At 35.3% G+C, this 177626-nt stretch carries 110 protein-coding genes and 1 pseudogene; 71 read left to right on the top strand and 40 right to left on the bottom strand.

Annotated features, from left to right (window positions below; genetic code table 11):
* The first annotated feature begins 742 nt into the window (after positions 1–742).
* The 3 genes from IC221_RS08825 to IC221_RS08835 all read left to right on the top strand — a co-directional run bounded on the left by IC221_RS08825 (position 743) and on the right by IC221_RS08835 (position 4141).
* Positions 743–2350: an alpha-L-fucosidase gene (locus IC221_RS08825; protein WP_188168618.1), complete on the top strand. Its 1608-nt coding sequence runs from the start codon at positions 743–745 to the stop codon at positions 2348–2350.
* Positions 2351–3026: 676 nt separating this feature from the next.
* Positions 3027–3545, top strand: coding sequence for a GNAT family N-acetyltransferase (locus tag IC221_RS08830; protein ID WP_188168619.1), 519 nt, complete (start codon positions 3027–3029; stop codon positions 3543–3545).
* Between the two features lie 47 nt (positions 3546–3592).
* Complete coding sequence (locus tag IC221_RS08835) at positions 3593–4141, top strand: GNAT family N-acetyltransferase (protein WP_188168620.1); 549 nt, start codon at positions 3593–3595, stop codon at positions 4139–4141.
* Between the two features lie 178 nt (positions 4142–4319).
* Here IC221_RS08835 and bluB read toward each other — a convergent pair whose 3' ends face one another.
* Positions 4320–4928 carry a 5,6-dimethylbenzimidazole synthase gene (gene bluB / locus IC221_RS08840; RefSeq protein ID WP_188168621.1) on the bottom strand — a complete coding sequence of 203 codons (609 nt, stop codon included), beginning with the start codon at positions 4926–4928 and terminating at the stop codon, positions 4320–4322.
* A 377-nt stretch (positions 4929–5305) separates the two neighbouring features.
* On the opposite strand from bluB, the gene IC221_RS08845 reads away from it, so the two are divergent.
* The 19 genes from IC221_RS08845 (at position 5306) to IC221_RS08935 (ending at position 29882) form a co-directional block, all read left to right on the top strand.
* Complete coding sequence (locus IC221_RS08845) at positions 5306–8086, top strand: TonB-dependent receptor (protein ID WP_188168622.1); 2781 nt, start codon at positions 5306–5308, stop codon at positions 8084–8086.
* 62 nt (positions 8087–8148) lie between these two features.
* Positions 8149–9588 (top strand): hypothetical protein, encoded by a 1440-nt coding sequence (locus IC221_RS08850; protein ID WP_188168623.1) that lies wholly within the window; start codon positions 8149–8151, stop codon positions 9586–9588.
* A 349-nt stretch (positions 9589–9937) separates the two neighbouring features.
* Positions 9938–10444: a hypothetical protein gene (locus IC221_RS08855; RefSeq protein WP_188168624.1), complete on the top strand. Its 507-nt coding sequence runs from the start codon at positions 9938–9940 to the stop codon at positions 10442–10444.
* 100 nt (positions 10445–10544) lie between these two features.
* Positions 10545–11660, top strand: a complete 1116-nt coding sequence (locus tag IC221_RS08860; protein ID WP_188168625.1) for a sensor histidine kinase — start codon at positions 10545–10547, stop codon at positions 11658–11660.
* The gene (locus tag IC221_RS08865; protein ID WP_188168626.1) at positions 11657–12328 is read left to right on the top strand and encodes a LytTR family DNA-binding domain-containing protein; all 672 of its coding nucleotides are present in this window, start codon (positions 11657–11659) and stop codon (positions 12326–12328) included. The genes IC221_RS08860 and IC221_RS08865 overlap by 4 nt, the downstream gene beginning before the upstream one ends.
* A gap of 294 nt (positions 12329–12622) precedes the next feature.
* The gene (locus IC221_RS08870) at positions 12623–14026 is read left to right on the top strand and encodes a sialate O-acetylesterase (RefSeq protein WP_188168627.1); all 1404 of its coding nucleotides are present in this window, start codon (positions 12623–12625) and stop codon (positions 14024–14026) included.
* 560 nt (positions 14027–14586) lie between these two features.
* Complete coding sequence (locus tag IC221_RS08875; RefSeq protein WP_188168628.1) at positions 14587–15348, top strand: GNAT family N-acetyltransferase; 762 nt, start codon at positions 14587–14589, stop codon at positions 15346–15348.
* A 199-nt stretch (positions 15349–15547) separates the two neighbouring features.
* Positions 15548–16489 carry a DNA-processing protein DprA gene (locus IC221_RS08880; RefSeq protein ID WP_188168629.1) on the top strand — a complete coding sequence of 314 codons (942 nt, stop codon included), beginning with the start codon at positions 15548–15550 and terminating at the stop codon, positions 16487–16489.
* Positions 16490–16788: 299 nt separating this feature from the next.
* On the top strand, positions 16789–17802 hold the full coding sequence (locus tag IC221_RS08885) for an L-dopachrome tautomerase-related protein (protein ID WP_188168630.1): 1014 nt from the start codon (positions 16789–16791) through the stop codon (positions 17800–17802).
* Between the two features lie 494 nt (positions 17803–18296).
* Positions 18297–19160 carry an HAEPLYID family protein gene (locus tag IC221_RS08890; RefSeq protein ID WP_188168631.1) on the top strand — a complete coding sequence of 288 codons (864 nt, stop codon included), beginning with the start codon at positions 18297–18299 and terminating at the stop codon, positions 19158–19160.
* Between the two features lie 695 nt (positions 19161–19855).
* On the top strand, positions 19856–20920 hold the full coding sequence (rsgA, locus tag IC221_RS08895) for a ribosome small subunit-dependent GTPase A (protein WP_223241334.1): 1065 nt from the start codon (positions 19856–19858) through the stop codon (positions 20918–20920).
* 285 nt (positions 20921–21205) lie between these two features.
* Positions 21206–22441 carry a serine hydrolase gene (locus tag IC221_RS08900; protein WP_188168632.1) on the top strand — a complete coding sequence of 412 codons (1236 nt, stop codon included), beginning with the start codon at positions 21206–21208 and terminating at the stop codon, positions 22439–22441.
* A gap of 11 nt (positions 22442–22452) precedes the next feature.
* Positions 22453–23526: a serine hydrolase gene (locus IC221_RS08905; RefSeq protein ID WP_188168633.1), complete on the top strand. Its 1074-nt coding sequence runs from the start codon at positions 22453–22455 to the stop codon at positions 23524–23526.
* A gap of 517 nt (positions 23527–24043) precedes the next feature.
* Entirely contained in the window at positions 24044–25402 is a 1359-nt protein-coding gene (locus IC221_RS08910) for a metallophosphoesterase family protein (RefSeq protein ID WP_188168634.1), read from the top strand.
* Positions 25403–25549: 147 nt separating this feature from the next.
* The gene (locus IC221_RS08915) at positions 25550–25783 is read left to right on the top strand and encodes a hypothetical protein (RefSeq protein WP_188168635.1); all 234 of its coding nucleotides are present in this window, start codon (positions 25550–25552) and stop codon (positions 25781–25783) included.
* A gap of 35 nt (positions 25784–25818) precedes the next feature.
* Positions 25819–26493 (top strand): CatB-related O-acetyltransferase, encoded by a 675-nt coding sequence (locus IC221_RS08920; protein ID WP_188168636.1) that lies wholly within the window; start codon positions 25819–25821, stop codon positions 26491–26493.
* A 31-nt stretch (positions 26494–26524) separates the two neighbouring features.
* Positions 26525–27109 carry a Crp/Fnr family transcriptional regulator gene (locus IC221_RS08925; RefSeq protein ID WP_188168637.1) on the top strand — a complete coding sequence of 195 codons (585 nt, stop codon included), beginning with the start codon at positions 26525–26527 and terminating at the stop codon, positions 27107–27109.
* 145 nt (positions 27110–27254) lie between these two features.
* Positions 27255–28097: an oxidoreductase gene (locus IC221_RS08930; protein ID WP_188168638.1), complete on the top strand. Its 843-nt coding sequence runs from the start codon at positions 27255–27257 to the stop codon at positions 28095–28097.
* Positions 28098–28235: 138 nt separating this feature from the next.
* Positions 28236–29882 carry an FAD-dependent oxidoreductase gene (locus IC221_RS08935; protein ID WP_188168639.1) on the top strand — a complete coding sequence of 549 codons (1647 nt, stop codon included), beginning with the start codon at positions 28236–28238 and terminating at the stop codon, positions 29880–29882.
* Positions 29883–30019: 137 nt separating this feature from the next.
* On the opposite strand, the gene rocD is transcribed toward IC221_RS08935, so the two are convergent.
* The 9 genes from rocD to IC221_RS08980 form a co-directional block, all read right to left on the bottom strand.
* Positions 30020–31273: an ornithine--oxo-acid transaminase gene (gene rocD / locus IC221_RS08940; protein ID WP_188168640.1), complete on the bottom strand. Its 1254-nt coding sequence runs from the start codon at positions 31271–31273 to the stop codon at positions 30020–30022.
* A gap of 4 nt (positions 31274–31277) precedes the next feature.
* Positions 31278–33368 carry a GEVED domain-containing protein gene (locus IC221_RS08945; RefSeq protein ID WP_188168641.1) on the bottom strand — a complete coding sequence of 697 codons (2091 nt, stop codon included), beginning with the start codon at positions 33366–33368 and terminating at the stop codon, positions 31278–31280.
* 581 nt (positions 33369–33949) lie between these two features.
* Positions 33950–35326, bottom strand: a complete 1377-nt coding sequence (locus tag IC221_RS08950) for a YfcC family protein (RefSeq protein ID WP_188168642.1) — start codon at positions 35324–35326, stop codon at positions 33950–33952.
* Between the two features lie 67 nt (positions 35327–35393).
* Positions 35394–36323, bottom strand: coding sequence for an isoaspartyl peptidase/L-asparaginase family protein (locus IC221_RS08955; RefSeq protein WP_188168643.1), 930 nt, complete (start codon positions 36321–36323; stop codon positions 35394–35396).
* 12 nt (positions 36324–36335) lie between these two features.
* The gene (locus tag IC221_RS08960) at positions 36336–37154 is read right to left on the bottom strand and encodes a cyanophycinase (RefSeq protein WP_188168644.1); all 819 of its coding nucleotides are present in this window, start codon (positions 37152–37154) and stop codon (positions 36336–36338) included.
* A gap of 77 nt (positions 37155–37231) precedes the next feature.
* Positions 37232–38467 carry a PKD domain-containing protein gene (locus tag IC221_RS08965; protein WP_188168645.1) on the bottom strand — a complete coding sequence of 412 codons (1236 nt, stop codon included), beginning with the start codon at positions 38465–38467 and terminating at the stop codon, positions 37232–37234.
* Positions 38468–38880: 413 nt separating this feature from the next.
* A complete protein-coding gene (locus tag IC221_RS08970) occupies positions 38881–40260 on the bottom strand; it encodes a RagB/SusD family nutrient uptake outer membrane protein (RefSeq protein ID WP_188168646.1) in 1380 nt (459 codons plus the stop codon).
* A gap of 11 nt (positions 40261–40271) precedes the next feature.
* Positions 40272–43238, bottom strand: a complete 2967-nt coding sequence (locus IC221_RS08975) for a TonB-dependent receptor (protein ID WP_188168647.1) — start codon at positions 43236–43238, stop codon at positions 40272–40274.
* 21 nt (positions 43239–43259) lie between these two features.
* The gene (locus tag IC221_RS08980; protein ID WP_188168648.1) at positions 43260–45173 is read right to left on the bottom strand and encodes a cyanophycinase; all 1914 of its coding nucleotides are present in this window, start codon (positions 45171–45173) and stop codon (positions 43260–43262) included.
* Positions 45174–45911: 738 nt separating this feature from the next.
* Between IC221_RS08980 and IC221_RS08985 the strand changes: the two genes are divergently transcribed.
* A complete protein-coding gene (locus tag IC221_RS08985) occupies positions 45912–47330 on the top strand; it encodes a DUF4919 domain-containing protein (protein WP_188168649.1) in 1419 nt (472 codons plus the stop codon).
* A 555-nt stretch (positions 47331–47885) separates the two neighbouring features.
* On the opposite strand, the gene IC221_RS08990 is transcribed toward IC221_RS08985, so the two are convergent.
* Complete coding sequence (locus IC221_RS08990; protein ID WP_188168650.1) at positions 47886–53102, bottom strand: T9SS type A sorting domain-containing protein; 5217 nt, start codon at positions 53100–53102, stop codon at positions 47886–47888.
* A 553-nt stretch (positions 53103–53655) separates the two neighbouring features.
* On the opposite strand from IC221_RS08990, the gene IC221_RS08995 reads away from it, so the two are divergent.
* Together IC221_RS08995 and IC221_RS09000 are read left to right on the top strand one after the other, a co-directional pair.
* Entirely contained in the window at positions 53656–56154 is a 2499-nt protein-coding gene (locus tag IC221_RS08995; protein WP_188168651.1) for a glycoside hydrolase family 2 TIM barrel-domain containing protein, read from the top strand.
* Between the two features lie 526 nt (positions 56155–56680).
* Positions 56681–58531, top strand: a complete 1851-nt coding sequence (locus IC221_RS09000; protein ID WP_188168652.1) for a hypothetical protein — start codon at positions 56681–56683, stop codon at positions 58529–58531.
* A gap of 67 nt (positions 58532–58598) precedes the next feature.
* On the opposite strand, the gene IC221_RS09005 is transcribed toward IC221_RS09000, so the two are convergent.
* Positions 58599–59282 carry a murein L,D-transpeptidase catalytic domain-containing protein gene (locus tag IC221_RS09005; protein ID WP_188168653.1) on the bottom strand — a complete coding sequence of 228 codons (684 nt, stop codon included), beginning with the start codon at positions 59280–59282 and terminating at the stop codon, positions 58599–58601.
* A 398-nt stretch (positions 59283–59680) separates the two neighbouring features.
* Between IC221_RS09005 and IC221_RS09010 the strand changes: the two genes are divergently transcribed.
* The 14 genes from IC221_RS09010 (at position 59681) to IC221_RS09075 (ending at position 80267) form a co-directional block, all read left to right on the top strand.
* On the top strand, positions 59681–60946 hold the full coding sequence (locus IC221_RS09010) for a C45 family peptidase (protein WP_188168654.1): 1266 nt from the start codon (positions 59681–59683) through the stop codon (positions 60944–60946).
* A gap of 63 nt (positions 60947–61009) precedes the next feature.
* Positions 61010–62356 carry a CapA family protein gene (locus IC221_RS09015; RefSeq protein ID WP_188168655.1) on the top strand — a complete coding sequence of 449 codons (1347 nt, stop codon included), beginning with the start codon at positions 61010–61012 and terminating at the stop codon, positions 62354–62356.
* A gap of 117 nt (positions 62357–62473) precedes the next feature.
* Positions 62474–63721: a threonine/serine exporter ThrE family protein gene (locus IC221_RS09020; protein WP_188168656.1), complete on the top strand. Its 1248-nt coding sequence runs from the start codon at positions 62474–62476 to the stop codon at positions 63719–63721.
* A 644-nt stretch (positions 63722–64365) separates the two neighbouring features.
* Complete coding sequence (locus IC221_RS09025) at positions 64366–66957, top strand: sialidase family protein (RefSeq protein WP_223241335.1); 2592 nt, start codon at positions 64366–64368, stop codon at positions 66955–66957.
* 243 nt (positions 66958–67200) lie between these two features.
* Positions 67201–67527 carry a T9SS type A sorting domain-containing protein gene (locus IC221_RS09030; RefSeq protein ID WP_188168657.1) on the top strand — a complete coding sequence of 109 codons (327 nt, stop codon included), beginning with the start codon at positions 67201–67203 and terminating at the stop codon, positions 67525–67527.
* Between the two features lie 19 nt (positions 67528–67546).
* Positions 67547–69385: an Ig-like domain-containing protein gene (locus IC221_RS09035; protein ID WP_188168658.1), complete on the top strand. Its 1839-nt coding sequence runs from the start codon at positions 67547–67549 to the stop codon at positions 69383–69385.
* A 7-nt stretch (positions 69386–69392) separates the two neighbouring features.
* Positions 69393–71051: a DUF4038 domain-containing protein gene (locus IC221_RS09040; RefSeq protein ID WP_223241336.1), complete on the top strand. Its 1659-nt coding sequence runs from the start codon at positions 69393–69395 to the stop codon at positions 71049–71051.
* A gap of 12 nt (positions 71052–71063) precedes the next feature.
* Positions 71064–71432, top strand: a complete 369-nt coding sequence (locus IC221_RS09045; RefSeq protein ID WP_188168659.1) for a hypothetical protein — start codon at positions 71064–71066, stop codon at positions 71430–71432.
* A gap of 245 nt (positions 71433–71677) precedes the next feature.
* Positions 71678–71833, top strand: a complete 156-nt coding sequence (locus tag IC221_RS09050; protein ID WP_188168660.1) for a hypothetical protein — start codon at positions 71678–71680, stop codon at positions 71831–71833.
* Between the two features lie 156 nt (positions 71834–71989).
* Complete coding sequence (locus IC221_RS09055; RefSeq protein WP_188168661.1) at positions 71990–72352, top strand: hypothetical protein; 363 nt, start codon at positions 71990–71992, stop codon at positions 72350–72352.
* 171 nt (positions 72353–72523) lie between these two features.
* Positions 72524–75052: a glycoside hydrolase family 2 TIM barrel-domain containing protein gene (locus tag IC221_RS09060; protein ID WP_188168662.1), complete on the top strand. Its 2529-nt coding sequence runs from the start codon at positions 72524–72526 to the stop codon at positions 75050–75052.
* A gap of 16 nt (positions 75053–75068) precedes the next feature.
* Positions 75069–76520 carry a glycoside hydrolase family 28 protein gene (locus IC221_RS09065; RefSeq protein WP_188168663.1) on the top strand — a complete coding sequence of 484 codons (1452 nt, stop codon included), beginning with the start codon at positions 75069–75071 and terminating at the stop codon, positions 76518–76520.
* Positions 76510–78051: a sulfatase-like hydrolase/transferase gene (locus tag IC221_RS09070; RefSeq protein WP_223241337.1), complete on the top strand. Its 1542-nt coding sequence runs from the start codon at positions 76510–76512 to the stop codon at positions 78049–78051. Before IC221_RS09065 ends, IC221_RS09070 begins: the two co-directional genes overlap by 11 nt.
* 8 nt (positions 78052–78059) lie before the next feature.
* A complete protein-coding gene (locus tag IC221_RS09075) occupies positions 78060–80267 on the top strand; it encodes a glycoside hydrolase family 3 C-terminal domain-containing protein (protein WP_188168665.1) in 2208 nt (735 codons plus the stop codon).
* 78 nt (positions 80268–80345) lie between these two features.
* Here the strand turns inward: IC221_RS09075 and IC221_RS09080 are convergent, their stop codons facing one another.
* From IC221_RS09080 to IC221_RS09120, 9 genes are all read right to left on the bottom strand, one after another.
* A complete protein-coding gene (locus IC221_RS09080; RefSeq protein ID WP_188168666.1) occupies positions 80346–83273 on the bottom strand; it encodes a T9SS type A sorting domain-containing protein in 2928 nt (975 codons plus the stop codon).
* 619 nt (positions 83274–83892) lie between these two features.
* On the bottom strand, positions 83893–84519 hold the full coding sequence (locus tag IC221_RS09085; RefSeq protein WP_188168667.1) for a GyrI-like domain-containing protein: 627 nt from the start codon (positions 84517–84519) through the stop codon (positions 83893–83895).
* Between the two features lie 144 nt (positions 84520–84663).
* Positions 84664–89517 (bottom strand): T9SS type A sorting domain-containing protein, encoded by a 4854-nt coding sequence (locus tag IC221_RS09090; RefSeq protein WP_188168668.1) that lies wholly within the window; start codon positions 89515–89517, stop codon positions 84664–84666.
* A gap of 786 nt (positions 89518–90303) precedes the next feature.
* A complete protein-coding gene (locus tag IC221_RS09095) occupies positions 90304–91854 on the bottom strand; it encodes a sulfatase-like hydrolase/transferase (protein WP_188168669.1) in 1551 nt (516 codons plus the stop codon).
* A gap of 10 nt (positions 91855–91864) precedes the next feature.
* Positions 91865–94360 (bottom strand): beta-galactosidase GalB, encoded by a 2496-nt coding sequence (gene galB, locus IC221_RS09100; protein WP_188168670.1) that lies wholly within the window; start codon positions 94358–94360, stop codon positions 91865–91867.
* Between the two features lie 11 nt (positions 94361–94371).
* The gene (locus tag IC221_RS09105) at positions 94372–94605 is read right to left on the bottom strand and encodes a hypothetical protein (protein ID WP_188168671.1); all 234 of its coding nucleotides are present in this window, start codon (positions 94603–94605) and stop codon (positions 94372–94374) included.
* Positions 94606–94614: 9 nt separating this feature from the next.
* Positions 94615–96300, bottom strand: coding sequence for a sulfatase-like hydrolase/transferase (locus IC221_RS09110; RefSeq protein WP_188168672.1), 1686 nt, complete (start codon positions 96298–96300; stop codon positions 94615–94617).
* An 82-nt stretch (positions 96301–96382) separates the two neighbouring features.
* The gene (locus IC221_RS09115; protein WP_188168673.1) at positions 96383–98575 is read right to left on the bottom strand and encodes a glycoside hydrolase family 3 C-terminal domain-containing protein; all 2193 of its coding nucleotides are present in this window, start codon (positions 98573–98575) and stop codon (positions 96383–96385) included.
* Positions 98576–98945: 370 nt separating this feature from the next.
* Positions 98946–100565 (bottom strand): glycoside hydrolase family 43 protein, encoded by a 1620-nt coding sequence (locus IC221_RS09120; RefSeq protein ID WP_188168674.1) that lies wholly within the window; start codon positions 100563–100565, stop codon positions 98946–98948.
* A 259-nt stretch (positions 100566–100824) separates the two neighbouring features.
* On the opposite strand from IC221_RS09120, the gene IC221_RS09125 reads away from it, so the two are divergent.
* Positions 100825–101904 (top strand): alkene reductase, encoded by a 1080-nt coding sequence (locus tag IC221_RS09125; protein WP_223241338.1) that lies wholly within the window; start codon positions 100825–100827, stop codon positions 101902–101904.
* Between the two features lie 132 nt (positions 101905–102036).
* Here IC221_RS09125 and IC221_RS09130 read toward each other — a convergent pair whose 3' ends face one another.
* Positions 102037–102201, bottom strand: a complete 165-nt coding sequence (locus tag IC221_RS09130; RefSeq protein ID WP_188168675.1) for a hypothetical protein — start codon at positions 102199–102201, stop codon at positions 102037–102039.
* 1081 nt (positions 102202–103282) lie between these two features.
* On the opposite strand from IC221_RS09130, the gene IC221_RS09135 reads away from it, so the two are divergent.
* Both IC221_RS09135 and IC221_RS09140 read left to right on the top strand, forming a co-directional pair.
* Positions 103283–103873: a hypothetical protein gene (locus IC221_RS09135; RefSeq protein WP_188168676.1), complete on the top strand. Its 591-nt coding sequence runs from the start codon at positions 103283–103285 to the stop codon at positions 103871–103873.
* 405 nt (positions 103874–104278) lie between these two features.
* Complete coding sequence (locus IC221_RS09140) at positions 104279–104713, top strand: hypothetical protein (RefSeq protein ID WP_188168677.1); 435 nt, start codon at positions 104279–104281, stop codon at positions 104711–104713.
* Between the two features lie 148 nt (positions 104714–104861).
* On the opposite strand, the gene IC221_RS09145 is transcribed toward IC221_RS09140, so the two are convergent.
* Positions 104862–105587 carry a tRNA-uridine aminocarboxypropyltransferase gene (locus IC221_RS09145; protein ID WP_188168678.1) on the bottom strand — a complete coding sequence of 242 codons (726 nt, stop codon included), beginning with the start codon at positions 105585–105587 and terminating at the stop codon, positions 104862–104864.
* A gap of 438 nt (positions 105588–106025) precedes the next feature.
* On the opposite strand from IC221_RS09145, the gene IC221_RS09150 reads away from it, so the two are divergent.
* The 4 genes from IC221_RS09150 to IC221_RS09165 all read left to right on the top strand — a co-directional run bounded on the left by IC221_RS09150 (position 106026) and on the right by IC221_RS09165 (position 113037).
* Positions 106026–107981, top strand: a complete 1956-nt coding sequence (locus IC221_RS09150) for a family 43 glycosylhydrolase (RefSeq protein ID WP_188168679.1) — start codon at positions 106026–106028, stop codon at positions 107979–107981.
* A 40-nt stretch (positions 107982–108021) separates the two neighbouring features.
* A complete protein-coding gene (locus IC221_RS09155) occupies positions 108022–109533 on the top strand; it encodes an alpha-L-fucosidase (protein WP_188168680.1) in 1512 nt (503 codons plus the stop codon).
* A gap of 767 nt (positions 109534–110300) precedes the next feature.
* Entirely contained in the window at positions 110301–111689 is a 1389-nt protein-coding gene (locus IC221_RS09160) for a sigma-54 dependent transcriptional regulator (protein ID WP_188168681.1), read from the top strand.
* Positions 111679–113037, top strand: coding sequence for a PAS domain-containing sensor histidine kinase (locus IC221_RS09165; RefSeq protein ID WP_188168682.1), 1359 nt, complete (start codon positions 111679–111681; stop codon positions 113035–113037). The genes IC221_RS09160 and IC221_RS09165 overlap by 11 nt, the downstream gene beginning before the upstream one ends.
* A gap of 250 nt (positions 113038–113287) precedes the next feature.
* Here IC221_RS09165 and IC221_RS09170 read toward each other — a convergent pair whose 3' ends face one another.
* On the bottom strand, positions 113288–114733 hold the full coding sequence (locus IC221_RS09170; protein ID WP_188168683.1) for a sulfatase: 1446 nt from the start codon (positions 114731–114733) through the stop codon (positions 113288–113290).
* 202 nt (positions 114734–114935) lie between these two features.
* On the opposite strand from IC221_RS09170, the gene IC221_RS09175 reads away from it, so the two are divergent.
* The 8 genes and pseudogenes from IC221_RS09175 to IC221_RS09205 all read left to right on the top strand — a co-directional run bounded on the left by IC221_RS09175 (position 114936) and on the right by IC221_RS09205 (position 123947).
* A complete protein-coding gene (locus IC221_RS09175) occupies positions 114936–115361 on the top strand; it encodes an N-acetyltransferase (protein ID WP_188168684.1) in 426 nt (141 codons plus the stop codon).
* A 369-nt stretch (positions 115362–115730) separates the two neighbouring features.
* Positions 115731–117137 (top strand): RHS repeat domain-containing protein, encoded by a 1407-nt coding sequence (locus tag IC221_RS09180; protein ID WP_188168685.1) that lies wholly within the window; start codon positions 115731–115733, stop codon positions 117135–117137.
* Positions 117138–117158: 21 nt separating this feature from the next.
* Positions 117159–117332 (top strand): annotated as a pseudogene (locus tag IC221_RS29895) (LysM peptidoglycan-binding domain-containing protein); the annotation flags it as partial.
* A 90-nt stretch (positions 117333–117422) separates the two neighbouring features.
* Positions 117423–118007, top strand: a complete 585-nt coding sequence (locus IC221_RS09185) for a hypothetical protein (protein WP_223241339.1) — start codon at positions 117423–117425, stop codon at positions 118005–118007.
* Between the two features lie 5 nt (positions 118008–118012).
* Positions 118013–118435, top strand: a complete 423-nt coding sequence (locus IC221_RS09190) for a hypothetical protein (protein WP_188168686.1) — start codon at positions 118013–118015, stop codon at positions 118433–118435.
* Positions 118436–119076: 641 nt separating this feature from the next.
* The gene (locus IC221_RS09195) at positions 119077–119970 is read left to right on the top strand and encodes an Rpn family recombination-promoting nuclease/putative transposase (RefSeq protein WP_188168687.1); all 894 of its coding nucleotides are present in this window, start codon (positions 119077–119079) and stop codon (positions 119968–119970) included.
* 1645 nt (positions 119971–121615) lie between these two features.
* Positions 121616–123508 (top strand): RHS repeat domain-containing protein, encoded by a 1893-nt coding sequence (locus tag IC221_RS09200; protein ID WP_188168688.1) that lies wholly within the window; start codon positions 121616–121618, stop codon positions 123506–123508.
* On the top strand, positions 123495–123947 hold the full coding sequence (locus IC221_RS09205) for a hypothetical protein (RefSeq protein WP_188168689.1): 453 nt from the start codon (positions 123495–123497) through the stop codon (positions 123945–123947). The genes IC221_RS09200 and IC221_RS09205 overlap by 14 nt, the downstream gene beginning before the upstream one ends.
* Positions 123948–124497: 550 nt before the next feature.
* Here IC221_RS09205 and IC221_RS09210 read toward each other — a convergent pair.
* From IC221_RS09210 to IC221_RS09225, 4 genes are all read right to left on the bottom strand, one after another.
* Positions 124498–127413, bottom strand: coding sequence for a glycoside hydrolase family 2 TIM barrel-domain containing protein (locus tag IC221_RS09210; RefSeq protein WP_188168690.1), 2916 nt, complete (start codon positions 127411–127413; stop codon positions 124498–124500).
* A 1-nt stretch (position 127414) separates the two neighbouring features.
* Positions 127415–130309: a T9SS type A sorting domain-containing protein gene (locus IC221_RS09215; protein WP_188168691.1), complete on the bottom strand. Its 2895-nt coding sequence runs from the start codon at positions 130307–130309 to the stop codon at positions 127415–127417.
* 950 nt (positions 130310–131259) lie between these two features.
* Positions 131260–133740 (bottom strand): M1 family aminopeptidase, encoded by a 2481-nt coding sequence (locus IC221_RS09220; RefSeq protein WP_188168692.1) that lies wholly within the window; start codon positions 133738–133740, stop codon positions 131260–131262.
* 13 nt (positions 133741–133753) lie between these two features.
* Entirely contained in the window at positions 133754–134353 is a 600-nt protein-coding gene (locus IC221_RS09225) for an outer membrane beta-barrel protein (protein ID WP_188168693.1), read from the bottom strand.
* A gap of 223 nt (positions 134354–134576) precedes the next feature.
* Between IC221_RS09225 and IC221_RS09230 the strand changes: the two genes are divergently transcribed.
* On the top strand, positions 134577–136376 hold the full coding sequence (locus tag IC221_RS09230; RefSeq protein ID WP_188168694.1) for a long-chain fatty acid--CoA ligase: 1800 nt from the start codon (positions 134577–134579) through the stop codon (positions 136374–136376).
* A 93-nt stretch (positions 136377–136469) separates the two neighbouring features.
* Here the strand turns inward: IC221_RS09230 and IC221_RS09235 are convergent, their stop codons facing one another.
* Positions 136470–137045 carry a Crp/Fnr family transcriptional regulator gene (locus IC221_RS09235; protein ID WP_188168695.1) on the bottom strand — a complete coding sequence of 192 codons (576 nt, stop codon included), beginning with the start codon at positions 137043–137045 and terminating at the stop codon, positions 136470–136472.
* 20 nt (positions 137046–137065) lie between these two features.
* A complete protein-coding gene (locus tag IC221_RS09240; protein ID WP_188168696.1) occupies positions 137066–137869 on the bottom strand; it encodes an SDR family NAD(P)-dependent oxidoreductase in 804 nt (267 codons plus the stop codon).
* 383 nt (positions 137870–138252) lie between these two features.
* On the opposite strand from IC221_RS09240, the gene IC221_RS09245 reads away from it, so the two are divergent.
* Positions 138253–139338 carry an aldose epimerase family protein gene (locus tag IC221_RS09245; protein WP_188168697.1) on the top strand — a complete coding sequence of 362 codons (1086 nt, stop codon included), beginning with the start codon at positions 138253–138255 and terminating at the stop codon, positions 139336–139338.
* A gap of 468 nt (positions 139339–139806) precedes the next feature.
* Here the strand turns inward: IC221_RS09245 and IC221_RS09250 are convergent, their stop codons facing one another.
* Positions 139807–140562: a S9 family peptidase gene (locus IC221_RS09250; protein ID WP_188168698.1), complete on the bottom strand. Its 756-nt coding sequence runs from the start codon at positions 140560–140562 to the stop codon at positions 139807–139809.
* A gap of 882 nt (positions 140563–141444) precedes the next feature.
* On the opposite strand from IC221_RS09250, the gene IC221_RS09255 reads away from it, so the two are divergent.
* Positions 141445–143346, top strand: a complete 1902-nt coding sequence (locus tag IC221_RS09255; protein WP_188168699.1) for a hypothetical protein — start codon at positions 141445–141447, stop codon at positions 143344–143346.
* Between the two features lie 1741 nt (positions 143347–145087).
* Here IC221_RS09255 and IC221_RS09260 read toward each other — a convergent pair.
* The 3 genes from IC221_RS09260 to IC221_RS09270 form a co-directional block, all read right to left on the bottom strand.
* Positions 145088–145963 carry a radical SAM protein gene (locus IC221_RS09260; protein WP_188168700.1) on the bottom strand — a complete coding sequence of 292 codons (876 nt, stop codon included), beginning with the start codon at positions 145961–145963 and terminating at the stop codon, positions 145088–145090.
* Positions 145964–146764 carry an SDR family NAD(P)-dependent oxidoreductase gene (locus IC221_RS09265; protein ID WP_188168701.1) on the bottom strand — a complete coding sequence of 267 codons (801 nt, stop codon included), beginning with the start codon at positions 146762–146764 and terminating at the stop codon, positions 145964–145966.
* 82 nt (positions 146765–146846) lie between these two features.
* Entirely contained in the window at positions 146847–147149 is a 303-nt protein-coding gene (locus tag IC221_RS09270) for a DUF1330 domain-containing protein (protein WP_188168702.1), read from the bottom strand.
* A 195-nt stretch (positions 147150–147344) separates the two neighbouring features.
* Between IC221_RS09270 and IC221_RS09275 the strand changes: the two genes are divergently transcribed.
* The 4 genes from IC221_RS09275 to mutT all read left to right on the top strand — a co-directional run bounded on the left by IC221_RS09275 (position 147345) and on the right by mutT (position 150030).
* Complete coding sequence (locus IC221_RS09275; protein WP_188168703.1) at positions 147345–148202, top strand: AraC family transcriptional regulator; 858 nt, start codon at positions 147345–147347, stop codon at positions 148200–148202.
* 138 nt (positions 148203–148340) lie between these two features.
* Positions 148341–148823: an arsinothricin resistance N-acetyltransferase ArsN1 family B gene (locus tag IC221_RS09280; RefSeq protein WP_188168704.1), complete on the top strand. Its 483-nt coding sequence runs from the start codon at positions 148341–148343 to the stop codon at positions 148821–148823.
* A 180-nt stretch (positions 148824–149003) separates the two neighbouring features.
* Positions 149004–149627, top strand: coding sequence for a class I SAM-dependent methyltransferase (locus IC221_RS09285; RefSeq protein ID WP_188168705.1), 624 nt, complete (start codon positions 149004–149006; stop codon positions 149625–149627).
* 4 nt (positions 149628–149631) lie between these two features.
* Entirely contained in the window at positions 149632–150030 is a 399-nt protein-coding gene (mutT, locus tag IC221_RS09290) for an 8-oxo-dGTP diphosphatase MutT (protein ID WP_188168706.1), read from the top strand.
* A gap of 569 nt (positions 150031–150599) precedes the next feature.
* On the opposite strand, the gene IC221_RS09295 is transcribed toward mutT, so the two are convergent.
* Together IC221_RS09295 and IC221_RS09300 are read right to left on the bottom strand one after the other, a co-directional pair.
* A complete protein-coding gene (locus IC221_RS09295; protein ID WP_188168707.1) occupies positions 150600–152498 on the bottom strand; it encodes a biotin/lipoyl-containing protein in 1899 nt (632 codons plus the stop codon).
* A gap of 387 nt (positions 152499–152885) precedes the next feature.
* On the bottom strand, positions 152886–153251 hold the full coding sequence (locus tag IC221_RS09300) for a nuclear transport factor 2 family protein (RefSeq protein ID WP_188168708.1): 366 nt from the start codon (positions 153249–153251) through the stop codon (positions 152886–152888).
* A gap of 306 nt (positions 153252–153557) precedes the next feature.
* On the opposite strand from IC221_RS09300, the gene rbsK reads away from it, so the two are divergent.
* From rbsK to IC221_RS09315, 3 genes are read left to right on the top strand one after another with little or no spacing between them, the layout of a single operon-like run.
* Positions 153558–154454, top strand: a complete 897-nt coding sequence (gene rbsK / locus IC221_RS09305; protein ID WP_188168709.1) for a ribokinase — start codon at positions 153558–153560, stop codon at positions 154452–154454.
* An 18-nt stretch (positions 154455–154472) separates the two neighbouring features.
* A complete protein-coding gene (locus tag IC221_RS09310) occupies positions 154473–155456 on the top strand; it encodes a nucleoside hydrolase (RefSeq protein WP_188168710.1) in 984 nt (327 codons plus the stop codon).
* Positions 155457–155474: 18 nt separating this feature from the next.
* Positions 155475–156827, top strand: coding sequence for an ADP-ribosylglycohydrolase family protein (locus IC221_RS09315; RefSeq protein ID WP_188168711.1), 1353 nt, complete (start codon positions 155475–155477; stop codon positions 156825–156827).
* Positions 156828–156931: 104 nt separating this feature from the next.
* Here IC221_RS09315 and IC221_RS09320 read toward each other — a convergent pair whose 3' ends face one another.
* From IC221_RS09320 to IC221_RS09330, 3 genes are all read right to left on the bottom strand, one after another.
* Positions 156932–157597, bottom strand: coding sequence for a hypothetical protein (locus IC221_RS09320; RefSeq protein ID WP_188168712.1), 666 nt, complete (start codon positions 157595–157597; stop codon positions 156932–156934).
* Positions 157598–157856: 259 nt separating this feature from the next.
* Complete coding sequence (locus IC221_RS09325; RefSeq protein WP_188168713.1) at positions 157857–158873, bottom strand: alpha/beta fold hydrolase; 1017 nt, start codon at positions 158871–158873, stop codon at positions 157857–157859.
* Between the two features lie 382 nt (positions 158874–159255).
* Entirely contained in the window at positions 159256–162126 is a 2871-nt protein-coding gene (locus tag IC221_RS09330; RefSeq protein WP_188168714.1) for a LuxR C-terminal-related transcriptional regulator, read from the bottom strand.
* Positions 162127–162339: 213 nt separating this feature from the next.
* On the opposite strand from IC221_RS09330, the gene IC221_RS09335 reads away from it, so the two are divergent.
* The 6 genes from IC221_RS09335 (at position 162340) to IC221_RS09360 (ending at position 174458) form a co-directional block, all read left to right on the top strand.
* Positions 162340–164334, top strand: coding sequence for a sugar porter family MFS transporter (locus IC221_RS09335; protein ID WP_188168715.1), 1995 nt, complete (start codon positions 162340–162342; stop codon positions 164332–164334).
* 1482 nt (positions 164335–165816) lie between these two features.
* Positions 165817–168933: a TonB-dependent receptor gene (locus IC221_RS09340; RefSeq protein ID WP_188168716.1), complete on the top strand. Its 3117-nt coding sequence runs from the start codon at positions 165817–165819 to the stop codon at positions 168931–168933.
* 27 nt (positions 168934–168960) lie between these two features.
* Positions 168961–170493: a RagB/SusD family nutrient uptake outer membrane protein gene (locus tag IC221_RS09345; RefSeq protein ID WP_188168717.1), complete on the top strand. Its 1533-nt coding sequence runs from the start codon at positions 168961–168963 to the stop codon at positions 170491–170493.
* A gap of 161 nt (positions 170494–170654) precedes the next feature.
* The gene (locus IC221_RS09350; RefSeq protein ID WP_188168718.1) at positions 170655–171623 is read left to right on the top strand and encodes a PKD domain-containing protein; all 969 of its coding nucleotides are present in this window, start codon (positions 170655–170657) and stop codon (positions 171621–171623) included.
* Positions 171624–171714: 91 nt separating this feature from the next.
* Positions 171715–173007, top strand: a complete 1293-nt coding sequence (locus tag IC221_RS09355; RefSeq protein WP_188168719.1) for a glycoside hydrolase family 26 protein — start codon at positions 171715–171717, stop codon at positions 173005–173007.
* A 266-nt stretch (positions 173008–173273) separates the two neighbouring features.
* Positions 173274–174458 (top strand): T9SS type A sorting domain-containing protein, encoded by a 1185-nt coding sequence (locus tag IC221_RS09360; RefSeq protein WP_188168720.1) that lies wholly within the window; start codon positions 173274–173276, stop codon positions 174456–174458.
* 70 nt (positions 174459–174528) lie between these two features.
* On the opposite strand, the gene IC221_RS09365 is transcribed toward IC221_RS09360, so the two are convergent.
* Positions 174529–175830, bottom strand: coding sequence for a glycoside hydrolase family 2 TIM barrel-domain containing protein (locus IC221_RS09365; RefSeq protein WP_188168721.1), 1302 nt, complete (start codon positions 175828–175830; stop codon positions 174529–174531).
* Positions 175831–176126: 296 nt separating this feature from the next.
* On the opposite strand from IC221_RS09365, the gene IC221_RS09370 reads away from it, so the two are divergent.
* Entirely contained in the window at positions 176127–177275 is a 1149-nt protein-coding gene (locus tag IC221_RS09370; RefSeq protein WP_188168722.1) for a glycoside hydrolase family 26 protein, read from the top strand.
* Positions 177276–177626: the final 351 nt, after the last annotated feature.

Consider the following 177626-nt stretch of genomic DNA (forward strand, 5'->3'; position numbering starts at 1 on the left):
AGCATCTCAAAACGATGAAGTTTTGATCGAGTTATCCTTTCAATAGGCGAAAGGAATGGAATTTAGCTTTTGACTTCTAAGCCTTGAATTTTTTGCTTCTTTTTGTTTCAAGACAAAATGAAGAGGAAAGAAGTTTGAAAGTAAACTCTATGAAGTCTTGTATATATATATATATATCAATTGAAAGTTGACGAAAATTTGGTTTACAGTGTATTTTGATATCATGTTATTAATTATCGTTAGAAACTTTTACAAAGTGAATTTACAGTGAGGTATTTATAACGGTATTTTAAGTTTGATGATCCCTAACATATAACACGTAAGAATACATCTATCTTTCTCTATTCACCCATTACACTACGGTATTCACAATTAATTTACCATTAATGCATCCATGATTCACATTTCATAAAATTACCATTAACAACATTAGGGGGTATTTGAAGATACAGGAGTGGTAAATATAAAATCACTCTTATTCTGTACTATTGAAGTAGGAGTGAGAAACACATGAAATAGGTGGTATTTGATGGGTAAAATAACGGAATACCCCCTGTTTTAGTTCCTTTTTATCACATGCTTAATATACCACCCTATTTTTGAAAAGAATGTTACTAAACCCCATTCACATATACTTTAGTTTTGTAAAACGTTAAAGCATTCTTGTTTCCGATTTATTTTTTAACCCCAAGAGTGTGGTTACGTGTTGACAATATTAGAAGACCGAAGCATTTATAATAACATGAAATTAATTAAAGCCATTTCGCTCTGTGCTTTACTGGCGTACACATCCTGTGATGTCGTAAACAGAAAGAGTGAGGTAAATATTCAAAAGGAAGAAAAATTTGAAGAGGATTGGGAGTCCCTCTCAAAAGCGAACATAGCTCCCGATTGGTTTAAAGATGCAAAGTTTGGGATTTATACCCACTGGGGACCTGTATCAGGTGCTTTTGTAAACATGAGACCTAAACAACATTTGGCAGGGTGGCATGGTATGCTGATGTATGGAAAGAATGGCGTTCCAAACTGGCGAACAGGTCAACTTCCAAAAAGAAAAAATGGAACAGTAAATGATAATCCTACTGGAAATTATAAGCATCATACCGCTCAATTTGGAGACCCAAGTGAAGTAGGCTATAAACATTTGATAGAAAACTTTGAGCCAACAGGTTTTGATGCAAAAGAATGGGCGGATTTGTTTGAGAAGTCAGGAGCAAAGTTTGCAGGGCCAGTGGCTATGCATCATGATAACTTTGCAATGTGGGATAGTAAAGCGACCCGATGGAACTCGGTGAATTATGGTGGAAAGGATATTTCAAAAGAATTAAAAAAGGAAATTGAAGGCAGAGGAATGAAATATATCGCGTCATTTCATCATGCTTTTACATGGAAGTATTTTGCTCCGGCACACGTCAATGGCAATGTAGATCCAAAAGATTATGACCTTTATACGGAGCCTCATGGGTATGATAGTAATAGGCCATCTGAAAAATTTCATCAGGAATGGTGGGCTAAGCTAAAAGAATATATCGACAACTATCAACCGGACATCCTTTGGTTTGACTGGTGGTTAGAAAATATGGATGAGGAGTACCGTAAGAAGTTCTTAGCTTATTATTACAATAAAGGCAAAGAATGGGACAAAGATGTTGTTGTGCTTTTTAAAGAAACAACTTTCCCTGAATCTACCGCAGTTAGAGACTATGAAAGAGGACGTCCGAATAAGCCTACCAATGCTACTTGGATTACAGATACTTCTCCTGGTACATGGTTTTATCGTTCAAATGCAAAGTTTGTCTCTACAAACGAATTAGTAGATATCTTAATCGATATCGTTTCTAAAAATGGTAGTATGCTATTGAACGTTCCTCCAAATCCTGATGGTACTATTCCACCAGAAATGAAAAAACTTCTAGTGGAAATGGGAGAATGGTTAAAAGTAAATGGTGAGGCGATTTATGCAACTCGACCATGGAATGTATTTGGTGAAGGTCCCACTCGTTTACCAGCAGGTGGACACAAAATAGAGCGTAAGAAGATTATTTATACTGAAAATGACATTCGTTTTACAAAAAAATCAGACTATGCTTTTTATGCCATTGTAATGGATACTCCAGATGAAGATATATCAATTTCAACATTAGGGACTCACTTGGGAGTTTTGAATAAAGATATTGAGAAGATAACGTTATTAGGTAGTGAAGAAGAGTTGAAATGGGAAAGAACAGAAAAAGGGTTGATCATAAAGAAACCGAAATATTTCCCATCTCTTTATGCACATGCCTTCAAAATAGAGTGTAAAGGTTTAAAACAAACAGGCTTAGGCGGCGAATTAGAGCAAACTTTATAGACAGGTTAAATATTTAGAAGATTAACAGAAGAGTACTATTTCGGAATTTGTTTTTCGGCTTAGTACTCCAATACAAGTCAATTTAAAATAGTTGGTCTAAAATAGTATAGTGTGACTACTTGTTTTGACAAAGAGCATGTTTGAGAATCATTTTTCAAACATGCTTTTCTTTTTATGGCATGAATGTTAAGCGTAAACCTCATTTGTGTCCTACAGATCATCAGAAATCTCCTGCTTTATAAAAACCATAAATTTCCGAATTCCAGTTTATTATGTAGTGATTTGTAAACTAAATTTACGTTAATTAATACAACTTCTTTTATGAAGGATTAATGGTAGTATATTGTGGTTCGCGAGGACGTTATAATGCAACGTCCCTACAGCACTGCATTTTAGAAGATTTTGATAAAACCTCTGTCTTTTGACATGTAATCAGATAATTATTTAGTAGTATCTTCCTCGGCCTTGACTTCTAAGCCTAGATTTTTTGCTTCGTTTTTCATCAATGGAAAAATGAAGAAGAAGGAAGCTTGAAAGTTGATCCTGTAAATGCTTGTAGAAAGATGGGCTGAAAGTTGACGATAATTTAGTTTACAATGTGGTAGTTGTACTCACAAAAAATAATTTTATATTGGAGTTCTTTTCTATTTAAACACTAACTTCCATTAATAAAAGAATGAATATCGAACTTCGAGAACTCCAACATCATGATATACAGGATCTAATTCATTATTGGACTAAATCTGACCCCGACTATTTAAAAAGTTTGGGTGTTGATCTTCAGAAACTTCCACCCGAAGAAGGTTTTAAAGGAATGCTGGAACAACAAATACAATTACCTTATTCAGAAAAGCAGAATTACGCATTAATCGTGATTTTTGAAGGTGTTTCAATAGGGCATGTCAATATCAACGAAATTCAGTTTGGTGACACAGCTAAAATGCATTTGCACCTTTGGAAAGATGAATCAAGAAGAGGTGGAATTGGGGAGCGAATGATCCAATTGGCATTACCATTATTTTTTGAGAAATTTGAACTTAAAAAACTAATTTGTGAACCTTTCGCAGAAAATGTAGCACCAAACAAGACTTTAAAAAAAGTTGGTTTTAAATTTATCAAAAGGTATACTACTGTGCCAGGTTCTATTAATTTTGAACAAGAAGTGAACCAATGGGAATTTTCAATAGAGGGTTAAAAACTATTGGACTTTAATAATTCGTAAATAATAATTAAAAACTGACTATGAAAACTTTTCACATTGAATCTGAACGTTTGTTATTAAGAGAGTTAAGAGAAGAAGATGTAGAAGGTATGTTTGCCTTAGACTCAAATCCTAATGTTGTAAAATTTATTGGTATACCACCATTAACGGATAAAGCAAAATCATTAGAATACATTTATAATATCCAACAGCAATACGAGGAGAAGGGGATTGGTCGTTGGGCATGTATTCTTAAAGAAACCAATGAGTTTATAGGGTGGGCAGGTCTAAAAATCGAAGAAGTATTAAGTGAATTTGGTCCATATCATGACTTAGGGTATCGATTAAGAGAAGAATTTTGGGGTAAAGGTTATGCTACAGAAGCAGCAAAAATAAGTCTTGATTATGCCTTTGAAGTATTGGGTTGGAACGATGTAGAAGCATGTGCTGATTTTGATAATGAAGGCTCCAATCATGTATTGAGAAAAATAGGAATGAGGCATACAAGAGATTCAATGTATGAAGGAATGCCATTGCATTGGTATAAGATTACAAAGCTGGAATGGATGCAAAAAAGTAGTATTGGATAGAGATATGATTACTACTAACAACTTTTCTAAAATAAGAAAAACTCTAATGATTATTCCATTTTGTGTTTTGAGTTGAAATTCATACTAGAGCATAAAATATAAAACACACAAGCTTAGATCTTGAAAAAGGTAAACTTGTGTGTTTTATATTTGATGTTATAATCAATGAGAAGTGATCTTAAACATACTCAATATAAGGTTTAGGACTTCTTTTTTTCCAATTTTCCTTTTGAAGCATGGGTTCTCCACCATAATCAGTAGCTGGTTTTCCAACACACATATAACCCAAACTTTGCCAAGTTTCAGGAACATCAAATAACCCTTCAAACTTCTCATAATCCATAATGGAAACCCATCCAGCACCATAACCTTGTTCCGTTAGAGAAAGCCATAAGTTTTGTACTGCACAAGCACAACTCCATTCCAGAGTACTACTATTGCCAATAGTCCCGATCGTAAAACCTTCTAACATACTGTGATCACAAAAGAGAGCAATTCCCAAAGGTGTTTCTTCGATGGCTTCTAATTTTAAAGCACTATAGAGCTTGCTTTGTCTTTCATTATTGATACCTAACTTTGCTCTTTTATTTGAATCATCAAACAATGCTTTAATATCTTTTTTCTTCTGCTGAGATTTTACAATTAAAAAACGCCAAGGTTCTGTTAACCCAACCGAAGGTGCAGCATGAGCAGCATCCAATGCTTTTAAAAGTACTTCCTCAGGTACTTCGTCTTTTGTAAAATGTCTAGTATCTCGTCTTTTATGTATACAGTCGTATAAATCCATTATGCTCAGTAATATTTTAGTTTTAATAACCTAACTTCTAAAATATTGAAGAATCTTATAAAAACGAAGTTATAGTTGCTATATATTGTACTTTAGTAGATAACCGCTAACTGTTTAAATCCTTTAAAAATAGACTTACGACTTAACAGTATAACATTAGGTTCATATTTTAACGATTGTAAAGTCACCTAATTTGAATCAGTTACCTTTTACTTTTTGAACTTTTAACTTTAACAATCCAAACTTAACGTTACAATGTATTTTGTGTTATAAGAATGGTATTTTTTATTCCTTAATATTCTCCTAAACATCATATCATGTCTGCTCACTTATTTTGCAGTGTTAAAAACAAAACCAGTTATTTACTACACTACACGATGACGAGAACAGTTACTTTATTATCTCTACTACTCATACTACCTTTTTTTGCACATGCCGGTGGAATTAAGGGTGAAGTAAAAGGAAGTGATGGCGAGCCATTAATTGGAGCTGTTATTTCAGTAGAGCCGGCTAACAAACAAACGGTTGTTGGTATGGACGGTACTTATAGAATCAATGATCTTCCTGAAGGAGATTATACCATAAACGTAAAATATATTGGCTACAAGGACTTAAAAAGAGAAGTTCATATTGGAGCTTCAGGATGGCATACTGCTGATTTAGTATTAGATGTAGATGCAATCCAACTGGATGAAGCAGTGGTCTACGGTACTAAAGAAAGAAAAACAGCAGAAAGTGCTCGTGCCACAGAAAGAGTTTCATCCAAAGTGATGACAGTAGTTTCAGCACAAGATATTGAACTGTCACCTGACTTAAACGTTGCCAATGTGGTACAAAGAATATCGGGTGTATCTTTAGAAAGAAATAACTCTGGTGACGGTCAGTTTGCCATTGTAAGAGGTATGGACAAGAGGTACAACTATACGTTAGTAAATGGTGTGAAAATCCCTTCACCTGATAATAAAAACCGTTATGTACCGTTAGATTTATTCCCTTCGGATCTGTTAGACCGTTTGGAAGTCACTAAAGCTCTGACACCTGATATGGAAGGAGATGCAGTAGGTGGTGTGATTAACATGGAAATGAAAGACGCACCCGAATCTTATAGTGGTCAGTTAAATTTATCGGTAGGAAATAACTCATTATTTGGAGGTGGTAATCCATTTATGACTTGGAATCATGGAGGTAATATGAATACACCACCAAGTTGGAGGGGAATCAACAATGCTATACCTAGTGATTTTAATACAAACCATTTACTGAATCAGTATAAAAACTTTGTGCCTGATATTGTGGCAGGTTTGTCTATCGGTAACCGATTTATGAATGATAAATTGGGTGTGATGCTGGCAGGTAGTTATCAACAAACCGCAAGAGGATCTGAAAGTACTTGGTTCAATGGTGGAATGCACTCAGATGGAAATACAACATTGGATAATATGGAGGATAGAGATTACTATCAACTTCAGAAAAGAATGGGATTACATGCTAAACTGGACTATAGAATTAATAATAATCACTCTATCCAATGGTATAATGCATTTGTAAATCTTCGTAACGATCAGGTAAGAGATGTAACTAGAACAAGAACATGGGGTAGTTATGACCCTATCAATGGTAATGCTGGAGAAATGAGTTATGTGACACGTTACAGGTCAACGATCCAACAAATTTTCAACTCTACATTAAAAGGTCAGCACCAATTGAAAGATTGGATGAAAGCAGATTGGTCCACAGTATATTCTAAAGCGAGTAATAACGTGCCAGATAATACTAAATTTACTCGATCAGGAAGTATGACCAATTGGGTGGAAGAACCAGAAAGAATAGCAGCAAGATCTTCACTAACAAGAAGATGGGATTATAATGATGATCAAGATATCGCTTTGTATGCCAATTTTATTTTTACTCCTGAAATCAGTTTTATTTATGATACAGAGTTTAAGGTGGGTGGTTTACTAAGAAATAAAAACCGTACAAATGATTTTGAAGAATATCGTTTTAATGCAGGAAATAGAGCACTTGTGAAAGGTGAAGACTGGAACGATATTACGGATGTGGACTGGATTATTGAAAACCCTAATGGTGTGAACTTCTCTCCGAACAAATACAATTCACACGAAAATATTAGGGCAGCATATGCTCAGTTCAAGTTTGATTTCAACAATAAATTAGAAGTGACAGGTGGTGTACGAATGGAACATACAGATATTGGGTACTTCTTACCACAACCTACCTATGAGTTGGAGGATAATGAATTGGATAAGATGAGTCAAACGTACGTTGATTTCTTACCGAGTATTCACTTTAAGTATAAAATCACTCCAAAGTCTAATCTAAGGTCTTCTTACTTTAAATCAGTGATTCGTCCAGGATTTTCGGAGTTTGTGCCTGTCCAAGATGGTGATACAGAAGATGATTGGACAGAAATGGGTAATCCATTTATTGAAAGAACAATTGGTCATAACTTAGATTTACGTTATGAGATTTTCCCAAAAGGTATGGATAAATTTATGATTGGAGCGTTTTATAAACAACTTATCAATCCAATTGAATATTCATTAAACCGCCCGGCAGGTCATATTATGCCTGATAACTTTGGTACGGCCGAAAACATGGGTATTGAGATTGATGTGGTGAAATACTTCAATAAGTTTGGTGTCAGTGCTAATTATACTTATACCCATTCTAAAATTGTATCTGAAAAAGCCTATTATGAAAGAGAGGATCCAGATGATGATAATTCAGATATTGTAATTCGATCTACCGATGAAGTACGTCCATTACAAGGACAGGCGGCACATATTGCCAACCTTTCGTTATTGTACAAAAACCCAGAAGCAGGACTAGATGTACAGCTAGCAACGGTTTACACTGGAGATAGAATTCATAGCTTATCGGTATTCTATGGTAATGATATGTGGCAGCGAGGTTTTATTCAAATGGACTTATCAGTGGAGAAAAGGATTTCACCTAAAACATTGATTTATTTAAAAGCTTACAACTTGTTGGACAATGCCTATGAGGTAGAAATCAGACAACCAGTGAATGATGCTCAAGCTCATTTTCCTAAACAAGGTGATCCAGGAGATAATGTATTAGTCCGTCAGGATTTTTACAGAAGACAGTTCCTAGTAGGATTAAAATATAATTTCTAAATAAAAGACATTCCACTTTTTAAAACAGGAGTGGATACTATTAAACTTTCAAAACTAAAACCATGAAAAAAGTTTTTATCTACAGATTATTAGCATTTTTATTGCTAGCAACACCAGTTATTTTTTCAACTTCTTGTTCTAAAGAGGATGTAACAGTAGGTGATGATGACAGAGAGCCTATTGATCCAGATGCGGGAAGACCTGAAGGTTCTATCAGCATTGGAGGTAGAATGAGTGATGACTTAACGTTGGAAAGCGGTGAGGAATACTGGTTAGCAGAAAACTTAATTATTGAAGAAGGTGCTACTTTAAATGTAGAAGAAGGTGTAACTGTTTGGGTAAGCCCATACATGAATCCTGAAATTGTAATACACGGTAAAATGTATGCTTGGGGTACTGAAACTCAGCCTATCCTTTTCACTTTATCAGAAGCACAACCAGGTTATTTTGATTATGGTCGTGTAAACTGGGGTGGTATCAATGGTGGTCAAGTTCCTACTGGAGAAACACGCCCAGATCAAGAAATCGGTATGACTTACGTAACGGTTCAGTATGCAGGTGGCCCTATGAATGAAAATTCTGAAGCAGTTCGTGTTGGTAAATTAGAGCCAGGTGAGCTTGGTTATTCTATTTTCTTCAACAACAACCAAGGACAGTTATATATGGAACACTGTACAGTTGAACACTCTGGTGGTGATGCGATTTATGTAGAAAGAGGTAAAATTGCTTTATTCCACAACACTGTAGCCTATGCGGGTACAACGGAAGATGAAGCATTTAACTTCAAGCAAGGTACTATTGGTGATTGTGCATTTAACTTAATGTACTCAGCAGCAACAAATGGTATTAAAATCAACAACTCTAAGCCAATTGAATCTGATCAACAGACAAACGTAAACATGTACAACAACACTATGGCGTACTGTGGCTGGAGAAGAGATGGAGAAAGAGGTGGATCTATCAATATCGAAAAAGATGCAAGAGGTCGTATCTTAAACAACTTAATTGTTAACTCTAAGTTTGGTACTAAAGTAGACCCTACAACTGATATTGTAGGTACTAATACGCTAGTGAAAGGAAACTATTACTTTGGTCATGTAGAAAATAATCATGAAAATGGTAATGGGTATTTACCTCATCATGGTATCCAACCTTATGATGATGCTAATGACGACACTTCAGTTGGTCATACTACATTCTGGACAGTATTCAACGGTTCTTGTAACTTCTTCACAACTCCAGGTGTAAATGAGTGGACTGATGAGTTAGAAGATCCTCAATTTGTAGCTTTCATTGATCAATTACCTAATCCTGAAGGAGATACAGCGAAAGAAATCAACTACAAAGATCTTGATTTCAGATTAAAAGCAGAATCTCCAGGTATTGATTTTGGTACTGACGACATGGAGTTATTGTCACCTCAAGTTGTAGAAACAGTAGGTGATGTTACTATCACAAGACCTGATTTATCAGCTACAGTTGGAGCATTCGGATCGAACTAATTCCCTAGGCTATTATTATATATTGTTTTACCCAAGTTGCTTTTACAAGTGACTTGGGTTTTCTCTTTTCAATCAATTAAATATTCAGAAAATCAATCTGTTAGTATTATGTGAATTCTAAAAGTTCATAATGTTATGAATGTGAATTGATGGTAAACATTTTGATTTGTACAAAATTTATTTTTTTGAAGATCACATTTTTAATTAACTTAAGATAAGCCTAGCTTTTCTATTTATTATTAAAGTTAGTTATGAAGCAAATATACTTTTGCCTAATATTTATATCCTTTCACCAAAAGGGTAGCAGTTACAATCAAATTTATGTGTAATTCATATTGATTTTAATGCAATGAAAAATAAGATAATAATTTCTCCAATTGCTTTTTTAAGTCTGCTTTTGATCTTGTTTGGTTCGCACATGTTGTACAACAATTTGGAAGAGATCAACATCTTACAACAGGGTGATGTAATTCAGAATTCCTTACAAGAAGCATCAACTACCACTACTACTTCGGTGATTGAAAACCCGTCTTTTGGCGTGAATAAGCTGAACTTGGCTTATATGGGCGTAGTGATTTCAGTTACTTACTTGCTATCAGGAATTTTACTTTTTTTCAACAAAGAGAGCTTCTTTAATCCTATTAAGGTGATCCTTATAATTAGTATTCTATTTTCTACATTCCAGACCTTTTTCAATTTGTCTTTTTCGTCCAATCTTTTGTTTCATACCTTAGTGTCAGAAAATATTGCTAGCATTATCATTGATATGATGATTTTGGTATTCTTTATTATTGAGGTTTTAAAAGAAGATAAAGAAGAGAAAAGCAATGATTTGAAAAGCCTATTTGGGTTTTAAAATATCCCATTGAACAATTAGATCGACTTGTTCATCATCAAAAATGACACGTTCAAATAAAAAAATTGTAGACTTCTAAAGGGTCATCTACCTTTGAAGTATGAAAAGCAAAATAATCAAATATGGAAAATCGGTCCTTATTGGTTCAACAATAACGGGACTGTTCTCAGTGATAATGATGTCTGTTGGTATTATTATTACACCAATTACGGAAACAGAAGAATTTACTGTAGCACTGCTATTTTGGTCTCTACTAGTGTCATTTATTACCCATCATCTCTCTTATCTCAAAAAGAAAATACCAGTACTTTTGAAGTTGGCAGCCGCATTGTTATTTCTCATTTTCATCACACTTTATGATGAAGCAGCCGAAATCCCTGAAAACCCAGTTACAATAGTATTGGTTGTTATCCTTTTTAATTGGATCGTCTACACCATGACTTCAAAGTTCTACAAAAAATATTATAAATATTTTTGGGGCTTTTTTATTTCCGTTTTGCTTTTCAGTTATGTATTTCATGAACATGTGGATAGTGCAGAACAATATGAAACGGTAATTTCCCTAACCGTACTCACTATCCCCGTGCTATTTTCACTTTGGGTATATGAACAGTGGAAATGGATCAAATCATTAAAAAGCGAAAAGTCCAGAGCAGAATTACAGCTTTTGAAAAGTCAGATTAATCCACATTTCTTTTTTAATACCCTCAATAACCTTTATGGATTGACCGTTGAAAAGTCAGATCAAGCCCCAGAAGTCGTTTTAAAGTTGGGTGATATGATGCGTTATACGATTTACGAAGGACGTGAAGAAAAGGTAAGTATTCAGAATGAAATTAAATATTTAGAAAATTATATTGAATTACATAAAATAAGGTATCAGAAAAATGTTCAGATCCATTTTATCAATTCTGTGATATCTGATTATAAAATTGCACCTTTACTTTATATTATTCTTTTAGAAAACGCCTTTAAACATGGAGTTGAAACATTGGTGGAGAACGCATATATTTTTATTGAGATAGAAGAAGAAGGAACCCAAGTGATTTTTTCAATCGAAAATAATTATGATAAAGCACTGATTGATCATAGAGTAGGTATTGGTATTGAAAACCTTCAAAAAAGGTTAGAGTTAATTTACCCAAATTGTCATAACTTAGAAATCAGTAGTTCAATAGATACCTATAAAGCAACTTTGATAATTGATTTAGTATGAGATATTTAATTATTGATGATGAACCTATTGCCCATCGAATCATAGAGGGGTATTGCCATAAAATACCATATTTAGAGAAAGTTGGGAACGCATATGATGCTTTCGAAGCCATGGAGTTTTTCCATACTAAAGAAATAGATCTTTTATTTTTGGATATCAATATGCCTAAGATGACAGGTTTTGATATGTTGAGGTCGTTACCTGTTCCTCCCAAAGTGATTGTTACTTCGGCGTATCAAGAATTTGCCCTTGAAGGTTTTGAACTGAATGTGGTAGATTACCTTTTAAAACCCTTCAGTTTCAGTAGATTTATGACAGCTCTTCATAAAATTGCTCCTCAAACCAATACACCCGATACGGATCGTTTTTTTGTGAAAGTTGACAAACAACTAAAAGCAATCAATAAAAAAGAGGTTTTATTTTTAGAAGCTTATGGTAATTATGTAAAACTTCATTTTGCCAATGAATATATTGTTTGTCATCAAAAATTATCCTATTTCGAAGAACTTCTATCAGAAAAAGATGACTTTATAAGAGTCCACAAATCCTTCTTAGTGAATAACTATAGCATTGATGTTGTGGAGGGTAATAGAATCAAAATTGAGGAAAAAGAAGTACCCATTGGCCAAAAATATAAGAGTCTAGTTTACGAGAAGTTGAACTTATAATTACGAATACTATATTACAACTAACGATTCATTTATGTTAATTATTGACTATTAGAACGTTATATTGAATTTTCAATACGTTGACATTTGTTTTTTCATTGAAATCATTTTATAATTGCTGTTGATGATTACTAGTTTTACTGTCATTTTGTGAATGATAGACTACTAAAGCACTTATAATTAACTTAAACTTTTTGACACAGTAACTATTACTATCGAAGCTATACTATTATTTTTTATTTCTTAAAATGCTTCCAATCAATAGACTTACTGCTAATGTTACTCTAAATTAAAATGAAAAAACTAATCGTTCTTTTTGTACTGTGGGTTTTTGTAAGCCCATTGTATGCCTTGTCTATTAGTAACCTTTTTTCCAGCAACATGGTATTGCAACACAATACTACTGTAACCCTATGGGGATGGAGTAAAAAAGGTGAAAAAGTCTCTGTTCATCCTTCTTGGGGGCTTGCTCATACGGCAATTGTCGATGAGAATAACAACTGGAAGGTACAAATCCCAACACCTCAAGGGGGGTACAAGGCACATACGATCACTATTTCCAATGAAAAAGAGGAAATAAAATTGACAAATGTTGTACTTGGCGAGGTTTGGTTAGCCGTAGGGCAATCCAATATTACAGCTACTTTTAATGAGTATGTCAATAAGCCAAAGTCGGTCTTCGAAAAGTCTTCTTATCCTAATGTAAGAATGATGACTGTACAACAAAAAAATAAAGGGTATATCCATGAAGATATTCAAGGGAAATGGGAGGCATGTACCAAAGAAAACTTGGAACACTGGAGTGAATTGGGGTATTACTTTGCTTCTGAATTGAATCAGAAATTATATGTACCTGTAGGTATAGTCGTGCAAAATTGGGGAGATGAACCCATTGATAGTTGGCATGAAGAATCATTTCTAGAGCAGGAATTGGCTTCTATTGAGCATATTAACGAAGGTGTTGAGAAACAGCCTTTCAGCTTTCATCATGAAGACATTGCACATCATGCATTAATGTATCAGTATAGAGATTACAAATTTGCAGGAATTCTTTGGTCACATGGTAAAGACCAACCTAATAAAAAAGGAGATTACAAAAAACAGATGACAACGTTGATCAATCATATGCATCAACAATTTGGGAAAATTCCCTTTTATTACGTCCAAATAGCTCCTTATAAGTACAAAAAAATGACACATGGAGCAATGATTCGTGATCATCAGAGACAATTGTTACACATTGATAAAACGGCAATGGTGGTTACCAGTGACCTAGGTGATATTTACAATTTACATTCAAAAATAAAAGATGAAATTGGAGTGAGGCTTTCTAAAGTTGCATTAAAAAAGCATTATAATGTATTGAAAGATGAATTAGTGGAGTCACCAAAATTGGAAAAAGTCATCAAAGACGGGAAACGCTTGTATGTCTATTTTAAGTATAGCAAAGGTTTACATTTTGAAGAAGGAGACCAAGGTGATTTTGAAGTAAGCGGAGAAGATAGGGAATACCATATTGTAAAGGCAAAAGTACAAGATGATATCGTTGTTTTAGAGCTTGGTAAGATAAAGAAACCGGAGTATGTGAGATTTGGATGGAATAGCCGTGCTGTACCTCTTTTGATTAATGAATCGGGCTTACCAGCTTCATGTTTTTCTAAACAGAAGATTATTGATATAAAAGATAAAGCAATGTAAGCCTATTGCTTCTCTCTTTCAATTAAAACGTTTTTTAAATAACCTTATTAAGATATCCATTCTTGATAAGGTTATTTTTATCTTAGCACTTTGTAAATTCAATTTTCGAATATTTATGGTGTTTAGAAATCAGGAGATTTCTGATGATCTGTAGGGCACGAATGACGCTCTCGCTTAACATTCGCGCCAGTTGATTTACTACACTTTTCGTTTAGTAGTTCTAACCCTGGCCTTGAAGGGAAAAGCGTTAATAATTTCATGTATTGAGCCGTTAAAAATGATTTTCTTGTTTGAGCTTTAGCGAGTTTAAAATCATTTAGGCGAAAGAAATGGAATTTAGCTTTTGCGTTCAAAGCCTTGAATTTTTTGCTTCGTTTTTGTTTCAAGACAAAAATGAAGAAGAAGGAAGCTTGAAAGTAGGTCCTATAAAATCTAGTTGAAATATGTATTAAAAGTTAACGAAACTTGGTTTACAATGTAATATGCCACCTAAATTTACGCACGTATGTGCGTATTATTGTTTAAACTCTTACCTTTGTATTTTATATAAAAATAGAAGGATGAAAGATCTAATAGATCAAAATTTTAAAGAGCACGCCGCTACTTTACCTTCCACTTGTAATATTATGCAAGTACTTCAAGCTGAAGGTTTAAGTTATATTGATAGTGGATTAAAAGTAGATACATTTAATGTAATACATATACATAATGGAGAAGAATTAAAAGAAGAAGGCTTAAAAAAAGCAGTTTCTTTTTATGAAAATAGACTTAGAGAATCATGTATTTGGATTAGTGAACATCAGCTAACTGATAATGTTAAAGCTATTTTTGATCAACTCAATATTAAAAATACGGGTATCAATAAGGGATTTGGAGCTCAAATAGAAGCACTTCAGTCAGGTACTCATGAAAAGATTCGCATTGTTGAAGAAAGACAAGATATCATAGATAATGCATTTGTGATTGCCAATAATTGGAAACCGTTTGATGTTAATGTATTACATTATTATAATCATGTTCATCAAGAAGTTTTACAATGTACACACACTATAATGTTCAATTATTACGAAGGAGAACAAGTTGTAGGAGTGATCGAATTATTTATTTCTCCTTCTAATCCAAAAGTTGCAGGAATTTATAACCTTTCAGTGATGGAAGAGAATAGAAAACAAGGAATTGGAGAGGCACTTGTAAAGCAGTCGATAGACTATGCAAAAAGCAATGGTGTAGCGACAATTGTAACGCAAGCTTCTGAAGATTCTGAAAATATTTTTAGAAGAATAGGTTTTACAGAAGAAAGTAAAGTATTAGAATTCGCTTAAAAAAATAAAAGCATCCTGAAGATCAGGATGCTTTTAGTCGAAAATAATTCCGACTAGTTTTTTTTTATATAGGTGACTAACCTATGATTCTTTACCCATGTGCAATATAATATCTTTTTTTTATTACTTCATAGAAAAAATCTAAAAAATCGCCGTAATATTACATTATATTCAATGCTTCATTAATAATCTTGAAAAAATGATAGAATTTCTTATTTTGTCAATATTAAATATTAAAGGATTTGGTCCTAAATTTCTTTTTAGAAACGAGAAAGCATTACGTAATGCTGAAAAAAAATGTTCCTCAGTTAGAGAGGCAATAACGCTTGTGCTGGAGGAGACCAAAAGAATAAATAAGACTACGCTAGAGGATATTGAAAAAGGTATCACTACTGCCTCGCAAATTTTAGATAATTGTAAGAAATATTCAATTCATCCAATATCATTTTTAAATGATCATTATCCACAAAATGTACTTCAAGTAAGTGAACTTTGGCCGGTACTTTATGTAGCTGGGAATGAACAGATTTTAAATGAATACAGTGTAGGTGTAATCGGAACGAAAAACCCCGATAAACATGGGCAGATTATCAGCCAAAAAATTACAGAATTTAGTGATGAAGAAGAAATAACATTGAATGTAATGCATCAGAAGGGTATTTCTGCCATAGTGAAAGAAACGAAGGATAACTTTCTGATTGAGGTTGTAGCTTCTGGTATTGATCAGGTCTATCTTCCTGATAATGATATTTTTCATTCTGATTCAATCACTGTCGTTTCCCCTTTTCCTCCTGAAGTTACCTATGACGATTATAAATATATTGAAGCTTGTAAAGTATTAGCAAGTCTTTCTAACAGAGTAGTACTTATCCAAGATACAACTTCCGATGATACTCGCTTTGTTTTAAGTTATTTTGCCCGTTCTGAAAAGGTCCTTGGAGTGATAAAACCAATCGATTCTGCGATTAATTATCCTATAAATAGCGGTAATAAACTATTGATCTCTGATGAAAAAGAGGGGCTCATTTCTTATTGTCGAGCGAAAGATGTTCATAAAGATAGTGTCGTTTGCGATATTAAAATAATTACATCAAAAAACGACTATCCACAATTTTTTAAGGAGGAGGAATTGCCTTTTTAAGGAAATTCTAAATAATCCTACATTGTTACCAATAAATTTGGAGTGAATAAAAAGTTCAATTTTTTTTAAGTTGTATTACAAAATAGAGTATATAATAGTAATCTGTACAATTCTAAACACTTCCTAAAAATTAGGATTTCCGAATAGCAAATTTTAAGATTCAGCGTAAGTTTTTTAGTTTTGTTCACTGAATAAATAAAAGTGCGAAGTGATTTTTTGATTTTGCATTTACATCTTCCTTAAAATAAATGAATATTAAACCTTTAATTTTAAATCTCATTTTTTGCATATGCCTTTTATTGGGCTGTCAAAAAGCGGAGAAAACCTCAAATCAAGACCCACTTACTCTTATAGCACAATCTGCTGAACAATGGACAGGAATTGCTGTGAGTAAAAACAATAGAGTATTTGTAAATTATCCAACATGGACGGATAGTATTACCTATTCTGTGGCTGAAATTAAAGATGGAAAAGCTTATCCTTATCCTTCTGAAATGTGGAATACTAAAATCGGTGATTTTTCATTTTATGCGGTTCAGAGTGTAGTTTGTGATAGCAAAAACAGATTATGGGTTTTAGACACTTCCAATAAGCATTTCAAGGGAGTAGTAGATGGAGGTCCTGTTCTGTATGTGTTTGATTTAAGTACAGATGAACTGATTAGATCTTATAATTTCCCTGAGGAGAATTATTTCGAGAACTCTTACTATAATGATGTCAGAATTGATATTGAGAACGAAGTAGCTTATATCACTGACTCAGGCATTGGTGGAATCATTCTTTTAGACTTGAAATCAGGTTCATCAAAACGCTTTCTTACCGGTCACAAAAGTGTACAATCTGAGTTGGATCACTTGATTTGTGATGGTTTAAAATGGGAAAATAGTGTGGCTTCAGATGGAATTGCTTTATCACCTGATTTTAGTGAGTTGTATTTTATTGCACTTACTTCTCATACTTTATATAAGATAAAAACGGCTGTATTGTTAGATGAGAATACTTCTGAGGAAGATGTTCAAAATGCCGTACAAAAAGTAGCAAATATACCTGCCACCGATGGGATGTTATTTGATAGAAAGGGAAATCTCTGGTTAGGAGGTTTAGAAACGAATGGTGTGAACGTTTTGACAAAGGAAGGTAAATTGATTCATTTGTTGAAAGACAAACGTATCCGTTGGGCTGATTCTTTTGCGAAGAACCTAGAAAGAGAAATTTTCTTTACCACTTCTCAAATTCACCTTCCTGAAGAAAAAAGAGGAAAGTACGAAGTGTACAAGGTTTCAATGTCATTGCTCGATGGAATGACCAATTAAATCTTAGTTTTGAAACTAAGATAAGAACTCATAAATTTCTTCAACTCTAGAGTATTTCATGTAAAAATAAAATGATACTTTAGAGTTGAAATGAGTCAATTAGATCAACTCAATTACTCATCAGTAAAAAATTATAAAGCTAATTATGAATTTCTTAACGCCTTTCTTTTCAGAGCCAATTGAGGCTCTTAATTAGCGTTAGGTAGAAAAAATACAGGCATTCTGTTAAACTTTATAATCGTTCGTGCCCTGTAGACCATCTGCAACACCTTGACTTGTAGATACTTTTACTATTCGAAATCCCATTAAAAAGAGTATTGCTTACTATTTTCACTATAACAACCCTTACATTTTTAACATTGATTATATTTGCTCGTTGTGATTTAGAAGCCTAATTTTTTTAAATGCAGTGGCATTAAATACTTATAATTATTAAATCACAGAAATAAATAATAATTTACTTTTCTATCATCTGTAAAATATACTTTATCCTCATGACAATCAGAAAAATAGCGGTTGCTATACTGTTCAGTTTGTTCGCTTCTGTTGCTGTTTTTGCTCAAGAAGAGCTAAGAAGCAAAAGAGAAATAGACAGCTTATTTATTGAAAACTATCAAGACAATAATTTGCCTGCAAAGGTACTTCACGCCGAACCTTTATATATTGATCTCATTAGAGACCTTGGTGCTCGAAAAGGTGAAAAGGAATGGAACGTAGGTATGGAATTGGTAGATAATCTTGACTATGACAAATATGAAGCTTTAGTAGAGTATGAATGGGCACCCATTAACCGTTTAGGTTTTGAGGTAGAATTGCCTTTTACTTTTTATGCTCCGCAAAAAGGAGTGTCTTCGGATTCTATTCCTGCTGATCGTTTAGAAAGTATAAAACTCGCTACGCAGTGGAGTTTCTTTGTGAATGAAAAAATGGCCATGTCTATGGCGTTAGGTTATATTAATGAGATATTGCTCTCTGATTTTCAGCAATTTGGCAATCCATTGGTGAGAGGGAATTTATACAATCCATTTTTTGTTATTGCTAAAAGGTGGGGACGTAATTTTCACTCTTTGATTTATACAGGACCAAAAATTGAACAAGTTTTCAATAGTTCAGAAATAAACACCTCTTTTGAGTTTAACCCCAGTGTGCATTATATGATTCCTGGTACTACTAACTTTATTGGTGTAGAGTTTAACCAGTCTTTTGAGCATCATGATTTTGATATGACCATCAGACCTCAAATGAGAGTTGCTTTATCCGATAATCTGTTGATTGGTATTGTGGCAGGTATTCCAGTGGCTAGAGAAAATGAAAGATTAAGTGCCTTTTGTCGTTTGATATGGGAACCGGGACATTAATATATAGTTGATTATTTTGGCTTAATACTTATCATAACTATTGAGTTTTTTAGAACCACAAATGATATCAACGAAACTACTACTTAGTTGAATATCAGTAGTAAGTATATTGTAAACTAAATTTTCATTAACTAATATAATTACTTTTACAAAGGGAAATGGTAGTGTATTGTGGTTCGCGAGGACGTTGCAATGCAACGTCCCTACAGCACTGCATTTTAGAAGATTATTATAAAACCTTTGTCTTTTGACATGTAATCAGACCATCATTTAGTGGTATCTCCCTTCAATGCCAGGAGGAAAACTACCAAACTAAAATGGTAGAAAACTCAATGGCGCGAATGTTAAGCGTCAGCGTCATTCGTGTCCTTCAGATCATCAGAAATCTCCTGATTTCTAAACAATATAAATAACGTAAACTTAGTTTATAATGTATTTACTCCTTACGCATTATTTCTTAATAACTATTTCTCTCGCTGATCAAATTTTGAAAATAACAATAGAATAAATAACCTTTGTATTGTATGACAACAACATTTACATATAGCTCACCTATGGTGCACTTGATCTCCGCTTAGTCCGGCAGGTGCTTCTTCTTACCATAAAATATGTAAGGTACTCCAAAGTACCTGTCGGTTTACTGTATCTGATATTCAGATGAATTAAATCAAAAAAGTCATATAAAATACAAGACATTGAAAACAATTTCACTTGAACAATTAGGGTTCAATTCAAAGCTATATTCTAATCATTCAGCATTAAATAGAAATGAATGGGCGAGAGTCATTGCAGAGCATAAAGAACGTTATCTTGTGCAAAATGAAGAGGGTATATTTGAAGCTGAAATTATGGGCCACCTTCGTTTTACAGCAGAAGATAGGACTGATTTTCCCATGGTAGGCGATTGGGTACAAATCATGCCTTTTGATGAAGGAAAAGCATTAATTCAGCAAGTTTTATATAGAGATAATGTACTCAAACGACAAGCCATAGGGAAAGAGGGAGAAGCACAATACATTGCTTCTAATATTGATAAGGCTTTTATCGTTTTTTCTGCCAATAGGGATTTTAATCTGAATAGAGTAGAACGTTTTGTGGTACTCTGTTACGATGCTAATATAGAACCGATTCTTATTTTGAGTAAGGCGGATCTAGTTGGTGATGAAGAATTAAAAACATTGCAACTACAGATTATCGATCGTTTTCCAGAGTTAGATATTCTGACCACAATGATAGAGGACACTGCTTGCATCGAACAATTAAAATCAAAGATACAACTAGATAAGACATACTGTTTCTTAGGGTCTTCGGGTGTAGGGAAATCCACTTTGGTCAACCTTCTTTTAGGGAAAGATAAAATGCTGACCCTAGAGATAGGAACCACTACCAATCGAGGGAAACATACAACAACACACCGTGAATTAATTGTAATGGAAGAAGGTGGTGTTTTAATTGATAATCCAGGAATTCGTGAGGTAGGTATGACATCTTCTCAAAGTGGTATGGAAGATGCTTTTCCTCTTATTATGGAACTTTCAGAACAATGTAAATTTTCAGACTGTACCCATCAACATGAAAAAGGTTGTGCAGTGATCAAAGCCGTAAATGATGGTGAACTTTCAGAAGCAGCTTATGAAAATTATCTTAGACTCCATAGAGAACAGGAACATTACACAAGTTCCGAAGCTGAAAAAAGAAAGAAGGGTAAATCTTTTGCAAAAATGGTGAAAACCGTAAAACAGCATAAACAGCGTTTTTAAGCAGTTTTATCCTTAAAATCAGAAGTCTTAGAAATTATAAAATTCTTGTCTTTTGATTTGTAATCAGGCCATCATTTAGTAGTATCTAAATCAGCCTTGAAGGTAAGGAAATGCACTTATCCTGATTTTAATTAAAGAACCGCTTCATAACAATACATGCCTCATTATCTTTTGATGGATGAGGTGTGTATTTCTTTTTGATATTACTGATTTTTTTTACAATTTTAAAATCAAAACTTTCATTGATCTAATCTTATAAACTAAACTCTCTTTCTAAATAAAACCATGAGAAAATTTTTACTATTATTTATCGTAGTACTATTCAGCTCGTGTCATCTTAGTAGATATGTCACACGATTAAATGCTAATATTACAGACCATAAAATTTTTCCAAAAACAGAAATATCTACAGGTCAAAATACATTTCAATTTCTAGAGCAGCCAACGGAATTTACCGTTGTTTCAGAAGGAGTTTCTATGTCCTTAGACGAACGTTTACAGCAAACATCAACTGTTTCTTTTTTGGTCATTCATAAGGACACCATTCTCTTTGAAAACTATTATAAAGGATATAAACCTGATTCTATTTCTAATATTTTTTCAGCATCTAAATCCATCACTTCTTTATTGGTAGGGATTGCAATTGATGAAGGAAAAATAAAAAGCGTGAACGATCCAGTAGTTAACTATATCCCAGAGTTAAAAGAAGGAGACCCAATGTACCTGAAATTAACGGTAGAAGATTTACTTGAAATGCGTTCAGGATTGAAGTTTAAAGAAGCCTATTTAAATCCTTTTGCACACGTTGCTCGATTGTATTATGGTAAAAATCAATTAAAACAATTCAAAAACCTTAAGTTTGAATATGAACCAGGTGAAGTTCATGATTATCAAAGTATTTCAACTGCTGTTTTAGGAATGGTAGTAGAACGTGCCACGCAGATGGAACTTGGAAAATACCTTGAGCAAAAAGTTTGGCAACCGATGGGAATGGAGTTCGATGCTTCTTGGAGTGTCGACGATAATAAAAATAGATCAACTAAAGCTTTTTGTTGCTTGAATACAACAGCAAGAGACCTTGCAAAAATAGGTCGTTTATACCTGAACAATGGAAATTGGAATGGGACTCAAATAGTGAGTGAAGATTGGATTTTAAGATCTAAAACAGCAAACATGGAGAACGATTGCTACCAATATCAATGGTATAGTCAATCTGCTGAGAACGATAAAGATAAAGAAGGAAATGCTTATACTGATTCTCTCAGTGCTGTGAATGCTGCTATTGAAAATAAATATCAGAACTTCTATGTAGAAAGAGTATCCAATTCGTCAAAGGAGTGGCAGATCAATTATTGCTCCGAGAACTTTTACGCAGTTGGCATTTTGGGACAAATCTTATATTTGAATCCATCTGAAGACATCATTATGGTTCGCCTTGGTGAAAAAAGAAAAGTCAGTTATGGAAAGATTTTTACTCAAATCATGGCCCAAATAGAGAATAAAGAAAAAGAAGTACTATAATTATCACGTTTATGAAATTATATTTATTGAGCATTTTGTCACTTGTGTTCTTAAATGTTCATGCTCAGGATATTTCACTCCAAACAAAAATTGATTCAATCGTTACTTCTAATATGGAACTATATATGATTCCTGGAATTAGTATTGGAGTGGTGAGCAATGGGTCTATTCTTTATACTAAGGGATATGGTGTGAAAGAGGTTCATACAACCCAAAAAATAGAAAGTCAGTCTGTATTTCATACTGCTTCCGTAAGTAAGTTATTGACGGCCCAAGCCATAATGCTGTTGGTAGAAGAAGGTAAAATAAACTTAGAAGATCGATTAGTAGATGTGATTTCAACCCTTAATTATTCTGATAAGAGAGTAGAAGAAATTGATATCAAGTCATTATTGAATCATACTTCGGGTTTACCAGATATCAATAATTATCATTGGCAAAATAATCATCAATCAGATAAAGCGCTTTCATCTTATATTCAAAACAACAAACTGAAAACAAAGTACACGCCTAATACAGTTTATAAGTACAGTAACTTGGGATATGATATTTTAGGTCTTTTGATAGAAAAAGTCTCAGGCCAATACTTTGAAGATTATATAGCAGATCAACTATTAAATCCCATACAAATGGGGGATAGTGATTTTAGGTATTTCAAAATAAAGGATGAGTTGAAAGTAAAGCCTCATACTAAAAAAGGGAATAGTGTGATGGTGCGAAAAACCTATCCTTATACCAGAGAACATGCACCGAGCAGTACACTAAATGCTTCGTCAATTGATTTATCAAAATGGATGAATTACTTTCTGAAACAATTGCTGAATAGTGACTCTAACAATATATATTATCAAATGCAAAACTCATCAACTTCGGTATATGACCACATTGGTTTAGGTTTTCAAATTTTTGAGATTGATGGATATAAGGTCATAGGTCATTTTGGTGGAGACAGGGGATTTCGAAGCTTACTTCTAATGATACCAGAGAAAAATATTGGGGCAGTCGTTTTAGGTAATTGTGATTATAATGAAGATTATAGGCAAGAGATATTGAAGCCTATATTGAAGTTGCTTTTAAAGGAATAAACTATTTTTATAGAATCTGATAAAGAATTAACATCAAAGGTCAAGTATTAATATTTTATTAATCATAAAATCGATTTTTTTAATTCTTTTGCCACATAAATTAAACTAATTACATTATAAACTAAGTTTTCGAATATTTATGGTGTTTAGAAATCAGGAGATTTCTGCTGATCTGTAGGACACGAATGACGCTAACGCTTAACATTCGCGCCAGTTTTCTACCCAATTTGTTTGGTACTTCTTCCCTCGGTCTTGAAGGGAAAAAGCGTTAAGAATTTCATGGATTGAGCCGTTAAAAATGATTTTGCTGTTTGAGCACAGCGAGTTTAAAATCATTGAGGCGATAGAAATGGAATTTAGCTTTTGACTTCTAAACCTTGACTTTTTGCTTCGTTTTTGTGTTAAGACAAAAATGAAGAAGAAGGAAGTTTGAAAGTAGATCCTATAAATGTTTATAGAAAGACTAATCAAAAGTTGACGATCACTTAGTTTAAAATGTGCTAATAAAAATGTAGTTATGAAAGTCTATACATCAATACTCACTTCAATCATCTTATTGTGTCTTTTTGGAAATCTCGCCATGGCACAACATCATCATGATCATAGCCATGATCATTCGCACTCACATGAAGGGTTGCATCATTGGGAAATACCAAGTAAGGATCCTGATCGAATTATATTAACTTTTCATGGAGATCCGGCCACAAGTAGAGCAGTAACTTGGAGAACGGATACAAGTGTGGAAAGTGCAGTTGCTCAAATAGCGGAAGCTACAGTCAACTCAAAGTTTACCGAAGCATCAAAAGATTTTAAAGCTACTACTGAAGAATTTGACTTGGGGTTGTATAAAAGTAATGCGTCTTTAAAAGTACACTATCATAGCGTGGTATTTGAGGGATTAGAGCCTGATAAATTATATGCTTACCGTGTAGGAGATGGAAAAGAACACTGGTCTGAATGGATTCATTTCCGTACCGCCAAAAGTGAGTATGCACCCATTGAGTTTGTTTACTTTGGAGATGCTCAAAATGATGTATTAGACCATTGGTCACGCGTGATCCGAATGGCTTATCAAACCGCACCAAATGCCTCTTTTGTAGTGCACGCTGGTGATTTGATCAACAAGGCACATCGAGATATGGAATGGGCTGAGTGGTACAAAGCAGGTGGGTTTATCCATAGCCAATGGACATCGATTCCAGTAGTAGGAAATCATGAATTTAGAGGTTTGGAAAAAGGAGAGAAGAAGCAATTGGCAATTCAGTGGAGACCTCAATTTACGTTGCCAGTAGAGAAGTCTTTAAATACAAATTTACATGAGACAGTTTACACTGTGGACTATCAGGATGTGCGTGTGATCGTTTTGAATTCAAATGACTTGTTGGAAGAACAAACCACATACCTAGAGCAACAGCTAAAAGATTGTGATGCAAAATGGAAAATTGTCACTTGTCATCATTCTGTTTTTTCACCTGCAAAGGGACGTAATTTTCAATTTGCAAGAGATCATTGGAAACCGCTTTTAGATAAATATAATGTCGATTTGGTATTGAATGGCCATGATCATACTTATGCTAGAGGTCACGTTCCCACAAGAACTTCAGATAATAAGAAATCAAAGTTTTTAAGTACAGTTTATGTTACTTCAGTGAGTGGGCCAAAACAGTATAAGTTAGACCCGGAGCAAATGAAGGAATATAAAGCTGATGGTTATGAATTGGATGAATCAGGTGAGCAGACGCAGTTTTATCAAGTCATCAAAATTGATGGAGATAAGTTGACCTATGTGGCGTATACAGCGATTGGGGAGGAGTATGATAGAGCCGTCATCACAAAAGACTTTAAAACGGGTAAGAAAAAACTTACTGAAAAGTAAAATTAATAATGGTCTTTCCGCTACTTTAATGAAATAGTGGAAAGACTTTTTTTAAATACGCTTATTGCCAATCTAGTATCTACAGTCTAATCAAAATAATGTAAATTGAAATATCTTGACTTTTAACCGTATTAATTCAAAATTATCATGAATGAAATAGATTGGATTGGTTCATTGGGCGTATTTCAAATTCTACTAGCCTATACTTTAAATGTTTCAGGAAAATTAGAGAGAGGGAGTATGATCTATAAACTCTTAAACCTATTTGGAGCTTCCTTAGCATGCCTGGCTTCTGTTTTGATGAATTATATTCCATTTATTGTATTAGAAGGCGTTTGGGCTTTTGTATCTTTGGTTTCACTATTTCGAAGGAAAGAATAAATTAAAAAGTACTTATCATTAACTATTATTAATCCATGAATAAAGTAAATTTTGAAACGCTCTATCCCATTGCTGAATTTAAAAATACGGTTTCTTTAAAAGTATTAGTGGAAGATAGTGGAGTGAATAATGTCATTGTTGACGACTACTCTTACTACAGCGATTTTGATGACCCCACTAAGTTTCTAGAAAAAAATGTAATGTACAATTTTGGGATCTCAGGAACTGCGTTGAAAATCGGTAAGTTTTGTGCAATAGCTCATGGTGCAAAATTTATCATGGCAGATGCGAATCATTCTACAAAAGGTGTATCCACCTTTCCTTTTGCTGTTTTTGGATCAGAATGGTCAGACAAACTGCCAATAGGAGAATACCCTTTTAAGCAATACAAAGATATTGAAGTGGGTAATGATGTTTGGATTGGGTATAACGCTACCATTATGCCGAATGTGAAAATAGGAGATGGGGCCATCATAGGCAGTAATGCAACCGTGACTTCAGATGTGCCTGATTATGCAATTGTAGGAGGAAACCCTGCGAAAGTCATTCGCTACAGATACACAAAAGATGAGATTCACCTTCTAAAAGGGCTTAAATGGTGGGATTGGGAAAGGGCCTATATTGATGAAGCCATTGAAATCTTAGTAAAAGGTACAGTGGAAGATTTATTATTTTTTGCGACGAAGCAAGGACTAATAAAAGGTTCATAATTCCTTATTTTTTACTATTAACCCTTTCAAGTTGACAGATTATCAAAATATACTCCGCAATATCAAACGGTATGTTGAGTTGAGCGAAGAAGATGAGCAAGAATTTATCAGCATAATCAAGACTTCTTCAGTAAAGAAAAGGCAGTTTATTGTTCAGCCTAATTTCGTTTGTGAGTACCAAACTTACGTTGAAAAAGGAGCTTTTAGAAGCTATTTTGTAAGTGATGAAGGGGAAGATCATACCATACAATTTGCGATAGAGGATTGGTTTATCAGTGATTTCAATAGTTATATTAGTCAGGAACCTGCTTCCCTTTTTGTAGAAGCACTAGAAGATGGAATCATTCATCAAATTGCATATCAAGATGTAGAAAATCTTTGTGAAAAAAAACCGAAGTTTGAACGTTTTTTTCGATTGGTAGCCCAAAAATCTTTTGCATATGCTCAAAAGAGGGTTTTATCGAATTTAGGTAAATCAGCTGAAGCTAGATACATTGAATTCCAAGCTCAGTATCCGACTATCGTACAACGAGTGCCACAATATGCATTGGCTTCATATTTAGGTATGTCGGCTGAGTTTTTAAGTAAAATAAGGAAACGTTTAAGTAAAGCTTAAATTTTTAATCGGTCTCTCTACACGATTTCTCTATACGATATAAAATCTTGAACTAGTTCAAGAACATTTCTTGTTCTAGTTCATTTCTATTCGATGCGTGATCCACCACTTTTGTACTATCAATAATCATTAAATACAAAAGCAGATGGAAAATACATCAAAACGAGTTTGGTTGATTACAGGAATTTCAAGTGGATTAGGAAAAGCATTAGCCATTGAAGTACTGCAAAAGGGGGATTTCGTCATCGGAACCTTTAGACAGCAATCTCAAACTGATCAATTCAATATTGAAAATAAAGACAATGGTTTAGGTATCACACTTGATATTACAAACACTGGTAAAGTGACAGAGGCAGTGGATTTTGTTTTATCTCAGTTTGGTAAAGTGGATATTTTGGTAAACAATGCAGGGGTAGGTTTTGTAGGTGCGATTGAAGAGACGTCTTTAGAAGAGACAAGAAAAGTATTAGAAGCCAACTTCTTTGGTGCTCTTCACCTTACACAACTATTACTCCCTTCCATGCGAAAAGCACAACAAGGACATATTGTACAAATTTCTTCTCATGGTGGGATTAAAGCTTTTGCTGGGTTTGGAATTTATAATGCCAGTAAATTTGCCCTAGAAGGATTTAGTGAAGCTTTAGCGCAAGAAGTAATGCCTTTCGGAATCAAAGTTTCTATCGTCGAACCGGGACCATTCAGAACTAATTTTGCAGGCAAAGGCCTAAAAATGGCTAAGAAGACCATTGAAGATTATGACACTACTTCAGGTGCATTTAAAGAGAAATTGAAAGAAGTTAATGGAAAACAGGAGGGAGACCCAGTCAAAGCATCAAAAGCGATCATTGATTTGGTCAATTCAGAGCAACCTTCTTTACGTTTACCCTTAGGTAAAACGGCGTTGATGACCATTAATATGAAATTGGAGAGTGTAAAATCTGATTTAGAAAAACATAGAGAAGTGGCTTCTGAAGCAATTTATAACTAGATTTTTTTAATGTCTTCTTTGAATTAAGTTCAGGATAAAAATTCACATAGAATTGATCATGTATTTATTGTTATTTGTGGTGGTTTATTGTACTTGAACATTATTTAATTTCAAAACTCAGAATAACAAAACTCCTTAATGAAAGTCTTAATTATCGGATCCGTGGCAGCAGGAACTTCTGTAGCTGCTAAAGCAAGAAGAAACAATGAAGAAATAGAGATTGTGATTTATGAAAAAGACTCTGATATCAGTTATTCAGGTTGTGGATTACCTTACTACATCGGAGAAGATTATATTCAACGTGAAGACTTAACACCTCGCAATCCAAGTTGGTTTAAGAAGAGATTCAACCTTGATATTAAAGTGCTTCATGAAGTGCTTTCTGTTGATCATGAGAAGAAAGAAGTCAGTGTAAAAAATTTGAGTAGTGGAGAAGAGTTTATAGATAAATATGATAAACTCGTTTTTGCAACAGGAGCAAGCCCTATCATTCCACCAATAGAAAATTTGGAAAATGACTTCACTTTCATGTTGCGAAACGTCAATCAAGCAGATAAGGTGAGCGAATTTGTGGAACAAAATAAGCCTAAAAATGCAGTAATTATTGGTGCTGGATATATTGGTCTTGAGTTAGCTGAAAACCTGAAACATATTGGCATTGATGTTACAATTGTAGAGAGAGGATCACTCCCAATGCCAAACCTTGATAAAGATGTTGCTGTTCATATTGCAAAAGAATTGAGAAACAATACTGTAACTTTTATGGGAAATGAATCTGTAAAAGGGATTATTTACAATGATGAAGAGAAACTTGTACAATTAGAATCTGGTAAAACGATTGCAACTGATTTTGTAGTCGTGTGTGTCGGTGTAAAACCTGTTACTCAATTAGCACAAAACATTGGTGTAGATATAGGGTATAAGGGAGCGATCTCAGTTGATAAGTTCATGCAGACAAATATTAATGATGTATATGCAGTAGGAGATTGCGCATTGTCTTATTCTGCAATTGATAACAATCCAATTTGGGTACCGCTTGGTTCTACTGCAAATAAGATGGGACGAATTTGTGGTGATCATATCACGGGTGGCACTTTATCTTTTCAAGGTATATTAGGAACTGGGATTTTCAAATTATTTGACCTATCTGTAGGTATGACAGGTTTAACAGAACAGCAAGCAATTGAGAAAGATTACAATTATGTTGTTCATCACAATTACAAGCCAAACCAAAGTCAATATTTGAAAACATCAAAAGAAATGATGATTAAGATGTTGGCTGATAAAGATACCGGTAAAGTATTGGGTGCACAAATTGTAGGCAAAAATGGAGTTGATAAACGTGTTGATGTTATTGCAACTGCTATTACATTTGGAGCAACAGCAGAACAGTTGTTTCATTTAGACCTAGCTTATGCTCCTCCCTTTTCAACAACAAAGGATCCAGTTCATTATTCTGGAATGGTGCTTAATAATGCTATAAAAGGGAACAATCAGATTATTACTCCACAACAATTAAATGCCAATAGGGATGAATTTGTAGTAATTGATGTTAGAGCCAATCACCAATATGAATCAGCACATATTGAAGGGGCTATCAATATTCCATTAGCAAAGATACGTGAAGAATATAAAACTATAAGTAAGGAGCAAAAAGTGGTAGTTCACTGTAACAAAGGTGTTTCTGGAAATGCAGCACAAAACATTCTGTTGAATTTAGGCTTTAAGGAGGTTTATAACCTATCTGGAGGTTTTAAGAATTACAAAAATGTAGCTTCTATTTAATACTATTTTCTAGACTAAAAAACAAGCACCAAACAAAAATTTGGTGCCTGAGTCATTTTCTAGGTTCTTCTAAAATAACCACAATTACCGAAAGTAATCAGTCAGCCATAACTGAAAGAACAGTTATTTTTGACTGGTTACTCCGGTTCAACCAATTCAAATTTCTTAAGGGCCGCTTCAATTATATCTAGACATTTCTTCAATTGATTTTCTGTAATGACTAATGGTGGAGCAAAACGGATAATATTACCATGAGTAGGTTTGGCAAGGAGGCCATTATGCATTAATTCATAACAAATTTCAGTAGCAGTACTACTGTCTTCTGTGTCGTTTACGATCAGTGCATTCAATAAACCTTTGCCTCTGATACCCACCAAAAGGTCTGTTTGCTTACACAGTTCAAGCATTCTTTCTCTGAAGATTTTTCCAAGTCGATAAGCATTTTCTGTTAACCTTTCATCCTGAAGAACTTGGAGTGCTTCCATCATCACTGCACATGCAAGAGGATTCCCTCCGTAGGTAGAACCATGCTGGCCTGGCTGGAAAACATCCATTACCTCTGATGAAGTCAACACTGCTGATACAGGGTAAAATCCACCCGAAATGGCTTTACCGAGGATGATCATATCGGGTTTGATTTCTTCATAATCAGACGCCAATAATTTTCCGGTTCTTCCTACACCGGTTTGTACTTCATCTACCATGAAAAGAACATTGTACTTTTTACAAAGTGCTTGTGCCTTTTTCAAATACCCTTCTTCAGGAAGGTAAACACCTGCTTCCCCTTGGATCGGTTCTAACCATAAACCTGCTACATTGGGGTTTTGAATCACCTCTTCCAAGACTTCTAGATTATTGTAAGGCACAATCTCAAAACCAGGCATAAAAGGCCCAAAATTGGTTGTGGCAACAGGATCTGTAGAAGCAGAAATAATTGTTGTTGTTCTGCCATGGAAGTTTTTTTCTACGCCCACTATAATCGCTTTATTTTGAGGAATACCCTTCTTTTCATATCCCCATTTTCTGGCGAGTTTAATAGCGGTTTCATTTCCTTCAGCCCCCGTGTTCATAAGAATGGCACGCTCATAGCCAAAAAGGTCGCAAAGCATTTTTTCAGCTTTTCCTAATTGGTCTGAGTAAAAAGCTCTTGAAGTAAGCGTCAATTTTGAAGCTTGCTTTGTCAAGGCATGGAGAATTCTAGGGTGCACATGACCTTGATTGACGGCACTATAGGCAGATAGGAAATCAAAATATTTTTTACCTTCTACATCCCAAACATAAACTCCTTCTCCTTTTTCGAGTACTACAGGAAGGGGAGCGTAATTATGGGCCCCGTATTTTTTTTCTAAAGCGATTGCCTCTTGTGAAGAGGTGGTATGGTTAGTATTCATTCCTTTATTTCTTTATGATTTTGTGCATAGACTTTTTACCGTTTTCGTTTATCTGAACGATGTAAATCCCTTTATTCAAAGAAGAGAGATCAACAGTATTTGTCTGTACTTGGATTAATGTATTTCCCAACATATCGATCACTGACATTTCAACAACTTCAGCAGAAGTATTGTAGGTGATTTGTCCTTCGGTTGGGTTTGGAAATACTTGATTTGAAATTTCTATAGCTGTAAAATGCTTTGTTCTGGCAGAGGAACCACCACTGATCATCACGGTATAATCTTCCACTTCTCCATAACTAATCACATCACAAGGATTGGGATAACCGTCATTTGCATATTGCATACTTACTCTCATTCTAGTAGTACCGCTTAATGCTGAGTTAGGAACAGTGAAGTTACTTGTAAAAGATCGTCTTGTTGATCGATAGGCGATTTCTTCAGTATTGGTATCAAAAGTACCATCTTGATTGTAGTCAATCCATATCACAAATCGTTCTCTATCAGAGGTGTTAGGGTCTACAAAAAGGGTGTGTGTATTTCCTTTTGTAAGGTTAAAAGTTACCGAAGTATAATTTCCATACCCATTATCATTTCCTGAGAAATTGTATATTCCATCAATTCCCACTTCATCGATATATTCATAACTAGTGGAGTTGCCATAAGATGAACAATAATCAACCGCTGAAGCCGTAGTGGCAATTTGGATAGGAGAGTAGCTACTTTGTTCGGTGCCACAAACACTTCTCACACGAAGATCATAACTCGTAGAAGATGATAGGGTTTGGATTGAATAACTAGTAGTATTGACAGTAACAGTTGTCCATGAAGAAGTACCCGTTACTCTATATCTCAATTTATAAGAACTCGCCGCAGTGTTATTCCAAGAGGTTGTAATGCTTGAAGCGGTTGTTCCATCGATCGACAAATTGGGAATATCACAAACAGTTGGGGTTGTTCCACCATCACAATTGGGTGCAGTTGCTCCAATCGTTGCTCCACTTCCATTGATGTAATTAAAACCATTGTAACCGTTGTTTGTGTACATGTCCAACCAACCACCACCTGATGCAGTTTTCCAATCGTTTAAATTAAATGAATTACCATTTCCATTGATAGAACCTTGAATCACGTAAGCCTTCACTGCCTCTGAACTGTTATTCCATACTAAAGATTGACCAGAAGTGATATTCTCAGGGGTTGTACAGTTGACAACCATAAAGTAGGCTTTAGTAGGGTATTGCGTTTGTCCTCCATCTCCAAACACTCTTGCATTACCACTTCCATCTATACACACAAATGTAGCTTCATCACATGCGATGGCATATCGGGTTGTTTCATTTTGATCCGCAACAGTTCTCGCCAACAATCCGAAAGCTCTACCGTATCTATTTTCATTATTCGTTCCATGGGTACGATCCAAATGTGTATCAGTGATGACATTGGTAAGGAAAGGGTTGTCAATAAAGTCGTTGTAAAATAATGAATTGCTGGTATAAGGATGGTAAGGATCGTTCAGGATCTCTGAACTTAAAATTCCTGAAGTTGCTGGAGCATAGTAAGCACCGCCCATAATTGCCATTCCTGCAGAAGTCCCCCCAATGGGCACTTTCTTTACATTAATGAGGTAATTTATCGCATCTTCAATAGCTGTACCTTTCCAAAGGTCCATATATTCTCTTTGATCTCCACCTGCAATAAATACAGCTTCAGCATCACGTATATATTGTGCTACTGTTGCATTATTGGCGGCATTTTTAGTTGTAATTGATAGCTCAGCGGCAGCACTTATTGAATTACTAAAGTTACTCCATATCCATGAAGCCTGATTGCCTACGGCATCCGTTCTTAGTACTAAATAATCACCTCCATCTGCTTGATTTAAGAACCACTGCGTAGCATTCACTTCTCCATCACCACCCACTTCTGCACCGCCTACAAGCATTGTTGCACCATTAGGAGAAATGTTTCCATGCCCGTTCCATGTACCACCTTCCAAAGAAAAGTTATACCCTTGAGCATAGGAGTTTAAAACATTTAGAAATAGAATAGCAATGAATGCAATTCCTTTTACATTGTAATAGTTACTTTTCATAATAGTTATAATTTAAGGTGAGAATTATAAGAGGCCTTCTTGAGGTGAATTATAGTAAGATGCATCATAATGCCAAACGAAAAACGCTATGAATTGAGTGTTTACATCCTATAACACAACCCCAAGATTGTCCTTGAAAAAAAGAGCTAATAAGTTATAGTTGATTGAAAATATTTTTATGTTAATGAGTTGGTTCTACTCATCAATTATATATTTATAAGTTTACGATGGTCTACTTCCCAACACCCTTCTTCTTCATTTTTCCATTGCTGAAAAAACGAAGCAAAAAATGCTAGGATTAGAAGTCAAAATCTAAATTCCATTTCTTTCACCTAAATGATTTTAAACTCTCTAAAGCTCAAACAGCATAATCATTTTTAACGGCTCATTCCATGAAATTCTTCACGCTTTTCCCTTCAAGGCCGGGGGGAGTACTACCAAACTAAAATGGTAGAAAACTCACTGGTGCGAATGTTAAACGTTAGCTTCATTCGTGCCCTTCAGATCATCAGAAATCTCCTGATTTCTAAACACTATAAATAACGAAAACACTGTTTACAATTCACTTCGTTTAATCGTTATTATATCAAATGGAAATAGAGTGGAAGTACTAACAAAATCCCTGCTGCTATCATTAAGATACCTAATAAAGGTAACATCCATTTGAGCCAAATTTCATATGGTATTTTGGCAATAGACAACACTCCCATAGTGACTCCACTTGTTGGAATCACGAGGTTTGTGAGTCCATCCCCAAATTGGAATGCTAAAACTGCTACTTGTCTTGATATGCCTAAAAGGTCACTTAAAGGAGCAGTAATGGGCATTGTCAAAGCTGCTTGCCCTGATCCAGAGGGTAATACGGTATTCAATGCACTTTGAAATAAGAACATCGCTTCGGCTGCTGCGAAATCTGGCAATCCATTCATAAGGTTGGAGATTGAAAATAAAACGGTATCAATAATCTTCCCTTCAGTAGCGACAATCAAAATCCCTTTGCATGATGCAATCACCATTGCAGCGGTCATCATTTCCTTGGCACCTTTGATAAAATGATCACTCATTGTATTAGCGTTTATGCCACATATAATGCAACCTAAAAAGCCAATAACGAAAAATAGCGCACCTATTTCTACCATATACCATTGATATTGAGCAACACCAATAACAAGGGCGATAATTCCCAATAGAAACAAAAAGAGTACAGCCTTTCTTTTGAAATTAAAGTCTACAGTTTTGATTGCACTTTTATCTCCTTTCTCATCCTTTGAAGCGATTAAGCTTTTATGAGGGTATTTCTCAATTTGTGAGACGTAATACATGATGTACATTACACCAATCAAAGTGAAAATGCTCCAAATAACGATTCTATATTCCCAACCACTAAAAAGAGGAATTTCTGCAATACCTTGTGCAATCCCTATGGTGAAGGGATTACTGATTGCACCTGCAAACCCAACGCCAGCTCCTACAAAAGGAATTGCAATCCCAACAATAGGGTCTAACTTTAATGCTTTCGCCATGGGAAGTGTAATTAAAATAAAGATGAGCACTTCTTCAGACATTCCAAAAGTGGCACCTGCTAGGGAGAAGCACACAATCAGAAATGGAATCATTATTTTTTTGTAAGTTGATTTTTTGTTACTCCAAGCCACCAACTTTTGTAAACCGGCATCAATGGCTTCGGTGGAAGTAATCATACCAAATGCTCCTCCTACAATAAAAATAAATGCAATGATTTCAGCTGCAGCAATAAATCCCTCAATCGGAGCTGTAAAAAAAGAAGTGATACTTTGAGGTTGTGCTTCCACCAAATGATACGTGTCGGGAATTAAAATATTCCTTCCGTCAATTACTTCTCTTTGGTATTCGCCTGCTGAGATTACCCAGGTGAGACCAATAAAAAAGAGAAGAATAAATGAGGTAATCACCAAAGTATCAGGTAACTTCTTAATCATTATTTCTTTGTTTACTTGTGATGAATTGTACTAAGAAAATAGGGGATTCTTTACGATAGAATTGTACTTATTTGAAAATAGCAACGTTAAGTTTTTGTTCATCAGATGAAGTCCAACCTCTATACATGCCTTCTGAATTAAAAGATAGTTCAATGTTTCCTTCATGGTCCACTGCGATAACTCCTCCTTCACCTTCCATTTTTACTAATTTATCATGTACCACCTTATCAGTAGCTTCCTTCAATGAAAGTTGTCCCATTTCCATATAAGCCGAAATATCTCTTGCTACTGTAGCTTTCAAAAAGAATTCTCCATATCCTGTACAAGATACTGCACAACTTTCATTACTAGCATAAGTACCAGAACCAATGACAGAACTATCACCTAATCTTCCATACCTTTTATTGACCAAGCCCCCTGTAGATGTGGCCGCAGCAAGGTTACCCTCTTGATCTAAAGCTACAGCTCCAACTGTTCCAAATTTTCTCTCCCCGTCATGATCCACTAACATTTGATTGGTTTCTTTGGCCATCAGCCATTGCTTATATCGGGATTGAGTGAAAAAATAATCCTCTTTTTCTTCTCTCAGTTGATGTCTTCGTGCAAACTTTAATGCCCCTTCACCATGCATAAAAACAAAGTCAAGATCGTCATGGATTTTCTTAGCCAATTGAATTGGATTTTTAATCCCACGAATTCCTGCTACTGCACCTGCTTCTAATGTCTTTCCAGACATGATTGAAGCTTCCATTTCAAATGAACCGTCATGTGCCATTACTGAGCCTTTTCCAGCATTAAAAAGAGGACAGTCCTCTAAAGACTTCACTGCAATTTCAACGGCATCTACAGCGGTACCTCCATCGGCAAGACATTTCTTTCCTTCATAAAGAGCGTGTTGTAAAGCTTCGTGTATTTCATCTGCTTTTTCAGGTGTAATTTCCGAAGGTAAAAGTGTTCCGGCTCCTCCGTGAATAGCAAGGGCAAATTTATTTTTCATATTACTTTTTGCTTATAATTTTATCTTATCACCACTTCGAAGTATACTTACATTCATTTTTCGAGTGCTGATTTTTGTTTTGTCTGTGTTGATATGTTGTGGTTTCTCTACAAGTATTACCTGACTTTCTCCCACCACTTCGGCAGTATTGTTCTCTACTAAAATTGCCGTTGATTCATCAATACCGATTCCTTTTAACTCAGGATGTTCGATGACCGCAGAAAATAAACGGTTATATCTGCTTCTTTGTATAAAATGCTGATCTATAATCACGCTTTTGAGCATGCCTAGACCTGTACTATAAATTAGATTATTACTTTCAATGGTTCTGCCAGTATCATCGTATTCTGGATAGTTTTTTTCATCACCCGTAATCATTACATGGCTCATTACGGCTGCTCCTGCACTAGTTCCGGCAATCATTCCTCCATTTTCAAAACAATCATGAATTGCTTTGTATATTCCAGTACCTTCGATTCTCTTCATAAAGCGGTTCTGATCACCTCCCGTGATGTAAATTAATTTAGCATTTCTCAAAGAATCTAACGCAGTGGCAGAAGGCATGTTCTCAAACGTATAATACATTGACTGAACATTTATGAACCCCAGTTCTTTGAATTGCTTTATACCATAGTAACTAGATGTATCAGGCTCTATGCTGGACATAGCGAGCACTACACCATACCCTTCTTTTAAATCTGCCTCATCTGCCAATCTTTGAATTAATGCAGGTGGCCTTTTTCCTCCTCCAATAATAAAGAGTTTTCCTTGTGCTAAAACAGAAGCTGATAAGAGCAGCAACGCAGGTAGTAATAATTTAATTTTCTTCAATATCTTAAGATTTAAGCTCCCTCTTCCAAACTAGAAGAGGGAGTGTTATTCACCTAAAATTTAGCTACGCTAATCGTTTAAAACAAGCCCAATGCAAGTGCATAAGGTCTCAATGTTTTTACGTCTCCAACTACTGGAGCATTATCAATATCTAATACCACTTTGATATCTGAACCATCAAGGTTGGCAGACATAATTTTACCATCTGTACCATCATCATTTGTACCTCTGTCTGTCCAGTAGACTCTTTTAGTGATAGGGTCAGCAATTGTACCCCAAACAAATTCCACTGGATAATCAACAAATTCTACAGTCGTTTTAGTAGCAATTTCATAGATCGTTCCTTTTGCTGTAATGAAATCGAAATAGTATAATTTACCATCAAGATAAGAGATGTCACCTGCATCAACACCAGGAATGATTTCTTCTAAACCAGTACCATCCATATTAACTTTATAAACACCTCCACTATAATCGTAAGCATCATTTGCAAAATAGATTACCTCATTTTCTGCATCATATGAAATACCTAATGGTAATGAACCTTCTAATGCACCAGTAGCTGTTGAAAATTCCACAAATGGCTTTAAGTCAGAACCGTCTAAAGCAGAGGTATAAATACCACCTTCAGCACCCCAGTACAGTCTTCCCTCAATCACTTTTACACCTGCAGGGTAATACATCATGTAATCATCTTCGCCAAGATCTGCTACATTTAATATTACTGATTTTTCTCCTTTTACAAGTGCATCATATTGATACATTAACTCATCAGCTTGGTCTACAACATATAAGTTTTCATTATCCAAGTCCGCAACAATACCGTAAGGCTTAGTATGGTTTTCACCAAAAGTTTGAATGATTGGTGTTTCAGCATCGTCATCCAAAATAATCATGTGAATCTGACCTGTAGCTCTATCAGTGTAGTAAAGAGTTGGTTTTTTACCCCCAAGTGGATCTTTGATCACAATCGTTTGAGTAGTAGTATCTGCTCTGTCATCATCAGCTCTTGCAATTAATGTAACGTCAAAAGTACCAAACTCTTCGTACGTAAATTCAGGGTTTTCATCTGTTGAAGTTTCTCCTTCTATACCGAAGTTCCAAACATATGAAGTAGCTGCAATTGATGTATTTGTAAAAGTAACCGTTGAAGGAGCAACCCCTTCATTCGATAAATCATAATCAAACTTGGCCACGACACTTGCTAATGCTGGAAGCTCTTCGTCTGAGCTACTACAGTTTGTTAATATTATAAGTGAAAGTGGAAGTAAGGTTGCCAATAACCTTAGTAATAAGTTAGAAAAAGTTTTCATAGTTCGTAAATAAAATAATTAAAAGATACTCTGTTGTGGGGTAGACTTAAGGTCTGTCCGCTTTAAAATATGCTATCATTTAGCAGTTGAATAATTAAAATCAGTAGTGTTGGATGTTCTTTTTCTATCTACTCTTCATTAGAATATCATCACATAGCTATGTTCTTCTATTCTGCTTTGATTAGGCCAAAAAATAATAATCCCACTTATTCAAATTTCAAATGTGCAACCGCTTAAGCCATGGAAAATGACCGTCAATGATTTGTTGAGGCAATAACTATCCACCCTGTAAAAAATACCTACAGGTTAAAATTGTCATTGCTTTATTTTCTCTTTTTAGTAAATGGAGTGATGAAGAAAGTAGACTTTTAAACGAATTTTTTCGCCATCACTCCAATAATGATTTCCAAAGGTTAGTATCCAGGATTTTGATCCTCCTGATTGATACTTGTATTGGTTTGAATTTCTTTGAGAGGTATTGGATACAGTTGTGAATTGACAGAAATACCTAAAGTTGAGGTTGCTCTATCCGTTCTCACAAGGTCATTCCATCGGTGTCCTTCAAAACAAAGTTCCCATCTTCTTTCATCAAGAATGGTTCTGATCGGATCACTACCTAGACTCGTTAGAGGGGTAATTGCTCTTTCTCTCACTGCATTCAAAGCCTCCAGAATCTTATCTTCAGCACTCATACCACTAATTCTATAATGCGATTCGGCTTGGATTAAATACATCTCTGCTAATCGTAGGATAACGATTGGATCTGCTCCGTTGGCTGTATCTTGATATTTTGCGACTCTCTTACCCGTGCCATTACCATCAAGCGTTGGGAATTCTTGGAAAATGAAGGTAGAACGAGCATCATCTCTCTTGTAAGAATTAGAAAGACCGTTCGTGAAACTCACTTCACCACGACCTCCCAACGAAGTAGGAGAGAGGTAGTAAGACATTCTGTTTCGGTCTTGAGCCGAATAATTTAATTGGAAGATGACTTCGGTATTTTCTTTAGAAGTAAAGATTGACCCATAATCCAACTCAAGTTCATGCTTACTATTTTCCGTTACTGAAGTAGCAAGGTCAAGTGCTTTTTGATAATGAGATTGACCGTCTTGGTTTGTATTTTGAAGGTAACTTCCATAATATAGTTCCACTCTCGCCATCAAAGCATCAACGGCTGTTGAACTTACAAAGAAGTTTCCTTTATCAAGGGTGATACGCTCTTTTGCAGTAGCCAAGTCTTGGAGAATTAAAGTGTAGACTTCCTCCCTTGATAACCTTGGTAAATTGATATCACTGTTTATCCCTTGTGTTGAAGCTACTTTGTAAGGAACTCCACCAAAATTTTTCAATAAATCAAAATGTGCCAAAGCTCGCATGAAGTAGGCTTCACCGATGGTATTGTTTCTTTCTTCTTCATCCATCACAATTGTTTCCCCTCTTTCGATGATATTGTTAGCAGTATTGATAGCAGTATAGACACTTGACCAAAAACTCTCTATACTCGCATTGTCACTTAGAATGGAATGATTTTCAAATTGCTGATAATCTAATGATGTACCTGTTCTTTGACCATCATTAGAAGAAAGTGCCCCTAAAATATAAAGGTCCCTTCCGTAGTAGCTGTCCGATTGGAAGTCATTGTACATTCCCATCAAAGCAGAGTTCAAACCGTTGGCATCAGTAATGGCATCTTTAGCATCTATTGAAGCAACGGGCTTCACGTCCAAATTACTTTCACATCCAATTAGAAGTGATACAAGTAAAATACCTGATATATGTTTTAATTTTTTCATGGTTGATTGCATTAGAATGAGACATTTAAACCAGCTGTGAAAACTCTAGCGTTAGGGTAGGTGAAGAAATCTGTACCCATTCTTACACCATCATCACCAGCATAATTCACTTCAGGGTCCATACCGGAGTAATTGGTGAGTGTAAATAGGTTTTGACCTGAAACATAGACTCTCATTCGCTCAATAAAAGCCTTTTTTGTAAGTACTCTTGGAAGCGTGTATCCAAGTGTTACATTTTTCAAACGGATGTAAGATCCGTCTTCTACAAATCGGCTTGAAGCTCTATTATTGTTGTTGGGGTCATTGGCTGTAGCTCTTGGAATATCTGTAATATCACCCGGCTGTCTCCATCTGTCTAAAATCGCAGTAGTTTGGTTGTCTTCGCCTTTCATTGACTCCAAGTAAACTCTCGTACCATTGTAAATATCATTACCTACAGAATACTGGAAGAAGATACTTAAATCAAAGTTTTTGTAATTCAAAGTATTGGTAAATCCGCCATAAAAATCAGGGTGAGGATTACCGATTTTTGTTCTATCATCTGATGTGATTTCACCGTCACCATTTACATCTTTGAAAACCAAATCACCAGTAGAGGAGTCTACTCCTAAAACTTTGTAACCGTAGAAAATACTGATTGGCTCACCTTCTTCAATTCTATTATTTCCTCTACCAATATTATCAATAGGTTGTCCGTTATAAAGCTTTAAGACTTCGTTTCTATAGGTAGATACATTAAGCGATGTTTTCCAATTAAAATCTTTCTTTCTAAAAATTTCATAGCTTAACAAGACTTCAATACCTTGGTTTTTCATTTCTCCAATATTGGAAATTACTGAAGAGAAACCAGACGTAGGTGGTAATGGTCTTGATAATAACATATCAGTGGTCATTTTCTGATAGATATCTGTTGTCATCGTAAAGCGATTCCCCCATAGTCCTAAATCAATACCAAAGTTGGCTTGTTTTACAGTTTCCCATTTCAAATCTTCATTTGGTAATTGCGTAGGAGATATACCTGGCTGACCATTGTAATCAGCACCAGAACTGTAAAGTGCTTGGTACCTGAAATCGCCAATAGCATCATTACCTGTTAAGCCATAACTACCTCTAATTTTAAAGTCTGAAATAGCACTTATGTCTTTCATAAAGTTTTCCTCTACAATTCTCCAAGCTACAGAAGCTGAAGGGAAAGTACCGTATCTGTTGTTCGTCCCAAACTTTGAAGAACCATCTCTACGAGCACTAAATGCGAATATATATTTGTTTGCATAGCTATAGTTGATTTTTGTGAAGAAAGAATTCAATCCTCTATCCAATCCATAGCTGTCCGCTTCAATAATTTCTGAAGCCGATGTGATGTATTCAAATTCTGGTCTTGAGAAATTTTGTGCTCTGATGTAATTGCTTCTATTCTCATAGCTTTCACTACTAAAACCAGCCATCACATCAAAACGGTGATCATTGATTGTTTTGACATACTGTAAAGTGGCATTAATCGTTGAGTTGATCGAAGTGTTATTCGCACTGAAACCCAAACCATTGTAAGATGCTCCTTGACGTGTGTTTACTGGATCATAACTATGTTCTCTCAAGTTATAATAATCAAAACCTACTTGTGTACGGAAAGTAAGATCATTGATAATTGCTATATCCAAATAAGCATTTCCAAGACCTCTATAAGTATAAGCTTTATTGATAGACTCATTGGCAATGGCAACTGGATTAGCATAAGGACCGTCTTCGTTATAGCTTCCATCTTCATTATATACCGGGTAAATGGCAGGGAGTGAAAGTGCGTTTGGAAGAGGTGCATTCAAAGATTGATCACCTTCAATTCTATTGTTTTCAGACATACCAAACTGCAAACTTGTTCCCATTTTGATTTTATCTGAAAAGTGGTGGTCAATATTTGCTCTTAAGTTACTTCTATCATAACCACTACCTTTTACTACCCCTTTTTGATCAAAATAACTTCCTGAAAGGTAAAAGCTCGTTTTTTCACCGCCACCTTGAAGGGAAAGATCATAAGAAGCGATAGGGGCATTTTGGAAAATTTCATTTTGCCAATCCGTATCATGCTCGAAATTATCAATATATTCTTGTGTGTATTTTTCAATACCTAATTGATCATTTTTATAGTCAAACCATTGTTGTTTGTTCAATAAGTCTAAACGCTTATAGACTTGTTGTACCCCGCCAAAGGCGTTAAATGTAATTTTTGTTTTGCCAGATGCACCTCTTTTTGTGATGATCTCCACCACACCGTTTGCTCCTCTAGCCCCGTAAATTGATGCTTCAGTACCGTCTTTTAATATTCTGATGGATTCAATATCAGAAGGGGATAGGTCAGATAATGCACTAATTGTTTGACCACTAAAACTAACTTGAGAACTGTTCTCTGTAATTACAGGAATACCATCAATCACATAAAGTGGTTGGTTGGCGGCATTGACAGAACCCACTCCTCTTACACGAACAGAAAGTGCACTACCCGGCGTACCAGAATTGGAATTGATCTGAACACCCGAAGCTTGACCAGCTAAAGCGGCATCCAATGTTGCGACTGGAAGATCCTGTAACGTTTCACTGTCTACAGACTGTAATGAGGACGTCAATAATTTTTTGCTCGTCGAAGAATAACCAATGACAGTTACTTCTTCTAACTCTTCTAATTCTGATGCCATACTGACATTCAGGGTAGTACGATCACCGATAGTATGTTCTTGGTTGATCATACCAATATGATTGAAAACTAAAACTTTACCTTTATCTGCTTCAGTGAGTAAAATGGAGTATTTACCATGAAGATTCGTTACTGTTCCGTGCGTTGTTCCTTTTATAAACACCGTTACTCCAGGAATAGGTAATCCATCTGCCTCGCCAATCACTTCTCCTTCGATTTTAAAATCTTGAGAATAGGCTAAGCTTATGCTAAACAAGAGAATAGCAGTAAAAATTAGTCGAATATGTTTCATAATTATTGTACTTGGGTGCCTTTAGTTTCGTTTGATTTTCAATGTCTTCTGAGCCCCTGAATTGCGATCGATAGCTCTAATGATCATTGGAGATTTGGTAGGAATAGGGAATTCAATGATTTGGCTCGTACTATAGACTTCTTCCTTTATTCTTCCTTGAAAGTCGATGAGTTGGATTTTTCTATCACCCAGTTTTTGAAAAATCAATTGCTCATTTTTCCATTGAAAGTTAATGTCATTTACCTCATTTATATCATTGATAATAATTGAATTGAAGGTTGGTTCGTAGTCCTCAAATGTGGAAGACTTTAATCGAATTTTGTTGTTATAAATGATATGAGATTTGATTTTATTGTAACCTACAATAGCACGTTTACTATTGGCCAAGCTATAATTTTCAGTTTGATTTTCAAGAAGTATAGAAGAATGCTCTCCGCTGTAATCGATCTCCCATTGATTATCAATTACCGTAAATGTGATGGAAGAATTTTTCGTCAAACCAAGTGACCATTGTACATCTTGACTGATGAGTCCTTGCTGAAGTACAGCTGTAAGGTTTTCATTGTACTCACTGTCATCAAAAATTGCGGTTGTGATCAATGTTTTCTCAACAAGTCCTAACCCAGTGTTATACCTTAAACTTCCATTGTAAGCTGCAGTAGCACTAGAATTTAGATTTGATGCATAAAATTCACCTACATAAGGAATAGCCTCATCAAATACATACAAATGAGTTGTACTACTTTTCATTTGATTGTATACCCAATTTAAAATGGAGGTTTTATCTAAAAAGGAATTAATATGAGTGCTACTAAAAGGGAGTAATAAGATATTTTCTGTTTCCTGTAAAGTAGTTTTGAAATCATCCAATTCAGATGTAGGGATTGCTCTCAAATTAAGAAGGGAAATATGATCACCCCACATGTTTTCAATTGTTGTACTTTGATCATATACAATCATTGTTTTTTGAGAGGTGTTTTGAATGTAATCTTCAAAATTCTTATCACTGATTAATGAAACTGTATTCTTGTGTATCTTGGAATCGTTCAATTTGTCAAGGTTGTCAGTATCCATTTTTTGCTGTTGATTTAAATCAAATTGCTGTCCATGTACACAACTAATAATTTCAGTGTCACTCAACTGTAATGGTAATGAAGGATCAATGTTATGAGATGAATTCAACTTAATGAATGAAGCAGCTCCAGTTCCGTAGACAGTTCCTACTCTTTCTGTATTAATACATAAAGCAGTTCTGTCATCCACACCAATACCAATTGGGAATTCATCAGAATTATGAATATTCCAATAAGCAAGCATACTGATTAGCCTTGTCAAACGGCCACGTTCGGCAAAGTGAGTATCCACTAATGTATGGGGTAGGAGGTTTAAAAAGTCATTTCTGAAAGTGAAATACTTTGCATCCATATTGTTTAATCCATCCTCAGGATAGAGACTGCCTTTCTCAGCAGTGTATACAATAGAGGCTAAAATAGCCATTCCAGCAGAAGTTCCTCCAAGCACAACACCTTTGTCTACTTTATCAGTGATTAACTGATGAAAGAGGGTGTTTTTGTAGTAAGAATAATATTTGTTTTGATCGCCACCTTTGAAGAAAAATGCGGTATAATCGCCTAATTCATCTATTATTTCATTATTGTCAGCGTTTGTTCGATCAATTTTAAAGTCCTTGACTTCTTCAGCTCCTAAAGAAAGAAAGTAATTTTTCAGCCAGTCATCTTCGACTTCGGCGTAAGAGATAATTGCTATTTTTTTATTTTCCGACTGATCAACAAACCATTGATATGGTTCATCAGACCATCCTCCTTCTATCTCACTGCCACCACCTACTAATAAAAGTGGTATGTCTTGTGCGAATGATGATGAATAAAATAAAGAAGACACAAGGACAAGCATTAAAATGTAATACTGTCTCATGAATCAAGTTATTTGAATAGGATTTTAACGAGAGATTATAAGATGATAAAATCTAAAAAATTGGGTAAGATGATTTTATCAGCAATTAAAAATAGGCTGGAGTCCTTGTAATCCTAGATCCTTACAAGGCAAACATTCGGGCGATATGTTTATTAAAAATAATTTCATTTTCTCTGTTGCTTACCGCAATTAAGTAAATAAAATTTAACGAAACAAGCCTCCATTTATTTTTTTGTAACTTCTTGTTAAAATCTAATTTTTATTCTGCTAAAACGCAGATTTATGAATAATTCTTCATTGAAGAAGTTGGATTGTGGTGTAAATAAGCAACTTAGGAGTAAAATGCAATTTTTAATTTGTTGAGTATAATTTCGATTTCTTTTCAATTCATACTTTGATAACTTAAATAACTCTAATAAGAGAAGATGAGTTAATATTTAATTAGTTATTCACTGATAGTTACTTTAACTTCAATACAGTATCAAAAAATTTCTTCACAAGCTTTGTGGAAGTTAGTTAAGTACTAAGCCAAAAATAAATCATAGTTAATTCTAATTTATTTTTTGTGAGTAAAACGCAAAAAAACGTATGAATAGTGGTTCTATTGAAAGTTTTTTGAAGGAAGTAATCGCAAAACAATAAATAGAATTAGTATTAAATAATTTTGTCTTGGTACTTATTAATAGATAAAGCAAACCTTTTATTTATTCTCGAATTAAAGAAACTATACATTAAATTATGAAAACATACTTCATTCTATTACTCCTTAATTGCTTACTAGCAACATCTGTTTTTTCTCAAACATTGAAGCAGCAACTGGATGTAGCTTATGAGCTACGTGAGACCAAAAAGTATAATGAGGCTATTGTCTTACTTGATAGTCTAATTACATTAGATTCCGTAAGTGCAGAAGTTTATTATTTAAAAGGCAGTTGTTATCATCATACCAATCTTTATGATCTTTCGGTCATGAATTACCAAACTGCTATTGCAATGGATTCTCTTTACAGTAGTGCTATATACAATTTGGCGAATAGCTACGAATCCCTCAGTAAAATGGATAGTGCAGAAATGTATTTTAGAAGGTATATTGAGTTAGATAGTGGTGATGCCTATGGATATATGAGACTAGGAAATACTTTAAGAAGTCAAGGAAAGGAAGACAGTGTCATGTATTTTTATGAGAAAGCCTATGCTGTCGATTCTGCCAATCTTTATGCAATTTATACTTTAGCTCAGGAGTACTTTGTTTTAGAAGAGGTTGAGAAATACAATACTTTTATTAAAAAGGGAAAGGCATTATCTGAAGGAGATGTTGATTTTTATTTATTAGAGGGTGCTCTTGAAAGTGAAAACAACAATTATGAGAAGGTAGTAGAAATTTGTGAGGAGGCTATGAAGGTAGATTCCACTAATTTTGAACTAAACCGATTATATATTGAGTCTGTCATGTTACAAAAAACAGATCCAAAAGCAATTTGTAAAATTGAATACCGAACTAAGTTTGTAGACTACAATAACGAAAAGCTCCAAGATATTTTAGCAGGCATAAATGAGGACGATCATGCCAAGAATTTGAAATTGATGAAAGAGGGAACGATACTATCTCTGGAGGATTATTTCCGTTTTTATCTATCTCAAAAAAATAAGTCTGGATTCTCAGCTTATTTTAGTCAAGCTAACGCCAATATCGATAAGTATTGGGAAGAAGAAAATTATGAAGAATTGGTGAAACATGGAGAGGAAGTATTTAATAATACACCACTACGATTATCTGATTTATACAGAGTTTGTAGTGCTCATTATTCGCTTGGCAATATTGAGGAATTTAGAAAGTATTATGCCATTTATTTTGGTATTTTAGAAGGTATGCTAGCAACAGGAAATGGTACAGAGCCAGAGTCGGCTTATATTGTAATTACTGTTTCAGATGAATATGCCATCCTCAACTATCTAGGAATGAATTCTTCTTCTCAAGCTTTAGTAAAAAATAATGGCCATAGCTACGATATCCTTACAGGCCAATATAGCGACGGAGAAGAAAAGAAAGTATACTTCAATGTTGATGTTCCACTGACAAGTTTAAACTCTAGCTTTACTTCATCAAAAGGGAAGAGTAAGAAAAAGAAGAACAAAAAGAAACGTAAAAATAAATAATGACCATTACGCTGAAAACCAAATTTTCTTTAATTAATATAACTCCTTTTATGAAGGATTAATGGTAGTGTGTTGTGGTTCGCGAGGACGTTGCAATGCAACGTCCCTACAGAACTGCATTTTAGAAAATTATTATAAAACCTTTGTCTTTTAACATGTAATCAGACCATCATTTAGTAGTATCTCCCTCGGCCTTGAAGGGAAAAGCGTTCAGAATTCCATGTATTGAGCCGTTAAAAATGATTTTGTTGTTTGAGCGCAGCGAGTTTAAAATCATTTATGCGAGAGAAATGGGATTTAGCTTTTGACTTTTAAGCCTAGATTTTTTGCTTCGTTTTTCATCAATGGAAAAATGAAGAAGAAGGAAGCTTGAAAGTAGGACATAAAAGCCTGCGGAATAATTGATTGAAAGTTTACAGTAATTTAGTATACAATGTATTACATATAAAAAATCATCTCTAGTTTACACGATTGATATTGAAAATAAAAAAAGCTTCCCAATACATTGGGAAGCTTTCTATTTATTGAATTATTACTAAAATGTTGTGTTAGTTATTATTTTTTGATCACTTTTACGACCTCTACTGTATTTTCAGATTGAATATTAATCATATAAATACCGAAGTTGTAAGAAGAAAGATCAATTGTATTTTTACCTTTCAATAAGCTTACTGTTTGAAGCATTTTACCGTTTGTATCCATCACATAAGCCGTAGCATTTTGTGTCACTTCAATGTTGATATTATTTGAAGTTGGATTAGGATATGCACTTACAGTATTTACTAATGAAGGGTCAACGGATGTAGGATCTGAGATTGGATTAACAGTAACGATTACGTCATCCATTACTTCTTGACCAAATGTATCAGTCACTTTTAATGTCAATGTGATTTCAGTGGCTTCGTCTACCTCTGGAGCAGTGAATGAAGCACTTGCTTTATCAGCATCGGTGATTGTAATGGTCTCATTACTTGAAGTCCATGCGTAAGTGACATTGTCTGAAGTAGATAGAGAACCATCTAATGTAACTACATCACCTTCAGTTACCGTTTGATCATCACCCGCGTTAGCAGTGATTACTGGATAAACTGTTACTTTTACTTCATCTGTTGCCGTTTGATTAAATAAATCAGTAACTGTCAAAGTGAAAATAATTTCTGTTACTTCAGTCACATCAGGAGCAGTGAAAGTAGCTGTAGCCATATCTTGATTCGTAATGACTACATTATCATTATTTGATGTCCAAAGGAAAGAAGCATCCGTTGTACCAGTATTTGATCCTGTTAAAGTGACAGCAGTACCTCCTTTCACGGTTTGATCATCGCCTGCAGAAGCAGTGATTGAAGAGTAAACCGTTACTTTTACTTCATCCATTACTTCTTGACCATAAGTGTCAGCAACAGTTAAAGTGAAAGTGATTTCAGTAGTTTCATCTACTTCAGGAGCCGTGAATGAAGCTGAGGCCATATCAGCATTTGTAATTACGATATTAGCATCACTTGCTGTCCAAGCATAATTTACATTCGCAGAAGATTGTGAACCATCTAAAGTGACAGTACTTCCTTCCATTACAGTTTGATCATCACCTGCCATCGCAGTGATTTCAGGATAAACGGTTACCACAACCTCATCAGAAACGGTTTGATTAAATTGGTCAGACACTGTTAAAGTGAAAGTGATAGCTGTCGTTTGATCTACTGCAGGAGCCGTAAATGAAGCTGAAGCCCTATCTGCATTTGTAATTACAATATTATCATCATTTGAAGTCCAAAGGAATGAAGCATTAGTTGTACCAGTGTTTGAACCTGTTAAAGAAACATTTGTTCCTTCTTTCACCGTTTGATCATCACCTGCTGCAGCTGTAATTGTAGAGTAAACAGTTACCGTTACTTCATCTGATTTCTTTTGATTGAATTCATCCGTAATTGTCAACGTAAATGTAATATCAGTTGTTTGATCTACTTGTGGAGCTGTAAACGAAGCTGAAGCCATATCAGCATTTGTGATTACGATATTATCATCACTAGCAGTCCAAGCATAAGTGACATTCGCAGAAGATTGAGAACCGTCTAAAGTGACATTACTACCTTCTAATGCGTTTTGATCATCCCCTGCAACAGCAGTGATTTCAGGATAAACAGTAATCACAACATCGTCTGATTTTTCTTGGTTATTTTGACCAGAAACCGTTAAGGTAAATGTGATTTGAGTTGCTGTAGTAACTACAGGAGCTGTAAATGAAGCCATTGCCATATCTGCATCTGTAATCATTACATTATCATTATCAGATGTCCAAGCGTAAGTAACGTCTGTAGAAGACATAGAACCGTCTAGCGTTACTGTTTCTGTTGACATTGCAGATTGATCATCTCCAGCATTTGCCATGATTTCAGGGTAAACAGTTACGATAACATCATCAGTTTCACTTAAGTTTTCATCATACGTAACCGTTAAAGTTAAAGTGATGTCAGTTGCTGTAGTAACCTCAGGAGCCGTGAATGAAGCCGAAGCCCTATCAGCATTTGTGATTACGATATTGTCATCATTTGCCGTCCAAGCATAGGTTACATTTTCAGTAGTCGATTGAGAACCATCTAAGTTTACAGTTGTATTTTCAATAACACTTTGATCATCACCCGCAGCAGCCACAATTACAGGATAAACTGAAACTTTTACCATGTCAGTATCTTCTTTACCTTCATAAGTGACTTTTAAAGTGAAATCATAATCTGTTTTCTGAGTGACAACAGGTGCTGTAAATGTAGGCATAGCCGCAGTTTCGTCAGAAAGTGTAATTCCTTCAGGAGCCGTCCAAGCATATGTTGCTGTAGCTGGAGTAGAAGCTGATGCATCTAACGTTACTAGCTCTCCAGATTGTGTTGTTTGATCATCACCCGCAACAGCTTTTGTAATTGGTAAAACAGTCACCACTACTTGATCTGTCACGTCCATTCCTTTATAGCTCGCCGTTAGTGTGAAGGTATAATCTGTTTTTTCAGTCACAAGCGGAGCAGTGAATTTCGGTTGAGCTATTGCATCATCATCAAGTGTAATTTGATGCTCATTTGTCCATTTTAAAGTCACATTAGCAGGTAATGAAGCCGTTGCATCTAGCGTCACTTCTTGGTTTGCTTCAATAGTTTGTGCCTCACCAGCATCTGCTACAGCATTCGGAATTGCAGTATATACAACTTCCACTTTATCTGTTCTTAGTGCTTTTGTGACATTAAATGAGAATGTATAATCCGTATCTTCCATTACGTTTGGAACTGTAAAAGAAGCCTTCATTTTATCTGCATCAGTTAATGCAAGATCTTCTTTTGAAGTCCACATAGTAGATAACATTTCACTTGAAACATATGAACCCATAAGATCTACCATGCTACCTGCTCTTACTTCTGAACCTTGACCTGCACTTTGCATAATGTCTGCATCATACTCTACAATACTTAAATCATCTAAGTAAATTTCATCTTCAGGATCAGTATCTGCAGCAAGTCTTGGAGAAGGATAAATGTTTAATTTCGCTAACACTTCATCACCAAGACCGTCTCCATCATTTGATGTAAACTCAGGTGAAATTGTGATGATTTTTTCGAATTCAATCCATTCGTTCAGCGTCAATTCTTTACCCCAAGTTACTGTTGGTCTTGTAAGTCCAATTTTAGCACCATCATACCATTCACTCTGTGGCATTACACGTAAGTTGATCACGTTCATGCTCATAGTGACTGCTTTCACTCTACCTCTTAAAAGGTAAGTGCGACCAATGATTAATGGCTTTTCAATAAATGATGCTATTTCAGTAGCAGCATTATGATATCCACCTAATTGTGTTTCTTTTGAGAAGAAACGAAGACTTTTCGTACCTTCAGTTTTTTCACTATCCACATCATCAGAAGTAGAATGCACACCCTCTAAACCAATCCAGCCTTCAGTTAATTCTTTTTCAAAAGAACCATTGGCTAATAATTCAGACCCGTAGAAAACCCCACCTTTTACTGTAATATCAACTTCAGCAGTGCTTTCAACGGTACCATCACCTACTGTTACCTTAAAAGTATAAACGGTAGCTTCTGTTACGTCCGGAGCAATGAAAGTTCTTATTCTATCTACATCCGCAGAAGTTGGAGACAAGACAATATCGTTACCGACAGGTTCCCAAAGGTAAGTAAGTGCATCACCGTTGGCATCTGAAGAAAGTGAAGCATCTAAAGTCACTAAATCACCCGAAGCAACAACTCTTGATAAGCCAGCATCAGCCACTGGTGCTTTGTTATCTTTATCTAATGTGATTTCAAACGTTTCATTTTGCGTTACAGTGAAAGTACTGTTTTTCTCAAGGAATAAATCTTTAGTGGCAGTGTAAGAGTATTCTTTTGCCAAAATTCCATCTATACTGATCATACCTTCAGCATCTGTGATATAATCATTATTGAAAAACTGACCATCTGTAATGGTTACAGCAACTCCTTCAAGCACTGTACCTCCTTCTTTCATGAATTTTAATGAAACATCGAAAGATTCTTCGCTATCTGTTAAGAAAACAACGTAAGTCATTTCCTCATCATTTGTACTTAGTGAACCACTATTTGTTTTGTATCCGTCTTTCGTTACTGTAAAATCATAGCTACCTGGCTCAAATAATTCATCCACCATACCTTGAGCATTGGTGGTATACTCCATTTCATTGATTGTAACAGTTGCACCTTCAATTGGAGTAGTGTTGTCAGAGGCAATGATCTGAAGTGGTAATTGCTCAAAAGTAATTAGACCATCATATACAGTGCTTTCAAAACCTTGTAATACAGCAAAAGAGTTTTGTCTCATTACCCATTGCCCTGTTCCATCCGTAAAATCAAACCCAGTATAGGCTGTAGGAGTAGTTAATTCAATAGGAGTTCGAACAGTAACTGTATTGTATTTTGGTGTAGTTTGAACAATAGTATAAATGTTTTTTACGTATTGAGTGTCTACAATAATAACCTCTCCAGGCTTACCATCATTTCCATTGAAACCAGAATCACCCGTTGATTGCTTATTGTATTCTTCACTCCATCCATACTGACCATAGAAAACAAGGTTTTCAAAATAACATAAGTTCGTAATGTTGTCAATATCTCCGAAGATCGCACCATTTTTGATGTAACGTGCTCTCAACTCAACAGAAGAGAAACAGTTTTTGACGATCGTACCATTGTTGGGTTTACCCATGATACCACCCACTTTTCCTTGACCTTCAATTGAACCACCAATAATGAAGCAGTTTTCCATAGTTGTCAAAGCGGCATTACCTAATATGGCACCGACTCTTTCTGCCACCACATTAATATAAGGATCAATCAACCCTAAATTGATCACAGATGCATTACTCGTATTCCCAAAAAGACCGTGACCGATCAACGTTTTAGTCGTACGTGATTCTGTAATTGAAAGATTTCGGATAACGTGATGATTACCATCAAAATTACCTTTGAATTGCGAAACTACTTTATCGCCATCAGTATACTCATAACCGATCGATTTCATACCGGTGATACCTTCCATGTCGATATCAGTAGTTAGCTTAAAGTGTGTGTCTTCCACCCAATGAACTTCTGCTTCAGTAGTACTCATGGCTAACAAATCCTGAGGAGTACTAATAAGGAAAGGATCTTCTTGTGTACCTGTTCCTCCTGAATAGGTAGGGGTTTGTGCAAATAGGGACGTGTTTAGAAAGGTGACTAGATTGATAATAGTCACTGTAAGTAAAATAAAGTAACTTCTTTTCATTTCTTTAAAAAATAGTTTAAATGTAAGAACTATAGTTGTACTGTTTTTCGGATTTACTTCAGATGTAGACTTCTAAATCGTTTTACTTTTAGTAGACATAAAAAATGTATTGAGTTCGTTTATCATTTTCATTCCGAATGACATTTTCTAGTACAGGATCAATATTAGACGTTCCCCTTCGAATAATCGCAAACAAATTTCTCATAAATAGTGGGGGATATTTAAAGCTGTTAACTGAACCTGAGGTTTTTCGATGTTATTTCGATGGGAAAAACGTCGATTTTACGATTATTTGAAATTAAAAGGTGTGTAAATGATTGAATTGAAGGGGGGGAGATCTTTTTTCGTTTTTTTTGTGGAATACTTCAAAAAAAATACCTGCTATAATTGTCTTAAGAACAAAAACAGAAGTTTTGAAAAAATGAAGAGTGAGGAGATGAAAGCTAGAAAAGCAGTAAGGACCTCATTACAGAAACAATTTTGTTTTAGGGCTTATTCTTCAAATGAGGAAATGAAATAAAGTAAATGGATCAAACATACTTGAAGTAAAGAAATGAGATTTAGTAATTATTTATGGCTATTATTATTAATGCCAATGTCAGTTTGGGCACAGTCCAAAGAGCAAGTCGATTTCAATAAAGATTGGAAGTTCTATAAAGGTACAGTGGAGAACGGCGAGAAGAATACTGTCAATGATGAAAAATGGGCTACAGTTCGAATTCCACATGATTGGGCTATCGCAGGTCCTTTTTCAGATGAATATAATGCAAGAAGTGGTGGATTGCCATTTCACGGTGAAGGTTGGTACAGAAAGCATTTTACTTTGACCAACACTCAAAAAGACAAGCAAGTGGCGATTGAATTTGAAGGAGTGATGAACAACTCTGAAGTTTGGATCAATGAGCACTATTTAGGAAAAAGACCTTTTGGTTACATCGGTTTTGAATATGACCTAACACCTTACCTAAACAAAGAAGGAGAAAACGTAATTGCAGTGAAAGTAGCACCTGAAGATCTTTCTTCAAGATGGTATCCTGGCGCTGGTATGTATAGAAAAGTTTGGTTGAATGTAAACAACCCTGTTCATATTGCACATTGGGGTACTTTCGTAAAAGCAACCAATGTGACTTCAAAAGTAGCAACTGTTGAAATGGAAGTGGAAGTAGAAAACCACTTGAAAAATGATGAAGTCATCTCTATTATTCAAAAAGTAATTTCTCCTGAAGGAAAAGTGGTGGAACTTTTGGAAACAAAGACTGTCGCTGAAGCAGGAAAAACAATCCATGCTTTTAAATCCTTCAATATGTTGAAGCCTCAGTTATGGTCACAAGAAAACCCAAATCTTTACCATCTAAAAACGGAGATCAAAAATCAGAAAGGAGAAGTAACGGATACTTACATTTCTCGTTTTGGAATCAGAGATATTAAGTTTACAGCCAAAGAAGGATTTTTCTTAAATGGAAAATTGACGAAGTTTAGAGGTGTTTGTCTACACCACGATTTAGGTCCTCTTGGTGCTGCTGTTAATCGTAGAGCGACAGAACGTCAGTTGCAAATCATGAAAGATATGGGCGTAAATGCAATCCGTACTTCTCATAACCCTCCAAGTAGAGAGTTATTGGAATTATGTGATGAAATGGGATTAGTAGTCTTGGATGAAGCTTTTGATGAGTGGGGTGTTGCAAAAATTGAAAATGGTTATAATAAATATTTTGATGAGTGGCATGAGCGTGATTTAAGAGATATGATTCGTAGAGATAGAAACCACCCTTCTATTATTATGTGGAGTATCGGTAACGAGATCTTGGAGCAAGCTAAAAAAGATGGTTGGAAAGTGGCACAGCGTTTGGCTGAAATCTGTCATGAGGAAGACCCATCAAGACCTAATACAGCAGGATTCAATAACTATTATGGTTCTATCAAGAATAAGTTAGCAGACCAAGTTGATATTGTTGGTTTCAACTATAAGCCTGCTAAATATAAAGAAGTAATTGCCGCACACCCAGAGTGGATCATTTATGGTTCTGAAACAGAATCAGTAACAAGTTCAAGAGGGGTTTATCATGATACTTTCTTAGAAAAGTATACCAAGTTTAGTGACAACCAAGTAACAAGTTATGATATTGTTGGGCCAGTTTGGGCGTACCCTCCAGATATGGAATTCAAATTCGAAAAAGAAAATCCATCAATTCTAGGTGAATTTATGTGGACAGGCTTTGATTATTACGGTGAACCTACTCCATACGGTGGTAGAGATAACTCTACAAATGGATATTGGAACGATGATTGGCCTTCAAAATCGTCTTACTTTGGTGCAGTGGATTTATGTGGTTTCCCTAAAGATCGTTTTTACTTATATCAAAGTGAATGGACTGATACACCAATGTTACATTTACTTCCTCACTGGAACTGGAAAGGTTTTGAAGGAAAAGAAATTCCAGTATTTGCTTATACTAATGCAGAAGAGGTGGAATTATTCCTAAACGGAAAATCATTAGGTAAAAAAGTAAAAGGAGTAGATAAAGCTATCATCCCAGTGAAGTTTAGATTCTATGAGGGACCAAATAACTTTGAATCGCCGTATAGATTACGTTGGGATGTTCCTTACGTAGCAGGGGAATTAAAAGCAGTATCATATATTAATGGAAAAGTAGTTGGTGAGGAAATTATCAATACTACTGGTAGAGCGAGAAACATTGAGCTTTCAGCAGATCGTCAAGTAATTTCTTGTAATGATGGTGAAGATCTAGTATATATCACTGCGAAAGCTGTTGATCAAAATGGTAACTTCTGTGCAACATTCAACGGTGAATTACAGTTTGACGTAAAAGGAACAGGTACTTTTGAAGCTTCAGGAAACGGTGATGCTGCATCATTAATTACACCTAACAATAAGAAATTAAAGTTTTTCAACGGTTTAGCATTAGTGATTGCAAGAGCCAATGAGGGACAAGAAGGTACAATTACCATTTCTGCAAAAGGAAAAGGTTTAAAATCGACTTCTATTGAAGTAGAAACAAAAAAGACTGAGCAAGCGAAGGGATTGTTATAAGAAAATGAGGTAGGAGTGAAGAAAGATAAAAATATAGTGAGGTATACTTTTTATTCTTCTTCCTACCTTTTCACCTTACTACTTATTACACTGTAAACTAAGTTTTCGGCTTTTAGAAATCAGGAGATTTCTGATGATTTATTGGACACGAATGACGCTATCGCTTAACATTCGCGCCAATGGGTTTTCTACCCTTTTAGTTTGATAGTGCTTCCCCTGGCCTTGAAGGGAAAAGCGTTAAAAATTTCATGCATAGAGCCGTTAAAAATGATTTTGCTGTCTGAGCATCTCAAAACGATGAAGTTTTGATCGAGTTAACCTCAGAATAGGCGAGAGAAATAGAATTTAGCTTTTGACTTCTAAGCCTTGACTTTTTTGCTTCGTTTTTGTGTTAATACAAAAATGAAGAAGAAGGATGTTTGAAAGTGAATACTATAAAAGTTAGTGGAAAGATCGATTGAAAGCTACCAAAAAAACTAGTCTACTTAATACTTATTATTTTTTTAATTACGACATTAGAAACGGAATGAATACAAAATTATCAAAGTGGATCGGCACTACAATAGTAGGCATGAGTCTACTATCAACAACAGGCTACGCACAAAATACAATCACAGTAAACCCTACAATCCAATGTTATTTAGGAGAGACTACTTCTGAACTTGATCGAGGAAAATACATGCAAGCGCATATTTGGTTTGGAGAAAAAGAAGATCAGGATTTTGAAGCGTTTAAAAACGAATACAATATTTCCTCAGAGTACAAAGGGTCAAGAAGATTCTGGAGCCCATTGAGTACAGTGAAGAACTGGAAGAGACCTAAAGTAAAAAATAAATTCAACGGAGAAAGGAAAGTACAGCCTTATTCGGTGATTACAGGCAGAGCAACCAACTTCTTCTATGATCGAAGTGTGGATTATTCAGAAGCGGATGTAGCAGAATATTCAAAAGATTTAGCGGCTTATATTGCAGAACGTTTCAAAAAAGATTGGGTTGAGATGCCCTCTATCTATGAACCGTACAATGAGCCAATGGTGCATGCAAAAGACCTTTACCCAGGAAAAGGCAAGAAAGATAAATCGGACAAAGCCATCATTAAAATTTCGGAATCTCTAAGAGACATAGGACAAGCAATTCATGCTGTTCCAGAATTGAAGAATATGAAAGTGGCAGGGTATGCCTCTGCATGGCCGGCTTTTGAAGTAGGCGACTTTAATGTTTGGGATACGCGTTATCGTACTTTTATTGACATAGCGGGTAAAGACATGGATATCTTATCCGTACACCTTTATGACGGTAAAGGCTTGAACAATTCTGGTGGACGTCGTTCAGGTTCTAATGCTGAAGCGATTTTAGATTTGATTGAAGCTTACTCTTACATTAGTCTTGGAGAGGTAAAACCAATTGCAATTACAGAATATGGCCGTTTGGTTGATGATCAACCGGGCTGGACGGCAAAAAATGGAAAATCAAATTATCACCCTATTGAAAACTCACAAGCTGTAAGGTCTCAAATGCATTTAGCCATGGGCTTTATGGAAAGAGGTGATAATATTGTATGTGCGATTCCATTTTCAACAGGAAAACAATCGCCTACAAAAAAGTTTGCTAAAGCAGGCCTTTGGACCAAAGGTGAAAATGGCGGATGGGAATTGACTTCGAGAAAATATTTCTTTGAAGTACTGAAAGACGTAAAAGGTAACCGTGTACACATCGGTTCAGATAATGTAGATATTCAAACGCAAGCTTTTGTTGACGGCAAGCAATTGTATGTGATTTTAAATAACTTAAATGAAGAGACACAAACATTAAACCTTGCTATTGACGAATTGAAAGGTCTGAAGAAAGTAGAGACCAAAAGAATCAAAACCTATGTCAATCAGTTACCTGAATTGATCAAGGAAACGTCTAAAAAAGCACCATCGACAATAGATATTGCGTATGGAGAGACTATTATTTTAACTTATAATTTCTCAAAATCTCTTCCTACCAAAAAGAAAGAATACAGCACGAAGTATTACGCTAGTGAATACTTAAAACCAATCAAAGCCAATGAAGCGAGCACATTCAAATTCCAAAATGTATTGGCCGACGCAAAAGGAAGTGCTGTATTGCGTTTAGGCGTTGGTAGAGACCACGGTAAAAGCCTTCAGCCAGTAGTTACAGTCAATGGTCAAAAAGTAACATTGCCAGAGGATGTGATCCGTGGTTACGACCAACACAACAGAGGAAAATTCTTTGGATTACTAGAAATCCCAGTCCCAGCAGAGTACCTAAAATCAGGTGAAAACGAAGTAAGCATTACTTTCCCTGACAGCAATGGTAGAATCAGCTCGGCAGTACTGAAAGTCATCGGTTTCTCAAAGAAAAACAGCTAGAACACTCACTCTCAGTATAGATTCATTTGATTAAAAGAAAGGCAGGAGCAATTCCTGTCTTTTTTGTTTACTCATAAATCCACATCAGCATATTCTTATTTTGTTTCAATAACGTATCTAAGTACCTCATGGTATCATTGGAAACAGCCGGACATCCCCAACCTTCCGGAGTACCAATTGGAAAAGTCTCTTCGTCTTTCACTTTTTCCCAAGAGTGTAAAACAATTATTCTTTTATAGGCATTACTATTGGTCGATTCTAAGCCATGCATTTTATAATTTACTTTGATGCCCCAGCTACTGACACCTCTTTGGCCCATTCTATATTTACCTAGGGAGGAAAGGTGGCTTTCTGGTACATTGCTAAATTGTGGTTTGGCTCTTGTTTGATCATCAGACCAGTACGCATTACCACAACCATGTGCGACAAGGGCTTTTTTGATTACTTCTTTTTTTACGAAGTCATACACAAAAAGCCTCAAATTACCAGAATGTATTCCCATATCTACAAGGATACAATAGTTTTGAGAAAGGTTATTTTCCTTACAATAAGTGCGTGCTTTTTCTGCTTTCTTTTGGATCCTTTGTTGGACCTCGTTTAAGTTAAAGTTGAGGGAATCACATTCGTACTTATTTTCTTCGGTAAAAGCGATATCTTCCCAATTATCATCCCATGAAGTAGTTCCGTCTTCTTGGCAAAAAACATCGATTGAAAATAATAAAAGGAGTAAAAAAATAGGATAAAGTTGCATGTTGTCAGATGAGTAACATTAAATAAAATGGAATTTATTAAAAATGATGCATATACCAACTAACAACTATAATAATACTTTTAAATACTCTTGCATTAAATTTAGGTGTATTGGAGAAGTGTATGTTTAATATAAACTATTTGTTATTGATTTCCTATTACTAGTGCTTTGTGATAAGGTTAGTTGTTGATTGTAATAGGCTATTATACAGTAGTATTAAGTAGTTTTGATATAAGTGCATTGACTTTAATGAGAAAATTAAATAAAAATCATGTTTAACGATAAACTATAACTCCTTGACGATTTTCTCTAGATGTTTGAAGTGAATTTCAAAGACCTTTATAATGTAATCAAACGGTAATTGATTCATTTAAAAAACACTTTAAACAAATAGAACAATGAGTATTATTAAAAACGAACAGGTTTTCCCTCAACAAAAAATGACGCAGTATTTCCCAAATAAAACAGGTGAATATTGTAAACCAACTCACATTATCGTAGAAGGAACTTGGGAGGAAATGGGATATGATTTAGCAACCATTGGTAGAGATCAATTTGGTGTTCAATTGAAAAAATATTTTGACCCAATGTACGGTGAGGCTAGACGCAGTTATATGGAGAAACATTATCCGGAAATGATTGAAATGCAAAAGGGTGTGTTTAAAGCTTTTGGTCTACCTGAAGATAATAATGAATATGACGGTACAAGTTTAGCTTTTGATTGGTACGATGAGAATTATGATGGCTTTGACATGGGTTCTTTAAAAACATGTTCTAATGCCGTTTTACCAAAAGAAAAAACAGACAATGGCTCAACGTATGTTTCAAGAAATTATGATATGAGTGCTTTAGTACTTTGGAGTCCGTTGTTTGGAAAGCCTGCTCCTGAAGGTGCTTGGGGACATGCAGAACGTTGGGTGGTTGTAGAATTCAGACCTGAGAATGGCCCTAAAACAATCATGAGTGGTACCAATGAACTACTCACACCTTATGTAGATGCGATCAACGAACATGGATTATTTGTGACGATGCTTCGTGATCCTGAAACGATTGGTAAAGAGGCAGGTCCTTCTAGTGGTGGGGACATTGCAGGTTTAGCCAATACACATATTTTACATCAATTAGTGAGTACTTGTAAGACAGTAGAAGAAGCTAAAAAAGTATTGTTGGAAAGTAGAGTGACACAAACTTTCTTGAACTTCCATATTCCAATTGTAGATAGAGAGGGGAATGCGACAGTATTTGAAATTGATAAGCATTCGGGTGCCTATGTATTTACAGACCGTGAAGAAGGAGAGCCATTCTTTGTGACAAATCACGCCGTACACCTTCACCCTACACCAGATACCTATCCTGATACTCCAGATATTGCTGCTCATAATACTTATACAAGACAGCGTATTTTAAGAGAAACCTACAAAAACTTTGAAGGTCCACTAAACCGTGAACACGCTACTCAATTAATGGATGCTGTACATTGTGCTTTTGTGGATGAAGAGTTAGCAGAGGCAGGTCCAAGCGAAAGGTCTTTACAAGAAATCAATGCTGACCTAACGAAAGCTGAAATCAGAATTCGTTGGTACTTAGGGGACAAAGGACCTATTGAAGGAACTGAAAACGATTTAGAAGATATTAGAAGCGAGTGGGTAACGTTCGGATTTTAATAAACTCAATTGGTAGCTGGGGAGCCATTAACTGCTCTCCAGTTTTAATTTAAAATTATGATGATGAAAAAATATAGAGCAATTGATATGCCTTTGGATTTCAAATTTACTATTGAGGGATTTTCGCCTGAGGCACAAAAGCAAATGAAAGAGTTCATTGATAAAGCGTATTCAAAAGGGAAGTGGAGAGCTACAGAGCAAATGTATTTTAACCCTAAAAGCACTGAATTTTGGGCTTATTACACCCAAAAGGCATTCAACCCACTTAAAGAACCTATGAAAGGGTCGCAATTGAAAGAAAAATTAGCACCTTTTCGCAAAACCAATTTTGATTTAGCACCGAAATATTTTATACCAGAAAATAAATATCGCATCAGTGCCGTAGGTGATTTGATGAGAGGAAAGCATGCAGCAGAATCAAAAGATAGGATTTATAATGCGGTGGATGATTTGGTTTTTGGTGCAGACTGTATTTATGGAAACCTTGAATCAACAATTGCCCCTGGTGAACCAATGGGAGTTGCAGAAGGATTGAAGTCTGGTGGTACACCAAGCATTGGGTTAACAAAAGAAGAATATGAGGGTTTAACAAGGCATAATGGACGAAAGTTTGATGTACTTCAATTGGCCAATAATCATGTAATGGACAATGGTCAAGAGGGTATAGAACTCAATATGTCCGTACTTAATGAAGATGAGATCAGTTTTACAGGGGTCTATGAAAATGCTTCAGATGCACAAGAAGTAACGTATACCTCACATAAAGGAATTAAGATTGGTTGGGTGGCCCATACTTTTTCCGTGAATTTTAAACCTATTCCAGAAGGCGAACCTTGGTTGGTTGATATTACTTCGTTCTGTGTTGAAGAAAATCCGGATATGAGTAAAATTAAACAGGAGATCAAACAAGCGAGACAAGAAGGGTGCGATTTAGTGATCGTTACACCGCACTGGGGTGCAGAGTGGGAGTTTTTCCCTTGGCCTCAACAGATGGATTGGGCCTATCAATTTGCAGAATTAGGTGCTGATGCAGTGATTGGGACACACCCACATGTGATTCAGCCGGTAGAAATCTATCAACCAGAAAGTGATCCCAATAAATCAGTCCCGATATTATATAGTTTAGGAAACTTTATACCAACAGCAGGACCTGCTTATACGGTATTGAGCCTTGTAGCTAATTTGACAATATCGAGAGGTAGAATGAATGAAACAGATCGTACTTTGATCACGGAATTAGAAATTACTCCTGTTGCATTTATGGGTGAAGAAGAGGACGAGAAGGTATATGCTTCAGTCGTACCGTTAGCTCAATTAGATCAAATGGAACTTGATACTGAAACTTCTCAATATGTGAAAGAAATTAGTACTTATGCAGATTTTGTGATTGGTAAGGATTGGAGAAAATAAACTCTTCCTCAAAATACAGCTGTTTTGTATTAGCCTAGTGCTGTAAGGACGTTGCATTGTAACGTCCTTGCTTAGTACTGAACCATTTACTGTACAATTTAGAATGCAAATCTATTTATGAAAACAAATACTTTAATAACCAAAACGATACATTTTGAACAAGCTTGTCAGTTTATCAAAGAAGTAGGAAAGCGGGCTCACCGGTATGGATCTACTTCTATACGTCTTGAAATGTATTTACGAGAACTCACCGAAAGCTTGGGCTATCAAGGAACTTTCCGATCAAGCCCTACAGAAATTCTTTTTTCTTTTAATGAAAACAAGGATTCAACACCTCAAATGTATATAGAAGAAGTTGATCCTACTGATTTCAATCTTCATCGACTGTCATTGCTACAAAAACTTGTAAACAAAGTGATCCATCAAGGCATGACTTTAGATACTGCAATGCTTCAACTAGAAGAAATTGAAAAAGAAAAACAACCTTGGGGAATTATGGCTTTAGCATTGAGTTTTATGATTGCAGGAGGTGGATTTGCAATGATGATCTCAGGTAGCTTGGCAGATGTAATGCTCTCTACTTTTTTGGGTTTAGTTGTTTTCTTATTACAACCTCTTATCAGCTATTTTGGAGGAGAGAAGTCTTCTGAATGGTCTCCTTTTGTGACTGCATTTGTAGTTGGAAGCATGACGGCAATTGCTAAAACTTTTTGGGTTGAAATTAATCTGATCACCACAACAGTAAGTGCCTTGATAATATTAATTCCAGGCTTTGTCATAAGCGTGGGGATTATGGAATTGTTTTACAATCATATTGTGTCTGGAATGGCAAATGTAGCCAATGGATTACTTTACCTTGTCAAACTTTTTGCAGGGACCTGGTTAGGTATTTTACTTGTGAATGTCTTTGTTGAATTGCCTCAAGGAGTTGAAGGAAATGCGGTCAATCCAATGTGGTTACTTCTATTTTTACCTATTGTTTTATTGGCTTTATGTGCAGTATTTCAAATCTCTAAAAAGAATATCATTGTTGTTTCATCAATATGTCTTAGTTCATTAATAGGAATGATTGGTGGGAGTCTATTTTTGGATGTAAACTTTGGTAATTTTTTAGGAACCGTATTCCTCGTAGTATTATCGAATTGGTGGGGAAACAAATCAGGAGAACCCTCTTCCATACCTTTGTTACCATCAATGATGTTGGTAGTGAGTGGTAGCATTGGCTTTAGAGGATTAGCCTACCTTACCTCAGGGCAAATTGACATTGGACAACAGGATTTTGCTCAGATGTTTGTTGTCGCCTTGACCATGGGAGCAGGTTTTTTAGTAGGAAATATGATCGTAAAAGAACATCCTAGTTTATAAGGTGTGGTACAATTAAAAACACTGTAAACTCAATTTTCGAACATTTATGATACTTAGAGATCGTAAATCTCTGCTGATCTGTAGAACACGAATGACACTTAACATTCGCTCCATTAGTATTACTACTCTTTTAATTTGGTAGTTCTACCCCGGCCTTGAAGGGAAAAGCGTTAAGAATTTTATGGAATGAGCCGTTAAAAATGATTTTGCTGTTTGAGCGCAGCGAGTTTAAAATCATTTAGGCGAGAGGAATGGAATTTAGCTTTTGCCTTCTAAGCCTTGACTTTTTTGCTTCGTTTTTGTGTTAAGACAAAAATGAAGAAGAAGGAATCTTGAAAGTAGATCCTATAAATTCATGTAGAATGATCAATAAAAAGTTGACGATAACTTAGTTTACAGGGTATCAAATTTCAACTTACCCTATTTTCAAGCCTGACACTTTTTGGTTTGGAGTTGATGTGGAAATAAAAGCACCTTTTAGCAGAAAGGCTTCATTTTCTACTGTTTTTTCGAACTTTATTCCTCAAAGAGGGGTAATTTTTTGTTTTTTAGTGGGAGAAATTTATTAATCGTTCTATTGACGTTTTTTTTATCTTTTATGTGTAAAAGTGTCTTCTATTTTTGATTCGAAATGAAATGAAACTATGAAGAGACTTATGACACCGAAGGTATTTTTTAGTTTACTACTACCATTATTATCACTGTCGCTTTGGGCTCAGGAAAGTAATAATGCTTATTTTAAGAAGATCAAAAATGAGAAGGTAATTTCTGATCCTTCCATTGTATGGAAAAACTTTGGCCCAGGAATGTCAGGTTACTGTGAAGAATTTTGGTGTCACCCAACCGATCCCAATGTGATGTTTATGGGACCAGATATGCATGTTACTTTTGGAACATGGGATGGTGGAAAATCATGGAAAACGATAAAAGATTCAGACGGTTTAGGGCATGATCTAGAACGTACCCACGATATACAATTTTCAACTAAGAATCCAGATTTTGGAGTAGCCATTGAAAGAGAAGGTGGTGTATATACTTCGATAGATAGAGGGAGAACTTGGAAACAAGTAGCTGATATTGGAATGGCACATACAAAACTAGCGATTCATCCTAAAAAAGAACAAACTTGGTTTATTGGTGCAGGTGATTTTTGGAATGTGAAAAACAATCATAGATCACTTCAGAACCTCAACGGTGTAAAACATAATAGAGCTAATTATGGCTATATTTTAAAGACCACAAATGGAGGTAAATCTTTCAAGAAGATTGCTACCAATATTGCAGACGATTTAGATGTGGGAAGAATTATTATTCACCCAATCAAGCCTAATTTAATGTGGATAGCCACGAATCATGGTGTTTTTAAAAGCAATAATGAAGGTAAAAGTTGGGAGTCATGTGCGAAAGGATTGCCGAATAATTTACCAAGAGATATGACCGCTCAATATGATAAGAAAACGGAGCAATTTACATTACTACTCATAGAGCAAACATTCTTTGAAGAAAATAATAAAACCGTTTCAGCAAAAGGAGGGGTATACAAGAGTTCAGATTTAGGTTCGAACTGGGAAAATATTTCAAGTAATCTTTACTTTGATTTAAAACAGATACATTTCACTGCCGAACATGATCGCTTTTATAGAGCGATTGGATATTGGTTTGGTATTTCAAAAAAAGAAGCAAAGCAAAAATACCCTCAGTTACCAAGTCATACACTTTCAGTTTTTAATCGTATTGTAGTCAATCCACTTGATCCCAATGAGATTCATGTTGCCTTTAATAAGAAACATGATTTTAGTTTTGGACCTGGCGACTTATGGTCCACAACGGATGGCGGAAAAACTTGGAAAGTCACGGCAAGACAAGGAAAATATTGGTTAGGTAAGAATGATTTAAAATACTGGAATCAAAGAAATAATCCGACAGGAACAAATGTGAAATTTGCTCATTTACAACATTATATGGATTTAGAACCTGCCCGTTCTGGCAATAGAATGTTGGCGGTGAATGCCAAAGGGGAAGTGTTTATTGGAATTGACCAACAGACATTAAAATCTACAGATCAAGGTGGAAGTTGGTTTCAGATTGATGATGATGAAACCGCCACTGGAAGTCAACAATGGATAGGAAGAGGAGGAAGTAACCTGCCAGGTAGATTTATGTTGTTGGAAACAGGAATTCCTGAACGCCGATTACTATGTAGTGGTGAACATGGGCTTTGGGAAACTACAAAGATTGGTAATTGGAAAGATCCCCAAGCGGTGGCCGTACAACAGTTAGAGGGGCAGGTAAATCATTTCGGTATGCATTCGGTCTCAACAGTAGCCGTTCATCCGAAAGATCCTGATACGATCTATATTTTGGGATGGAGACAAAGCCATAGAGGTAAGTTAAGACGATCAAAAGATGGAGGTAAAACATGGGAAAATATCGCAACAATTTTTAATGTCAATAGCCCTTTACATAAAAAGTTAGCGGCTCAGAATTCACTGATCATTGATCCTCAAAACCCTAAAAATATGTATTTCTGTGCTACTCATCAGATGATTTCAGAGGTAAGCGGAGGAAGAGGTCCTAAACTCACCAAAGGAGAATACGGTTTTTACCGCTCATTTGATGGAGGTTATACTTGGGAAGTCAGCAATAAAGGCATCGATCATAAAGGGGCAAGTATCCGAAGAATTATCATGGATCCAGTTCAGCCCACTACACTTTATGCAGCAGGAAATGATAATAACGGAGGTCTTTTCAAATCGACTGACAAAGGCTCTAACTGGGTGAAGGTGAAAATTCCTGCCCAAATCAAAGCTGTCAATAATGTCTTTATTGATCGAAATACCAAAGAGGTTTTTATTAGTACTGGTAGAAGAACAGGGGAATACAACGAAGGTGGTGTTTGGAAAAGTAAAAATAATGGAAAGACATGGCAAAAGATTTTTAATGCACCATTTGTATGGCAAGCAGAAACGTCGCCCGTCAATCCTGATATTATTGTAGTGAGCGTGGCAGGGCAAGCAGGAGATAAAAAAGGAAATTTTAAAAATCCTGGAGTGTACCTCTCAAAAGATGGGGGAAACGCTTGGACTAAAATTAATAAAGGCCTTGGTCAACCTAATAAGATTGTAGATGTAAAACCAGATCCTTACAATGAAAATGTACTTTGGTGTGCATCGTGGGGATGTGGATGGTTTATCACCTACTTAAATGATGATCAAAATGGATGGCTTCATCAGTAGTATGAAGTCATCATTAAGACAAGAATATAAATGAGAACGGAGGTTTTCTTTTTTGAATTTTACAATCAAATGGACATCAGACTGTACTCGATATCGCATTATATGAGAAGTTTATTAATTGTAGTTAGTCAAAATAGAGTTATAATTCCTTCAGAATAATTATCAAATCCATAGTTTATAAATTAAGCAATAAATGAATTCCACTTTTTCCCTTTTTACAACAACAATAAAGCAGACTAGCGTATGAATAAAACAACTACGACTCTAATTTTTTCTTTATTGATCCCCCTCTTCGTAAGGGCTCAAATGGATCAAGCATTCTTCTCATCTTTAAAAGGTGAGAGGATGTCTTCAAACAACAAAATTACATGGAGCCAATTTGGCCCTGAAAATATATTTTTGATAAAAAAGGAAGGTACACCAAAGTATCAGCCAGTGGATCAAACGATACAAATTACTTCACTTACTCCAAAGCAAAATATAAATCTACATTCATTACTTGCAGGGGTTTACGTCTGCAAGTTCTCTCAAAATAATCAAGTATATACTATCAAATTACTCAAAAGGTAACATAAACCATACTCTAATAATGAAAACAACAAAAATTTCGATCCTAACATTACTATTACTATGTATCTCGACTTTTGGTTTTAGCCAGAAGAACATCGTCTATGGCGAAGACTATATGGTCTGGGAAGCCGAAGACACGGAGTCTCCACTTGGGAAGTGGAAACTCAGAACACCTGGAGATCCTCTTTATTATAAAGGGGATGGAATAGAAGCACTCAATCAAACCTACATTGAATTTAGGGGAGCTTGGGCTTCAAAGGAATCACCATTGACTTATAAATTCACTTGTCCAAAAACAGGTGACTACAGAATGGTGATGCGTTTATATCAACCTTTAACAGAGGATGAAAAAGGCGATCAGAAAAACGATATGTTTGTTCGTCTAGAAGGTGATTATACAAGTGCGACAACAAAACCCAAGTCCGAATTGGAAAAAGACCATAAGTTTTGGGGTAGAGGCGTAAGAGTTTGGGGTACTTGCCATAGCCTTGAAATAGGCGGCAATCATGCTCATGCCACTTATGGTATGAAAGAGGGGGAAGAATACACCCTTGTGATGTCAGGCCGTTCGGCAGGAGCGAGTATTGATTACATCATGTTTTACATGGACAATCCTCCAAAAGCAATTGGTAATCAGGATTTAGCACAGCAGTTTCCTGAAACTCACCGACCTTTTGTCGACCCAACAGCAATTGATATATTACCGTCTGATGTTACTACGATCAGAAAGGGAGCATCTTTGCAATTTGACTATGCACTTCAGCCTGTAAATACAAAAAGGGAAGTATTTTGGACTTCTTCAGACAATAGTATTTTGACGGTTGAAAATGGAAAAATTACGGCTGTTGGTGATGTAGGAACATCAGCAACGATAACGGCAACTGCAGCAACAGGCCTAAGCACTAACATTACATTGACCATTGAAGAATGGTATGCAATTGGTGTGGAAAGTATTGAGGTCAACCCTGATCCAATTGTAGTTTCGGCTACTAAATCAGTTGCTGTAGCTGTAAATGTTTTGCCTTTTGGAGCAGATAATCCAGAAGTAGAATGGGAAATTAAAGACCCTTCAATAGCCACTATTGATGAGAATGGCGTGATCACTGGCGTAACAGAAGGAGAAACATCTTTAGTGGTCAAGTCAGTAGAAAATGCTTCAATTTCAACTGAAGTAATGATTACAGTGGGCGAATATGTGGAAAGCTTTATTAAGTTCTCTGCAACGAATGATGAAATTTTGAATGCACAACACGAAGCAGGAGGTAAAATGCCGGTTAAATTTGAATACCATGCAGGGACAGGTAATACAGTAGGAGAGTCTATTAAATTGAAATTAAGATATATCAAAAGTGATGGAGGTTGGAAAGTATTGGAAGATGTTGCAGTGGATTTAGAAGATCCTATTGGGACTGTAGAGGGTGTGGTTGAAACAGAAATTTCATTAGAAAATATCAAACCTGTCGCTGAAATTGAATCGAATGAGTTCTATTATCTTTTCGTACAAATGACCACTTCAAATGGAATTAAGAAAAGTGTGGGACTTCAGCCTATACAAATCATAAAGGCTACTGAAACGCCAGATCTAGACCCTGATACACCTCCGGTATTGAGTACATTCAATCCTGTTCAGGCAGAAACATCGATCTATCCAAATCCTGCAAGTGGTGTAGTTAGTATCCGAACAAATGATAATGTTCCAGGCACTTTTCAAATTGTGGATATTAATGGAAAACAAGTTAAAGAAGGAGCTTTTGTTTCTAGAGTGCAGAACGATATTTCTGAGCTATCGGCAGGCTTCTATTTTATTCGCATACAAGTAGCTTCAGGCAGTGCCGTTTTTAAACTACTGATAGAGTAATTTAATTATGAAAAATTACATTTTAACGTTGATTGGCTTAATGGTGTTTATACCATTAAGTTACGGTCAAATAACAATTTGGAAAACGAAAAAAGAAAAACAACATATCACTACTCCTCAGTGGGTAGTGAATGACATTGTTTTTAAAAGTAAAAAGAAGGTGAATCAACCTCTTGAGAAAAACATTTTTGCTTTAGTGCAAGGAGAAGGAGAGGCAACTCAAAAAATCCCTTTATTTTATAATGGGAACAATGAGTGGATCTTCCGTTATTCGGGCAGTACGGAAGGGGTGAAAAAGTATATTCTGACTTCAGAGGTGAAAGAGTTAGACGGTAAAAATGGACAAATCACTGTAACTAAAAACGAGAAAGAGAATCGTCATGGTGGCATTGTAGTTCATCAGGATAATCCTCAGCACTTCTTTTATGAAGATGGTAAACACTACTTCAATATGGCCTTTGAATGTGATTGGTTATTTGCATTGGACTATGGACAAGAACAATTACCAAAGACAAAACACCTGTTGAATGTACTAGAAGAGTACAAGTTTAATCAGGTGGTCATGAATGTATATTCTTATGATGTAAAGTGGAAAAAAGACCCAAAACTATCTCAGTATCCTCAATTTGAGTATGGTGGAAGGGAAGATATCTATCCTTTTTTAGGTTCTAATGCTTCTCCTGATTTTAGCACATTGAATCTTCAGTTTTTCCAACACTTTGATAAAGTCATTTCAGAAATGCATGACAAGGAAATTGTCTCCCATTTAATGATTTATGTGTGGAATAAATTGGTCAATTGGCCTGATATGAATTCAGAGGCTGATAACTTGTATTATGATTATGTGATTAAAAGATATCAAGCATTTCCCAATATAGTTTGGGATGTGTCAAAAGAAGCTTTGCTGTACGGTAGAGCGACAGAAGAATATATTAATGAGAGAATTGATAGAGCTAGAGACCTTGATGCTTATCATCGCTTGATTTCTGTACACGATTTTGGTTTTTGTAAGAGAAATAGTTCTAAAGTAGATTTTATTTCGATGCAAAATTGGCAACATACACTCTATCAAAATATGCTTCAAGCCCAAAAGGAATTTAAGGAGAAACCTATTTTCAATATCGAGCATGGCGGTTATGAAGAAAGTCCTTTTCGAGTATTTCCCGGTGCCTATATTAATGCTGAGGCGTGTTTAAGAAGAAACTACCAATGCCTCTTTGCAGGAGGTTATACCACATATTATTGGCAGGGTGCTTCATGGAATGTAGTCATTCATAATCCATTCGAACAACCTGCAAATTTCAAAAAGCCTCATTTTGAGTACTTCAAGCATATGAGAACGCTTTTTGATCAATATAATTTTGAAAACTTTGTATCTCTCTCACATCACAATTCTAGCGGCTTTAATCTCACCAACAAAAAAGATGGTGTGGTGATGATGTACACGCCCAAAGAAAATCAGTGGATAGGGGTGCATAAAGTATTAAAGAAAAACTTCGATTATTCTGAAGCTAAACAACAATGGTTTAACACCCTAACAGGTGAATTTTCACAACAAGAAGATTACAATACTGAACCTTTCGATTTTTGGTATGAAAGACCATGGAAAGGAGAGGCAGATGTAATCCTTATTATTTCAAATTTAAAAACAAATTCAGTTAACTAAACAGTGTAAATTATGAAAAAGATTATTGCATTATCGGTAATAGTATTGATGTCACTTGTGTCATTTGCTCAAGACGTACCCGCTCCTGGAAATTGGGCGAAGAAAAATGCAGAACAATACGTAGCATTTGCAACTAAAGAGTGGAACTTAACAGAAGAGCAACAAGAGGTGATTTATAGTTATCGTTTAGATTTTATTGCTAGACGTTCTCATGTGTACCAACAAAAGAAGGCGGGTAAACTCACTCAAGAGGAAGTGAAAACTCAAGTACAAGCTATTCAAAAAGATATTTCTCAAAAGTTTACAAAGTACTTAGACATTAAGTGGAAAGAATACTACAGAGTAAATAAAGCTTTTGACGAAAGCAGAAAAGGTAAATAACAAGCTTTTGAAGAGTGAAGAATTGTAAACTAGGTTTTCCTATTTCAAAAAGTACTATTGAAGTTTTACAGTATCTCCCTCGGCCTTGAAGGAAAAAGCGTTAAGAATTTCATGTATTGAGCCGTCAAAAATGATTTTACTGTTTGAGCGCAGCGAGTTTAAAATCATTTAGGCGAAAGAAATGGAATTTAGCTTTTGCGTTCAAAGCCTTGAATTTTTTGCTTCGTTTTTGTTTCAAGACAAAAATGAAGAAGAAAGAAGCTTGGAAGTACTTTGTAATAGGTAGTTTACTTACGTTAGTATCAGGCATTTTCAAAAACTTAGTTTACGAATCTCAAACTCATCAAAAACTTTACCCAAGTATTTTGAGAGGCGTGGCTTACTACACACTTATAGGATAAAAAGAAATATTGTAGAGTTTTAAAGTAATTCGCAGATAGTAATAATCAATATTCTTTCCCCTTTGATTTGTGTAGTAGCTAACGCTCATCAAAACACTATTTCCACTTAAGCATTCTAAATAATACTCTCATTGAAATCAATAAATCAACTAAATTATGAAAAAGTTAATCTCAATATCAGTTTTATTATTCTTATACTTTACCTCTTCCGCACAAACATCTTCACTGGGTGTTTGGGCAAAAATGGATGCAGAAAATTATGCATCATTTGTACAAAAAGAATGGAACCTTTCAGAAGAACAAGAAGACACAATCTATGAGTACCGACTGGATTTTGTTGCGAAAAGATCACATATATTCAAACAGAAAAAAGCAGGCAAACTATCAGAAGAGGAAGTGAAAAAACAAGTTCAAGCCGTTCAAACAGAAATTACACAGAAATTCAGAAAATATTTGGGTATTCATTGGAAAGAATACTATAGGGTTGAAAAAGCCTTTAAGAAATATAAAAATGGGTAGCATTGATTTCTATAAAACTAGTTATTCATACCCCCATCCCAACAGTCACAAAAATATCATTTAAAAGGGGGTAAAAACTCCTTTCTTTCTTTATTGTTGTTTTTTAGCGGAGTAAGTTATATCCTCATTGTTTCTTTGTGAGTACAACAAACCTAGCAAACAGATTTAGAGATGAAAGGAATTATTATATTACTCTTGGGGATTTTTTTAGTATCCTGTTCTCAAGGTAAAGCAGACTTACAAAGAGAAATAGACTTCAATTTTGATTGGAAATTTACGTTGGTGGAAGATACTTTGCCCCCCACGCAAGTTCCTTTATCAGATCAAGATTGGAGAGACATAAGACTCCCTCACGATTGGAGTGTTGAAGCTTCTTTTGACTCAACTTTAGAAGGATGTGTGGGGTACTTACCCGGTGGCGTTGGTGTGTATCAAAAGCATTTTAAAACGCCAGTAGATCTAAAAACTAAAAATGTATTTATCCTTTTTGATGGAGTGTATAACAATGCCACTTTTTGGATCAATGGTAAAAAGTTAGGTGTCAATCCTTATGGGTATTCACCCGTTTATTATGACCTTTCGTCTTATCTTCATGAAGATGATAAAGAAAATATCATCACAGTTCATGTAGATCATTCTCGTTTTGCAGACAGTAGATGGTATACAGGAAGTGGCATTTATAGAAATGTCAAATTAGTAACGATGGATAAATTGCATATTCCAATTTGGGGCACATTTATCACCACCCCAGAAGTTTCTAAAGAGGAATCAAAGGTACAGCTTCAGATCAAGTTAGAAAACAATCATACTACAGAGCAAGACGTAGAAATTACAACAAGTATTGTGGATGCTTTTGGAAAAGAAATTACAAAAGTAACATCAAATCAAATTTTAAAAGCGAACCTAAAAAATCAAATCACACAAGATTTTACAGTAAAATCACCAAAGTTGTGGTCACCTGATACACCTATTCTTTACAATGCTTTGACGCAATTGAAAGTCAATGGAAAAGTCGTGGATGAATATAACACTCCGTTTGGTATTCGTTCTATTGAGTTTAAAGTAAATGAAGGCTTTTATTTAAATGGGAAAAATACTTTAGTGAAAGGTGTGTGTTTACATCATGATGCTGGGCTAGTAGGTACAGCGGTGCCATTGGGCGTGTGGGAACGTAGGTTAAAACTATTAAAAGAGGGTGGTGTCAATGCAATCCGTACGTCTCATAATCCGTTTTCAAAAGAGTTCTTAGAGCTTTGTGATCGCATGGGTTTCTTGGTACAACATGAGTTATTTGATGAATTTGATTACCCTAAGGATAAACGTCAGAATTTTCATGATCAACATTCGGATTATTCGACAAGAGGTTATGATGAACATTTTCAAAAGTGGGCTCAGAGTGATTTGCAACGTACCATGTTAAGAGATAGAAACCATCCCTCTGTATTCCAATGGAGTATTGGCAACGAGATCGAATGGACGTACCTGCATTATAGATTTATCACGGGTTTCTATACAGATCCTAAGAATCCAGGGAAGAGTAAAGGTTTCTTTGGTAAAACTCCAATGTTCACTCCTAAGGAGTTAAAAGAACGTTATGACAATTGGGAAAAAGGAGATTACATTCTTGCTGAAACAGCTAAAAAACTAAACGATTGGGTGAAAGAGATGGATGATACTCGTCCTACAACTGCTAATTTGATTATTCCTCAAGTCAGTCATGTCAGTGGATATGGAGATGCAGTAGATATTCCGGGTTACAGCTATAGAAATGTGATTTTTCCTTGGGCGAAGAAGTATTTCCCAAATACACAAGTGACGACCAATGAGTGCCCTGGTACATGGGATGATTGGAAACAAGTGTTAGAATATCCTGGTGTGTTCAGTATTTTCATGTGGACAGGAATTGATTATATCGGTGAAAGAAATGAACGTTGGCCAGAAAAAAGTGCTTGGGGAGATATGCTTGATTTGGCAGGTTTCAAAGTGACGGGCTGGAATTACTTTAAGAGTATTTGGAAAGATGAACCTCACATTTCTATTGGTACTTTGCCACTGAAGGAGTCAGGTTTTAAAGCACATCCTATGTCAGGTCTTCCTGTAGCGAAAGCAAATAAATCATACAAGTGGAGAAATAGTAACTGGCATTGGAATTATAAAAAAGGAGAAAAGGTATTGGTGGAAGTGACTTCTAATTATTCCACTGTTGAGTTGTTGCTGAATGGCAAGTCATTAGGCTACAGAAGTATGTCCGACAGTCCGGGTAGAATCATGCGTTGGGTTGTTCCTTATGAAGAAGGAGAATTGGTTGCAAGAGCAAAATTTGGGAAAGAAGAAACAATCACAAAACTTAAATCAGCAGGAAAGCCTTCTCAGTTTTCAATTACAGCAGATAAAAAACAGTTAAAAGCTGATGCCTATGATGTCTCTCATATTGTTTTACAGTTGGAAGATAAAGAGGGGAATCCTGTCAAAACGGAAGATGTAAAAGTCACTTTTGAAGTAGAAGGCAATGTAAAACTTTTAGGGGTAGATAATGGAGCCTGGACCAATATTCAAGATTTCCAATCCAATCAACTTATGACTTCAAAAGGTAGAGCCTTGACTATCATTCAGACCACTAAAAAGGCTGGTGATATCAAATTAACAGCAAAGGTGGAAGGGTATCCTCAACAAACAATTACGCTAAAATCATCTAAATAATAAATTAAATAAAAGTATGAAACTAAATGTCCTCTTTTTGATCGCTTATTTACTAACTACCTCTCTCTGGGGCCAAAATTCTGTCGTAAATGTCACGGATTATGGTGCTGTAGGAGATAGAACTACTCTCAATACGACTTCATTTCAACAAGCGATTGACGCTTGTGCAAAAGAAGGGGGAGGAACTGTTAAAGTTGGAGATGGAGTATTCAAAATAGGGACAATTTTTCTAAAAGATAATGTAAAACTTTGGGTCACGGAAGGAGCAAAAATCATAGGGAGTAAAAACCCCTTGGATTATAAAAGCATTGCTCCTTTTGTGGATGCCACTGGACAGCCAAGAGGGAAGTGTTTGATTGGTGCTGAAAATGCAAAAGGAATAGCAATCTATGGTAAGGGAGTAATTAATGGTCAGGGTAAAATGTTTTTGTATGAAAATGCAAATGCTACTTTGGAGCAATTAGGTATTCCAAAAGAGAAAAGAAAACCATTGATAGCAGACCGCCCATTCTTGGTTCGATTAGTAGGGTGTGAAGATATCAGCATCAATCAAATTACTTTACGACAGTCTTCTGCATGGACGCTTCATTTTTTTCAATGTAAAAATGCAGTGGTAGATGGAATCAAAATCTATAGTCATGCTCATCGAAATAATGATGGAATTGACATTGATTCGAGTACCGGTATTTTTATTAAGGATTCTAATATTGATGCCGGTGATGATGCGGTTTGTGTTAAAGCAACAAGTCCATTACCTACTCAAAATGTAGAAGTTGAAAATTGTACTCTCAAAAGTGATTGGGGAGCTATTAAATTTGGAACCGAGTCAATGGGTGATTTCAAAGACATTCATATTCATGATTGTACAATAAAAGAAACCTTGGGTGGCGGTATCAAAATCTTAAGTGTCGATGGGGCAAATATTGAAAATATTGTCATTGAAAACATCAAAATGTACGGGGTGGACATGCCTATTTTTGTTCGATTGGGTGAGCGTTTAAGAACTTATAGAAATGCCCCTCAAGAAGAAGTAGGAAGCATGAAAAACATCCTATTGAAGAATATTTATGCAGAGGTGTTACCTGCAAATAAGACAAGAGTAGCTTCACCAAGCTGTATTTTGATGACAGGTACTGACCAACATAGGATCGAAGATTTCAGAATGGAGAAAATCGAAATTAAGATAGAGAGTGAAGGAAAGAAATCAGATAAAAACAACGAAGTACCGACACTAGAAAAAAAGTATCCTGAGTATATCCCCTTCGGTGTTTTACCAGCTTATGGAATGTATGCTAGAAATATCAAAAATATCACTATCAAAAACCTTCATATTCATCAAAGTGGTGATGATCAGAGGTATCCAATTTTGTTTGATAATGTAATTTCAAATACATCTAAAAACTTAAAGTTAAACAACGAAAAAGTAGTGATCAATTTTGCAAACTCAGATGATGAAAATGAACTATAAACTCTTACTACTACTGCTCATTTTTGTCCCAAAGGCATGGGCACAACAACCTAATGTGGTTTTGATTTACACGGATGACCACCGTTACAGTGGTATTCATGCTTTAGGTGGACAGGCGGTAGAAACGCCTCATATGGATAAGTTATCAGAGGAAGGAGTCGTTTTCGATAATGCTTATCTAATGGGTTCTTTTGCAGGAGCAACTTGTATCCCGAGCCGAGCCATGTTGTTATCTGGTCGACCGCTTTTTCATTTGAAAGGAGCTGGACATCAAATTCCTAAAGAGCATACCACTATTGCGGAAGCTTTTCATAATGCAGGCTATCATTCTCATATTGTTGGGAAGTGGCATCAAGATAAAGCATCCGTTTCTAGAGCTTTTGATTCTGGAGGGCAAGTGATGGGATTGGGTGCTTATTTGGTCGATCATTATAGAATGCCGCTTTGGCAATGGAATGATCAAGGGAAGTACCCCAAAAGTGATGCTTACCTTATTTCATATGATAAAAAGCAAAATAGAGTAAAGGAATCGTTTACAGCGGAGAAACGTGAAAAAGGACCTTTTGGAACAGAAGAAAATGGTCCTCATACATCAGAAATATTTGCTGAAGATGCCATTGATTTTATTGAAAATTACAAAGAAGAAAATCCCTTCTTTATGTATTTGGCATTTCATGCTCCTCATGATCCACGACAGGCCCCTAAGCGATTTAAAAAGAAATACCCTGAAGATAAAATTGAGCTCCCTCCATCTTATATGCCTCAACATCCTTTTGATAATGGGCATATGTATTTAAGAGACGAAGCCTTAGCCGCTTGGCCAAGAACGAAGGAAGTTTCTCAAAAAGAGCTTTCAGATTACTACGCTATTATTACTCACTTGGATGAACAAATCGGAAAAGTGATTGCTTCACTCAAAGCGAGTGGTCAATATGAAAATACGATCGTTGTTTTAGCCGGAGATAGTGGTTTGGCAGTAGGAAATCATGGCCTGATGGGAAAACAAAATGTATACGATGAAGACGGCCTTCATATTCCGTTGATTATTGGTGGCGGAGCGATGAAGCAACCGCAAAGAAAATCAGCTTTATGTTACACACATGATATCTATCCTACGATTTGTGATCTTGCTAAAGTGAAAATTCCTGCTTCTGTAAAAGGAAAAAGTTTACTTCCTGTTATCAATAATCAGAAAGAGCAAATCAGAGACTATACATATCATGCTTACCGTCAGTTCCAAAGGGCGTATAGAAAAGACGGTTATAAATTGATCGAATACGTTCGAGCTCCTGATTTCTCCAAAAAAGATGGGCATGCTGTAAGAGGATCAAGAGTCACGCAATTGTTTCATGTAAAGAACGATCCATGGGAAACACAAGATTTATCTTTTTTCCCAGAATATCAAGAAAGAATAAAACAGATGCAATCGGAGATGATGAAGGTTGCTGAAAAAGAAGAAGATTATAAGGAAAAAGTAGAGTATGGTTTTGACTTTTGGGACTACTATCACTCGGCGTTAATTGTTAAATAATGAATGAAATGAAATTAAATAGGTTAGCATTATTATTACTGTTTTGCTGGGCAAATATCGCTCAGGCACAAGAGGTCAATTTCTCTTATTTTGATGAATTACTACCAATTGAAGAGAGAGCGGAAATCCTCGTTAGTCAGATGACATTGGAGGAGAAAATCAATCAATTAATCAGTAGTGCTCCAGCCATTCCACGGTTGGATGTTCCCGCTTATGACTGGTGGAATGAAGCCTTGCACGGTATTGCAAGAAATGGTAAGGCCACCATTTTCCCTCAAGGTATTGGAATGGCAGCCACTTTCGATACAACTTTAGTTTTTGAAGTAGCAGATGCCATTTCAACGGAAGCTAGAGCGAAGTTTAAAATCTCCCAAGCAATGGGAAATACGAGCAAGTATGCTGGTTTGACGTTCTGGACACCCAATGTGAACATTTTCAGAGATCCACGTTGGGGAAGAGGACAAGAAACGTACGGTGAAGATCCTTATTTAACCTCAAGAATAGGTTTGTCTTTTGTAAAAGGGTTGCAAGGCGATGATGATAAAATTTTAAAAACAGCGGCTTGTGCAAAACACTTTGCAGTACATTCGGGACCAGAAAGTCAAAGACATACTTTTGATGCTCGACCAACACAAAAAGACTTGTATGAGACGTATCTACCTGCTTTTGAGACATTGGTTGTGGAAGGAAAAGTTGAAGGTGTAATGGGGGCTTACAATGCCGTATTTGGTGTTCCTTCATGTGCGAGTACTTTCCTATTGGATGATGTATTGAGAAAGGATTGGGGATTTGATGGCTATGTGACTTCAGATTGTGGTGCGATCAATGGCATGTTCTACAAAATGAAATATGTGGATAGTGCTCCAAAAGCAGCAGCAACAGGATTAAATGAAGGGGTGAATTTGAATTGCGGTCGTACTTATCTAAAATTAGCGAAAGCGGTAGAACAAGGCTTGATCACTGAAGAAACAATTCATCAACGTGCAGTACAACTTTTCAAAACAAGATTCAGACTGGGAATGTTTAACAAGGACAATGCTCATCCTTATTATAACGTTGCGAAAGAAAATATCCATTCCCCTGAACACGTGGAGTTAGCGAGAAAAGCAGCTCAAAAATCTATTGTTTTATTGAAAAATAAGAACAACGTATTACCACTTCCAAAAGATATTAAAGTTCCATATGTAACAGGTCCTTTCGCTAACTCAGCAGATATGTTGATGGGCAGTTATTACGGTATCAGTCCTAATTTGGTGACCATTTTGGAAGGTATTGCAGACAAAGTTTCATTAGGTACTTCATTGAACTACAGAAGTGGTGCTTTACCATTCCAAAAAAATATCAATCCAAAAAACTGGGCACCAAAAGTTGCTGCTGAATCAGATGTAACGATTTGTGTAGTAGGTATCACCGCTGATATGGAAGGGGAAGAAGTAGATGCGATTGCTTCTGAAAATATTGGAGATAGAAAAGATTTGAAGCTACCAGAAAATCAATTGAACTATGTGAAGGAAATCATTGAAAGTAAAAAAGGACCTTTGGTGTTGGTAGTAGCAAGTGGTAGTCCGGTTTCATTGGAAGGTATTGAAGAGCATTGTGATGCCATCTTACATATTTGGTACCCAGGTGAGCAAGGAGGAAATGCAGTGGCTGATATCTTATTTGGTGATGTTTCTCCATCAGGAAAATTACCAATCACTTTCCCAAAAAGTATCGCTCAATTGCCGTCTTATGATGATTACTCTATGAAAGGAAGAACGTATAAGTTTATGAAAGAAGAGCCATTATTCCCATTTGGTTTTGGTTTAACATATACTGATTTTGCTTTTGAAAATCTTCAATTATCATCTTCTACTTTAAAACAGAAAGATAATTTAGAGTTGTCATTTACGGTAAGTAATACTGGAAAAGTAGATAGTGAAGATGTAGTACAACTTTATATTTCTCCTAAAAACCAAGAAGAATTAACACCTCAATATATCCTTCAGGGTTTCCAAAGAATTGCTTTAAAAGCAGGGGAAACAAAAGAATATACATTTGAATTATCATCAGACAATTTCAAACTGTTCAACGATAAAGGTGAGAAAGAATGGGTGAGAGGAGAATATGATATCAGTATTTCGAATGCACTTCCTTCTGAAAGAAGTGAAGCATTGGGAGCTGCAAAACCATTGGTGAAAACAGTGAAATTAGTTGGTAAAAAATCAAGTAAATAATTAAATCAACAGATTTTTTTAAGGCTTCACTTCGGCACTTTTGCCTAGGTGAAGCTTTTTTAATGCTCAATTGGATAATTACTCTTTGATCAGTTTAAAGCTTTTGGTGCCATTATCTGATTGGACATTAATAATATAAAGACCTGCTCTCTCATACGATAAATTCAAAATATTCTTTCCCGCTAAAAGTGTCTGTTGGAAAATTTCATTCCCCAAAATATCGAACATTGTCATTAAAGAACTACTGTTTACGTCAATTTTTAAAAGGTCTTGAGCAGGGTTAGGGTATATTTTGATATTGTCTTTTAACGTATCAATAGAAGTAGGAATTGAAGGAGTAACCGTGATGCTGACTTGATCGGTTGCCGTTTCCTCTTCTCTAGTAATGGTTAATTCAAAAGTGTAAATAGTGCTTTCAGTAATATTGGGGGCGATAAAGGTTGGTTTGGATGATGTGCTGTTTTGAATGGCAATGGAAGAGGTGGTAGACCAACTAAAATTTATTCCATCAGGTGATGAAGAAGAACCGTCTAAAGTAACTGTTGAACCCGCTTCTACTGTTTGATCTTCCCCAGCATGAGCAACTAAGGGTATAATTATTTCAGAAAGAATAATTTCTTTATCAAAGTTACTTTGATCGATGTTAAGAACTCCCGTTGCAACTTCAAAGTTTTTTTTTGAAACGCTATAAGTGTACTCACCCTTTTCGATGATTTCAAAACTAGCCATACCATTTTGGTCCGTCAATGCTGATTCTTGAAGAGTTTCGTCATTATTTGATAACGTCACAATTGCATCGTTGATCGCATTATTTTCTTCATCAAAAACAGTAAGATTCACAATCATGGTTTTGCTGTATTCTTTCACTACGCTGATATTATCCACCTGATACCTGGCAATATTTTCTTGCCAAGTACTACCTACAGGTCTGATGCTCGATTTGATAATATAGCCATCGCCCAATTCTGGTAAATTGGGCAATGTGATCAATAATTCTTTCTGACTTTCTCCTGCTGGAACCGTCGCTCTTGCTTCGGCAACCCAATTGGAAGAAGTCCAAAATTCTGCAACTATATCTCTTGAAACATTCGCATTATAAGACAATTTTACTTTGACTTCTTGACCTTGAATGATTTCAGACTTAGGACTATGAATATGGATGGCTTCATCTTTTTGCGTATTTTCTTCGTTGTTTTTCACTTCCAAAATCAAAGAACTTAGATACCCTCCTGCATCAGGGAAGGTTACTTCTACAGTATTTTCTTCCTTTAATAATGCAATGTCAACAGGTATTTCAATTACACCAAAAAAGTCATCCCTATGCGCTTGATCTAAGCCTTTCCAATTATTGGGAACAGAAATTTCAGTACCGTTTACTTTAACCGTAGGCTGTTTTGAACGATCATGTTTCCTGCCAATTCCCATCAGAAGAGTGGCAGTACCTTCTTTAATGACCACATCTGAAAAACCAAAAGTCATTGCTGTATTGGTTTTGATCGGTTGTAAATAAGTAGTAGAGTAATACTTGGTTTCTTTTGACGCTTTTGTCTGCTTGATGGATTCATTGTATTCGAATTCCATGACAACAGTTTCTCCCGGAATTAATGTTAATGAACTTGGAGCAGTAGTTGTTTCATCGATGGACATTACTGGGTCTTTATCATCGTATATTTTCAAAGCCTTCGTAGTCATTTTCACCAATGTGCCTGCACTTTCTACAAAGTTTAATTGTACAGTTTGTTCGTTTTCATCTAAATTATTGAAAGCCATAAAAAGCTTTTGATCTTTGACAAAACCATGAACTTGAACGTCAGGGTTATTCGTTTCTACCTGAATTCTTCTCCCTTGAACATTTCTCCATAATTCATAAAAATGAATTTTCGGGGCATATCTCCAATCTTCCACATTTGCTTCACCAATATTTGTAGGAATAAATAATGCAGCACTATAAGGCTGATAATTATTCCCTGCATTCATATGCCACGTCGATTTATCTGTAATGAACGGGATGGAGATTTCAATTACATTTTCTCGATCCAATAAATTAAACAACATATGATTGATACTTCTTACCGTTTGAATACTTTCTAGATCCGTATATCGATCTTCAAAACCTCTTGTAATGCCACCATATTCGGTGATAGCATGAGGTTTTACGATCCCCCATTTGATAAAACTGTATGTCTCAATAATATCAAGAATAGCTTCAGAATTACTGCCTGAACGTAGGTTGTTTTGTCCGGTTACATTCACGCCATCATAAAGGTGAGTAGCAAAAGCATCCATGTCAGCACCTGCTATATCCATAAACATTTTCATGTTTTCATCCCAGTTGGAAAAATCTCTAAGTTCCCAAGAAGGCCATGCCGATGAATAACCAATCACTTTCATTTTTGCAAGACTTGGCTCTGCGTGAATTTTCTTTCCCACAGAAGCAAATAGCTCAGCCATCTGTTTTTTAATTCGATCTTCTTCTGCAAGATTCCAACCTCCCTCATAAAAGTCCTTCGCATGTACAAAAGGCTCATTCATAGGTTCAAAAAACTCAGGTCGACCATTATCATCGACATAGTTTTTGTAGTACTCTACGGCCCATTCTCCAGCTTTAACAGGATCTAGACCATCTTTGAATGCACTTTTAGGGTGTTCAGTACCCACAAATCGAGTTACTTTTCTTTCATTGGAATTTCCTGTCTTTTCCGAAGGGTAAGTACCAACAGAATTTCCTTTACTGTTTGAATAAGAATAAGGACCCCAAAAACCTCTACTTGGAAATGCATTGTAATCCTCAAAGAATTTTTTTACATCAGCATCACCAGAATTAGAGTGGAGGTTGAAGTATTTGTTACGTTCCAACTCCGAAACATTTCCAATATAGCGTTGTACTTTAGGATTGATGTTGACAGTAGTTTGTGCTTGTAATGGAGAAATAAACGCACCGCTCCACATAGAAATGAAGAGGCAATACATAATGCATTTGTCCTTAATGGTAATTAATCGACTCATAAAAAATAGATTGTTAGCACACTGTAAACCAAATTTTTGTGAACTTATAATCGACCTTTCTACAAGATTTTATAGGATCTACTTTCAAGCTTCTTTTCTCTTCTTTTTGTCTTGAAACAAAAAGAAGCAAAAAATTCAAGGCTTAGAAGTCAAAAGCTAAATTCCATTCCTTGAGCCTAAATGATTTTGCTGTTTGAGCTTTAGCGAGTTTAAAATCATTTAGGCTCAATACATGAAATTCTTAACGCTTTTCCCTTCAAGGCCGATGGAAGAAGTGCCAAACGAATTGGGTAGAAAGTCCACTGGCGCGAATGTTAAGCGTGAGCGTCATTCGTGTCCTACAGATCAGCAGAAATCTCCTGATTTCTAAATATTATAACTATTCGAAAAACTTAGTTTACAGTGTAATTAGTAATAATTCAATCTAAAATTACCGTCGAATTCTATAAAAGAGGTTGAAATTATTGATGTAAAAGGGGATAAAAATTTTTTAAGGATGGGATTGTATAGATATTATTGCATTAAAGGATTGGCTTTTAGGGGTTTCAAACGAATTATTGATTGCAGTTTATGAGGGTGTGCAATTCTTCTCACTGTATAGGATCACCTAATTATAATTTTATTCGACTCTAAATCTTAGTACGGTTTTCAATTTATTTTCAGGTACTTTACGAAAATCAGAAAGGTAAATTTCTCGATGTATCTTTGATTTTCGAATAAGCTTTGAATCTTTTGCAAAAGTTTCCATTATGGCAAAGCTTTCAGGTTCATTGTCATAACTTCCAATGTGTAGCATTTGGATGCATCGTCCATCAGAGATTTTCTCAAACCGAACTTTATCTAATAGGGGATGAGGCTTTTTCTTTTTTGTCATTTCAAGAATTTGATCAAAGAAGTCTTGGTTAATAAATTCAGGTTGTCTAATCATAATGTCATAGACTAAATCATCCTTATTGAGTACACCAGTGTAGTTTTCCTTCGCTTCCTCAGAAATATCCCATACTCCTTCCAATGGATAAACCGTCCAATCGTTATAATCAGAGGGTAATGAATCACTTTTTTTTAACGTCATTTTGATACCATAAGCAACACTATAAAGAGCTCCAATACTTTCAGCAAAAAGATCACTATTTGGATTGCCTTTGCCACTCAATACAATATAGTTGTATGTAGGAACTTCAATGATTTCAGGTTTGTTTTTGGGAAGGTAAACCGCTTTTTCTTTTTTTCGCCATTCATGTTTCATGCTATTCACTTTAGGTTTTATTGATAAATGTACTACAAATTTTCTGGATTGTATTAATATAAAAAAACCGGAATTAAACTAATTCCGGCTTATTCAATCTAACTAAAGTGTGATTCAAGTCTACAAGAAATCACGTTAACAATATTATTCTTTGATCAGCTTTACACTTTGATGAGCATTGCTCGTTTTCACTTGAATAATGTAAAGACCTGTTTTAAAATCTGAAACATCTAGTGTTTGTTGTCCTGCTCTAAATTCTTTTTTGAAAATAGATGCACCTTGAAGATTAAGAATTATGACTTCTGCATTTTCCACTAACTCAATCGTAACTTGGTCCGTTGTAGGGTTAGGGAAAACGCTTGTTACAATTTTAGTATCTTCAATTGATGTAGGAATTTCCTCTGGTGCATTAACGGTGATTTTGACTTCATCTAATACTACAACATCACCGATCGATACTTTTACAACGAACGTGAAAGTCGTCTCAACACTTACATCAGGAGCAGTAAATGTAGGTTTAGAAACAGTTGCATCTGACAAAGTTATTCCTTCTGGTGCCAACCATTCAAATGTTACTGTTTCAGGCGTTGAAGCTGATGCATCTAGTGTGACTACATCACCAATTTCAACTACTTGATCCGCACCTGCATTTGCCACTGGAAGTTCGTTAGGACTAATAGTAACCGTTACTTCGTCTGTTGTTGTCATGTCTTTGTATTCAGCAGATAATGTAAACGTATAGGTTGTTTCTTCACTGACTTCTGGAGCCGTAAATGTTGGCATAGTAGCATTTACATCAGAGAGTACGATTCCCTCAGGAGCCGACCATGTTAATGCTGCATTGGTAGGAACAGTAGCAGAAGCATCAAGCGTAACAACTTCTCCAACAAATGTTGAGATAGAAGTACCAGCATCGGCAACTAATTCTGGGTATACTAATACATTAACCTCACTTGTTGCTTCATTACCTAAGTATTGAGCTGTTAAAGTAAACGTATACGTCATTTCTTCAGATACATTAGGCGCCGTGAACGTAGGCATTGCCGAATTAACATCAGAGAGTGTAATTCCTTCAGGAGCTGTCCATACCAATGTAGCATCAGCAGGCGTAGTTTGAGATCCATCCAGTGTTACAGTCGTTCCCATTTTTGCTTCTTGATTTTCACCAGCATTCACTTTAATTTCTGGAGTGACCGTTACTTTTACTTCATCAGTGGCTGTTATTTTATCATTCTGAGCCGTTAAAGTAATCGTATATTCTTTTACAGCCGTTAGTGCTTCTGTTGCGGTCGCTGTAGTTGTTATTCCTTCTGTAGCTGAAAGTGAGATACCCTCTGGTGCTGACCATGTGTAAGTAAACTCCTCTGCTGAGTTTTGACTTGCTATAAGTTCCACTGATCCACCGGCTTGAATTGTGACATCATTTCCGGCATTCAATACAAACTCAAAGTTACTTTCTACTAAACTAAAATCATCAAAATAGACTGTAGTTTGAACGTCTGTAGGACTTTGGATATAGATTCTTGACGCAACGATATCACCATTATTTACATCATTGATCGTATATTCTTCATCAATCAAAATCTCCTTTTCAAAGTAAACCCACTCACCAATAACCGCTTGATAGTCTCCCCAAGTAATGTCCGTATTTCCGATAGCCAATTTATAATTATCAACTGCAGGCCACTCATCAAATGGCATTATTCTGATGTTGAAAACAGCGGCGTTCATGCGGTCTACTCTAAATCTACCACTGAATGTGTATGTTTTACCAATTTCAAGATCAAAGTAACTGTCATCATTCGTTTGAAGGGCATCGATTCTGTCTTCTTCTTCAATTAATAAACTATTCAAGCCTTCACTTTTAGTACTGACCACATCGGAGCGAGTATATTGACTAATACCTTTCCAACCTACGGTTATTTCATCCTCAAATCCACCATTGACAATCAGGTCTTTTCCTTTAAGCTTTGCCTTTAAAACCGTTACTGTTACTGTCGTTTCTTCGGAGCTATTTTCTCCATCTACAACAGTTAGTTTAAAAGTATAGTCCGTTGCTTCATTGACTTCAGGGGCCGTAAATGTTGGCATTACTGCATTGACATCAGAAAGCGTGATTCCTTCTGGAGCAACCCAATGATAAGTTAAAGAGTTGTCTGTTTTTGCTTCTGAAAGTGAAGCATCCAATGTCACTAACTTTCCGCTAAAAGCATTTTGAGGACTTCCTGCATTTGCAATAGGAGTTAAGTCAGGCTCAACTGTGATCATTACTTCATCAGTGGCTTCTCTTTCTCCAATTTTTGCAGTAAGCATAAATGTAAATGAAGTGACTTCTTGTACACTTGGCGCAGTAAACGTTGGCATTTTATCCGTTAAACTCGAAAGTTGAATTCCTTTTGGAGCCTTCCAGCTAATCATAGCCGAAGAAGGAGAAGTAGCTGAGGCATCAAGTGTTACAAGGTCTCCTTCAGTGACAGTTTGATCTTGACCTGCCATTGCATTAATACTTTCTAAAACAGTAACTTTAACAGTTGAATTAAAAGTTAGGTTACCTGTTGTGGCCGTGACCATAAAGTCAAGGTCAGTGATTTCCGAAATGTCATTTGGTGCTGTAAACGAAGTTGACATTTGATCTGTAGAAGTTAGCGTTATACCTTCCGGAGCTTTCCAAGTGTATGTGAAAACATTGGATGAATTATGCATGGCCATTAGATCTACCTTTGTGCCAGGAAGTACGGTTTGATCCTCATTGGTCTTCAAATCCATTGTAATATCAGCTTTTACAAGGCTTAAATCATCAAAATAAATTAATTCATCGGTTGTAATGTTAGGACTTTGGAAGTACACTCTAGCCATCACTTTATCGCCAATTGAAGCCCCCGTCTTAAACGTTTCATCAATGACTAAAGTCTTTTCAAAAGCTACCCATTCATTTAAAACAGGTTGAGCATCACCCCAGCTTAGATCATTTCTTGTAATTGAAAATTTCGTGTTATCTGCATCTCTCCATTGATCTGAAGGCATTAATCTGAAATTATATACAGTGGTAGTCATGCGATCTACTCTAAACTTACCTGTAAACTTATAAGATTGTCCCACTTCAAGCTCCATAAAGCTCTCAGGGTTGGTTTGAACCAAATCAATTTGGCTTGTAGTCTCGATTTTCAAACTTTTTAGACCTTTAGAGTCCGCAGGAACTACCTCTGATGGAGTGAAATTATCGAGCCCTTCCCAACCTACATTTAAAGCTTCTTCAAAACCACCATTCTTTATAAGGTTTAATCCATATAGGATTGTGTTTTTGGCAGTAAATGTCACTGAAGCCGCATCAGAATCATTTTCTCCATCATTGACTACTAGTGTAAAAGTCATTGGAGTGTCAACATCCACATTTGGTACAGTAAACGTAGTAATAGGATTGTTTTCATTGGCCAATTGAATCCCTTCGGGTGCCGTCCATTTATACGTTAACGGATCATTATTTTCATCATAAGAAGCGGCTCCATGCAAAAAGACCACTTCACCTGACTCAATGGTTCTACCAGCTTGCACTACGGCAACCGGCTTTTTATTATCGATATTTAATGTGACCACTTCATCAATATTCTGATCAACCAGGATTTGGTCATTCGTCTCAATATGTAATGTCTTATTGATACTGTACTGATAAGTATCGCCTAGTAGAAGTTCAAAAGTAACTTGACCATTGCTATCCGTGATTTCAGTTTGATCATAACCGTCTGTAATGTACAATCTGAAAGATGCCCCTTCTACAATTTCTTGTTTATTATTTTTTACAGTGAAAGTAGCAGAGTAAGTAGTCACACCCTCTGTAATTAATGTAATTGTGCTAATTTCTGTATTATCATCAATCAAAAATGAACCTGTATATTCTTTGTAGCCGTCCGCATTGATTGTAAAATCATAGCTTCCATCTTCTAAAAGATCATCGACCTTACCTTGTGCATTAGTAGTATAATTAGTTTCATCAATAGTAATTGTAGCTCCTTCAATAGGAGTTGTTCCATCTGAAGTAACAATTAGAGGTATACCAGGGTACTGTTTGATTGATGCAAAAGCTTCAAGAGCAAAACCTTTTAGTATAGGATAAGAATTATCTCTCATAACCCAAGCTCCATCATCTGAAAAATCAAGGTTAGGAAAGTTCGTTTGATTTGTCATTTCCAATGAAGACAACACACTTACTTTTGTACTCTCATTGGCTCCATTGGAGGTTGTACGAGCGTAAAGACCCGAATAATCAATATTTGGTTCAACACTTAGCTTACTATCAGCTACTAGTGCTTTCTGGTCACCAAGGTTGATACATTGACTGATGGCAGTATTGGAATATAGATATTGAATATTGCCTGCAATTCCTGCATCCATTCCCCAGTTATTAGAAATCAAGGTTACATCAGAGATGCAGTTGGTTACCGAATGACCATTCATTTGGCCCACAATGCCTGCCACATGTCCGTTACCTCTAATAGTTCCACCTAATACAAAACATCTGTCAATATAGGTTGTATTTTCGGCTAACCCAATGATTCCACCGACTCTCGCTTTGGATTTGTCTGGCGTACTCACATTGATTAAACCTAAATTTTTGACTGTAGCATTGCGTGCACTTCCCACAAAACCTAACCCAATAGTAGTTTGCTCAGGGTTTGGCGTGATTATAAGATTGGAGATTGTATGGAAATTACCATCAAAAACGCCATTAAATGTTTTCTCTACATTGTTCGCTAATTTGTAACCGATAGGGTAAAACGTTTCCCCATCCATATCCAAATCAGCTGTTAATTTATAGTGTAAATCCCATGATTCATAAGCGGTTGTTAATTTGATCAAGTCAGCATTTGTTTCAATGAGAAATGGGTCTTCGGCGGTTCCGCTTCCGTTCCCCGTAAAAGTTTGTGCTTGTGCGCTGTTAAGAAAGCATAGAAACAACACACTCCAACACATGAATGTAAGTAGACTGTAAAAGTATTTCATACGTACTTAATATTAATTGGTTAAAAAGTGTTCTGTCTGTTCTGACCGATGTCCGACGATCGAAGAGTGTAAATGATCGATCAGAAGCGTAATTCAAAGATGTATATCTTACACTAATAAATGGGGTGTAAAATAAAGGGCAAAAGCGGGGGTATTTTTTAATCTGTTTCTACTTGATACATTATTAGAGGGTTAGCAATAAGTTCGAGTTTCATTTTTGATGTTGTTTTGGTGAAAAACGAGTTGTTTTAGTCTATTCAATCTACCTATTATCTGTTTTTATTAAAGTGATCGGATCTATTTTACCTCCTGCAAGTACTCTATAATTTAGAAATCAGGAGATTTCTGCTGATCTGTAGGATACGAATGACGCTATCGCTTAACATTCGCGCTAGTGGACTTTCTACCCAATTCATTTGCTACCTCTTCCCTTGGCCTTGAAGGGAAAAGCGTCAAGAATTTCATGAAGTGAGCCGTTAAAAATGATTTTGCTGTTTGAGCATCTCAAAACGATGAAGTTTTGATCGAGTTATCCTTTCAATAGGCGAGAGAAATGGAATTTAGCTTTTGACTTCTAAGCCTTGAATTTTTTGCTTCGTTTTTGTTTCAAGACAAAAATGAAGAAGAAGGAAGTTTGAAAGTAGATCCTATAAATGCTTGTATAAAGGTCGATTAAAAGTTGACGATAATTTAGTTTACAATGTATTTATTATATGACAAAAAAAAGAGAGACCATTATGATCTCTCTTACAAACAATTCAAAATATAAAATGTACTTTTTCAGTACTACATCAATTCTAATTTCTTTGTTTTGCCAAAACCTTCACCTCTAAGCTTTGTGAATTCCTCTAAAAGTTGTTTTGTCAACTCAGGGTTTTCTTTTGCTAGGTTATGTGTTTGAGCACGATCTTTTTTCAAGTTGTACAATTGGATTTCATTATCGTTACCCAATTCGATGTTCACTTGCTTGTTTAATTTCTTTCCTTTGTAAGGAGGGATTAAAACGTAATCTCCTTTTCTGTAAGAAGTTCTCGTTGTCGCTTCTAAGATTAATGAAGTTCTACCTTCTTCTTTAGCATCAAGGAATGCTCCTAATACATCTTTAGAGTCATCACTTCTAACATCACTACCAACTAATGCCGCTAATGAGTTTAACATATCCATTTGGCAAACTAAAGCAGTAGATTTACCTGGCTTGATTTTACCTTTCCAGTAAGTGATGAATGGAACGTGTGCACCCGCATCAAATAAAGAGTATTTACCACCTCTTAAACCACCTTTAGGGTCGTGATTTCCGATTAATTCCACAGCATCATCATAGTAACCGTCATTCAATACAGGACCGTTGTCTGAAGAGAAGATAATCATTGTGTTTTCTTCAATACCCGCTTCCTTGATCGTTTTCATCAATTCACCAATACACCAATCTGCTTCCATAATTACGTCACCTCTTGGACCCATTCCAGACTTACCTTCAAAACGTGGGTGTGGAGTTCTTGGTACGTGAGGTTGTTGCATTGTATACGCTAAGAAGAAAGGCTTCTCTGTTTTTGCTTGAGTAGTGATGTAGTTTTTCACTTTGTCAAGGAAATGATCCGCCATATCAACATCGCTCCATAAAGCAGATTTACCACCTTTCATGTAACCGATTCTTGGAATACCATTTACGATCGTATTATTATGACCGTGGTGCCATTTCATTGTGATTAACTCAGGATTATCCTTACCTGTTGGTTGTCCTTCGAAGTTCTTTTTGTAATCAATTTGAATAGGGTCGTTTTTATCCAAACCTACTACATCACCATCTTCAATATACACGGTAGGAACACGGTCTTGAGTGGCAGCCATAATGTAAGAGTGACCAAAACCAACCTCGTTTGGACCTGGAGAAATATGAACGTTCCAATCTTTGTCATGTGTACCTAAACCAAGGTGCCACTTACCAATAATTGCTGTTTCATATCCTGCCCCTTGAAGCATTTTTGGTACTGTCATTTGTTCAGTACTGATCAACATTGGAGCTGAACCGGGTAAGATTTGAGCATTTTTTCTCCAAGGATATTCCCCCGTAAATGCTGCATATCTTGAAGGAGTACAAGTCGCCGATGAAGCATAACCATTGCTGAAGTTAATACCACCGTTGGCCAACGCGTCCATGTTTGGAGTATTGATGGTTGTCGATCCATTTGCACTGATATCTCCATAACCCAAATCATCCATATATACGAAGATGATATTAGGTTTGGTCGTTTCTACTTCTTCTGAAGTAGTAGCATTTTTTTGGCATCCCAACGCCAACATAGCGAGAGGTAGGAGCCATAATTTGTTAATTTTCATTTGTTAATTATTATAATGATGGTTGAAAAGATATTTTAATTTCTGCGTCCTGAAGTCCTTCTGCTTTTGCTGTTAAAGTAATCGGTTTTTCAGGATTTTTTGCCCCTTGAACAATGGCTAGGGCTAGACCATTAAATACTTCCATTTTGCGGCCTTGTAATGAAGTCAATGATGCAGCATCACCATTTCCTACACCTGCCAGTTTACCGTCTCCGCTGACTTCAAAATGAATCATATTGGAAGCAGTAGCACAGAAGTTGCCTTTCTCATCCACTACTTTTACCGTAATGTATGAAAGGTCTTTTCCATCAGAAGCAATCAAACTACGATCGGCTTCTAATTCAATATGATGAGGTTTTCCTGCAGTTTTAATGGCTTTTCTAGCAACTTCTTTACCTTTAGTGTACGCCACCACTTCAATGCTTCCAGGAGTGTAAGGAACTTCCCAACTTAATCTATATTTCGACATCAATGGTCCTTCCTGTTTCCAATCACGGTGGGTCATTTTGATAGGGGTTAAGTCTACGCCTTTCACTTTTTTACCCATTGATTTACCGTTGACAAAAAGCTCTACTTCTTCTGCATTTGTAAAAGCATGAACAGGAATGATTTCCCCTTCATGACCTTCCCAATTCCAGTGAGGAAGTACATGTACCATTGGTTCGCTTGTCCATTGACTTTGATATAAATAATAGCGGTCTTTTGGGAAACCACATAAATCTGCCGCTCCAAAGTATGAAGAGTGACTTGGCCAATCACCGTTCCAATAACCATTGGTAGAGTTGTCTTTTCCGCCATATGGAGTTGGTTCACCTAAGTAATCAAAACCTGTCCACATAAATTCACCTAGAATCCTAGGACTCTTTGCTAACATGTCAAATTCCAAGTCAGGAGGGTACGCCCAAGGTGGGCCTACTAAATCATAACTTGTCACTTGGTTTACCCCTTTTTTAAAAGTAGGAGCAACCGGTCTTTCATAATAACCTCTTGAACTCGTACACGATGATGTTTCAGATCCATAGACCACCCATTCAGGATATTCTTCTAGGATTTTTTCATAACGCATCGGGAAGTAGTTAAAACCTACGACATCAATCTCGTGTGCCAATTTGTTGACGATAGAGGCAGGGTGGTAGTTGAAACCCGCAGTAACAGGGCGAGAAGTATCTTCAGATTTTGTAATCTTAGCCAATCTTCTAGTCTCTTTCCATCCGTCCTTTCTTCCTTGTTCTAAGATTTCATTACCGATACTCCACATAATGATGGAAGGGTGGTTTCGGTCTCTGCGAATCAAGGCACGTAAATCTTCTTCACTCCATTCCTCCCATACCTTGTTGTATCCGTTTTCTACTTTACCGATTTTCCAGTTGTCAAATGCCTCATCAATCACTACCAATCCCATTTCGTCGCAAAGCTCTAAAAGCACTTTAGCAGGAGGGTTGTGGCTTGTACGGATGGCATTTACACCCATATCTTTCATGATTTGCAACTGTCGTTCCTTTGCCCTTCTATTGACCGCAGTACCCAATGGGCCTTGGTCATGGTGCAGACAGACTCCTTGCAATTGTATTCTTTCACCATTTAAAAGAAAACCTTCTTTTGCTGAGAATTTAATAGTTCTTACACCAAAAGTTGACTCATACTTGTCTAACAATTCCTCACCCTTTTTGATTTGAGTGATCGCTTTGTACAAGTGAGGGTTCTCCATAGACCATAATACAGGTTTTAAAAGCGTAGCTTTTTGACTGATGGTCTTTGAGGAAGAAGCATCAATTTTTGCACTGGAAACTACATCACCTACCTTTTCCCCTTTATTATTATAGATCACAGTTTCAACACTGATCTCACTATTATTATCAGACGCATTTACTAAGTCGATATCAATCTCAATTCCTGCATTTCTTTCAGATACAATTGGTGTTTTGATAAACGTACCATCAAAAGCAATGTGAACTGGATTTTTGTATTCAATCCAAACATCACGATAAATACCAGCACCAGGGTACCATCTTGAGCTTAAATCTTCTGGAGCACATTTTACGGCTATTGTATTTTCTTCACCAAACTTTAAGTAAGGTGTCATATCCATTTCAAAACCAATATAACCGTATGGCCTTTCGCCAATTTTTTGACCATTGACAAACACTTCGGCATTATTCATTACCCCTTCAAAATGAACAAATACTTTTTGCCCTTCCATTTGAGAAGGGACATTAAAATCCTTTCTATACCATGCTTCACCATGGAAAGGGAGTCCACCACAACGAGCATTGTAAGCCTTATCAATAGGTCCTTCAATAGCCCAGTCATGAGGAAGGTCTAACGTTTTCCAACCTTCATCATTTAGGTCCAATGCCATTCCGTTTTTAAGTTCTCCTTTCGAAAACTTCCAATTGTCATTAAAACTGATTTCTTCAAGACTTTCAAAATCTTGCTGAGGGAGCTGTTGCGAACAGGCCATAAGCCCACACAAGACGCCAACACCTAATTTCTTTAAACTATTCATTATTCATTCCTTTAGTTCAATTCACTTGATTTAGTAAGTTTATAGAGATGTTTCTTGGGTAAATTTTCTTTATAAATGTTCGATCTCTTTTTATTTATTTCTTCCTCAATTTGATCTACCTTGGAAGCATATTTTTCGTATAAATCACAGGTCTTTTTTTCGAAAGACATACCTCTTTTACCTTTTTGTTGTCCAAAAACAGTACAGCTAAGAAGTAATAAAATAGAAGTGATTGATTTATACATCTTTTTATTTTAGTCGTGAACTATAGGCTTGTGCTTTTGCTTAAACTCGAAAGCAGATTCTTTTGTGAAACGCTCCACTAAAGGTTGACCTTCACCTCTAGCCACTTTGATTTCTTTGGCCCACACTTTTCTCAGTTCTTCTAGTTTCTCTTTGTATTGAGCATCAGTAGCGAGGTTTTTTAGTTCGTTTGGATCTTCTCCCAAGTGATATAACTCCTCATAAACAGGTAGCTCACCATTTAAAGAACTTTCAGCGTAACTTCTATAAACAGGGATTTCTTTATCATTCATACCATAAAGCACACTGTTGACATTCAATCCCAATGCTTTTGCATATTCTACTCTTTTGCTCGCTGAGAAATTATCGTTTTTATAATATCTGATGTATTTCCACTCTTGGTTTTGTACCGCTTCACATCTTGGGTTTCCAAAATGTGTTGACCATAGGTTTTCTGTGTACACATAAGGTCTAACAGAAGCATTTTCATCTGTCAATAAAGCTGAAACATCTTTTCCTTGGTATTCTGATGGAATTGCAATACCTGCTTTCGCTAACATTGTAGGTGCGATATCAATACTTTGTACCAAGTTATCATTTCTATGTACTCTTTTCTTCTTTGGAAGGCGAGGGTCATAAATAATTGTAGAAACTTTAGTACAGTATTCATACAATAGTGCTTTTCCTCCTAAACCATATTGTCCCATTAATAATCCATGGTCTGAAGAGAAAACGATGATGGTATTCTTATCTAATTTTAATTCTTTCAACTTGTCTGTTAAGTTCCCCACCAAACGGTCAATTCCTACCATGGCTTGATACTGACGTGTTAATCTTTCTCTTGCTCCTTCTGGCGTATCGACATGATTATAAATTACCTGACGGTCTTCCACGTGTAATAAATCGGCTGGAAGCTTAGGGTTTTTGATGTCTTTTTTTGCTACATAATGCTCTGGTAAAGGGAGAGTTTGATCTCTGAACAAAGACTTGTAAATATCATCATCACTTTCCTTTTGTTTCATGGTAGAAGTACTTGCACCATGCGGTAAGTTGAAGCAGATATTAAGTAGGAAAGGTTGATCTTGAGGTCTTCCTTCCATAACCTTAATGGCTTCTTTAATTCTAAAGTCATTATTGTCTAATACATCAAATGAAGCTTCTTGTAAAATTTCAATTTGCGTATCATTTTTTGCTCCTCTGAATATCTTATGACGATCTTTTGGATAGAAACCTAAGTGTCTGTGTCCACCATAGAAATAATCAAAGGCGTGTTCCATTACTTTTGAATCATAACCGTTTTTCCCTAGTGGTGTATGGTTTTTACCGACATAAGCTGTAAAATAGCCTGCTTCTTTCATTACAACCGGATAAGCTGTTTTCCAAGCTTCTTCTGATAATGCTGTTCCTGAATTAAAATTGACGCCATGTTTTCTCTCGTATTGAGACATGAACATTGAGACCCTACTTGGCATACAAATAGGACTTGTGATATGAGCATTTGTAAACAAAGTACCTTGATTAGCCAATTGGTCAATGTTAGGAGTCTTGACCACCTTATTGCCTGTCACACTTAAATAATCATAAGGTTGATCATCCGTCAGAATAAAAATAATATTAGGACGGTCATCTTTGGCTTTTTTCTGTGCATTCACACTCCAAAATGGGAGCGTAATAAATAATAGTAATAGATATTTCATGTTGTTAAATTTTAAGCTGGACGAAATAATAGGAGGTACATCACACCCCCTATATTTGTTTCTCGTCTTTCTGTGCTTGCAGTTACATAATAGTCACACTTGCTATTTGGAATTTCGCACCTAAGTCTACACTTCTTTTCATAGGTGAGGCATTTCCGATAGTTATTTTTAAAGCCCCTTTAGGGTCAATGGCTTTTCCTTTATCGTCAAAAATTTGTCTTGCTTCTTGCGTAATTTTAAAAGTGACTTCTTTTGATTCACCTGGCCTCAAACGAACTCTCTCAAACCCTTTCAATGAAGAGTTGGGAGCATCAAACTTCACTTTATAATCAGATAAGTAAAGCTGAACAACTTCTTCCGCTTCAAAATTGCCTGTATTTGTGATCGTTACTGTTGCTTCAATCACCTCTTTTGCTTTTAATTTCTCTTTGTTGAAAGAAATAGGGCTGTATTTAAATTCAGAATAAGACAACCCATAACCGAATGGATACATCGGATCTTTGTCCATGTATCTGTACGTTCTTCCTTCCATAGTATAATCTTCATAGGCAGGAAGTTGGTCTACTGATTTAGGGAATGTAATAGGCAATTTTCCTGAAGGGGAAGCATTACCAAAAATAATATCTCCGATAGCATCACCACCTTCTTGGCCAGGGTACCATGCAAATAAAATTACATCTGCAATTTCTGCGATCTCAGTAAGGTTAACAGGGCTTCCTGCTGTCAAAATCACAATCAATGGATTCTTCGATTTTGAACGTATTTTCTTTAAGTAAGCAATTTGATTGGCAGGCAATTTTAAATCATTCTTGTCACCTTTTGATGAAGACGCAATTGCTTCACCTTCTTCTCCTTCAATCAAACCTGAAATACCCATGACAGCAATACAAGCATCTGCAGCTGCCGCTTCGCCAGTTGACCAATCTATAGGATTACGATTTTCGCTATCTAGCATAATCCCTTGCTTGTAATTGATACTTGTTCCCAAGCTTACTTTACTTACAATGCCCTCTAAGATATTTGTCATATGACCACTTACGCCAAAGTAATTCCCTAACAACACTTCACTGTTATTGGCATTAGGTCCCACTACGTAAAGGGTTCTGATGTCTTTCTTTAATGGAAGTACATTGTTGTCATTTTTGAGTAAGACCACCGATTTTAATGCGGCATCATAGGCAAGTTTTCTGTGGGTAGCACATTCCACCGTATCACCACTTACCTTATTGAAAGGGTTGATTTCGGCAGGGTCTAACAAACCTAATTTAATACGAGTTTCTAAAAGATTTCTTAAACGTTCGTCTACCTCTTTTTCGGTCACTAAACCCGCGTTGACTGCGGCCACAATACTTCCTTTATACACCTTACCACAGTTCAAATCTGTACCGGCTTTAATTGCAGCAGCTGTCGCTTCTTCTGGTGTCGGGTAAACTTTGTGATGGGCATAAAAATCCTTGATCGCTCCACAATCCGAAACGACATGTCCATCAAATCCCCATTCTTTTCTTAGTATTTCTTCTAATAATAAATCACTTCCACAAGCAGGCTCGCCAAATACACGATTGTATGCTCCCATTACCGCTTCTACTTTTCCTTCTTGTACTAAAGTTTTAAAAGCTGGGAGGTAAGTTTCTCTGAAATCTTTCATACTAGGAACCGCATCAAAAACATGACGGTCTTCTTCAGGACCTGAGTGTACCGCATAATGCTTGGCACAAGCTGCTGCTTGAATATATTTTTCATGATCCCCTTGTAATCCTTTGACAAAATGTAAACCCATTTGTCCTGATAAGTAAGGGTCTTCACCATATGTTTCTTGACCACGACCCCAACGAGGATCTCTAAAAATATTAACATTAGGTGACCAGAATGTCAATCCTGCATAACGGGAACTATTATTCATTTCCTGAGCCACTAAAAACTTTGCTCTAGCTTCTGCTCCAATGGCGGTAGCAATATCTTGAATAAGAGCTTTGTCAAAACTCGCAGCCATACCAATCGCTTGAGGGAATACAGTGGCTCTACCGTTTCTTGCTACTCCATGGAGAGCCTCATTCCACCAACTATATTTAGGGATTTGAAGTCTTGGAATTCCTGCACTGATGTCTATCATCTGTGATGCTTTTTCTTCTAATGTCATCGCATTAAGAAGTGCATCAATTCTTTCGTCAGTATCTCTATATGGATCGAGCCAAATAAACTCTTCTTGAGCAATAGTTTCTTGTAAAGGCACTAATAGAAATAAGCACCCCAAAGCATATAAGTATTTAATCATTTCACTACCATTTTAAAAAGTTTTGCCGTTGTGTTTTCAAAAATACTAGATTGATGGTGTCCACGGGGTGTATATTTTACGCAAATAGAGGGGGGAGATTTGTTGTACAGTAAATGTCCATTGATAAGAGTTGAAAAAGATGCAAGTAGAAGTGGGGGATTTATCCTGTTTTTGGAGGTATAAGCCCTAAAATCTCATTTTTTTATTACTGAATCTTTACAATGTATTTTAGTCGATTCTGTGTATATGTTCAATTAATATCCATTTTTTACTTCTGATAAAGAAAAAGGACGTCGCAAAGCAACGCCCTTAAAACAGCGAACTGTTGTAGGTTAATTACACGAAACCATTGCCGGTCAACCGACCATTTTTACCATTCAGTATTTGCTTTTAAACCTTCTAAAGAGAACCAATCATATACGGCTTCATTCTTAGAATCGATGCCGTTACTTGTGGCATAAACACCAATTCCTGCACCGTTAAATTTGGCATTGCCTTGCTCATCTGCAATGATGATCAAACTTCTTTTATCACCAATAGGGTGCATTTCTGAAGTAGAATTTCCATAGTAAAACTGTACCATCATATCTTTGGCTGCTGCCTTAAAAATAACCTCTTTTTGCTTGTAAGGAATACGAGCAATTTCTTTGTCTATTCCTTTGAAAGTTTCAATAAGGACTATCGTATTTTTCTCTTTCATAAGCTTAAAGTGATTCTCGTTGGTGCGGTAGATAGTAAGGCCCGCATGCTCATTTTGTTTTGATGTTTTAAACGATAAATGAGTAGAAGCTTCAAAATCATGATCTACTAATCTTTGAATCAATATAGATGAATTGGTCTTATTATTCATCACCTCTTTTCTCAGTTTTACTTTTAATGTGCCATTCTCTAATTCATAAAATGGGGACTTAGGTGTTCGGATTGTGCACCACTTAAAGGCCAATTGCTCTTTATCAAATTGATCGACAACAGGTAATGCAGGAACTGGTGTCCAAGGTAAATCAGGACGTTCCTGTTCTGAAAGAACAACCCCTTTTCCTTTATTGAAAATTGGTGTTTGACCTTCAAAATTTACCTTTGCCAAAAATGTTTCTCTAGCTAATGTAGTGATGCCATTTTTCCATCTTTTACCAAGCATAACGGCCCACCACTCGCCATTTTGGGTTTGAACCAAATCACCATGACCAATGGCATATGTAGGGTAGTCCTTTCCTAGGTGTCTATGTGTGAACACCGGATTGACAATATCCGCAACATAAGGCCCGTTAATATTATCACTATGATGTACCGACATCGCATGATTTTCTTCAGTTCCTCCTTCAGAAACCAATAAAAGGTATCGTCCATTGATTTTATAGATATGTGGTCCTTCTGTATAGGAGGCATTATTTGCATGACCATTGGTTAGTTCATGTCTTTTACCAATTAATTGATTCGTATTTAGGTCAATTTCTTGATTGTATACCACAGTTTGTGTAGCCCATTGCTTCTCTTTTACAGGTCCAGTTCCTGTATAATAAACCTTTCCATCATCATCCCAAAAAAGAGAAGGATCAATTCCTGTTGCTTGCGGAAGCCATATAGGATCAGACCATGGTCCCGCCGGGTTTTCAGCAGTGATATAAAAATTCATTTTACATCCCACACATGTATTAATAATATAAAAAACACCTTCATGATGACGAATTGTTGGAGCAAAAAGACCTAACCTGTCTTTTAAACCATCAAAATTGACACTCTCAGGATTAGAAACTGCATTTCCAATCTGTTCCCAGTTCACTAGATCTTTACTGTGATAGATGGGTAGTCCTGGAAACCAAACAAATGAGGAGTTGACAAGGTAGTAATCGTCACCCACTCTACAGATGGAAGGGTCGGGATGATAACCACTGATGATCGGATTTTTAAAAGTTTGTGGAGGTTCTTGTCCCCATACATGGAAGTAGGCCGTAATAATTAATAAAAAGGAGAAAAATGCTTTTAGCTTCATACTTTGTATTATTTAAAAAGTTATTTATTGATACTCTAAAGGTAGTTCTAATAAAAAAGTACAACCGATAATTATTATGATCAAAAAAGGGGGAGAATTTTTGGGGTTCAATCTCATAAAATTCTTTATGCCTGTCTTCTATAGGATTGATTACTTCACAAAGATGAATTATTTATGAATTGATCTTTTTTCATTTTATATCACATAAGATTAAACTATATTTGTTTAAACAATACATGTAAAAACGAATATCATAAACATGAAACTATTTTCATCTTATTCTCTAGGCCCATTATCATTACAAAACAGCATTGTGATGGCTCCAATGACACGTTGTAGAGCAGAAAACAATATTCCAACAGACCTAATGGCAGAGTACTATGCTCAAAGAGCATCTGCAGGTTTGATCATCACCGAAGGTACAGCACCTTCAAAGAATGGTTTGGGGTATGCCCGAATTCCAGGTATTTACTCATCAGATCAAGTAGAAGGGTGGAAAAAAGTAACTTCTGCCGTACACGAGAAAGGAGGGAAAATCTTTATGCAACTCATGCATACGGGCCGTGTTTCTCATCCACTAAACATGACCGATGACGCAAGAGTTGTAGCACCTTCGGCTATTGCGATGAGCGGTGAGATGTATACAGATGCAGAAGGTAATCAAGCTTACCCTGTACCAGAAGAAATGACTTTAGAAGACATCCAAGAAGCCATTCAAGAGTTTGTAACTGCGGCTAAAAATGCCATAGAAAGTGGTATGGATGGTGTGGAATTACATGCTGCAAACGGTTATCTGATCAATCAGTTTTTAAGTCCAAATTCTAATCAAAGAACTGATGAATATGGTGGAACTGCAGAGAAGAGAAATCGTTTTGCAATTGAGGTTGCACAAGCGGTAGTAGAAGCCATTGGTGCTGATAAAGTAGGAATTAGAATTTCTCCATATGGAGTTTTCAATGATTTAGCTCCTTTTGATGGAATTGATGAACAATATCTAGCACTTATTGATGCACTCAATGCATTGGACTTGGTGTACCTTCATATTGTAGATCATAGTGGTATGGGAGCTCCTGAAGTACCAAAATCAATCAAACAAAAATTAAAAACAGCTTTTAAAAACACCTTTATTTCAAGTGGTGGATTGGACAAAGAAAAAGCGGAAGCGATATTAGAAGCCAAAGAAGGTGATCTAGTGGCTTTTGGAAGACCCTTTATTTCTAATCCTGATTTGGTAGAACGAATGAAAGAAGATCTTGAGATCGCTACTCCAGACTTTGACACTTTTTATACTCCAGGTGAAAAAGGATATACAGATTACGAAGTAGCTGTAGTTCAATAATCACTAACTTTTTAGCGGACCAATTTTTCCTAAGCTCTCATTGACTGACTATCAAATCAATGAGAGCTTTGTTTTTACAATGTTATGAGTAATTTTTAAAACTGTAGCGTTTTGACTGCTATACATTAAAATTTAATATTCTTCAGGTTCCCTATTAGGACAAAACTCCTGATGAGCAGGTTCACTTGCACAGTCCCCTAACTCTTCATAACACATAGAACATACTACTGAGTCGCATTGAGAACAAGATGTAAAACCTACTGAAATTATTCCAACAACAATTAAGATCTTTTTCATATTTATTTATAATTAGGTAGTTAAGTACTTTGTAAACTAAATTACCGTGAACTTCCAGTCAATTATTCTGCAAGCTTTTATGTCCTACTTTCAAGCTTCCTTCTTCTTCATTTTTCCATTGATAAAAAACGAAGCAAAAAATCTAGGCTTAGAAGTCAAAAGCTAAATTTCATTCCTCTCGCCTAAATGATTTTAAACTCGCTTTGCTCAAACAAGAAAATCATTTTTAACGGCTCAATTCATGAAATTCTTAACGCTTTTCCCTTCAATGCCAGGGGGAGTACTACCAAACAAAAATGGTAGAAAGCTCAATGGCGTGAATGTTAAGCGTTAGCCTCATTCGTGTCCTTCAGATTATCAGAAATCTCCTGATTTCTAAACACTGTAAATTTCCAAAAATTTAGTTTACAATTTATTAAGTAGTTGTATCATTAAACTCGGATTTTCTGGACTTCCTTTTTTGTTTCCTAAGCCTAAGATGAGCATTCATTACTATCGTCTTGCTCCTAAATACTACCTTGGTTGTTCTCAAAAAGATCATCCAACTTATTCAAATTCAACTCTACAAATACTTAATTGCAACAATGTTTTTTGATTTAAATAGGAGGTTATGATAATGCTTTATCCCACCTACATTGAGTTATTTTTATTACTGATAAAAGTAACAACCCAATATACTGACACTTAAGAAGCATAATTGTAACACTGTATTATATTTTTATAACAAAGTATTTATCGATAAAAAGTATAGATGATTCAAAGTCAAACTATTAATTCATTTCTACCTTTAGCATCTTAACTTTTTGATTGATTTTTTAATAAATCACTTCGTTTCTTTTTGGTATTGAGAATAGTTATGGATTTTTGTTAAATAGAAATAGGGTGTGTCTACTTAATCATGATGGGTACAAATCAATTTATAGTTGGAAATAATACTACTAATTTTGATTCTTACAATAGAAGTCTCAAATTGAAGTCTAAGCAAACCATTGCAACTCTCAACTTATATCACGTTACGTTATTATAAAGTCCATAATTGGTTAGGTTTTCAACTTATGAAAGCTAAGAAATTAGAATCAAAATGATGATAAGATTATTTATCAACCTATCTATTTTATTTATATTTTTTGGATGTAATAAAACAGAAACATGCCCTGACGAAATATTAAAAAGTCAGATGAAAAAGATGGATTTCCTATCAAGAAAAATCTTGAATGAAAATCCAAAACTATTAGCTGTTGTTCCTAACGATTCAATAAAAATAGATATATCAATTAGTTCACAAATAGACTCTTTATTTAAAGATTTATGCTTTGAAATAAATGAAACTAAGAGCTTTGAATCATTTGCACTAGTCTATTGGTTCAACGTAAAAAGGCAGTGGATAGTAAATTATCCTAATATTGGAACTTCTATTGTGCCTGAAAATTTTTTAGATGAAGATAAAAGCAATTCTAGGAGAGTAGAAGCGAGGACACTTTATATTTTGATGAAAAAGAATAATATCGATAAAAAACTTCTGAGAAATGGATTCACCATGAGTGAAATTAAATTTCCTAAATCAGAGATTAATATGTTATATGATTGTCCATATATTAAATCTATTTTGAATGAAATAGATCTTCTTGAAAAAGAAGTATATAATCCTACTCTTCTCAATATAAAACCATAGATGTGACTTAGAATTGTTCAATTGAAAAAGTTAATAACTTATGATGAAGAAGCAAAAGAGATATTAAAGAAAAATGGTTACAGGATGTACTAAAAGTTACTAAAGTATTAACCGCGATAATGGTCAGAAAATAGAGTGAATTTTTCATGAAATAAGTATTATATATTAGAAGATTCCACTGGAGATGAAATTGGGAATACATACCCACAAACAGATGGTATGAGTAACAATTATAAGTTTAAAAAGATTGATTCTGTCTCGAACTTACCAATCCTGAAAGTTCCAAAAGTAATTCCCGATTTAAATTCTGTGATGTTAGGTAAAGGTTCCAACTTAACAGATGTAGTGAGTAGTACATTATTCAATAGCTATAGCTTTTTGGTAAATAGTAAGTTTAAGGCTTTAATGACAAAATTCAACTTACCAAAGCATGCATTTTTTGAGGCTACTTTATTAAAATATGATAGCGATGTAAAGGAAAACTATTTTTTATTTCACTTACAGGAAAGTCATAGTACTTCAATTGACTTTACAAAATCTAGCTTTTCAACATTAAAAATTCCACCTTGGGAATTGCCAAATTGGGATTATGAAAAAACACCTTTTGAGATAAACTCACATGATGATTTAGTAATAAAGGATAAGGAACTTGAATCATTTAAAAAGATTGTTCCTGATCGATTGACATTAGCTAATCATTTTGATCAAAGTTTGGACCTATTTACTTTAACATACTTGCAAGGAAAAATACTTATTTCTGAACGGTTGAAAGAGGCTCTTGAAATAAATAAGATTTCAGGTGTCCAAATTACAAAACCTTCTTATGAAATATGTTTATAAAAAACCAATTTTTATCTCACTGTTAAGCCGTAGGTGTAGCTTAGAATTCTCCATCAAAAGCCCATGAATTAATTCTTGGGCTTTTGATGAAGAGTTCAGATCCATACAAAATTCAAGATGCTATGCAATATCCTGATCGATAGAGACTTTACTTCTCGAAGATAATATTCCTTTGAGAATCCTTCTTATATATATTTTTTGCCTTTAGAGCACCTTTTTTATGACTTGGTCGATAATGGTTATTATCTGGGTCAAGAATACATTTGACTTGGTATTCTATCATTTTCTCAAATGGAAGAAGGAAATCATTGGTGTTACTTTGTTCAAGTTCTCCTTTTTTGAGCAAATTAATGACAGTATAGACCGACTCAATGGTACTAAGACAAAGTGATTCGGGCTGTTGTTTTAGGATGAATTTTGATTTTATAGTATTATCAAAGCTCACTCTAGGAAGTGCTTGTAAATTTGTACTCAATCGCAGCATTTTACGAGCACATGGCCATGTCCCGTCAAGAATAAAAAGGTAGGGGTTCTTCCCTAAAAAGCTGTTTATTGCTGTACCTTTTTGTTCCGATAAATTGAAGTTTTCTTTTCCAGGGTAAAGTAAGAATGATTTATTTTCTTCGTCATTTAGTATCTCGTTGACGCGTTCATTATTTGTGAAATCAACATCAACAATTACTTCTGAATTTTCAAGTTGAAGGTTTGTCATCAACCCCGTTCCGTTTTTTTCTTTCTTATACTCCATTGGATGCATAAGAATAACAAAACGAGTATTTGTTTGTATAGGATTTGTGTATTTACAACTACAAGAGACGATGGGTCTCATGCATTTATAACATTTTTTTCTAGGATTTTCTATGTCTACTCGCAAAGTGAAATTCTTTTTTTTCTAATTGACTAAACCTGAATTCTAAAAACTATGGTCTAGCCTTCTCCGGTCTACCAAGCCATCGCTTGAATTTGGGTGCTAACTTAATTATTTTCAAAATTGAAGCAAAAGCTTTATTTGAAATATTTGTTTATTGAGGATGAATAAGAGCGTTATTCGTTTTGCTTTGATGAATTTTTTGACAAAAATAATGAGCTTATTTTTAGATTACCAGTTTTGTCAAAGAGTAAAACGCTATGATTATCGGGTGGAGATTTTAGGGAAATAAGGGGGTGAAATACCTTTTTAAAGAATTACTAAATTTCCCATTAATTCTTTCGGTTCTAACTTAAATAAATGTTTGTAATTGGAATTAGGTTATCGCTGAAAGTGCTAATTCAGTGTACTTAGAAATGAAAAATTGAATTATATAATTACAACATGAAACTTAATTACTACTGGACCATTCTTCTATGGTTGGGAGGGGCATACCAAACGTTTGCTCAAAACCCACTCATCACTCATCGATTCTCTGCTGATCCTACAGCAAGAGTAATGAATGATACACTTTTTGTATTTCCGTCATCGGATACTACATGTACGCAAATTCAAGGGAATAACGGTTTCTGTATGCCAGATTACCACGTTTATTCTACAACTGATCTAACAAATTGGAAAGATCATGGTGAAATTTTGTCTCACAATACTGTACCATGGGTGGAGAAAGACAGTTACGGAATGTGGGCTCCAGATTGTATTGAAAAAGACGGCAAATATTATTTTTATTTTCCTGCAATGCCGAAGGATAAGAGTGCTTTTAGGAGAATTGGTGTGGCAGTGGCAAATACGCCATCTGGTCCTTATACCCCAGAAGAGTCTTATATAGAAGGGATTGAAGGCATTGACCCCAATGTATTTATTGATGATGATGGTAGCATCTATCTTTATTATGGAGGTGGGGAAAACCTTTATTGGGTGGAGCTCAACCAAGATATGAGGTCTATAAAAACTAAACCTCAAAAAGTACAAGGTTTACCTTCAAAATACAAAGAAGGGCCGTTTATGTTTAAACGAAAAAATAAATACTATTTCACATTCCCACATGCACCTTCAGGTTCAGAGGAAATTTCTTATGCCGTGGGAGATAGTCCAAAAGGACCATTTGACTACAAAGGAAAAGTACTAGAAAGATGGAAAGACGGTTGTTGGACCAATCATCACTCTTTTGTAGAATATAAAGGCGAGTGGTTATTATTCTATCATCACATGGATATTTCAGGTAACAAGCATAGAAGATCGATGTGTGCTGATCGAATCTTTTTTGACGAAGAAGGAAATATCCCAGAAATCAAAGCAACACAAAGAGGAATCGCAAAACTGTATGCTAAAGATGCGATACAAGTGGACCGTTATAGCCTATTGGAAAATGGAAAAGTAGAGAAAACGAGTGCTTCTGATATTAATTGGGTTGTGAAGCGTATTTCACCTTCAACAAAATTAGAAATACATGATATTAATTTTGAAAAGGAGAAGTTTACTCAGGTCGCTATATGGGTGAGTTCTAAAACTGCTGCAACAGTTGATATTTTAGCCAATGGTAAAAGCTGGACAACATTTGATATTCCTGCAATGAAAGAAGGAGAGTGGAGAATAGTGAAAGCGAAAACGAAGTTTACTCCTAAAGGAATGCAAGATCTGTCTTTCCAATTTAAAGGTGATACAGAAACTTTACAATTGGATTGGATGCAATGTATGAGAAAGAAAGATGTTCTTTTAGGTAAATCATCAGATATTGAATTATTCAATCAATCAAAACAAAGAATAATTTTTGAAGCAAATCAGGGTTTGATCTATACTCCTAAGGAATTGAACACAGCCCAACCCCATATTTTAAAGGATGCTTTTGTAAAAGGTGATTTACATATCAATGGAAAAAAGGTCACGAAAATGTCTACAATTGAGGCAGGTGATGTTGTTAGTTTTAGTTCTGATAAGGAAAAGCAAATGTATGATGCCTTTGCTGGAATTGAAGCCTCTAACTTTTCTGATCAAGAGGGTGTAATGACTGAGTCATGTAAATTAGGAGGAAAAAATGTGGGCTACATTGAAAATGGCGATTATCTGATGTTCAATAACCTACTTTTTAATCAGCAACCGCAAAAAGTGACAATTGGTGTGGCTTCCGCCAATACAGGTGGTGTTGTAGAAATTCGAAAAAGTGATCTAAAAGGAGAAGTATTAGCTTCTTTTGAAATACAGAAAACGGGTGGTTGGCAAAAATGGACCAACCTTACTTCTGATATCAATACTCAAGTAGCAAAAAATGAAAAGATCTTTATTGTATTTAAAGGCAATAATGGGTTTCTGATGAACTTGAAAGATGTAAAGTTTGAATAAATAAATCAGGAAAATTAAAGCAACAACAACAGCCTAAGACATGATCAAAAAAATTATAACTGGAGCCTTATTAGGGGCCTTATTAGCGGGGTGTGCCACCACTGACAAGGTAAAAGAAACAACTAAAATCGAGTACGAAGCAGATTGGGAATCACTGAGTCAATACCAAGTGCCAGAGTGGTGGAAAAATACAAAATTTGGTATTTATTTTCACTGGGGACCTTATTCTGTTCCGGCTTATGAGACAGAGTGGTATTCTATTTATATGTATAGAGAAGGACACCCAATTCGAAAATACCATGAAGAAAAGTACGGTAGCTTAGATAAATTTGGCTACAAGGATTTTATTCCAATGTTTACAGGGGAGCATTTTGATGCAGACGAATGGGCCAAACTTTTCAAAGAGGCAGGGGCTCAATTCGCAGGACCCGTTGCAGAACATTCAGATGGTTTTGCAATGTGGGATAGTGATTTGACGCATTGGGATGCCAAAGAAATGGGTCCAAAAAGAGATATTGTTGGTGAAATGGCCAAGGCTGTCAAGAAGCAAAACATGAAGTTTATTGCGACTTATCACAGACACTGGACCTACGCTTGGTATCCTACTTGGGACAAAAGTACTGATGCAGGAGATCCTCAATATACAGGTTTATATGGACCGTATGCTCCAAAAGGAACTTTCACTATGGCGGATGTTAAAAGTGACCCTCTTCCCGATAAACAGTTCAATGACGATTGGTTAGCCCGTTTGGATGAGCTCATGGATAAATACCAACCGGATATTATTTGGTTTGATAATAGAATGGACATTATCGATGAAAAATACAGACAACAGTTCTTAGCTAATTACTATAATAATGCTCAGAAATGGGGTAAAGAAGTGGTCTGTACTTATAAGTTCCATGATTTGAAAAAGGGAACTGCAGTGCTAGACTTAGAGCGTTCGAGAATGAAAGATAAGCAGCCTTTTGTCTGGTTGACGGATGATTCTATTGATTGGAAAGCGTGGTGTCATATTGATGATCCAAAGTATAAGTCAACAAATAGATTAATTGACTTTTTAGTAGATGTAGTATCTAAAAATGGAGCCGTTTTATTAAATATTCCACCAAAAGCAAATGGTGAAATACCTGTAGAAGTGGCAACACGTTTGAGAGAAATGGGACAATGGTTGAGAATGAATGGAGAAGCGATTTATGACACTCGCCCTTGGGTAATTTATGGTGAAGGACCACAAGAAATCAAAGAGGGACATCTGAGTGAACATAAAAACAAAGAAGCTGTTGCAGAAGATATTCGTTTTACAACCAATGGAAACAACCTTTACGCGATCTCTTTAGCTTGGCCAAAAGATGGTAAACTTTCCATCAAAAGTTTAGGAACTGAAAAAGCGTATTTAAAAAGCGATATTAAAAACATTCAACTGTTAGGAGCGAAAGGTGAATTAAAATACACTAGAAAAGGAAGCGGATTAGAAATAGAGCTACCTCAGGAGAAACCATGCGAACATGCATTTGTTTTCAAATTAGAATTATCTGAAAAAGCGATGTAATATAATCTTATAAGAAACTTTCAAATTTTGATTTGTTTCTTTTTGAATAAATAAGAACCCATTATCATAAATGTCACGATCCTTTGATATTTGTGTTAGTGGGCTATTTATATTATTAGTCGTAACTACGCAGTAAACTAAATTTTCGAATATTTATGGTATTTAGAAATCAGGAGATTTCTGCTGATCTATAGGACACGAATGATGCTATCGCTTAACATTCGCGCCAGTGGACTTTCTACCCAATTCATTTGCTACTTCTTCCCTTCGGCCTTGAAGGGAAAAGCGTTAATAATTTCATGTATTGAGCCGTTAAAAATGATTTTGTTGTTTGAGCTTTAGCGAGTTTAAAATCATTTAGGCGAAAGGAATGGAATTTAGCTTTTGCGTTCAAAGCCTTGAATTTTTTGCTTCGTTTTTGTTTCAAGACAAAATTAAGAAGAAGTAAGTTTGAAAGTAGACCCTATAAATGCTTGTATAAAGGTCAATTGAAAATTGACGATAATTTTAGCAGTTCAAAATGGAGAAAAAAAATCTCTTCTGGGTGAATCAGATTGTATTTTGTAATGTCGGAACTATGATCAATTAAATTAAATCCTCTTCGAAAGGTTATATCTTAACGATTATTTGTAATAAGTGAAATATTGACGTTTATCATTATTTCTTTAATTGAAAGTGTACGTTTATGGACATTTTTTAATGTTGCTTTAGGCTTTTAAATTAAGACTACTTATTTTCATGGAATAAATTTTACTAACCGTACCACAATGAGTAAACCACTGGGGAAAATCCTTGTAATAGACGATAATGAAGACATTTTGCTAGCTGCAAAAATGTTATTAAAGAAACAGGCAGATTTAGTTCAAGTAGAGAGTAATCCTGGCAAGATACCATTCTTACTAAAGAATGACTCTTATGATGTGATTCTTTTAGACATGAACTTTACAAAGGATACCACAAGTGGAAAAGAAGGATTTCATTGGTTGGAGCAAATTTTAGAAATTGATCCCAATGCAGTAGTAGTGATGATTACAGCATATGGTGACGTTGAAACTGCTGTAAATGCAGTCAAACAAGGTGCAACGGATTTTGTGTTAAAGCCTTGGAATAATGAAAAACTGATTGCGACCTTAACTTCTGCTGCTCGCTTGAGAAAATCCTATGATCAAGTGAAAGTTTTGAAAGAAGAAAAAACACAGCTTTCATCAGCATTAAGTAAGACGGGTAGTGGAGAAGGTATCGTTATCGGTGATAGCCCTGCAATGAAAAAAGTTTTTGCCTTGATCAGTAAAGTAGCAAAAACGGATGCCAATATTTTGATATTAGGTGAAAACGGTACGGGTAAAGAGGTGATTGCAAGAGCAGTTCATGAGCAATCCCTAAGAAATGAGAAAGTGTTTATCGGTGTGGATATGGGATCGATTTCAGAGACACTATTCCAATCCGAATTATTTGGTCATAAAAAAGGAGCATTTACCGATGCCCGTGAAGATAGAGCAGGTCGTTTTGAAATTGCCAATAAAGGAACGTTATTCTTAGATGAAATTGGTAACCTTCCTATGACTTTACAATCTAAACTTTTAACGGTACTTCAAAAAAGAGAAGTAACAAGAGTAGGTGATAACCGACCAATTAGTATTGATATTCGATTGGTATGTGCGACTAACATGCCGGTTTATGAAATGGTAGAAAACAAAGAATTTCGTCAGGATTTGTTGTACCGTATCAATACTGTAGAGATTCATTTACCACCACTAAGAGATAGAATTGAGGATATTCCTTTATTGGTGGCACACTTCCTCGAAATTTATGCTAAGAAATATAGAAGAGGCCCATTGAAAGTAGCTTCAGCTACCATGAAGAAACTTCAAAAATATTACTGGCCAGGTAATGTAAGGGAATTACAGCACGCATTGGAAAGAGCCGTGATTATGGCTGACAGTGACACTTTACAACCAATGGACTTTACTTTCTTAGTCGAAAAAAATAAAGAAGAGGAAGAGTTCGATTTATCCGAGTTCGATTTAGATACTGTAGAGAAAATGATGATTCAGAAAGCAGTAAGTAAATACTCTGGAAATATTTCTAAAGCCGCTAAATCACTTGGTTTAACAAGAGCCTCACTGTACAGAAGACTCGAAAAACATGGTTTATAAACAATTCAAACTTCAAGTATCACTTAGAGTTTTTCTTCTCGTTTTAACAGCAATTGCCCTGAGTTTTTTCTTGTTGAAAGAATACTTGGCGACCACCATATTTATTTTTGGATTACTTTCTTATCAAGTGTATCTGTTGATTCAAAAATTAAGTGGTATTGCATTTGAAATGAAGAAGTTTTTAGACGCTATTAACTACGACGATTTTACACAGACTTTTTCAGTAAACGCTTCAGGTGATATTCAAAATGAACTCAATAAGTCATTGACTTCTGCATTGGACCGTTTTAAGGAATTAAGGTCCAACCGAGAGTCTGATTTAATGTTTTATAAAAGTATTGCCCAGCATGTGGATTCGGGATTAATAGCCTTTGATCCTTCCGGAAAAGTGGTTTTCTCTAATTTGACGACAAAACGACTTTTTTCAGGTATTAAAACTGCCAATATTTTAGATTTTAAAGAGGCATTTCCTGCACTTTACACCATTTTTACAAATGATGATGACATTGAAAGTTATCAATGTGAGTTGAAGGGGAAATATAATGTAGACAAAGTACTAATTCAGAAGATGACAGTCTATGTAAAGGGTGAAGTCATCAATGTATTCAACATTACGAGAGTAGCGGAAGAGCTAGAGAAAGTAGAAATCAAAGCATGGGAGTCATTAATTACTGTTTTGACGCATGAAATCATGAACGCGATGGCACCTATTTCTTCTTTGAGTGATACTGTAAGTGCCGAATTAGAATATATAAAAGAAGGAATTTTAGAGCGATCTGAAATTCCAACAGCTGAAGATTTTGAAGATTTAAATCTTGCATTAAATACCATCCAGCAAAGAAGTCATCAGATGTCAAAATTGGCAGAGGACTTCAGAGTGATGGCTCATTTAAGAGAAAGTGAACCTAAACATATCAACCTAAGTGAACTTTGCAAGGAGATATTGATCCAATATGAACCGATCAGTATCGAAAAAGGAATTGAGATTGAACTAGACATACAGGTTGAAGGTTTGATGGTCACTTCCGACCCTCAACAATTAAGTGATGTGATTCAAAACCTCATCAAAAATGCTTTGGAAGAACTAGAAGGGAAGGAAAATGGAAAGGTAAGTATTATCTGTAAACAGGATGATCAAACCAACCGACCGGTGCTTCAAGTCGTTGATAATGGTTCTGGAATTGAAACGGATGCTTTAGCAAGAATCTTTGTTCCTTTCTTCACAACCAAAAAAGGACATACAGGTATTGGGCTAAGTTTATCGAGACAAATTATGCGAAATAACAAAGGCCGATTGACGGTTATTTCTTCAATTGATGAAGGATCTGAATTCACGGTTTGGTTCTAATAAGTACTAAGACAAAAATAAATCATAGTTAATTCTTATTTATTTTTTGTGAGTACAACGCTAAAAAACGTATAAATAGTGGTTCTATTTAAAGTTTTTTGAAAGCAGTAATCGCAAAACAATAAATGGAATTAGTGGTATATAATTTTGTCTTGGTACTTATCATTATAAATATATACCATGGCCCGCTAGGATATAGTAATATAACTTCCTAGCGGGCCATTTTTTTCTTCAGATTTCGAGAACTGCTCTAAAGGTATTTTTGCAATTCAGCTTGTTCTTTTTCAGCATCATACTTAGGATTGGGTTGCGTAGGAATTTTTCCATCTCTTTCTTTTAACCAATCTTGTAAATATTGATACATCTTATTGGCACGTTTAGAATACTTATCTGCTACGTTATGACGCTCCGAAGGGTCTTTTACCAAATTGTAAAGCTCCATTTTCTGGTCTTCATAATAGTAGTGTAATTTCCAATCTCCTTGGATGACAACAGTTCCAGGCCTTGTTCTGAAAAGTGCATCTCTGGCATCATCTCCCCCTTTTTCATAAGCTTGTAAATAAATAGGGAAGTGATAGACCAATGACCTTTTATCGTTAAATTTTCCTTTTCCAGTCAGAAGCGGTGCGATAGAATTGCCATCTACGATATAATTTTCAGGCATTTTACTATTAGTAATTTCTACAAGTGTAGGTAAGAAGTCAAGTTGCGTCACTTTGGTGTCCACCTTTTTACCAGCCTCCCAATGTCCTTTCCACTTGAAAAGCATAGGTACTTTAAGCCCTCCTTCATAGTAAGAACCTTTACCAGCTCTTAAACCTAATTGATGAGAGATTGAATAGATTCCGCCATTATCTGAAGTGAATATAATAATTGTATCGTCTGTCAATTTTAATTCATCAAGAACATCCAGTAACCGTCCTATATTCCAATCTGTATTTTCAACCAATGCTGCATATTGAGGATTTAAAGGAGCACCATCAAGTTGCTTTTTCCCTTTGTATTTTTTAGCAGTACCAGGCTTTGCCATCAATGGAGTATGAACGGCATAATACGGTAAATAAACTAAAAATGGTTGCTCATTTTTTCTTTCATTTTTTAAGTAATGGATCACTTCATCGGTAATTCTATCCGTTAAGTATTCTCTCTTTGGTCCATCTTCTAGATTAGTAAGTTTATAAGGACTAATGTATGATGGAGGGTGCCCTTGGTGGCTTGTTCCTCTTGCATAATCGAAACCATAATTTTCTGCTTTTCTACTCACATGCCATTTTCCAAAAGCAGCCGTTTGATAACCATTTTGCTTGAAAATATTACCAATAGTTAAGGCTTCTTTTGGTAAGTGCACATGGTTTTTGATAGGTTCAATTTTTCGTGTAAAAACTTCACCTCTAGTAGATGGCCCAACAGTATAAATACCATGACGTGTTGTAGTCTGACCAGTGAGTAAACAAGCTCTAGACGGCGCACAATTAGCAGCACCAGCATACCCATTCATAAAAATTATACTTTCCTTTGAAAGTTGATCAATGTTGGGTGTATGGTAGACATCATTACCCATGTACCCTACATCAGTCCAACCCATATCATCTACATTAATAATTAAAATATTAGGTTTTTTGTCTTCTTGAGCATTTGAAAAAATAGGTGTAATTAAGAGAAAACTAATAATTACACTAAAAAATCTCTTATTCATACTTCTAAAAAATAAAATTGAAGTCAGTGTCTTAAGATGAATATCTTATTATGTAAATGTACCAATTTTCATCAATTTTAGTTGATGAAAATCTTGCAAAAACTTATTCAACGAATTTGATGCTATATTTGAATGTTTTGATTAAATGATAATCCAAGGGAATTTTTATCATTAAAATAAAAGAAGTAAATAATAGCTTAATATGAATATCGAAGTAACATCAGAACCCAGTAAAGATGATTTAAAAACCATCAGTAAAGGAATCGAAACCTACAATCAAAATTTTATACCAGATGAAGTTGTATTTGAAAAGGATACCAAGTTTGCAGTCTTTGTAAAAAATGATAATGGTAAAGTGTTAGGAGGAATAAGAGCTTGTGCATTCTGGAATTATTGTATCATTGAATTGCTATGGATTTCTGAGGAGGCACGTGGTATGGGAGTTGGAACCCAATTGATGGCTTCAGCAGAAGAATATGCAATAGATAAAGGCTTTGAATATATGCGTACTGAAACATTGAGTTTTCAAGCACGTCCTTTTTATGAGAAGCAAGGTTATATGGTTTATGGTGAATTGAAAGATTACCCCAAAGGACAAACCACTTACTGTTTGGTCAAGAAACTTTAAATATTAGAGATAAAAACTTTAATAAGTCAACAATTATTGGGAGTTGTTTTTTCAATGTTTTCATTATCAATCCGTAGACGTTACTTAGAACTATCCACTTGTATAAGTTTTCAACTTATCCCCCCCCCCACGAGCCAATAAACTTGTAGGGGCTTCTTTTACTCCAAAAATCCCCCTCTCAAAAACAGAGTAGCATGGGTCAAAAGCAGTGGCAGCGACAATGGTTTCTCATCTGAGCCCGCCATTACAGTCTACGACTACGACCCGCATGGCAACGTAAAAACGATCTTTCAGCACAACCCCGAAGATACCCTCACTTTCCGCAAGGTTGCCTATGATTACGACCTCGTAAGTGGAAACGTAAACAAGGTGTATTTTAATAAAGGACAGCAAGATCAACTTATTCATCGCTATGTTTACGATGCTGACAATCGCCTTTTAGAAGTATACACCTCCCGTGACGGTCATTTGGAAGCCTTAGAAGCCACTTATATTTACTACCCTCATGGCCCGTTGGCTCAAGTGATTTTGGGGAGTTATAGTGTGCAAACATTAGATTACTATTATACCTTAGAAGGTTGGATCAAAGGTGTTAATCTAGGCCTATCCGAAGAAGAACCCGATGCCTTTGCTTATGCCTTAGGTTATCATAACAACGACTATCAGCCGATAGCCTCTACCATTCAATCACCGCTGAAGACCTCATCTGAGCATAATCTATATAACGGTAATATTGCTCAGATGATCACGCAGCTTCCCAAAACCACGGGAAGTATCACAGACTCCTTGCCAACAAATGTACTCAGTGTTCATTACCAATACGATCAACTCAACAGAATTCGCAATGCATCACAGGAGCAAGACGGAGCAGGACGTAAACAAATGGCGAATTATTCTTATGACGCCAACGGCAATCTGATGACTCTGCAACGTAATACCTTAGAGCAAGCGGAGATGCACGACCTGTCGTATGATTACTATCCCAACACCAACCGTCTGAAGCGAGTAACCAACAGTGCAACTGGAGCGCCCGACAGCACCAATATTTTCCACTCCCAAGCCGACAACAACTACATTTACGACGCCATCGGCAACCTGATCGCCGACCGCTCAGAGAAAGTCCGCATCTATTGGAATATACAAGGCAAAGTAGAACGCTCGGAGCATTATGCACAAGTCTCTGACTTCTTGGACACCTCCGGCAATTTCAAAACAAGCCCTCAGGATCCTCAAAAAACAGTAAAATACCGCTACGATGCCTCCGGCAACCGCATAACCAAAGTCGTCTCCACACCTGAAAGAGAAATCAACACCCTCTATGTTCGAGACGCCAGCGGAAACATTATGGGTGTTTACAGCGACACTCTCAAAACCGAAGGAGGTCAGCCCGTATACGTTCCATTACAGCTTGCCGAAATCCCCATCTACGGCAGTAGCCGATTGGGGCAGTACGTTCCAGAAGACACCCTCCAAACCCAGCTAGGTCTAGGACACCGCCGTTATGAGCTAAGCAACCACCTTGGCAACGTTCTTGTGACGTATTCCGATGCAGGACACGTTCTTTCATATAGTGATTACTATCCTTTCGGGTTGAGGATTACGGCTAGGAGTAGCGGTAGTGAGGGGTATAGGTATGGGTTTAATGGGATGGAGAAAAATCCATCTGGAGAGCTCGGAAGTGCTCAAACTTACACTACTTTATTCAGGCAATATAATCCTGTGATTGGCAGATGGTTGAGTATTGATCCTGTTGTTCACCCTTGGCAAAGTCCTTAAACTTCATTTGATAATAGTCCAATTGCATTAGGTGATCCAAATGGTGATTGTACTAGTTGCCCAGATCCACCAAGGAGTCATAAAGTTAAAAAAGGAGATAATTTAACTAAGATTGCTGAAGAGTATGGTACTTCTATTGATCAAATAGTAAAATGGAATGGAATAAAGGATGAGAATAAAATTTTACAAGGTGATAATCTTTATGTTTCTGATCCCACAGAATATTTAAGTTTCAGGAACCAAACTGTTGGAGAATATTATGGAATTGAAAGTGGAAATATATTGATGAAACTAAATCCATTAACTGATGAGATATATTCATTACGGTCAGAAGATGCTATAGCTGATGAAAAAATGATTAATTTGATGTTGTTTACAGCTCAGACTGCTATTGAAGTATCAAGCGGGGGGTTACTGATTAGAGCTCCTAAGGGGGCAAAAGGTTTTTCTCCAAAATCTGGATATTATGGAAGTAAAAAAGCTTTTCCTGGTTATTCACCAAGTGAAACAACATATTTCTCAGGAGTATATAATGTTAAAAATGGAAGAATTACTTACCAGCCAAGTGGTAGTACTCGATTATCAAATGGTCAAGTACCTCACAATCTAGTAGGAAGAAATACAGGGCATAGGACTGTATTAACAAATAGTAAAGGTAGTTTTAAGGATAATGTGGCATTTACATTACATTACAGATCATCAAAAGAATTGATAGTAGGATTTAAATCAAGTAGTGTTACAAGACAGTTTAATAGACAAAATGGTTTAGGAAGAAGTGTCTTTCCAAATGAAGAAATTAAGTCTAAAATGATTTCATCTCTAAGAAGAGCTTTTCCTAATATGAAAATCACTCCGAAAATTGAAAATTAATAAATATGATAATTAACAAATTGGAATTACCTCAACAATTAATTTGTTTAATAGAAGCAAATAGATGGAAAACGCCATCAAAAAAATATTTTGACCGACTTTTTAATAAAAATTGTTTTTGCCCAGAATTATATGATTTAGATGATATAAAAATGGAAACATTATCAATATTAAAACTCAACAGCGAAGATGATGTTGATGCATTTGTAGGTTCTTATCAGGATGGAATTAACCCTGGTGCTATTGATTTACAAAAAGCTTTAATAATAGGACATACCGATATATCTTCTCCTATTGCTCTTTATTATTCAAGAGGTAATGTGTCAGTAATACATCTAGAGGAATATAAAGATGATGAAGTTTGGGTTGAAATAAGTGATGATTTTGACATTTTTTTAAAAAAAATAGGGTTCTCCCAATGTTCGTAGGAATTGACTTAAAAGTCAAGTAATTTCAATTTACTCGAAATATTCCTGTTAAATTTATTGATGTAAATGGATTATATGCTGGAGAAAGGTTACGAGCATTAAAAAGAACCCAACTGTTCGTTGTGCTAAGCTGACAGGCGTCACTACGAACTTTCCCACAGTTTAAGTTTGTAACTTAAAAAAACAAAACAAGCCAATCTACCCTCACGTAGATTGGCTTGTTTGCATATTAAAATTAGCATTAAAATGTGGTTTGAAATAAGCATAACCCGCATAAAATCAATCCATTTTGTAGTAATTACGCATTAAAGCCATGCAAGTGCTAGGACTTACATCATGTACATAGTAGCACTTACAGTGTGTAAGTCCTAGCACTAGCACCCTGTACGTTCCGGCATGTACAGTGTGTACGTGCCGGGACCTACGATTGCAACAAAAAGGAATTGTCTCCTACTCATGGGAAAGAGGGGCTCATAGTAATGGGAAAAGGTGTCTCCTCCACTTGTATAAGTTTCCAACTTATCACCCCAAAAAAACAGACCAACCTCATCCAAAAATCAGGTTGGTCTGTTTTTACAAAAATACTTACCTTTACCCCCGGAAACACCAAAATTTCCCTCACAAAAAAATAAGGTACTATTATGAAAAATGATTTAATACGTTTTGATTGGGCAATGAAACGCCTCTTAAGAAATAAGGCGGATTATGTAGTTTTAGAAGGATTTCTTTCAGAATTAATGCAGGAAGACATCACTATCGATAGTATTTTAGAAAGTGAAGGAAACCAAGAAACCGCCTTAGATAAATTCAATCGTGTTGATATTCTAGTCAAAAACCAAAAAGGCGAATACGTTATTGTCGAAGTACAAAATCAATTAGAATATAACTATTTTCAACGCATGCTTTACGGCACATCAAAAGTGCTTATGGAGTATATTTCATTAGGGCAACCTTATCACCATATCAAAAAGGTTTATTCCGTAAATATTGTATACTTTGACTTAGGACAAGGAGCCGATTACGTCTATCATGGTAAGACTAATTTTCAAGGTATTTATCAGAATGATGCCTTAGAACTATCAGGCAAACAAAAAGTATTTTTAGGAGAAGATAAAACCCCTTCTGATTTATTTCCCGAATATTACATCATTAAGGTAAATCAATTTGATGATGTAGCCAGAAATACCCTTGACGAATGGATTTATTATTTCAAAAACAACGAAATTAAAGACAACTTTAAAGCAAAAGGTCTAGAACAAGCCAAAGAAATTTTAAAAGTAGATAAGATGTCAAAATCCGAACAAGTAAGCTATAAAAAACATATTATCAACCTGATGGAAGAAGCAAGCAGGGAACGTACTTTGGAGATGGAGGCGATTATTAAGGAGAGGGAAATAGGACAGGAAATTGGAGAGAAGAAAAAAGCCATTGAAACTGCTAAAAACTTCCTTCAAATGAACTTATCAATTGAACAAGTGGCTGAAGGTACAGGTTTATCTATTGAAGAAGTTAAAGAAATAGCGAATACAATGTAGAGAGGTTGAAAGTAATATAACGGAGTCTATGAAATATAAACTTCCAATCTCTATAAAAAAAAACTAACCCCCACAATCCCAAAAAACTTGTGGGGGTTATTCATAAACATCCCTTCAATTTCCAATACCCCTCTGGAAATCCGCCCTAGGCATCAGCAACGAACACCCCAATCAAAACCAGCTGATTCTAGAGATGCTCCAAAAAAGAATCAAACTTTATCAGGGCATCGAACTTGCTAATAAAGACTTGATCTCCTATTGGCCACTGCACAATGCACAGCTTTACAGTACTGCTAAGCGAGCAGGCTACCCTACGCGTTTAGAACTGCATAATACTGATTATTTAGCGGATAGTTTAGGTAACAGGGCACTTTTCAAACGTAACGATTGTCCGCTGACTATGCTGTCTTACACCTATGAAAACCGCAAAGGAGGTATTTTTGACTACGATAATGGTCCGCTAGCAGAAATGATCAAAAACTCAGTAAGCAATAGTTATTACGCCTCTTTGTGCAGTATCAATGTCTACAACCATTATACAGAGCTAATTTACGCTGAAGCGCAACAAGCTTTCCAGCAAGAGCTCGAACGTGCCAAACAGGAAGCCATCAACCGCTGTATCAATAATCTATCAGAACAGCATATTGCCCGTATTCCACAGCGTGAGCATCATTATACTTTGTATTACTATGATTTGGTAGGCAACTTGATTCAGACCGTACCGCCGAAAGGTGTAGTATATCAGGATCAAGGACTAGGCGATCATCAACTGAAAACCGTTTACAGGTACAATGCCCTCAATCAGCTCATCTGGCAGAGTACCCCTGATGCTGGAGTCACCGAGTTCTGGTACGACCGATTGGGAAGACTACGTTTCTCTCAGAATGCAAAGCAGAAGGAGGAGGGGAATTTTGCCTATTCTAAATTCGATGACCTGGGAAGGGTGATTGAAGCGGGACAGTTGTCTTCCACGGGTTCAATTACTGTAACAGAGGCCCTTATCAAAGCGGAAGTCAACAATATCACCTTCCCATCGGAAGGGATTTCACAGGTCACGCATACCTATTACGACCATACCGAAGATCTTCCCGCCTCCAACCGTCAAGTCTTAAGAGAAGATGCTGATTACGAGGGGCTGTACCTCAAAAACAGAGTAGCATGGGTCAAAAGCAATGGCAGTGACAACGGCATTTCAGACGAGCCCGCCATTACAGTCTACGACTACGACCCTCACGGCAATGTAAAAACCATCTTCCAGCACAACCCCGAAGACACCCTCACTTTCCGCAAGGTCGCTTATGATTACGACCTCGTGAGTGGCAATGTGAACAAGGTCTACTTCAATAAAGGTCTAAAAGACCAGTTTATCCATCACTATGTCTACGATGCCGACAACCGCTTGATGGAGGTGCACACTTCACGTGACGGACATCAGAAAGTATTGGAAGCCACCTATATCTACTATCCTCACGGACCATTGGCACAGGTGATTTTGGGTAACTACAACAGTCAGAGCGTAGATTATTACTACACCTTGGAAGGGTGGATCAAAGGCGTCAACCTAGGGCTGTCGGAAGACGAACCCGATGCCTTTGCGTATGCTTTAGCGTATCACAATAACGACTATCAGCCAATCGGTTCAGCGATGGGATCCATCAATTCACAGCTGAGTACATCCCCAGATCGAGACCTGTACAACGGCAATATCTCACAGATGATCACCCTGCTTCCACAAGCAACAGGCATCGTCACGGACTCCTTGCCAACAGACGTACTCAGCGTCCATTATCAATACGATCAGCTCAATAGAATCCGCACTGCCTCTAAAGAACAAGAGGGAGAAGCCCATAAGCAAATAGCTTCTTATTCTTATGATGCCAACGGCAATCTGATGACCCTGCATCGTAACACTTTGGATGAAGCGGAGATGCACGACCTGTCGTATGATTACTATCCCAACACCAACCGCCTGAAGCGAGTAACCAACAATGCAACAGGAGTTCCCGACAGTACCAACATTTTCCACTCCCAAGTAAACAACAACTACATTTACGACGCCATCGGCAACCTGATAGCTGACCGCTCAGAGAAAGTCCGCATCTACTGGAATATCCAAGGGAAAGTAGAACGCTCGGAGCATTATGCACAAGTCTCTGACTTCTTGGACACCTCCGGCAATTTCAAAACAAGCCCTCAGGATCCTCAAAAAACGGTCAAATACCGCTACGACGCCTCCGGCAACCGCATAACCAAATTCGTCTCCACACCTGACAGAGAGATCAACACCCTCTATGTCCGAGACGCCAGCGGAAACATTATGGGCGTTTACAGCGACACCCTCAAAAAATCCGAAGGTGAATACATCCCCCTTCAACTCGCCGAAATTCCGATCTACGGCAGTAGCCGACTGGGGCAGTACGTCCCAGAAGACACCCTCCAAACCCAGCTCGGTCTAGGACACCGTCGTTATGAGCTAAGCAACCACCTTGGCAACGTTCTTGTGACATATTCGGATGCAGGACACGTTCTTTCATATAGTGATTACTATCCTTTTGGGTTGAAGATTACGGCTAGGAATAGCGGTAGTGAGGGGTATAGGTATGGGTTTCAAGGTCAAGAAACCGATTCAGAGGTAAAAGGAGAGGGAAATAGCGTAAACTTTAAGTACAGAATGCACGACCCACGTATTGGAAGGTTCTTTGCAATAGACCCACTTACGAAATCTTACCCTTGGAATAGTCCTTATGCTTTCAGTGAAAATAGAGTGATTGATTCCAGAGAATTAGAAGGGTTAGAAAGAGTATCAATCCATAATTATGCATTTGCACCTTTTGATGATTTTGGTGGTGGTTTTCACGGAGATGGTGAGAATAGAGGTTTTGGAGACAAAGTGAACCCAGGTTCAGATCTTAATGAGAAGTTTAGAATAGGTAGTAAAGTTACTTTAAGCCTAACAGGGGATGCAGATGTGAAAAGACAAGCTTACGGTTCTTGGTCATTATGGACGGGGGATGCAGACTTTTCCGCAGCAAAATTTGAAAGCTTCAATTATGCTAATGGAACTATGAATTATCATTATGCAGGTGGTAATGCTGAACCTCTTGCAATATTGCAACCCTTTGTTGCAGATATTGATGTGAAACTGAATATAACATTCAAGCAAATGACAGATAATCAGAACAAATTTCAAGTAACAGGTTTAATAAAGGGAGATAGATTCCCTTCAAATGAAACATACCTTACGGATGCAGAAGATAATAAGCTGTTTTTTGGAGTGTCTGGACCAGATGCGATGTTCAATGAAGCATTAGGTCCAATGACCGAATTGAATTTTGCAGGAAATGAAAGGATGCAGCAGTTTAATTTCTTTATTATTTTCAATGATGACGATACTTTTAAGGGTATTTCCTTAGGGAATGGTACTTGGTATGAGTTAGATGCTTGGAATAAGATATTTACCGATTTAAGCCCTAAAAATCAGAATACAGGAACAAATGTTACAAGAGATAAAGTACAGACAGATTATGACCCGGATTAGTATGTTATTGTTTGTGTTTTTAAGTTGTGTAAACACAGAATCACCCAATGAATATGTTTTTTCAGAACCAACAGCCGATTGGTATGTGATAGTAAACGGCTGTAAGGATGGAGGAAATTTTAATGAGGGTAATAAGCGAAGATTTGTTTTTCCTGAAAATGGGATACTCTTATCAAATATGAATGACTTTGATATTACTAAGAATGATGTTTTTTTAATAGGAGAAAAGTCATTTGACCCAAATTCAGAGGACGAGAGATCCTATAAGTTGTGTTATCATATGATGTCTCGAAACTCTGGGTATGATAAAGAGGAATTTGATTTTTATTTTTTCAGAGTAGGGAAAACTTGTGATGATGAAAGTAATACAGGGTTAGATACTTTTTTTGATAACCTCTTGAATAAATTGAAAAAAGATAAAGTACTATCTGTTAAGTAGAAAATATATATGAATTTAGAGAAGCCTTGCAGCAATGCTGGGCTTTTTTTATTTACCGATGTTTTCTTGAAAGAACTGATTGAATTTCCCCACTGTTCTAAGTCTATCTCCACTGTTCGTAATGTTAAGTGCTAGTGTCATTACGAACTATATTATTGTTTAAGTTTCCAAACTTATAACAACAAACCAAGCCAATCTACCCCACAAGTAGATTGGCTTGTTTCATTATGAAGAATACGTCTGCTTAGTTTTAAAATCCCTCACCACCCTATCCAAAAATTGTTCAATCATTTTTCTATTACCTCCCACACTGTTCTCAGTATTAAGCCGTAGGCGTTACTTAGAATTATCATAAGTTTTCAACTTATCACAACAGAACACCAACCCCTAAAAAAAAGCTTGTGGGGGTATTTTATCATTGGTCTCACTTTCCAACTCAAAGTCAATAGACTAGATGTATTGACAATTTAACGAAATAAAAAATCCCTCCTAGTCTAAAAGTCTAGGAGGGAAACACAATTTATGAAATGAAATATTATTACTATTTTTCTTATAATTCTTTTGCAGAGGTATTCGCTTTGATCTGTCTTAATTCAAATCCGTTTAAAACCACTGGAACATCTTGTGCATGATTTTGTAATGTTAATTTTACATCACCACTTCCATCAGAAGTAATCACAAATTTTGCTTTGGCAGGGTAGAGGTTACCTAGTTTGGTACCACTTGTGGGTTCAATAGCGTTTACAACGGTTCTTTTACCTTTGCTGTCATTTGCAACAATTTGATATGTGTTTAACTTCTTCTCTAAAATTGCCGTTCCTTTTACTCTTGCGAGTACTTTAATCGAATGATGGTAAGTAATAATTTCGTAAGTACCCTTTGGTAAGTTTTTGAATGTAACTTCCAACTGATCATCACCTTTTACCTTCACTGCATCCATGGCTAAGTATGGTTGATTACCTAATAACCCAAAAGCAGTATTCCACTCTAATTTTCCATTTTTAGCACTGACTAAAACTTCAGCATTATCATATTCTTTTAAAGTGTAAGCAGAATTTGATGTGCCATCCCAACGGTTCCACCCGAATTGTAATAACTGATCATCTCCACCCATATCCACTTTTACGATAGGATAGTTTAATGCCTCTTTGATTCGTTGTTGACGAATATCTTTATTGTAAGACACTGTTTTACTTTCAATCGTTGCAGGCTTTAAGCCTTTTGCTTTAGCGGTGATTTTAAATGAACCTTCTTTTAAAGTAGATCGTAATACAATAGAAGCTGTACCCCAATAGGCTTTGTTTGGATTTGCTCCAATTTCAGCATCTCCTACAAGGATACCTTCACCTTCAATTTTAAATGAAACCATCGATTCATTATTGACAACGTGGTTTCCATTTTTATCCAAGATATATGCTCTTACCATTCTCATGTCTGAACCACTTGCAAGGATAGGGGTGTTTTGCTCTTCAATTTCTAATTTCAATTGATAAGCTTTACCGTATTTGTTGAGGGTGAAATCAGCCACTTCAACACCTCTGATAAATCCTTTCGCTTTCAAATCACCTTTCTCTTCATTCAGTAAGAAAGTATAGGAAGGTGAATTACAGTGGCTTCTGTTAGGATCATCATCCGGCTTCTGCTTTGCTACTAATTTACCGTTGTTATAAAGTTCTACCTCATCGCAGTTACTGAAAACCACTACTTTATTGTCTCTACTAGCTCGTTCATCTCCGATATAAACCATTGGTGTAGTGGTCATTTCAGACTTGTACCAGAAGTTGACCGGATTTGGAACTCTGTAAATAGAGAAAGGTCTTCTCGGTTGCATTCCCCAATCTTTTTGGAAAGAGAAATAATCGTGAGCGGTCCAAAGTGCTACACCAAAACGATTGGCTGAAGCTTTTGATTTCGATACTTCGAATTGGTTCTTCAAAGCATCATAAGATGAACCGTGTTCACATAAGAAAGAGAAATCATTTTCAGTAACTGGCATATTTTGATAATCCATTGGAGTATAGATATCACAAATACCCGAGTGAACAGGCCCTGTCCAAGGCGCACCGTTTGAACCTGTCATTCTTGTAGGATCTTCCTCTTTACAAGCATAATGTAATCTCTCTACGGGACCTCTATGGTTTAATCCGCCACTCCACATCAGAATGGAAGGGTTGTTTCTATGATTACGAATCATAATTCTTGTCGCCAACTCTAGATTATCAAACCATTCTCCTTCCACAAAATGAATCCATGAAGGAGCTTCTTCAATCAATAGAATTCCTAACTCATCACATGCTTCAATAAATGAATTATCATGAGGGTAGTGTGCTAAGCGCACTACATTATAACCTGTTTCTTTTAGCTGTTCAGCATCTTTTCGGTGTAAACTATTGGCAACGGCATCACCTACAAACGGGTATTGCTGATGCTTGTTTACTCCAATTAATTCTACAGGCGTACCGTTAAGTACAAAGCCTTTTCCGTCAATGAATTCGAATTTTCTTACCCCTAATGGATTTTCTACCATATCCATCAATTGATTGTCTTGGTATACTAAAGTTTGTACTCTATATAAGTAAGGGTCATCAATGGACCATAGATGAAGGTTTTCAGTAATACCCGTTGTTTGTTGGAATGTATGATCGCTATTAGCCGATATTTTATGTTGATCAACGGCTTTAGCAATCACATAACCGTCCTTATCAACGATACGTTGTTCAATTTTAGCAGCAACGGCAGTATTTTGCTCATTTCTTACCGTGGATCTGATATTGATTGTTGCATTATTTTTAGATACCGTAGGTGTAGTAATAAAAATACCTGCATATTTATCTTCCCAATTGAAGGTGATGTTCAATGGGTTTTTTACCACTAAATAAACATCTCTGTATAAGCCACTAAATAAAATATAATCTCTTCGATCTCCATCAGGTGGGATATTAGGATTTAATCTATTGTCTACGCTTAATACAATTGTGTTGGGTTTACCGTCTTTATGGACAAAATTAGTAACATCAAAATGGAAGGGTGTAAAACCACTGACCATATCTTCTCCTACATACTTTCCATTGATCCAAAGCTTCGTATGCTGATGAGCTCCTTCAAACTCTAAGAATACTTTTTGACTGGCGTTCGCTTCTACCTTTAATTCTTTTCTATACCAACCAATATAACGGTGGAACGTTTTCTGGAAAGAGGAATCCGTACTGTTGTCTAACTCGTTTGAAGACAGTTTCATACTGTGAGGTACATTGACCTTTTCCCATTTAGAATCGTCAAAAGCAGTAGTAGTCACTACATTTTCATCTTGTTCACCTCTGTAAAAAGACCATTGCTCATTAATGTCCAACTTTACTCTAGATTGCTGGAGTTCAATAGTTGTTTGTGCAAAAAGGTTAGAACAGAAAAGAATGCTACCGATCAGTAGCATCCCTCTGAAAAACCCTAAGGGTTTGTTTGTTTTCATTTTATTGTATTAGAATTTTTTTAATGAAATTTTCTTTTTCACCATACACTCTAATCAGATAAATCCCCTTAGAGTAGTGGTCTGTTAGTTTGAAGTTTACCTGAGTGTTTGGAACCGGGTAGTCAAATTGATCAAACAATTTTCCTTTTGTATCCATTACCTCAATTTTATAAATTTTACTATTGCCTTTGATGCCCATCAACTGTTGATTTGTTGTAGGGTTAGGGAAAATAGTAATGTTTTCTTCATTATTTAAGTCATCTCCAATCGATAAAATAGGGTTAAACTCAAACTCTGTCATTATTGCTTCAGCAAGGCTCGTATATGTATTTGACTTTAAGACCTTCGCGACTACCTCAACATTTTCATAATTGAGTGGTTCAGCAAAAACATTTAGATCTACACTGATATTGCCAGTACCTTTTGCTACATTGACTTTCGCTTGCCCTAATAAGAAGGCATCACCCCACAATTCCACAATAATATCTCTATCATCAGAAGTAGTGTAAGTTAAATCAAAGGTGTTGACTTCTCCCATTTTGATTTCTGTATTATTAGAAGTAAATGAGATAGCCTCAGAAAGTGTTTGACCGTTATTGATTTCAATAAAGTCAATCACTGATGTGCCCATTTCTGATAGCATTTGAATCGGATATTGACCTGCGGGAAGTTCTAATGTGGTTTCGCTGATAGTTTGATCCACATTGTTCAGCGTAATTATTTCCCCTAGTGCTTCATTATTTGAAGTAATGGAAACTTTCGCATTGTCGGTTGTACTTTTTCCTGAAAGAGAAAGTGTGTAAGTGGCATTTTCAGGTACATCAATGCTGTAAGAAGTCCACTCTCCCTCTTCAAGAATGATATCGAAGTTGGAGTCATTTTTTTGAATATTGACGCCTTCTGATAAACGGTATTGCTTTGAATTATTAATGTCGTCCAGAGAGAAGTAACCAATACCTTGACCACCAATATCAAAATCTTCTGCCTCAATTTTCTGAGGTAATTGGTAGTTACTTCCATTGAAAGGGAATCTATTTCCTAAAGTATGAATACTATTTACGGAAAGAACTACAGAACTCACAGTACCACCCTCATCACTAAATTTCAACTCTACCGTATTATTAGCTTTCAATAATTGGTAAGGAATCGGCACTTCAATGACCCCAAAGAAGTCTTCTCTGTCTGCCTGATCATAACCTTTCCAATTTTCAAGGGCATTGATTTTTACACCATTGATTTTCACCATTGGTTTTTTAGACATTTCATGCTTTCTACCGATAGCCATCCTCAACCTTGCTTCACCCTCCGTAGAAAGTTCATTAACATCATTGAAGTCAAATTCCATAGTATTGTTGGCTTCAATCTCTTGCATGTAGGTCTTAGAGTAATATTCTTTCCTTACAGCTTTTTGACTAAATGTTACTTCACGGTCAAGTGTATAAGTCAGCACTACTGTTTCATGAGGTTCAATTGTTATGCTTGATGGAATTTCAGTTAAGTCCTCATCATTGTAAATCGGGTTTTCATTTTGGTAGATCTTTAAACTTCTCTTGTTTACGTTTTGAAAATTTCCCATTGAAGAAACAAACTGAAGAGCGACATCTTGGTTCTCTGTATCTATATTATTCAAACAGATGTACGCAGTTTTTCCATCTACAAAAGCTTGTACAAATACATCAGGATTCGATGAAGAACATCGGACACGTTTACCTTGAACATTATCCCAAAGATTGAAGAAATCTTTTTTGGCTGTTAGTTCAAATTCAGTTGGTACTCCATTTACAACAGAAGATTTCACCGGACGCCATAAATCAGCACCATAAGGTTCAAAATTGCTACCCCAATGCCAAGGTGATTTACCCGTGATAAATGGAATAGAAATCATCAATCGATCTTCCCTATCCATCAAACCAAAAATCATGTGGTTGATAGAGCGTACTGTTTGAATGCTTTCAATATCTGTGTAAGTATCACCAAAACCTTTTGAGATACCTCCATATTCAGTAATAGCATGAGGCTTGATTTCATTCCATTTGATATAACTGTAGGTTTCAATCAAATCAAGAATAGCATCAGCATTACTACCAGATCTTTCAGTATCTTGACCTGTTACATTAATACCATCATATAAGTGCGTAGAGAAACCGTCCATATAGTCACCTGCCACATCCATGAACATTTTCATACGAGTTTGCCAATGTTCGAAGTCCCAAAGTTCCATTGATGGCCAAGCAGAAGAGTAACCTATTACTTTTGTATCAACTCCTTGCTCATCAAAAGCTTTACCGATTTCTTTAAAATATTCAGCCGTTTTTCTTCTTACTTCTGCTTCAGTATACTTTCCATTTTCCTGGTACTCATCTGCATGAACAAATGGTTCATTGACCGGTTCATAATACATTGGACGAGTAGCATCTTCATAAAAGTGTTTGAAATATTGTGCAGCAAATTGTCCCGCTTCTTCTGTATTCATCTCCATTCGGATCATAGCGGCTGGGTGATCTGTCACTACAAGCTGACGTGAAATGTGTTTATAATAATCTTGTTGTTTGGTGTAATTGATATTGTTGATTCCTTCTTTTTCAACCTGTGAGGCAATAGGGAAAACATTATTTTTACTGATATAATCTTTATATCTACCAAAAGCACCCCAAAATGATCGGCCTTGTGTAAGCCCCCAATTATTGATGACCTCCATATCTTCATCATTAAGGTCTTTGTTTGCGACCATGTGCATATTGAAGTATTTTTTTCGATCCAATTCAGACACATCTTCTAAGTAGCGTTGTGTTTGAAAGTCGACGGAAACTGCGGTTTGAGCAAATGATTCCTGTGTGTACAACATTACAGAAACACATGCTAAAACCTTGCATATTGGTTGGTAATATCTTTTCATCTTAGATTGCTAATTAGTAATAATTCATATTTCAAATATACAGCTTCACGGAAGGGTAGTGAGGTATAATTTTTATGAAATTGAGGGGGTAATTATAGAATATAAGGCCTTAGGCTGTTTAAAAACGAAGATTTTTTCCAATTCATACGTTTACAGAATTCACTTTAGAGTACGCTAGGTTAACAGCGTAAATAGAGCCCAATATCAAAAAGTAGGGATTCCTTTTCTTTCTATATTAAAAATAACCGCTAATAAATACTATATACATTTTCGGAAATGATGAACAAATACGGTGTAGTAAACAAAATTATTATCAACTCTTTATTAATGTATTTTAAACTAAGTTTTTGAATATTTAGAAATCAGGAGATTTCTGATGATCTGAAGGACACGAATGACGTTAACGCTTAACATTCGCGCCATTGAGCTTTCTACCATTTTAATTTGATAGTACTTCCCTCGGCCTTTAAGGGAAAAGCGTGAAGACTTTAATGAATAGTACCGTTCAAAATGATTTTGCTGTCTGAGCATCTTAAAACGATGAAGTTTTGATGGAGTTATCCTTTCAATAGGCGAAAGGAATGGAATTTAGTTTTTGACTTCTAAGCCTTGAATTTTTTGCTTCGTTTTTGTGTTTAGACAAAAATGAAAAAGAAGGAAGTTTGAAAGTAGATCCTATAAATATTTGTAGAAAGTTTACAATGTAGTTAATGGGTTATAAGCAATTCTAGTGGGTAAAATATCGAAAATAGAGCTTGCAATATTATACTATGTCATTTCTATTGAAAACTGCAATGTTAATCAGTACTACAAAATCAAAAATCACGAAAATAAAAGTGGCTTTTGATCTCTAGAAAAATGGAAATACCAAAGCCAGTCAATGCTTAACCTTTAGTGTATAAAAAAAATCCTTCGCCTATTAATTGACGAAGGAAAATCTGAAAAACTTATTATTCAGCAACAGACTGCCTTCTAATTACTGGATCTAAGTTCTGTAAAATCTTATTTTTAAGTTTTATATCAATGTTATTTTTCTCCAAATAGCTATTGACCCAATCAATGGTTTGTTGCTCTTTACGTTTGCCAATAGTACTTTTCAAATAATTATAAGGAAAGAAAATGTCTCCGGTTTTTTGAATCTCAGGTAATAGTTCTAATGTTGGTCTCACGTATTTCAACGAATGTTTGGCATTCAAAGGATGATTTAAAAGACTTAGTGCACTTTCAACCCAAGGCTCATTTGATCTATTTCCAACTTCCTTTAATCCTTCAAAAAAGGCATCTTTTTCAATTTCATTATTGTTGCTTGCAGGGGAGATAAAGTCTAAATATTCTTTATAATAATTAGAACTTAATGCAGACTTTACAGCCTCTATGGCAACCTCAGATTGATGATGATTTTCCAAGCGTAATTTCATTAAAAGATTAATTCTCTCTCTGTCATTGAGTGTTGGAGTCGTATTTTTTGAAGTTAAAAAGGTATTCAAGTAGTCGAATTGCTCCTCTTGATGTTGTAAGATCTTGATTACATTAAAGTAGAATGATTGCAGTGCTTTTTCGTTACTTTCTTTAATCTGTTTTTCAAGGAAATGAAAGTAAGCTTTACCGATGTTTTTTCGTTCCGCTTCTGTAATATAATACCAATACAACTCATCGAACTGACCTAACAATTGTTTTTTTAGAAGCAGGTTTTCTTCCAAAATCATTCTTTCCCAAATGAAGTTGATGTATCCGTCTAAATAAAGGTTGTCTCTTAAAAAGTTTTCCCAAAGTGTGCTATAAGCAATCGCTTTTTCTAAAGGTGAATATTGATGGATTTGACTTTTTATTTCATTTATCAACCCAATACTTAACTCAAAGTAACCATAATTTTTACCACTTTGATCTAATGGGAAACTTCCTTTAGGGAGTTCTAATTTGACTTTCTCTTGATCTAATAAAACTTCATTACCGCCAATGACTACCTTTTGAGATTTCTTAAAATCTTGAGTAGTGATCAAGAGTTCTTCTTTTTTTCTTTCAAGAATATAATGTGGCATTCCTTCATTTTTTACCCAAAGATTTGCCCAATCTTTTAGGTCTACATTTGAAGTAGTAGAAATGACCTCAATTAAATCATCAAAAGTAGCATTGTTGTAGGCATATTTTTCTAGATAAATCTGTAATGATTTTTTAAGGTTTTCTTCACCTACTAGCAGTTCAATTTGAGCCATTACAACAGGCGCTTTACAGTATATAATAGCGCCATAAAGAGTTCCGGCTAAATTTAGATTTTCAAGTTCTTGCTGAATAGGGTGATTACCTGCAGTTCTGTCAATCTCATAGGCTCTGTATTGATGAGAAAGGAAGAATTGTAAATTATGATCAATTTCAGGGTAGGAAGGGGTGATTGCTTTTGCTGCGATAAAGTTGGCGAAAACTTCTTTTAACCACACATCATCAAACCATTTCATAGTCACCAAATCACCAAACCACATATGGGCTACTTCATGAGCGATAAGCTGAGCTCTGCGTAGTTTTTCTGAAGGGCCTGCATTTTCATCTAAAATCAATGAAGAGGCTCGGTATTGGATCGCACCTACATGTTCCATTCCTCCGTATTGAAATGGAGGAATTAATGCAAAGTCCAGTTTGTTAAAAGGGAGTGAAATAGACGTATAATTTTCCATCCATTGAACCGCATTCGCATGCAATTCAAAAATTTGATCTTGATTAGCTTGTATCTTATCCGCTTCTTCCAAATGAAGCATGGCATATTTTCTACCACCCACCGATTTTTCAATACGCTTAAATTCTCCAGCCACAAATGAAAATAAATAACTAGAGATGGGTTCCGTTTGACCAAAAGTGATGACTTTTCGTCCTTTCTCAGTTGGTTTCGTTACACCATACTCCCCTGCAATGGCATCCCAACTTTCGGGCATATCCAAACTTAAGATATACTTTGCTTTGATATCTGGCTGATCAAAACATGGAAATAACGTTCTTGCCCTATCCGGAACAAGAAGCGTATACATATAATTTTCTTTTCTGTTAAGTGATTGATCACCGGCTATAAAATGAAAGGATATACTATTTTCACCTTTCTTCAGATGATCAGTTGGGATAATAATATGTTCCTGTTTATAGTAATGCTTTGAGGGCTGATTATTGACAATGAGGTTGGTAATTCGTGTAGAATCTGATCTGAAATCTAAAACGATAGGTTCAGAATTGCTGTTAACGTTAAATCTTAAATGTAATGTAGATTGAATTCTTTTGATGGGAGAGTCGGGTAATACAAGATGTAAATCATATTCTACATTTGTAATAGTATTGAATCGCTGTTGTGCTAGTTGTTGAGAAACTCCTGATTTAAGGGGTAAGTCTTCTGGAGATTGACATGAGTAAAACATTAAAAATAAGCCTAGAATAATGTATAGTTTCTTCATATGAATATTTTAGTTAAAAAATAATCCCAAAGTTAAAAGATACATTGTTATAATTTAGATGTTTATTATCACTACCAATGCAATTATATTTTAAACTGATAAAAGTTCCGATGCTGGGAAAAAGATCAGTTGTAATACCCACTTCAGGAGCAAAACCAAAGTGCCAATCCGTAAAGTCTTTGGTAATAATCTTCCCAGGATAATCAAAAGTATTGATGACTATACCATGTGCTTGATGATACATACCAAAACCAATTCCTACATACGGTTTCAAATATTTACTTTCAAAAAAGGAATATTTAATATGTGCTAAAATCGGAACGGATTTAACATTTGTCATTTGTTGGTTGTTAACACCATAAAGCACGGGAATTTCTACGATTTCCTTGTCTTTTGAGTAATGATAACCCACTGAAAGACCTGCTGAAAGAGGTATTTTCTTGAAACGATATTGCCATTCCAACTGAAATCCATTCAATTCGAGGTATCTTAAATCACTTACACCTTGTGAATTGCTGTAAGAAAAAAGAAATTTATTTTCTTGGGCGATTGTGCAATTAGCGAAAAAAGTCAAAACCCCAATTGTTAGTAGAATTAAGAATTTACGGTTCATATTTAAAATTAGGCTTATTTAAGCATTCAGCAAATAGTTTTGACAAAGGTAAAATAAATAATCCTAAAACAATAAATTTTCTTAAAATAATACTATTTAATTTTATTCAGAATATTATTTCTTGATTTTGTCACAAAACCTAAGCGAAGCTTGTTTAGGTAGGTGTCGGATGAATTGATTAGAATTCATTACTTAAATAATTATATTTTTTACAAACACACACATGACAAAAGAGACAGTACATTTAGTACATAAAATTCGCAAACAAGCTGATAAGTATAAAAGCAGAGATGCTGTAAGATTTCGTGTAGCGGATGCCATCTGGGAGAGCATTTCATGGAATGATTTTTCAGCTGAAATAAATAAGATATCATTAAGTCTATTGTCATCAGGTGTGGGTGTCCAAGACAAAATAGGTATTTACGCTCAAAACATGCCTAATTGGACCATTGCTGACTTTGCTTCTCAACAAATTAGAGCGGTAAGTGTATCAATTTACGCAACAAGTACTTCAAAACAAGCCGCTTATATCATCAATGATGCGAGCATAAAAGTACTATTTGTTGGTGATCAAGAACAATATGATAATGCAGCAGAAATTGCAGCGGAATGCCCGTCATTGGAGTGGATCGTAGCAATGAAGCCTAGCATTCATAGAAGAGGACATAAATTAGGTATTCTTTGGGATGACTTTATCGAGAAAGGAGAAAAGTCACAAGAAGAAGAATTATTAAAAAGAGTAGATGAGGCATCATTGACTGATTTGATGACCTTGATTTACACTTCAGGTACTACAGGTGAGCCTAAAGGTGTAATGATGGATTATCATAACTTCGGTAAGCAATTTGATGCTCATGATGAGTTCATTGAATTTACTGATAAAGATATCAACTTAAGTTTCCTTCCATTATCTCACGTATTTGAGAGAGCATGGTCAACTTATGTTTTATATAAAGGGGGTGTCAATAACTATTTGGAAGATACTAAGCTGATCAAAGAGGCATTAGTGGAAGTAAAACCAAATGTGATGTGTGCAGTTCCTCGTTTTTATGAGAAGATTTATTCTACAATTCACGAGAAAGTAGCAAAGGCGGCTCCTTCAAGACAGAAATTGTTCCATTGGGCAATTGGAGTAGGTAAAGAAGTATTCCACCACAAACTAAATAATGAAACTCCATCAGGATTTTTGAAATTCCAACATAAGATTGCTAACAAATTGGTGTTTAGTAAATTCCAGAAATTGATGGGTGGAAACATTAAGTTTATGCCAGCCGGAGGTGCTAAACTTGATCCAGAAATTGGTGAGTTCTTCCATGCTATTGGTATTCCTGTGGTATTAGGCTATGGTCTTACTGAGACAGCAGCCACTGTAACTGCATGGTACATTGATCGTGCTTTCAATCCAAATACTATTGGTACAAAAATGCCAAATGTTGATGTGAAAATTGGAGAAAATGACGAGATCTTAGTAAAAGGTGATGTAGTAATGAAAGGGTACTACAATAAGCCTGAAGAAACTGCGAAAGTATTTACTGAGGATGGTTATTTTAAAACCGGTGATGCTGGTAAATTTGATGAAGATGGTAACTTGATGATCACTGATAGAATCAAGGAACTAATGAAAACGTCAAATGGTAAATACATTGCACCTCAAGTGGTAGAAGGAAAGATCGGTAAAGATCACTTCATAGAGCAAATTGCTGTGATTGCGGATGGTAAAAACTTCGTTTCAGCTTTGATTGTTCCTACATACGAAAACCTTAAGGAGTTTGCTAGTGAAAATGGGATCACTTACAGTTCAAGAGAGGAATTAGTGAATCATCACGACATCCAAAAGTTGATCGAAAAGAGAGTAGAAGCACAACAACACGATTTGGCTCCTTTTGAAAAAGTAAAACGTTTTACACTTCTTTCTCAAGAGTTTTCTCAAGATAAAGGAGAAATGACACCTACTTTAAAATTAAAGAGAAAGGTGATCAATGAAAACTATAAAAGTGAAATTGCAGCAATGTACACAAAGTAAATTTGCAATGCATTTCAAATCAAGCCACTATCTGATTTTAGGTAGTGGTTTTTTTATGAATTTAGGTTCATTTCTTTCATAAAGTCTTTCAATTTAATGTTTTAGATAGATACTTCTTAATCTTGAAAAATGCTGAGGAGTGATACCTAAATAGGATGCAATATGGTTTGCAGATGCTTTTTTAAAAACAATTGGTTTTTTTAGGAATAAATTTTCAAACCTTTCACGGGGTGATTGTAACAAAAAAGACGTCACTTTTTCATGATACATTACAAAACTTTGCTCAGTTACTTTTCGAAGTAATCTTTCAATGTTGATCGACTGTCTTGCCAATTCGTTGAGTTCTTGATAAGAAAGCGTCAATAATGTAGTGGACTCCATAGCAACATTAAATGATTTGCATGGAACTTGAGAAATTATAGAGGGGAGATCTCCTGTAAATGAACCTTCGAAATAGAAACATTCCGTTATTTCTTCCTCCTCAACCATATAGTATTTTCTTAAATATCCTTTAGCAACAAAAGCAACTTGATCAGTTTCCTTTCCTTCATAATACCAATAATCTCCTTCGTCTAAATGTTTTACTGCAATAAGGTTTTTGATCAGTTTTTGTTCTTTGTCAGTTAATTTAGAAATACAATTGAGTTCTTCTATGAGTTGTTGTAGCATAATAAAAATTAGAAATGAATTTAGCTTTTGATATAACGTGATATGATAAAATCACTGATAAGGTAATTAAGTTTTGGTACAAGATGTTGTGTGATATTTACAAACTTAGCTTTAAAACCCGGAATTACAATATATTTTTGCTTCGAAAGCCCTTTTAGCATAGATCTACAAGCATAATCTAAAGGTAAATTCCCCGCGAAATTCTTCAGGATTTTTGATACTTTAGGAGACTCTTTCTTTTCCATTTCTACCAATGGCGTATCAATTTCTGGAGGGCATGCCGCAGTGATATGAATCCCAAAAGGCTTCCATTCGCTCCTCAATACACCAGCTAAGCCTAGCGTAGCGTATTTAGAACTAGAATAGGCTGAGTAACCGTAATTTGTAACAATACCTGCCAGTGAAACAATAAACATAAGTTGTCCTTTGGTCTTCTTAAGGTATTCGAAAGAGACTTCTGCGACATTACGAGAACCAAAAACATTGACATTGATAACTTGTTCGAAATCCTCCTTTGGAAAATCTATAAAAGGTACACACCTGCCTATACCTGCAGAGTGAATTACAATGTGAGGAGTTCCAATGGCTTTTACCCCTTCACCAAAACCATACTGAACAGAGGATAAGTCGGTCGTTTCCATTAAGATGGAATGGACACTGTTATCTACTCTTTTACTTTGAACAATTTCGCAGGTCTCCTCTAAATTCTTTCGGCCAAAGAGTACAATATTTGCCCCAAATGAAGAGAGCTGTTTTCCCATTTCTAAACCGATACCACTTGTTCCGCCAGTAATAAAGATGTTTTTGTTGTTGTAGTACTTCATTTTTAAGGTTTTCTATTATAAGTGAGTTTGGGAGTTGAATTTAAGGCATGAAAAATTTCCATTGGAGTCAGGTTGAAAATGATTTTTTCCTATCAATAATCTTATTATTTCATATTTTGTATCGAGTGTTTTCACCAAATCAGAAACTTCATCTTAGCCTAATTACAATTTGTCATTGAAATTGTTTTAAATCTAAATACTTTAAAAGTAGAATCATAACCCTACTTGAAAATACAATTATAGAGGGGGCATTTTTTTGTAATAGAAACAGAAAGGTTGAATTTAGAAAAATCCCTCTTTATTCCATTAGATTCCTCACCTTTAAGTTGTTGCTGTAAAAGCTAGTTTTAAGCAATACTCATTTATTATTTAAAACTAGGGTTATGCTAAGAAAACTATTGGTCATTTCATTATTATTTTTGATGAGTTGCAGTGGAGTAGCCAACGATCAAAAAGAAGAAAAAAGAAGATCAGAAAACACCACTTTTGAGATCATAACTTTACAAAATAAGAATGGTAGTAGAGTTGACATCACTAACTACGGGGCAAGAATAGCAGCTTGGTATGTGAAAGATAAAATGGATAGCTTAAGGAATATAGTATTAGGTTTTTCTACTTTGCAGCAATATCAAAAAGCAGGAGCTCCTTATTATGGAGCGATTATAGGCAGGTATGCCAATCGTTTACAAAATTTTGAATTGGATGGAAACAAAATTAACCTTACCAGTGATGAGTATATCTTGCATGGCGGGAAATCAGGTTGTCATGATAAATTCTGGAAGTTGGAGAATGTAACTAGTAATAAAGTAAAATTAGGTTACGAGTTTAAGGATAATGAAGGAGGCTTTCCTGGAAACCTTAAAGTTTCGGTTGAATATAAGCTGACGGATGAAAATGAATTAGTGATCAACTACTTTGCGACTACCGACAAAAAAACGGTTTTAAATCTTTCCAATCATGCCTTTTTTAATTTGAAAGGGGCAGGGAATGGATCTGTACTCGATCTTCAGTTAATGGTGAACGCAGATCGATTCACTCCATTAAAGAAAGGAGGATTACCCACTGGTGAGATTAGAGCAGTTGATTATTCTGTTTTTGATTTTAGAAGCTTGAAATCAGTAAGAGAGGTCATTGAAAGTCGGAATGAACAGATCAACCTAGCGAATGGATTAGACCATAATTTTATTAAAAAGAATAACGACATACCATTTATTACTGCTATTGACCCTCAGTCTGGAATTAAAATGGAAATGAAAACAACCTTACCCGCCGCTCAAATTTATACGGCTAACTTCCTTTCGGGAAAAGATAGAAGTGATGACGGTAAAGCTTTTAAAGCAAGGGAATCCATTTGTTTTGAAGCTCAATTCTATCCAAACTCACCTCATCATTCCAATTTTCCAAGTGTTGTTTTGGAAGTTGGAGAAGAGTACAAGCATTCTACGATCTATAAAGTAAGTACATTGTAAACTAAATTTTCGAATATTTATGGTATTTAGAAATCAGGAGATTTCTAATGATCTGAAGGACACGAATGACGCTATCGCTTAACATTCGCACCAGTGGTCTTTCTACTCAATTCGTTAAGTAGTACTTCCTTCGGCCTTGAAGGGAAAAGCGTTAAGAATTTCATGAAGTGAGCCGTTAAGAATGATTTTGCTGTTTGAGCGCAGCGAGTTTAAAATCATTTAGGCGAGAGGAATGAAATTTAGCTTTTGACTTCTAAGCCTAGATTTTTTGCTTCGTTTTTCATCAATGGAAAAATGAAGAAGAAGGAAGTTTGAAAGTTGATCCTATAATTACTTGTAGAAAGGTTGATTGAAAGTTGACGAAAATTTAGTTTACATTGTATACCATATTAAAAAAGTAGTAATCAGGAAACAATAATATTATAGTTTCCCTTTCAAATTTTATTGGTTGGATGAAAATGGATGTTTCTATTCGATATAAATTGAAACCCATTGAGCGATCATTCTTCCAACATATAAAGAATATTTATTTTTAGTCAATAAATGATCAGCTCCATCTAATGAAATAAAACTTTTAGGATGGTGTGCAAAACCATAAATCTCTGCAGCATTTTTGATTTCGACTGTAGTGTCTTGTGGTGAATGAGTAATTAGGATGGGTTTTCTTAATGTAGCCATTAGTTTTTCCATATCTGTAGAAGAAATATCATCAATGAATTGTTTTGAGATCGTAAATGGTCTACCTCCTAACTCTACTAAAGCCTTACCTTTTTCTTTAATTTCATCAATACTTTGCTTAAAAAGATGCTGAACATGGTGTGGAGCGGAAGGGGCTCCAATGGTAGCAATGGCTTCAATCGAGACAATTTGTTTACCTGCATAGATAGCTGCAGCACCACCAAGAGAGTGTCCAATCATAAGTTTGGGTGCTTTATATTCTTTGGATAAATATTCAGCAACATCTATCAAGTCTTGTACATTCGAACTAAAATCGGTTTCACTAAATTCACCTGCACTTTGACCTAATCCAGTAAAATCAAATCGCAAAACTGCTACTCCCATAGCGTTTAATGCTTTTGCAATGTTGATCACTGCATTCAAATTTTTTGAACAAGTAAAGCAGTGTGCAAATATTGCATAAGTTGTAGTTGCTTCAGGAAGCTCCAGTTTGGAAGCTAATTCTATTCCTCTACTATTTCTAATTTTAAGATCAATGGATTGCATGTAGGTATATTATTTTGGGTTTCTATTAGTGGAATTCAATATAGTAATATAAAAAATACGGTTAATTAATACTTATTGAATTGTGAAATAAAAACCTGTATCTATAATTAAAGCTGACTTCAATAAGGAACGTTTTAATGGGGTTAGAAGGTCAAATTCTATGCAAATCGTTTTCTCTATGTTATAGAATACATCTGTTGCAAAAGAAGTAGTATAGTGTTTTTATTTAAAAAATCTTTAGGAATAAAAGTAGAATTCTTTGTCTGTATATTTTTGAGAAAGGAAAACCTAATCCTTGAAATATTACAATAAATTGATTAGATTGTTGTGACTTTAGCAAGTTATTAATTTTAGTGGAGCAAGTCTAGAATCTATATTTTTTTTGAAGGTTAAATCCTCTTATTTAAAAGCTCCAAATTGTGATTCCGTTCATTCTTAATTTAAACACTAACCAATATGACAAACACAAAAAAACACACTAGGGTTGTATTATTATCTAAAAATCATTTATCAGAAGTTATCCCTATCTGATAGAGTTGGTTTTGATTCCTATAATTTAAAATGGGCTTTGAAGAATGCTCACTTTTTATTTACTCTTAAGAAAATTTGAAAAGCTCTTTACTCAAAGTTATAGCTATCAACATCATCTGAGATCAAACTATCGATTGTCCTATTATATATCTGAATTTAAAATTGTATTTAACCACTTCAACAACAGTAAGCTTCTGTATTAAAATAGAAGTTAAAAACTCACACCCTTTATTGTTTGATTGAGATATCAAAATTGAAAAGACCAAATACAATTCCTTTTCTTGATTTTAGTAGCATAGTCGAATAGTATTTAATGAAGAAATGAAATACACTATTACAAATCGAATTGAAATGAAGATTATTTACACTTTAGTATTATTACTTTTAACTACCCTTCCTCTTTATCAAATTACAGCACAAGATTCACAATCTTTTCTTAATCAAAAGTTAGTTTTAGCTCTAAATAATCCACTTTTGAGCTTCAGTACTGAATCGGGAAATCTCCAAAAAATGAGATATGAGACGCTTTTTGGAAGTAAAGAAAGTCACCTTAATGGGCGATATAGAACCCAACAGCCTAATATTACTTTTATGGTGAACCCGATGACGCCTGATGATGCAGTAGCTTACGAAATAAAAGTAGCAAAGGAAATGGGGATTGATGGTTTTAAGTTTCCTCTTGTGATTGATGCAGATCAGTCATATATGGATCGTGCAATTAAAAACATTACTTATTACGTCACCTCAGCAGTCAATAGAAAGCTTGATTTTACATTTTCAATTGAATTAATTTTGAAGAGAGATCCAGCGTCAATGTCTGAAGATCTGATGTATGATGTTTTACAAAATCGATTGAAGGAAATTTTCCAAAAAACGAAATATTCTGATAAGTGGTTAAGAAGTAGTGATAATAAAATTGTAGTTTTTACGAAGTCTCCGCTTCATGTTTTGGATAAAACAAGGGTGGCAAAGGAAAAGGAATTGACAGATCATCCTGAGATGATTAAGGAGATTCATACCACTCTAAAAAGTATATCTTCGTCCCTCAATACAAAACTCACCTATGTCTTTGAAACGAAATATCCCGCTAATCAACGTTTTAATGAGGAAGTTTTGAAACTGTTCCCCGCTATTTCACAGAGTAAACAATCTATGGCTTCAGAAGAAAACGTGAATGCTTTGAAGAACCTTTGTAAATCAAATAACAAACCTTTCATTCAAAATGTATTTCCTGATCACTTAAGTTCTCAAATGAGATTGAAGAAAAATGATCAGTTAGTGCAGGAGAACTCTGAAGTATCTAAAGGTCTAACTTTAAATGATGTATACGTTACAGGTCAAGACTTAAAGCTTACGCATACGTATAGGAATTTGCTCCAATCTGCTGTGGACAATGATGCCGCAATGATCAATTTGATGTCATGGAATTATTTTGATGATGGCTCACACATTGCTCCTGAAGCACACCATGGATTTGGCTATGGGATGTTATTAAGACACTATAAAAAAATGTGGTTAGATGAGGAAGATCAAGGCATAAATAGAGAATTATTAATGACATCTTATAAAGCAACTTCTTCAAAACACATTTCTAAAACAAGACCTGAGGTAAAGTATACTGTCCACTATTTAAACAAAGAAGAACAGGAAGATCGGATTGAAGTATTGACGATCTTAAGAGAGCCAGGTGAGGTATATTGTAATGGAAAATTGTTGGGAGAAGCACCTGCTGGAATACATGCTTTTTACGCTTCTCATCAAGAAGGAGAAGTAAGTGTGGAATTGAAAAGAGGAGCAAAGGAGATAATGAAATATACCACTCCAAAAGTAATCAAAAGCAATGCTGAGAAGATAGATTGGATGACCTATAGTTTTACCAATTTGGATGAAAAAATTGGTCTTTATTATCAGAATATTGTTTTGGATTTTGAGATAAAACAAATGTATCGACGTTTTATTGTGTCAGAAGCAAATCAAAAGATATGGAGAAATGCACTTCAAAAAAGATATATTGAGAAGATGAATGCCCTATATGTTTATGGTGACACACCTCAAAAATTTCTTTCAAACTGTAAAAAAATAGATAAAAAATATAAAGAAACCATTAGGACAATTTTAGATAGCTTCCAATTTAAAGTTTGGTTGGAAATGGAAGAAAATGTGCAAAAAAATATGGGGATATCCACTATTATCGATCCAATGAATGACGTTTTATTAGAGGGTGAAAGCACATTGGATGAGGACGATATTTAAGTTAGAATTATCATTAATGCATTGTAAACTAAATTTTTATTATTTATGATGTTCAGAAATCAGGAGATTTCTGATGATCTGAAGGACACAAATGACGCTAACGCTTAACATTCGCGCCAGTGAGCTTTCTACCATTTTAGTTTGGTAGTATTCTCCTCCGGCCTTGAAGGGAAAAGCGTTAAGAATTTCATGTATTGAGCCGTTAAAAATGATTTTGCTGTTTGAGTGCAGCGAGTTTAGAATCATTTAGGCGAAAGGAATGGAATTTAGCTTTTGACTTCAAAGCCTTGACTTTTTTGCTTCGTTTTTGTGTTAAGACAAAAATGAAGAAGAAGGAAGTTTGAAAGTAGTTCCAATAAATGCTTGTAGAAAGGTCGATTGAAAGTTGACGATAATTTAGTTTACAACGTAATTAATATTCATAAAAAGAGTTTTAAAAGAAAGGGTTGAAAAAATGGATTTCTAGTTGATTTGTCACATGAAAAACAAGATAAAGGTATATTGGTAAGGTTTTGGTTCAATTAAATGATAGTAAATTTGCGAAAATTACGATTGTAATGTTTATTGCAAAAAATGGAATTTAGATGAAATTGATTACTTATACAAAATACCTTTATGAATAGAATCAGTGAAAAAGTTTGCTGAATTTTTTTTAATCAACTAGGTAATGTATGAAAATGGGAGTAGAATAGTGAGTATCATGATAACTGTACTACTTAATAAAAACAGTGCGAATCGGAAAATAAAAGTGATTAGAAAATCAGTCTTAAAATTGATTTTTTGCCCAGTAGTTTCACTTTAATTCAAACAAAGTAGGAACAGATTTATCGACAAGTACTAGTCATATCAGCCTCATCCAAATCTTCCAATTTTATATTTTATTGAACAAACTTACTTTTTTAAAAGAAAAGACTTGAGATATAAAGGTGATCATTCTGTAGTGATTGTTTCACCATTGAAATCCTTATGTTACCAAGTATAACATCCTCTGAAAATTACATTGGTGTTTTAGTATTTCATTAAGGATAGAAAGATATCGTAGGTAGTGTATATCATCTTTTTATGAATTATTACAAAGATATTTTTTACAATATATTTTGTATACACCCTATGATTTTAGATAGTTGGAATTTGGAGCCCGACAGTACAAATTCTAACAAGAAACTACGTAAAGGAAATAACATTCCTCTTACAATAATTTTAAAGCACTTTATCTTAATTGATAAAGTGCTTTATTTTTGGATAGTACTTATGTTAATTTGTTATTAGCAAGGAATGATCTTTTTACTTCATTTTACTGTAAACAAGAAGAATTCAATACATTGTAAACTAAGTTTTCATCAACTTTTAATCAACCTTTCTACAAGTATTTATAGGCTCTACTTTCAATCTTCCTTCTTCTTCGTTTTTGTCCTGAAACAAAAAGAAGTAAAAAATTCAAGGCCGACGAATTTACTGCTAAATAATTGTTTGATAACAGATCAAAAGACAAGAGTTTTATAATTATCTTCTATAATGTAGTGCTGTAGGGTCTCGTTACATTTCAACGTCCTCGCGAGCCATAATACGCTTCCATTTATCCTTCATAAAAGGAATACATTAATTAACGAAAACTTAGTCTACAATGTGCCTAATGACTCTCACTTACCACCAACACAAATGTAGCGTCAAAGAAAAAGTGATGCGTTGAATAAAGTGGGGTATACCTATTCAATCATCACTTTTAATTCACTAACTATTGTTAAATAGCATGTCTAAAAGGAACACTGTCTAGTAAGGCGTCATCTGTATTCAGGATCACCTCATTTAACTTTTCAACAATTATAGATTTATCTCTAGGTAATTGAGCATCGAAACTTACTGAATTGATGGCGTGTATACCCATGTAAAGAGTAGGAACATTTACTAATTCAATAGTTTTGATTTGTTCTTCTAATACTTCTCTTTCAGTAGATATACTAAAAGTTCCCTTCGCAACATCATTTTCTAGGATGGTACCTTTGTTGGCGTTTAAAGTTGTCGGTACGATCCCTAAAGGTTTTACTTTGTTGATCAAACGAGCATTTGCCTCTGCGTTTTCAATACCTCTTTCACCTCCTGCAGCACCAAACATAAAACCATAGAAGAAAGTGATACCAAACTTATTTAAACGTTCTAATTGTTCTTCTGTATCTTGTAAGGTCGCCCCTTTGTTAAGGTAGTCAAGTGCATCACTTAAACCTGTTTCGACTCCGATCCATAAATCTCCGATTCCTAATTTTGCTATTTCGGCCAAATCTTCATCAGATTTATGCATGATATTATTGATGGATGCATACATCGTGATCACTTCGACTTTTGGAAGGTACTGATGTATCAAATCTGCAATTGCTTTTAATCTTTTGGCTGAAAGTACAAAGGCATCACCATTGACTAAAAATATACGCTTAACATCAGGATATAATAATTGTGCTTCTTTTAAATCTTCCTCAATTTGTGCCATTGATGAGACCGAAAATTTCGTTTCTCTATACATAGTACAAAAAGTACATTCATTGTGTGCACAACCTACTGTAACTTCTAATAATAATGTATTGCCTTCATAAGGCGGTCTATAAACTTGTCCTGTATATTTCATTTATTTTAATATTTTATTTGTAAAAGCGATAAGCTTTTCGATTTCATTTTCATTGTAAGCACTTGCATGTGCTTTGGTATATCTACCCGAATCATTGTCATAGTAGTCACCACTATGTTGAAGGTGCTGATCTTCTAATGCTAACTCAACCAATAAATCTGATCCCTTCTCTGCAGGTGACCAGAATTGACCATATGCATCTAAGGCCATTTTTGTTCTCAAAAGTGAACCTGGGTTAACAGCGATGGAAACAATATTTTTATATTCTTTTGATAAAAATGTATTCCATATTGTCAATGCCAACTTACTTTGAGCATAGGCGTTATTCACTTCCAATACCGCTTTTCCTTCTATTTGATTGTAATAAATATCTGCCTGAGCTGCTGAACTTAGGTTAATAATCCTTGGTTGTTGAGCATTGCTTAATGTTTCCATCAATGCATTGGTCAGTACATAAGGAGCCAAATAATTGACGGTAAAACGAAGGTCATAACCCAATAAATTATTTGAAGAACTACCATGAAACACACCAGCATTATTGATAAGGACATCGATATAATCAACGTTTGCCATTATCTCATTGCCCATCATTTTTACTTCTTCTAAATTCGAGAAATCAGCTACAAAGCCTTTTATATTTTCATTATTGGTTAATGATTTAATTTCTTCAATAAGTGCATCAACTTTAGATTGATTTCTTCCATGAACAAACACATAATGTCCTTTTTGTACTAATGTTACAGCTGCAATTTTTCCAATGCCATCTGTACTACCTGTAATTAATATATTTTTTCTTTCCACTTGTTTCTCCTTTTTGTTTTTAATCGTTCACCAAGCATCAACGTTTTTTAAAGTTGATGCATGATGTTTTTAATTTTATCTGTTATGATAAATCGTCTTTTGCTTCAATTAAGAAGTGATGACTAATAGATCCTGCTGTTCTTTCCTTTAAATGAGGAACATAACCTGGGTCTTTCATAAAGTTTAAAGCAGCATCTTTAGAAGGCCATTCAATTAAAATGCGAAGTGCTGCATCTACTTTTTCACCCTCCAATTGTTCGTGACTAGCCGTTCTAGCAAGGTATTTACCTCCATGCTTTGCCACTAACTTGTTGGCAGGTTCTAAGTAATCTGCAATCCATACATCTGTTGTTGGTGTAACATCTAATACTGAGTAGTAAGCCATAACATTTAATTTTTAAGTGGTGATTAATAACAATACAAAGATACTTGGTTGATAGATGGATTAAGTTGTATGTATATTGGTAAGAATTGTATGAATATTGGAAATGGAAGAAAAATAAGATGGTAATTGTATTATTTAGAGAGGTTTGTACTAATTTTATGCTATAAATAATGCTATTAATCCGATATATATACAATGAAGATAGAATCAATCAATAAATTATTAGAAATTCATGTGGAAGAATTAGATACATGGATCAAAAGACCTTATAAAAATAACTTCTTTGAGATCGTATATGTAGAACAAGGAAGTGGGAGACAATGTATTAATGATCATGAATTTGAATACAATGAAGGGAATATCTTTTTCCTTCCACCTATGGATTGTCACTCTTTTAAAATAAAGGAATCCTCAAAATTTTATTTTATAAGATTTACGGACCACTATTTCCTTCAGAAAGATACTTTAATGGACTATAAGGCTTGGTTTGATAGAGTGGCTTATGTAATTGCTAATTACAATAAGGTGCCAGGAGATATTATTTCAACTGATCAAGACCGTCAGTTTATTATCAACAATATCAAATCAATATATAAAGAATATCTTTTGGCGGATGCTTATTCAACTTCTATTATTACGGGGGTTATTGCGTCCATTCTCAATATTTTAGCACGAAGTATCGAAAAAAGATATGTGGACAAAGCAAATGAAGTAGATAGTCGTTTCGGTGAAATATTACGATATATCAATATGAACCTCCTTGATAATGAAAAGCTAAGATTGAATCATCTCTCAGAACAATTTGGTATTTCAAAGTCTTATTTCTCAGAATACTTCAAAAAACAAGCAGGAGTAAGCTTGGGTGACTATATACTGAAATCAAAGCTAAAAATTGTGGAGACAAAAGTCTTACATACTGATTTAAGCCTAAAAGAGATTGCTTGGCAGTTGAACTTTACAGACAGTAGTCATTTGGCTAGATCATTTAAGAAAGTTTACGGAAGTACAGTAAAAGAATTTAAACAAATGGGAAAATTGAAGTGTGATTTATAGTTCAAATCTTTAAACATGAAGTACATAATTTGCTATTAATTGATGTAGTGACTACTTTGTTTAAAGAATGAGACTAACAGATTTAATCGAAATTATTCTTTAAAACGAAAGCAACAAGCAAAATTTAATTATTTTAAAATGATACGAGAAATTACTCTAAACGATGCTCAAGCAGTAGCCGACATTTATAACTATTACATCGAAAATACGGTAGTAACTTTTGAAGAAACTGCGGTCAGCGCTGAAGAAATCAAACAAAGAATTTTAGCAAAAAGAGAAGATTTACCTTGGATTGTGTTTGAAAAAGAAGGAGTGGTAGTAGGTTATGCTTATGCGTCTGAATGGAAGTCGAGATGTGCCTATAAATTTTCAATTGAAAGTACAGTTTATCTCAAAAATACAAACCTTAAAGAAGGCATTGGAACCTTACTTTATACTGAACTAATTGACCGTATTAAAAAGACAAATGTTCATGCTATCATAGGAGGTATTGCATTACCAAATGATGGGAGTACAAGACTACATGAAAAACTTGGGTTCGAGAAAGTTGCTCAATTTAGAGAGGTAGGTTACAAATTTGACCAATGGATTGATGTCGGGTATTGGGAATTGATATTGTAATCTTTGTAGGTGATTTAATTTGAAATTAGATTTTCCTTTAGTATTGATGTGTGACTTTTAAAGCAATTGAAGCAATCATTTATTATTTAATGCTCAACATTATTTTTAGTAATAGATTTCTAGTAACTGTATATTAACTTTGTCAATACGAAACCTATTTTCTATTTTATTATTGCCGCGATGAGTATAGAACAAGCGTATAATAGTTGGGCGGATATTTATGATTCGAACCAAAATAAGACAAGAGATCTAGATGCCAAAGCTACTGTTGAAACCTTGTCAAAATATGATTTTAAAAATGTCATTGAACTAGGGGCAGGGACGGGGAAAAATACCTCTTTCTTATTGTCAAAAGCGGAGCAAGTAGTAAGTCTTGACTTTTCAGAAGAGATGCTCAATAAAGCCAAGGTTAAAATTAAAGATGAACGCGTCTCTTTTAGAAGAACTGATTTAAATAAAGAATGGGATGCAGAAGATGATTTTGCAGACTTAGTGACGGCAAGTTTATGCCTTGAACATATTGAAAATTTGAATCAGATTTTTGCAAAAGCAAACACAAAACTTAAAAAGAAGGGGCTCTTTTTCATCAGTGAATTGCATCCTTTCAAACAATATCTTGGAACAAAAGCAAGATATGAAACGGAAGAAGGTGTGAAAGAACTTGAGGTTTATACCCATCATCTTTCAGAATTTATACACTCTGCACAAATCAACGGCTTTACTTTAAAAGAAGTGGAAGAGTGGTTTGATGGGGAAGCAGAGAATGAGGTACCTAGAATCATTTCCCTCGTTTTTCAAAAATAAGTTTATGACACCAATCCAAGTAGTTGCTGCAATCATGATTAATGATCAACAAGAAATTTTAATCACTCAAAGACCTTTGCATAAATCACAAGGAGGATTGTGGGAATTTCCGGGAGGGAAGATTGAAAAAGGAGAATCAAAGGAAATGGCTTTGGTGAGAGAAATCAAAGAAGAGTTGAATGTTACGATTAAAATAGAGGATTTTGTTCACTCTTGTGAGCACGATTACGGAAGTGTTGTCATTGAACTATTTGCCTATTTTTCTAAAATCATGACTGGTACAATCCATTTGCATGAACACATTGACATGAAGTGGGTAAGTCTTGATACATTAGAACGTTATGATTTGGCTCCTGCGGATATTCCAATTGCAGAAAAAATAAAAGAATTTTTTAAAACTTAATAGAAACTTTAAATGGATTATTGATAATTCTGGAGAGTACAGAGATAAATGGTTTAAATTTCAAGAACAACAAAGAGTTGAATACGTAAGGGAGGAAGTAGAAATGAATGAAGAAGAATTTCTAGATTAAACCCATTGTAAACTAAGTTTTCTGCTGATTTGAAGGATAAAAATGACGCTTATACTTAACATTTGGCCATTGAACTTTATACTGTTTTATTTTGGTAGTACTCTCCCCCGGCATTGAAGGGAAAAGCGTTAAGAGTTTCATGGAATGAACCGTTAAAAATGATTTTCTTGTTTGAGCGCAGCGAGTTTAAAATCATTTAGGTGAGAGGAATGAAATTTAGCTTTTGACTTCTAAGCCTAGATTTTTTGCTTCGTTTTTCATCAATGGAAAAATGAAGAAGAAGGAGGTTTGAAAGTAGGAGGTAAAAGCTTGCAGAATAATTGATTGGAAGTTGGCGGTAATTTAGTTTACAATATATAAAACCCTGACCTAAAAAAGAATCACCTGACTCTTCTCAGAGAAAGGTGATTCGATTGATTGTAAAGAAAATCTTTTCTGATTAAGCTGGGCTTAATGCAGAGATTTCGTCTTCAGAGTTTACGATATCCAACATTACAGAATCAGCAGCGATAGTTTCGCCTTCTTCAGCAATAATATGGTTTACGAAACCACTGAAATCAGAAACAATATTATTTTCCATTTTCATGGATTCTAAAATCACGATTGGTTGACCTTTTTCAACTTTATCACCTGTTTTCACAAGTACGCTAATTACTCTACCTGGCATTGGTGCAAGTACTTTTTTACCCATTTTCATAGGCTTAGCTACTTTTTCCTCTACCACTACTTCTTCAACTGCTTGAGCAGCTGCAGCTTCTTTTTGTTTCGCTTCGAATTGCTCTTTCTTTAATTTCTTAAGGAAACCTTTCGCTACTAATGGGAATAACTCTAATAGTAATTCTTCTTCGTAGTTCTCAGCCAATTTCACACCGCCAAACTCAGCAAGAGTAGGGTTGTCTTGTGACTTGTAAGTACTAGTGTCGAATGGTCTTTCATCCTCGAAACCACAGATTTGCTTTCTAAACTCAGGCTTAACAGGAATTGGAGTCTTACCGTAATCACCTTTCACTAAGCTTTGGAATTGGTTAGAAGTGTTAGAGTACATTTCTTTACCTTGTTTTAAGCTCATTGCTGCGTTTACTGCTTGAGCACCAACGATTTGTGAAGTAGGAGTTACTAGTGGAGGAAGACCAGCATCCATACGTACTTGAGGGATCAATTTCATTGCTTCGTCCAAGATTTCGTCTGAACCTAAAGCTTTCAATTGAGCTACCATATTAGAGTACATACCACCTGGAACCTCAGCTTCTTTCACCTTCGTGTTTGGTTTAGGGAAGTTGAAGTAGTCCTCGATTTGGTGACAGATATCTAATAATGTATCCTCGTTACCAGCATTTACAGCTGCAATAGCATCATTAAATAACTTGTCTACGTGTGGAGGAAGAGTATCTGTAAGAGGGTTGAAAGGATTAGGGAAGCTATCATAAGCATCAAATGCTTTCAATTCTTTACGAACGTCTACTAATTTAGCGTTGATTTTCGCAACAGCCTCCATGTTTACATCCATTTCGATACCTAATTTCTTAGCGAAAAGGTAGATTAATTCTAAAGCAACACCAGCTGATCCACCTGCGAAGTTCCAGATGTTTGTATCTACGATATCCGCACCGCTCATCACAGCACATAATACTGCTGCTAAACCATAACCTGGAGTACAGTGTGTATGGAAATCAACAGGGATAGAAAGGTTTGCTTTAAATAGTTTTACTAGTTTGGCAACTCTCATTGGAGGAATCAAACCAGACATATCTTTGATAGAGATCATATCTGCACCTAACTTTTCCATTTCTAAGGCTAAGTCAAGGAAATATTGATCTGTAAATACTGGCTTAGGAAGTGGCTTACCTTTAAAGAATGCTTTAATTCTCTCCATTGTAGAGAAGTGTGGGTCAATTGTATAACAAACCGCACAGTCAGCAATACCACCGTATTTTTTTACATACTTAATAGTAGACTTAATGTTGTTAGTATCATTAAGAGCATCAAAGATTCTCATGATACCTAAACCATTATTGATAGATGTTTTACAGAAACCTTCAATAATTTCTTCAGTATAAGGAGTGTAACCAAATAAGTTACGACCACGAGATAAGGCAGTCAATTTACTTACATTACCAACTGAATCATGAATAGTTTTTAAACGTGTCCATGGGTTTTCACCTAAATAACGCATTACTGAATCCGGAACAGCACCACCCCAAACTTCCATTGCATAGAAATTGGCGTCTTGGTAATCAGGAAGAAGATAATCAACCTGAGCTTGAGTCATTCTTGTAGCAAATAATGATTGTTGCCCGTCACGTAGCGTTAAATCTCTAATTAATAGTTTCTTTGACATCTTATCTTATGGTTTATTACACTGTTTGTCCAATAATATTTTGTCGAATATTAAGCGGATATAATTCATTTTCGATGGAACATTGTATACATGTGTTCCGGTAAAACATTAATTACAAAGGTTAATTAATATTATACTTCAAAGGTGGGATAGTTTTGCGACGAATGAAGTGATATCCCTTGTTAGAAAATGCTGATTTTGTACACCTTTTTTGGAGACCCCTATTTTTTTTAGTGAGGGTTGTCATTAAATAAATGAATGTGAACAGGGAATAATGGTAAAATGCAGTTCTTTTTATGATTTTAAACCGTTCATTTTCAGTAAGTAAAAAAATAAGCTCATGAATTAACGATGAGCTTAAGCATAAAGGGCAGAAAAAGAGATTTATCAACCTTGAGGTCTGAAAAAAAACTCTTCCTTGACAATTTTGCCATCTTTTACTTCATAAACGGCAATTTCTGTACTTTTTGACCTTTGACCAGTAGGTTTAAAAGTGGCATCCATCATAATAGTACAAGAAAAGAAGTCGTCTGCAACAATTGGGTCCGATACTGAAAAACCATGTGGCTCCATCATATCCATAAACTGTTTGCCTTTTTCAGCAAGTCCATCAAGACCTCTGACTTCTTTTACAGGAGCACCATCCGGCTCAATGCTGACACAATCGTCAGCGAATAATTCTTCTTGTGCTTTTTCGAATTCGCCGATTCGGCACAATTCTACTAAGCGGTGAGCAATTTCTTTAATTGTCATAAGTTAATCTTTGGTATATAATGAGTGTAAATTTATTGACACATTGAATATAGTTTGATTTTTTTAATAAAGTACTACCGCAAATTCAGTATTATAAAAATATCGCATTAAAAAGTGGGGACTATTAGGAATACAATTTTTTGAAAACGGTTATATAATACTATTCACTTCAATGGAGGACCACAATTGGCATTTGTCAAATAATCATAAGACGTAGTTTATCCTCTTTTTTCTTTTTAGTTTTAAAAGCATCAACTTAATTCTTCTTGAGAAGAACATACTTTTGTTCAATTACTCTTTTAATATATGAGAAAGAAAATTATTGTAATAGGTAGTTCGAATACTGATTTAGTGGTGCGAAGTCCACGTTTACCCAAAGCTGGAGAAACAATCATTGGAACAACTTTTTTCCAGAATCAAGGTGGAAAAGGGGCTAATCAGGCAGTAGCCGCAGCTCGACTGGGAGGAGAGGTTACTTTTGTTGCCAATGTTGGCCGTGATGATTATGGAAACAAAGCCATACAATCTTATGAAAAAGATGGCATCACTACTTCCTTCATAAATAAAGTAGATGTACCTACTGGTATGGCAATGATTAACGTGGATGACAATGCCGAAAATTGTATAGTTGTGATCCCAGGTGCGAATGATACTTTATCCAACACACATATTGATGCAGTTGCAAGTAGTTTTAATACATCGACAGTTATATTATTACAGTTGGAAGTACCTTTGCCTACTATTGAGTATGTGGTGAGCATGGCAAAATCAAATGGAGCACAGGTGATTTTGAATCCAGCTCCAGCAAATAGTCTTTCTGATAACACACTGAAATTAGTAGACGTCATCACCCCTAATGAGACAGAGTTAGAATTGTTGACAGGAATTAAAGTAGATGATAAATCCTCTTTAGTAGCAGCCGTAAATTTTTTACATGATAAGGGAATACCAACCGTCATTGTTACTTTAGGGGCAAAGGGCTGTTTCGTTTCTGATGGAAAAATCCAAAATTATTATGCAGCTCCAAAAGTACATGCCATAGATACTACTGCGGCTGGGGATGTTTTTAATGGAGCTTTGACAACGGCTTTATCTCTTGGGAACACTTTGGAAGAGGGAGTGCAATTTGCTTTAAAAGCAGCGTCCATTTCTGTTACAAGAAATGGAGCCCAAGAATCAATTCCAACGCTATCTGAATTATAATAAACAAACTGATTTGAAATGAAATTTATACTAAAACCAATTCTTTTATTGAGTTTACTATTCAACACCTTGTATGGATACGCTCAAAATACGACAGCTAAAGAAAAAGTAATATTTGATTGTGATTTAGGAGATGACATAGATGATATGTATGCTTTAGCCTTATTGTTATCAAGTCCAGAGGTAGAAGTAATGGGTATTGTGATGGATTTTGCGAATACTCCTGAAAGAGGAAAAATGGCTTTAAAACTGCTCTATGAGCTAGGTTTAGATGATATTCCAGTGGTCATAGGTCGTAAAACAAGTGATGTTTACTCACCTCAGTACATATGGTCTGAAGGTTTTAATCAATTGCAGCCTTCAAAAATGGATGCAGTTGAATTTATATCTACAACTTTAGAGAAATATCCCAATGAAGTAAATTTAGTGACTGTGGGACCAGTTCCAAATATGAAAGATCTTTTAGCAAAGGATCCGTCTATTTTGAAAAAGGCAAAACACATTTATTCTATGTTTGGATCATTCAATATGGGCTATAATAGTGCCCCAACCCCTAGCCCTGAATGGAATGTGGTAGCTGATATTGAGGCTTCAAAGGTATTTGTAGAAGCGGATAAAGATCACAATATTACTTATATTCCACTGGATGTCACTGCATTTGTAAAAGTCAATCAGGAAAACATGAATCTCTTACAAATGAGAAATTCAATCCTGACCGATGCCATTTGTGCTAATTATGTGTTGTGGAGATATATGGATTATGCCAAGGACTTGAATTATATCCCTATTGTATATGATGCTGTAGCAATTGGAGCTATTCTTTGGCCAGAACTTTTTCATTTTGAAGAAGGATTTGTAGAAGTGAATGATAAAGGAATTACTTCAATAAATACTTCAAAATCGCCCAATTCAAGAATTGCTTTACATATCAATGAAGAAGAATTTTTAAGAAGAATGATGAAAAGATTATTACTTCAAAATATACAAAGAGACAACAAATAGTAACCTAATTTTAATGAAATGAAACGAATTATTATTGGCATTTTTTTACCCGTATTTTTATATTCATGTCAATCAAAGCAAGAAGAGAATAATCCTCTGAAGCACCCTAGTTTAATTTATCAAAACTATACCCCTCAACCAACAGATATCGTCATATCAAGAGCGGAGTACAAAGAAAGATTATATGGTTTTTGGTTGGGGCAATGTATCGCAAACTGGACGGGACTTGTCACTGAGATGGACAAGATTGGTAATATCGGAGAAATTAAAACTGGTCCTTTTTATACAAGGGAAGATTGGGGCAAGAAAGATGAACCTAGTATTTGGGGACAAGGAGTACCGAGTGACTTGTCAGAAACCATTGATTTTGTGGTGAGGAAAAAAGGGGAAATATGGGGTGCAGATGATGATACTGATATTGAATATATCTATCAGCATTTACTTTATACAAAACAAAAAAGTATTCTTTCTCCAGAAGATATACGCGATGGTTGGTTGAAACATATTCAAAAAGAAGAAGAGAATTACCTTTGGGTTTCCAATCAAAAAGCATTTGATTTGATGCACGAAGGTGTCTTACCTCCAGAGACGAGTAACCCTGAAATCAATGAGCATTATGATATGATTGATGCTCAATTGACCACTGAAATCTTTGGATTTTTTGCCCCTGCACGTACAGATATTGCTCAGAAATTAGCAGAACTACCCATACTTACAACAGCGAGAGGGGAGGCTGCACAAATTTCATCTTTCTATGTCAATATGTATGCTTTGGCTTCTTTGGTAGACCCTCAGAAATCACAAAAAGAGAAAATCTTATGGATGGCTGATCGTGCAAGAGAGAAAATGGAGCAAAAAAGCTACGTTACAAAAATGTATGATTTTGTGAAGGAAGAATACTTGAAAGGGACAAAATGGGAAGATGTAAGAGATGCACTCTATGAAAAATATCAAGTCAATCAAGAAGATGGTTATCATATCACTTCCAAAGCATTGTATTGTAATGGCTGTTTTGCTGCAGGTATTAATTACGCGGCAAGCTTGGTTAGTCTTTTTTATGGTGAAGGAGATCTAAAGGAAACTATTAAAATTGGAACCTTAGCAGGGTGGGATTCTGACAATCCAACCGCTACATGGGGAGGTCTGATCGGATTTATGATTGGTAAAACAGGAGTAGAGCAAGCTTTTGGAAAAGACCTTTCAGATCAGTTTGATATTCATAGAACAAGACAAAATTTCCCATTAGACAGTACAGATAACTTTAATGACATGTCAAAAATAGGGGTATTCATTGTCGATAGAGTTGTGCAAGAAGAGATGAAAGGAGGTATCGATCTTGAGAAAGATATTTGGTACATTCCTGCTATATAATAAAAGAGAGTAGGCTATGTTGCACAAGTTGTGAACATAGCCTTTCATTCTACAGTTCTATTTAGAGTATGTTATACTCCAGGTATAGTTAAAAAAATCAGGATTTAAAAAAGGCCTGTTAATTTGAACATTGTGGTTTGCATATAGGCTCTTTCGAACTTATTGGCATCCATATCCACAATTCCAAAATTGTGCTGAGCACTAATTTTTACATTCCTAAATCTTATACTACCTCCAAGAATAGCATAAGCATCATGCTTTTTGAAGCCAGATGTAGGATCGTCATTTTCTTTTTTGACAAAACGAAGGTCTTCATAATGTTTGATTCCACCACCTTCAGTAATCGCAGTTCCTTTGTATCTATTTTCATAGGCCATACCAATGTCAGCGGCAATAGCCCAATATTTCCCTAATGGGATTTGCGGGTGAAAAATTAATGGGACATCCCATGAGAAAATTTCAGTATTTCTCACTGACTTTACACCCTGAGCATCTGTAAATTGATTTTCAAACCTCTTTTTGGAAATACCTATTCCAATTTCCCATGAATAATGTTTACCATTATTGATATACATCCCTGACCCAAAACGCCAGCCTTCCATAGGTTCAGAAGTTGTAACTTGATCCCCTTCGTAATGCACTCCAGTGTACACCAAAGAGGCGTCCAAGTAAAAATTATCCCAATTATTGTCTATGCACTGGGCAAATAAATTAGAGCTTGACAGAAAAAAGATAAATAAAAAGAGTACAGCATTAGTAGTTGTTTTCATGACACTATTGTAATTGAAAAGAGAATAAAATAATAGCTTGTTTTAGTCCACTTCTTATGAAAATTATCGATTCAATTTTTAATTAATTTGATCACTTTGAATAGATAAAAATCATACTTTTAAAAGTAGATTATCAAACCTGTTTTTAAAGGAATTTATTTATCAATAATTGATAAATGTTATTTAACTAATTCTCTTCTATGACAACTCATAGTGGCAAGGGGACAATATTTTTTAGAAAAAAATAAAAACCAAACGGTTATAATGCGTCTAGGTAAGGTTTTATATTTTCTTTTTCATCGAGTTGATGCCCGTTGCGTTGCAGGAAATTTAATACTTTCGAAGCCACTTCCACATTGAACATTTTATTCGAATATTTTCCTGAATTGATAAGTAATAGTTCTGCATTCGGAAGATCATTAAGATAATATTTGGCTCCTTTGAAATCAGTGCCAGCATCTTCTTCTTCTCCCCATATAATTAAGCTTTTTGGTTGTTTGTCTTTCAGCATTTTCTGCCATTTTGGAAATTGTTGAGCAAGGTTGTTGTAATCTTCCAAGAGTTGTTTAAAAGTTAGTTTTTGTCGATCCATTTTTACAAATTGTAAGTACTCTTGCCAATCACCAATGTTATAATCACTACTATCTTCAATTGTAGCCTTTTCTGAATGAATATCAGCGTTTTCACCACTTAATTTCCATACATAATCCATGAAAGCGTTCGAACTATCACTCTCAATATTTTGATACAATGCTTTTCTTTCTTCAGGAAGGGCTTCAATATAAAGTTCAGCGTTTTGGATGATTAAAGCATTTACTTTTTTGGGTTTCCTTTCCATAAGTTGAAATCCAATATGAAAAGCCGTGTTTTGTACATAAAGTGTGTAATCGTCGATTTCCATTTCATCTAAAAAATGCTCCAAATAGTCAGTCATCATTGAGAAGGTAAAGCTGTTTTTGTGGGCATCAATCTTACTACTCCACCTTGTATTGGAATGATCTGGCGCAACTACATAATAATGAGAGGCTAACATGGGAATTAACTGATCAAAAGTATTCCTATTAGTAGGAAAACCATGCAATAAAAGGAGTGTAGGATTTAAACGGTTTCCCGCAGTTCTATAATAATATCTTACACCTTTTATGTTCTTATTTAAAAGTTTAATCTCAGGCTCTTTAAAAAATTTACTATTTACAAGCCGAGCCTCTTTATTACTATAATCGCAAGAAAAGACGAAAATAGTAAATAAAAAGATAATAAGTCTAGCTGAATTCATAATCAAAAAAAGATAAGTGTCGATAGTAAGATTTAAGTATTCGACAAATATAAAATACTGTAAGAGAAGAACAAGTGGTGAATTTGTATGTACTTAAACAAGAAGAGAGAGAGGTGATATAAAGTGTTGTTTTATAATTTGTTATACTATTGTGAATATATGTGATTATTTGTCAATGTAGTAGGACTAGGTTTAAACGAATCCTTGTTTCTTAAGATATTGATTTTGTACTTTCTATATAATGTATCAATAAAAGTACCATTAATAAGGTGTGCTTTTGAAATATAAAAGAGGGGCCGAAATGATTTTCAGTTATCGCTGAAATAATCATTACGGCCCCTTATTGATGAATTGTTATACTTGTTTAACGAATAGAACTAAACTAGTTTAATGCTGAATGACTGGTTACTTCATTTTCTACTTTTTGGATAAAATCTGTAAGTTGAGTGTTTTTATCAAGGTTCAATTTTTTTCTCAAGCGATACCTTGACGTTTCTACTCCACGTACCGAAAGATTAAGAGCATTAGCAATGTCTTTTGTTGACATATTCATTTTTATATACGCACAAATTTTTAATTCTTGCGTACTTAATTGAGGGTAATTTTCTTTAAAATATTCAAAGAAATCAGAGTGAATCAAATTAAAATGATCTTTAAATCTTGCCCAATCTTTCTCATCATCAATATCTTTACTGATTCGGTTGGCAAGGTGCTGTATTTCTTTGGCAACCGCTACATTTTCAGCCTTTGATGATACTTTTATAAGGTCGGTTTTTATGGTTGTTAAAAGCTCATTTCGTTGCGTTAAATGGAATGTAGACAAGGCTAATTCTTTATTTTTAAAGCTAATCTCTTGATCGTGTTTTTCTTGAACAAGTTGTTTGATGGTATCATCTTGGTCCACAATCTGCTGTTCTTTTTGCCCAACAATACTCAACCACTTTTTCGAATATCTTAATTTCGAAAGCTTTACAATTCCAAAAGTAAACCCACAAGTCATCATGATATAAAAAAGATAAGCGAAGGGACTTCTATACCACGGTGGTAGTACAACAAATGGTATTTCTTTTTGAATGCTCACTTCTCCATAAATATTTTTTGCAGTGACTTTAAAAGTATAATTTCCTTCTTTTAAATTGGTATAAACACTTGCATTTTGAGTAGTCCAAGGTTTTGGAATTTTGTCAAAGCCCTCTAAAAAAGTTTGGTAAGTATTATACTCTAAACCATCAAAATAAGGAGTAGAATAACAGAAGGTGACATCATTAAATTCATAAGGCATTTCAATGGTTTCTTCCTCACTGATTTGAATGGTGTTACTTTCAATTCCATTGGTGTTTTGGAAGTTTCTTACAGATAAAGGAATGCTTTTTTGAACTCCTCTTTTGAACCTAGGGTTAAATAAGATAAAACCTTCTTTTGCAGTAATTAACACATTGGATGGATCAATACATATAATTGTTTCTAGGTCGTCACTGATATATTTATTGATACGTTCAAAAAGTTGTCTTTCCACATAAGGACTATCAGAGTTGAGGTCATAAATTAATCCCACTTTATTATTTTGAATAAAATAGATATTACCGTGTATATCATTCACTAGGCATGACACTCTATCTCTTCCCAAGATGTCAGTAAACTTTTGGTCTCTTTCAAAGGCGTCTTTCTTAGCATTGTATTTAAAAATACCATTTTCACCACAAAATAAAAGTTCATTGTTGACTTGAAAAAGATTGATTAAAACATTGGAATAAAAACCTTTGTCTTTTCCGTAAAATTGGACAGAATTCACCTTGTAATTATCAAAATCAATTGTGAGTTTATACACCCCTTTAAAACCATGACTGATCCAAAGCGTATTATCATTGACGAGTGCTAGAAGTCTGGAAGATTCCTCAAACCCATCAATTTTGTGTGTAATCCATTGATCCTCTACTTTTTCATGGATGTATAGACCATTATAGGATCCTCTAAGAAATATATCTTTCCTTTTATTGACTTGAAGAACATTCCACGCTCCTTTGATAGAAGAAACCGGTTCAATTTTTTCATTGTTGATGACATATAAACCTTCATGCTGTCCTTGAAAAAGACGATTGCCTATGCCTGTCAAATTGTAAGTGTGACCAATATTTAAACGTTGGTAATGCGGTTCATTATAAGGGAGTTTTGGACTGTATTTGTATACACCATTAGTGGTTCCTAAATAAAGTTCATTTTGAAATGAAGTTGCAGCATAACCTCCACCTTCTATGCCTATTTTCTCATTAATCAAACGGAAAGGGGAGTGTAATTCTACATAAGATAATCCATTACGATGTGCAAGCCATAAGTTTTCAGATTGATCTTGAAAAATATTATAGACAGTCACATCCGCTAACCCATTCTTTTTATTGAGGTGAAGTACTATTTCTCCACTTTCATTAAGTATAAACAAACCGTTATTCTGAGTAGCAATTGCAATAGTATTATCCTTTAATAAAGTGGCCTGATTGATTTTTGCTTTTTCAAAGGTAGACCAAATATTGGGCATCCAAGGTTTGAACCCTTCACCGTTGTTGATCAACAATTTCCCATCATGCGACAGTGCCAATAGAGAACCATTTGGGAAATTAATGATTGATCTTAAGATATGTCCGTGTAGAATTTCTGTACCATCGTATTGTGGCAATATTCTTTTTTCATTCCAGTTGAGCAGCCCAACGGTAGGTGAACTAGAGATAAAATCTCCCTTGATATAAAAACTATATCGTATGTTTTTTGGTGGTATAAGTGTTTCTACTTTACCGTCATAATAGACAAAGATTCTTTTGTGAGAACAGAAGATCACTTCATTATTTCTTTTCCCTTGATAAATGTTCCAGATTTCATCAAAACTGACATTTTCATCAATAGATGTTCGGAGGGATTGATAAGACAGTTGTCCCTTTTCATTTTTTTCAAAATACCCGAATTCGTTTTGTCCTCCCACATAAATTCTATTGCCGAGAGCATAAACGCTTTTCAAATTATTGTTCCCTTTATTCAATGTGTACGTTTTCCACGATACACCATCAAACTCTAAAAGGCCGAAATTATTGGCGATATAAATAAACCCATTTTGATTCTGGGTTATACTCCAATTTTGTGAGCCTGCCTTATACGTTGTAGCAGGAAAAGTATTTACAATTGGAATTCCAACGGTCAAGTTTTCTGCTAAAATAATGTTGAAATAACTGCTAATTATAAAAATAAGTAATAATTGATATTTCATAAGATAGTTTTATAGTGTTTCAAAAAGTCGGCATACATAAAGGTTTTTTGCATGCTTGAAGTAGTAGAGCGTTTATTTAACGTGTAGTTGCAATATCGTTAAAATAACGTATAGAGTACTACGTCAATGTATTTTTGGACTACTTCAAATATACTTCAACACCTACTTAAAGCTTTTGAAACGCATGTTTTAGTGTTTTTGTGACATTTAAAAGTGCTAATATCGATATATCACAAAAATGAGCTGGCAAGAGTAGGTCGTCTACTAATTTTTATTGGATGTGATGAAATAAATGAATTAATTATTATGTTGGAGAAAATCAAAAAAGTATACTATCCAGTAATGGTTGCTTCAATTGTTGCAATTGGAGGATTTTTATTAGGATTTGATGGTGTTGTCAATTCTGGGGCAATTCCTTTTTATAAATACACTTTTGGAATATCAGATCAACCTTTATTGATTGGTATCTCAAGTAGTATGATCATATTAGGAGCGTTTATAGGTAACCTTACGGCAGGGTCAATTAGTGATCGATTTGGTAGAAAACCTAGTTTAATGTTGACTTCCATTTTGTTTACAATAGGGGCTTTAGGAACAGCTATGGCTACTAATATTTTCGTTTTTATATTATGTAAGCTTATTGCGGGTCTTGGAGTTGGTATTGCAATCCTTGTGGCACCAATGTATATCTCTGAGATTGCTCCACCAAAGCAAAGAGGTTGGTTGGTTACTTTCAATCAATTAAATATTGTATTAGGGCTTTCTATTGCTTACTTCTCAAACTATTATATTTTACAATTAGTAGAAGATCCAAATAGTAATTGGCGATGGATGTTAGGAGTAGGAGCTATACCAGCACTTTTATATACTCTTTTATTATTGATTATACCTGAAAGTCCAAGGTGGTTGTTACAAAAACAAAAAGAGACGGAAGCATTAAAAGTATTGGCGAAAGTTGGAGGAGAGGAATATGCACAAGAGGAGTTACGTACTATTAATTCATCACTCTCAAAACAATCTAAATCCACCAATCAAAAAGCATTGAGAGGGGAATTATTCCACAAAAGGATGAAATTGGTGTTATTTATTGGGTTTGGTCTGGCTATATTCCAACAAACTTCAGGAATCAATGCCATTTTATATTATGCTCCAATGATTTTTGAAATGACAGGTGAGGGTCAAGATAGTGCATTTATGCAATCTATTATCATAGGTATTGTATTCGTGGTAATGACCATTATCTCTATGCTTTTAATTGACCGATTGGGAAGAAAACCACTGTTGATTATGGGTACTTCGGTAATGACACTTTCGCTATTTTTTACAGCCTATTATTTTTATGATGCGACTTACAGTATAACTAAAGAAAACGTTTCTGAGATTGGTACTTCACTTGAGAGAAGCATTCTAGCGGAAGAATTCAAAAGAATGAATCTAGAATTATTGCCTTTTGATGAATATAAAATTATGGGCGATAAGTTACAGTTGTTGCAAAATGGAAATATTACTCAATCTGCAAGTGGGGTGAATGAAAAAATCTTTGCTGAATTAGCTCAGGTGAGTATGCTTAAAGTAAGCCTTAATAAAACAGTAGGCTTTAAATTTGATTCAGAATTACAGCTTTATAAAGAGGTGAAAAGCGATCTTTTCCTTCAGTTATTTCCAAATGAACACGCTATTAGCCCTCAAACCGAAAGAGATCCGTTTTTCTTAGCAGCAAAGAATGATTTACTGAAAGGTAGTGATTATAAAAAAGCATTTCAGAAATCCATAAATGCGACCTTCTCGTCTCAATATCAATCCATATTGTTGAACCACAGTATTCATATTAACTCATTTTTTGTACTATTTGGTATCCTTGGTTTTATTGCCGGATTTTCAATTTCAGTAGGACCCGTTATGTGGGCTATGCTACCTGAGATTTTACCAAATCATTTGAGAGGTATTGGTATTTCCATTATTGGAGGTGTTAACTCAGCGACAAGTTTTCTAGTGGCTACTGTTTTTCCACTGGAATTAGAATTGTTTGGAGCAGGAACTACATTTGTGATTTTTGGAGTTTGTATGCTATTGTGTTTTGCCTTTTCAGTTTTTGTTGTGAGGGAAACAAAAGGTAAGTCATTAGAGCAAATAGAAGAAGAGTTAATTGGTGAAAAAGTAAGTAGTGATGATGATACTGCTGATGTTGTAGCACCATTAGCACATTAAATTCTTATTGATTATTAAAAAGTTTCATTCAGATTTAATATAGATTTAAGGACAATTTTATGTTTTAAAAACGGAAGATCGATTCTTCCGTTTTTTTTATTCCCAAAATTGAAAGGATAACCCAGTCAAAACTTCATTGTTTTCAGAGACTCAAATACAAAATCATAACTAACTACATTGTAAACTAAATTATCGTCAACTTTCAATCAACCTTTCTGCCAGTATTTATAGGATCAACTTTCAAACTTCCTTCTTCTTCATTTTTGTCTTGAAACAAAAACGAAGCAAAAAATTCAAGGCTTTGAAGTCAAAAGCTAAATTCCATTTCTCTCGCCTAAATGATTTTAAACTCGCTGCGCTCAAACAACAAAATCATTTCTAACGGCTCAATACATGGAATTCTGAACGCTTTTCCCTTCAAGGCCGAGGGAGATACTACTAAATGATGGTCTGATTACATGTTAAAAGACAAAGGTTTTATAATAATTTTCTAAAATGCAGTTCTGTAGGGACGTTGCATTGCAACGTCCTCGCGAACCACAACACACTACCATTAATCCTTCATAAAAGGAGTTGTGTTAATTAATGAAAACTTAGTTTACAATGTTCTAGTGTTATACAATAAACCTTATCGAGTAGCGTCTACATCTTTATGCTATCTAACGTTTCTGATTGTGTAATTCTCTTATGCCCTTAAGTTTCATTACATGTTTGTAATAAGCTCTCAATACAGAGGAATCTAAATTATAATTAACGATTAAGTGATAATTTGATATGCTTTTTTATGTTCTCCTTTACTTTATTATAGGTATTGTCAAATGAGTAAAATGTAAAGAGCTAGACTTAGAAACCCAAAACTAAATTCCATATCTAAGGCTTTAAATATGTAGTATAAATTCTTCAAACTTTCAGATCAAAAGAGAAAATTAGGTGTTAAAATGATATAAGTAGGGGTTTGATTCATATTTAGATGAGGAAAACACTAAATCGCTGGCGAAATTATATTGCTGTAGGTGAAATCAGCTCAAAAACAGTTCTAAGAAGTAGTAATTGGAGGTGGTAATGAATGTAATTGTTTCGTATTTAAGGATAATACTAACTATCAATAAACTGTAGTAAACTATAGTAAATCAATTATTTATCTCATTAAGTACCAAAATATTCATACAAAATGAGGGTGTTTTGTGTATTAATACATCATTTGAAGTATTGAAGTAGCTGATGTAGTGTATAAAAGTGTCTAAAATACACGTGAAGTAAGTTTGCGTGACGCTTGAAGTAGTGTTGAAGTATATTATTTTTTGATGTTTGGGTGTAAATATTCCTTAATTGCGGTATGCAAAAGGTTAAAACTTTTATGAAAGTGCCAGCTTCATTAATCAAGGGTAAAACCTTATAAATAGAAGTTTTAACCGATAAGCACTATCTATTATTCTTTGATCTACACTAAAATTTTAATCTATTGAAGAAAACTGTATGACAATGAAATATACTATAAACTATTCAAATTCTACTTTACTTAAAATACTAAGGAAAGTAGCCTTGATCAGTACTTTTTTCTCAGTTATGCTAGCAGAAAGTTTTGCTCAAGAAAAAGTCATTAAAGGTACTATTAAAGATGGAACTGGACCAATTCCCGGCGTGAATGTAACGATTCAAGGTACTTCAAAAGGAACTGTAACTGATTTTGACGGTCGTTATCAACTTTCAGTAACTGACGATGCTGTATTGGTGATTACTTATATTGGTTATAAGACAGAACAACATCCTGTAAGCGAGCTCACTTCTTTTGATTTTGTATTACAAGAAGAGACCACTCAAATGGAAGAGCTAGTTGTAATTGGTTATGGTACACAAAGTAAAAAAGACGTAACCGGTTCTGTTGCTTCAGTGGACAATGAATCACTGACGGTGGCAGTGGAATCAAGTGCTGAAATGGCCATGCAAGGTAAAGTGGCAGGTGTGTCTGTATCACAAAGTTCTGGTTCGCCAGGTTCAGCATCCACAATCACAATTCGTGGTCAAGGTACTATCGGTGATGCGACTCCATTATATGTAGTGGATGGAATTTTGACACAAAATATCTCTTTCTTAAACCCTGCTGATATTGAAAAGATGGACGTTTTAAAAGACGCTTCAGCAACAGCAATTTACGGTTCAAGAGGTGCAAATGGTGTAATCATCATTACAACGAAGAAAGGGAAAGAAGGTGGACAAGTAAACGTTACATTTGATGGATATGCAGGTGTACAACAAGTAGGGAACTATGTTGAGCTTACAGATGCGTATCAGTATGCTTTCTTAAGAAATGAGTCATTGAGAAACAATGGGCATTCTAATAAGTATACTGTAGAGCAATTACAGAGATTCCAACAAGAAGGAGGAACTGATTGGCAAAGAGAAATATTCTCAGATCCAAGTGAGGCAGCAATTCAAAACTATCAATTGACAGCAAGTGGTGGTAATGAAAAATCTCAATTCTTGATGAGTTTAAACTATTTTGATCAGAAAGGTATTATTGCACCATCTGCTTACGATAGATTATCAGGTAGATTAAATGTAAAGTCACAAGTAAGCGAGAAATTTGCGATAGGAGCGAATTTAGTGATGACAAGATCGAATCAGAGTGTGATACCTCAAAACAATGAGTACGAAGATCCGATTATGCATGCTGTAGGTTCTTCACCTACCGATCCTGTATATCATGAGCTGTCAGAAACGAATCCTGATTATGTTTATTCTACTTCTTCAATTTCAGATGAATTTACAAACCCTGTAGGACGTTTATCTTTGGTTAACGATGAAATTGTTATTGACAGATATTTAGCTAATGTATTTGCGGAGTATGAGCCAATTCAAGGTTTGACTTTCAAGACAATGTTCGGTATGGATAGACAGTATCAGGAAAGAAAAATCTTTAATCCTAAGTTTATCGATAAAGGAAACGTAAAGTTGACAAGAGAAACAGCAAGAATGGGTATTTTCCAGGAAAAACACTTCTCTTACACTTGGGATAACACAGTCACTTTCAAAAGAAACATTGGAAACAAACACGATTTCACAGTTTTAGGTGGTGTATCATTATACAATGAATATCACGAGTTCTTTAACGGTGGTAAATCAGGTATGCCAAATGATGAATACTTAAGATATTTGGATTCGGGTATTGCAACTGAAGATGATATTGCTCCAGCTAACTTCGCACAAGACGCAGGAATTTTCTCTTACTTAGGTAGATTTATCTATGGATATGATGATCGTTATTTACTAACCGCTTCATTCCGTATGGATGGTTCTTCAAGATTATCGAAAGACTACCGTTGGGGTACTTTCCCATCGTTCGCCTTAGCTTGGAAAGTTTCAAATGAAGCATTTATGAGTGATGTGAACTTTGTAAAAGATTTAAAAGTTAGAGGTGGTTGGGGACAAGTTGCCAATGACAAAATGCCAAATAACTTAGGTTTCTACCCGACAGTTTCAACAATTACAACAGGTCTTCGTTACCCAGTTGGTGGAGCAGGAGTTATTCAAGATGGTGCTTCATTGATCACTGGTCCTACAACAAACCTTATTTGGGAAACATCAGAACAACTTAACGTAGGTGTTGATGCCTCTTTCTTGAACAGTAGATTAACAACTACCATCGACTTCTATCAAAAAACAACGCTAGATATGTTATTCCAAGCAGATGTAGTAGGTTCATCAGGATATACTCAAAATCCTTGGACAAACGGTGCTTCTGTAAGAAACTCAGGTATTGAATTAGTTTTAAGTTGGAATGATGAAAGAGAAAGCGGTTTTTCTTACGGAATTACAGGTAACTTCTCTTACAACAAAAATGAAGTATTAGATACGGGTGCTAAAACACCTTACAACACGGCAACTCTTTGGGGACAAGATATCCTTTTGACAACAGAAGGTGAAAGTATTGGATCGTTCTACGTTTATGAAACGAACGGTATCTACCAACAAGACCCTGATGGGGCTGCAGGTGATGTACCATTAAACAACTCAGTGACAGCAGGCGATTTAATTTATGTTGATCAAAATGGAGATAAGAAAATCAATGGTGATGACCGTAAGATCTTAGGAAACTCTCTACCAGTTTACAACTACGGTGTGACAGCCAACTTTGCATACAAAGGATTTGATTTAGTTCTTTTCTTACAAGGTATGGGTGGTCATAAAATCTTCAATGGTATCAAATTCAATTCTAACAAGGCCAACTCAAATTACTTTGCTTCAGTATTTGAAGGTGATCGATGGACAGGTCCAGGCTCAACAAATGAGCATCCCAAAGTAACAGGTACTGAAAACAACAGACAATATTCTGATTATTATTTAGAGGACGGTGATTTCTTAAGAATTAGAAACGTTCAATTGGGTTACACAATTCCTCAGCACATTTCGAACAAGATGGGCATCAACAAATTCAGAGTATACATTGCAGGTCAAAACCTTTATACTTTCACAAAATACACTGGCTTTGACCCTGAAATTGGACAAAACCTTCAAGGACAAACAATTGACTTCAGTATTGACAGAGGTAACTACCCAGTTCCTAGAATTTATACAGCAGGTGTAAATATTGGATTCTAATTTTGTAAAACGATAAAGAAATTTCAAATGAAAAATATATATAAATCATTAATTGCAGGAGCTTTAATAGGAATTGGAACTTCAAGTTGTTCTAACTTCTTAGAAAGAGAGCCATTAGCAAGAGAAACTGCTTCTGTATTCGTATCTGATCCAGCTAATATTGATAGAATGTTGATTGCAGCTTACAATCCGATGTTATGGAGTTTTCAACAATCTCAGTTCTATAATTATTTCATCTTTGGTGATATTGCTTCTGATGATGCTTCAAAAGGTGGTTTGACTGAAGGTGACTTGGGATACATGCAATCTGTCCAAAAGTTCCAATGGAATGCGAGTGATCCAATGTATGAATTAGTTTGGCAAAAGCACTTTGCAGGTGTTTTTAGAGCAAATAACGCACTTTTTGCATTAGAAACGAGTAAAGATAAAATCTCAGAAGAGGATTACAATCAAGGATATTCTGAGGCAAGGTTTTTAAGAGGATGGCATTATTTCCAACTTGCAAAAATGTTTGGTGGAGTGCCATTACTTCAAACAGAAGATGATTATATCAACATCACTCAAATTGCTCGTGCTACAGAGAAAGAAACATATGATTTTATCTTAACTGATTTCAGAGAAGCACAAGTTCATCTTAAATTAAAAGCGGAGTATGATGGTAATTATTTAGGTAGAGCAACAAAAGGTATGGCGCAGTCGTACTTTGCTAAAGCTGCTTTATATTCTAATGAAACGGCTTATTATGATGAGGCTTATAATTTCACAAAAGAGGTTGTTGCTTCAGGTCAATATGCACTGATTGATTTTGAGAAAATCTGGAGACTTGAAAACGAAAATGGTGATTATTCTATTTTTGAAGTACAATTTGAGCCTTCAGCATTCCATAACTGGAATTTACAATCAACAGGTTCTTACTCTAACATGATGACCTCTGTAAGAGCGGGTACTGACAGTGAATTTGGTGAAGGTTGGGGTTTCAATATTCCAAACAAAGAACTAGATGCATTGTATAGAGCTGCAGGTGATGATATCAGAAGAGAGCAAACTTTGATCTACGATGGTGAAGTAGTGTATCCTCAAGATGGTTTTGCAATGGAAATTCCAAGTGAACCATCAGACAACTGGAATAACACAGAAGGGTTAGCTTCTCAAAAGTATTTCTTACCACTTAGCGAGCAAACAAAATCATCAATTGGTGATCATAGATGTAATGGACCTTCTAACTACAGAATGTTTAGATATGCAGACTTACTTTTATTCCAAGCGGAGTTAGCCATTAAAGTAGGTAAAGCGGGTGAAGCTGCAACTCCTTTTAATGCAGTAAGAACTAGAGCAGGTTTACCATCACTTGGTGCACCTACATTGGATCAAGTATATGCTGAAAGACGTTTGGAGTTAGCAATGGAAGGTCACCGCTTCTTCGATCAAGTAAGAACAGGACAGATCACACAAAGATTATTAGATGAAGGTTTTGTGAAAGGAACTCACGAAAAGTTCCCGATACCACAATCTGAAATTGATTTAACAAATGGTATTATCAAGCCAAATCCTAGTAACTAGTATATAAATATTCGTCAGCTAATATTCAGTATTAGCTGACACCTTCAAGATATTTCTTTCTTTCGTTGGTAGTTTTTTACCAAGCTGGCACCTTACTGCCTATTTTTTAACGCTCTCAATAGAGACACACTATTCTTTTTACATTCATAAAATTTAATGAAATGAGAAAATTCGATTTATTAAAATTATTAATTTTAGGTTTAATTGCCCTTGCTTTCGGATCATGTTCTGATGATGATTCAACTACTGTAGATGTTCCTACAGCTGTCCTTAAAATAACTCAGGATTCAGATGATAACTCAAAAGTGACTGTTGAAGTTGAAGAGGCAACAGGAGTTTTATCTTATGCATTCTCTTTTGGAGATGGTAACACTGTTAATGCTGAAGGTCCAAAAGCTTCACATACTTACTTATGGAATAGTGAGTTCACTGTAAGTGTAGTATTAACTTCAGCTCAAGGTGTTTCTGAAGTAACAGGTACATTAACTGTAACTGATGCTGAGTCAGAAGTAATTTGTAATAATAATTACTACCAATTATTGACAGGCGGTTGTCAAGACGGAGGTCCTGGTCTAGGAAAGACATGGAAATTCTCTATTGCTCCAGGTGCTTTCCAAGTAGGTCCTGGTCCTGAGCATGGTGATTGGAATCCTGATCAAAACGTAATTTGGTGGGGTTCACAATACAACCACTGGGGTGGTAACAACGGTGAAGGTATTTCTATGCCTGAAGCACTTAAGTCTCGTTTTACTTTTGGTCTCTTCCCTAATGTAATGGAAGTACAAGCAACACATCAAATCAATAACTGGCAAGAAGATATTACAGCAGAAGCTTACATTGATTTTGAATCAGTTTATGAGGGTGAAGACTCTTACTCTGTATCTATTATTGAGGAGGATGGTACAATGTTTCTTCAAATCATGGATGGAGGATTCCTTGGTTATAAGCAAACAGTAGATGGTGTTGTTAATTCGAAATATGAGATTGTATCTCTTACAGAAACAGAATTATACGTTAGATACTTGAATGTACTTAATAAAAACGAACCAGAAAATGGTATGAACTACCGTTACTTAAAGTTCGTTCAAGAAGATGTTGTAGAAGAAGAGCCAGCTCCAGCAGCTGAGTAATTCTAATATTTAGCATTCTTAAAAAAATGTGAGGAGGGGGTATTTCTCTTAGAGGAGTACCTCCCTTTTGTAACTTTTTAATCAATACTCCATGAGATATTTTTTATTTATTTTTTTATTAACTCATCAGTTATACGCCCAAGAAAGGTCAGCATGTTTTGGTGGAAATGCCAAATTTGTTCCTTCTGATGGAGAAAAATTACTAATTGTAGGGCAGGACCTAGGTGCTGTTGGTGGGTTATCAAATTATACGGATGGATATGTTGATGCTTTTGAATATTATCCAGCAGGTGTTACTTCTTATACAAACATTGTGAACCTACAGGGCTTAATGAGTAAAGCCAACTATGGTGCAGGTGATGTGAATGCGCAACAATATATTGATGATAGCAATTTTACAAACTCAACAATTGCTTTAGGCTTATTTTTGGTAGGGCAAGAAACGGCTGTAATTGAGGGAACAAGAGATTATAATATCAGAAGATTAGCGAATTGGATTAAAAACACTAATCGCCCAGTGTATTTGAGAATAGGGTATGAATTTGATGGTCCCCATAATAATTACAATCCATCAAATTACGTGAAGATGTACCAACATATTGTAGATGTGTTTGACGAAGAAAGAGTTTTAAATTGCGATTTTGTATGGCAATCAGATGGCGTACATGCCGCAAATATTTTAAATGCCTATTACCCAGGCGATGAGTATGTAGATTGGATGGCATTTTCTTATTTTGGAAGAGGAGCGGGAGCATCTTTAATTAGCTTTGCAAAACAAAAAGGTAAGCCTGTAATGATAGCTGAAGCCACTCCTATGGGATATGATCTGGAAGCTACGACTGAAAATGTATGGTCAATTTGGTTTCAACCTTTATTCGATCTTATCAATAATAATGAATCGATAAAAGCGTTAGCCTATATCAATGTAGACTGGAACGCACAACCCATGTGGAGAGATAGTGATATCAATTGGGGAGATTCAAGAATACAGACTAATGCTGTAGTTACCGAAAATTGGAAGACTGCAATCGATGATGGTACTTGGTTGAAAAGTACAAGTGATTTGTTTAATTCTATTGGTTATCCTTTTTCAACAGAAGAAGATTGTTTTGCAACAATTACTGCTTTAGAAGATGAACAATTGGAAAGTAAAGTCAAAGTTTATTCTAGTAATGCTGGTTTAAGGATAGAATTATTGGAATCTATTTTTATTTCAAAATTAATGATTATCGAAATAGGATCCGGTAAAATTGTTGAAGAAATACAAATGGTAAAGCACTCCCAAACAATAGATTTACCACTAGATTCAGGTTTATATTCAATAATCATGTATGATGATAAAGGAAATCAAATCATCAAAAAAGTATTGCACACTAAGAAATAATGAGTGTGAAAATTAAGAGGACTTCATCTTTTTAGGTCCTCTCTTAAAATGCGATTAGTGTTCAGAGTTTTTTTGGAGCCTTTCTGATGGTGAATGATTAGATAAAGTACGTCTATCAATGCCCTGTAAACTACTATTTAACTCAACTTTAAATATAGAAAATTCACTCTTAGTACCTGGGCTCCAAATTAGCTCCAATTAAACAGAAATAAAGCGATTTATTATAAATATATATGTTAAGTGCTAACAACTAAATTAAATAAAAAATGAAACAGCTAACATTACTAATTATTTTTTTTACACTTGTGCTGGGTGTGAATTCCTCAAAAGCAAACACTGCTAATTCTGACAAAGGAAACTTTACTATTTCTGAATTAAACTGTAAGGGTGAAATTCAAGTTGGAAGCTCCATTTACTTAAAGTTTAACAAGCCGAATACTAGCGTTTATTATGCAAGAATTTATGAATTAGATTCTTATTCAGAGAAGTTAATAAGTGAAACACCTATCAATAAGTATAATGATACTTCTTCGAAGGTTCTTTTACAATTTCCTTATGTAACAAGTACAAAACCCGTTAGAATTGAGGTTTCATACAGTGGTAATGGTAAAGATGAAATCAACCTTAAACGTACTACAATTAACTACAACCTCAATGTCTATATCACAAATCAAAGTGAGTTAAACAGTATGCTGACTTACAAAAATGACAGAGTTAAAGTGAAATATAGAAGTTTTTCACCATCAGCAGTGACGTCTTTTAAGTTTAAATCTTTATCACCACATCTAACAGTCTACAGAGATGAATTAATATTAAATACAAATTTTAATAGTTCATTAAAAGATGTTGAACTTCAATTTGAATCCGAAGCCATCAATGCTTGTGGTGAAAAATTTGTGAAAGTTCACAAGCTAAAACTTAGACCACCATTTGAAGATCCTGATAATGTAGTCATCTCAAAGTTTTATTCTAACACCTCTTTTAAATTCACTGAGAATAATACAGACAGAGAGGGTACAGTGCAGATTTGTTTTGCTTCACCCAATTACGGTGGTACTATAGGATTTTATCAGATTAGCAAAGTACCGAATGTTGTAAAGTATACGGATTACCCTTACACACCTGCTTATAAGTATTATATGATTTATAGCGATAACCATGGTAACCATCATAGAACTCCATATTACTATGTAGGTTCAAATGCAAGAACTCGTAATACTGCAGTTGAAGAAAATATAACTTTTTCTACTTTTCCTAATCCAGTAACTTCTGTACTAAATGTATCCTATCCTTCAGAAGGAGAAGTAGTTTTAAAAATACATTCTATTAATGGGATTGAAGTCAAGTCGAAGTCATTTATATCCAAAACTTCAGTCGATGTTGCGGATTTAGATAAAGGAATCTATATCCTATCCATTGATGGCCAATCTTCAAAATTCGTAAAGCAATAATCTAACTTTTTTACAGCACTTAATATATACAGATCCCCTATACATATTCTTATGGATAGGGGATGTTTTATTACATATCTTTCAAGTCTCCGACATAAAAAGGAATATTGGCTGTACCTACTTTTCCTTTTCCATCATACACATAAACAAAAAGTCTGTAATCTCCTTCCTTATAAGGTGTTTTGAAGGTAATTTGCATTTCTTTATTCTCAATGATTTGGAGGTTTATTTTTGGAGGAGTTTGTTCAAAAGCACCCCCTTGACTTTTAACTTTCACTTCTTCCATTAATTCCCAATGAAAACTTAAATTGTCTGTCTTTGGCACTGATAGGTCAATATTTGCAGTCAGTATTTTTTCATCCTTTACAACAATAAAGTCGCTAGCCTTTTTTCCATTTAATTGTATGTTTTTTACGGAAGGAGCTCTATTTTCGGGGTACTTTCCAGACCAATATTTGGTAAGTTCATCAATGCGAGCATCACTTTCTCCTGATACAGTAAAAAGACCATACCATGTAGGTGTTCTCTCTTGTTTTTGCCCCCAATAAAAAGCAAAAGAACCTAGAAATAACGGGTCTTGATTCTTAACCATGCCTTTTTGAATTCGGTCTGCAAGACCTTCTCCTTTTTCAAATGAAGTTTCTTCCACCTCTCTGTTCCAAGGTGTGATAGGCCTTTCCCAATGTCCAACTGCCCCATATTCAGTGACCATATAAGGAATTTTCAAGTGAAGTTTTTTCACACGTTGAGGTAAAACCAATAAGTCTCCATAAACTTGAAATGAGATGATATCCAAGCTTGGAGTTCTTTTTAATGCTCGAACGACATGTTCCTTCGTAATGCCGGCAAATGTTGTCGTTACAGGGTGAATAGGGTCAACACTATGGATAAATTGAATGATCTCTTCCAACGCATCATAAACTTTGGGGTTTACTAGTGCAAGTTGTCCTTGTTCGTCAAAAAGAAGGTTTAATTCATTTCCCACAACCCAACACATTAATTCGGGTTGGTCCTTATACTTTAGTACTTGAGCTTTGATTTCTTCCAATTGCTTTTTTACAGCTTCTTTGTCATTATAATCAAACCCATGCAATTCTTGTTCAACAGCAATTCCTAAAGCGACTTTGAGATTATACTTTTTGGCAGAGTCAAATTTTGCTTCAGCATTTTGTGTACTCCAAGTTCTAAACGCATTCGCACCAGATTGAGCCAAGAGTTTAAACTTAGTAAGACCTACATTGTTGTCAATGCCTACACCTTTAATAAAGAAGTGTTCTTCATTGAATAACTTCAACCTCTCATTGCTTTGAGCAGGGCTAATATAAGGTAGGAGAAGTAACAAAAAGAGGAGTGATTTTAATTTACATTTCATTTCTAATCGTAATTATGTTTGTTGATAAACAAAAGTACTTTTATTCATTTATAAAATGCTGATTTTGATATCAAAAAGGCGGTTTGAAGTAGTTGTGAAGTAGTGTCGAGAGTAGTTGTAGTAGTCTACATATTAAAAAAAATCAGGACCTTTGAAATAGGTAATTGAACAACAGTTTTGTCTTTCAAAATCATTGATCATTTACTCAACGAAAAGAAAGAATATTGCAGACTATTTACTTTAATCAGAGTAAATTTTTTGGATTGGTCATCCTTTAATTTTTTACAAGTATGATAATGAGAACAGTTTATTTTATAGCTGTCTCTTTTGCTTTAGGTTTAATAGGGTGTGTAGAACAGACAACTGATAAAACGTTTATTAAAAGTGCTGTTGCTTCTCCTACTATATCGGCAAAAGTGGATAGACCTTTAGCAAAATATGAACCCGAAGATGGGAAAGTATTGGTTTTTATTGGACAAGAAATTTCAGCCCTTGGTGGGTTAGAGGAATATAACGATGGGTATTTAGATCATTTCAAGGAGCGTCCTGCTGGATTTACTTCTTACTCTTTCTTAACGCCTGGGGATACCACATTTGGATTTGTACATAAAGGATTAGATGGTATTTATAGTTCCGACAACTGGGGTGATAGTGTCTATAATGCGAGTCTTCAGTTAGCTGATTCTGATTATGACAATATGATGTTGGCCATTGGTCTAGGAATGGTAAACCATGAAACAAAAGTTGCGAATGGTGAACATGATGAGATGATTATTGAATTAGGTAAATTTATTAAGTCCATTGCTCCTCGTCCTGTATTTTTAAGAGTAGGATACGAGTTTGATGGTCACTTATGGAACCATTACAATAGAGAAGATTATCTAAAGGCCTATAGAAGAGTAAAAGATGTTTTAGACAAAGAGAAGGTTGAAAACGTGGCTTACGTTTGGCAGTCCACTGGATTTGTTTCTACTCCTGGTCAATTGGAAGATTGGTATCCTGGCGATGAATATGTGGATTGGTGTGGTTTTTCATTTTTTGCAAGATGGCGAGAGCAAGAAATGATTGAATTTGCAAGAGCAAAAGGTAAGCCTGTATTTATTGCAGAGGCTTCACCCACTGTCTCAGGTCCTTATATGAAGTTTGATAATCAAACACTACCAATGGACTTAAATAATGAGGACGAGGCTCAATTGGCATGGAACGAATGGTTTGTTCCTTTCTTTGATACGATTGAGAAAAACGATGATGTTGTAAAAGCATTTTCATACATCAACTGTAACTGGAAATCGCACCCCATGTGGTTTGATAATCCAACATTCAAATTAGTTGACGCTCGATTACAAGTCAATAAGAATCTCAAGAAAAAATGGGAAGCAAAACTTCAAGACAAAAGATATATCATGTCTTCTGAAGATTTATACAAAAAATACACTGTACGGTAGTAAATAATAGATTCAATAAAGTTTATAAAATCACAGGTAATTCATTTTAAGTAGTGTAATGCTTATCGGTTCATAGTCTTCTTGCAAAGACTAACAAACAGATTTTCCATAAGACACATGAGGGGTTAATGTCCTTTGTGTGTCTTTTATTTTAGGAGCATAAGTACCAAGACAAAATTATTTAATACTAATTCTCTAAGTACATGACAAAAAACGTGTAGTTAGAAAATTTTGATCTATATCCACTGGATTTAGTAACTTATCAGAGATATATTCTAACCCATATTTGAAGAAACTTTTAGCTCTTCTACCATGCTTCAATATTCTTATTTTCTTGACATTATGGTGAAG

Source organism: Flammeovirga sp. EKP202, assembly GCF_014534745.1.
Classification (GTDB): Bacteria; Bacteroidota; Bacteroidia; order Cytophagales; family Flammeovirgaceae; genus Flammeovirga.

Bases quoted from the DNA above. Each gene is read 5' to 3' on its own strand.
- IC221_RS08825 (WP_188168618.1), top strand. From the start codon at position 743: ATGAAATTAATTAAAGCCATTTCGCTCTGTGCTTTACTGGCGTACACA.
- IC221_RS08830 (WP_188168619.1), top strand. From the start codon at position 3,027: ATGAATATCGAACTTCGAGAACTCCAACATCATGATATACAGGATCTA.
- IC221_RS08835 (WP_188168620.1), top strand. From the start codon at position 3,593: ATGAAAACTTTTCACATTGAATCTGAACGTTTGTTATTAAGAGAGTTA.
- bluB (WP_188168621.1), bottom strand. From the start codon at position 4,928: ATGGATTTATACGACTGTATACATAAAAGACGAGATACTAGACATTTT.
- IC221_RS08845 (WP_188168622.1), top strand. From the start codon at position 5,306: ATGACGAGAACAGTTACTTTATTATCTCTACTACTCATACTACCTTTT.
- IC221_RS08850 (WP_188168623.1), top strand. From the start codon at position 8,149: ATGAAAAAAGTTTTTATCTACAGATTATTAGCATTTTTATTGCTAGCA.
- IC221_RS08855 (WP_188168624.1), top strand. From the start codon at position 9,938: ATGAAAAATAAGATAATAATTTCTCCAATTGCTTTTTTAAGTCTGCTT.
- IC221_RS08860 (WP_188168625.1), top strand. From the start codon at position 10,545: ATGAAAAGCAAAATAATCAAATATGGAAAATCGGTCCTTATTGGTTCA.
- IC221_RS08865 (WP_188168626.1), top strand. From the start codon at position 11,657: ATGAGATATTTAATTATTGATGATGAACCTATTGCCCATCGAATCATA.
- IC221_RS08870 (WP_188168627.1), top strand. From the start codon at position 12,623: ATGAAAAAACTAATCGTTCTTTTTGTACTGTGGGTTTTTGTAAGCCCA.
- IC221_RS08875 (WP_188168628.1), top strand. From the start codon at position 14,587: ATGAAAGATCTAATAGATCAAAATTTTAAAGAGCACGCCGCTACTTTA.
- IC221_RS08880 (WP_188168629.1), top strand. From the start codon at position 15,548: ATGATAGAATTTCTTATTTTGTCAATATTAAATATTAAAGGATTTGGT.
- IC221_RS08890 (WP_188168631.1), top strand. From the start codon at position 18,297: ATGACAATCAGAAAAATAGCGGTTGCTATACTGTTCAGTTTGTTCGCT.
- IC221_RS08900 (WP_188168632.1), top strand. From the start codon at position 21,206: ATGAGAAAATTTTTACTATTATTTATCGTAGTACTATTCAGCTCGTGT.
- IC221_RS08905 (WP_188168633.1), top strand. From the start codon at position 22,453: ATGAAATTATATTTATTGAGCATTTTGTCACTTGTGTTCTTAAATGTT.
- IC221_RS08910 (WP_188168634.1), top strand. From the start codon at position 24,044: ATGAAAGTCTATACATCAATACTCACTTCAATCATCTTATTGTGTCTT.
- IC221_RS08915 (WP_188168635.1), top strand. From the start codon at position 25,550: ATGAATGAAATAGATTGGATTGGTTCATTGGGCGTATTTCAAATTCTA.
- IC221_RS08920 (WP_188168636.1), top strand. From the start codon at position 25,819: ATGAATAAAGTAAATTTTGAAACGCTCTATCCCATTGCTGAATTTAAA.
- IC221_RS08930 (WP_188168638.1), top strand. From the start codon at position 27,255: ATGGAAAATACATCAAAACGAGTTTGGTTGATTACAGGAATTTCAAGT.
- IC221_RS08935 (WP_188168639.1), top strand. From the start codon at position 28,236: ATGAAAGTCTTAATTATCGGATCCGTGGCAGCAGGAACTTCTGTAGCT.
- rocD (WP_188168640.1), bottom strand. From the start codon at position 31,273: ATGAATACTAACCATACCACCTCTTCACAAGAGGCAATCGCTTTAGAA.
- IC221_RS08945 (WP_188168641.1), bottom strand. From the start codon at position 33,368: ATGAAAAGTAACTATTACAATGTAAAAGGAATTGCATTCATTGCTATT.
- IC221_RS08950 (WP_188168642.1), bottom strand. From the start codon at position 35,326: ATGATTAAGAAGTTACCTGATACTTTGGTGATTACCTCATTTATTCTT.
- IC221_RS08955 (WP_188168643.1), bottom strand. From the start codon at position 36,323: ATGAAAAATAAATTTGCCCTTGCTATTCACGGAGGAGCCGGAACACTT.
- IC221_RS08965 (WP_188168645.1), bottom strand. From the start codon at position 38,467: ATGAAAACTTTTTCTAACTTATTACTAAGGTTATTGGCAACCTTACTT.
- IC221_RS08970 (WP_188168646.1), bottom strand. From the start codon at position 40,260: ATGAAAAAATTAAAACATATATCAGGTATTTTACTTGTATCACTTCTA.
- IC221_RS08975 (WP_188168647.1), bottom strand. From the start codon at position 43,238: ATGAAACATATTCGACTAATTTTTACTGCTATTCTCTTGTTTAGCATA.
- IC221_RS08980 (WP_188168648.1), bottom strand. From the start codon at position 45,173: ATGAGACAGTATTACATTTTAATGCTTGTCCTTGTGTCTTCTTTATTT.
- IC221_RS08985 (WP_188168649.1), top strand. From the start codon at position 45,912: ATGAAAACATACTTCATTCTATTACTCCTTAATTGCTTACTAGCAACA.
- IC221_RS08990 (WP_188168650.1), bottom strand. From the start codon at position 53,102: ATGAAAAGAAGTTACTTTATTTTACTTACAGTGACTATTATCAATCTA.
- IC221_RS08995 (WP_188168651.1), top strand. From the start codon at position 53,656: ATGAGATTTAGTAATTATTTATGGCTATTATTATTAATGCCAATGTCA.
- IC221_RS09000 (WP_188168652.1), top strand. From the start codon at position 56,681: ATGAATACAAAATTATCAAAGTGGATCGGCACTACAATAGTAGGCATG.
- IC221_RS09005 (WP_188168653.1), bottom strand. From the start codon at position 59,282: ATGCAACTTTATCCTATTTTTTTACTCCTTTTATTATTTTCAATCGAT.
- IC221_RS09010 (WP_188168654.1), top strand. From the start codon at position 59,681: ATGAGTATTATTAAAAACGAACAGGTTTTCCCTCAACAAAAAATGACG.
- IC221_RS09015 (WP_188168655.1), top strand. From the start codon at position 61,010: ATGAAAAAATATAGAGCAATTGATATGCCTTTGGATTTCAAATTTACT.
- IC221_RS09020 (WP_188168656.1), top strand. From the start codon at position 62,474: ATGAAAACAAATACTTTAATAACCAAAACGATACATTTTGAACAAGCT.
- IC221_RS09025 (WP_223241335.1), top strand. From the start codon at position 64,366: ATGAAGAGACTTATGACACCGAAGGTATTTTTTAGTTTACTACTACCA.
- IC221_RS09030 (WP_188168657.1), top strand. From the start codon at position 67,201: ATGAATAAAACAACTACGACTCTAATTTTTTCTTTATTGATCCCCCTC.
- IC221_RS09035 (WP_188168658.1), top strand. From the start codon at position 67,547: ATGAAAACAACAAAAATTTCGATCCTAACATTACTATTACTATGTATC.
- IC221_RS09040 (WP_223241336.1), top strand. From the start codon at position 69,393: ATGAAAAATTACATTTTAACGTTGATTGGCTTAATGGTGTTTATACCA.
- IC221_RS09045 (WP_188168659.1), top strand. From the start codon at position 71,064: ATGAAAAAGATTATTGCATTATCGGTAATAGTATTGATGTCACTTGTG.
- IC221_RS09050 (WP_188168660.1), top strand. From the start codon at position 71,678: ATGAAGAAGAAAGAAGCTTGGAAGTACTTTGTAATAGGTAGTTTACTT.
- IC221_RS09055 (WP_188168661.1), top strand. From the start codon at position 71,990: ATGAAAAAGTTAATCTCAATATCAGTTTTATTATTCTTATACTTTACC.
- IC221_RS09060 (WP_188168662.1), top strand. From the start codon at position 72,524: ATGAAAGGAATTATTATATTACTCTTGGGGATTTTTTTAGTATCCTGT.
- IC221_RS09065 (WP_188168663.1), top strand. From the start codon at position 75,069: ATGAAACTAAATGTCCTCTTTTTGATCGCTTATTTACTAACTACCTCT.
- IC221_RS09070 (WP_223241337.1), top strand. From the start codon at position 76,510: ATGAACTATAAACTCTTACTACTACTGCTCATTTTTGTCCCAAAGGCA.
- IC221_RS09075 (WP_188168665.1), top strand. From the start codon at position 78,060: ATGAAATTAAATAGGTTAGCATTATTATTACTGTTTTGCTGGGCAAAT.
- IC221_RS09080 (WP_188168666.1), bottom strand. From the start codon at position 83,273: ATGAGTCGATTAATTACCATTAAGGACAAATGCATTATGTATTGCCTC.
- IC221_RS09085 (WP_188168667.1), bottom strand. From the start codon at position 84,519: ATGAAACATGAATGGCGAAAAAAAGAAAAAGCGGTTTACCTTCCCAAA.
- IC221_RS09090 (WP_188168668.1), bottom strand. From the start codon at position 89,517: ATGAAATACTTTTACAGTCTACTTACATTCATGTGTTGGAGTGTGTTG.
- IC221_RS09095 (WP_188168669.1), bottom strand. From the start codon at position 91,854: ATGAAAATTAACAAATTATGGCTCCTACCTCTCGCTATGTTGGCGTTG.
- galB (WP_188168670.1), bottom strand. From the start codon at position 94,360: ATGAATAGTTTAAAGAAATTAGGTGTTGGCGTCTTGTGTGGGCTTATG.
- IC221_RS09105 (WP_188168671.1), bottom strand. From the start codon at position 94,605: ATGTATAAATCAATCACTTCTATTTTATTACTTCTTAGCTGTACTGTT.
- IC221_RS09110 (WP_188168672.1), bottom strand. From the start codon at position 96,300: ATGAAATATCTATTACTATTATTTATTACGCTCCCATTTTGGAGTGTG.
- IC221_RS09115 (WP_188168673.1), bottom strand. From the start codon at position 98,575: ATGATTAAATACTTATATGCTTTGGGGTGCTTATTTCTATTAGTGCCT.
- IC221_RS09120 (WP_188168674.1), bottom strand. From the start codon at position 100,565: ATGAAGCTAAAAGCATTTTTCTCCTTTTTATTAATTATTACGGCCTAC.
- IC221_RS09125 (WP_223241338.1), top strand. From the start codon at position 100,825: ATGAAACTATTTTCATCTTATTCTCTAGGCCCATTATCATTACAAAAC.
- IC221_RS09130 (WP_188168675.1), bottom strand. From the start codon at position 102,201: ATGAAAAAGATCTTAATTGTTGTTGGAATAATTTCAGTAGGTTTTACA.
- IC221_RS09135 (WP_188168676.1), top strand. From the start codon at position 103,283: ATGATGATAAGATTATTTATCAACCTATCTATTTTATTTATATTTTTT.
- IC221_RS09140 (WP_188168677.1), top strand. From the start codon at position 104,279: ATGACAAAATTCAACTTACCAAAGCATGCATTTTTTGAGGCTACTTTA.
- IC221_RS09150 (WP_188168679.1), top strand. From the start codon at position 106,026: ATGAAACTTAATTACTACTGGACCATTCTTCTATGGTTGGGAGGGGCA.
- IC221_RS09155 (WP_188168680.1), top strand. From the start codon at position 108,022: ATGATCAAAAAAATTATAACTGGAGCCTTATTAGGGGCCTTATTAGCG.
- IC221_RS09160 (WP_188168681.1), top strand. From the start codon at position 110,301: ATGAGTAAACCACTGGGGAAAATCCTTGTAATAGACGATAATGAAGAC.
- IC221_RS09165 (WP_188168682.1), top strand. From the start codon at position 111,679: ATGGTTTATAAACAATTCAAACTTCAAGTATCACTTAGAGTTTTTCTT.
- IC221_RS09170 (WP_188168683.1), bottom strand. From the start codon at position 114,733: ATGAATAAGAGATTTTTTAGTGTAATTATTAGTTTTCTCTTAATTACA.
- IC221_RS09175 (WP_188168684.1), top strand. From the start codon at position 114,936: ATGAATATCGAAGTAACATCAGAACCCAGTAAAGATGATTTAAAAACC.
- IC221_RS09185 (WP_223241339.1), top strand. From the start codon at position 117,423: ATGAAACTAAATCCATTAACTGATGAGATATATTCATTACGGTCAGAA.
- IC221_RS09190 (WP_188168686.1), top strand. From the start codon at position 118,013: ATGATAATTAACAAATTGGAATTACCTCAACAATTAATTTGTTTAATA.
- IC221_RS09195 (WP_188168687.1), top strand. From the start codon at position 119,077: ATGAAAAATGATTTAATACGTTTTGATTGGGCAATGAAACGCCTCTTA.
- IC221_RS09200 (WP_188168688.1), top strand. From the start codon at position 121,616: ATGGGATCCATCAATTCACAGCTGAGTACATCCCCAGATCGAGACCTG.
- IC221_RS09205 (WP_188168689.1), top strand. From the start codon at position 123,495: ATGACCCGGATTAGTATGTTATTGTTTGTGTTTTTAAGTTGTGTAAAC.
- IC221_RS09210 (WP_188168690.1), bottom strand. From the start codon at position 127,413: ATGAAAACAAACAAACCCTTAGGGTTTTTCAGAGGGATGCTACTGATC.
- IC221_RS09215 (WP_188168691.1), bottom strand. From the start codon at position 130,309: ATGAAAAGATATTACCAACCAATATGCAAGGTTTTAGCATGTGTTTCT.
- IC221_RS09220 (WP_188168692.1), bottom strand. From the start codon at position 133,740: ATGAAGAAACTATACATTATTCTAGGCTTATTTTTAATGTTTTACTCA.
- IC221_RS09225 (WP_188168693.1), bottom strand. From the start codon at position 134,353: ATGAACCGTAAATTCTTAATTCTACTAACAATTGGGGTTTTGACTTTT.
- IC221_RS09230 (WP_188168694.1), top strand. From the start codon at position 134,577: ATGACAAAAGAGACAGTACATTTAGTACATAAAATTCGCAAACAAGCT.
- IC221_RS09235 (WP_188168695.1), bottom strand. From the start codon at position 137,045: ATGCTACAACAACTCATAGAAGAACTCAATTGTATTTCTAAATTAACT.
- IC221_RS09240 (WP_188168696.1), bottom strand. From the start codon at position 137,869: ATGAAGTACTACAACAACAAAAACATCTTTATTACTGGCGGAACAAGT.
- IC221_RS09245 (WP_188168697.1), top strand. From the start codon at position 138,253: ATGCTAAGAAAACTATTGGTCATTTCATTATTATTTTTGATGAGTTGC.
- IC221_RS09250 (WP_188168698.1), bottom strand. From the start codon at position 140,562: ATGCAATCCATTGATCTTAAAATTAGAAATAGTAGAGGAATAGAATTA.
- IC221_RS09255 (WP_188168699.1), top strand. From the start codon at position 141,445: ATGAAGATTATTTACACTTTAGTATTATTACTTTTAACTACCCTTCCT.
- IC221_RS09260 (WP_188168700.1), bottom strand. From the start codon at position 145,963: ATGAAATATACAGGACAAGTTTATAGACCGCCTTATGAAGGCAATACA.
- IC221_RS09270 (WP_188168702.1), bottom strand. From the start codon at position 147,149: ATGGCTTACTACTCAGTATTAGATGTTACACCAACAACAGATGTATGG.
- IC221_RS09275 (WP_188168703.1), top strand. From the start codon at position 147,345: ATGAAGATAGAATCAATCAATAAATTATTAGAAATTCATGTGGAAGAA.
- IC221_RS09280 (WP_188168704.1), top strand. From the start codon at position 148,341: ATGATACGAGAAATTACTCTAAACGATGCTCAAGCAGTAGCCGACATT.
- IC221_RS09285 (WP_188168705.1), top strand. From the start codon at position 149,004: ATGAGTATAGAACAAGCGTATAATAGTTGGGCGGATATTTATGATTCG.
- mutT (WP_188168706.1), top strand. From the start codon at position 149,632: ATGACACCAATCCAAGTAGTTGCTGCAATCATGATTAATGATCAACAA.
- IC221_RS09295 (WP_188168707.1), bottom strand. From the start codon at position 152,498: ATGTCAAAGAAACTATTAATTAGAGATTTAACGCTACGTGACGGGCAA.
- IC221_RS09300 (WP_188168708.1), bottom strand. From the start codon at position 153,251: ATGACAATTAAAGAAATTGCTCACCGCTTAGTAGAATTGTGCCGAATC.
- rbsK (WP_188168709.1), top strand. From the start codon at position 153,558: ATGAGAAAGAAAATTATTGTAATAGGTAGTTCGAATACTGATTTAGTG.
- IC221_RS09310 (WP_188168710.1), top strand. From the start codon at position 154,473: ATGAAATTTATACTAAAACCAATTCTTTTATTGAGTTTACTATTCAAC.
- IC221_RS09315 (WP_188168711.1), top strand. From the start codon at position 155,475: ATGAAACGAATTATTATTGGCATTTTTTTACCCGTATTTTTATATTCA.
- IC221_RS09320 (WP_188168712.1), bottom strand. From the start codon at position 157,597: ATGAAAACAACTACTAATGCTGTACTCTTTTTATTTATCTTTTTTCTG.
- IC221_RS09325 (WP_188168713.1), bottom strand. From the start codon at position 158,873: ATGAATTCAGCTAGACTTATTATCTTTTTATTTACTATTTTCGTCTTT.
- IC221_RS09330 (WP_188168714.1), bottom strand. From the start codon at position 162,126: ATGAAATATCAATTATTACTTATTTTTATAATTAGCAGTTATTTCAAC.
- IC221_RS09340 (WP_188168716.1), top strand. From the start codon at position 165,817: ATGAAATATACTATAAACTATTCAAATTCTACTTTACTTAAAATACTA.
- IC221_RS09345 (WP_188168717.1), top strand. From the start codon at position 168,961: ATGAAAAATATATATAAATCATTAATTGCAGGAGCTTTAATAGGAATT.
- IC221_RS09350 (WP_188168718.1), top strand. From the start codon at position 170,655: ATGAGAAAATTCGATTTATTAAAATTATTAATTTTAGGTTTAATTGCC.
- IC221_RS09355 (WP_188168719.1), top strand. From the start codon at position 171,715: ATGAGATATTTTTTATTTATTTTTTTATTAACTCATCAGTTATACGCC.
- IC221_RS09360 (WP_188168720.1), top strand. From the start codon at position 173,274: ATGAAACAGCTAACATTACTAATTATTTTTTTTACACTTGTGCTGGGT.
- IC221_RS09365 (WP_188168721.1), bottom strand. From the start codon at position 175,830: ATGAAATGTAAATTAAAATCACTCCTCTTTTTGTTACTTCTCCTACCT.
- IC221_RS09370 (WP_188168722.1), top strand. From the start codon at position 176,127: ATGAGAACAGTTTATTTTATAGCTGTCTCTTTTGCTTTAGGTTTAATA.